The following is a 226452-nucleotide window of genomic DNA, read 5'->3' on the forward strand; positions in this document are numbered from 1 at the left end:
GGCCACAGCTAAAGCCCAGCTGCGGGAATCCGTGGCTCGCCAAGGTTTTTCACACCCGGCACTTTAAAGCACCCACCACCTTCTCTAGCCGCAACCAATAGTTTCCTAGCAAAGTAAAAAACGAAACTTCCTACAACTGTTTAGGACGCTCAATACTCTCCAGTGAACTGATTCCTCGTTAGTGTTCAGGCTCCAGCTAAATGCTTATGTCTGATCGCACGGGTGGCCCATGCCCTTTGCAGACGCTGCCTGATTTTCGAGGGAATCCGCATGCCCAGCCAGTCCGACTTTTACTTCACCTTCCAGCCGCTGGCTGGTCAGAGTGAATTCGAAGTGGTTTCGTTCGAACTCAACGAAGCGATAAGTACACCCTACCAGCTGAACCTGGAGCTGATCAGCTTCGACGATGAAGTCGACTTCGGCCAACTGCTCGACAAACCTGTGCTGTTTACCATTTGGCGTGGGGAGCGCGCGCTGCGCTACGTGCACGGCCTGGTCAGCACCTTCAGCCAAGGCGACACAGGTTTTTGCCGCACACGTTATCGCGCCTTGGTCGAACCCATGCTGGCGCGCGCCGGGCTGCGCTCCAACTGGCGCATCTTCCAGCAGAAGACTGCGCCGCAAATACTTGAAATCATGCTTAAGCGCCAAGGCATCCTTCATTTTCAGCTGAACAGCAGCGGCGAGCATCAAGTACGCGAGTTCTGCGTGCAAGCCGGTGAAACCGATCTCGCTTTCATCGCCCGCCTGGCTGCCGAAGAAGGGTTCGTCTACCGCTTCGAGCACACGCCGAAGCAACACATGCTGCTCTTCACCGACCGCTTGCTGTGGCTGGGGCAGATCAGCCGTGGTGTCATCCAGCGCGACGACGATGAAGGCTTCGATGACGACGACATCGACCCCAACCAGGTGCTGTACCGTTCCAACCGGGGTGGGGACCAGGCCATGCCTTGCCTGCACCGGTTGCGCTACAGCGAGCAGGTGCGTACTGCGCGCCAGGTGCAACGGGATTACACCTTCACCAACCCGGCCTACCGGCAGGAGCATCGCGCAGAAGCCAGTGACCTGAAACATCAATCTACAGCGTACGAGTATTTCGACTACCCCGGCCGCTACAAGCGTGACGCTGTCGGCGTGCCCTTCACAGCCACCCGGATAACCGCTCTGCGCCATGATGCCCGCATTGCCGAAGTGGAAGGCGATGATGTGCGCCTGCAACCGGGGCTGAGTTTCACCCTTATCGAGCACCCTCGGGACGACTTGAACGTGCACTGGCGTGTGATCAACGTGCACCATGAAGGTACCCAGTTTACCAGCCTGCAGGAGGAAGCCGCGGGCGCCCAGCAAGGTACTCGTTACTCGCAGGCCGCAGTGCTGGTGCCGGGCAGAGCCGAGTGGCGCCCGGCGCCGCTGGCCAAGCCGCGCATCGACGGCCCGCATATGGCAACCGTCGTCGGCCCGCCTGGCGAGGAGATCTATTGCGATTCGTGGGGCCGGGTCAAGGTCAGCTTCCCCTGGGACCGGGAGAGCGAGAACAATGAATTCAGCTCCTGCTGGGTGCGGGTTTCGCAAGGCTGGGCCGGTGGTAGCTGGGGCTCGATGGCCATCCCGCGTATCGGCCAGGACGTGATCATCCAGTATGTCAACGCCGACCCGGACCAGCCGATGATCACCGGCCGTACCTACTGCGGCAATCAGCTTCCGCCCTACGACCTGCCCGAACACAAGACGCGCATGACCATCAAGAGCCAGACCCACAAGGGCGGTGGTTACAACGAGCTGCGCTTCGAAGACGAACTGGGCCGACAAGAAGTGTTCATCCACGCAGAACGGGACCAGAACAACGTTGTAAAGCACAACGAAACCACGCAGGTCGGCAACAATCGCGCCGAGCGCGTGGAGCAAGACGAAACGATTTCGATTGGCCGGGACCGCCGGGAAGATGTCGCCCAAGACGAATCACTCAGCATTGGCCAAAACCGCGTACACGAAATTGGCAATGACGACAGCCTTTCAATCGGCCGAACCCATACCATCGTCACAGGGCAGGACCGGATCGAAAAAGTTGGCAATCACCGCCAGGACTTCACCAAAGCCAACCACACGGTAGAGATCGGTGGCCACCTCGAACAAGTGGTGGCAGGTCATAACCTATTGCAAACCGGGGAAGCCATCCGGCACACCACCAAGGTGTACGACATACAGGTCAGCGAGAGCCTCACAATCAGAAGCCCGGGCGGGCTGCTGCGGATCGATGGGGCCGGTGTGACGTTGGATGGCGTGGCACTCGCGTTCAGAGGGCCGGTCAGCCAGCAGGCAGTGGGCAGCCAACGTACAACGTCGACCGCCGGTATACCGGAGCCCGGCGAGCCCATTTGCCTCAGCTGCATGCTGAAAGCGATCGCGGATGGCCACAACATGATCCGCATGGGGGGGCACCCACTGATGCCGAGCCCTTTCGTCAGAGCACTGGTCGAGGTACTGAGAACCTCCGATCGGTATCGCCTGAGCGCCATTGTCGAAATGGCCGATCTTTCACCTCAAATTCGTGAAGAGCTGACCGAGTATTACTCGGGGCGCTGCTGGCCACTGTTGCAGCAAGCTCAATTCAGCAACTTGCGAGCAGTAGGGCCCTGGCTATTCGGTTCGCGCCCTGGTTCTGATGTCTCAGCCCAATACGACTTTCAATGGCAGCTCGAACAAGGCGCAGTGGGTGCGGTATGCGGCTGGATAGTCAGCGCGTTGCCACCTGGCCTGCTCGCCCGACACTTGAGCCAGGGCAACATCGTCACCGGTGCAGATGGCCAGGCGTACCTTATGCGCTACCACACCGCTGCAGCCCTTGGCGTGCTGGCTGCACACCGCCAGTTGCCTGGGGTCAGCGAGTGGTTGGCGCCTATCTATCACTGGTGGGCACCCGTGGCGGACCCGCACAAAACACTGTGGTTGAAGATAGCCGGCGGCAACCAAGCGCCACCTGCACACATCACGCCCATCACGCTGGACGATAACTGCTGGGCTGCATTGGCGGGAGACCCACTGAGCTACCAACTTGCCGAGGTACTGAAGGGCGAGCAGTCCTGCCCCACCTTGGCCGCTGCTTGCCACGGCACACGGGTTGGCCTGATCCAGCACTACCTCGATCAGGCACGTGAGCAAGGCCTGGACCGTGAAGAGGACCTCATCACCTATGTACTGATGACGGCGCGCGACGGTGAACAGCTGAGCACATCACCGGCCTGGCAGGAAGCAATCGCTGCGACACGCGAGCAGCGGACCGCGCTTATCGACAACGTGCAGCAATACCTGCGCACCAAGGCCTGAGGCACACCCCCATGGACTCGCTCACCCAAACGCTCGAACTGTGCCGACGTGTTACAGCCGGCTACCGCCCAGCACTACGTAACAGCCCTGTCGCCGATTGCACACGCCGCTTCGAACTGCTGCCCCTGCGCTATGCCGCTGTCGGCGGCAACTCGGCACAGCGCGCCCGCTTGCCCAAGTTGCCAGGCTACCTCAGCCCCTTTCAGGATGTGGGTGAACTGACCCACTCCAGCTATGCCATCCGCCCGCTGCGCGAAGGCTTTCTCTACCTGCTGATCAAACGCTACAGCGCGCCGGCCTACGAATGGCACAGCCAGTACCGTGTAGCGCCCAATGGCTCACTGCTGTACATCAACGCCGACGCCCCTTGGGAGCCTGCCCCCAGCACAGGCAACCTGGACGACATCCTGAGCGCATTCGGCTGGACCATCACCCTCTACGACCTGGACGACATCCAGGAACTGCGCCCGTTGTTCAGCCCCTCCCCGCTCACACCGCGCATGCTCGACAACTACCGCCTGCTGGAAGACGAGTATCGCAACAGCCTGCCCTCCATCGATATCGCCCGCTTCATTCAGCCTTCGGATGCACCGCCTCAGCCAAACGTACTCAAGCACGATCAACTGGGCTGGGTGGCTGACTTCAAGGCGCAAGACGATGCACAGCTGCAGGCGCTGCTGGACCTGCAGCCATTCAACAACGACCAGATCGTATCGCCGCATGCCTCACGGCAAGCCCTGGCGCCGCTTATGCATCAAACCAAACCCCGTGGCGCCGCCATCGTGATCGAAGACGCCATCGGCATCACTCAGGAGCTCAATGCCTGGCGCAACGCAGCCGTCGAGGAGGTGAAGACGACATGGCTGCAGCGCACCGTGGAACCTGGCGTGGACAACGAGCGCAAATTGCTGGTCGCGCAATCGTTCCTGGAAATAGAAAAGCTCTACCCGCAGATGGTGGCTGAGCAGATCGTCAAGCGTCAGGTCATGGCTGAGACCATCCGCAACCAGCCAGCCACGCCCGTGGAGTTCTATGCGTTTTCCGAACGCGCAAGGCAGCAGGCCGACGCGCATGACGAACAGATGAAACCTCATCTCGCGCAGTTCGAGCGCGAAGTCCGCGCCAAGGTCCAGGCCCGTCAGGATGCTGGCGAATTCAGCAAGAAGTTCGACGAGAAATACGGCCATCTGGTCGACCGCCAGGCCATGCACGATCAGCTCGAAGGCTTCGAGCAGGCGATGCAGCAGGCCCAGCAGGCTGCACAGGACCGCGCCAAGGACCATGCCCACTGGGTGACAAGCGAGCGTTTGCTACAAACGCTGGACCGCTACGACAACGCCGACCTGATCAATGGCTTGGCCTTTGCCGAACAGACCGGCCAGTGCGTGATCGGCATGGAGCTCAGCGAACTGGGCACGGCCATCCTTGACCACTGGTGGCGCAGCGATGTGGCGGACCGCTGCAACCTGGCGATGCGCGGCATCACCTATAACCAGGACGACATCCGGGAAGCGCTAGCAGCGTTGCAGGAAGCGGCCAAGGCCGAACCGCCGGCAGAGACATCGTTCGTGTTGCGTGAAGCGCTCGCCCGCCAAGCGCACATTGCGGCGAATGCCTTCGGGCGTATCAATACCCTGTATGAAGAGCTACAGAGCAGGAACAGCACTGCCAGCATCGGTTTGCATGCCTGGTACGTCGCGCTGGGACGGCAGGTGCTGCGTACCGGGTCACCAAACAGCATGGACCGCGCCCTGCACCATGGGCTGCGCCTGACATTGTTTGCATCGGTGCATGAAACGGCTGTCGACATTCGCCTGGGCGACGCTGCTCGCAGTGGGCAACCACTGAATGCACAGCGCAGCGGTGCTCAGGTTGCACGCTATCTGGATCAGGCCTGAGCTGAAGGGCTGATGCAGGTCAACAGCAGTGATTTCTACAAAGTGCGTGTCTCCGGGTTGGTTTGCCTACTGGAAGGGATGCTGATGGCATTCAAGGCGCGAGAGCTGCCCGACAGTGATGCGCGGGTGAAGACCGAGATTCTGGCAGCGGCCATGACCACGGCTGCGGCCGGGTTTGAAGTTGGCGCCAGTTATGTGGATCAGGTGGTGGTGAGGTATGGCGCGAATAGCGTGACCGGGAGAGGCGCTGCGGCGACGTTGGGGAGATTGAAGCTTTGGGGGGCTGGGTTGGCTGGGATGGGAGGGCTGGTATTGGCGTGGTGGGATTTTGCGGATGCATCTGAGCATTTCAAGAATAGTCTGGATAGACCTATCGGACAGAGCAAAAAAAACTCCAAGCTCTTGGCTATTACCTATTTTGTACGAGCGGCGGCGACTATCACACTCACACTGGCTGAATTGGGAACAGCCGTCGCAATTGCCAAACCACTTTTTGACCATTTATCCCGTAACGCTAGGACTAAGTTTGTAAGGATGCTGGCCTCTGCCGCCGGATCACTCGCCAAATCACTAGGAACGCAAACCGCCCGCCTAGTACTTGCCCGCTTAGTTTTAGGTGCCTTCTGGGCAGGCCTAGCCCTAACGATATTGATTTATTTGTTTGAAGACGACAGCTTGGAAAAGTGGTGCAAGCGCAGTAGCTTTCGCATTGGAAGAAGCTCAAATGCCTATGAAGAACAGGAAGAATTAATAGCATTGCATTCAGCGTTCAGGGAGGTTTCATAATGTATTTGATCGAATGGGGATTTTGGCGAATGGCAACCCAGTCTGAATCTGCACGCGACGCGCTCGAAGCAGAGATGACTCCTGCGGAAAAACGTGCTGATCAAGATTTTTACCAGCGTGACTTAGAAGAAGAGATGCATTTCCAATCCGTAAGCGAAACGCCTCATACTAGAGGTCCCGTTTTCGCTTTTAACGAGACATTTCTGGAAATTCGCTGCGGAGGGTCTGAAGAAAAACGTGGTCTTATTACGCTCGCGACTCTTGGAGGGATTGCGCCGATCATCGTTATGTCTGCAATCATGACCATAGGCTTTATATGGATGGACATAACCGATCACGAAAGCCGCTCATTAATCACGATACTCACCACACTTATAATGTTATTTATCTCGGCCACTATATTTTACTTGTATTCGAAATATGGCATACATCTAACCCGACTGGAAATGCTGACCAGCCGCCATCTGCTCATTCGCTTCAACCGAATAACACAACAGGTCCACCTGCATAGACCAAGTTATTGCGGCGGCATCGTAACATTTCCCTGGAAAACCACCGGAAGTACAGGACTCTACCCAGAGGATGACTCGCTCAGCGTGGGAATGAGACTTGGCCTGATCTGGCATCCCAGCCGCACCAGCCTTCCCCACATTGAAATCGCCCTACTCGGCAAACAAGGCCAGGGCGGCAGTGAACTCCGTGATGAATGGGAATTCATCCGCCGCTACATGGAAGAAGGCCCGCACGCCGTCCCCCGCCCCCGCTTGAGTACCCAGCTACCCTCGCCCATCCAGGCATTCAGCGCCCAGTTCGAAGGCCTTGGCCGTTTCTTCCGCAAAAGCAGTTGGCTGTTCAAACTTGCAATGCTCATGGTCTGGCCCGCTTTCGTCATCATCGGCACCGCGCACTGGGTCAGCCTGCTGCTGTGCTGGCGACCCCGCTGGCCGAAGGTGATCCGTGAGGCCGGTTTGCCCGGTAAACCCGTGCCTTCACCCACTACTTTGAGTGACTACCCGCCCGAAGTCCAAGAGCGCCTGCTCGCCAATGCTGACCGCTGGCAACTCAAACCTGGCAAGCGCCCAGCGAAAAAGCCACGTAAACCGCGTACACCCAAAGCGCGAAAAATACCGACATAAAAGCTCACGCAAGCAGCGGACCGCGCTTATCGACAACGTGCAGCAATACCTGCGCACCAAGGCCTGAGGCACACCCCCATGGACTCGCTCACCCAAACGCTCGAACTGGGCAGACGTGTTACAGCCGGCTACCGCCCAGCACGACGTAACAGCCCTGTCGCTAAGTGCGTGTCTCCGGGCTGGTTTGCCTACTGGAAGGAATGCTGATGGCATTCAAGGCACGAGAGCTGCCCGACAGTGATGCGCGGGTGAAGACCGAGCTTTTGGCAGCGGCCATGACCACGGCTGCGGCCGGGTTTGAAGTTGGCGCCAGTTATGTGGATCAGGTGGTGGTGAGGTATGGCGCGAATAGCGTGACCGGGAGAGGCGCTGCGGCGACGTTGGGGAGATTGAAGCTTTGGGGGGCTGGTCTGGCTGGGATGGGAGGCTTCGTGCTGGCTTGGTGGGATTTTGTCGATGCTAATAAGCATTTCCGTGAAGCGCAGGGTAAAGCGTCAAGCGTTCATTCCCAAAGACTGGGTTACGCATACCGTGCCCGAGGAGCCGCAACCATAGTACTGGCGTTGGCAGAAGCTGGAACAGCTATAGCATTAGCGAAACCCTTCTTCGACTATTTGTCCCTGAATAACCAGAACAAGACGCTACGGGTTATTGGGCGCTCTTTAGGGAGTGTTGCTTCACGACTAGGCACGCAGGCTGCACGTCTACTCCTGGCTCGATTAGTTTTAGGCACTTTCTGGCTGGGCTTGATCCTGACTGTATTAATCTACATATTTGAAGACGACGCATTGGAAAAGTGGTGCAAGCGGAGCAGCTACCGCTTAGAGAAAAACACCAAATCATATGATGAGCAGGAAGAGCTAGCAGCGTTGTACTCAGCATTCAGTGAGGCCCTGTAATGTATATAATTGAATGGAGCTTGTGGCAAATGGCCATAGAGTCGGACGTCGCACGCAAGGAATTTGATGCCGAAAGAAGTGCGTCGGATAAACGTGCAGATAGGGATTTTTATGAGGGCGACTTCGAGAAAGAAACACACTTTCGCTCTGTCAGCGAAGCGCCAAAAGTGCGAGGGCCAGTCTTTACGCTCAACGATACCTATATGGAAATGCGTTGCGGGGGCTCAGAAGAAAAACGCGGACTAATTACATTGATGACTTTAGGGAGTTTGATTCCGATATTGTATACCGGGGTCATGATGACGCTTAGCTCAATTCATCTAAACATATTCTCACCTTACGACACCTCAGCCCTAGACATTATACTTGCCTTACTTATGAGTCTGATGGATGGCGCAATCATTTACTTCTACATAAGGTACGGCTTGCAATTTACACGCCTGGAAATGTTGACCAGCCGCCACTTACTTATTCGCTTCAATCGGAAAACTCAGCAAGTTCATCTTCATCGACCACCTTCATGTGGTGGCATTGTAACATTTCCTTGGAGAACAACCGGAAGCACAGGTCTTGATCCAGAAGACGACCCGCTCAGCGTTGGAATGAGACTTGGCCTGATCTGGCACCCCATCCATACCGGCCTTCCCCACATGGAAATGGCCCTACTCGGTAAACAAGGCCAAGGCGGCAGTGAACTCCGTGATGAATGGGAATTCATCCGCCGCTACATGGAAGAAGGCCCGCACGCCGTCCCCCGCCCCCGCCTGAGTACCCAGCTACCTTCGCCCATTCAGGCATTCAGCGCCCAGTTCGAAGGCCTTGGCCGTTTCTTCCGCAATAGCAGTTGGCTGTTCAAACTCGCAATGCTCATGGTCTGGCCCGCTTTCGTCATCATCGGCACCGCGCACTGGGTCAGCCTGCTGCTGTGCTGGCGACCCCGCTGGCCGAAGGTGATCCGTGAAGCCGGTTTGCCCGGTAAACCCGTGCCTTCACCCACTACCTTGAGTGACTACCCGCCCGAAATCCAAGAGCGACTGCTCGCCAATGCCGACCGCTGGCAGCTCAAACCTGGCAAGCGCCCAGCGAAAAAGCCACGTAAACCGCGTACACCCAAAGCGCCAAAATCGCCGATATAGAAGCAGGCTGCGCTCAAGCCCCAGCGGCTCTCGGGAGTGGGTCGCAACCACCGGCCCCAACCCCCAATGCTGGGGGTACGGGGCCCATAGGCAAGTTCCAGGAAAACCTGACGAAGGGTCTGCAGCCCTTGTGCCGCAAGGCTTGCAACCCAATGAGATCGTTTTGGCACGCCTATTGCCGATCTCCTGCCAGACGCCCCAAGTCCATGGGCCCGTTTGCAGGAGGAATTGACTCATGCACCGACCGATACCCCACCCGCTGGCAGTGGCGATTTTCGCCGGCATGCTCCAGCTCCCGGCGCAGGCTGCGTTGAACGCTGTCGACCCCGGTCCCTATAACCTTGGCAACGGCAACTTTGCCGGTTGGTACCAGGATAGCCACGGTCGTACCCTCGACCTGTGCCTGACCAAAGCGGTGAGTTCCAGGGCCGCCGGCGCGCCCGGCGCACCGGCGTACATGTGCACACTGCTGCCAACCCCCGGGGTGTTCGATGACACCCAACCCATCGCCTTCCCCACCAACTTCCCCGACGAGGCCTTCTGGTTTACCGCTGACGCCGCCATCGTCGACGCGGCACGCGGCATCGACCTGAGCTACGGCACGGCCATCGAGGCGGCGTTCGCCGCCGAAGAACCGGTCGAAGGCGATCAAGTCAGCTTCGCCCGGGTGCGGATCCGGGTGGATGTACCGACGGCAGGCACCTACGTGGTCACCCACCCCTATGGTGTCGATGTGTTCGATGTACCGGCCGGCGGGCGTCGGGCAATCAACATGACCCGCGACATCGGCATCGCCGGTGCAGGCGACTTTACCGGTGCGCTCAAAGGCGATGTCGGCCCGTTCCTGCGCAGCGTAAACGGCCCTTACACCGAGGGCAGCGAACGCTTCATTGGCGACCCGAACCTGGAAGAGCCTGTGACCGGCAGCCCGTTCAACACCAACTTCGTGCGCATCGAAGGCCCCGGCGGCATCGACCTGCGTACCGAGCTGTTCTCGATCTCAGGCAAGCTCTCCAACGTCGCCCTGCCTACCCCGTTGATGCCGCTACGCACCACCTACTCGCGGCGTACCGAAAATGGCGACCTGCGCGCCCAGCAAGATGTGTTCGTCATGGCCCCGCCGCCGCCTGCGACCGTCACCCTGACCAGCCAGACCCCAAACCTGAGCCTGACCGAAGCCAACGGCACCGGTGCCTGGTATGCCCAGTCGGTTCTCAACCCAGCGCTGCCAACAACGCTGGTGCTGACCGCCGACAACAGTGTGGCCATCCCGACCAGCAGCCTGACCACGGCCAACCTGCCACTGACCGACCTGGTGACCATCACCCAGGCCGAATACCGCCTGTCCACCGGCCAGCTGACGCTGGTCGCCAGCACCAGCGATGAAACCAGCCCGCCTGTGCTGACCGCCCACACCGCCAACGGCACGTTGATCGGCAACCTCAGTGGCAACGGCGCCGTGAAAACATTGAGCACAACCCTCTCGCCCATCCCCCCGGCCAAGGTGCAAGTCACCAGCGCCAATGGTGGTAGCGACAGCGAAGACGTGGTGCTGGTGCCATGAACAGACAAAGGCTCAGCCTTCAAGGAGGCAGCATGAACACTTGGCCACGCCGTGCGCTGTTCGCCGCCGGTTTTTCCCTCACCGTCACCAGCGCCGCCTTTGCCGCGTTGTCCGATGTCGACCCAGGCCCGTACACCTTTGCCACTGGTGGTTATCCCATGTGGTACAAGGACGCCAACGACCTGTCGCTGGAGTTGTGCCAGTCGCGGGCCACCAGCACCCGAGCACCTGGTGGCCCCGGCGCCCCTGCCTACATGTGCACCCTGCTGCCCGAACCTGGCATCTATGACGATACCCTGCCGCTGGTATTCCCCGACAACTGGCCGCCAGAGATGTTCTGGTTCCTGGCCGAGACCGAGATACCACAGGTAGGCAACAGTGGCTACGAGCTGGAAGTATACGTCGCCGGCCTGGAAGCGGCGTTTGCCGCCGAGAACCCGGTGGACGGCGACCAGCAGAGCTTTGCCCGCATCCGAATCCGCGCCTCAGTGCCGCGCACAGGCGTCTACACCATCACCCACCCTTATGGGGTAGAGACGGTCAACGTCACCACGGCCGGCCGGCGGGCGATCAACATCACCCGCGACATCGGTATCGGCGCGCCAGGCAACTTCCGCGGGCCACTCAACGGTAACCTCGGGCCTTGGCTACGCGGCGTCGGCGGCCCCTATACCGCGGTCAACCCGGACACCGGCTCGACCGAAACCTTTATCGGCGACCCGAACATCACCGAAGCGGTGGTCGGCAGCCCCTTCAACACCAACTTCGTGCGCATCGAAGGCCCACCTGGCGCCATCCAGACCAACGCCTTCACGGTGTCCGGCAAAGTGCTCGATCAACGCGCGCAAACGCCCGTCACCCTGGAACGTGCCACCTACTCGCGTAACGGCGCCGGGACCCGTGTCGAGGTCTTTGCCAAAGCGCCCAACAATGCCAGCGTGTGCATGCGCAATGGCTTGGCATTGATTGGCTCACCGCCTTCGCCTTGCCAGTTCAGCCTACTGCCGGACAACAACGGGCTGTTCTTCAGCCAGCAACTGAGCCAGGCCGCGCCGCCACCGGTGGTGGTGGTTACCGGCAGCAGCGCCACCGGCACCACACAGCCAACGGCGTTGTCGAGCAAGCTCAGCGATGTGGTCAAGGTAAGCACCGCACGCTACGACTGGGCCAACAAACGCCTGTTCATCGAAGCCCGCTCCAGCGACGAAGTGGCGATCCCTGACCTGGTGGCCCAAGGCTACGGACGGCTGTCCAAGTCCGGCACGCTGCAAAGCCTGACGGTCAACGATATTGCCCAGCCGCCTGCGACCGTCACGGTCAAATCTGGCCATGGCGGCAGCGATGTCGAGCCTGTAGTGGTGGTCGGCAATGCACCTGTCGAAGCCGCCAACCAGCCACCGCTGGCCCAGGCCGATATTGGCAGCACCAGTGTCGGGGTGCCGCTGAGCCTGAACCTGCTGATGAACGACAGCGACCCGGATAGCAACGTACCGCTGACCATCAGCGACCTGACCCAACCGGGTACCGGCCTGGGCGGCGTGGTACTCAACGGCAGCACGTCGGTGACCTACACCCCACCAGTCGGGGCCACGCAACCGCTGGTGGCCACCTTCAGCTATCGGGCCGTGGATGCCAAAGGTCTGAAGTCGGAACCGGCAACGGTTACGGTCAATGTCGCACCCAACCAGGCGCCGACCGCAGCCGCTCAAACCGTCGCCACGCTCGGTGTAGCGCTCACCATCAACGCGCTGGCCGGCGCTACCGATCCAGAAGGCAATCTGCCCCTGGTGGTTGCCAGTGTGACCCAGCCGGCGGCAGGCAGAGGGACCGTCAGCACTGACGGCACCACTGTCACCTACACACCACCGGCGACCGTCACGACGGCCTTCACCACCACCTTCACCTACCAGGTGCGTGACGCGCTGGGGGCGCTGTCCAACAGCGCCACCGTCACCGTCAACGTGTCGCCACGCCCCGCCGCCGAGACCTTCGCGGTCACCACAGCCACGGTCACGGCACGCTCCAACAACCGTTACAACTGGGACATCAGCGGCACCTCATCGGTGACCACCGGCAACGTCGTTACCGTGCGGGTCACCACCACCACTGGCGTGCAGACATTGGGCACCACCACGGTACCGGTCACCGGCCGCTGGCGCCTGGCCGTCAGCAACAGCACCACGGTGATCCCGACCGCCGCGCCGACGGCGACCATCACCACCAGCCCAGGCACCACCCGCACCGTCAACGTAGTCGTGCAGTGAAAGGCCGGAGAACGCCATGAAATGCCTGTATCCACTGCTGCTCTGCCTGGCCCTGACGGGCCAGGCCAGGGGGGCCGAAGACCTGATGGACAACGCCGACCTTGCGCCCGGCAGTGACCTCGGCGACCCCGTGATCATCCGCCTGTTACCGGTCGGCGCCGGCCAGGCCGCGGTGATCGAACAGCAAGGCAACGGCAACCGCGCCGCCCTCGACCAGAACGGCCAGGCCCTGCTGGGCCGCATCGTCCAGGCCGGGGGCGCACAGGAGGCGTACATCCTGCAAGAAGGCAGTGACCTGATGGCCAGCATCAGCCAGCAGGGTAATGGCAACAGCGCGTCGATCCGCCAGAGCGGCAGCAGCAACAGCGCTGCCATCGACCAGATCGGCAACGACAACAGCGCCAGCATCGTGCAGTCCGGCACGGGCCTCAACAGCTCCGTGACCCAAGCCGGCAATGGCCAGCATGTTCAGATCACCCAATACCGATAGACCTGGAGGCACCACCATGTTCAAGCTCGCTCCCCTAAGTGCCGCTATCGTCCTGGCCCTTGCAGGTCAGGTCATGGCTGCCGACAGCACTTCGACGCAGACTCAGGACGGCAAGGAAAACATTGCCGAAGTGACCCAGACCCTCGCACCGTTCGCCTCGGCCACCCAGACCCAGACCGGCAAGGGCCACAACCACCTGGCAGTGCAGGCCGACAGCACCAGTGATATCCAGCAGAGCGCTACCGGCTCGTACAACGCAGGGTACGCCGAGCAACTGTTCGAAAACGGCAGCCAGATCACCCAGCAGTCCGGGGGCAGCTACAACGATGCCTTCGCCAGCCAGTCACTGGGCGAAAACAACCAGGTCCTGCAGACCCAGCAAGGCAGCGAGAACCACTCGACCGTGTGGCAGGACACCCAGCTAGGCAGCCAAGTCACCACCCTGCAATCGGGCCAGCGCAACGAAGCCTTCGCCGAGCAGATGTTCGGCGGCAGCAACAACCAGAGCCTGATCATGCAGGCCGGCGCCGACAACTATGCCGCTGCCGAGCACCTGACCCACAACGACGGCAACATCCAGATCTACCAGGACGGCAAGGAGAACTGGGCCTACGGTGACCAGCGCGACGGCCAAGGCGGCACCATCGGCCTCAACCAGACCGGCACTGGCAACTCGGTAGAGGTATGGCAGGACACCCAGGTGGGCAGCCAGGCCAACGTCACTCAGACCGGCCAGCTCAACGAAGGCTACATCGACCAAAGTTTCGGCGAAGCCAACAAGGCCAGCCTGACGCAAAATGGCAAGGCCAACGCCAGCTGGTCGGATCAGTTCGAGAGCAACAACTCGACCACTACCATTTCGCAGAAGGGTAGCAACAACCTGCACTACACCTACCAGAACGGTGAAAACCTCAACCTGACCGTGACTACCCAAGGCAACGGCAACAAAATCACCGCCAGCAACTGGAAAGGCGACAAGATGGGCGGCCAGTTTGGTACCAACCAGACCGCCGTTATCAACCAGTACGGCAACGGCAACGGCGTCAACCTGACGCAGAATGGTGACAACCAGCTGGCCACGCTGAACCAGACCGGCAACAACAACGCGATGCAGACCAAGCAGGCCGACAGCAACAACGAGCTGTTCTTCGAGCAGAACGGCAGCGACAACATCCTCATCGCCGACCAGCGTGGCACTGACAACTATGCCTTCGGCAGCAGCGAAGGTACCGGCAACTCCATCACCTTGGACCAGTCCGGCTACAGCAACCAGAGCCACACCAATCAGCTCTACGGTAGCGGCAACGAGGTCACCATCAAACAGACCGACAGCGTCAACGCCGCCTACGTGACCCAGGGCGGCCAGGGCAACAAGGCATTCGTCGACCAGAGCGGTATCGCGCAAACCGCCACCATCAGCCAGCTGGGCAGCGCGAACACGGCCACTGTGACTCAAAAGTAAGCCCTTCCCCCTTGGACCGCGGTGCTCACTCTCCCGAGTGCCGCGGTTCCTTTTTGTTGCAGCGGGCTTGGCGCGAATAGGCCATGCACGCCAACAGCATTACAATGGTCAGCACCCCATTCGGTGCGCCCGTCATGATCCAGTCCGACCTCGACCTGTTCGGCCCCCAGCCGCAACGCCTGGCCAGCCACACCGTGCTGCTGCCCGGTTTCGCCCTGGCCGAGCTCGAGGCCCTGCTCGACGCCCTGCGCCCAGTGCTGCGCGCCGCGCCGTTCCGGCACATGCAGACGCCAGGCGGCCTGCACATGGCCGTAGCGCTGACCAATTGCGGTGCGCTGGGTTGGGTCAGTGATGCGCACGGCTACCGCTACACCTCCACCGACCCGCAAAGCGGCATGCCCTGGCCTGCGCTACCGCCCGTTCTGCTCAGCCTGGCAGGTCGCGCAGCCGCCATCGCAGGCTTTGACGATTTTGTCGCCGACGCCTGCCTGGTCAACCACTACCTGCCTGGTACCCGCCTGAGCTTGCACCAAGACCGCAACGAACAGGACTACGACCAGCCGATCGTGTCGATTTCACTGGGCTTGCCTGCGGTGTTCCTGTTGGGCGGGTTACAACGCGCGGACAAGACCCAGCGTGTACCGCTGAACCATGGCGATGTGCTGGTCTGGGGCGGTGAGGACCGCTTGCGCTTTCATGGGGTGTTGCCAATCAAACCCGGCGTGCATCCGCGCATGGGTGAACGGCGCATCAACCTGACCCTGCGCAAGGCGGGGTAATGGCGTAAAAACTTGAACATCTTCGCCGGTAAGGCTTCTAAAGATGAGCAGCGTCAGTCTTTTCGAGGAGCCCGACATGACCTACACGCCCTGCCATGGAGCTGCGCACCGATGAAAATGCCCGGCCGCTCTCCCAACGCCTCGCTGCAGCTCGATTACGTACGCGATACGTTATTCGGCCCTGTAGCGCAGAGCGTTGAATGCCAATGCCAGCTCGCCGCCATCAACCTGCAGGGCCGCCCTGCGCTGCGTTTGCACATCTGCCCGCCACTGCCCGACAAAGTCGACCGTGCTCACAGCGTGGCGTTCGTCTGGGACGGCCGCAGTTACCGCGGCGTGGTGCGCGACCAAGGCAAGTGCGGCGACGGGGGGCTCAACCTGTTGCTGGAGTTGCAATAAGCCGATCAACGGCGGCCAAGTGGGCTGAACCTGCCGGCAACACCACGTCTCCATAGCACAAGAGCCCATGCCTTCTGGAGATCGCCATGAACAGTCCGTTGCTCAAGCTCTTCACCCACCCATCCGATGCCTGGATAGAGATCCGCCGGGCGGAAGAAGACCACCCGCAGCAATACCTGCCGCGCCTGCTGGCGTTGGCGTTGATCCCTGCCGTGTGCCTATTCGTCGGCACTACCACCTTTGGCTGGAGCCTTGCCGGCGAAGAACGCGTGCGCCTGAGCCTCGCCAGCGCGGCGCAGCTGGCGTGTCTGCTGTATGCCGTCACGGTGGTCGGGGTGATGATCATGGGGGTGATGATCCGCTGGATGTCACGCGGCTTTGATGCACAACCCAGCCTGCAGCAATGCATCGGCTTTGCCGCCTACTGCGCGACGCCGTGGTTTTTTGCCGGAGTGGTCGGGTTGCTGCCGATTCGCTGGCTGGCCCTGGTGGCGCTGTTGGCCGCCTCGGCGTATGCCAGCGTGCTGCTGTTCGGCGGTTTGCAGACGTTTTTACGCTTGCGCAAAGAACAGGCCATGCTGTTCGCCGCCTGTGTCTGGGGGGTGGGCCTATTGGTGCTGGTGACCATCCTGGTGTCGATGATCCTGTTCTGGTTCAACGGCCTGATGCCGGAGTATGTGCGCCCGGCCAGCCTGGGCTGACCGGGCTCTACGGGCAGGCTCAGGCAATCGCCCTGAGCGGCGTGGTGGGTTTATCACGCAGCGCGTGCAATTGCGTAAGCAGGTTCACCACGTCGCGGCAACTGTTGAGGCCCTGCAGGTCTACCCCGCTCAGGGTCACCCCCTCTTCCAGGCTTTTCCCCTGGCCCAGGCGAATGGTCAGGTGAGCGCCATCCGCGCAACTGACTTCGCAGCGATCAGGCAGGCAGGCTTGCTCAATCATCTGCCGCATTTCCAGCATTGAAACGCCTATCAACGACATTGTACGACCCTCTCTGTACCGGATGGCCTATTGGTTAGGTACGCCTTTGCCAGGCAAGGTGCCAATTGATATTGCGCATCCTCCGGCGGCCGTCCATGCGCCGGAGCAATGATCGTGCGGGGAATCATCTAGCACCTTAGTGGAAGATCGCTGGTGGGCCTGTACTGTTCGATCGGCTGCTGGCAGTTAACGACGAGCGGTCTCGGCCGGCATCTGCCCGAACCGTCCGGCATGGAAATCATCGAACGATTCTGCGATTTCTGCCTCGCTGTTCATCACGAACGGCCCGTAGCCAACGATCGGCTCATCGATCGGTTCACCGCTGAGCAACAGCACGCTGGCGTCTTCCAGCGCCTCGATGGCAATGCCCTCACCGCTACGCTCGAACAGCACCAGGCTGGCCGGCCCGGCTTCGCGTTCACCGTTGACCCGCACGCTGCCGCGCAACACCACCAGGGCTGCATTACGCCCCGTCGCGACGGGCAGTTGCACGCTCGACTGGGCGTTCAAACGCATGTCCCAGACATCCATGGCGGTAAAGGTTCGCGCAGGGCCTGGCTGCCCTTGGTACTCACCCGCGATCACCCGCAGGCTGCCACCGTTGCCGTCCAGCGCCACCACAGGGATGTCCGTGGCCAGCAGCGTCTGGTACCCCGCCGCAGCGCGCTTGTCACGCGCAGGCAGGTTGACCCACAGCTGCACCATCTCCAGCGTACCGCCACTGCGGGCAAACGCCGGGGCGTGGAACTCTTCATGGAGGATGCCATTGGCAGCTGTCATCCATTGCACGTCGCCTGGGCCGATCAGGCCACCCGCCCCCGTCGAGTCACGGTGCTCCAGTTCGCCCTGGTAGACGATGGTCACGGTCTCGAAACCACGGTGCGGATGTTGCCCGACGCCGCGCCGGGCGCTGGTCGGGGTAAAGGTGTGCGGGCCGGCATAGTCCAGCAACAGGAACGGGCTGATCTGGCTGGCCAGGTTGTCATAGGTGAACAGGCTGCGCACCGGGAAGCCATCGCCTACCCAGTGGGGGTGAGGGCTGCGGTGAATACCCAGAATCTTTTTCATGAGAAGTCTCCTCTCTTGGCTGGGATCACCTTACCAATGATACCAATCAGGCGGTAGACAGCTGAAATGGCATGCATCGTTCCATCAATAGGACAAACTTCAGTTTAGAAAGCTGAGCACGGACGCTGCTGTCATCGCTGGGTCCTCCTGCATGAAACAGTGCCCACCCGCGACCTGCTGGGCAGTCACGTTCGGGTTCAGCGCCACCAGGCGCTTCACCGAATGTGGCACGAAGGGGTAGGTCTGTTCGCCATACAGCACCCGCGTCGGTGTCTGGATCGCTGCCAGGTTCGCCCACATGCGTTTGGGGAACGAACTGAAAATCTCCACCTCGCGGCTGGGCCGACACTTGAGTACCACCGCCTCGCCGCAATCGCCAATGGCATGCTCGACATAGGCTTGCAGCGCCGCATCACTCCAGCCTTTGAAGATACCGCGGCCCTGCAGCGAGGCCAGCGCCGTTTCGCGATCGGGCCAATGGCTGCGGCGGCTGGCAGCCTTGCGCGCCAAAGCGTGGCGCTGGTGCAGGCCAACCAGCGCGGCGGCGCCCATCACGCCGATCATGCTGCGGCTGAACAACACCGGGTCGAGCAGCACGGCGCGCTCGAACAACTGCGGCTCGCTGGCCAGGATCAGCCCCGAGAGCACGCCACCAAAACTGTGCCCGAGGGCAACACGCGGCACCTCGCCATATTCGCCACGCCCGCGCTCGAACGCCTCTACTGCCAGTTCAGCTGTGCGGTTCCAGCCGCGAAACGCACCGCCATGGTCGCTGTCGCCGTGGCCTTGCACATCGCATAGCCACAGGTCGAAGTGCTCGCCCAGGCGCATCAGCAACGGCTGGTAGGCCAGGCAGCAGAAGCCGTTGCCATGCAGAAAATGCAGCAAAGGCTTGCCACTGGCCGGCGTACGCCAGCCGCGCAGGGTAAAGCCTTCGGAGCAATGGTGGGACCACGGGATCAACTGCATGGGCTTGCTGTACTCATCGGTCTATGAAAACGCCGATTCTACAAACAGCAGCGGGTATAGCGAAATCACCAGTAGCACGGCCATCAGGACATTGAACAGCATCAGCCAACGCGGATTCTGCAACAGGTTGCGCAAGGCGCTGCCGAACATGACCCAGACCCCGACGCTGGGCAGGTTGACCAGGGCGAACAGCGCGGCGATGACGACCACGTTCATCACGTATCCCTGGGCCGGTGTGTAGGTGGTGATTGCCCCCACTGCCATTACCCAGGCCTTGGGGTTGACCCACTGAAATGCCGCAGCGCCCCAGAAGCCCAACGGTTTGCGGGCGCTGCCCGAGGCTGTACCGATCGGCCCCGAGGTGGCGATCTTCCAGGCCAGGTACAGCAGGTAGGCGGCGCCTGTGTAGCGCAGGATGGTGTACAGCGCCGGCCATGCCTTGAACACCTCGCCCAGCCCTAAACCGACTGCCAGCACCATGACCATGAAACCGACACTGATGCCGATGGCATGCGGGATCGAACGGCGCACGCCGAAGTTCACGCCGGAGGCCAGCAGCATGGTGTTGTTCGGCCCCGGGGTGATGGAGGATACGAAGGCAAACAGCACAAAGGCTGTCAGCAGGTCGGCAGAGGCAAGCATGGCAGGCATTCCACAATCATTATTGGTGCTGTCACACTAACGGAGTCGCCCTGCCTTGCGACCGGTACAATTTCGCTAAATTAAATAGATACAAATACTGTACCTATCTCGTTCAGTTCAAGGAAGCCTGCCCCATGAGCCTCACCATTCGCCCCGCCGTGCGTACCGATGCCGCGCAGATTCTGGCATTCATCACCGAGCTTGCCGACTACGAACGTGCCCGGCACGAGGTCGTTGCGTCTGTCGACGACATCCAGCGCAGCCTGTTTGACGAAGGCAGTACCGTACACAGCCTGATTTGCGAGCGTGATGGCCTGGCGATTGGTTTTGCCGTGTACTTCTACAGCTACTCGACCTGGCTCGGGCGCAATGGCATCTACCTCGAAGACCTGTACGTGACGCCCGAGCAGCGCGGCGATGGCGCTGGGCGCAAACTGCTGCGCCATATTGCCAGCGAGGCCGTGCAGAACAATTGCGGGCGCCTGGAATGGAGCGTGCTGGACTGGAACGCGCCGGCAATCGGGTTTTACCAGTCGTTGGGCGCCGAGGCGCAGAGTGAGTGGCTTCGGTATCGGCTCGATGGCGAGAAGCTGCTGGCGTTTGCGCGGGGTTGACCTTCGAGCCCCGACTCACCCTTTTCAGTTTCCTTATGTCACTTCTAAAGAAATATTCGTATTTCCTTGTTTTATATTATCTTTTTAGTGCAATTTCTTACCCATTGAGCCACCACCACAGAGGGTGACACGACTCGGCCACCGCCAATGACGGTGCCCCGTCGGGCACCTTGCGCCTGGGCGTGCCGCAGCCCCTGGGCGGATTTATGGCTGTTCCATCTGCGTTAGCTGGGCAACCTGCAAGAGCCGGTGGAACTGTTCGGCGAGCTGGCTACTACTTCGGCCGGGTCACCTACAACTTCTGAAATACTTTTCGCGCGCGAACCGCTGTGCAATTGACGCAAAACTTGCCTCGTGGTCTCCTAATGCCTCGCGTTCAGGTGCCCCCTCAGGGGTGAAACGGGAAACCGGTGCGTCACAGGCCCTCGACCAGGGCCGGACAAACCCGGTGCTGCCCCCGCAACGGTAAGCGAGCGAAGCGTCTAGACCACTGTGCCGCATCATCTGGCATGGGAAGGGGCGCTTTTCAGGAGCGCTGCTCCTCCTCGTTAGCCCGGAGACCGGCCTGGCGTTCATGAACAACACCCCGCGGTGGGCGGGCGCTGTCGCATTCCCCTGGGCGGATCACGTTCGGGGCTGCCGCGCTTGCCCGTTGCCCACAAAAGCAGAGGAACGCGTCATGCCCGTCACCAGCGCCAAACACAGCATTGCCACCCCCGTTACCCTCAGTCAGCGTGTCGTCATCGCCGTCGGCGCCAGCCTGCTCGGCCTGTGCCTGGTCTACTTTGCCGGTTTCTCGCACATCGAGGCCGTCCACAACGCGGCCCACGACACCCGTCACAGCGCTGCCTTCCCCTGCCACTGAGTACGCACCATGATCACGCGCATCGCCCGAACCGCGGGCTTCAGCGGGCTGCTTGCAGCCTTGCTGCTGACCCTGCTGCAAAGCTTCTGGGTTGCTCCTTTGATTCTTGAGGCGGAAACCTACGAGTCTGCAGCCCCTGCTGCCGAGCATCACGCACACGGCGCCGAAGGGGCTGCGGCGCATGAACACAGCGACGAAGCCTGGTCGCCCGAAGATGGCTGGCAGCGCATCCTGTCCACCACCGGCGGCAACCTGGTGGTCGCGGTCGGCTTCGCCTTGATACTCGCCGCCTTGTACAGCCTGCGTGAGCCCAAGCGCGCGGCAACAGGGGCGCTGTGGGGCCTGGCAGGCTTCGCCGTGTTCTGCCTGGCACCTACCCTGGGCCTGCCACCGGAGCTGCCGGGCACCGCCGCCGCTGACCTGGGGCAACGTCAGGCCTGGTGGATCGGCACCGCAAGTGCCACCGCGTTGGGCCTGGCCCTGCTGGTGTTCGCCCGCCACTGGCTGGTGAAGGCGCTGGGCGCCGTGTTGCTGGTGCTGCCGCATGTCATCGGCGCACCGCAACCTGAAGTTCATCAGAGCCTCGCACCCGAGGCCCTGGAAGCGCAGTTCAAGATCGCCTCCTGGCTGACCAACGCGGCCTTCTGGGTGGCCTTGGGGCTGCTCAGCGCGTGGCTGTTCCGCCGCTCCAGCCAGGCCTGATGGCGGTCGACACCTCGGTGCCGACACTGTACGCCGGCTTCGGCTGCCGCCGGGGCTGCCCGGCGGACACCCTCGAAACCCTGCTGCGCCAGGCTCTGGACCACCACGGCCTGGCACTGCCAGCGCTGCGCGGTATCGCCAGCATCGCCTTGAAGGCCGACGAACCCGGCTTGCAGCAACTCGCCACGCGCCTCGGCGTGCCGTTGCTGCTGTACGATGCCAGGCAACTTGCCCCCTACGAACCGCTGCTCAGCCATCGCTCGGTCATTGCCCACGCACACAGCGGTTGCTGGGGTGTGGCAGAGAGCGCGGCGCTGGCCATGGCCAGCCAGCACCTCGGCGCTGCCAGGCTGCTGGTTACCCGCCAGGTGTACGGGCCAGCTACCCTCGCCCTGGCCTGCGGGCGATAATTGCGCCAACCATTCATTGCAAGGATTTTCCATGACGGTCTACTTCATCGGCGCCGGCCCCGGCGACCCGGAACTGATCACGGTCAAGGGCCAGCGCCTGATCCGCCAGTGCCCGGTGATCATCTATGCCGGCTCGCTGGTGCCCGCTGCCGTACTCGATGGCCACCAGGCCGAGACCGTGATCAACAGCGCCGAGCTGCACCTGGAGCAGATCATCAGCGCCATGCGCACGGCACACGCACAAGGCCAGGACGTGGCCCGGGTGCACAGCGGCGACCCGAGCCTGTATGGCGCGATCGGCGAGCAGATCCGCCACCTGCGTGAGCTGGGCATCGACTACCAGATCATTCCGGGCGTCACCGCCACCGCCGCCAGCGCGGCGTTGCTGGGCTGCGAGCTGACCTTGCCGCAGGTGTCGCAAACGGTGATTCTGACCCGCTTCGGCGACAGCTCGCCGATGCCGCCAGGCGAGCAACTGGCCGATCTGGCGCGCCATGGCAGCACCCTGGCGATCCACCTGGGCGTGAAACACCTGCCGCGTATCGTCAGCGAGCTGTTACCCCACTATGGCCAACAGTGCCCGGTTGCCGTGGTCCATCGCGCCACCTGGCCGGACCAGGACTGGGTGCGTGGCACCCTGGAAGACATCGTCGAACGCGTTGCACTCAAGGATTTTCGCCGTACCGCGCTGATCCTCGTCGGCCATGTGCTGGGCGATACGCCGTTCGCCGAATCGGCCCTGTACCGGGCCGGGCACGCACACCTCTATCGCCCCGGCGACTGAGCATTGCCAGCCTTGGCACTGGCGTAGCAGACTCAAGGCTCCCGCCTGCAAACAGGAGCCATGCCAATGCTGGAACTTCGACCCAACTGCGAGTGTTGCAACGCCGACCTGCCGGGGGATAGCCCGGACGCGTTGATCTGCTCGTTCGAATGCACGTTCTGCCGTACCTGTGCCGACACTCGCCTGCACGGCCGCTGCCCCAACTGCGCCGGCCAGTTGCTGGCACGCCCGACACGGGTCGGCCAAGCGCTGGCCAACAACCCTGCCTCGCCCCTGCGCGTAGTCAAACCCCACCCCGCTTGCGCCTGACAGCCCTGCGCAAATAGGCATCGTCACGCCACGCTGGCGGTGCTTATCCCCGTTTTTTTGTAGGACTTTTCAACAATTCCTACTGGGTTAATCAACAGTCCTATACTCGGCATTACCAAACTTCGGGAATGGTCGTATCTTGCAGCGCTTCTGATAACCCCACTTGCAGACGTATTCCTGAGTGTTCCAGGAAGCGGACCACATCCCTACAGGAGTTTTCTTGATGACAACCGTCCTGATCGTCGACGACCACCCTATCGTCCGGCTGTCCCTGCGCCTATTGCTCGAACGGGAGCGCTTTAACGTCGTCGGCGAAGTCGCCAATGGCAGCGAAGTCGCCCAGGTGGCGCGTGAACTGCGGCCGGACGTGGTGCTTCTGGACATCGGCCTGCCCGGCCTGGACGGCATGGAGGTGATCAAGCGGCTTCAGTGCCTCGAGCCGGTGCCCAAGATCATGGTGCTGACCGGCCAGGCCACCGACCTTTATGTACGGCGCTGCCTGGATGCCGGCATCGGCGCCTTCGTCACCAAGGACGAAGACCACGAAGCCTTGCTGTTTGCACTCAAGGCCCTGGTCAAAGGCTATTCGACCTTCCCGCAGATGTCGGTCAACAGCAATTCGCTGGAGAGCGAGTCGATACGCCTGGGCAGCCTGTCCAACCGCGAAATGGAAGTGTTGCGGCGCCTTGCGCGCGGCGAAAACAACAAGAATATCGGCACCTGCATGAACCTCAGTGCCAAGACCATCAGCACCTATCGCGGCCGCATCATGGACAAGCTCAAGACCGAATCGCTGGTGGAAATGGTCGACCTGGCCAAGCGCAACAGCGTTAACTGAGCCCAGCTGCCATGAAGCGCCTGCTGGCGAGCGTTCTACTGGTCATCGGCCTGGCCGGCTCCACCGGCCTGTTTGCCGACAGCGAACCGAGGCAATTGTTGGCGCGCTCGATCAGCGCCGCAGCGCCCTTGCAACTGGGCGACCAAGACCGCCAATGGCTGCAGCAGCGCGGCCGCCTGGTGCTGGGCAGTTCGCGGCCTGATTACCCGCCGTTCGAAATCAACATCAGCCAGCATGATTACGAGGGCCTGAGCGCCGATTATGCAGGCATCATCGCCGAGCAACTGGGCGTCCCGATCGAAGTCCGGCGTTTCGACAACCGCCACCAAGCGATTGCCGCGCTGCGCGACGGCCGCATCGACCTGCTGGGTAGCTCCAACGCATTCGAGGCGGCGGATGCCCAGCTCGGCCTTAGCGAGCCTTACGCCGACGACCTGCCGGTGATCGTTACGCGCGAAGGCCGCACCTTGAAAAACACCCCAGACCTCAATGGCCTGCGCCTTGCGATGGTCGACCACTACCTACCCGCCAATACCGTGCGCGCGCTCTACCCCAAAGCGCAATTGAGCCTGTACCGCTCAACCCTGGCGGGCCTTGCCGCAGTGGAATTGGGCGAGGCCGATGCCTACCTGGGTGATGCCATCAGCACGGATTTTCTCATCGGCAAGAGTTACCAGGGCACGGTAAAGATCGACCACTTCTGCAAGGTGCCGCCCGGCACCTTCGCGTTTGCCCTGGCCAACGACAACCAACGCCTGCGCAGCCTGATCGACAAGGCCTTGGGCAGAATCACCGAAAGCGAGCGCCTGACCATCCTGCGCCGCTGGACCAGCGGCAACACCAGCCTGCTGCTGGAGCGCCACCTGGCGGCCCTGACCGCTGAAGAAACCGACTGGATCGCCCGCAACCCCACCGTCAAGGTGCTGGTCAACACGTCGCTCGCGCCGCTGACCTTCAACGACGCACAGCACCGCGCCAGCGGCATCACCCTGGAACTGCTCAAGCAGATATCCCTGCGCACCGGGCTGCAGTTCAAGCCGCTGGAAAGCCAGTCGGCGCAGGCGATGCTCGAGCGCCTGGGGCGCGGCGAGGCGCACATGATCGGCGCCCTGGGTTACGGCACGGAGCGCGCCAGGCAATTGCGTTTTACCCGCCCCTACCTGGTCAGTCCACGGGTATTGGTCACCCGCAACGACGCGTCATCGCCTGCCCAGGCCAAGGCCCTCGATGGCCAGCGCATAGCCTTGGTACGCGGTTCGCCGCAACGGGCAGAACTCAAGCGTCGCTACCCACGCGCCAAGGTGGTCGAAGTGGACAACCCCCTCGGGCTGATGGAAGCAGTGGCCAACGGCGCCGCCGACGTGGCCTTGAGCAACCACATCAACGCCACCTACTACATCAACCACGTGTTCAAGAACCAGCTGCGCATCGCCAGTGTGCTGGACGACAGCCCGGCCATCGCGGCATTTGCGGTGGCCTCGGACCAACCGCAACTGCAGGCCATTCTCGACAAGGCACTGCTGAGCATCCCGCCAGAAGAGCTGGACCAACTGATCAACCGCTGGCGCACCAGCACACTGGTCAGTGACAGCCCATGGCGCGATTACCGCACGCTGGCGCTGCAAGTGCTGGTGCTGTCGGCGCTATTGCTGGCCGGGGTGGTGTTCTGGAACAGCTACCTGCGCAAACTGATCCACCAGCGCACCGACGCCCAGCATGCCCTGCAGGCCCAGCTGGCATTGAGCCGCGGCCTGCTCGAACAGCTGCGCCAGGCCAAGGACGACGCCGAACAGGCCAGCCAGACCAAGAGCACCTTCCTGGCCACCATGAGCCATGAAATCCGCACACCCATGAACGCGGTGATCGGCCTGCTCGAACTGGCGCTGGAAGACAGTCGCGCCGGCCGCTGCGATGCCCAGACCTTGCAGACTGCCCACGATTCGGCCATCGGTCTGCTGGAGCTGATCGGCGACATCCTCGACATTTCGCGTATCGAGTCTGGGCACATGACCTTGCAACCGGTCCCCTGCAACCTGGTCGAACTGGTACGCAACACGCTGCGGGTATTCGAAGGCAATGCGCGAATCAAAGGCCTGCACCTGCACAGTGCGCTGCCACCTTCAGCGGGTTGGGTCATGGCAGACCCGCTGCGGCTCAAGCAGGTGCTCTCCAACCTGATCAGCAACGCCATCAAGTTCACCGAGCGCGGTGAAGTGCATGCCAGCCTGACCCTGTCGGCCCAAGCCAGCAGCGGCGAGATGCAAGTTGAGCTGTGCGTGCGTGACACCGGCATTGGTATCAGCCCTGAAGACCAGGCACGTCTGTTCAATGCCTTCGCCCAGGCCGACGGCCCACGGGCACGCCAGGGCGCCGGCCTGGGACTGGTCATCAGCCGCACCCTGGCCGAACTGATGGGCGGTACGCTCAGCCTGCACAGCGTCGAAGGCGTGGGCACCAAGGTGCAGGTCAGCCTGCAACTGCCGGCCAGCCAGGCGCCCGCGCCTGCCGAAGCGCTTGCCCCTGTCCTTGAAAGCAGCAGCGGCCCGCTGAACATTCTGGTGGTCGACGACTACCCTGCCAATTTGCTGTTGCTGGAGCGGCAACTGAACACGCTGGGGCATCGCGTGACCCTGGCTGAGAACGGCGAAGCGGCGCTGACGCGCTGGCAGGCGGCACGGTTCGACCTGGTGATCACCGACTGCAGCATGCCGATCATGGACGGCCACGAACTGACTCGGCGCATCCGCAGCCTCGAAAGCGAAGGCGCGCTGGCGCCTTGCCGGATTCTCGGCGTCACCGCCAACGCACAGGCTGAAGAGCGTGCACGCTGCCTGGCCAGTGGCATGGATGAATGCCTGTTCAAGCCCATTGGCCTGCAAACCCTCAAAACCCACCTGCCGCACGCCAGCGCGCATGCGCAGCCTGTGCCAGCCCAAGGCAGTGGTTTCAACCTGAACGAATTGCGCCACCTGACTCAGGACGATGAACAACTGACGCGGCACCTGCTGGAACAATTGTCGCAGAGCGCCAGCGAAGACCTGGCCGCGCTGCGCGCGCTCGGCCCCGACGCAAGTGGCGATGCGGTGCGTGCCTTGGCCCATCGCATCAAGGGCGGGGCAAAAATGCTCAAGGTACGCACACTGGTCAAGGACTGCGAAGCCATCGAGCATGCGCAAGCCCAAGGGCTGCCTACGGCTGAACTAAGGCAGCAACTGCAGACCAGCATGCAGAGCTTGCTGCACGAACTGGCCGACGCCCTCAGTGCAATTGCAGCGTCGAACTGATCTGGCTGATCGCATCGACCACGTGGCGTGAGCCCTGCTGGATTTCCATGATCACCGTGCCGGCTTCGTTGGCCAGGGCGACGCCATGGCCGGTGCGGGTCAGGCTCGACTGCATGCTGGCCACCGCCAACAGCGACAGGTCGTGGTTCTGGCGCACCACATCGACGATCTCCAAGGTTGCCTTGCTGGTACGCGCCGCCAGGTTGCGCACTTCATCAGCGACCACGGCAAACCCGCGCCCATGCTCGCCGGCACGTGCCGCTTCGATGGCGGCGTTCAGTGCCAGCAAATTGGTCTGGTCGGCAATACCGCGAATGGTCAGGACAATCTGGCCGATCACATCCGACTGTTTGCTCACCGCATCGATGCTGCGCGCCGCGTCATTGAGCTCTTGGGAAATCTGTTCGATCACCTGCACCGCCTGTTGCACCACCTCGGTACCCTTGCGCGCGCAGGCATCGGTCTGCATGGAGCTGGCGTGGGCGGCATCGGCGGCGCTTTGCTGGGTGCAGACCTGGCTGGTGATATCGCTGGCGAACTTGACCACCTTGTACAGCCGGCCCTTGCTGTCGAAGATCGGGTTGTAAGAGGCTTCAAGAAAGACCGTCTGGCCTTGCTTGTTGATCCGCTCGAAGCGGTGCGAGTGATATTCCCCACGGTTGAGCGACGCCCAGAACTCCCGGTACGCCGACGACTCCCGCTCCTGCGGCAGGCAGAACAGCCCGTGGTGGCGCCCCACCACCTCTTCCAGGCGATAGCCCATGGTGGTGAGGAAATTCGGGTTGGCCTTGATGACCCGGCCGTCAGGGCTGAACTCGATCACTGCCATGGAGCGGCCGATGGCCTTGAGCAGGCTTTCACTCTCGTGCTCCTGCATGACCCGCTGGCTGATGTCCGACGCCACCTTGATCACGCTGGTGACTTGCCGCTGCTCATCCAGCACCGGCATATAGCTGGCTTCAAGCCAGACCTCACGCCCTGCCTTGTCGACCCGCTCGAAGGTGCCGCTGATAGCCTTGCCCTGCCCCAGTTCGCGCCAGAGCTGCTGGTATTCGGCTGTCTTGACGTAGGCCGAGTCGCAGAACAGCCGATGATGCTTGCCGCGTAATTCTTCGACGCTGTAACCCATGGCCTGGCAGAAGCGCTCGTTGGCGTCGAGAATGGTCCCATCCGGCGCGAACTCGATCATCGCCATCGAACGGCTGATTGCCGCGAGCTTTGCTTGCGCACTGGCCAGTGCCTGGTGACTACGCTGAATCTCGACGAGGTCGGACTTGCGATGGAAATCGAACATGACGCCGGGCTCCTTTATGCGCGGGGTTTCCTGAGCATAGATGGGCAACAGCGCCGTGCAAGCACATTGATATCACCTTGTAATTAGTCCCCGAGGCCTTCAAGCACAAGGCGCTGAGCCTGAAGAACTCTAAGCCTCAAGAACTCTCGCGCACCATCAGTTCGAACCCAAGGTCCTGCTGCTCGTTGGCCACCCGTTTGCCGTCAAGCAACGTCAGCAGCGCCAGTGCGGCCCCCCGCCCTACGGCTGCCCTAGGTGTGCGAATCGAGGTCAACCGCGGCACCATGTGCGCCGAGGCGGGCAAATCGTTGAACCCCACCATCGCCACCTGCCGCGGTACCTCAACCCCTTGGCGCAGCGCCTGCAGCACAGCGCCCTGGGCCAGGTCGTCGTTGCAGAAAAAGATGCCGTCGACATCCGGCGCCTGCTGCATCAGCTGGCTGAACAACGCACTGCCCAAGGCGATGGAAGAAGGCTCGGGCGCCAGGATTTCCAGCTCAGTCGCTTGCAGCCCCGCTTCGGTCAGGGCCTGGCGAAACCCCTCGGCGCGCTGCATTACCCGCGGGTCGAGCTGCGCGGCAATGAACGCCAAGCGCCGCCGTCCGCGTTCGATCAGGTGCTTGGCAGCCGCACGCCCGGCCTGTTGCTGCGAAAAGCCCACCGACAATGCACCCGCCTCGCCACCCAACTCCATCATGTGCACGCAGGGCACGCCACTGGCCGCCAGCATCTGTCGCGATGCGTCACTGCGCTCGAAACCGGTCAGCAGCATGCCGCAAGGCTGGTAGGCCAGGTAGTTGCGGATCAGGTTCTCTTCTTCGGCAATATCGTAGTGATAGTTGCCGATCAAAACCTCAAGCCCGCGCGGGCGCATCACCTCGTGAATGGCTTCGAGGGTGTCGATGAACAACTGGTTAGACAATGACGGGATCAGCACCACCACCGACTGGCTGCGGGCCGAGGCGAGTGCGCGGGCGGCCGGGTTGGCGACATAGCCCAGGCTCGCCGCAGCAGCGGCAACCTTTTCGGCCAGCGCCGGGGCAACCGTGCTGACACCGCGCAAGGCGCGGGATGCGGTGATCGGGGAAACCCCGGAAAGCCTGGCGACTTCTGCCAGGGTGGGACGACCGGTGGTGCGGGAGCCTGTTCGGGACATGAATGTTGTAATTTTACTACTTGCCAAGGGAGGGGAACGGCCACTAAGGTAGCGCTGTCTCAGGACGCAGGCAATGTAATCTTTGGTAGCCGTTCCGCGTGCTCGCTGCCAAGCGTCCATACTGCGTAAGGACAAGACCAATAACACCGGGGAGGTGGCGGTTCGTCAGCGACGAGACAGCGCTACCTCACCCCGCAGGAGGTACTGATGAATTCTCCCCTGTCCGCCATTGTGGTGATGGGCGTGGCTGGCTGCGGCAAAAGCTGCGTCGGTGCCGCCATTGCCGCCAGAAGCGGCGGCCGCCTGATCGAAGGCGACGCTTTTCACCCTGCCGAAAACATCCGCAAGATGAGTGCTGGCATCCCGCTGGACGACAACGACCGTGCCGGCTGGCTGGTGCACCTGGGCCAGGAGCTGCAAGCCACGGTCAACGCGGGCGAGCGCCCGATCCTCACCTGTTCTGCCCTCAAGCGCCGCTACCGCGATACCTTGCGCGCCTCCATGCCGGGCTTGGTGTTCGTGTTCCTCGAACTCACCCCTGCCGAGGCAGAAAAACGCGTACTGGCCCGCCCTGGGCATTTCATGCCGGCAAGCCTCATCGACAGCCAGTTTGCAGCCCTCGAAGCCCCGCATGGCGAGCCGCTGACCCTGCCATTGGACGCCACCCAGCCCATCAATGTGCTTGCCGAGACGGTAGACAGCTGGCTAAAGCCCTGCGGTGAGCGGGACCTGGCGCAAACTGCCTGAACCAGGCGGTTTTTCCGGCTCACCAAAGACAGCGCTGTCTCAACCAATGAAAGCGCCTGAAGTTCAATAAAGCAACGCCCAAAACAACGATAAGACCGAGGCATAAAAACCATGTTCGGACTGGCTACTGATACCTTCCTGCTGCTCGACGCCCTGGTAACCATCATCGGGCTGATCCTGCTGATCACCCATTTCAAAGTTCACCCCTTCGTCGCCCTCACCCTCGCGGCCGGCTTCCTCGGCCTTACCTCCGGCATGCCGGTGGCCAAGGTGATGAAATCGTTCCAGGACGGTTTTGGCGGCGTGCTGGGCTTCGTCGGCATCGTGCTCGCCTTGGGCACCATGCTTGGCAAGCTGATGGCCGATTCCGGCGGCGCCGACCAGATCGCGCAGACGCTGATCCGCGCCTTCGGCAAGAAGAACGTGCACTGGGCCATGATGTTCGCCGCCTTCCTGGTCGGCATCCCGCTGTTCTTCGAGATCGGCTTCGTACTGCTGATCCCGCTGGTATTCATCGTCGCCCGGCGTTCCGGGGTCTCGTTGGTGAAAATCGGCATCCCGCTGCTGGCCGGCCTGTCCGTGGTTCACGGCCTGGTGCCGCCACACCCGGGGCCGCTGTTGGCGATCGGCATCTTCAATGCCGACATCGGCAAGACCATCTTCTATGGCCTGATCGTGGCGCTGCCTACCGCGATCATCGCTGGCCCGCTGTTCGGCAACTTCATCTCGCGTTACATCCCCGGTAACCCGTCCCAGGAGCTGATGGACCAGATCGCCAAGGAGTCCGACCAGGGCAACCTGCCGAGCTTCGCCGTCACCCTGCTCACGGTGCTGCTGCCGGTGGCGCTCATGCTGCTCAAGACCTTCGCCGACGTGGTGCTGCCCGCCGAGCATATCGTGCGGCAGTGGATGGACCTGATCGGCCACCCCATCACCGCCCTGCTCGCCGCCTTGCTGCTGGCCTTCTATACCTTCGGCGCGGCGCGGGGTTTCAACCGCCAGCAGATCATGAAGATGCTCGACCAGAGCCTGGCACCGACCGCTGCCATCGTGCTGATCGTAGGGGCTGGCGGCGGCTTCAAGCAGATGCTGGTGGATACCGGGGTCGGCAACGTGATCGGGCAGATGGCGGTGCAGGCGGAAATCTCGCCGATCATGCTGGCCTGGCTGGTGGCGGCGGTGATCCGCATCGCCACCGGCTCGGCGACGGTCGCCACCATCACCGGCGCAGGGATCGTCGCACCCGTGATCGACATGGTACCGGGGGTCAACCGTGAGCTGCTGGTACTGGCCACTGGCGCGGGCTCGCTGATCCTGTCGCACGTCAACGATGCCGGGTTCTGGCTGGTGAAACAGTACTTCAACATGACCGTGGCCGAGACCTTCAAGACCTGGAGCATGATGGAGACCATCCTTTCGGTGGTGGGCATCATCTTCATCATGTTGTTGTCGATGGTGGTGTGACCGTTGATCGGGATGGGGGCACCCGGCGTCAGCTCGGGGGCCCAATCGAGGTAGAAGCCCTCATCCCGATGCAAAGGAGCTTGCACCATGATTCGCACCTTCCTGCTCGCAGCCGTGTTTGTTTCGCCGCTGGCCCTCGCGGTCGGCACCGGGCCGACCTACCCAGACGACCCGCACAACCCAGCGCCCCAGCCGGGTGTCGACAGCACCCTCAACCCGATTGAAAAACCGATGCCACGGGATACCGACCCGCGCTTGCAGGGCAATGACCCCGACAGCCCGCCTGCCACGCAGAATGATGAACATGATTTGCCCGGCATGGAGGGTAGCGGTTCGCAAGACAGCAACAAGGCAGGCGCCAGCAAGCCCTGACGTCGCTGCGCGCTGAGGGGTTACCACTGCCGCTTGTCTGGCCTGGTTAACCCCAGCTTCTCGATCCGGTAACGCAGCATATCCCGCGACAACCCCAGCATCCGCGCCGACTTGGTCACGTTCCAGTCGGTCCGGTCCAGGGTCTTGCACACCAGGTCCCGCTCCATGTCCGGCAGGCTGGTGCCGGGTTCGGGCTCATGCCGTGGCATCTCGAACACCATAGGCGCCTGTTGCTGAATCAACGGTTCATCGATCAAGCTCATGCACAAGTTCAGCTGATGGGTCTGGATCACCTCGTTGGGCGCCAGCAGCACTGTCTGCTCCAACATGTTGCGCAGCTCCCGCACGTTGCCTGGCCAGCTGTAGCCCAGCATCAAGGCCTCGGCCTCGGCGGAAAAACGCAGGTTAGGCTTGCCATAACGGCGGCCATGGTGCGCCAGGAAATGCCGAGCCAATAGCAGAATGTCCTGCCCACGCGCATACAAGCGCGGCACCTTGAGCGCGATGATGCGCAGCCGGAAGAACAGGTCGCGGCGGAACTTGCCCTGCTGCACCATCTGTTCGAGGTTGCAGTTGGTGGCACTGATTACCCGCAAGTCGACCTTGCGCTCCTTCACCGCACCAATGCGGCGGATGCTGCGGTCTTCGAGCAGCTTCAGCAGCTTGGCTTGCAGCACCAGGTCCATCTCGCCGATTTCATCGAGGAACAGCGTGCCCCCATCAGCGGCCTCGACCAGGCCCACCCTGCGCTCCTTGGCATCGGTGAAAGCACCTTTCTCATGACCGAACAACTCCGCTTCGAGCAAATTGGCCGGGATCGACGCGCAATTGAACTCGATGAACGGCCCCTTGCTGCGCAACCCATCGAAATGCAGGGCCCGGGCCACCAGCTCCTTGCCTGTGCCGGTCTCGCCTTCGACCAGTACCGGGGGCAGGTCGTCGCTGGCCATGCGTCGCTCGGCATCCAGCACCTGGTGTAACGTGTGCTTGAGGCTGAGCATCACCGGCGAGTCGCCGATCAGTGCCTGCAACCCGGACTTCTGCGCCTCGCGCTCCTGGTAGAACGACAGGGTGCGCTCCATCCGCTCTGCCGCCAGGGCCTTGTCCAGGGTCAGCTTGAGCTCGGCCAGCACCACCGGCTTGGTCAGGTAATGGAACGCGCCCTCCTTCATCGCCTGCACGGCGTCTTCGACGTTGCCGTAGCCGGTCATCATGATGACTTTCAGCGCCGGCACCTGTGCCACCAGGGCGCGCAACAGGTCGTGCCCGCTCATGCCGGGCAACGAGTTGTCGGTCAGCACGGCGTCGGGCTGGGCCTGCTTGACCTGCTCCAGTGCAAGCTCGGCACTGTGGCAGACCGTCACCTCATAGCCCTTGAGGCTCAGGTAGGTGCGAATGTTGTCAGCAAGGATTTCATCATCCTCGACTACCAGGATGCTCTGTTCCATGGTCCACTCCCGCTGCGATATTGAAAGTAAGGCTGACGCGGGTTCCTTCCTCTTCGCGGCTGCTCAGGCTGACCGAGCCGCCAAAACGCTCCATGATGCGTTGAACCAGGGCCAGGCCTACGCCGAGGCCGCCCTGTTTGGTGGTAAAGAATGGTTTGAACACCATCCTTTCCTGCTGTTGGCTCATGCCCTTGCCGGTGTCGCTGAGCAGCATGACCGCACGCTGGCCGTCCGCCACGCTGACCTGGGCGCGCAACACACCGCCTGCGGGCATGGCCTCGATGGCATTGGAAAACAGACTGTTGAGAATCTGCGTGAGCTGCAGCGGCTGGCTGGCCACGTACTGCAGCTCGGGGCCTTCGTAGCAGAACTTCACACCGTTGCGCGCGATCTGTTGGGCGAAGGCCAGGTGGGTATCCTCGATGGCCGCGACCAGGTCTACCGCCTCGGGCTCGTCACTGGCCGGGCGCAGCGACACTAAGAGGTCGCGCACCCAGCGTGACATGCGGTCCACCTGGCCGATGATGTCGTTGATATTCTTCTGCGCGGTGGGGTTGGCGATTTCCTGGGCCAGCTCGGCGCTGGAGCGGATGTTGGCCAACGGATTGCGCAGGCTGTGGGCCACCGCCGAGGACATTTCGCCCAGTGCCCCGTAGGTTTCGCTGGCCACCAGCCGGTCTTGCTGCTGGTCGAGCATGAGCGCCGCCCGCCGCACGATCCAGAACAGGCCGAAATAGATCAGCGCCCCGCCCACCAGGGTCGAGGCCCAGATCAGCACATAGCCCCGCTGGATACGCCGGATCAGGTCCTGCGGCTCTTTGTAGATCTCGACCATCGACAGCACCTGTTCAGCCTGGCTGTCGAACAGCGGGATGTAGTTCTCGATGAACAGGTACTCGGGTTCACGCAGGAATTTCTGTTCTTCACGGTCTTCCTCAGCCTTGTGGTAGCTGGCAGATACCGCCTTGCGCGAACGGAAGGCGTGCTCCAGGTCGCCATCCTCCTCGATGCGCTTGCCAATCAACTGAGGGTTGGTGGACCAGACGATGGTCCGGTCACGGGCATAGACGTTGGCCAGCAGGGTGTCGGGCAGGTGTTCGACGTGGTCGAGGAATTCGACGCGGGTCGACTCGGCCAGCGCCGGGGTGACTTGCAGGTGCTGTAGGTCCAGGCGGGGGTCGAGCAGTTCACCCATGGTGGTGCCCGGCGGCAACTGCGAATGGCGGACTTCGGCCTGGGCCATGGCCTGGATGAACTGCGCGGTGAGCATGGCGTCGCGCTCGACGCTGTCACGTACCACGAAGCGCGTCGATACGTAACCCAGGCCACCGGCTACCGAGGCGATGATCAACAGGCTGATCAGGGAAAACCAACGCAGCAGGTTGAACTCGCGCAGCGGTGCCGCGAAACCACTGGAGGCCGCAGAGGCTTTGTCGGGCATTTCGTTGTCCAGCATCTGCATAGAGTGGTTCCCGCGCAGGGAGTCCGTTCTGAAGCGCAGCCTTGCTACGGTTGGTAGCAATTCAATAGCACTCCACCTGGGCCGCCGAAGCTGCCATCTGTTGCTATCGGTCTTTGCAAAAACTCAGCCAGCAAATCTTGAAATTAATAAAACTATATTTTTCAATTACTTGATTTAGCTTTTTAAGCTTTTTTCAAGATCTAACCCCCACAATTGGGTGAAAATCACCCAAAAACAAATAAATAAATATAAATCATATAGTTATTCAATATTTTTAAAGCCAATTATGCAGAACTGACCAACCTGAAGTTCAGCGAAACCCGAGTGCCGTGCCCTTCGCTGCTGCTCAACCTCACCGCCCCCCCAAAGCGCTCCATGATGCGTTTGACCAGCACCAGGCCAACACCCAGCCCGCCCTGCTTGGTGGTGAAAAACGGCCTGAATGCCATGCGCATCTGCTGCTCGGTCATCCCCTTGCCGGTATCGGACAGGCGCAGGGTGAGGCTGCGCCGGTCCTTGCGCACCACTTCGACACGCAAGGTGCCGCCCTGCTCCATCGACTCCATCGACTCCAGCGCGTTGGCGATCAGGCTGCTGAAGATCTGCCTGAGCAGTGCCGGGTGCCCCAGGACCTGAACCGCCGGTAACGGCTGTAGGTCAAGCCTCACTGCACAGCGCGTCAGCGGTACCGCAAAGGTCTGCAGGCTTTCCTGCAGTGCCTGCGCCAGGTCCACCGCCACCGCTTCGTCATTGAGCGGGCGCAGTGACTGCAACAGTTGGCGAATCCACTGCGACATGCGATCGACCTGGTTGATGATGTCGTTGATATTCCGGTGTGCCGGGCCGTCATCGAACGCTTGTGCAAGCTCGGCACTCGAGCGGATGCTCGCCAGCGGGTTGCGCAAACTGTGCGCCACCGCCGAAGACACCTCGCCCAGCGCCACGTAGGTTTCGTTGTTGATCAGCCGCTTCTGCTGCACCGCCAGCAGCTTGGCGGCGCGGCGCATGATGCCGTACAGGCCGATATAGACCAGTGCCGCGCCAACGGTGATCGCCGCCCAGATAAGGATCAGGCCGTGCTCGATGCGCACGATCAGGTCATGGGGTTCCTTGTAGATTTCCACCATGGCCGTGACATGCTCGCCATCGGCGTCGAACAGCGGGATGTAGTTCTCGATGAACAGCTGTACGGGCGGAGTCACGAACTTCTGCTCTTCGCGTGCCTGTTCAAAATCATGGTAGCTGGCGGAGACCTGCATCTTGTATTCGAAGGCGCGATCAAGGTCGTCATCGCCCTCGATCAGCTTGCCGATCAATGCGGGGTTGCTGGACCAGATCACGGTGCGGTCCGGCGCGTAGATATTGGCCAACAGCATGTCAGGCAGGTGCGCGATATGGTCGAGGAACTCGCCACGGGCCTTGCGCCGGGCTTCGGGGTCGACATCCGGCAGCGCCGTGCGATCGGTGCGCGGGTCAAGCAGCTCGCCCATGGTGCGCACATTGGGGATCGACACATGGCGCACTTCGGCGTCGGCAATCGAGGTAATGAACTGGGCAGAAAGCAGCGCATCGCGCTCGACGCTTTCGTCGATGATAAAGCGGCTGGAAATCAGCCCCAGGCCGACAGCCACCGAAAAGATGATGGCCAGGCTGACCCAGGCGTACCAGCGCAACAGGTTGAACGGCTTGCGTGGGGTTGCCGCCTCACTGCCGGCAGGCACTTCGAGGGCGTCGGAACGAGGGGCGATGTCCATGGCGGACTCCACGGCTGGGCACCTTTGAAGGTTATAGCCCAGAGTTGGGGGAACCATGGTTGTAAATTGATGGCATCCGCCGAAGGGTGGCTGCGCCTATAACGGCGAATCGTCCGCCAACCCTTGCAGCTTGCGGTACTCGCGCAGCACGTTGGGCACGTAGCGGCGGGTTTCGGCGAACGGCGGCACCGCACCCCGGCGCAGCACTGCATCGGGGCCAGCGTTGTAGGCGGCCACGGCCAGGGTGATGTCGTTGTCGAACAGGGTCAGCATGCGTTTGAGGTAGCGTGCGCCGCCCTGCACGTTGTCTTCAGGGTCCAAGACGTTCTCCACGCCCATTTCACGGGCGGTATCGGGCATCAGTTGCATCAGCCCCACCGCGCCCGCTGGCGAGCGGGCCTTGGGGTTATAGCCGGACTCGGCCTTGATCAGCGCATGCAGCAACGCCTGCGGTACGTTGTGGGCGAGCGCCGCGGCCGCCACCAGCTCGGCATAGGGGCGCCCGGTGATCAACTGCGCACCGGCCGGGCCCGCCTGGGCCAGCGGTTCGCTGATCACCCGCTGGTAATGACGCCCGGGTCGATGGACGTTGGTCAGTACGTAGCCGCCCTTGGCATCGATGGAGATGTACACATCGGCCTGGGCGGCACCCGCCGCCAGCCAGATCAAACCCAGGATGAGTCCACGCATGTCGGCTGCCTCTTCGTCGTGGCCCCCGATGTGGGGGAAATGCCCCGGAAAACCCGAGGTCGATGTCGACGACGCAAGCACTGTGCCGCTTCCTGTACCGCATGGTGCAAGGCCCCGAGGCAGACGTGCACGGCTGTTGCATGGTGCCTGACACAGCCTGTTTCCATGCAGCGGAGGCCTTCACCATGCAGCGCAGATCCAACCCCCAACGTGGTTTCACCCTGCTCGAACTCCTCGTGGTGCTGGTGGTGCTCGGCCTGCTGGCCGGCATCGTCGCGCCCAAGTACTTCAGCCAGCTAGGCCGCTCGGAGGTCAAGGTGGCACGGGCACAGATCGAGGGCTTGAGCAAGGCCCTTGACCTCTATCGCCTGGAAGTCGGCCATTACCCCAACAGTGAACAGGGCCTGCAGGCGCTGGTCACCGCTCCCAGTGGCGAAGCCCGCTGGACGGGCCCCTACCTGCAGAAGGCGGTACCGCAAGACCCGTGGGGGCATGCCTACATCTACCGGCAACCCGGCGAGAACGGCGGCGAATACGACCTGCTGTCGATGGGCAAGGACGGCCAGCCCGGTGGTGACGGGGAAAACGCCGAAATCACCAGCTGGCAATGAGGAGATCGGCCATGCGCTACAGCCTCAAGGCCCTGGGCAGACAGGGCGTGGTGCAGTTGCAGATCGACGCCGAAGATGCCGACCAGGCGCGTCGCCAGGTCGAGGCGCAAGGTTTGCGGGTGGTCAGCGTGAAGGGCCAGGGCGGCGCATTGCGTGGCATGGCCTGGCGCCGCGAAGCACACTTTGACCTGGTGCTGTTCAGCCAGGAGCTGTCGACCCTGCTGAATGCCGGGCTGCCGTTGATCGACGCCTTGGAAAGCCTGGCGGAAAAAGCCCCGACCCCGGCCACGCGCAAAACGCTGGGTGACCTGGTGCGCCAACTGTACGAAGGGCATTCGCTGTCCCAGGCGCTGGCCCGTCAGCCGCGCATATTCCCAGCGCTGTACGTGGCCTTGGTGCAGTCCAGCGAACGCACCGGCGCCCTGGGCGACGCCCTGGGCCGCTATATCGCCTACCGCCAACGCCTGGACCTGGTCCGGCAGAAGCTGGTGGGGGCGTCGGTCTACCCGCTGCTGCTGTTGCTGGTGGGCGGTGGCGTGGTGCTGTTTCTGCTCGGCTACGTGGTGCCGCGCTTCAGCCAAGTGTTCGAGGGCATGGGTACCGAGCTGCCCTGGCTGTCACGCATGCTGATGCAGATCGGCTTGTTCCTGCATGCCCAGCAACTGCCGTTGGCACTGGGCAGTGTGGCGGGGATAACCGCCCTGGTGCTGCTGCGCCGTCATCCGCGCGTGCGGCGCTGGGCATCCCGCCAGCTAAGGCGCATGCCCGCACTGCACCAGCGGTTGATGATGTACGAGCTGGCGCGCTTCTACCGCTCGCTGGGCATCCTTTTACAAGGTGGCATTTCCATCCTCACGGCAATGGGCATGGCCCGCGGGCTGCTGGGCAGTGCCGCAGCCCAAGGCCTTGAACAAGCCAGCCAACGCGTGGCCGAAGGGCTGCCGTTGTCCGATGCGCTGGAGGCCGGGCAACTGGTGACGCCGGTGTCTTTGCGGCTGCTGCGGGCGGGTGAACAGTCGGGCAACCTCGGCGAGATGCTGGAGCGTTGCGCCGACTTTCACGACCAGGAGATCGGCCGCTGGGTGGAATGGTTCGTCAAGCTGTTCGAGCCGCTGCTGATGACCTTCATCGGCTTGCTGATCGGCTTCATCGTGATCTTGATGTACATGCCGATCTTCGAACTGGCCTCAAGCATCCACTGAAACGGCTAGGCCCAGGCCATTAATGACGCACAAGGTAGGCGCCGGCAGGAATGTGTTTTTTTAGCTTTTTGCACTTGCCGGGCGGGGGTTGATGCCCGGGTGAGCGATCGGGGAACCAGATTCGGCATTTGCCCGGTGGCGGCCTGTGGCCTGGCGGCACCTCAAAAGCAGCATCGGCCATGCGGTGTTCAGCAAGACCGATTCGCTGCTGACCGGCAATGCCCTGCATCTGTTCGGCAGCAGCAAGCGTGACTGATCGTGCGTGCGCCGAGCTCGTCTGTGCTTGTGTTGCTTGAACAGCCGACGCGTTTACAGCACCAGGAGCAGTACCTGAAGTCCGGGCTTTGTTCGCTGCCTGAATCAATTGCAGATTACGATTGCGCAATGCCACGTTGTGCCCGACGCGCAGGTTAGAGCGCGCCGCCAACACTCCCGCCTGATCGTATTGCCCCTGCTGCAAGCGCAGCACACCCAGATAGTGCAGTGTAGCGGGATTGTTCGGCTGAATTTGCAGCGCCCGCTCCAGTGTGGCCGCGGCCTGATCAAGTTTGCCGTCTGCATATTGCCTAGAAGCGGTGTCGATCAACAGGGTCGAGGCCGTATTACTGTGTGCAGTCGCCGTGCGCTCGCCGGCGACGGTGAAATGGCTCGCAGCGACGCTGAACAACAGGGTAAGGGTCGACAGCATACGCTTGCTTGGCATGAGGAAAGCACTCGACTGGTCCAGGTGGGCCTGGCTCGAAAGAAGAGCCTATCGACCTGAGCATGGCATTGAAGTTCCCGATTGATCGCTCAGATGCTCATCTGCCCGCGATGCCGCTTATCGATGAAAGATCCCGACATATCATTCAGCGTGATAATAACCTTCGCCCCGTTCGATTCGTGCGCCGCGCGCAAGGCACTCACACTCCGCCCACTACTAATACTCTGGCGGAGTTCTCCATGGACCACTCACTCAAACCCTTGCGCTTTCCACTCGCTGCCCTGGCAGTCGTAGTGCTCAGCGCTTGCGGTCGAACCCCCGACGCCGTGCAGGCGCCCGCCGCGCCCAAAGTCACCGTTGCCAAGGTGATCGAACAGCCGATCAATGAATGGGACGAGTTCACCGGCCGTCTCGAAGCCCCGGAAACCGTCGAAGTGCGGCCACGGGTCTCGGGCCAGATCGACCTCGTCGGTTTCACCGAAGGCGCCCAGGTCAAGAAAGGCGACCTGCTGTTCCAGATCGACCCGCGCCCGTTCCAGGCTGAAGTCCGCCGCCTCGAAGCGCAACTGCAACAGGCCAAGGCCACCGCTATCCGCAGCGCCAACGAAGCCCGCCGTGGCGAGCGCCTGCGTGACAGCAACGCCATCTCCGCCGAACTTGCCGAGTCGCGCAGCAGTGCCGCCGCCGAAGCCCGCGCCGGGGTCGATGCAATCCAGGCCCAGCTCGACCTGGCCCGCCTGAACTTGAGCTTCACCCGTGTCACCGCGCCCATCAGCGGCCGTGTCAGCCGTGCCCAGTTCACGGCCGGCAACATCGTCACCGCCGATGTCACCCCGCTGACCAGCGTGGTGTCCACCGACAAGGTCTACGCCTACTTCGACGCCGACGAGCGCGTGTACCTCAAGTACACCCAGCTGGCACGTGAAGGCCAGCGCGGCCAGACCACCCCGGTGTACCTGGGCCTGACCAACGAAACCGGCAACCCGCACCTGGGCCAGATGAACTTCGTCGACAACCAGGTCAACCCGCGCACCGGCACCATCCGTGGCCGCGCCGTGTTCGACAACCGTGACGGCCAGTTCACCCCTGGCCTGTATGCACGCCTGAAGCTGGTCGGCAGCGCCCAGTACGACGCCATGCTGATCAACGACGAAGCCGTGGGCACCGACCTTGGCAAGAAGTTCGTGCTGGTCATGGACAAGGACAACAAAGCTACCTACCGCGCTGTAGAGCTGGGGCCCAAGCTCGAAGGCCTGCGCATCGTGCGCAGCGGCCTGGCCAAGGATGACCGCATCGTAGTCAGAGGCCTGCAGCGGGTACGCCCAGGTTCGGCGGTTACCCCAGAAGAAACGGCAATGGCCAGCGAACAGACCCTCGCCGCCCTCGCCCAGCAGCGCCAGGCCCTCGAGGCCAGCAACACCACGCCGAAGGTAGCGGGCACCACTGAGAAAGTCGCCAGCGTCCAGGCGCAACGCGGTTAAGGGATCACACCGATGAACTTTTCAAAATTCTTCATTACCCGGCCGATCTTCGCCGCGGTGCTGTCGCTGGTGCTGCTGATTGCGGGTTCGATCTCGCTGTTCCAGCTGCCGATCAGCGAATACCCGGAAGTGGTGCCGCCCACCGTGGTGGTGCGCGCCAACTTCCCCGGTGCCAACCCCAAAGTGATCGGCGAAACCGTCGCCGCGCCGCTGGAGCAGGCCATCACCGGTGTCGAGAACATGCTGTACATGTCCTCGCAATCCACCGCCGATGGCAAGCTGACCCTGACCATCACCTTCGCCCTGGGCACCGACCTGGACAACGCGCAGGTGCAGGTACAGAACCGCGTCACCCGCACCCAGCCCAAGCTGCCGGAAGAAGTGACGCGCATCGGTATCACCGTCGACAAGGCCTCGCCCGACCTGACCATGGTCGTGCACCTGACCTCGCCGGACAACCGCTACGACATGCTCTACTTGTCCAACTACGCCATCCTCAACATCAAGGATGAGCTGGCACGCCTGGGCGGCGTGGGTGACGTGCAACTGTTCGGCATGGGCGACTACTCGTTGCGCGTGTGGCTCGACCCGAACAAGACCGCCTCGCGCAACCTGACAGCCAGTGACGTTGTCGCGGCCATCCGCGAGCAGAACCGCCAGGTCGCTGCCGGCCAGCTGGGCGCCCCGCCCGCCCCTGGTTCCACCAGTTTCCAGCTGTCGATCAACACCCAAGGCCGCCTGGTCAATGAGGAAGAGTTCGAGAACATCATCATCCGTGCCGGTGCCGATGGCGAAATCACTCGCCTGAAAGACATAGCCCGGGTCGAACTCGGCTCCAGCCAATATGCCCTGCGCTCGCTGCTGAACAACCAGCCGGCAGTGGCCATCCCGATCTTCCAGCGCCCAGGCTCCAACGCCATCGAGATCTCCGATGAAGTACGGGCCAAGATGGCCGAGCTGAAGAAAGACTTCCCCGAGGGCATGGACTACAGCATCGTCTACGACCCGACCATCTTCGTACGCGGCTCCATCGAGGCAGTGGTACACACCCTGTTCGAAGCGCTGATACTGGTGGTGCTGGTAGTGATCCTGTTCCTGCAGACCTGGCGCGCCTCGATCATCCCGTTGCTGGCGGTGCCGGTGTCGCTGATCGGTACCTTCGCGGTGATGCACCTGTTCGGCTTCTCGCTCAATGCCTTGTCGCTGTTCGGGCTGGTGTTGGCCATCGGCATCGTGGTGGACGACGCCATCGTTGTGGTGGAGAACGTCGAACGTAATATCGGGCTGGGCCTGAAACCGCTTGAAGCCACGCAAAAGGCCATGAGCGAAGTGACCGGGCCGATCATTGCCACTGCCCTGGTGCTGTGCGCCGTGTTCGTGCCTGCCGCGTTCATTTCCGGCCTTACCGGGCAGTTCTACAAGCAGTTCGCCCTGACCATCGCCATCTCCACGGTCATCTCGGCGTTCAACTCGCTGACCCTGTCGCCGGCCCTGGCCGCCGTGCTGCTCAAGGACCACCACGCACCCAAGGACCGCTTCTCGCGCTTCCTCGACAAACTGCTGGGCAGCTGGCTGTTCTCGCCGTTCAACCGCTTCTTCGACCGTGCCAGCCACAATTACGTCGGCGGCGTGCGCCGGGTCATCCGCTCCAGCGGCATCGCCCTGTTCGTGTATGCCGGCCTGATGGGCCTAACCTACCTCGGTTTCTCGTCCACCCCGACCGGTTTCGTGCCGGCCCAGGACAAGCAATACCTGGTGGCTTTTGCCCAATTGCCAGATGCTGCCAGCCTCGACCGCACCGAGGCGGTGATCAAGCGCATGAGCGAGATCGCCCTGAAGCAACCTGGGGTTGCCGATTCGGTAGCCTTCCCGGGCCTGTCGATCAACGGTTTCACCAACAGCCCGAACAGCGGCATCGTGTTCACCCCGCTCAAGCCGTTCGACGAGCGCAAAGACCCGAGCCAGTCGGCAGCGGCCATCGCCGCCGCCCTGAACGCCCAGTTCGCCGACATCCAGGACGCCTACATCGCGATCTTCCCACCGCCGCCGGTACAGGGCCTGGGCACCATTGGCGGCTTCCGCCTGCAGATCGAGGACCGCGGTAACCTGGGTTACGAAGCGCTGTACAAGGAAACCCAGAACATCATCGCCAAAAGCCACAACGTGCCGGAACTGGCGGGCCTGTTCACCAGCTACCAGGTCAACGTGCCGCAGGTCGATGCCGCCATCGACCGGGAAAAGGCCAAGACCCATGGCGTGGCGATCAACGACATCTTCGACACCCTGCAGGTTTACCTGGGCTCGCTGTACACCAACGACTTCAACCGCTTTGGCCGTACCTACCAGGTCAACGTCCAGGCCGAACAGCAGTTCCGCCTCGATGCCGAGCAGATCGGCCAGTTGAAGGTGCGCAACAACTTGGGCGAGATGATCCCGCTGGCGACCTTCCTCAAGGTCAGCGACACCTCCGGGCCTGATCGCGTGATGCACTACAACGGCTTCATCACCGCAGAAATCAACGGTGCTGCTGCCCCGGGCTACAGCTCTGGCCAAGCCGAGGCTGCCATCGAGAAACTGCTCAAAGAGGAACTGCCCAACGGCATGACCTTCGAGTGGACCGACCTGACCTATCAGCAGATTCTCTCTGGCAATACCGCGCTGCTGGTGTTCCCGCTCTGCGTACTGCTGGCGTTCCTGGTGCTGGCGGCCCAATACGAAAGCTGGAGCCTGCCGCTGGCGGTGATCCTGATCGTGCCGATGACCCTGCTGTCGGCCATTACCGGGGTGATTGTCTCGGGCGGTGACAACAACATATTCACCCAGATCGGCTTGATCGTACTGGTGGGCCTTGCGTGCAAGAACGCGATCCTGATCGTCGAATTCGCCAAGGATGAACAGGCCAAGGGCCTCGACCCGCTGGCCGCAGTGCTGGAAGCCTGCCGCTTGCGTCTGCGGCCGATCCTGATGACCTCGATCGCCTTCATCATGGGCGTGGTACCGCTGGTGTTCTCCTCCGGTGCCGGTTCGGAAATGCGCCACGCCATGGGTGTCGCGGTGTTCTCGGGGATGATCGGCGTGACGGTGTTCGGGCTGTTCCTGACCCCAGTGTTCTTCTTCCTGATCCGCCGTTTCGTCGAACGCCGCCAAGCCCGCAAGGCCGAACGCGTGCAATCGCTGGAGAACCCCGCATGAACCTGCTCAAACCCCTGACCCCGAGCCTGCTGGCGTTGGCCCTGGCGGCCTGCGCGGTGGGCCCGGAATACAAGACGCCGAACACCGAGCCTGCCCGTTTTGACGCGCAGATGCAGGCCAAGGCCTACGACCGTAGCCGCTTCGAAAGCATCTGGTGGAAGCAGTTCGACGACCCGGTGCTGAACCAGCTGGTGCAGGCCTCGCTCGACGGTAACCGTGACCTGCGGGTAGCCTTTGCCCGCTTGAAGTCGGCCCGTGCTATCCGTGAGGACGCCGCCAACGACCAACTGCCGGTAGTCACCAGCCGTGCCAGCAGCGAAATCGGCAAGGGCCAGGTCCCCGGCCAGACCGAGCAGCGGGTCAACAGCGAACGCTATGACCTGGGCCTGGACATGGCCTGGGAACTCGACCTGTTCGGCCGTATCCAGCGCCAGATCGAAGCCAGCGAAGCCCAGGAGGCCGCCGCCGCGGCCGACCTGCAGCAGTTGCAAGTCAGCTTGATCGCCGAACTGGTCGACGCCTATGGCCAACTGCGCGGTGCCCAGTTGCGCGAGAACATCGCCCTGGCCAACCTCAAGACCCAGCAGGAATCGCGCACCATCACCGAAACCCTGCGCGATGCTGGCGTGGGCAACGACCTTGATGTGGTGCGTGCCGATGCGCGCCTGGCAGGTGTCGAAGCCACTGTGCCGCAACTGCAGGCCGAACAGGCGCGAGCCCGTCACCGCATCGCCACCCTGCTTGGCCAGCGCCCGGACGCGCTAAGCGTAGACCTGTCGCCCAAGGCCCTGCCAGCCATCGCCAAAGCACTGCCGGTGGGCGACCCCGGCGAGCTGCTGCGTCGTCGCCCGGATATTCGCAGTGCCGAACGCCAACTGGCCGCCGCCACGGCCAACGTCGGTGTGGCCACTGCCGACCTGTTCCCACGGGTCAGCCTCAGCGGCTTCCTCGGCTTTACGGCTGCGCGCGGCTCGCAGATCGGCTCCTCGGCAGCCAACGCCTGGGGCCTGGGCCCGAGCATCACCTGGGCGGCCTTCGACCTGGGCAGCGTGCGCGCCCGTCTGCGCGGTGCCAAGGCAGACGCCGAAGGCGCCCTGGCCAACTATGAGCAGCAAGTGTTGCTGGCCCTTGAAGAGTCGGCCAACGCCTTCAGCGATTACGACAAGACCCAGCAGCGCCTGTTGTCGCTGATGCGTCAGAGCGACGCTAGCCGCAAGGCGGCAGCGCTGGCCTCGATCCGCTATCGCGAAGGCACGGTGGACTACCTGGTGCTGCTCGACGCCGAGCGTGAGCGCCTCAGCGCAGAAGATGCCCAGGCCCAGGGAGAGGTCGAGCTGTACCGTGGCATCGTCTCGATCTACAAGGCCCTGGGTGGCGGCTGGCAACCGGATACGGTGGCCAGCGCGCGCTGATTCAACCCCTTTCAACGACTCCTTTGGTTGGTTACTCCCCCAACCGTTTGCCCCGCGGGCCTTGGCCTGCGGGGCTTTTTTTGCGCCTTGCGGGGCCTATGACGGCCTTGGCGCGGCCATGCCTTCAGCGGTTGCATTTGACCCGTTGCTGGCCCAAGCTCTGCCCTTCCTGCCGCCACGGACCGTCCGATGCCCAGACGCAACCGCTACCTGATCGCCTTGCTGCTGCTGATTCTGCTGGTCACCATGATCGGCTACCTGCAGCGAGACGACCAGCCGGCACCGCCCACGCTGCCCGCTCACAGTTACGCCAAGGCCCTGCGCCAGGCCCATGAAGGCTTGCCAGGCGCTGCGCGGGTGCTGTACCAGCAATTGCAACGTAACGACCTGGCCCCCATTCGCCGCGCGGCTCTGTACGCCGAGCTGCCCAACTACCCCTCCCCCCAGGCCCTGAAACTCGCACGCATGGACCTGGAACACGCGGACCCGCTGGTACGCCAAGCAGCCATTGCCGGCATTCGCCGCTTGCTGCCGGCCGCACAACGCAGCCTGGTACTCGGCCCCTTGCTCGATGACGCCGAGCAAAGTGTACGCTTCGCGGCCGTAGACGCTCTGCTGGGCCTGGACCCGGACGCTATCGGCCTGTACTTCGGCCCCTTGCAGGCAGCCCTGGAGCAGTACCAGCAGGCACTGGAGGAACAACCCGACGACGCCGATGCTCAGGTGCATCTGGCGCGCCTGTACCTGCACGAAAACGACTACACCCAGGCCGCTGCTGCCTTGCAACAGGCCCTGACGGTGGCCCCAGGCAACGTCGACGCGTTGGCAACCCAGGTTCGCCTGCTGGAGCGCCAAGGCCATCACGACGCTTCTCGCCAGGTGCTGGCCAAAGCCTTGCTCCTGAGCCCCGACTCTGCCTTTTTGCAGTATGAGCTTGGGCTCTGGCTCAATCGGCACGAACAGCGCGAATATGCCCTGCTTGCCCTGTCCCGTGCGGTGGAGCTGGAGCCGGACAACGCCGAGTACCGCACTACCCTGGCGGTGACCCTGCATGAACTCGAGCAGGTCGATGCTGCCCAGAAGCAGTTGGAAACCGTGCTCAGTCGCGAGCCAGCCAATCGCCGGGCGCGGCTGTTGCTTATCCAGTACTGGAAAGAGACCGGCCAACTGCAGAACGTTCAGGTGCTGCTCGCCGAACTCGAACGGCAAAATCCCGACGATCCGGTGCTGCAACAGGGGCTTTAGCCCCCCCACAAGATTCGTTGAACCCCACGCGACAGCCTGAGGTCCAGTGAGTATCGGACTACTGGCGGCATGGCCAAGCCTCGGCCCTGCCTATTACTACAGGAGCGTCACTTTGGCCAGTTCGTTGGCGTTGGACGAACGTGCCTTGATCCTGGCACCCCCAGAGCTTGCTGCGGAAACCGCTCGCCTACTTGCAACCGCCGGCATCGAGAGCCTGTGTACCCATGACATCGCCAACCTGCACGACTGCCTGATCGAAGGCGCAGCCCTGGCGATTATCACGGAGCAGACGTTCAGCAACGGGCCCAGCCCGCCGTTGCAAGGTTTTATCGACCAGCAGCCCAGCTGGTCAGACCTGCCCATTCTGCTGATCATGGATTTCAGCTCATCCACCACAGCCTCCAGCCACCCGCCTACAGGCAACTTGATGCAGTTGCTCTTCCCACTCGAGGAGGGGCAAGTGTTGCAACTGATCCGCATCGCGCAGCGTAACCGCCGCCATCAGTACCACGCACGTGATCAGCTCTCAGCTCAGCAACAGCGGCTGGACGCACGCTTCCAGGAACAGCACAGCACAGAGCTCGCCCGCACGCAGATCCGCAAAATGGAAGCCATCGGCCAACTGGCCGGTGGCATCGCTCATGATTTCAACAACCTGTTGACCAGTATCGGTGGCAGTCTCGAACTGATCGAGCGTCGTTTCAAGCAGGGCCGCAGCGACAGCCTGGAGGGCATCTTGCGCATGGGCCAGGAGGCCGTGTCGCGCGCAGGTCAGTTGACCCACCGTCTGCTGGCGTTTTCCTGCAGACAATCCCTGCACACTCAGCGCGTCGAGCTGCACACGCTGCTTGAACCTAAGCGCCTGAATGCTGGGCTCAGCCATTCAGTGACCCTGCAACTGCATGTGCCCGCCGACCTCTGGCCAGTTGAGGCCGACGACGGGCAACTGCAAGAGGCCGTGGACAATCTGCTGCTCAATGCGTGTGAAGCCATGCCCACCGGCGGGCTGCTACGCATTGAGGCGAGCAACCAGCGGGTCGAGCACGAGCAGTTCGCGGGGGGCGCCCTGAACAGTGGTGAATACCTGCGCCTGAGCATCATCGATGACGGCCAGGGTATGTCGCAGAGCACACTGGAACACGCCTTCGAACCGTTTTTCAGCACCAAACCCGTTGGCCAGGGCATCGGCCTGGGCCTGTCCATGGTCTACGGCTTCAGCAAGCAGTCCCATGGGCATGTGACTCTGCAGAGCAAGATCGGCCATGGCACCCAAGTCGACCTGTACTTGCCGCGGCACGTTGGCGAGGCAAAGCCCGAGCGCCCGTCCCCAAGGCCTGTGCCCGGCAGCAAGGGCCATGACGTGCTGGTGGTCGAAGACGACCCTCATGTGCGTCAGTTGCTCTGTCATGCACTTTGCGAAGACGGCTTCCCTTGTCAAACCGCCGCCAACGCCAATGGAGCGCTGCACATACTGCGTTCATCGCAAAGGATCGACCTGCTGGTCAGCGATGTCGGCCTGCCCGGCATGAATGGGCGGCAACTGGCGGAAATCGCCCGCACCCTGCGCCCAGACCTGCCGGTGCTGTTCATCACCGGTTACGCAGAAACGGCCATGGCCAGGGAGGGGTTTCTTGGCGCGGGCATGCACCTGATCTGCAAGCCATTCGGACTCGAACAGCTGCAGGCGCAGGTGACGCAGATACTCGGTGAGCCCTGAACCGGCTCAATCGGCAAGCATGTGCTGGGCCTGGTTGGCCAATTGCTCCAGCGGGAACGGCTTGAGCATCAGCGCGGTGCCAGGCTGCTCGAGCAGTTGGGCTTCGATCGGCTGATCTGTATACCCGGTGATGAAGAGGATTTTCTGCGTCGGTTTGAGCATGCGCATGGCCTTGGCCACTTGCCGGCCGCTGAAACCACCCGGCAAGCCGATGTCAGTGATGACCAGGTCGAAAGCCCCGTCATGACGAAAGCGGTCCAGTGCAGAATTGGCGTCGGAAACTTCAATGACGGCAAAACCACGCTCGCAGAGAAACTCACGCATCAGTGCGCGCAGGTTGACCTCGTCATCGATCAGCAGCAGCCGCCCGCCCTGGGCCCGCTCGATGACCGGCAGGCATGCCGGTGCCTCTGCCGGAATCGACGCACGGCTGCGCGGAAACAATAAGGAGACTCTCGTCCCCTCGTTCAGGTTCGACTCGATCCAGACATAACCACCCGACTGGCCGACAAAGCCGTAGACCATCGGCAGGCCGAGCCCCGACCCACGCCCCATGGGCTTGGTGGTGAAAAAGGGCTCGAAAGCTTTGGCGACATCGGCCGCCGACATGCCGTGGCCGTTGTCTTCGACATGCAATGCCACGTAGTCGCCTGGCGGCAGCCCCTGCTCATCCGGGAAATGCGCAGTCAACCGTTCATTGACAGTACGGATAGTGACGCTGCCGCGCTCAAGGCAGGCTTCACGGGCATTCACACAGAGGTTGATCAAGGCATTTTCAAACTGGGTAACGTCAACGCAGACCGTCCACGGGGTCACATCCAGTTGCCAATGCAGGCTCATTTCCGCACCCAGGGCCTGTAGCAGCAGCGGCTCGATCAAGGACAGTCGCCGATTGAGATTCAGTGGCCTCGGATCAAGCGGCTGATGGCTGGAAAACGCCAGCAGCCGGTGGGTCAGGTTCATGGCGCGCTGCACCGAGTCGCGCGCCAGCTCCACATAGGACTCCATGCGCTCCAGGCGCCCCTGCAGCATGCGCCGTTGCAACAGTTCCAGGCTGCCCCCGATACCCGACAGCAGGTTGTTCATTTCATGTGCCATCCCGCCCGCCAATTGGCCAATGACTTCCAGGCGTTCACTGTTGCGCAACAAGGCCTCGGACTGGCGGGCGGCCTCTTCGCGGTCGGCAGTGATGTCACGGCCCACGGCGGTCAGCAAGTTGCCATCGAATTTGGCGGCCCAGCGAAACCAGCGATAGTGGCCATCCTGGTGACGCAGGCGGATATCAATCTGCTCGAGCGCCTTGTCCTGCACGAAGCCGGATACCGCCACCTGCACTTCTGCGCGATCCGCCGGGTGGATCAGCTCCAGTATCGGCATGCCCTGCGCCGCGTCCTTACCCCAACCCAGGATACGGTGCCAGGCTGGGTTGGTAGCGTGTAGCGTCAGTTCACGGGTGACGATCATCATGGCATCACGCGACAGTTGCCAGATCTGTTCACGATCGGCCATGTAGCTCCCGAGCTGTTTTTCAAAGGCCTCGGCCTGCTCACGCCAATGGTGATACGCCTCGACATTTGCCGTGGTTTCGATGAGTGTGTGAAGAAAACCCGCAACGCTGCCCTGCTCGTCACGAATCGGTGAGTAGCCGAAGGCACACCACACGGGGTCGCCGTTCTGGCCGCAGGCGATACGCATGGGCGGGTCCTCGACAAAACTCGAGCGCCCTTCGAGTGCCTTGAACACCCAAGGCCCCATGGTCTGCCAGGCATCGCTCCAGACCGCGTCGAACGCTTTGCCCAGTACATCCTGGCCGCCGAGGCGCAGCGCTCGATAGGCGTCGTTATGGATCACGCTGAGGTCAGGCCCCCACACCACCGCGCAGGCAAATGGCGACAACAGCATCATGTCGACGGCAATACGCAGCGAGGCCTGCCAGCGTGGCAATGGCCCAAGCGCGGTGCGCCCCCAATCGAATTGGGCGATGCGCTCGCCCATGGGATCGACCGTTGCCGTGTTGGGCGCCAGCAGGATGGCCTGTGACGCAGCTTCGCGGGGCGTGCCGTTAGCGACCAAATGTGTGACTCCATGGTGTTCTGGGTGGCGAATGCTGTTCAAGGTAGCACAGCGCGCGCTGCTTTAATGGCGTACCGGCATGTGGCAGCTATGCTCATTAGGTTTTCCACTGAGCCATGGAATAACGGTCCCTTACAGGCTGCCGACGGGAGTGTGGTCATGAGCAAGAAAGTGCTGGTAGTGCTGACCAATACGGCCAAGTACCCGAACCTCAAGCGGGCAACCGGGCTGTGGTTGGGCGAGGCCGTGCATTTTGTCGAGAAAGTCGAGAAGGCCGGTTACGAAGTTGACTATGTCAGCCCTCAGGGTGGCTACGTACCGGTCGACCCGCACAGCCTGCAGATGGCCCCCGACCTGGACTGGCAGTGGTATGACGACAAGCGGTTCATGAGCCGCCTGGGCGCCACCCTGAGCCCAGGTCTGGTCAAGGCTGACGACTACAGCGCCATCTATTACACCGGCGGGCATGGCGTGATGTACGACTTTGTCGAGTGCAAACCGGTTCAAGACCTCGCACGCAAGATCTATGAGAACAAAGGTATCATCGCGGCTGTTTGCCACGGCGTCGTCGGCCTGTTGAACATCAAGCTCAGTGACAACAGCCTGCTGGTGAAAGACCGACAGGTCACGGGCTTTTCCAACATCGAAGAGCAACTGGTTGAACTGGACAAGGTAGTGCCTTTTCTCACCGAAAACGAACTGGTTGCCCGTGGCGGTATTTACAGCAAGCACGATGACCCATGGAAACCCTTCGTGGTCGGCGATGATCGCCTTATTACCGGGCAAAACCCCGCATCCACGGCTGACCTGGCTGAAAAGGTGCTCGCGAGACTCAAGGCAAAGTGACAACTTACGCCTGATTACCCGATTTCCCGGCGTTCATGCCGCACCCGGACTACATCCGACATACCGTTGAATACATAGGCTTTCAGCTCATCTGTCCAACACGGGCAGCATCAGACTGGAGAGCAATGGCCTATGTCGAAAATCATGCATGCCGGGCGCAGTTTGCTGGAGTTGCTGCTAATCATGGCGATCGGCCTGGTACCGGTGGTTTCCGGGTTGCTGGTGATGGTGTTTCAACTGGAAAAGAAGCTTGAGGAAAACGCACAGATCTCGGTTCAGGAAGCGGTGTTTACCATCGACAAGGTGCTGGAGCGCATGCATAGCACCGCGTTGCTTGCCCAGCCTCTGGCTGGCAAGGCATGCGCTGATGTCATCAGTACATTGCAGGACCAGGTGGCCCGCGATCCCTTGCTACGCTCATTGACGCTGACGCAAGACCAGCAAGCATACTGCAGCACCCACACCGAGTCGCTGGAGCATCTGTCAGCTTTCGCCCAATCCGGGCAGGGGGTTGAGCTGGCGATCGACTCACCCGTGTTGCCCACCACGCTGGTGACTCACTTTCAAGTGCCGGGGCAAAACCCCAGTGTGATCGTCACAGGCAATGCCTCGGAACTGCGCAACGAATTGCGTGCATTCCAGGATGGCCTGACGCTGCTTCTGGAGTTCGGCGACCAGTACATCTGGAGCCATGGAGACAGCCGCGACCCGAATCGGCCTTCACAGTCCGAGTACACGGTACGGGCAGTTTCTGCCAAGTATGGATATGCCGTCACGGGGGGGTACGCCCAAGGGTACAGCGCCCAGGAACTCCGCCAGTCGATGCTGCAGATTCTTCCTTCTTTGGTGCTGGTAGGCATAGTGACCGGCTCGATCATCTATTGGGGCCTGTTCCGGGCGCGGGGCAACAGGCGTGGTACCGCCGCCGTAAAACCCTGACGGCGGCACCCGGTTGGATCAGTCGGTGCTCAATACGCCCCGACGAACCTGGTCCCGTTCGATGGATTCGAACAGCGCCTTGAAGTTACCTTCGCCAAAGCCATCATCGCCCTTGCGCTGGATGAACTCGAAGAACACCGGCCCAAGCAACGTTTCCGAGAAGATCTGCAGCAGCAGGCGCCTGTCACCCGACTCTGCGGCGCCATCAAGGAGGATGCCGCGCGCTTGCAGTTGATCCACCGGTTCACCGTGGCCTGGCAGGCGCTCTTCGAGCATTTCGTAGTAGGTTTGCGGCGGTGGGGTCATGAAGCGCATGCCAATGCCCTTCAGCGCATCCCAGGTCTTGAGCAGGTCATCGGTGAGGAAGGCCACGTGCTGGATGCCTTCACCGTTGAACTGCATCAGGAACTCTTCGATCTGCCCGGCGCCCTTGGACGACTCTTCGTTGAGCGGGATGCGGATCATGCCGTCGGGTGCGGTCATGGCACGCGAGGTCAGGCCGGTGTACTCGCCCTTGATATCGAAGTAGCGGATCTCGCGGAAGTTGAACAGCTTCTCGTAGAAACCGGCCCAATAGGCCATGCGCCCACGGTAGACGTTATGGGTCAGGTGATCGATGATCTTCAGGCCCGCACCCACAGGGTTGCGATCCACACCTTCGATGAAGTTGAAATCGATGTCGTAGATCGAGCTGCCTTCTTCAAAGCGGTCGATCAGGTACAGCGGCGCACCACCAATACCCTTGATCGCCGGCAGGCGCAGCTCCATCGGGCCGGTTTCGATCTCGACCGGCTGGGCGCCCAGCTCCAAAGCGCGGGCATAGGCTTCATGGGCATTGCGCACGCGGAACGCCATGCCACAGACCGATGGACCATGTTCGGCGGCAAAGTACGAGGCGATGCTTTTAGGTTCGTTGTTCAGGATCAGGTTGATACCGCCCTGACGGTACAGGTGCACCTCTTTGGAACGGTGCGTAGCAACCTTGGTGAAACCGAGTATCTGCAGAACCGGCTCGAGCACGCCAGGTGTCGGCGATGCCAGCTCGATGAACTCGAAGCCCATCAGGCCCATTGGATTTTCGAAAATATCTGCCATGTTCTTGTCCTCATCTACAGCGAAAAATTAGTGATTTCCGGGGATGTAGAACAGAACAGGCGGTGAGCACGGGATGCCGCGCACGCTGCGAGCGAGGAAGTCACCAATGATCAGTTTGAACCCATGGTTTGTCATATGGACCCATTCTCGGCGGGCTTGATTCTCCGGAGCTGGAGAACCTTATTGTTGTATTCGTAACCGGATTCTACAGTGCGTAAATTGCTTTGTCGCGCTTTAGTTAGCCACGCTCCCTGACAAGCGGCTATCCTCTGCACGTTACCTTCCATCACATTAGGCCAGCATGCCCCTTACCACTAGACGCCGCGCCGGCTGGAGCTGGCGCACCCTGCTGCCCTGGGCGATCGGCGTAGTCCCGGTGGCGTGTGGCCTGGCAGTGATGAACTGGCAGATCGATCGCGACCTGCGCGCCAGCAGCCATGCCACCGCCGCCCAAGTGGTCGAGCATGTCGAGCGCATTCTCGACAGCTTGTCCAACACCGCCTACGCGCTGCTGCCCTTGGCAGGTAGCCCCTGCACACAGGTCAAACTGGCCCTGCGTGGCCAGGTCACCCGTAATGCCTTCGTCCGCTCGACCAACCTTTTTCAGCAGAACACGCTGTATTGTTCATCGCTGTTCGGGGAGTTCGATGAGGTCGTCGACGCGGGCGAGTACACCAACGGCACGCTCTGGCTGATGGATGGCAACTCGGTGACGCCGGGCCACCCGCTGCTGGTGTACCGGGCCAGCGAGGGCGACCACGGGGCGATCAGCACCGTGGATGGCGACCACCTGCTCACGGCCCTGCGCCTGATCGGCCCGGACGATACGTTGCAGATTCGCGTCGGCAACGACTGGATGGGCAAGGACGGTATCGTCCACAAAGGCGTGCCCCCCACGGCTGCGACTGCCGCCGTGACGCTGAGCTCGACCCGCTACCCGTTCAGCGTGTACGGCGGCTATGGCGCCGAAAAGCAAGGCCAGCTGCTGCGCAGCCACTACCCCGCCCTGCTCAGCTTGCTGATGGTGCTCGGCGTGCTGGCTGGGGCCGCGTGCCACTGGCAAATTCGCCGTGCCACCTCGCCACGTGCCGAGTTGCAGCGCGCCCTTGAGGCTGACGAATTTCTGCCGTACTTCCAACCCGTGGTGCGCAAGGGCGATTACCGCTGGGCGGGCGCCGAAGTGCTGATGCGCTGGAACCACCCACGGGAAGGCCTGGTGCGCCCCGACCTGTTCATCCCCTACGCCGAACACAGCGGCCAGATCGTCGCCATGACCCGCGCGCTGATGCTGCACACCGCGCAGAGCCTGGCACCGTATGCCGCGCTGCTGGAAGATGGCTTTCACATCGGCATCAACATCACCGCCGACCATTGCCGCGACCTGAGCCTGCTCGACGACTGCCGGACTTTTCTTCAGCACTTTCCACCCGGCCGGGTGGCACTGACCCTGGAGCTGACCGAACGCAAGCTGATCGAAGCCACCCCAGTGGCCTTGGAGTTGTTCGAGAAACTGCATGATATGGGCGTGATGATTGCCCTCGATGACTTCGGCACGGGCCAGTCGAGCCTCAACTACCTGCGCCAGTTCAAGGTCGACTACCTGAAGATCGACCAGAGCTTCGTCGCCATGATCGGTGTCGACGCGCTGTCCCTGCACATCCTCGACACCATCATCGAGCTGTCGGGCAAATTGGGCCTGGGCATCGTCGCCGAAGGCGTGGAAACCGAGGCCCAGCGCGACTACCTGGCCCAACACGCGGTGGATTTCCAGCAAGGCTACTTGTTCGCCCGGCCCATGCCGGCAGAGGCGTTCCTCGAAGCGCTGGCCGCACGCTCCGGTGTCTCGCGGTTGCCGCAGGACGCGCCCCCTGAGATCATGCGCGGCTGATCCACACGCTCAACTCCCCTATTCGAGGCATTCGTGTCAAAAGGCATCCTTTCATCGGTCATGGCGTCTTGCTTGTTCGCTGTGATGTACTTCTATACCTCCCTGCTCACGCCGCTCGATGGCGAAGAGATCTTTGGCTGGCGCACGCTGTTGACGCTGCCCTGCCTCACCCTGTTCATGCTGGCCTCGAAGGACTGGAAACGGGTCGGCGAGCTGCTGGCGCGGGTGCGGCGCACACCGGTGCTGCTGCTGGGGATGGTCGGTACGTCCTGGCTTATGGGGGTGCAACTGTGGCTGTTCCTGTGGGCACCGCTGCATGGGCGCAGCCTGGAAGTGTCGATGGGCTACTTCCTGCTGCCGCTGACCATGGTCTTGACCGGCCGCCTGGTCTACGGCGAACGCCTGTCGCACCTGCAGAAGGTGGCGGTGTGCTGCGCTGCGCTGGGGGTCGGGCACGAGCTGTACCAGCATGGCAGCTTCGCCTGGGAAACCCTGGTGGTGATGATCGGCTACCCGATCTACTTCGTGCTGCGCCGACGCTGCCGCACCGACCACCTGGGCGGCCTGTGGTGCGACATGTGCCTGCTGTTGCCATGGGCGCTGTACTTCGTGATCCAGGGGCCGTTGTCAGCGGCGGACCTGCTTGCCCACCCTGGCCTTTACGCCTTGATCCCGGTATTGGGAGCGATCAGCGCCTCGGCCCTGATCGCCTATGTGCTGGCCAGCCGTCTGTTGCCGTTCAGCCTGTTTGGCCTGCTCAGCTACGTCGAGCCGGTATTGCTGGTGGGCGTGGCCCTGCTGCTGGGTGAAAGCATCGGCCCGGATCAGTGGCTGACTTACCTGCCGATCTGGGCCGCAGTGCTGGTACTGGTTGTGGAAGGTTTCAAGCACCTGCTGCGTCAGCGTCGCCGTTCGGTATAAGCCGTACCTGGCGCACGCGCCGCTCTTCAACAGCCTCCACAGTCATGATCCAGCCATTCCAGGCCAAGCGATCACCCACCACCGGCAGGCGGTCCAGCAAGCTCATCACCAGGCCCGCGAGGGTCTGGTAATCCTCGGTGGCACGGGCACTGAAGCCGGTACGTGCCTGGACCTGGCTGAGGTTCAGGGCGCCGCTGACGACAAAGCCTTCACCCTCCTCAACGATACCCGGGCCTTCCACTTCGCTGGCATCTGGCAACTCACCGGCAATCGACTCAAGGATATCGGTCATGGTCAGCAGGCCGGTGAAATCACCGAATTCGTTGACCACGAAGGCGATATGGGTAGATTGGCCACGCATCTGTTCAAGGGCGTTGAGGATGCTGAAGCTTTCCAGCAGGTTCAAAGGGGCCCGCGCCATGCGCTCCAGGTCTGGCTGGCTTCCCGACAGCAGCTCCTTGAACAACTCCTTCTTGTGCACGAAGCCCAGCGGCTCATCGATGCGACCATCGCGGATCAACGGGAGGCGTGAGTACGGCGAATTCGCCAGGGCTTCGGCTATGGCCGCGGCCGGCTGCGCAAGGTCGATCACATCGACTTCGGTGCGTGCGGTCATCACCGTGCGGATCGGCCGCTCGGCAAGGTTCAGTACACCACTGATCATTACCCGCTCCCGGCGGTCGAACAGCACCTCTTCGCCGCCGCCCCCGACCAGGTCGGCGATTTCTTCGCCCACCTCGTCGGCCTCGACCCGACGGCCACCCAGCAGGCGCAGTACCGCATGGGCAGTACGCTCACGCAGCGGCCGATGCTGCTGCAGGCTGCGTTTGCGGCGCGCGCGGGCCAACTGATTGAACACTTCGATCAGGATCGAGAAGCCAATGGCCGCGTACAGGTAGCCTTTCGGTATATGGAAGCCCAGGCCTTCGGCGGTCAGGCTGAAGCCGATCATCATCAAGAAGCCCAGGCACAGCATGATCACTGTCGGGTGGGCGTTGACGAAGCGGGTCAGCGGTTTGCTGGCGACAATCATGATGCCGATCGAGAAGATCACCGCAATCATCATGATCGACAGCTGCTCGACCATGCCCACGGCGGTGATCACGGCGTCCAGCGAGAACACCGCATCGAGCACGACGATTTGCGCAACAATCGGCCAGAACGCCGCGTGGCGTACCACGCCACTGGCCTGAGTGACGTGCCCTTCAAGCCGTTCGTGCAGCTCCATGGTGGCCTTGAACAGCAGGAATACACCACCGAACAGCATGATCAGGTCACGGCCCGAGAAGCTCTTGCCAAATACCTCGATCAGCGGCGCGGTCAGCGTCACCATCCACGAGATACTTGCCAACAAGCCCAGGCGCATGATCAGCGCCAGGCTCAAACCGATGATCCGCGCACGGTCGCGCTGATGGGGCGGCAACTTGTCGGCCAGGATGGCGATGAACACCAGGTTGTCGATACCCAGCACCAGCTCGAGGACGATAAGCGTCAACAGGCCTAGCCAGGCCGTGGGGTCGGCTAGCCATTCCATTACCGGGTACTCACAAGGGAAGCGTCACAGGGACGGTTGAAGGATGGCCGAGAAGGCCGAAGACTGGGGGGCTCCGCGAAGGTGCTCATAGTTACCTGGGTAGAAATTGGGTAAGCGATCGTACAATCACAGCAGGTTTTTCTGACAGTGAGAAACTATTACAAAACCTGTAACAGCCCATTGGGGACTTTTGTTCAATACGCCAGAGCATCGCAGCCCGAAGATGCTCGGCAACTCCCCTCACAGGATTGCCCTCATGAGTCTGTCTTTGTCCATGGCCGCTTTCGCGCTGGCGGCCTCGATCTCCCCTGGCCCGGTCAACATCGTCGCCCTGGGCAGCGGTGCCCGTCATGGCCTGCGCGCTAGCCTGGCCCATGTGGCCGGTGCGACGCTGGGGTTCTGCCTGCTGCTGGTACTGGTCGGGCTGGGCCTGCATGAACTGCTGCTGCACTGGCCGCTGCTGGGCGTGCTACTGCACTGGGGTGGGGTGGCTTTTTTGCTGTACATGGCCTGGAAACTGGCCAGCGATGATGGCCAGCTAGGTGGCGAGCACCGGCAGAGCGCGCCCTCGGCCTGGCATGGCGCAGCGATGCAGTGGCTCAACCCCAAGGCATGGCTGGCGGCGGTGGCGGGTGTCGGCGCCTACACCGGCGGCGAACAGCAACTGCTGTGGCTATTCACTTGGATCTATGGGCCGATCTGTTTTGTCTCGGTGGCCAGCTGGGCATGGGCCGGAAGCGTGATTCGCCAGTGCCTGGGCAACCCCCGGCAGATGCGCTTGCTGAACCGCGGGCTGGCCGTGTTGTTGGTTGCCAGTGCTGCGTATCTGGTCATCTGAGCGACGGGTCACTCTTGCAGTAATGCCCCGGTGTTGCCGCCAGGTGTCGCTTGAACGCACGCTGCAAGTGCGCCTGGTCGGCGAAACCGGCCGCCAGTGCCACTTCGGCAATAGCACGGCCCTTGCGCAGGTACGCCCGGGCGAGCTGCACGCGTTGGTCAACCAGGTAGCCATGGGGCGTCAGGCCGAAACGCTGGCGAAAGGCCCGAATCAGGTAAGACCGGGATAAGCCACTGGCCATGCAGATGTCTTCAAGGCTCAGTGGGTCGGTACGGTGTGCGCGAATGAAGGCAGCAGCTGCGTCCAGCCGAGGGTGTTCCGGCACGTTCAAAGCTGGCGTGGCACCTAGCAGGCTTGGCAGTGTGTCAAAAAATGTCGCTACGCGGCCTTCACGATCAGTCAGGTCGTCGTCGAACAGGTCTGCAAATACCTGTAAAACGCGGCTATAGAGGCGCGGCGAGGTGCTGCAGGTCTGTAAAGGCAGTTGAAAACCCAGCGCCTGCAGCCATGGCAGATCCACGAACAGCATCAGGTAAGACCAGGCCTGGCCCTCAATGGGGTTGCAGGTATGCACAACCCCAGGGTTCATCAGCACCGTAGCACCGGCGCTCACTTCGATCTGGCTATCGCCGGTCAGGTAAGTACTGCGCCCACCGGTGATGACGCCGATGGAAAAACTCTCATGGGAGTGGGCGGCGTAGCACACCTGGCGACCGTCCCCTACGCGCCGGGCTTCGACGAAGGGCAATGCCGGATCCCGCCAGAACCGCGACACCTCGATCATCACCCTGCCCTCATTCGCCGTCGTCGTGTACCACAACCAGCAACTGCGCCGGCTGCGGCCCCACAGAGCGCAGCCGGTGCGGCGTCTGGGCATTGAAATGCAAGGCATCACCCTGCTCCAGCAGCACCCGTTCGTTCATGAAATCCACCTCTACCTGGCCTGCATGAACGAACAGAAACTCCTCGCCCTGGTGCTCCTTGAACGTCGGGTCACTGAACTCGGTCGGCGGCTGGATCAGGAACGGCAACAGGCTGCGCTGACCCACCTGGCTGGTGAGTGCCGCGTACCCCGGCCCTGTGCCGTCGCCCACCAGGGCCTGGCGCTCAGCATGACGCACCAGGCTGTAACGGTGCTGCGCGGTTTGTTCTTCAGCGAACAATTCTTCGACATTGACGTTCAACGCTCGCGCCAGCTTCAGCGCCGCAGCGATCGACGGCGTGTTCAGGCCACGCTCGACCTTGGACAGGTAACTCTTGGTCATGCCGGTTTTCTCGGCCAGCAATTCCAGGGTCAGGCCCAGTTTCTTTCTCAGCAATTTCAATCGGATAGACATGTGACGCAGTTTTCCCAGGCGAAGGCAGATGCAAGGCTCGCGCGCACCGATGATACGTGGACTGCGCGCGAAATGCTGGCCCTGATCTCAAGGCATCACGGGCGGCACATACTGCAATGTCGTACCCAACGCCCACAGCAGCACCAGTACCAAGGGTGCATGCACCAGCAATTGCACGAACGAGAAGCCGATCAGGTCGCGCGCCTTGAGGCCCAGCACGCCCAGCAGCGGCAGCATGTAGAACGGGTTGATCAGGTTTGGCAGGGCTTCGGCAGCGTTGTAGATCTGCACGGCCCACCCCAGGTGATATTGCAGGTCATTGGCCACCAGCATCACATAGGGCGCCTCGATGATCCATTTGCCCCCGCCCGAGGGGATGAAGAAGCCCAGCACTGCCGAGTACACGCCCATCAGCACGGCGTAGGTATCGTGGGAGGCGATCTGTACGAAGAAGGTGGAAATGTGGTGGGCCAGGGTCTGTTCGTCCACGCCCTTGACCTGGGTGAGGATCGCCGCGATCGAGCCATACAACGGGAACTGGATTAGCACCCCGGTGGTGGTGGGCACGGCACGGGTCACCGCATCGAGGAAGCTGCGCGGGCGCCAGTGCAGCAAGGCACCCAGCATGATGAACAGGAAGTTGTAGGTGTTAAGCCCGGAGATGGCGGTGATTGCAGGCTTGGTGGCGAACTCCTGGTACAGCCAACCACCGGCCAGGGCCACCAGCAGCAAGGTCAGGATCGGGCTGTACTCCAGCCACTCGCCGGGCCGGCTGCGCTGGGCCGGTGGCGGCGCGGTGAAGCTTGGGTCGACGCCGCATTGTTCCGCCGTACGCGCGCTGGTCGCGCCTGGGGCGGTGGCATAGGCCACCACCAGCGATACGATCACCAGCGCCGCCAGCAGGACCCCCGACTGCCAGAGGAAGATGGTTTCGGTGAACGGAATCACCCCGGTGATCGACAGAATCGACGGCGGCAAGCTGGCCGGGTTGGCCTGCAGTTGCGCCGCCGACGACGAAAGGCCCAGCGCCCATACCGCGCCAAGCCCCAGGTAGGCAGCGGCGCCAGCGGCGCGGTAATCCATTTTCAGGTCAGTGCGGCGCGCCAGGGCGCGCACCAGCAGGCCTCCGAAGACCAGCGACAGGCCCCAATTGAGCAACGAGGCCAGCATCGAGACCAGCGCAACCCAGCACACCGCCGAACGGCCGTTGCTGGGGATACGCGCCAAGCGGTCGATCAGCCGAGCGGCAGGCGGCGAGCTGGCCACCACATAGCCGCCAATGACCACGAACGCCATCTGCATGGTGAACGGGATCAAGCTCCAGAAACCATCGCCGAAGGCCTTGGCGGTGTCGGTCGGTTTGGCGCCCATCACCAGGGCACCCAGGCACACCAGCACTACCGCAAGGGCGGCGAATACCCAGGAATCAGGGAACCAGCGTTCAGCCCAGTTGGAACAGCGCAAGGCAAAGCGGGCGGAACGGCTGTCTTGGATTTCAGCGGCCACAGTCATGTCCTTTTATTGGTTTTGTCGAACTGATCTTGAATCAACAGCAAAAACCCTGTGCAAGCTCGCTCGCACAGGGTTGATGATCACAGCAGAGGTTAGAACGTCATCTCTTTCACATCATCCGGCACGATCAGCTTGCCGGCGGTCTTCTCGATGATTTCTTCGACGCTCACCCCCGGCGCCGTCTCGCGCAGGATAAAGGCGCCATTGTCGATTTCCAGGTAGGCAAGGTCGGTCAGTACCTTGCGAATGCAACCGGCACCGGTCAACGGCAGGCTGCAACGCTCCAGCAACTTGGACTCACCGTCCTTGGAGGCGTGGGTCATGGTGACGATGATGTTGTCGGCACCGGCCACCAGGTCCATGGCGCCGCCCATGCCCTTGACCAGCTTGCCGGGGATCATCCACGAGGCGATGTTGCCTTGCACATCCACTTCGAAGGCGCCCAGCACGGTGAGGTCGACGTGGCCGCCACGGATCATGGCGAACGATTGCGCCGAATCGAAGATCGAGGCGCCACGGCGGGCGGTAACGGTCTGCTTGCCGGCGTTGATCATGTCGGCATCGATCGTGCTTTCGGTAGGGAACTCGCCCATGCCGAGCAAGCCGTTTTCCGACTGCAGCATGACATCCATATCGTCGGGTACGTAGTTGGCCACCAGGGTCGGAATGCCAATGCCAAGGTTGACGTAGTAGCCGTCCTTCAGTTCACGGGCGACGCGTTGCGCCATCTGTTCGCGGGTCAGTGCCATGGTCAGGATCTCTTTGTTGTTCTGAAGGATGGCGCTCAGGCCTTGACGGTGCGCTTTTCGATACGCTTTTCGAAGGTGCCGACAATCACGCGGTCCACGAAAATACCGGGGGTGTGGATCTCGCTGGGCAGCAGCACGCCCGGTTCGACGATCTCTTCCACTTCAACCACGGTGATCTTGCCGGCGGTGGCCGCCAGCGGGTTGAAGTTCTGCGCGGTGTTGCGGTACACCACGTTGCCGTAATGGTCGGCCTTCCAGCCCTTGACGATGGCGAAGTCACCGGTGATGGATTCTTCGAGAATGTAATGGCGGCCTTTGAATTCACGCACTTCCTTGCCATCGGCGACCGGGGTGCCATAGCCGGTGGCAGTGAAGAAGGCCGGGATGCCAGCGCCGCCGGCGCGCATTTTTTCGGCCAGGGTACCTTGTGGGGTGAGTTCGACTTCCAGTTCACCACTGAGCAGTTGGCGTTCGAATTCGGCGTTCTCGCCCACGTAGGAAGCGATCATCTTGCGAATCTGGCGCTCTTCCAGCAGTACCCCCAGGCCGAAACCATCGACACCGCAGTTGTTGGAGACCACGGTCAGGCCCTTGACACCACGGCGCTTGATCTCGTTGATGAGGTTTTCCGGGATGCCGCACAGGCCAAAGCCACCGGCCAGTACCGTCATGTTGTCGGTCAGGCCGTCAAGGGCCTCTTCATAGGTTGCTACGCGCTTGTCCAGTCCGGCCATGTTGATCCGCCTTTTGTAGTTGTTGAACCGACGAGGCTGTCGGTGAGCGTGTGCTGACATCTTCACCGCAGACGACTGATTTGTTAATTTTGTTTTCATCATTGATTGATAACGTTTTCAAAACAAACAGTAGGCCCGTCATGAACGTCAAGCAACTCCGCGCCTTCGTCGCCGTGGCCAAGTACCAAAGCTTCGCCCAGGCCGGCGAGCATCTGCATGTTTCGCAACCGGCATTGAGCCTGACCATCAAGGCCCTTGAGGAAAACCTCGGCGGCGCCTTGCTCAGCCGCACCACCCGCAGTGTCAGCCTGACGGCCGAAGGTGAAGTACTGCTGCCACTGGCGCGGCGCCTGCTGGCCGACTGGGACGACACCGAAGAACTGCTGCGCCAGCGCTTCACCCTGCAACTGGGGCGGGTTTCAGTGGCGGCTATGCCGGCTTTTGCAGGCAACTTGCTGCCCCGCTCGCTCAAGGTGTTTCGCCAGCGCTACCCGAAGGTCAACGTCACCGTGCACGATGTGATCAACGAACAGGTACTGGAACTGGTGCGCCATCGTCGCGTCGAACTGGGCATCGGCTTCGAACCGGACAACACCGATGGCCTGGCCTTCTACCCGTTGTACATGGACCGCTTCGTCGCCGTGGTACCCGCCGACTCACCGTTGGCATTGTTGCCCAGGGTCAGTTGGGCGCAACTGCTGGCCGAAGATTTCATTGCCTTGCAGCGCCCTTCGGCGGTGCGTCTGCTGATGGAACAGAACGTTGCGGCCAGGCACGGCAAACTGGCAGTGGCGTTCGAAAGCCATCAGCTGTCGACCATTGGGCGCATGGTTGCCAGTGGCCTGGGCGTCAGCGCAGTACCGGCGCTGTGCATCAACCAGATGCAGGAGCTCGGCGCCCGCTGCCTGCCCTTGGTCGAGCCCTCGGTTGAACGGCGCATCGGTGTCATTGCCCTGAGCGAGCACAAATTGTCCACCGCAGCGCAAGCGCTGCTCGAGGTACTGCTTTCCCATACCCTGATCCCGGAGGTGACATGCGACACGTGAAACTGGCAGGTTCGAGCGTTCCGGCCATTGGCCAGGGCACCTGGTACATGGGTGAAGACCCCGGCCGCCGTGCAGCAGAGGTGTCTGCCCTGCAACAGGGTATCGAGCTTGGCCTGAGCCTGATCGATACCGCTGAAATGTATGCCGAGGGCGGCGCGGAGGAAGTGGTCGGCCAGGCCATCGCCGGGCGTCGCGACCAGGTGTTTCTGGTCAGCAAGGTCTACCCGCACAATGCCAGTACGCGGGGCGTGCCGGCTGCCTGCGAGCGCAGCCTCAAACGCCTGGGTACCGACTGCATCGACCTGTACCTGCTGCATTGGCGTGGCCAGCATCCACTTGAACAGACCGTCGAGGCGTTCGAGCGCCTGCGCGAACAGGGCAAGATCAAGCGCTGGGGGGTGTCCAACTTCGACGTCGATGACCTGCGCGAGTTGAACAACCCCGATTGCGCCACCAACCAGGTGCTGTACAACCCGACGCAGCGCGGCATCGAGTTCGACCTGCTGCCGTGGAGCCAGAAGCGTGCATTGCCAACCATGGCGTACTGCCCACTGGCTCAGGCCGGGCAGTTGCTGCAGCATCCTGTGCTGCTGGAGATCGCCGAGCGCCATGGCGCGTCAACGGCCCAGGTCAGTCTGGCCTGGGTGACACGTGAAGATGGGGTGATCGCCATTCCCAAGGCGGTAGCGCCAGAACATGTGCGGCTGAATGCGGCGGCGGGTGTGCTGACCTTGAGCAGCGAAGACCTACGGGCAATCGACCGGGCGTTTCCACCGCCGGCCCGCAAACAACGGTTGGCGATGGTCTGACCGACACCGCCCTTGGGAGCGGCTCAGTGAAAATCGCGGCTACGAACATCCAGCCCCTGCAGCAAGGGGCTGACATCCTCCAGCCGCCGGGCGATCAGGTGGCGAACGCCATTCTCCTGCTCCAGCCGCCCGCTCACCTTGAGCAATTGCGAGCCCACCAATGCTCGCCGCTGCCGCTCGGCCAAGTCACGCCACACCACCACATTGACCATGCCGTACTCATCCTCCAACGTCACGAACGTCACCCCGCTGGCGGTTTGCGGGCGTTGCCTGCCCACCACCAGCCCGGCCACGGCAATGCTGTCGCCATGCTCGACAGCAGCCAGCTCGCACGAACTGCGACAGCCCAAGGCGCGCAAGCGTGGGCGCAGCAGTGTCAACGGGTGTGGCCCAAGCGTGGTACCCAAGGTCTGATAATCGCTGACAAGGTCTTCACCTACGGTCGGCGCCGGTAGCGCCACCGCGCCCTCTGGCGCTGCGTCCACTTCAGCGAACAAGGGCAGTTGCGGTTGCACCGCCGCCACCTGCCAGCGCGCCTGGTGGCGGTCACGCGCCAGGGCCCTCAGTGCCCCGGCGTCCGCCAGGCGGGCGCGGGCACGCTGGTCGAGCCCTGCACGCAGGCACAGATCTTCGACATCGCGCCAGGGCCGTTGCGCCCTCGCCTGGTCCAGGCGCCGAGCATCGGCCTCGGCAAAGCCCCGAATCTGCCGCAACCCCAGGCGAATGGCTAGGGCATTGTCAGCCACGCGCTCGAGCGTGCAATCCCACTCGCTGTGAAACACATCCACCGGCCGCACCTCGATACCTTGGCGCCTGGCCTCCTGCAGCAGTTGGTCGGGGCTGTAGAAACCCATGGGCCAACTGTTGACCAACGCACAGGTGAAAATGGCCGGCTCATGGCACTTGAGCCAACTGCTCGCATAACACAGCAAGGCAAAGCTGGCCGCGTGAGACTCAGGAAAGCCATAGCTGCCGAAGCCCTTGATCTGCTCGAAGATGCGCTCGGCAAACGACAAGTCGTAACCATTGCGCAACATGCCTTGTATCAGCCGCTCACGGTGCGGCTCCAGCCCACCGTGGCGCTTCCAGGCGGCCATGCTGCGCCGCAACTGGTCGGCCTCGCCCGGGCTGTAGTCGGCAGCCACCATGGCCAGTTCCATGACCTGTTCCTGAAACAGCGGCACCCCCAGGGTACGCTCGAACACTTCCTGCAACTTCGGCGAGGGGTAGGTGACCGGTTCCTGCTTCAGGCGCCTGCGCAAGTAAGGGTGGACCATGTCGCCCTGGATCGGCCCGGGGCGCACGATGGCCACCTCGATCACCAGGTCGTAGAAGGTGGTGGGCTTGAGCCGAGGCAACATGGCCATTTGCGCCCGTGATTCGATCTGGAACACGCCCATGGTCTCGGCCCGGCTGATCATCGCGTAGGTAGCCGGGTCCTCAGCTGGAATGCTCGCCAAGGTCAGCTGCCGGCCACGGTGGCGTTGCAGCAAGTCGAAACAACGGCGCAAGGCGCTGAGCATGCCCAGGGCCAGCACATCGACCTTGAGCAGCCCGACCATGTCCAGGTCGTCCTTGTCCCACTGGATCACCGTGCGGTCTTGCATCGCGGCGTTTTCCACCGGCACCAGTTGGTCCAGCGGTTGCTGCGAGATGACAAAGCCGCCAGGGTGTTGCGACAGGTGCCGGGGAAAGCCGATCAGCTCAGCGGCCAGAATCAGCACCCGCCGCAACGATGGGCTGCTGGCCTCGAAACCCGCTTCGGCCAAGCGCTGTGCATCGGGGATGCGATCGCTCCAGCGGCCGCAGCACTTGGCCAGTGCATCCACCTGATCGGCCGGCAGCCCCAGTACCCGCGCCACATCACGCACCGCACCGGCAGCGTGATAGGTGTTGACCACTGCGGTGAGTGCGGCGCGATGCCGGCCATAGCGACGAAACACGTACTGGATCACTTCTTCGCGGCGGTCGTGCTCGAAGTCCACGTCGATGTCGGGCGGCTCGTTGCGCTCGCGTGACAGGAATCGCTCGAAGAGCAGGCGGTGCTGCATGGGGTCGAGTTCGGTAATCCCCAGCACGAAACACACCACCGAGTTGGCTGCCGAACCCCGGCCCTGGCAGAGGATATGCTGGCTGCGGGCGAAGGCGACGATGTCGTGCACGGTCAGGAAGTAGCTTTCGTAAGCCAGCTCTTCGATCAATGCCAGCTCGCGTGCCAGCACTTCGCGCACCTTGTCGCTCGGCCCGGCCGGCCAGCGCAACGGCAAGCCTCGCTCGCACAGTTCGCGCAGCCAGCTTGCGGGGGTATGGCTTTCGGGCACCAGCTCACGCGGGTACTGGTACTTGAGTTCGCTGAGGTCGAAACGGCAGCGTTCGGCAATGGCCAGGGTCTCGGCCAGCAAATCGGCGGGGTACAGCTCCTGCAGCTGCTGCGGGGTGCGCAGGTGGCGCTCGCCATTGGCGAACAGGTGGCGCCCGGCCTCGGCTACCTGGCAGTGCTGGCGGATGGCGGTCATGCAATCCTGCAGGGCACGGCGACCGCGTACGTGCATGTGCACGTCGCCGCAGGCCACGGCGCGGATACCGACCTTGCCCGCCAGTTCGCGAAGCTTGCCAAGGCGCACTTCATCATTACTGCCACGGTGCAGGTGCACCGCCAGCCAGAGCCGCTCGGCGAACAACGTGTGCAGCCAGTAGCCAGGCGCAGAGTCATCGGGGTCGTCGGCAATCCATAGCGCCAGCAACCCTTGATTGTGCGCGCGCAGGTCATCGCCGAACACCTGATACGCGCCCTTTTCCGCCCGCCGTCGCCCACGGGTAATCAGTGCGCACAGGCTCTGGTAGCCCGCCAGGTTTTCCGCCAGCAGCACCAGCCTGGGGCCATCCTGCAGGCGTATTTCACTGCCAACAATCAGTTGTAGCTGGTGCTCCTTGGCCGCCTGCCAGGCGCGCACGATACCGGCCAGGGTGCACTCATCGGTGATCGCCAAGGCTTGGTAGCCCTGCTCGCGGGCACGCCGGAACAACTCATCGGCACTCGACGCACCCCGCTGGAAGCTGAAGTTCGACAGGCAATGCAATTCGGCATAGCCGAATGTATTCATGCGAACCAACCTTGCAGCCACAAGGGACCTGGCTGGCTAAGGTCACGGTAGGCCCAGCCACGCAGCCCTTCGCGGGTTTCGATGCGGTAGTAGTCGCGACGCACGTCGCCACCGTCCCACCAGCCCGATTCGATGCGCTCGGCTTGGCCCAACAAGCGGTGCCCTGCGTCGTCAAGTGCCAAAGGCGTCGGGAGCAGCCAGCCGGGGCGGCTACCTGGCATCAGTTGCAGGCTCGCGCGTGCGCCCTGCTCCACCGCTTGCCAGGCACATTCGGGGCGATGGTCGGCCTCGGCGCTCAGCCCTTTTACCGCCTCATCGCCCAAGCGCGCACGCAACCGCTCACGCAGCTGCTCCCAAGGCTGCGCCTGCTGCGCGCGGGGGTCGAACAGCGCCTGGTGCTGGGGCACGAAGGGTGGCAAGTCATCGGCGACCAGGCGCAGGTTGCGTACCGGGGCGCGCAGCTGCAGCGGCTCCAGCCGCCCTTTGGCCAACTCGAAGAGCATGCCGGCATCACGCTCGGCCGCCAGCAGGCCCACCTGCAGTTGCGTGTCAGGCCCATCGGCATGCTCCAGGTGCAGGCAGAAGCGTTGCACGCCGCAATCGCGCCCGGCCAGGAAGGCGCCAAGGTCATTGAGCATTCTGCGCAATGGGAACAGCAGCGCCTGGTGCGATTCAACGTCAAAGTTCAGCTCCAGACGCGCTTCGAAGCGGTCAGGCGGCTGGTAGAAAGCCAACCCCAGGTTACGCAGGCCCAGCAACTGGTCCAAGTGCAGCTGTACCTGGGCAGAAAAGCGTTTGGCCAGGGCATCGCGAGGCAAGGCCATGACCTGGCCGAGCTGGCGCAGCCCCATGCGGGCAAAGGCCTCGGCGGCCTCCTGAGGCAGCCCGACACGCTCGATTGGCATGCGTGCCAGCACTGCGCGCGCCTCTTCGGCGCAGGTCACCGCCAAGCCATCGTGGCCATTGGCGAGCATGCGCGCCGCCACCGGGTTGCTGGCCAGCACAATGCGCTGACGCAAGCCCAACTCGCCAAGCTCTTGGCGCAGCCGTGCCTCGAACAAGGGCCAGGGGCCGAACAATTGCAGGCTGGAGCCTACTTCAAGCAGCAGCGCCCGTGGGTAATGCAGGCTCACCTGGGCGCTGAAGCGATAGGCCCAGGCTGCCAGCAGTTGTTGCAACTGTTCGATGCGTTTGCCGTCGGCCTCCACGCAGGTGAAGCCATCGGCCAGGGCACGGGCTGCTGTCAGGGTCTGCCCGGCACGCAGGCCCAATGCCGCAGCAGCGGGGTTGACCGCCTGCAAGACGCGCCGCTGAGTGGGGCCGCCAATCAGCACCAGTGGCGTATCGGGGTCGTCGCGTTCACGCAGCACTGTGTCCAGCGCCAGCTGTGGCAGCAGAATGCAGGCCCAGAGCATGATGCATCAGCCCTGCCCGGGGCAGGCGATGGGCAGCGCCGGGGGCATGCCACCTCGGCTCTTGAGCACGCGCCATTGTGCTGGCCGGGTGTCGATGGCAATGCGCAAAGCGGCTGGCGACGGGTTGTTTGCCGCCTGCTGCGGGCGGCAGGCGAAGGCCAGCGCCTGGCCGGTCTCGGCGGCCACCTGCAGGCGCCGCAGTGCACGGTCATCGGCGCGTTCTGGCCAGCACAGCACGGCGGCGCAACTGCCCGAGCGCAGGCATTGCTCAGCCGCCCAGAGCGCGTCGACCGGCGCGGCGGCGACCTGGACCAGCCAGCGTAAATCCACCCCCGCTGCCTGCCAGGCCGGGGCAAAGGGAATAAACGGCGGCGCGACCAGCACTACCCGCCCGCCTTCAGCGGTCAGGCGTGCCAGCGAAGGCCACAGCAACTGCAGCTCACCGCAACCGGGGCTGGCCAGCAACAGTTCGCTGAGCGCTGCGGCCGGCCAGCCGCCCTCGGCAAGGCGTTGGTCCAGCGCGGCATGGCCGGTGGGCTGCAACCCCAGGGGCCGAGCCTGAACCTGCCGACCGCGCCAGACCTGACGCTGGTCGAGCAGCCTGTCGAGATCGACCACCGCGCCCATCAGTCGCGCCTCAGCAGGCCGCAGAACACGCCTTCGATGAAGAACGCCTGTTCAGGCCCCACATCGATCGGCGCATAGGCCGGGTTGCGTGGCAGCAGCCGGTAACCACCGGCCTGGCGCTGCAAGCGCTTGATGGTCACCTCGCCGTCCAGGCGAGCAACCACGACCTGCCCGTCACGGGCCTCGCCCTGCTGGCGAATGCCGACCAGGTCACCGTCGAAGATGCCGTCGTCGATCATCGAGTCACCGCGCACCTTCAACAGGTAATCGGGAGTGCGCCGGAACAGGCTGGGGTCGATCAGCAATTGCTCGTGGATACCGAGGTCCGGGCCGATCGGCGCACCTGCGGCGACCTGGCCCAACACGGGCACTTCGAGTATTTCCGGGCGGCGCAGGGGCTGGGCCAGGCGAATGCCACGCGCCTGGTTTGGCGTGACGTCGATGTAACCGGCCTGGCACAGGGCGGTGATGTGCTTGCGCGCGACACTGCGCGAGGCAAAGCCGAAGCGCGTGGCGATGTCGGCGAGGCTCGGCGGCTGGCCGTGGTCGGTGATGCGCTCACGAATGAATTCGAGAATGGCGCGGCGTTTGGGGGTCATATTGTCCATGGAGCACATTTGTACTCTTTTCCCAGCGCACTGAACAGCCCCCTTCGTCGTCAGCTTTGGTTATGATCGTTGGGCTTGTGTTTTTTCATACCTGGATACCTGATGCTGACTGCCCTGCTGTTCGACCTCGACGGAACCCTTACCGATACCGATACCCTGCACTTGCAGGCTTTCCGCCAGTTGCTGCGTGAGCATGATGGCCGCGAACTTTCCCAGGCCCAGTTCGATGCGCAGGTTAGTGGCCGGGCCAACGGCGAACTGTTCGCCGAGCTGTTTGCCGATGCCAGCCCACAGGAGTGCCTGGCACTGGCAGACCGCAAAGAGGCGTTGTTCCGCTCGCTGGCGCCATCGCTCGAGCCGATGCCAGGGCTGTTGCGCCTGCTGGAGCACGCCCAGGCCTATGGCCTGGGCATGTGCGTGGTCACCAACGCGCCGCGGCTCAATGCCGAGCACATGTTGCAGGCCATGGGGCTGGGGGCACGTTTCGAGCATGTGCTGGTGGCCGAAGAGCTTGAACGTGCCAAGCCGGACCCGCTGCCCTACCTGACCGGGCTGCAGCGCCTTGGCGCGGTGGCCGGTCAGGCGCTGGCCTTCGAGGACTCGCTGCCTGGGGTCCGGGCTGCCAGCGGGGCGGGTATCTTTACGGTGGGAGTTGCCACGACGCAGACAGCCGAACGGCTGATGGAGGCGGGTGCTGGGTTGGTGATTCGGGACTTTGATGATCCGCGGTTGTGGGCGTTGATTGAATCGATGGGGTGATGGCTTTGGCGCATGCCTTGAGCGCTCTAGGCGCTGAATATCCCAAGCCATACCCCCAGCTGCCATTACCCCCACGACCTGCCAAACTAGACAATCCCACCCGCCCCTGCCCCAGGCCCCCACATGCTCATCGACGAAGAACTGACCCTGAAAAAGCTGGAAACCTTCCTCGCCTTCATGCGCAGTGGCAACCTCGGCCGGGCCGCCGCCGAACTGGCCACCAGTGCCGTCAGCGTGCACCGCGCCATCCACTCGCTGGAAAACGCCCTGCGTTGCCCCCTGTTCAAGCACGAAGGCCGCCAGCTGATCCCGCTGGAGAGCGCCTACGTGCTGGAAAAAAAAGCCCGCCAGCTGATCCAGGACGCCGAGCAGATGGTCCGCCACACCCGCGAGGCCGCAGGCTTCTATGCCGAACGCTTCCGCCTTGGCGCCCTGTATTCGCTGACCGTGAAGACCGTGCCAAAACTGGTCATGGGCCTGAAGCTACGCCGCAGCGAGCTCAACATCGACCTGACCCTGGGCTCGAACGTCGACCTGCTGCAACGCCTGAAAAACCACGAACTGGAGGCCATCCTGGTATCGCTCGACGAAAGTGTCAGCGACCCCGCCTGCGAGCAACTGCCGCTGTTCTCCGACGATATCTTCCTCGCCGTCCCCACCGACTCGCCCTTTGCCGAACAAGCCGAGGTGGACCTGGCAGACCTCGCCGACTCCACGTTCATCACCCTGACCCAAGGCTTCGCCACCCACCGTGACGGTGCGCGGGTATTCCAGCAGGCAGGGTTCGAGCCCAAGGTGGCCATGCAGGTGAACGATATCTTCACCCTGCTGAGCATGGTCAGCTCGGGCGTGGGCTTTGCCCTGCTGCCAGGGCGGATCGCAGCGGTGTACGAGAACCGGGTGCGGCTGATTGCCCTGCAGCCGCGCTATCGTCTGCAACAACATATCGGCGTGGTGTTTTTGAAAGCACGGGAGCGGGAACCGAACCTGCTGGCGTTGCTGGCGCAATGCAGGATGTACAGCCGGGAAAACTGAACAAGGCCTGCAGGGCTTTTGCACGCCAGCACCGATTACACCACCTGCCGTGCAGCGCGTCGGCCTGAACCGGCATGGCGCCCTTGCAGCAGAACGGCCAGCGCAGCCAGCACCGCCGGCACAAGCAACGACGCGAACACCTGCGCGAAGCTCCACCCCATTGCCAGCATCTGGGCGCCGGCAAACGCACTGAGAATCGCCCCGAAACGGCCGATGCCACTCATCCAGCTGGCACCGGTCGCGCGCGCTTCGGTCGGGTAGAACGCTGCCGCCAGCGCATTCATGCCCACACTGGCACCATTGAGGCCAAAGCCCACGGCCCAGGCAATCGTGCACAGCCAGGTGAAGTCCCCGGCCACCTGGCCAATGGCGAAGATCACTGCGCCGCTGAACAGGAAGGTCAGCATCAGCACGCGTTGCGGGTTGCAGCGGTCCATGGCCCAGCCCACCGAAATCGCCCCCAGCGGCCCGCCGATCTGGAAGCAGGCGGTGACGATGGCCGCTTCGGCTACCGAGAAGCCACCGCCCTCCTTCACCAGAGTGGGCAACCAGCCGCTGAACAGGTAGACCAGAAACAACGCCAGCACGTAGCCGGTCCAGAGCATGAAGGTGCCGAAGCGATAGCGCGGCGAAAGGATGGTGCCAATTGCCCCACCGCTGCGCGGCGTGCTGGGCGGCAGCACAAAAGTGCTGTCGGCGCTGATGCGCCCCGGCGCCAGGCGGCTGACAATGGCGCGTACGCGTCGCACATCGGCACCCTTGCTGACCAGGAAGGTGACCGATTCGGGCAGCCGCCAGCACAGCAACGGCAAGGTCAGCAGCGGCAGCACGCCCCCCAGCACCAGCACACTGCGCCAGCCCAGGTTCGGGATCATCCAGGCACTGACAAAGCCGCCTGCCGCCGCGCCCAGGGAAAAACCGCAGAACGCCAGGGTGATCAGCAACGAGCGGCTGCGCGCCGGCGCGTATTCGCTGACCAGGGTGCTGGCATTGGGCATGGCGGCGCCCAAGCCCAGCCCGGTGAGAAAACGCAGGGCCACCAGGGTTTCAAGGTTGGGCGAAAACGCCGAAGCCAGGGTCCAGACGCCAAACAGCAGGACGCTGCCCAGCAAGACCGCCTTGCGCCCGTAGCGATCTGCCAGGGGGCCGGCGATCAAGGCCCCGAGCGCCAGGCCGATGAGGGCGGCGCTCAGCACCGGGCCCAGGCTTTGCGCGTTCAGGCCCCAGTCGCTTTTCAGCTGCGGGGCGATGAAACCGATGATGGCGACGTCCAGCCCGTCCAGGGCGATGATCAGAAACCCCAGAAAGACCACCCACTTCTGGTAGCGGCCGATGGGTTGCTGGTCGATCAGTTGGCGCACATCGATAGCGTTGTTCATGGGTATCACCTGTTGTTGTTTTTATGCGGGTGCAGGGCCCCGGTGGCATTAGCGGTGAGCGAGGCTGTGCAGCCGCACCGGCCTGATGATCCGCGTCTCCTGGGCCACCACCAGGTCACGGGTGGCGTGCAGGTAGGCGGCGAAGTCCGGGTCGGCATCGCGGGCGGCGCTGCGCGTTTCGAAGTCCTCCAGGCTGTCGTAGCCCCACAGGTGCACCACCTGGTTCAGCGGGCCGATGCTGCTGGTGTAGAAGGCCAGTGGCGCCCCCAGATGGCGCAGCAGAATCGGCATCGCCAACTGGTCGAAGGCCTCGAGAAACGCCGCCATGCCACGTGGGCGGATGGTGTAGATCCGATGGTCGACTATGGCCTTGTCCATCACGCCACCTCCCGTGCATTGGCCGCAGTCGCCAGGCCTTGTTCGACGCCTGCCAGATGGCGCCCGGTGATGTAGCCAAAGGTCATGATCGGCCCCAGGGTGATGCCTGCACCGGGGTAGTTGCCGCCCATGATGCTGGCGCGGTCGTTGCCAACGGCATACAGCCCCTCGATGGCCCGCTCATCGGTGCCAAGCACTTCGCCGACCACACTGGTGCGGATCCCGTCGAAGGTACCCAAGTCGCCCATGATCACCTTCACGGCAAAGTAAGGCCCCTCGCCCAGCGGCGCCACGCAAGGGTTGGGCGTGTGTTGCGGGTCGGCCAGATAACGATTGAAGCGGGTAGTGCCACGCCCGAACTGGCGGTCCTCACCCTGAACGGCGCCCAGGTTGTACTCACGCACGGTCTGCTCCAGCCCGGCGGCATCGATCCCGGCCTTGCCGGCCAGCGCTGCGAGGCTGCGCCCCTTGAGCAGGTAGCCATTGCGCAACAGCGGCCCCAGCGGCATTGGCGCGGACTTGGCGAAGCCCAGGCCATACTTGGCCAGGGTGCGGCGGTCACAAACCAGCCACATGGCGGTTTCCGGCTGCTCGGCACAGGCGTCGATCAACGCTGCCCCCACATCGTGGTAGGAATTCGATTCGTTGGTGAAGCGCTTGCCCGAGCGCAGCACCCCGATCACACCGGGCTTGTAACGATCGAGCAAATGCGGAAAGGCAACGTAGCGCCCTGTCCCCATGGGCACTTTCGATACCGGCATCCAGGCCGCTGCGGCTTGCAGGCGGATATCGACCTTGGCGCCCAATGCTTCGGCCATGCGGGCACCATCACCCGTGTTTCCTTCAGGCACCGGCGAAAAATGCTCACCGCCGCGACGCACATGCGGGTAGGCCTGCTTCAACCGCTGCAGGTCGTGGGAGAACCCGCCACAAGCCAGCACCACAGCCCGCCGCGCTTCGATACGCAGCTCGCTGTCGCCTTGCTTGGCCAACACCCCCGTGACCCGATTGCCTTCAAGTAACAGTTGCCTGGCCGGGGTGCCGGTCAGAATCGGAATACCCAGGTCCAGCGCCGACCTCACCAGCCGCGCCGCCAAGGCATTGCCGCTGGTGACCTGAGTACCACGCCGGTACAGCGCCAGCTCTTTGAAATGGGTCAGCAAGCGCTTGGCCACATAAGCGAACGACGTCAGTGAACGCGTGACATTGAAGAAGTGCTTGAGGTCGGCATTCGACGAGTTGAACATCATGCCGATGAAAGTGATGGTCTTGAGCGGTGGCCGCAGGCGTGCCATGTCTGGCCCCAGGCCCCGGATATCGTAGGGCGCCGCCAGTATCGAGCGGCCGACCTCAACGCCACCCTCCACCTGCGGGTGGTAGTCGGGGTACAGGGTGGGGACGAATTTGACGGCTGTCTCGCGCTCGAAGAAGTCCACCATCCGTGGCCCGTGGCGCAGAAACGCCTTGACCGCCGCTTCGTCGAAGCAGTCGCCGGTTTCGTTGCGCAAGTAGGTAAGTGCCGCCGCCTCGCTGTCGTTTACCCCATGTCGGCTGCACGGCACCCACAGCACCCCGCCGGAAAACGCCGTGGTGCCGCCGAAGCAGTCCGCCTTCTCGATCACGATCACATCCAGGCCGTGCTTTTTCGCGGTGATCGCCGTCGCCAGGCCACCGGCCCCCGCCCCCACCACCAGTACATCGCAGCTGCGCGTGTTCATGGGCGAACGCCCTCGAAGCCTGGGCGTGGGATCAATGCCATGGGCATGCTCTCCAACCCACCATCGACGGTCAGCTCGGCACCGTTGATGTAGTCGGCACGTGGGCTGGCGAGAAACAGGACTGCTTCAGCGATGTCCTGCGGCTCGCCGATCCGCTGGTTGGCGGTCATGGCGCTGCGCTGGCGCTCGATGTGCGGGTCGGCGTAGAACGCGGCCGACAACGGCGTGCGGATTAACCCGGGGCACACCGCATTGCTACGCACCCCGCGCGGGCCCCACTCCACGGCTATTTGCCGCGACAACAGGCTGACACCGGCCTTGGCCGCGCTGTAGGCACCGCTGTTGGGTTGTGGGTAATGAGCGGCGATGGACGCAATATGCACGATGCGCCCCTGGCCACGGGCAAGCATCGAACGGCCGAAGGCCTGGGAACACAGCAGGTAGCCGCTGAGGTTGACCGCCAGTACCTGGTTCCATTGCTCCAGGCTCAGCGTTTCAAGGGCACCGGGGCGCAACACGCTGGCGTTGTTGACCAGTACATCGCAGCGACCGTGCAGCGCCTGCACCTGTGCCGCCGCCTGGCTGACGCTGTCGGGGTCGGCGATGTCGCAGCCCAGCGCGCTGACCTCGCCGACGCTGTGCTCGCCCAGGGTCGCCGCCAGCTCGCGGCATTTATCCAGGTCGCGATCCAGCAACACCACATGGGCATGCTGCCCCACCAACGCGGAAGCCAGGGCCGCGCCAATGCCGCCGGCCGCGCCGGTTACCACGCAAACGGCAGAGTCCAGGCCCAGCCAGTGATCAGTCGTCATCTTGTTGTTATGCATGCTGCTCTCCAGAGTGTCGCTTCATCTGGCAAACAGCCTAGGGCTGGCACGTGCCTGGGCAGAATGGACAAAACCTGCAACCCACCCCACATTCCCGACAATTTCGTCCACTGGCCCTTAACCCGGCAAGCCGCTGTGGCACAGTAGCCGGGTATCGATCACAACAATAACTACAAGACCATGAACAAGATCCCCAACTACGCCCTGTACGGCGAAACCGCGCAGCCGGTGTGGCACGAGTCCCTGCATGTGGAGTCGATCTCGCAACGCTCCGGCGCCCACAACTGGGAGATTGCCGCGCACCGTCATGAAGGCCTGCTGCAGCTGCTGTACCTGCAAAGCGGGGCCGGTGAAGTGCTGTTCGACAGTGACCACGTGCAGGCCCGGGCGCCCTGCGTGGTGTACGTGCCGGCGCAGGTGGTGCATGGTTTTCATTGGGCCGGCGCGGTCGAGGGCCAGGTGATCACGGCGGCGCAGCATCCGCTGGAAAGTATCGCCCAGGTACTGGCACCCAACCTGCTGGCACAGGTGCGCAAACCCCAGGTGATCGCCCTGCCGCAGTGGGACGCCGACGAAGACCCGCTGCTACCGCTGTGCCGCGCACTGCGTGAGGAATACCACAACCGCGCCCGCGAGCATGTGGCGTGCAGCATGTCGCTGCTGCTGACGCTGATGATCCAGGTGTTGCGCCACGAGCCGCAGGCCCGCGCCGGCGAGCAGCGTCTACCGTCGAGGCGCAGCCAGCAACTGACCAGGTTCCGTGAGCTGGTGGACATGCACTACCGCGCGCATTGGTCGCTCGGTGATTACGCCGGTGAGCTCGGGCTGACCTTGGCCACGCTGGGGCGGCTGTGCCAGGAGCATCTGGGCATGACGCCGATGAATGTCATCAATGCCCGCCTGGTGTTGGAGGCCAAACGGGCGCTGGGGCATTCGAGCCTCAGTGTGAAAGAGATCGCCCATGAGCTGGGGTTTGTCGATGTGGGCTACTTCAGCCGGTTTTTCCGCAAGCACTCAGGGGTGAGCCCGAGTGGGTTTCGTGAGGCCGCAGGGCGAAAGGGCCCGTAATTTCGCACAGCACCTTCAAGCCTCCAGCGCCTGCTGCACCTGGCCCACTGTCGCCGCCAAGCGCTGCAGATGCAGGCTCAACACCCGCTCCACCGGCGCCTGGTCCTCCGGCCAGTGCAAGGCAATGCTACCCGCCAGCCGCCCCTCAACCCGTACCGGCAACGCGATCGCCCGGATCAGGAACGGCAACCGCACCGGGTACTCCCAGTGCCCCTCGGTGCGCTGACCAAAGCCCTTGTGCGCATCGTCCTCGATATCGCGCAACAGTGTTTCATCACCCAACTGCTGGTGGCTGGCCAGGCGCTGCACTTCGTCGCTGTGCATTTCCCCCAGGCATGCCCGCCCCATTGCCGAGTGAAACAGGCTGGCATGGTGCCCGACGATCTGGCAGTTGTTCGGGTAGCGCTTGCGCAGCACCAGGGGGATGGCGCTTTCCATCACTTCAAGGCGCTCGCCATCGAAGCACGACAGGTCCGCCACCAGCCCGGTGCGCTCGCTCAGTTCCAGCAACCAGGGCGCTGCGTGTTCGACCAGGCGCCGCTTCAAACGCAACTGGCGGTCACCGAACAGGCGCCGGGCGCACAGGCGATAACGCCGATCACTCAAGCCCCGGTAGACCCAGCCCTGCTCCTGCAAGGTGGCCAGCATTCGCGACACCGTGGCCTTGGGCAGGGCCGTCAGGTAATGCAACTCCTCCAGCCCTAACGCCTGGTGTTCGCCGAGCAAATCGACGATGGCCAGCGCCCGCTCCACCGAGCGCACGCCGCCGCTGTCTGTCGTGGTGCCCATGTGTCTGACCTCCCTGTCTCTGCGTGGATGGTCATGATGCCCAGCAAAAAACGCGCCTGCCCAGGGGGCTCAACGTGATTGCAGGCAATTAGGCGGCTGCCGCTCGACCCAACGGGTCAGTTGTTCATGGGCATACGCCAGCTGCAGCACGGCATGGTCGGCCTGGGCGGGGCCTATGATCTGCAGGCCCATCGGCAGCCCCGCGGCATTGAAGCCAACCGGTACGCTCATGCTCGGCAAGCCGGCCAACGTCGGGCCGATGACTACCTCCATCCAGCGGTGGTAGGTGTCCATCGCCTGCCCGCCGACCACCTTCGGCCACGCTTGGGCTGCGTCGAAAGGGAACACCTGGGCAGCAGGCAACAGCAGAAAATCGTAACGTTCGAACAGGGTGTTCAACGCCTGGTACCAGGCGCTGCGGTCCAGCGAGGCCTGGTAAACGTCCGCCGCCGTCAGGCGCAGGCCCCCTTCAACCTCCCAGCGCGCCTCGGGCTTGAGCAGTGCGCGCTTCGCGGGGTGGGCATAGGCTGCGCTCAGGCTTCCGTGCACCAGGAAGTGGCGGTGAGTCAGCCAGCATTGCCACAGGCGCGCCATCTCGAAGCCTGGCTGGCACGCTTCGACTTCGCAACCCAGCGCGGCGAAGTCCGCCAAGGCCGCTTCGCACAGGCCCATTACCCCGTCATCCATCGGCAGGTAACCGTCATGGCTGCCCAGCCAGCCGACCCGCACGCCCTTGAAATCACGCGGCAGCCCATGGGCGAAGTCGCGCGGGCCGTCGCGCAGTGACAATGGCACCCGCGCGTCATGGCCGGCCTGGACCGACAGTAGCCGCGCCACATCTGTCACCGTGCGCCCCATCGGGCCCTCGGTGGCCAGCTGCTGCATGAACAGCTCCGGTGTCGGCCCATATGGCACCCGCCCTTGCGAAGGGCGCAGGCCAAACACATTGTTGAACGCCGCCGGGTTGCGTAGCGAGCCCATCATGTCGCTGCCATCGGCCACCGGCAGCAAGCGCAGGGCCAGGGCCGCAGCTGCCCCGCCACTGCTGCCACCGGCCACGCGGCTCGGGTCGTAGGCGTTGAGGGTGGTGCCGAACAGCGTGTTGTAGCTTTGCGAGCCGAGGCCGAACTCCGGCACATTGCTCTTGCCGATGATGATCGCCCCGCTGGCGCGCACCCGCGCCACGCTGAGCGCATCCTGCTCGGGCACATGCTCGGCGAACAGCGGCGAGCCCAGCGTGGTACGCAGCCCCGCCGTGGCCGCCAGGTCCTTGACCGCCTGCGGCATGCCATGCATCCAGCCTCGCGACTGCCCGCCCGCCAGCTCGCGGTCGCGCGCGTCGGCCTCGGCCATCAGCACCGCGCCCTCGCGCAGCGACACCAGCGCATTGACCTGCGGGTTGAAGCGTTCGATATGGCCCAGGTAGGCCTGCATCACTTCACGGCACGACACTTGGCGGGCATGAATCGCCTGGGACAGCGCCTCGGCATCCAGGGCAACGATCGGGTCGATGGCTAACAGGTTCACGGTTTCACTCCAAGGTTGAAGGCAACAGCCTTGCCAGCACGCGGGGCCTCTTTCAGGCAATAGGTGCCCAGCAGCGTCAGCAGGCACGCGAATAGCACATAGAACGACGGCGCTACCGGCGTGCCGAGCACCTTGCTCAGCCAAGTGACGATCAGCGGGGCGAAGCCGCCGAACACCATCACCGCAACGTTGTAGGCTACCGACACCCCAGTGGAGCGCACCTCGATCGGGAACTGCTCGGCCAGGGCGGTCGGCGCCGGGCCGAAGAAGCCGCCGATGGCAGTGCACAGCAGCAGTTGCATCACCAGCAGGCGCTCGATCGAGGGCGCCGCCGCTACCCAGACATACAACGGGTAGATCATCACGAAGAACGCCAAGGTAAAGGCCATCAGCACCGGCCGCCGGCCCAGGCGGTCCGATAACGCACCCGCCAGGGGGATCACCACGGTCATCAGGCCCACGGCCAGCATCTGCACCAGCAGCACCTGGTCCAGCGGCAGGCCCAGGTTCTTGTGGGCGAAGGTTGGCATGTTCACCAGCACGACATAGAACGACACCGTCGCCCCACAGGCCAAGCCCATCGACACCAACAGGCTGCGGCGGTGCTCACGCAGTACCTGCCACAAACTCGGCGCCTGGCCCTTGGCCTGCTTGCGGGCTTCGAGGAACTCCTCGGGCTCTTCCATGTGCTTGCGAATCCACAGCCCCACCGGGCCGATCAGCAAGCCGATCACGAACGGGATCCGCCAGCCCCAGCTGTCCAAGGCCTCGGGCGTGCACAGGTGGGTGACCAGCGCCACCATCGCCGCCCCGCTGAACACCGCCAGGCACTGCCCCACCAGTTGCCACGAACCATACAGCCCCTTGCGGTGGGCCGGTGCGCTTTCCACCAGAAACGCGGTGGCACTGGCGTATTCACCGCCCGTGGCAAAGCCCTGCAGCATGCGCGCCACCACGATCAGCAGCGGCGCGCCCATGCCGATGGCCAGGTAGCTGGGGGCAAAGGCGATCATCGCGATGGACACCGTCATCAGGCGGATGATCAGTTGCATCGCCGCCTTGCGCCCCTTGCGGTCGGAATACATACCTAGCAGCACCCCGCCCACCGGGCGCATGAAAAAGCCCACGCCGAAGGTGGCCAAGGCCATCAGCAGCGAGGCGTACTCGTCGTCGGAGGGGAAGAACTGGCGGGCGATGATGCTGGCCAGAAAGCCGTACACGATAAAGTCATACCACTCCAGGGCATTGCCGATGACCGCCGCGACCACTTGCCGGGTACGCGACGCGCCTGTATTGGAAGTCTGCATGCGGAGCACTCCATCAATCTGTTGGCCAGAAACGCTTCAAGTGATCGCCCAGGCACGCTCGCGCCCGGGTTCCAGCGGCAGTCGTCAATGCAGGGCTCAGGCGGGCTCGAGCCAGCGCTCGGTCAGCGCGCCCCAGTAAGCGGCGCCGGTCAGCAGGATGTCGTCGTTGAAGTCATAGGCCGGGTTGTGCACCATCGGCCGCTTCACGCCATTGCCGATGAACAGGTAGGCGCCAGGGCAGCGCTGCAGCATCCAGGCAAAGTCCTCGCTGCCCATCAGCTTGCGGGTATTGCCATCCACCGCGTCGGCGCCGAGCAGTTCGACACCGACCTGGTGGGCAAAGGCGTTTTCGGCGGCGTGGTTGACCAGCACCGGGTAAGCGGGACGATGCTCGATGCTGGCGGTGCAGCCATAGCTCTGCGCCTGGCTGACGATGATCGCCTGCACCCGCTCCAGGGTCTGTGCGCGCACCTCGGCATTCAGGGCGCGCAAGCTCAGACGCAGCAGGGCCTGCTGCGGGATCACGTTGGCTGCCTCGCCCGCCTGCAGCGCACCGACGGTCACTACCGCCGCTTCCTGGGCATCGATATTGCGTGCCACCACCGTTTGCAGTGCCATCACCACACTGGCCGCTGCCACCAGCGGGTCGACCGTCAGGTGCGGCATGGAACCATGCCCACCGACCCCCTCGATGGTCACCGTGAGCAAGTCCTGCGAGGCCATCATCGGCCCCTCACGGAAGCCCAGGTGCCCGGCTGGCAGCCCGGGCATGTTGTGCATGCCGAACAAGGCATCGCAGGGGAAGCGCTCCAGCAGGCCGTCGGCGAGCATCGCCTCGGCGCCACCTTGGCCCTCTTCAGCCGGCTGGAAGATCAGCGTCAGCGTGCCATCGAACTGGCGGGTAGCAGCCAGGTAACGGGCGGCACCCAGCAACATGGTGGTATGCCCGTCATGGCCGCAAGCGTGCATGCAGCCTTGGTGGCGGCTGCTGTAGGCAGCGCCGGTGGCCTCGTGAATGGGCAGCGCGTCCATGTCGGCACGCAGGCCGAGCTTACGTGGGCTGCTGCCGTTGCGCAGCACGCCGACCACGCCGGTCTTGCCGATGCCGGTGTGTACTTCGTAGCCCCAGTCTTTGAGCAATTGCGCGACCAGGGCCGAGGTGCGGCTTTCTTCGAAACCGAGTTCGGGGTGAGCGTGGATATCGTGGCGGATGGCGTGCAGGTCGCTGGCCACGTCGTTGAGCCAGGCCAGGATGTGCTGATGGTGCGGCATGTGGAATCTCCTCGCGCGGGTGGGTCCCGTTCTTGTTGTTCGCTTTGAGATCACGACGGGGAAGGCAGGTCGTGGTTACGGACAGATAAGCGCGACGCGGGCCGGAGCACAATTGAATGTGGTTCCACGGGGTGGAACATGGCAGCGAAGGGGGATTGCGGGCGGGCGGCTATGGGTATGTCTTGGGAGTTTTTGCGCCTATGAGATCGAGCGCCGCCCGCGCGGCGCTCGATCTCGCAGGCGCTAAACCTCCCAACCCCTACACCTGCCAGCCCCACCCCAATCCCCGCACAGACCCTGAAATTACTGCTACCGTGCCCCATTTCCCCAGCCAAGGAGCTGCCCAATGCCACCACGCAACCCAACCCCTACCGGTTTCGTCCGTGTCCGTGGCGCTCGCGAGCACAACCTCAAGAACATCGACGTCGACATCCCCCGCGACGCGCTGGTGGTATTCACCGGTGTATCCGGCTCTGGCAAGTCTTCACTGGCCTTCTCCACCCTGTATGCCGAAGCGCAGCGCCGCTACTTCGAATCGGTCGCGCCCTATGCCCGGCGCCTGATCGACCAGGTTGGCGTACCCGACGTGGACGCCATCGAAGGCCTGCCCCCTGCGGTGGCCCTGCAGCAGCAACGCGGCACGCCAAGCGCGCGTTCGTCGGTGGGCAGCGTCACCACATTGTCCAGCTCGATCCGCATGCTCTACTCGCGTGCCGGCCACTACCCGGCCGGGCAGGCCATGCTGTACGCTGAAGACTTCTCGCCCAATACCCCACAAGGGGCCTGCCCCGAATGCCACGGCCTGGGCCGTGTCTACGAGGTGAACGAGGCAACCATGGTCCCCGACCCGTCGCTGACCATACGTGAGCGGGCGGTGGCCGCGTGGCCGATGGCCTGGCAGGGCCAGAACCTGCGCGATATCCTGGTGACCATGGGCTATGACGTTGACACCCCCTGGCGCGACCTGCCCCAGGAGCAACGCGACTGGATCCTCTACACCGAAGAAACCCCCACCGTGCCGGTCTACGCCGGGCTCAGCCCGGCGCAGACCCGCGCCGCACTCAAGCGCAAGCTCGAACCCAGCTACCAAGGCACCTTCAGCGGCGCCCGGCGCTACGTGATGCACACGTTCATGCATTCGCAGAGCGCGCAGATGCGCAAGCGCGTCTCCCAATTCATGCGCCCAAGCCCCTGCCCGCTGTGCCAGGGCAAACGGCTCAAGCGCGCAGCGCTGGCCGTGACCTTCGCCGGCCGCGACATCGGCGAGCTGTCACGCCTGCCTTTGCAGACGCTAGCCGAGGTGTTCCGCTCGGTGGCAGCCCCCGGTTATCTGCAACAGCATGAAGACACCCTGACCCTGGAAAAGCGCCTGGCCGCCCAGCGCATCGCCCACGAACTGCTGGAACGAATCGCGCCGCTGATTGACCTGGGCCTCGGCTACCTGGCCCTGGAACGCAGCACGCCGACACTGTCCTCGGGCGAACTGCAACGCCTGCGCCTGGCCACCCAGCTCAACTCGCAACTGTTCGGCGTCATCTACGTGCTCGACGAACCGTCGGCCGGCCTGCACCCGGCCGACAGCGAAGCGCTGTTCGACGCCCTGCAACGGCTCAAGCGGGCGGGCAATTCGGTATACGTGGTTGAGCACGACCTGGATACCATGCGCCGCGCCGACTGGCTGGTGGACGTCGGCCCGGCAGCCGGCGAGCATGGCGGGCAGGTACTGTACAGCGGCCCGCCCGCAGGCCTGGCCGAGGTCGAGGTATCGCGCACCCGCGCCTATCTCTTTGCCCCGCAGCAGCCAGCCGCTCGGGCGCCACGAAAGGCGCAGGCCTGGCTGCAGCTGGAGGGCATCACGCGCAACAACCTCAACAACCTCAGCACCCGGTTCCCTTTGGGGTGCTTCACCTCGGTGACCGGTATTTCCGGCTCGGGCAAGTCGAGCCTGGTCAGCCAGGCGCTGCTGGAACTGGTCGGTGCCCACCTGGGCCATGCCGAACAGCGTGCCGAGCCCGAGGAGCAGAGCCTGGAGGACGAGCCCGAGCAGACCAGCGCAGGCCGTGTCAGTGCGGGCCTGGACAACATCAAGCGGCTGGTGCAGGTCGACCAGAAGCCCATCGGCCGCACGCCGCGCTCCAACCTTGCCACCTACACCGGCCTGTTCGACTACGTGCGCAAGCTGTTCGCCAGCACCGAGCAGGCCAAGGCGAACGGCTTCGATGCCGGGCGGTTTTCGTTCAACGTTGCCAAGGGCCGTTGCGAGAACTGCGAGGGTGAAGGGTTCGTCAGCGTCGAGCTGCTGTTCATGCCCAGCGTGTATGCACCCTGCCCCACCTGCCATGGCGCCCGCTACAACCCCGATACCCTGGCAGTGACCTGGCAGGGCATGAACATCGCCCAGGTGCTGCAACTGACCGTTGACCAGGCCCTTGCGGTGTTCGCCGAACAACCGCCGGTACGACGCTGCCTGCAGGTCCTGCAGGATATCGGCCTGGGTTACCTGCGCCTGGGTCAGCCGGCCACCGAGCTGTCCGGCGGCGAGGCGCAACGCATCAAGCTGGCCACCGAGCTGCAGCGCACCGCGCGCGGGGCGACGCTGTACGTGCTGGACGAGCCCACCAACGGGCTGCATCCGCAGGACATCGACCGCCTGCTGGTACAACTCAATCGCCTGGTCGATGCCGGGCATAGCGTGGTGGTGGTCGAGCATGACATGCGCGTGGTGGCGCAAAGCGACTGGGTGATCGACATCGGGCCGGGGGCTGGGGATGCCGGCGGCAAGGTGGTGGTCAGTGGGACGCCACAATCGGTTGCCCAGTGCAAAGACAGCCGCACCGCCAGCTTCCTGGCCAACGCGTTGTAGGCGCGGCAAACGTGAGCGCAGACAGTTTTAATGCCCATGCCCGTCACGTACAGTCTGCCTATGAACAAATACGCCCCACGCCAGTGGCTCCCTCACGAAAAACCCAGCCTGCCTGGGTCGCCCTCTACTCCCCTGCACACGCCCGGAAAACGCCTGGCCTATGGGGTGGTGGGGCTGCTGGTGGCGATCACCGGTGGCCTGGGCAGCGCGCTGGTAACGGCCAACCTGGTGTTCCTGCAGGGTGCCCTTGGGGCGACCACCGCCGAAATGGCCTGGCTGCCGGCCGCCTATGTGATGACCAACGTGTCGATGAACCTGCTGCTGGTCAAGTTTCGCCAGCAGTTCGGCTTGCGCGCCTTCACCGAAGTGTTCCTGGTGCTCTATGTACTGGTCACCTTTGCCCACCTGTTCGTCAATGACCTGAACTCGGCAATCGCCGTGCGCGCCGCCCACGGCATGGTCGGCGCCGCGCTCAGTTCGCTGGGCCTGTACTACATGATCCAGGCGTTCCCTGCGCAGTGGCGGCTCAAGGCTATGGTCCTGGGCCTTGGCGCCTCGCAGCTGGCCTTGCCGCTGGCGCGGATCTTCTCCGAAGACTTGTTGCAGATCGCTGAATGGCGCGGGTTGTACCTGTTCGAGTTGGGCCTGGCACTGGCCGCACTGGGTTGCGTGCTGATGCTCAAGTTGCCGCCTGGCGACCGCTTCAAGACCTTCGAGCCGCTCGATTTTCTGACCTTCACCCTGATGGCCAGCGGCACCGCCCTGCTTTGCGCCGCACTGTCGCTGGGGCGCATCGACTGGTGGCTGGAGGCGCCCTGGATCGGTGTGGCCCTGGCGTCGTCGATCGGCCTGATATTCAGCGGCCTGGCCATCGAACACAATCGCCAGAACCCCTTGCTGATGACACGCTGGCTGGGCAGCGGCACGATCATCCGCCTGGCCCTGTGCGTGATCCTGATTCGCATGGTGACCTCGGAGCAGTCCACTGGTGCGGTGGGGTTTCTGCAGGCGCTGAACATGGGCAGCGAGCAGATGCGCACGCTGTACGCGATCATGCTGTTCGGCGCGGTGGCCGGCCTTGCCACCAGCGCCCTGACCATCGACCCCAAGCACCTGGTCATCCCGCTGCTGGTTTCGCTGCTGGCAATGGCCGTCGGGGCCTTCATGGACAGCAGCTCAAGCAACCTCACGCGCCCGGCGCAGATGTACCTTAGCCAGTTCCTGCTGGCCTTCGGCAGCACCTTCTTCCTGGGCCCGTCGATGGCCCTGGGCATCAGCCATGTGCGGGCCAACCCGCGCAACCTGGTGAGTTTTTCGGTGCTGTTCGGCATCTGCAACAACCTCGGCGGCCTGATTGGCGCAGCGCTGCTCGGCACCTTCCAGACCTGGCGGGAAAAATTTCACTCCAGCCACCTGATGGACCGGCTCAGTTACCTTGAGCCGCTGGTCAACGCCCGCGTGCAAAGCGGTGGCGGCGGTTATGCCGGGATCCTCGCCGACCCGGCGCTGCGCAGCGAAGCCGGCCTGCGCGTGCTAGCCAGTGCGGCCACCCGGGAGGCCAACGTGATGGCCTACAACGATGTCTTCATGCTGATCGGCAGCATCGCTATCCTGACCATGGTCTGGATCTGCATCCGCAGCACCTGGCTCTGGTACACGGCCGCCAAGGCCACCTCCTCCGACTCTAGCCGTAGCGCGCCTACCCGATGACCGACGAAACCCGCACGACCACCACCACCGCCCTCGCCGAGACCCCGGAAGGCACGCCGCCCCCCAGTGAACCGACCAGCCCGGTACGCTCGCGCCGGGTGCGCATCCTGTCGACGGTCAGTTTTGCCTGCGTAGCCCTGGCCGGCATCCTGTTGGTGCTCTATGCCTGGCGCCTGCCGCCGTTCGGCAGCGCCATCGAGAGTACCGAAAATGCCCTGGTGCGCGGCCAGGTGACCATCATCGGCCCGCAACTCAGTGGCTACATCGTCGATGTACCGGTGCATGACTTCCAGTTCGTCAAGGCGGGCGACCTGCTGGTGCAACTGGACGACCGCATCTACAAGCAACGCCTGGCCCAGGCCATCGCCCAATTGCAACAGCAACAGGCGGCACTGGCCAATAACCTGCAGCAACGCAACAGTGCCGAGGCCACCATCGCCCAGCGTCAGGCTGCCATCGGTGATGAGGCAGCCCAAGCGACCAAGGCCAAGGCCGACCTCGGCCGTAACCAGGCACTGGTCAGCGACGGCTCGGTGTCGCGCCGCGAGCTGGACCTGGCCCGTGCCAGCCAGGCGGCTGCCGTCGCCAGCCTGGCCCAGGCCAAGGCTGCACTGGAAATCGCCCGCCAGGACCGGGAAACCGTGGTGGTCAACCGGGCTGCGCTGCAAGCCGCGGTGGAAAATGCCAAGGCCGCCGTGGAGCTGGCCCGCATCGACCTCGACAACACCCGTGTGACCGCCCCGCGCGACGGCCAGCTGGGGCAGATTGGCACGCGCCTGGGGGCCTACGTGAACTCGGGTGCGCAATTGATGGCGCTGGTGCCCGACACGCTGTGGGTGATCGCCAACCTGAAGGAAACCCAGATGGCCGCAGTGCGTATCGGCCAGCCGGTGAGTTTCACCGTGGATGCCTTGAACCACCTGAAGCTGTACGGCCATGTGCAGCAGATTTCGCCGGCCACCGGCTCCGAGTTCGCGCTGCTGCAGGCGGACAACGCCACCGGCAACTTCGTCAAGATTGCCCAGCGGATCCCGGTGCGCATCACCGTGGATGCCGACCAGCCCCAGGCAAAACGGTTACGGCCAGGTATGTCGGTGGTGGTGAGCATCGACACCCGTGACGGGCAGTAGGTACCTGCCGAGGTGCCGTCTTGCCGCTCTAGGCCGTGGGGTTTGCCTGGCTTTGGCTTGGCGGTGGTGCTGATATCGAGCGCCGCCCGCGCGGCGCATCGCGACGCAAGGCCGCTCCTACATTTGTTTCGGGCCAATTATTCCTGTGGCATTGGCGCGCGGCCCCTTGGTGCCCCCTCAATATCGCGTCGTACAAACAAGGCGGTCGCGCGCAAATGCCACTGGCCTCACTGGCCCGAAACGAATGTAGGAGCGGCCTTGCGTCGCGATGCGCCGCGCGGGCGGCGCTCGATATCCGCCCCCCTGAAGAAACCAAGCCAGGCACCTGGTGCCCCCTACAATCTCCAGCCCCCCTCAAAAATACTCGAACAACACAACTGCCTCCCCACAACGTAAACCTACGCGCTACAACCATGCAGCCAGCACAACCGGCAACCAGGCAAACGACAGCACAGTCGAACACATCACCAGGTTCGCCACCTGCTCGGGCGAGCGATTGGCCCGTACCGCCATCAGGTAGTTGAACACCGCCACCGGCATCGCGGACTGCAGCATCAGCACCGCCCGCTCCAGCGGTTCCATGCCCAGCCCCGCGCCCACGGCCCAACCCACTGCCGCGCCCAGCACGATACGCAGCCCACCCAACAGGATGCCGCTGCCGACATGCTGCAAGCGGATGCTGGCCAACGATACCCCCAGGGTCAGCAGCATCAGCGGTATGGTCATGCCGCCAAGCAGGTCTGCCGTGTTGGCCAACCAATGCGGCAGTTCGAAATCGAGAAAGATGATCGGCATCGCCCCCGCCAGGCTGATCACGATGGGGTTGCGGGCCAGCGCCTTGAGTGACGCCGCCGTGCCCGAGATGGCCATGCCGATGGTGAACTGCACGATCGACAGGGTCAGGAAAAACGCCACCGCCAGGGCCAGCCCATGCTCGCCGAAGGCGTACAGGCTGATCGGCAGGCCCATGTTGCCGGTATTGGGGAACATGAACGCCGGCAACAGCACCCGCCAGTGTTGCCCCGAGACGCGGCACACCAGCAGCCCTGCCAGGGCCATGCCCAGCGTGCACAACAGGCAGGCCACGGCCATGCTGGTGAACGCCGTCGGGTCCAGTTCGGTGCGGCTCAAGGTCGACAGCACCAGCGAGGGCGTGCCGACCGTCATCACGATCCTGGCGATGAACTCGGTGGGGTAGTCCAAGCCTTTGCGAGCCCAGGCGAAACCAATGCCGGCAACGATGAACACGGGTGCCAGAACGGCGAACAACGATGCCAGCATGAGCCTTACCTTCCTGGGTTGGGGAAGGCGTCAGTATGCCGCAGTGTTACGCCGCATCAACCCGGAAACAGAAATGGGTTGATGCTGCTACGGGCAAAGCCTTGCCCTTCAAGCTCGGCATCCAGCCGCAGCGTGGCCAGGTCATCGGCGACAGGTTCCAGCGCCGGGTCGTGCTCGTAATAGAACGCCTTGAGGTAGCTTTCGCAGTCGCCGCAGCTTTCTGCCTTGACCGCACTGTCCTGACGCTCCAGCGACCAATAGTCCAGTTTGCCGGTGTGTTCGCAATTGCTGCACTTGACCCGCACCATGTGCCAGCGGCTCTCGCACAGCCCGCAATGCAAATAGCGCAGCCCGGCACGCTTGCCCGTGAGGATGACGCTGGCCACCGGCGCGCTGGCGCATACCGGGCAGAACTGGCGGTGCTCCCCCACTGCCGCGTGGGCATGGGCAGGCAGTGCCGCCGCAAGTTGCACGAAGTACAGCCCCAGGGCGGCCCACAGGAACAGCGCCTGGCCGCTGTCCACTTCGCCATAGCGGCCCTGCAGCAGGTGCTCGGCGCAGGCTTCGCGCTGTTCGTGGCTCAATGCGGCAAGCGCATCCAGCGCGGCGCGTACCGGGCCGCTGGCCTCAGCGCGCAGCTCTTCGATCAACGCTTCGAGCGCTTGCTGCCAGTAACGCGAACGCGGCAACTGCTGCACCGCTAACGGCGCAGCGTCGCCCATCCGCTGGGCAAGGGCCTCAAGCTCGGGCGCAGGCACCTGAAAACGCTCCAGCAGCCGCTGCTGGGCCTGTGCAACGGTGGCGGCGAAGCCCAGGTAATCAGCCTGCTCATGCCCCTCGGCCAGCTGGCGCAAACGCGCTGCGCGCTTGGCAAAGTGCTGACCCAATTGCGGCAGCAACAAGGCGCTGATAGCGCCCACGCCACCGCTGGGCTGCTCGACCGCCGTCAGTTTGATGCTGCTGCTCATTTCTTCTCACTCTTGTTGCTGATCTGCTGGTACCAGCGGTCATGGTGCGACTTGGCCCAGGTACGCGAGACGTAGCCTGTGATCATGCCGCGAATCGAGCCCTTGACCCAGAACGCCAGGTAAGCGTGGCCGATGATCAGCAAGATCAGCGAGATGCCGGCCAGGGCATGGGTAAACAGGGCAATGCGGATCAGCGGGATGCTGAAGTAATCGGCAAACCACGGCCGCCAGATGATCACGCCACTGCCCATCAGCAAGGTGATCAGGCCCATGATCCCCCAAAACAGGATCTTCTGGCCGGCGTTGTACTTGCCGATGCGCAGCGGCTGGCTGTGATCGCCTGCCAGCACCTTGTTGACGTTGCGAAACCAGATGGCGTCTTCACGTTCGGGCAGGTTGTACCTGACAAAGCGCACGAACAGGAACATCAGCACCACGTACACCACCACCCCGAAAAACGGGTGAAGGATACGCGCCAGCTGTGGCGTGCCGAACACCCCGTTGAGCCAGTTCAGCGACGGGAAGAACCACGACAGCCCCGACATCGCCACCAGGAAGAAACAGATGACCATGAACCAGTGGCTGGCCCGGTCGATGAAGCGCGTGCGCAGAATCAGTCGGTCCTTGTTCATACCTGGGTCTCCTTTTCGTCTTCCTCGACTTCGTTGGGGCCAACACCGATGTAGTGGAACACCGTGCCCGCCAGGGTGGCGAAGAACGCTGCGGCGGCCACCGGCTTCAGCCAGCCTTTCCAGCCCTCGATGGCGCTGCTGATGCGCGGGTCCGGGTTGAGCTTGTGGTACAGCTGCGGCTTGTCGGCGTGTTGCAGCACGTAGAACACATGGGTGCCACCCACGGCCTGCGGGTCGTAGATACCGGCACCGGCAAAGCCGCGGCCTTGCAGTTCGCTCACGCGCTCTTCGGCCTGCACCAGCATGTCGGCCTTGCTGCCGAAGTTGATCGCGCCGGTCGGGCAGGTTCTAACGCAGGCCGGTTCCTGGCCGACCGTGACCCGGTCGACGCACAGCGTGCACTTGTAGGCCTTGTTGTCCTTCTTGCTGATGCGCGGCACATCGAACGGGCAGCCGGCCACGCAGTAGCCGCAGCCGATGCAGTGCTCGGACTGGAAATCGACGATACCGTTGGCGTACTGAATGATCGCACCCGGTTGCGGGCAAGCCTTCAGGCAGCCAGGGTCGGCGCAGTGCATGCAGCCATCCTTGCGGATCAGCCATTCCAGCTTGCCGTTTTCGTCCTGGTGCTCGTCGAAACGCATCAGCGTCCAGGTGTCTGGCGTAAGATCGGCCGGGTTGTCGTACACGCCGACGTTGTGCCCGACCTCGTCACGCAGGTCGTTCCACTCGTTGCACGCTACCTGGCAGGCCTTGCAGCCGATGCAGATGCTGACGTCGATCAGCTTGGCCACCTCGGCCTGGTGGTCGCGGGCACGGGGCGCGGGGGTGAAGGCGTTGGTCGCCGAACGGCGAATGATGTCTTGGGATTGCAGGGACATGTGCGTCGCTCCGTCAGGCCTTTTCCACGTTCACCAGGAACGCTTTGTATTCCGGGGTGTTGGTGTTGGAATCACCCACGCCTGGGGTCAGCGTGTTGGCCAGAAAACCCTTGCGGGTAGCGCCTTCGAAGCCCCAGTGGCAAGGGATGCCGATGGTGTCGACCATCTGCCCGGCAACCTCCAGGCGCTGGACCCGCTTGGTGACCACCGCCTTGGCCTTGATGTAGCCGCGCTTGGTGGTCACCCGCACCAGGTCGCCCTGGACGATGCCCTTCTCCTTGGCCAGCACTTCGCCAATCTCGATGAACTGCTCGGGCTGGATGATCGCGTTGAGCCGCGAGTGTTTGGTCCAGTGGCGGAACAGCTCGGTGATCGAATAGGTGGTGGCCACGTAAGGGAACTCCTCACGGCTGCCCATGCGCGCCCGGTCGCTTTCGTACAGCCGTGCGGTCGGGCTCTTGCTGACATTGGGGTGCAGCGGGTTGGACACCAGCGGGCTTTCGATCGGTTCGTAATGCTCAGGGAACGGCCCATCGTTCATGGCCCCGACCGAAAACAGCCGCCCTACCCCTTCGGGCAGCATGATGAACGGGTTGACATCGCTGCCGGGCGCGGCGGTAACCGGGTAGTCCGGCACATCGCTGCCAGCCCAGCGGCTGCCATCCCAGGCAATGATCTGGCGCTTCGGGTCCCAGGCCTTGCCCTGAGGGTCGGCCGAGGCACGGTTGTAGAGGATGCGGCGATTCTGCGGCCAGGCCCACGCCCAGCCCGGTGTGCAGCCCAGGCCGCTGTCGGCGTTGTCGCGGCGGGCCATCTGGTTGCCGGCTTCGGTCCAGGAACCGGCGAACACCCAGTTAAAGCAGGCGGTACTGCCGTCGTCACGCAATTGGGCGAAGTTGTCCAGCAACTGGCCCTTGCGCAGCACCAGGTTGCCCTTGTCGTCATGCAGGTCGGTCAGGGCGTAGCCGTTGGACTCCTTGGCGACTTCCTCGGGTTCTGGGTCGTAGGGGTTCTTGTAGTCCCAGGCCATGTTCAACACGGGCTCGGGGCACACGCCGCCCTCGCGGCGATACAGCTCGCGCAGCTTCATGAACAGGTGGCCGAGGATCTTGCCATCGTGCCAGGCTTCACCCGGTGGCGCCGCGCCGGCCCAGTGCCATTGCAGCCAACGGCTGGAGTTGACGATCGAGCCGTTCTCTTCGGCGAAGCAGCTGGAGGGCAGGCGGAAGACCTCGGTCTGGATGGCTGCCGGGTCGACGTCGTTGGACTCGCCATGGTTCTGCCAGAAGCTCGATGTCTCGGTCGCCAGCGGGTCGATGATCACCAGGAACTTGAGCTTGGCCAAGGCCTCGGCAGCCTTGTTCTTGTCCGGGAAGGCCGCGATCGGGTTGAAGCCCTGGGCAATGTAGCCGTTGACCTTGCCTTCGTACATGCGGTTGGAATAGTTGAGCACATCGTAGCTGTCGTCCCACTTGGGCAACCAGTCGAAGCCCCAGTTGTTCTCGCGGGTGGCCTGGTCGCCCCACAGGCTCTTCATCAGGCTGATGAAGAACTTGGGTGTGTGCTGGTAGTAGTTGACCTGCCCCGGCAGCTGGGCGCTGGGGGTGGTTTCCTTGAGGTAGGTTTCGACGCTGGTCTGGTTGTCGGACGGCAGGTTCATGTAACCCGGCAGGCGTTGCGACAACAGCCCCAGGTCGGTATAGCCCTGGATGTTGGAGTGCCCGCGCAGGGCGTTGACGCCGCCACCGGCCATGCCGATATTGCCCAGTAGCAGTTGGATCATGCCCGAACCGCGGATCATCTGGGCGCCCGTGGTGTGGTGGGTCCAGCCCAGGGCATAGAGGAAGGTCGCAGTCTTGTCTGGTGCGCTGGTGCTGGCAAGGATCTCGCAAATCTGCAGGAAATCGTCCTTGGGCGTACCGCACAACTCGTTGACCCGCTCCGGCGTGTAGCGGCTGACATGCTGCTTGAGCAGGTTGTACACGCACCGCGGGTGGTTGAGCGACATGTCGCGTTTGGCAAAGCCCTGCTCGTCGAGCTCGTAGGCCCAGGAGCTGCGATCGTAGCGTCGGGTGCCTGCGTCGTAACCGCTGAACAGGCCGTCGTCGAAACTGTAGTCGCTGCGCACGATCAGGCTGGCATTGGTGTAGGCACGCACGTACTCATGCTGGATACGGTCGTGGCTGATCAGGTAATTCACCACCCCCATGAGGAAGGTGATGTCGGAGCCGGCGCGGATCGGCGAGTACAGGTCGGCCACCGAGGCGCTGCGGTTGAAGCGCGGGTCGACCACGATCACCTGGGCGCCGTTGCGGATCTTCGCCTCGATCACCCACTTGAAGCCCACCGGGTGCGCTTCGGCGGGGTTGCCGCCCATGATCAGCACCACGTTGGCGTTCTTGATGTCCACCCAGTTGTTGGTCATGGCGCCACGGCCAAAGGTCGGTGCCAGCGCCGATACGGTCGGGGCGTGACACACCCGGGCCTGGCTGTCGGTGCCGAGGATGCCCAGAGCGCGAGTGAAGCGCTGATCGAGCGAGCCGGTTTCGCTGCTGGCCGCCGAGGAACAGAGCATGCCGGTGGACAGCCAACGGTTGACGGTTACGCCCTTGGCGTTCTTTTCGATGAAGTTGGCATCGCGGTCGTCCTTCATCAGGCGGGCGATGCGCTCGATGGCATGGTCCCAGCTGATGCGCTGCCACGTGTCCGAGCCTGGGGCGCGGTACTCCGGGTACAGCAGGCGCTGTTCGCTGTGGATGTAGTCCACCAGCCCCGCCCCTTTCGGGCACAGCGAGCCCCGGCTGACCGGGTGGTCCGGGTCGCCTTCGATATGGAAGATGCGCGCCTTGGCGTTCTTCGCACCGTCGCCCAGGCTGTACATGAGGATGCCGCAGCCTACCGAGCAGTAGGTGCAGTTGTTGCGTGTCTCTTTGGCGCGCAACAGCTTGTATTGGCGTGACTGGCTGGCATTGGCCACCGCCGGTGCAAAGCCCAGCGACACGCTGGTCGCTGCCGCCGCCCCGGCCGTGCAAAGTTTGAAAAATTGTCGTCTGCCAAGTGCCATGGGCATCTCCTCATCTAAGCCCGGCTCGGTACCGGGCGAACAGGCGTTACTTATCAACGGGTGTTATCGGCAAGTCGTTCTAGTTGGGTGACGGGCACTAATCGGCGGCAATAGGTATTCGCAGTGCGTTGATATAAACGCAACTTTTTGGCAAACACTAAATGGGCCGTGGCATCACTCGTTTATCAAGGCGCCCCTTGCAGGTCGCGGCCGCCATTGTAGTGGCAGGATGCCGCAGGGACCAATTGACCGGCTTGATCGCTTGATAAGTTTTATCGATCAATGCACTGCAATGGCAACTAACTGCATAACTGTATTGATCCAGGTCAATAAACGCACACGGCAACTCGATAAATCCATGAATCAATACGACTAAAGTTATTTACCCTGACAAATTATTATTAGCAGGCTGTAGTCTGGGTGCAGCTGCACTCCCCCTGCGGCGTCTCGTCGCAGGCCAATGCCCCTTGGGCAAATCGATGCAAGCACGTAGAATCGCGCTTCCTTTTCGCCCGTCGCCTTGAACGGTGGCAACCGGCAGCAACGACAGAGTCCGTGCCTGAACACATGAACGCACATGTGAAATAGGCTCAACCCACCCCGCCCGGCCCAGTTCTTCCAAGGCCCAGCGGTTGAGTCTTGCCCAGGTCGCATCCCTCCCAGGCACATCCGTGCAGCCTCTTGGCCCCTTATCGGGCCATGTCGGCGTGCGCGTCCGAAGAGGCGCTCATTCCGCTCATCCACCTTGAGGTACATATGTCTCCGCGTTTGCTGGCCATGGCGCTGGCGCCCCTGCTCGGGCTGTTTATCATTGCCCTGGGCAACGGCTTCATGTCTTCCCTGACCACCCTGCGCCTGGGCGCTGCCGGTGAATCGGCAACCACCATCGGTATCGTGTCGTCGAGTTACTTCATTGGCCTGACCCTTGGCGCGATCTTCAATGACCGGCTGATCCTGCGCATCGGCCATATCCGCGCCTACACCAGCTTCGCCTCGCTGATCGCTGCAACCATCCTGCTGCAGGGGATGTTCTACGACACTACGTGGTGGTCGATCCTGCGTTTGATCAACGGCTGGGCCGCGGTGGGCGTATTCCTGGTGATCGAGAGCTGGCTGCTGCTGGCCGGCGACGCGAAGATCCGGGGCCGCCTGCTGGCGCTGTACATGATTGCCTTCTATGGCGCTGGCGTGATTGCCCAGGCAGGCCTTGGCGAGATCACTCGCCTGGGCGATACCGCACCGTTCATGCTCGCCGGCATGCTTGCGGCGCTGTCGGTGCTGCCGATCGTGATCCTGCCGCGGGTGTCGCCGCTGCTGGACCAGGTCGAGCCACTGAAACCGCGGCAACTGCTGGGTGTTGCACCGTCGGGCCTGGTCGGCTGCTTCGGTTCGGGCGTGGCGATTGCCGGCATTTATGCCCTGCTGCCGCTGTACCTGCAGCGCATCGGCCTGGACGTGGGGGAAGTCGGCAACATGATGGCCTGGGTCATCCTCGGTGCCATGCTGCTGCAATACCCGGTTGGCCGCTGGTCTGACCGCAAAGACCGCCAGGACGTGCTGATTGCCCTGGCCGGGCTGTGCGTGGTGCTGTCGTTGATCACGGTGTTCCTGCCGTCTGAATCGTCATTGCTGCCGGCGATGCTGTTCCTGCTGGGTGGCGGGGTGTTCGCCCTGTACCCGGTGGCGGTCAGCCACGCGGCCGACCGTGCACCGTCCGACGCCCTGGTGCCGATGATCCAGGGCTTGCTGCTGATCAACTCGCTGGGCTCGGCGCTGGCGCCATTGGCGATTTCGCCGATGATGACGTCGTTCGGCGAAGCGGGGCTTTTCTGGGCCTTTGCGGTGGTCAACTTGGGGATGGTGAGCTTCTTCCTGTGGCGCCGTGGCAAGCGCCCGGCGGCGGAGCACCCGGCACCGTTCACCGCCTCGACTACCTTCTCGCCCACAGGCGCTGAGCTGCGGGTGACCGAAGACCTGATGCATGCGGCGCAGGAGCATCCGCCGCTGGAACCCGTGGAAAGCACCCGCCCCGACCCCATCCGCTAATCGCTTTTTGTAGGAGCGGCCTTGCGTCGCGAACGGGTTGCGCAGCAGCCCCGGCAATCTCTGCGGCCAAGCTGAAATCCCGGGGCTGCTGCGCAACCCGTTCGCGACGCAAGGCCGCTCCTACACAAGGCCGGATCCGGGCTGTGCGTGACCACCCGTCGCCCGAAGGGCACCGCGCCGGCGCTGCCCGGCCAAAGGAATGACAGATCATCCGCAAGGGAGATACACCATGATCCGCATTCGTCCCCTCTCGCTGTGCCTGGCCCTGGCCTTGGGCGTCATCAGCGGCACCAGCTTTGCCGCCACCGAGCCCACCAATACCGACAGCCACCCGCAAACCGATCAATCCGGCGGCAAGACCGCCGGTGATGACAGCAGCGTCAACAGCCCCGGCAGCGGCCAGGACAACGACAGCAGCAACACCGGCACCAGCACCGATGCTGCAGACGGCGCCAGTGGCGGCTCCAACAGCACGGGCGAGGCCACAGGCTCGGGGGCTGGCAGCAGCGGCGGCACCGCCGAGGACCAGGACAGCCGTTAAGGCCAGCCTGGACTACACTGCGCCCCATTGCCCTGCCAAGGAATTGCCATGAACATCAAACCGTGGCTGCTCGCAGCCCTGCTGCCGTGCAGCGCACTGGCCGCAGGGCCGGGTTCTGGTGCGCTGTCGATCAGCTCATCGTCGTTCACTGACGGCGGGGTGATCGCCTTGCAACAGGTCGGGCCAGACCCGGCCTGTGGTGCCGGTGAGGAACGCACGCCGCAGTTGAGCTGGGACAACCTGCCCGCAGGCACCCGCTCGCTGGCGTTGGTGATGTTCGACCCCGATGGCGGCAAGGGCCTCGGGGTGGTGCACTGGATCGCCTACAACATCGACCCGGCCCTGGATGGCTTGAAAGAAGGTGTGGCCGGGCAAACCACCCATGCCGTGACGGTGGGGCGCAATTCCCGCGGCACCGCCAGCTACCGAGGCCCCTGCCCGCCCGCCGGGGACAACCCGCACCACTACGCACTGACCTTGATCGCCACCGACCTGGCACCCGGCATCCTGCCAGCTGAACTGGACCGCAATGGGCTGCTTGAATTGCTGCAAGGCCATGCACTAGGTGCGCAAACCTTGGTAGGGCGTTACGGCCACTGATATTGGCAGTAATGATCTGCCCCATAGCATTTACCCATTGAACGGCACGCCCGATCTGCAGTAAGCTCGGGCTCATTCACTGGAGAGCAACATGCCGAAACACACCTGCAATCACGCCAACCACACCGGTCGCACCCTGCGCCCTGTGCTGGCCGTTGCCGGTAGCATGGCCCCTGCCAGCTTTTATTTTGGGTATTGGTTTAGCCACTAGGCGCCGCTGATACCTACACGGCGCCCACTTTCGAGGGGCCGCCGAACATGAGAATACTCAAACCCCCGGTCGGCTCCCCGACCGGGGGTTTTGCTTTTCAGGCCTTTGAACAACACCGATTCATATTGAGGACAGATCCATGAACTACGCCACTTATTACTCCGCAAGCACCTATGCCTGGCGATTTAGCCAATCCCGTTCGGGCCAGCCTGCCGCCTCCGTTCGGTCCCTCAAAGGTGGCAACGCTGCAGACAACACACACTCAACGATCTGTCGAACACCTCGATAGGGCCGACCGCGCGGGCCACAACCCGCCGTCCGCCCAGGGAAAAACGCCATGCAAGCCTCGAACCTCGCCCTGCCCCTGACCCAACCGCAAGCTGCCAATACCACCGTCAGCCAGCGCCTGCCCAGCCCGCACCTGCTCAAGCAGCAAATGCCGCTGACCGCTGAACTCACCCAGCAAGTCCATGCCCATCGCCAGGCCATCCGCGCCATTCTCGAAGGCCGCGACGAGCGCCTGCTGGTGGTAGTCGGCCCATGCTCGATCCATGACCCACGCTCGGCCCTGGAATACGCCGACCGCCTGGCCGCGCTGAGCCGCGAGGTGGACGGCAAGCTGCTGTTGGTGATGCGCGCCTACGTCGAAAAACCCCGCACCACGGTGGGCTGGAAAGGCCTGGCCTACGACCCGCGCCTTGATGGCAGCGATGACATGCATGCAGGTATCGCCCTGTCGCGCGGCCTGATGTTGAACATGATCGAGCGCGGCCTGCCGATTGCCACCGAACTCTTGCAACCGATGGCCGCGGGCTACTTCGACGACCTGCTGGGCTGGGCCGCCATCGGCGCGCGTACCACCGAGTCGCAGATCCACCGCGAAATGGTCAGCGGCCTGGATTTGCCCGTAGGTTTCAAGAACGGCACTGACGGCGGCATCGGCGTTGCTAGCGACGCCATGCGCAGCGCCGCCCACCCGCATCGCCACTTCGGCATGGATGCGCAGGGCTACCCCGCGATCATCGAGACCCTCGGCAACCCCGACACCCACCTGGTGCTGCGTGGCGGCCACAAGGGCCCGAACTACGATGCGGCAAGCATCGCCCAGGCCCGCCAGGGGTTGGCCAAGGTCGGTTTACAGGCGCGGATCATGGTCGATTGCAGCCATGCCAACAGCGGCAAGGACCCGGCGCGTCAGCCAGCGGTGTTCGAGGACGTACTGGCGCAGCGCCTGGCCGGTGACCGCTCGATTGTCGGTGTGATGATCGAAGGGCATCTGTTCGATGGCTGCCAGGCCTTGGGCAAAGGCGCTTTGAAGTACGGCGTGTCGATCACCGACGGTTGCCTGGGCTGGGCCGCCACCGAAACGCTATTGCGCGAGGCTGCACAAAAACTGTAGGAAGCCACCAGCAAGCCTTGCGAGACATTTCCCGAACAAGTGCGCTAGGCTTGCATTTTTACCCTAAGGAGCAGTACCCATGGCCCGTGCCACCGCCCGCCACATCCTGGTCAGCAGCGAAGACAAGTGCAACGAACTCAAGGCCCAGATCGAAGCAGGTGCCGACTTCGCTGAAGTCGCCAAAACCAACTCCACCTGCCCTTCCAGCCGCCAAGGCGGCGACCTGGGCTCGTTCGGCCCAGGCCAGATGGTGAAGGAGTTCGACACCGTGGTCTTCAGCGCGCCGCTGAACGTTGTCCAGGGCCCGGTCAAGACCCAATTCGGTTATCACCTGCTGGAAGTGACCAGCCGTCAGGACTGATGCCACGTTGTTCCTCTGGAACGACGTATCACCTGTAGCAGCACCGGCGTGCTGCTACCGGGGCTTGTATCGCCTGGGCTGGCTGGCATTGGCACTGTGCCTGGCCCAGCCCGCCCACGCCGGCCCCAGCCACGCCTTGACCGTCTATGGCGAAGCACCCCGCTACAGCGACACCTTCCGCCATTTCGACTACAGCAACCCCGACGCCCCCAAGGGCGGCATGCTGCGCCGCTCGGCCCTCGAGATTGGCCAGTTCGACCACATTCTTCCGTACATCGACAAAGGCACCGGCGTCAGCGAAGTCGATGGCTGGCTGTACGCGCCGCTGGCCGTGCGCGCGTTCGATGAACCCTACACCGTTTATGGCCTGATCGCCCGGCGCATGGAACGCGGCCCTGAAGATGCCTGGCTGCGCTTCGAGATCGACCCGCGCGCCACCTTCGCCGACGGCAAGCCGGTGCGCGCCGAAGACGTGCGCTTTACCTTCGAGCTGCTGATGCGCAAGGGCAGCCTCAAGTACCGCACGCAGTTCGCCGATGTCGTCGGGGTGACGGTCGAAAGCCCCCATCGCGTGCGCTTCGACTTCAGGCAAGGCCATGGCCGCACCCTGCCGCTGGACCTGGCGAGCCTGCCGGTGCTGCCCGAGCATGACTGGCAGCAGCGCGACTTCGCCAACGGCGGCGGCTTCGAGCGGCCGGTGGGCAGCGGCCCGTACCGCATCGGGGCTATCGATAATGGCCGCAGCATCACCTTTGAACGGGACCGCAACTGGTGGGCCAAAGACCTGCCTGTCAGCCGTGGCCGGTTCAACTTCGACAAGCTGCGTATCGAGTACTTCGGCGACACCGAAGTGGCGCGCCAAGTACTCAAGGGCGGCGGCTACGACTACAACCGCGAATTCTCCGCCACCGGCTACACCCTAGGCTACAAAGGCGCACAGCTGGACGACGGCCGTCTGCAGCGGGCTCACCTGGGGCCAGCCAAACCGCAAGTCGCCCAAGGTTACGTGTTCAACCTGGACAAACCGCAGTTCCACGACCGCCGCGTGCGCCAGGCGCTGGGCATGCTCTGGGACTACGAGTGGAGCAACCGGCAGATGATGCGCAACCTCTACATCCGCCAGCAGAGCGTGTTTTCCAACACCCCGCTGGCAGCCCGCGAACTGCCGGACGCCAGCGAGCTGGAACTGCTGGAACCGTTGCGCGGCAAGGTGCCTGATGAAGTCTTCACTCACGTCTTCACGGCCCCGGTCACCGATGGCTCTGGCATTGTCCGCACTCAGCAGCTGCAAGCGCTGGCCTTGCTTGAGCAAGCCGGCTGGCGCCCCGAGGGCGATCGCCTGGTGAACACCCACGGCGAACCGCTGGAATTCACCTTCCTCAATGGCCAGGCTGGCCTGGAGCGCCTGCTGCTGCCCTGGAAGCGCAACCTGGCGCAGATCGGTGTCACCCTCAACATCCGCAATGTCGACTCGGCCCAGTACGTCAACCGCCTGATGGCGCGTGACTACGACATGATCGTCACCGGCTACCCGGTGACGCTGTCGCCCGGCGCCGAGCTGTACAACTACTTTGGCTCGCAAGCGGCCCACGACCCCGGCTCGAACAACCTGATGGTGCTCCAGGATCCGGCCGTCGACAGCTTGGTCGATGGCCTGGTGCGCGCCAGTACGCAAGCCGACATGCTGCGCCATGCCCATGCCCTGGACCGCGTGCTGCAGTGGAACTACTACTGGATCCCCAACTACTACCCACCCGGCAGTTCCACGCTCTGGTGGAACCGCTTCGGCCTGCCCAAGGTGCAGGCCACCTATGACGAAGGCCTGGACACCTGGTGGGAAGTCAGCCCTACCGCGCTGACCAACGCGCAGATGGCCGAGCGCAGGAAGGCCACCCCATGACCGCCTATGTGCTGCGTCGCCTGTTGCTGATCATCCCGACCCTGCTGGCGATTTTGTTGGTCAACTTCGCCATCGTCCAGGCCGCGCCGGGCGGCCCGGTAGAGCAAGCGGTGGCGCGGCTGCAGGGCATCGGCGGCGGCGCGCCAGGCGCGCGTGCCGAAGGGGTGCACAGCGAATCGCGGGCCACCCGTGGCCTGGACCCGAAACTGATCGAAGAGATCAAGCGCCAGTACGGCTTCGACAAGTCAGCCCCCGAGCGCCTGTGGCTGATGCTCGGCCAGTACACCCGGCTCGACTTCGGCCAGAGCTTCTTTCGCGGGGCCAAGGTCACCGACCTGATCCTCGACAAGCTGCCGGTCACCTTGTCACTGGGCTTCTGGGCCACGCTCATCACCTACTTGGTGTCTATCCCGTTGGGCATCCGCAAGGCCGTGCGCCACGGCAGCCGGTTCGATGCCTGGAGCAGCGGGTTGATCGTGATCGGCTATGCCCTGCCCTCGTTTCTGTTCGCCTTGTTGCTGATCGTGCTGTTTGCCGGTGGCACGTCACTGAACTGGTTCCCGGTGCGCGGCCTGGTATCGGAGAACTTCGACCAGCTGAGCCTGCTGGGCAAGGTCGCCGACTATTTCTGGCACCTGGTGCTGCCGGTCGGTGCGCTGGTGATCGGCGGTTTCGCCACCCTGACGCTGCTGACCAAAAATGCCTTTCTCGACGAGATTTCCCGCCAGTACGTGGTCACCGCCCGGGCCAAGGGCCTGAGCGAGCGCCGCGTGCTCTACGGCCATGTGTTGCGCAATGCCATGCTGCTGGTGGTGGCCGGGCTGCCCCAGGCGTTGATCACGGTGTTTTTCGCAGGGTCGCTGTTGATCGAAGTGATCTTTTCCCTCGATGGGCTTGGGCGGATGAGCTATGAGGCAGCCGTGTCGCGCGACTACCCGGTGGTGTTCGGCACGCTGTTCATCTTTACCCTGGCAGGGCTGTTGATCCGCCTGATCGGCGACTTGTGCTACACACTGCTCGACCCGCGCATCGACTTCGACACGAGGGCCAACTGATGCTCTCGCCCGTCTCGCGCCGCCGCCTGCAACGCTTTCGCCGCAACCGCCTTGGCTGGGTCTCGCTGTGGCTGTTTGCCGGCCTTTTGCTGCTGAGCCTGGGCGCGGAGCTGGTGGCCAATGACAAACCTTTGCTGCTTGGCTACAAGGGCGAGCTGTACACCCCGGCGCTCAAGCGTTACACCGAGCAGCAATTCGGCGGCCAGTTGCCGTTTCAGCCGGACTACCGCAGTGCCTACGTGCGCCAGTTGATCGACAGCCAGGGTGGCTGGATGCTGTTCGCACCGATCCCGTTCAGTGCCGACACGCCGAACTACGATTTGCAAGTACCGACCCCCAGCCCGCCCAGCGCAGCCAACTGGCTGGGCACCGATGACCAGGGACGTGACGTGCTGGCGCGGGTGCTGTACGGCACACGGGTGTCGCTGCTGTTCGCCTTTGCCTTGACTGTGGTCAGCGTGCTGATTGGCGTGACCGCAGGGGCGCTGCAGGGCTATCACGGCGGTTGGGTCGACCTGCTCGGGCAGCGCCTGCTGGAAGTATGGTCGGGCTTGCCGGTGCTGTACCTGCTGATCATTCTCAGCGGCTTCGTCGAGCCGGACTTCTGGTGGTTGCTGGGGATCATGGCGCTGTTCTCCTGGCTGGCCCTGGTCGATGTGGTGCGTGCCGAGTTCCTTCGGGGGCGCAACCTTGAGTACGTCAAAGCCGCGCGCGCGTTGGGGCTGCCCGACAGCCAGGTGATGCTGCGGCACATCCTGCCCAATGCCATGAATGCCACCCTGACGTATGTGCCGTTCATGTTGACCGGGGCGATCACCACCTTGACCGCGCTGGACTTTCTGGGCTTCGGCATGCCGGCCGGGAGTGCTTCGCTGGGCGAGTTGGTGACCCAGGGCAAGCAGCACCTGGAGGCCCCTTGGCTTGGGTTTACCGCGTTTTTCGCGCTGGCACTGGTGCTGTCGTTGCTGGTGTTCATCGGCGATGCACTGCGTGAGGCGTTCGACCCACGCGGGTAACAGCCGCCCCATACATTTTGATCACGTAGACAGGGAGCATCCGCATGACCCTCAAAGGCAAGACTGCACTCGTCACCGGTTCCACCAGCGGCATCGGCCTGGGTATCGCCCAGGTGCTGGCCGGCGCTGGGGCCGACATTCTGCTCAATGGTTTTGGCGACCCGGCACCGGCACTGGCCGAAATCGCCCGCCACGGCGTGAAGGTTGCCCACCACCCCGCCGACCTGTCGGACGTGGCGCAGATCGAATCCCTGTTCGCCCTCGCCGAACGGCAATTCGGTGGCGTGGACATCCTCGTCAACAACGCCGGTATCCAGCACGTGGCTCCGGTGGAGCAGTTTCCGGTCGAAAGCTGGGACAAGATCATAGCCCTGAACCTGTCGGCGGTATTCCACGGCACCCGCCTGGCCCTGCCCGGCATGCGCGCGCGCAACTGGGGGCGCATCGTCAATATCGCCTCGGTGCATGGCCTGGTCGGCTCCACCGGCAAGGCCGCCTACGTGGCCGCCAAGCATGGCGTGGTCGGCCTGACCAAGGTCGTGGGGTTGGAAACCGCCACCAGCAATGTCACCTGCAATGCCATCTGCCCAGGCTGGGTGCTGACCCCGCTGGTGCAAAAGCAGATCGACGATCGCGCCGCCAACGGTGTCGAAGCGCAGCAGGCACAACAGGACCTGCTGGCCGAGAAGCAACCTTCATTGGCCTTCGTCACCCCCGAGCAGCTGGGCGAGCTGGTACTATTTCTGTGCAGCGAGGCCGCAAGCCAGGTCCGCGGTGCCGCCTGGAATGTCGATGGCGGCTGGTTGGCCCAGTGAGGGCCGGCCTTGATCTGGCAAAGGTCTCGCACCTTTCGACTGCAAGGAGGCCTTAATGCGCCCAATCACACTCTCCGCGATCCTGACCTTGACCCTGGCTGCTGCCGCTCCGGCGATGGCCGCCAGCTTGAAGGACGTCGCGCCCTATCCCGAGGCGGAAAAAGGCTACACCCGGCAAGTCATCCACCTGCCCGCCCAGGCCGATGAGTCGGCCTACAAACTGGAAATACTCGCCGGCAAGACGCTCAAAGTCGACTGCAACCGCCAGCACCTGGGGGGCAACCTCGAAGAACGTACCCTTGAAGGCTGGGGCTACAACTACTACCGTCTGGACAAGGTCGCCGGCCCCGCCAGCACGCTGATGGCCTGCCCGGATGGCAAGAAGACCGACGCGTTTGTGCCCGTGGTCGGTGAAGGCTTCATGCTGCGCTACAACAGCAAGTTGCCGGTGGTGGTGTATGTGCCCAGAGGGGTCGAGGTGCGCTACCGCGTATGGTCGGCTTCGCAAGACGTGCAAAAGGCAAAAGTGGAGTAAGCACGTTGCTCGATCAGGCATAATGGCGCCCTTTTTTTACCCCGAAGCACAGGTGCCTCATGAAAGCTCAAGCCCGCCACATCCTGGTCAAGACCGCTGACGAAGCCGAAAAGCTCAAGCAGCGCATCGCCAATGGCGAGGCTTTCGATGTGCTGGCGAAGAAGTTTTCCATTTGCCCGTCAGGCAAGCGCGGCGGTGACCTGGGTGAGGTGCGCCCCGGCCAGATGGTCGGGGCGATCGACCAGGTGATCTTCAAAAAGCCGCTGCGCGTGGTACATGGGCCAATCAAGAGCAAGTTCGGCTACCACCTGGTGCAGACCTTCTATCGCGATTGACCCTGCCCTCACGCGCCGTCTTAGCGGCGCGCCGCCAGCAGACCAAGGCCAGCGCAGCCCAGCAAGGCGGCGCTGACCCGGTTGAACAGCCGACGCGGCCCTGGCTGGCTGAACCAGCGCTGCATGTAGGTGCCAAGGCCGGCATAAATGGCGATGGCCGCCCACTCCAGCAGCAGGAACATCACACCCAACCACAAAAACTGCTCACTGACCGGCGTGGCGCTGCCAACCGATACGAACTGGGGCAGGAAGGCCGTGAAGATCAGAATGGCCTTGGGGTTGCCCGCTGCCACCCAGAACTCTTGCCGCGCCAGGCGCCAGGTACCGCGTGGATGGTCGGCCGCGACTACGGCCTCAGCCACCGGTGCCCGCCACAGCTGCCAGGCGATGTAGAACAGGTAGGCAGCGCCGACCACCTTGATGGCGAGAAACAGGTATTCGCTGGTATGCAGCACCACCGCCAAGCCCATGGCGGCCAGCGCGATCATGCCGCTGAAGGCGACAATGCGGCCACCGCCGGCCACGCATGCCGTGCGCAGGCCATAGCGGCTGGCATTGTGCAAAGACAGCAGGTTGTTGGGCCCGGGCGCCATGTTCAGGGCGAAGCAGGCAGGGATGAACAGCAGCAGGCTGGAAAGGTCCATTTTTGTTTTCCTATGACTTCAAGCGCTTATTTCGACGGCTGACGCGCGCAGGGTCAAGCTACAGCCAGGCGAAAAAACTGTATGGGTCACCTGCAGCTGTTAAGCTTTTGCCCTTGCCGAGGACCCCGTCATGCCCCGCTCACAAGCCTCTGTCTGGCGCGATGCTGCCCTGCCCTTCGTCGAAAGCCGCCGCGCCTGCCAAAGCCGGGCCTGCTACAAGGCGCATAGCCATCCAACCTTCTCCATGGGCGCAGTCGATGCCGGCTTCAGCCTTTTCACCGGCGCGGGCCGTGCTACGGAGCGCCTGACACCCGGCACCTTGGTGATGGTACCGGCAAGGCGTGTGCACGCCTGCAACCCTGAGCCGGGGCAGGCTTGGAGCTACCAGATGCTGCATGTGGATGCCAGCTGGTTGACGCACCTGCGCCAGGAGTCTGGGCTGCGCGGTGCACGACCTGGCGAGCCGGCCCGCATCAGCCGCGCGCCCGCCCTGTACCGTCAATTCTGCGCACTGAATGCACTGCTGTTCTCCAAGGCCAGCCATGGCGAGAAAGAGGCGGCGCTGATTGCCTTCATGGGCGATCAGGACTTCTACGTACACCCCACACTGGAGGCGGAACCCGCGCTGGGGGCGTCCATGCTCAGTGGGCTGGTCGAGCGTATCGAGGCAGCCGACCCCGCACGCTTGAGCCTCGATCTACTGGCCCGGGAGTCGGGGCTGGGGCGCTACCAGTTGATCCGAGCGTTCCGCGCCGCCACCGGGCTGACCCCGCATGCCTACCTGCTCAATGCCAGGGTCAACCGGGGCCGGCAGTTGCTCAACCAGGGCCAGGCGTTGGCGGAGGTCGCCTACCAGCTCGGGTTTGCCGACCAAAGCCATTTTCAGCGGGTGTTCAAGGCGCATGTGGGGGTGACGCCGGGTCAATACCGGGGTGCGCAATAATCTTCAATACGCTCACCCGGCGCGACGCCAGACTGCGGCTTTCCCCAGCCGGAGTCGTCCCGTCCATGGAGCAGTTGCTGATCATCGCCCTCGCCCACTTCCTTGCCCTGCTTTCACCCGGCCCGGACTTTTTCCTGGTCGCCCGCACTTCGGTCAGCGGCGGTTGGCGAATCGCCAGCGGCGCCTGCCTGGGCATCGCACTGGCCAATGGCGCCTTCATCGCCATGGCGTTCACCGGCCTGTCGATACTGCATGAAGGTAGCCCGCTGTTCATTGGCTTGCAGCTGGCCGGCGCGGCCTACCTCCTGTACATCGGCACGCAGTTCTTGCGCTACGCGGGGCGCTCCAGCCTGGCCGCTGTAGCCGACAGCGGGGCCGTGCCGGGCTGGTGGCGCAGCTTGGTGCTTGGGTTTCTGTCGGGCATTCTCAACCCCAAGAATGCCCTGTTCTATGCCAGCCTCGCCAGCATGGTGGCCAGCAGCAGCGTCGGCTGGAAGGTGGTCTATGCAAGCTGGATGTTCAGCATGGTACTGCTCTGGGACCTGCTGGTAGCCGTGGCCATCGGCAATCAACGCGTGTTGCAGCGTTTCGCGCGCACCTTGCCATGGCTGGAACGGGCCTCAGGGGTCATGCTGATCGTGTTGGCAGTGGGGCTGGCCCTGCACCTTGCCCGGGGCTGACCAGTTCAAGGGTTGCCAGGTCGATCAGGCTGAAATGGCCATTGGCCCAACCGCCGGTATCCAGATGCCAGACATTGCCCAGCAGCTTGGCTTGCAGCACGGGCGTGTGCCCGACCAGCAAGGCGCGGACACCGTGCACGGGTTGGGTGTCGCCCTCCTTGAGCCGGCGCCGCGACCATTGGCAAACTTCACGCACTTCGGGGTCGTCGTCCAGCTCCAGCCAGGTGCGCAGAACGGCCCAGTCGGCGAACGGGCTGTCGGCATGCAACAGGCCGATCAGCCCCCGCTCGTTTTCGACCTCCATGGCGATCGGCAATTGCTCGAAGCGTTCGACGAAACGCACCTGCTCGTTTCTGGGCAGGTCGAGAAACCAGCCACCACCGGCGGCGCGATACATCTGCAGGTCGAGCCGGCCACCGCGCAGGTAGGTAATCGCCAGCGCCTCATGGTTACCTTGCACCGCGTGGAACCAAGGCCGGTCCAGCCATTGCAGCGCCGCTTCACTGTAAGGGCCACGGTCGACCAGGTCGCCGACGCTGAACAAGCGGTCTACCGCTGGGTCAAACCCGGCCTGCTCCAGGCACATCACAAGGCGCCCGAAGTGCCCGTGGATGTCGCCTACCGCCAGGTCGCGCCCCTGGGTATTGGCGGCTAGCCGTAGAAACCGACTCATTACAATCTTCCTCTGCTGGCGCCAGCCTGGCAGGCGTAGAATGGCGCTACACGCAAACCGCCCCGGAGGTGCATCATGCGTACCGCCCTTGTGTGTGCCGTGCTCATGGCGCTTTCACTGAACAGCATGGCACAAGGCGCCCCGGCTGCGCAGGTCGAGGTGCATTTTGACCAGCCCGAGAAATTTCGCGATGCCAGCCTCGACAGCCCCGGATACGAGCGCGGGGCCGATGCCTATGTCATGAAGAGCCTGACCGAGTACCTGCAGAAGCTCGGCCAGCGCTATTTGCAGGCGGACCAGCAACTGGTCATCAACATCCGTGACATCGACCTGGCCGGCCGCTTCGAGCCTTGGCACAGTCGTGCCTATGATGTGCGCTTCATGCGCGAAATCACCTGGCCGACCATCGACCTCAGCTACATCCTCAACCAGCCCGGCATACCTGCCCAGCAAGCCCAGGAGCGGGTCAGCGACAAGATGTACCTCAGCCGCCCCGGGCGCGTAACCAGCAGCAGCGACCGCCTGTATGCCGAAAAGGCGATGCTGAACGACTGGTTCCGCCAGCGCTTCGCGCCGCATCCGGCTTCCTGATAATCCCTTCACTGGTACAGGTGTTGCCGCCGATAGTATGCTCGGCCTTTCGGTCTGTACCAGGGAAGGAGCTGTTGATGAAACTCTGCGCCGTGCAATTGGCTTCGCTCAAGGGCGACCTACAGGGCAACCTCGAACGCCACCTTGTCTGCATCGAGCAGGCGGTGGCGCTGGGTGCCGAGCTGGTGGTGTTTCCTGAACTGTCGCTGACCGGCTACGAGCCGACTTTGGCCCGCCAGGTCGCCTTGCCGCTGTCTTCGTCGCGGCTCGACCATCTGCAGGCGCTGTGCGATCGACATGGCATCACGGTCGCCGTGGGCCTGCCCTTGCCGACACCTGACGGCGTCCAGATCGGCATGCCGATCTTCAGCCCGGGTGCGCCTCGCCAGGCCTATGCCAAACAACGCCTGCACAGCGACGAGCTGCCCTACTTCACCACAGGTGATCAGCCCTTGCTCCTGGACGTGGCTGGGCATCGGGTGGCGCCCGCCATTTGTTACGAGTCGATGTTCATCGAACATGCGGCAGCGGCTCACGCACAGGGTGCGCAGGTGTACCTCGTGAGTGTGGCGAAAACGGCCAAGGGTATTCGCGAAGGTCATGAGCACTACCCCCAGGTCGCGCGCCAGCTGGGCCTTGGCGTATTGATGGCCAACTGCGTGGGGCCGGCCGATACCTTCATTGGCGCAGGCGGGTCGGCGGCCTGGGACCACCAAGGCCGACTGCTGGCCAGCCTGGATGACCGCTGCGAAGGGCTGATCGTACTGGATACCGCCACCGCCAGCGCGTCTGCCGTACCTTTGAGGGCACTCCCTGCGTGAAGTATCTGTTAGTAATGCTGGCGAGCTACGCGTCGACTCATTACCTGGTCGGGTTGTTGATCCAGGGCCAACTGGCCAATATCGCCGAAGGCCTGCGCCACCGGCCCGATGCCCCGACACCTGGCGAGTACCTGCGCGAGGTCAGGCCGCAGGCACGGCGGGCCCACAGGCAGTACACCTTGATGGCCGGCTCAGCGCTTGCGCTGGTGGCTTGCCTGATCGCGAGTTGGTTTGGCTGATCGATACCTTGCTGTGGCCCGGCTCAAAGCGCCAAGGCCAGGCTCTGTCGCCCTTCCAGCGCCAGCAGGTATTGCTTTGCCGCAAGCCCGCCGGCAAAGCCGGTAAGGCTGCCCGAAGCGCCGATCACCCGATGGCATGGCGCAATGATCGAGATCGGGTTGCGCCCATTGGCTGCGCCCACCGCACGGACCGCGCTGGGGTTACCGATCTGTCGGGCGATGTCGCCGTAGCTGCGGGTTTCGCCGAAGGGAATGGCCAGCAATGCAGCCCACACTTCACGCTGAAACGGCGTGCCGGCGAAGTCCAACGCGAGGTCGAAGCAGCGTCGCTTACCGGCGAAGTACTCGCCCAACTGGCGGGCGGTGTCCAGCAGAACCGGGCAGTGATCATCGCGATGAAGGGCGCCGAGCCGCACGCGGTTCTCCCGCTCCTCCTCCCACAGCACCGCTGCCAGCCGCTCGCCGCGGGCCACCAGCGTCAGCGTGCCGACGGGGGATTGCATCAAGGTGAAGGCACTGGACATAGGGGAGGTTCCTGCTGGCTGCGTTACGGTCAGCGCACTCTACCCATGCCCAAGGCCGCACGCACCCGCTTTCTTGCTCAACCAATCGCGCAACCGGCAATGCGCCTGGCTTCGGACAGGTTGACCTTGGGGATCAGCTCGGTCGGAATACGCGAAGCCGCCGACAGGTTGTAGACGTGAAAGTGCTCATTGACCACTTGCCGCGCCATCAGCGTCAGTGACGGCAGGATACGGCTGTCCCAGTGCTGGTCCAGGCCGCAGGGCGAGTGTTCCCCTTCGGTGGTTTCGTAAAAGCGCCCTACCGCCTGATCAAGATCTACGCCCACCAGCAACACCTCTTCAAAACCCAGGTGATACGCCAGTTGCAGGGCCACATAAGCGACCGTGCGGGCATCGAAAAAGCCCTGCGACAGGTTTTTGCTGAAGGCAATCGAGCGGGCTCGTTTGCTCCACAACGCTCGGTTGCAGACACAACTGTCACCGTGCCCGCGCATACCGTCGAGCAAGCCTGGCGTGTGCGCCTTGTGCAAGGCATAGCATTCGCTGGCGGCGGGAATATCGGCACCTTCGAACTGCTCTGGCCATAACGCCAGGCGCTGGCTGTCACGCAAGGCGGTGGCGAACAGTGCTGGTTGCTGTTGGCCAAAGCTCTTGTCGGTGCACACGTAAAAGAACGGCTTCACGCCATGCTCGGCAGTCATGGCAACTGAACCATTCATGGCGATGATCGGTAGATGGGCAAATTCGCCCAAGGGGAAATGCTTGGCTGAGGCGCCCGAAGCCAGAATTACCACGGGGCCTTGCTGGGTATTGCGACACGCCTCGAAACTGGAGAACGCCCCGCGTTCAGCGCTTGGCTGCGACGGAAGTGTGTTCATCATTGGCTACTTTGGACTGGACAGTACAAAACACGATACCGGTCCTTGTACGCGCAGCGGACGCTTTTACATAAACCTTACACAAAGCGACTGAAGGGTCTAAATCTGTCCAAAAACTAAGTACACACCGTTTTCCACACAGGTGCTGTGTCTTTCAGACCTACGCATTTCGTACCCGTTCCCCGGCCTTCGGCCTGCCTGTGCATTTTTGCCACTTGAACTATTCGTCGTTTCTTCATGAGCCTCCTTGATGGTTACCCATTGCGAGACTAATACTTAAGTCTCTGCCTGGGGAGGCACGAAACATGCAACCAAGATTCGTTATCGTTCCGGCGGTACCCATCGAAAAGGAGTCCTTCCGCATCGCTAGCCGCTACTACGCGGCTACCGTAAGCGGCGGCTTCGACATCTATGACAACTTGGCGAAGGAGCGGCTGAAACCCAGCTACCCGAGCAGAACCGATGCGCAGATGCAGTGTGAGCGGATGAACAACAAGCTCGAAATGAGATGATTGGCATACAGTGCAAGGCCAGTCAGCCAGAGACCAACATGGGCAGCGCGGATTACTGACCTCAGTCCAGACACTCCCTGGCCGCCAGGCGCAGCTTGTCGCCTGACAGGAAGCTGCCCTTGTAGAACGTTGCCCGGCTGCCGTCACGTACGTCGACTACCTCCAGCACATCGTCAGAGGCCACCGCGCTGGGCGCCGTCAACCGATAGCCGTGGGCGATGGACTTCTGGTTGGCAAGTGGCGCCAGTGCTCGCCACTTCGGCATCACGCACGCGGCAAACTGCGCGGGGGTTTTATGGGTCAGCTTACTGGCTGTGGGTTTACCTGGCGTTGCGCAACCGGCAAGGCTGGCAGCCATGAAAGCGCTGAAGAAGATACGAAATGTAGGCATTTGCAATTGGCCATTAGGGGTACGCGGCATTCTACCGAGGGTTGCGCACGGGTACCAATCAACCAAGGTCGTGGCCACTCAGCCTTTGTCCATGCCTGGGCATGTTGCTTGAGTACAAGCGCGCTGGCACCTGTCAATTCTGCCAGTAGCGAAAACCGTAAAGGGGGAAGATAGTTTGCCTTGCGGATGTTGATCCAGCCGGTACAAAGCGAGGACCTACCCTATGCCAACCGACTGCACGCGTTTCTTCTACCAGAACGGCAGCCTCCACACATTGAAGACGGGCGACGAAAGCCGCGTCATCTTTCGTAGTGCAGACATGCCACTTGCAGAGTTGCAGCCTGACACTGTGCAAGGCACTGGGTTGTTGGCTACGGATGATAAAGGCTCAGTGCTCCAGGTGCAGGGTGGCGATATCGAAACGTCAGACACGGACCCCGCTTAGCGTTGAAACAAACCGTGGAAAACACGAGACAGCTTGACTTGCCACACCCTCTTCAATGGTGTGTGATGATGCGTTTTACAGCTTGATCAGCGCAGGACGCCCATGCCTCAAATTGACTGGCTAGAAAACCATATGAACCATTGCGACACTTTCGCTCAATGGATTCATCAGCAATTCCAGTATGAGTTCGAGGACATTGACCTCGCCCAATGGCAGCTGGACTTCGCGCAAGGCCAGGACAATGGCCAATGGCAATGCCTGGTCGCACTGGATCAAGGCCACTTGCTGGGTGGCGCTGCCCTCGCCAAGGAAGACCTGCCGTCCCGCCCGGAGCTAGGCCCCTGGCTCGCCTGCGTGTTCGTGCACCCGGCAGCCAGAGGTGCCGGTATCGCCGAGCAGTTGATCGAGGGCATATGTACTCACGCACGTGACACCGGCGTAGAAACCTTATACCTGCACACCAGTGACAAACAGGCCTACTATGCCAAGCGTGGCTGGGCGGTGATCGAGCAGTTCGAGGCCTGGGGCAAGGCGCAGTGGCTGATGTCGCGATCACTTCGCTGACCCTGCGCCCAAACGATGCCGCAGCGAGGCCCAACTGGGCCGTAGACGCACACTTCAAGGAACGCAGCCAAGATCATGGAACCGCTTCAAACCATCAAATCAGACCTCGTCAAAACGGCCGACCACCTCAATGCACTCAGCAAGGCCATGACCGGGCATGCCAAGTTCATGGAGGCCAGAGCGACTTCTGAGACCAAGATCGATGTACGCGCTCATATCAAGTCCATCGACGGCGTCGCCGATGAGTTGAGGTCAGTTGCCGCAAAAATCACAGACACTGCTCTACCCGCTACTTCGAACAGGCAAATTGCTCGTTGACAGGCACCGCATCGCTCGCAATACGCCGCGCTCGGCCTACGCCCCAGGCCAAAGCGCGAGTCATCGACTCGCCTGGGCGCGAATCGAATGCCTCTTCATGAATCGCCATGCCGCTAGGGGCATAAACACCGATGAACATCTGCGTGCTGCCTGTTCGCGACAGTCGCACCTGGACATCGATGTAGGTTCCATCGTTTAACGTTTCGTCGTGTGACCGATGGTGAAGCGTTGGGTCTGCCCAGCCCCAGAAAACGTCGCCGCGAATCCGCATGCCGCCCTCCTACGACTTTAGTTGTATGCGTAAATGCCACCATAGCCAAAGCCAAACGGCACGCAACTGCACTTAGTCGGAATGAGAGCTGAATCGGACAACTGGCTGTCAGGCGAAAGTGAAGTCATTTTCGCCTCTGCATATCAAGGCCTCAGGGTTTACCGTCCAGCTCTGGCGGCCATGCGCTCATGAAAATGATGACCCCAGGTATGGAGAGCGCGAGCAAGTACTGCCCAGGGTGAACCACCACACCAATGGCCCAGACCGCCATCACAGCCCCGCCGACAATACGCCGGTGTCGGGGCGTGAAGCGCTTTTGAAAGGTCTCCAGTTTTTTACGCCAAGCCATTACCCATTCCTTGTTTGCACACTCAGGTCCATTGCGTCGGCGCGTGGCTACGTTACAGATTCTTCAATCTTGCTCTGTCAGTTCACAGACACCATTAGCGCGACCCTTGCCGGTGTACGAAACGCCCGGCGATCCGTCAGGGTTAACCATGATCGATACCGTTACCCCAGCGCCCTTGGCTTCGAAGTACGTGTCACTGAATTTCTTCAATTTCGCTTCCTTGCCATTGATGTACACAGGGCCGCCCTCATCGGCATGCACCTCGATATTCCCCGGGCATGTGGCATTGACCAGCGGGATCTGCGCATTGGCGATACCCGCAATGGAACACAACGCCGCACCTAGCAGTAACCGCTTCATTAAAACCTCCTGATTTGGCGGGCTATAAAAGTTTTAGAATTAGCCCAGTGCGAATGATCGCGCAACCCCTTCCGGCGGCGATGGATCACTTAATCACAGATGCGCAGATTAGCCGCTCTGTTGCCAGGCTCGAATCGACATTCAGCACTCGCAGGAGTTTGAGGGCATCTTCAAGGCAAGCGACCCTCACTGACCAGTGCTCCTTCTGAGCCGAGTCAGTGAAGCCTTCTGGAAACTCGTTTCGCAACAGGGCGACCCGAAACCTGTTTGTTCTTGTCACTGGCGGCCGCCATTGGAATGTTACCCACTTCTTGGCAGGCATGATCGTGTACCAACACTCGCCATCGACTTCTATACCTACCGAGCGGACTTCGCCCTGGGGCTTACGCCCGCAACGAAACTTTCCCAGACACGCGAATGTACCAATCAAAAGCGCGAACGCCTCCTTGGCGCGCTTGTCTTCGATGTACTCATAAAAGCTCGTTATCCATCGCCCATCGTCAGCAGCGCTCAGCATCTCAAAGCCCCCATTTGACCGCTAACTGTATCCGAACCGGCGGGCCCTGCCAGTTCGGCCGTCTGCCGGCAGATGAAATCAAGCTTCTCCTTCACTGCCATTAGCGAAAAGCCCAGCTGAATGCATGCCTATCTCATTCATCACAGGCCAAATCTGCTCGCTGCTCCTGCAGGGTCAGGTATCCCAACTTACGGGGATTGCCACACAGCCAGCAGGAACAGACTTTGCCGTGGTTGGCGAACAGCCCTGCATTGCGTGGATTAGTCGTCCAGCATTCGTGGAAGCGCTGCTTCCGGTAGAAGCGAGCCTTGATTCGGCGTGTATCGTGTCGGCGTTGTGCTCTGGTCATATATCCTCCTAAGCCAAAGCCGACAAAGCCCCGGCAGATTTCTCTGGCGAGGCTTATGGGGATCATTCCTCGAAAACCACAGGAACGACAGGTAAGGCCATACTGGCTCAGTGGTTTACTGCCAGTCAAACCACATTTGCCGTCACCAGGCATCGGCGCAAAACGAAAAGCCCCGGCGATGGCGAGGCGTCAAGGTTGATAGGGGCCGATGGATTCGGCCCAGACCAGCAAGGCTTCTGACTGGATGTCTCGCTGATGCCGGTGCTGAGGCGGCAGGTGCTCCGGCACCGTGGTGACGCCGACGCCTTGCGCCAGGGCATGGCTGGCAATCTGACGACGCTGATGACACACCATCAGGCGATCGCTGTTGACCCGGATATCCACCAGCAGGTGGATATAATGAAACGGCACGGAGCAGTGCAGCCAGTCGGCTACTGTTTGGCTGGCCACTGCCGTGGCGTAGAGGTAGCCCGAGGCTCCCAGAGTACCGACACAAACTTGAGCCTTGGATACTTCTCCGGTGTCGCGGTTGACGATGGGCATGGTACGTCCGCAAAAATCCACAAACAGCTTGTCGCCGGGTTTATGGATCTACCGCATGCTGATTTTCTGCTGGTTACGCCAGGCCCGGTAGAGGCGAGTGAACTGCGCGTAGGAGACGCTATCCGGCTCGCCCACGCGGAACTCTTGCCAGAGCAGATCCAGCGTGACGTCCCGCTGCTGCAATTGCTCATGGACAGTCGTCCAACTGGGTACAGCTCGACGGCTACCGCCCGTACGCCACCGCTGAAGCGGGCCTGCAAGGCGGCATCCTCCAGGTCGCGCAACTGTTCCCAGCCCTCACCTCGCTGGCTCAGCCGATCTCGCAGGCCGCGAACGGTATTGGGTGATATCTCCACTAGGCACGCCACCGCCCGATGCGATAGCGAAGGATTGCAGGCATGGCGAATAGCCTGCCGGAGTTGCTCAATGGTCAGTTTCATAGGTTCTCCCCGCGACAGGCGTGGTTACGCAGGCGGTGCTGTTCGAACCTGTCGGTGGTATCGAGGTTTACTGGCAGCGGGCCAAAGTCACCGTCGTACTGATGAGAAAGCTGGAGCGCATCGCTAGCCCGGATGCCCTGGCGGCATTGACCTGGTTGCTGCGCGAAGCCATCGTGCAGGGCAACCGCAAGAATACGGAGCGATTGGCGCGCAGTATTTATACGGCGCTGCTGATAATGGGCATCGAATGGCAAAACCGGGAGCTGGCGGAGCCGCTGCTCAAGCTGTTTGCGCAGCGTATTCTGCCGCTGGGTTCGCCACGCCATCGGCGCTTCTGCATGAGCGGGCAGGACATGCTTGAGTGCTCTGCCGCACTCAATTTGATTATGTAGCAAACCACCGACGGTAAGCGTCGCGGCCTGACATGGCTGCAGCGGGTGCACATCATGCGTCGGTTACTGGCTGGCATGACGGGCTTCCATGTAGTGCATGCCCTGGCACCCCAGTACATATCCGCAGGCACCAATGTACCGGCAGAAGTCATACACCGACTCGAACAAGATGAGCGCTGCCGGCAATGGGGGTGGAGCAGTATCAACGCTCTCCAGCCTGAGCCATTTCCACCCAAGAGCATTTGGCTTCCGCGCCCATTAGACGCAGAGAGGCCAGCTCCTGGATACCCACCTTTGAGCAGCTGAGGGTTTCCCCACACGCATCTCTTGGTAGCCAGCACCTTGTCGGAGTGGCGCATGGCCGGTACATTGCGCAGCCATTGGCCACGCATGCTCTCGCGAGGCTCGTGTCAAAGGAATGAAATGCAAGACGAACTCCAAGGATTGGGCGTTTCGCCTGAGGTTGACACAGGCCTTGCGTGTCTGGTCATGCTGGCGCGTTTTCATAACGTAGCCGCCTCCCCCGAACAACTCGCTCACGAATTCGCCGAAGATGGCCGCCGCTTCGGCCGTGCCGAACTCCTCATAGCCGCCAAGAAGCTGGGCCTCAAGGCCAAGTCCGCGCGCAGCTCGCTTAGCCGCCTGGATACCACCCCGCTGCCCGCCATCGCTGCCGACCGTGACGGCCGCTACTTCATCATTGCCCGGATCGACGATGGCAAGGCGTTGATCCACGATCCGCGTGCGCACCGTCCTGAAGTGCTGAGCTTCGAGCAACTGGAGCAACGCTGGACCGGCGAGCTGTTGCTGATCCGCTCCGAAGCCTCGCTGGCCGGTGAGCTGAGCAAGTTCGACTTCACCTGGTTCATCCCGGCCATCGTCAAGTACCGCAAGCTACTCTGCGAAGTGCTGCTGGTCTCCTTCGTGCTCAACATTTTCGCGTTGCTCACGCCGCTGTTCTTCCAGGTGGTGATGGATAAGGTGCTGGTGCATCGCGGCCTGTCGACCCTGGACGTGATTGCTGTCGGCCTGCTCGGCATCATGCTCTTCGAGACGCTGCTCAGCGGCCTGCGCAGCTACGTGTTCGCCCACACGGCCAGCCGCATCGACGTGGAGCTGGGCTCACGGCTTTTCCGCCATCTGGTGACCCTGCCGCTGGCTTACTTCCAGGCCCGACGGGTGGGTGATTCGGTGGCGCGAGTGCGCGAACTGGAGAATATCCGCAGCTTCCTCACTGGCAACGCCATCACCCTGATCCTCGATGTGCTGTTCTCGGTCGTGTTCATCGCCGTGATGTTCTACTACAGCGGCTGGCTGACCCTGGTGGTGGTCCTCTCGCTGCCGTTGTACTTCCTGATCTCCTTGCTGATCACTCCGGTGCTACGCGCGCGGCTCAACGAGAGTTTCTCGCGCGGCGCGGAGAACCAGGCCTTCCTGGTCGAGACGGTCAACGGCATCGACACCCTCAAGGCTATGGCCGTAGAGCCACAGATCAACCGCAAGTGGGACAATCAGCTGGCCGGCTATGTGGCCGCCAGCTTCAAGACCCAAACCCTGTCGACCCTGGCCTTTGAGGCCGTCGGCCTGGTGGGCAAGCTGGTGACAGTGGCCACCCTGTGGCTGGGGGCGCGCCTGGTGATCGACGGCGATATGTCGGTGGGTCAGTTGATCGCCTTCAATATGCTGGCCGGTCGGGTATCGCAGCCGATCATGCGCCTGGCCCAGCTGTGGACCAACTTCCAGCAGACCGGGGTGTCGGTGCAGCGCCTGGGCGACATCCTCAACGCGCGCACCGAACTGTCCCAGGCCACCCGCAGCGCCTTGCCGCCGCTCAAGGGGCAGATCGAGTTCGACCAGGTGCACTTCCGCTACCGCCCTGATGGCTCGGAGGTGCTGCGCGGGGTGAACCTACAGATCAACGCCGGCGAAGTGATCGGTGTAGTCGGCCGCTCCGGCTCCGGCAAGAGCACCCTGACGCGTTTGCTGCAGCGCCTCTATACCCCCGAGCGTGGACGCGTGCTGGTGGACGGAATGGATCTGGCTCTAGCCGATGTCTCCTCGCTGCGCCGGCAGATCGGCGTGGTGCTGCAGGACAACATGCTGTTCGCCCGTAGCATCCGCGAGAACATCGCCCTGACCGACCCGGGGGCGCCGCTGGAAGCGGTGATTCAGGCGGCCAGGCTGGCCGGTGCCCACGAGTTCATCCTCGAGCTGCCAGAAGGTTACGACACCGTGGTCGGCGAGCACGGTGCCTCGCTGTCCGGCGGCCAGCGCCAGCGTATCGCCATCGCCCGCGCGCTGATCGGCAACCCGCGGGAGCTTATTTTCGACGAGGCCACCAGCGCCCTGGACTACGAGTCCGAGCGGGTGATCCAGCAGAACATGCAGGCCATCTGCAAGCGCCGCACGGTGATCATCATCGCCCACCGGCTGTCTGCCGTGCGCGATGCCAACCGCATCCTGGTCATGGACCGCGGGCAGAAGCTGGGGCTGGTGTATAGCACGCGGATTCAACTGAAGGAGAACAGCATCCAGGTCGGCGAGAACCGTATCGACCTGTCACCGGGCATGGCAGTGCGGGCGGAAGTGAAGAAAGACAAAAGAAAGGTTATTGATTATTTCTTGAGTCCGCTCCGAGAATACAAAGATGAAAGCTTGATGGAAAGATAGTTTGTATATTTAGCTTTTATTGGGGTGTGAAAAATGATCCGTAATGTGCTGACAAATTGGCGCGGTGCTAGATTTTTATTTACTACGCTAGCAGTTTTTGTAGTGACCTTTATTGGCTACATCGCCAGTGGCTGGGTTGAGCCAGGTAAATTTTGGCTCTCTGAAGGTGTCTGCAGGTCTTGCTCTACCGGAGATATAACTGGGGTGCTCGGCGGGATGAAAATCAAGATCCCACGCGATTGCGCTGAGCTTGTGGAGTACGACGGCGATCCAGGTTTTGGAGAAAGACCGAGCGATGCCGCACCAAATAGATATACGCGGAATATTCGTAGTTTGGGAATGGATGTGCGACTGCCGGAGATGTCCTGCAAAAGCAGCAAAGAACTAAAAGACGATTATCGATCAAATTTCCTGAACAAGCATAGCCTCTGGCTGAGCATTGGGGTTAATTCTGGAGAGATATACCCAGGACCTCAGGCTGCTCAGCGCCAATTGGACGCTGTTTTAAGTAGCATAAGATCTCCGAATGAGTTTTGGCTTGACAATTACGAGCGCACCCCTGAAATGATATATGGTCTAGATGCTTTTGTGGTTTCAGGGACTGACCCACAACTGGGGGGACCTGCAAAAGATAACGAAAGAGCAAGCGATAAATTCTTTGGTCATAACGAATCTGACGCAGCTGACTTATATATCTCCTGTGGCAAAACCTATGTGCCGAGAGGTGTCGCGACCTGCGTCATGAAATTCAGCATGGAGCCTAGTGCTAAGGCTATGCTCTCTGTTCGATTTTCTAGAGAACATCTATCGCAGTGGCGTGAAATTAGAAATGTAGTAGTGGGTTTTGTTAGCGGACTTAAACCTGAAAATTGACCCTCAGCGAACACGTAAAAAGTATTCGCCCGAGTCCTGTAATAATTTAAATGGAAATTAAATTATGACTCAATCGGTTACGGTTGCCCAGCTTGGAGCTTACCAGCTGTCTATTCAGAGTGGAGGAGCCAGTGCTACGACAGCCTGTACGGCAGCACCGGCAACGACATCCTCGAAGGCGGCGCCGGCAACGACACCCTGAGCGGCGATGCCGACAGCGACGTGTACCGTTTCAGCCGTGGCTGGGGCCAGGACACGGTCAACAACAACAACGACAGCAGCACCGGCAAGGTGGATGCTATCGAGTTCGCGGCGGACATCGCGTCGAGCGATATCCTGGTCACCCGTTCGAGCAACAATCTGATCCTGTCGCTGGCGGGCTCGACCGACAAGGTGACGATGAGCAACTACTTCACCAGCGACGGCGCAAGCTACTACAAGCTGGAAGAGATTCGCTTCGCTGACGGCACCGTTTGGAGCTATGCCCACATCAAGGCGATGACCCTTTTTGGGACGGACCATGACGATGTGCTGACTGACTGGGACAATCTGGGCGAACTGCACGGCGGCGCGGGCAACGACACCCTCGACGGCGGCAGCGGCAGCAACCGTCTGTACGGCGATGCCAGCGATGATGTGCTCAAGGACAGTACCAGTGCCTCGAACAACCTCTTCGTGGGTGGCACGGGCAATCAAGTGGTTAAGTGGATGCAATTTCGCACGAGGCAGCTGTCAGTCAGGAAAAGACCCTGAATGCTACCCAGCTCGTCACCAGGGCAAATGCCGCCCCTGCGAGAGCCGAGAGGATAATGCTACGGGTTTCATGTCGAGAGGTACTGTTAACCTCATTGCCCAACTGGGCCAGGTTTTCCGTGTCCGCTCCATGAAGCCCACATTCCAAGCGACTACCTGAAGCCCGATGCTGCGCTCCCGATTTCTTTCTGGAGCCAGTCCGCCATGATGCGTCCCGACAGCAAAGTCGAAAAAGTTTACCTCTACCCCAAGCCTGTGGATTTTCGAAAATCCATCGACGGCCTCACCGCCCTGGTCGAGCTGGACATCAAAGTCGCCGTGTTCGACCCCGTACTTTTCGTCTTCCTCAATAAAGCCCGTAACCGCATCAAGGTGTTGTACTGGGAGCGCAACGGCTTCTGCCTTTGGCTCAAGCGCCTCGAAGCCGAACGTTTCAAAACTTCCCCCGACGCCACCGACGAAGCCATCGTCCTGACCGTCCAGGAACTTAACTGGTTACTCGACGGCTTCGACCTCTGGCGCAACCGTCCACATCAGGTTCTGACACCCCGTTTCGTTGCCTGACCCGGTATAATCCGGGGCATGATTTCCTTGCCCGACAACCTTCCAGACGATCCCGTACTACTCAAGCAGATGTTGCTTGAGGCCTACGAAGCACGCTTGCGCGAGCAGGAAGTCAACGAAGCCTATGCCACCCACATCGTCGACCTGAAAGAACAGATCAAGCTGCTGCGTGATCGCCTGTTCAACCGCAAATCCGAGCAGACGGTCGATCCCAATACGCCGCAACTGGCAATGTTCAACGAGCCGGAAAGCGAGCCGTTGCTGGCCGTGGTTGAGGATGCGGACGAAGAAGTCGTTGCCCCAGTCAAACGTCGTGGCAAGCGCAAACCGTTGTCGGCTGAGCTGCCACGTGTCGAAGTCATCCACGACTTGCCCGAGCACGAGCTGACCTGCGTCTGCGGTTGCCGCAAGCATGTGGTTGGCGAGGAAACCAGCGAGCAGCTCGATATCGTGCCGATGCAGATCCGCGTGCTCAAACATGTGCGCAAGGTCTACGGCTGCCGTGGTTGTGAAGCGGCGCCGGTCACCGCCGACAAACCGGCACAGCTGATCGAGAAGAGCATGGCCAGCCCCAGCGTGCTGGCCATGCTGCTGACCACCAAGTATGTCGATGGTCTGCCGCTACATCGTTTTGAAAGCGTACTGTCCCGGCATGGCATCGAAATCCCCCGGCAAACCTTGGCCCGCTGGGTAATCCAGTGCAGCGAACACTTCCAGCCGCTGCTGAACCTGATGCGTGAGCGGTTGTTGGAAAGCCCGGTGATTCACTGCGATGAAACGCGGGTGCAGGTGCTCAAGGAACCGGATCGCGACCCGACCAGCCAGTCCTGGATGTGGGTGCAGGCCAGCGGGCCACCTGATCGACAAGTCGTGTTGTTCGACTACACCACCAGCCGTGCGCAGGAGGTACCGTTGCGCCTGCTGGAGGGCTATCGCGGTTATGTCATGACCGATGATTACGCCGGTTACAACGCGTTGGCATTACAGCCCGGTGTCGAACGGTTGGCGTGCATGGTTCATGCACGACGCAAGTTTGTCGAGGCGCAAAAGGTGCAGCCCAAAGGCAAGACGGGACGTGCCGATGTGGCGCTGGCGATGATCAACAAGCTGTATGGCATCGAGCGTGAACTCAAGGATGTCAGCGATGACCAGCGGTTCATCGGTCGCCAGGAACGAAGCCTGCCGATCCTCGGCCAGTTGAAAAGCTGGCTGGACAAGACGCAGTCCCAAGTCACACCGCAAAGCGTGCTGGGCAAGGCGGTGCACTATCTAGCGAACAACTGGAGTCGGTTGGAGCGCTACGTCGAGGCCGGCCATTTGCCGATCGACAATAACCTGGCAGAGCGTGCGATAAAGCCGTTTGTCATCGGGCGCAAGGCCTGGTTGTTCAGCGACACGCCCAAGGGTGCTGCGGCCAGTGCACAGATCTACAGCCTGGTCGAGACCGCGAAGGCCAACGGCCAAGAGCCCTATACGTGGCTGCGCCACGTACTGGAGCGGTTGCCGCATGCCTCGTCGGTAGAGGACTACGAAGCGCTGCTGCCGTGGAACTGCTCACCGGAGATGCAACGGTAAATCGAAGCTCCATCTGGCGGTAGGTGGGGTTCATGGATCGCACTCGGTTTTCCCGCGTCTGATAACTTGATCGTAGCTCATGGTCTTCCTCGCTCGGGATCATTTTTTGGGCAGACATAATTGCTGAAATCCCGGCCACGACAGGCCGCCATCCGTCAGTCCCTTGGCACCCTGTCCTCAGCTTATAGCCCAAGAGATGTACTCATCCTAATGGGAGATACATCATGAAACGGACTAGTCCGCAGACCCTGCTGCTCGCCCTTTGCCTGGGCGTCATTACCCCTATGGCCTCCGCGGCCAGCGATATGAACGACAACGGCGCAGGCTCGCCTGGTACGCCAGGCGCAAACACCAGCCAAGGTAGCCCTAGCGGCGGCGCAGCAAGTGGCTCTGGTACGCCCGCAGATGCCATGGGCACCGGCGCAGGCACCGAAAGAAACGGAACCGACAAAACAGGCGGCGATGGGACTGATCACACGGGCTCGGGTAATAGCGGTACCGCCGGCCCGGGGCGTAGCACCGGCGGCAGTGGTACGGGTAGCAGCGGTGCCGGTGGGGGCGCAGGTGGCAGCGGTGGGGCAAGCGGTGGCTCGGGTGGCGGCGGAAGCTAAGCTCGCGGCTGCAACTTACACCGCGTCCGGCTCTACCAGCCACTTCTTGAACTTCGCCGGAGAGCCGGCATAAAGCGCATTGGCGACAACATCCTCAGTCACCACACTGTTGGCCGCAACCACACTGTTCTGGCCAATGTTGACGCCCGGCAATATCACGGCGCCCGCGCCTATCCATGCATTGTCGCCCACGGTGATCGGCGCAATGTAGTCGTTGCTCTTGCGCCGATCCGGGTGGACATCGTGGCTGGTCGTGCACAGTCGTACCTGTGGTCCCAGCATCGCTTTGCGCCCAATGCGGATAGTTGCCTCGTCGAGTAACACGCAACCGCTATTGATAAACGCGCCCTTGCCCAGTTCCAGGTTGCCGCGCTCGAAGTAGATCGGTGGGCGAATGACAACGCTGCCTTCAGTGCGAATACCCGCCTTGGCCATAAGGCGATTAGTCTGCTTCTTGCCCAGATCATGGGTATCCAGCAATCGCATGAGCTGGCGTGGGGTCAAGCTACGTTTGAGTTTTGCGATGAATAAAAACAAGCGGTAAACCCAATGAGGTGATGGTTGCTTAAGGTCGGATTGTCGACCCATGCGGCAAGCATGGCCGAGCTGAAGCACTAACGGGCCCGTGCCAAAGGTACACTTTATATAGCGCCGTTTTATCGGCGACCTTGCACACTTCTTTAGCCGATCGTGTCGGGCTCATGGTAATCGCCCCTGCAGCCCCTGGCCACCCATCCACCCTGGACGCAAACCCAGTAACCCACCTGCCCTGCTCCGTAGTAGCGTCTCGGCCTCTACGAACTTCCAGGTCCGTCACTTTGAAACCCATGGACCTGGGCGATTCAGACCAGGAGGTCAAATGCAGCGTGTTCAGGTGGTTGATCAAGCAGCTTTGGATTCGGCACTGATAGCGTTTGCCCGCTACAAAACCGGAGAAACAAAACTCTTCGATCTAGAGCGTGCAATGAGCTTTGAAGTAGGTGAAGCCCTGTCGAGGAGCGAGCTGGTGCGATTCACGATTACCAAAATGGTGTCGGGTCGGTATCGCATCCGTGATGAAGGAGAGAACGCCATCACCGATGCCGGGCGGGCTCGCCTCGAGGTGATTCGAGGCTAGCGCCGCCCTCAATAGCGCGTTTAGCCAGCTTCACCTCTAGCGCAGGGCAGGTATGCACCTCCCGCTTAGCATCGAGGTGAAGTCCCACGGCCAGTTCACAACGAATAAACAGGTCCTGCTTCAGGTGGCCAGAAGATACGCGGCGGCACCCTTGATCAAGCGCCAGGGCTTCCAGAGTGAAAGGTGCTCGAACAACCTGCTGGAGTTGCCCGCCAAGCCTGCAATCCAGAGATAGACGAACCACTTCCGTAGCAACCTGAGGGTTTTCTTTGTTTTCACTCGCAACAGTCAACACACCTTGATCAATGCCCCTGCCAGCAAAAATGAGTAGCACGTGAACACGCACACACTCTGGCAGACAAATCGGTTCCAAAAAAAGCGGGATTAGACCGCCTGTGACCGGCATTCTACAAGGGTCGCCGTTTAAGTTTTTAACGCATTTCAGCGAAAACCATCAGGGTCAGCTAGAGTTTTTCATGAGTTCAAACACCGTGAGATGACGATCATGCTAAAACAAGAAGCGGACGACGTTATTGAGCGTATCAGGGACGATCTAAAACGGCACGGGGTGCTGATCGGCTACGATCCAGAGTTCACCACGCCTGAATTCGGCTGCGACCTGGATCACCACGTTGCTCAGATCAGAGAAGATCCGGAAAGCCATGTCGTGCGCATCGTGATCCATGACGAAGGCTTGTGGGCGCAGCTCAGACAGGGGTCCGTGTATCGCTGCGTCGTCAGTGAATGTAAAGGGAAGCTATTCGGCATGCCAATTACCATCGAACCTCGAACCGATGCGTCCTACACCATCCAGTACAAGCTATGAAGCTTCTGCAGGGTTGTCTAGCGGCAGGACTGCCCTGCAGATCGAAAGCCGAACAATTCAGTGAAGCCCACTCGGCCTCTCAGGCCTTAAAGTGCTGGTTTCCGCCCATGCCTGTGTGCATCTTTCTCTCTTCGCCCATCGCGCGCGCCTGCCAGTGAGGGGTAGATACGTGCGGTTCGAACCTGCAACCTCAATGGCGCCGCCCCCTAAGACACTGGGGATCAGATACCCCCGTATAACTGCCGCCATACCTATGCGACAATAGGCTCAATGTCTGGTCTCAACCCCGCATTTATCGCCCAACAGCTCGGGCATGGCGTGCAGATGCTCTTATCGACTCATGCGCGCTGGATTGGCACGTCCAACGACTGGCAGGAGCTGGAACCGCTCCAGATTGGTCCGAAATGGGCTCGCAGCTGCGACGAAGCCACGTAAGTTATTGATAGGTAAGCTCCTTTGATCTCCACCGCTAACATCACCATGCGGTTTCTTGGAGGTGTTTGGCGGTGACAAAGGGTTGATTTCATTGGGTCGAACGCCCCTCCATCCCCCGGCTTTCCCTTCAAGTGGTATCAAAATTGGTATCGCTCGCCTCAGACCACCAGCTCATCGCCTTCACGCCCTGAAGTCAAAAGCCTCTGGCGATTGCGTCGTCACGTAGTGCGCCAGGTAGTTGTCCAGCACAGTCTCTGGATCATCGAGCAAACGATAATCGGCCAAGTCACCGTTCTTCACGTGATAGACCTTTCCGTCGCACTTGCCTTCGTCAAGAAACAGGGCATCACCCGCATCAGTCAACAGCCAGCAACACAGTGAGTGCACGGAACTCGCCTGGATGCTTTTGACGAAACCCCTGACCAACGCCTTTTTCACCCCGCGCAGTACTCGATAGCGCTCGATTCTCAGACGTCCGCAATAGGAAAACGGGGAGTTAGTCCATTCCATGGACTTATAGGAGCATTCGGTCAACATAAAGGACCAGAAATAGCGATACAGCTCCTTCCAGCGGGGCGGTAGCATCGCGCAGTCTTGCTCGAATTCAGGACCCTCTGTTTCAAGTGTAACGGGCGCCAGATGGAAGAACAGGTTCAGCCCACGCCCTTCAGCCGCCATTGATGCTAACCAGTGACCTTGAAACAGCTTGAGCAGCACTATCGGCGCCGCATACTCACGCTCGATAGCCGCCACGGTACGAGGAAAGGCCGCGGCAAAGCCAGGAAACATTTCGCCGACTGACGAGCCCAGCCCATCGACCACAACGCTGTACAGGAGCGGCCTCAGTGCGTCGTCAAGATCAGCCGAGTTCACGGCCACTAAATCGTATCCATCCTTGTCAAGCATCACTTTTCCCTATTTGAATTCCATCTTCAGAATGCCTGTATCGGCCGGACAAAGCTTATCACCGGCAGCACTCACTCCCTCTACTGATTGGGGATGCCAATAGCTGCGGGCTTGTTCAGAGCCTCCTTAGCAGTCCGTGAGCGTGAAAGACCGTCTCTCTCGCAGCAAAAAATAAGCACTAGCCGCCCAAGCACCGCTTACCCGGATTTGCAATCCGATATAAGAATCTCCGCCTAATGCGCCCTTGGCGGTAAAATCAGTTCCAAAACGAATCGAGATTGATCGAGCTGTAACCCGCATTCTACAAGGGCCGGCGTTTCAGTTTTGGAACCGATTTTCGCTCTCCTCCGGCGCTCTGCCGACCTACTCCCAACCCCTTTACGTCCTGAAGTCAAACCCTTCTGGTGACTGCGTCGTAACGTAGTGCGCCAGGTAGTTGTCCAGCACCGTCTCCGGATCTTCGAGCAGGCGGTAATCGGCAAAGTCATCGTTCTTAACGTGATAGACTTTCCCATCGCACTTGCCTTCGTCAAGAAACAGGGCATCGCCCGCATCAGTCAACAGCCAGCAACGCAAATAGTGCTCGGAGTTCGCCTGGATGCTTTTGACGAAATCCCTCATCACGGCCTTCTTCACCCCACGCAACACTCGATAGCGTTCGATTGACAGTCGTCCGCTGTAGGAAAACGGGGTGTTGGTCCAATCGATGGACAGATAGGAATCTTCGGTCAGCATGAAAGAATTGAAATAGCGATACAGCTCCTTCCAACGAGGCGGCAGCATCGCACATTTTCTTTCGAACTCTGCACCCTCTGCTACAAGTGTCTCAGGTATCAGGTAGAAGAATAGGTTTAGCGCGCGCCCTTCAGCCGCAAGCGACGCTATCCAAGTATCCTGAAAACGCCTACACAGCACTATCGCCACCGCATATTTCCGCTCGATCGCCGCAACGGTATGAGGAAAGGATGCGGCAAAGCCGCGAAACATTTCGCCAACGGATGCGCTAAGCCCATCGATTACCACGCTGTTCAGGCGCGCTCGCTGGGCCTCCCCAACATCGACAGCGCTCGTGCACACTAAATCGTACCCATCCTTGTCAAGCATCATCCATCCCTATTCGAGTTCCAACTTCGAAAGCCTGTATCGGCCGGACGAGTCATTTCTCCAGCTCCGGTATAGGCCCGGTCATGATCGGTACTAACTAGATCTCTCTTGCCCACACCACCATGCGATTATTTTCGCGGTTTTGAGCGGTGTTGAGTGCAGTGTTTCCGGGGGGTTCAGCCTCTCAAGAACGCACAAAAACGCATGCATTGGCCCAAGAATTGGCCCAAGAATGGCTTCCAGTTTCGAGGCCCAGGCCAAGCCGTTTCCCGGATTTGCAATCCGATAGAAGAATTGCAGCCTCAAGCTGGTTTGGCTAGGAAATCAGTTCCAAAACGAATCGAGTTCTACCGGGCTGTAACCCTCATTCTACAAGGGTCGCCGTTTCAGTTTTGGAACTGTTGTTAGTGACGACCTCATCGCCGGTAAGCCAGCTCATGCCGTTGCGGCACACGGGCTCACGCTGTAACCGGCGGCGACGGCTTGGACACTCAGTGCTGTGATGGCAGAATGACTCCCCGTCAGAAATACAAGGACGATGCACATGACGTTGGACGATCTCGCTCAGATCCTGGAGGGCCACTTTAGCCCCAAGGCCCGTGACATCACGCGCTTTGCGGGCACAGGCTACTCGTTTGAAGAGTGGTTCAACTGGGAACAATTTATCGCTTTTACCGCTCGAGAATTCGAGTGCAATCCCAAGCCAGGCTATAAGAGACATTTTGCCGAGCACGCATCTTCATCTTCCCAATTAGGCGACCTCGCGATTTGGGCGAAGGATGGCACAAGCTGGTTGGTGGAAACGTCGCTGGTCCATGCCTATACGCTAAACAAATGGAAAACTAAGATTCTAGAGGACCGGAGAAAACTCCAAGGTGCCGTTGGGCCAAAAGTTCGAAAGGTTCAGTTGATCTTGCTGTGTAGCGATGTAGAAACAGACCTTCAGGCCAAGTGGGCCTACTGGTTTGAGGGTATGCCCTTCTGGGCAGCGCCGGACGCAAAAAAATGCTTAAGCGATGGTGAGCAGGGTGAAGTGTGCTTGTTACTATGGGAGGTAGAGTAACAAAAGCAGGTGCAGACGAGGAAAGGCTCCTACAAGTCGGCAACCGAGAAATAACATTGACCCGCTCGTTCAGCTTGTCAAAAGTAGCTTTTCGATGTCAGATTCGGATCGATAGGAGCCAATCGCTGTACCTGCTGATCCCGCCGATGTCGTAAGACTGCTGCTTGGCAGCGGTTTTCAAGACCGTGGGATAAAGCCACATCCCATTTGGACTGTACCGAAAAATCGATTCCAAAACAAAGACGAAACGGCACGGCTACAGTCCGCATACTGCCAGGGTGCTCGTTTCAGTTTTGGAATTGATTTTCGACCTTGATCGAGCGCCACTGTACATGGAATAGAGCGCCCTATAGCGTTACCTGTCGTTACGGAAAATTTGCGTACTTAAGGCTATATCCTATGATGATGTGATTTCTGAATACCATCCACTCGGACGGATCCACTGATGCCCAAAGCATGCCCCTTCTGCTGCAGATCATCACCTGACATCAAGTTCAGCAACGAACATATCCTACGCGACAAGCTGAATGATACCTTTCCACCGATTGAGAGAAGCGTGGAATGGGCAAGCAGAGTTTCCACCACAGACGGATCGTCATCGCTTTCCAGGCGCCTGATTCCACAAGGGCCATTTGATAGAACTGTTAACTCCGTTTGCGAGCAATGCAATGGGGGCTGGATGAACGCGCTCGAGGAAGAGGTCGAGGGCAGCCTATTAGATCTTCTCTACGGAAGGACGGTTAGCCCGCGCGAAAATCGGCAACTGGCATTAGCCCGCTGGGCCGTGAAGACAGCGGGCGTCTACTCTCTCCTACACAGAGATGGCGTTCCTGGCTTTCCGGACGAGCATTTCCCTCACCTACGAGACAGCTACGAACCACCGCCATGTACTTATGTGTGGCTTTGTGAAAATGGGTTCGACCACAACAGCTTTATGAGGTATCGGAGGGGTCATGTCGCATCAGCGCCGGGGATGTCCTTCTATCTCTATACATTGAGCGTAGGCCGAGCTGTCTTCTTCGTTCTGGGAGCCAAATCACAAGCCACCATCTCGAAGATTCTTGTTGAAGTCGGGTTACGGGATACACTGGCCGAAAGGCTGTGGCCACTAACTGAGAACAAGCCAATCGAACGGCTCGTTGTGCGAAACAGAGATGACATGCTGATGTTTTCAGATCTGGTCTTCCCATCCTACCAGCACCTTTTGTGATCACGCATCTCACGAGTTTCCGGTAATGCAGCAGTAGCGTAAGAAATCAACCACAGTCCGCGCCATCAGCGGCCTGTGAATCGAGCACGTCTAATACTGTTCCAACAGTTTCGACAATTTCCCCCCAGCAAAACCGAGATCCTTTTTCGCAGTTTTAGACAGCTCTCCCTCACTGCCGAGCCCGCTCGGCGGCTCAAGCTGCCTCTTCATCCTCAATCAGCGCCCACAGCCTAGCCGCCTCGGCAAACTCAAGCATGTCGGCCAACTGGTCTGTGTCAACGTCGCTACGTCGGTGCGCGGAAATCGCGAGTTCGGCAAGCACTGCGGCCCTGCCATCGGGATCGGCTACCAGAGCGGGCTGGTCATTGAGTTCGGCTAACCAAGCCGCTGGCAGGCTCAACACTTGACCGTCCACAGCTGATCGATCCGCGTGGTATAGGATTGGCTCATCATCTCCCTCCTTATTCCCCAGTCCGGTGTCGCCGGTACGCTGGCGGCTCGCATTGTCCCGATCCCCCAGCGCTCGTTGATGTCATCCATCACCTGCATCAGTCGGTCATATGCCACCGATTGCTTGAGCGCAAACAAGTCCTCTGAAAACTCACCTGGTTGCCGCAGGTCCATCAGCAGCACCTCTGCCTTGCTATACCGAAAACTCTTTCACAGTCAGGCAACCACCATCACGATCAACGCGCCAAGCGTGGCCTCAATCAGCTGGCGAACTGGGCGGGTTTCCTTGCCGTCGAACTGAATGCGTAACCAGGTCAGGGCGAATGTCAGGCCCATCGCAAGGCCGTTCTCTCTCAGGGCGGTAAGAACCAGCACCCAGAAGGATGGGTCTTTCTCAGGTGGCATATGGGCCATCTCAGTTCCTCCCGTTGCGGGGAGCGGAAAAAGAAAAGGCCCGCCGTTATGGCGAGCCATTGGAATTGATACGGAGGACTGATACACCTCAGTCTTGGCAGCTTGAGATCTTACCTTCTAAGTTTCTTTAACTCTTCTTGCTCTTTTTGAATCTTTTGTAGTGTTTCGTTCAAGGCAGCATTTTTTTGATCTAGGGCATTCAACTTCGTCTCGATCGACTCGCTACCAATCCCGGTAACATAATTTGCTACCAAATACGGGTTTGCACACTTAGATGTTGCTCTTCCGGCTGCAGCCGACCGGACAGGGAAAGGCTGACTCACGTCTGACGCAGTAGCAACGTCTTCGCGAACTGCCGCCCCCACCGCGAGCAGCCCGTTGATACTTGAGGACGGACCAATACCCAAAGCATTTGCATTGTTGACTGCCACCGCAGAGGCTCCGGAAAGACCGCTAAAACCAGCAATCATCCCAGCGTTAGCAGCTGCGTTTGCGGCAGTTAGTGCAGGCGCAATCACTGCCCCAGAAAATAGACCAACTAATGTCCAGCTCCAGGCGCCCCTTGCCCTTTTTGAGGCTTCAGCAGATTTGACTCCGAAAAAGTCCATGCACACCTGAAGTCGCTCATCAATTAGATCGTTCTGCTCTGCAATGCTAAAAACTGGAGGGGAATCGTCCGATAAATTGGCTGCGTACTCGTTCTGGTTTTGGCCAGTTGAGCATCCAATCAACGTAACTGCCGTAGTCAATAACAGAATTGCTCTCATTCATATCCCATCCATGCCATATGATCTCATTTAGCTATTAGCTCATAGCTAGCCGAAATTCAAGACAACATAGCCAAACAGGCTAGTGAATAGTTTTCCGAATGAGCCACAAAGAAAGCCCGACGTATTACGTCGGGTTTTACACAGGATTCTGGAGAAAGCTATGCCTCCAACAGCTTGATTCTGACACCGCGTGACGTTGCAAGCTGACGCCAGCGCAGGCTGCGCGACAGAAGCTGGACAATCCAATGCGTGGCACAACTGTTGAGCATGACGACGCCCGAGCCGTGACCTGCTGGAAGTGATCAGCAGGCGGCGGTGCCGGCGCGGCAAGCGGCCTGTCCTGTTTACCCGACTGGATGCTGCGTGGCCCAGACCAGGCCGGCAACGAGCGCCAGCTCTCCCCGCACGAAACCCAACCCGAACCTACACCCGCTCTGGCGCCTGGGCGCTGGATTGATGAGAGGTATCAGCTGTGAGCGCAGTAACTGATCAAGATGTTGAATTTGCGCAGGCTGTGGTCGCCCTGGCGCGCCAGCACGGCATGACCGGTATTTCCATGGAGTTTCGGCAGAACTTCGACCTGGCCCAGGTGACCGGCTGCTACTGCGGCAAGCGAATCACCTGGTCGGAAGGTCGCCACGGTGACTCCAGCGATATCAAGTTCCGCACCGAAGCTGAAGCCTCATTCCCAGAGCTTCCCGAGGTGCAGCCATGACCGACCTGATCGAAGCAAAGACGTCCACCTACTTCCTGCAGGCCGCCACCGACGTACAGGCCGAGCGCGGCAAGCAGTACGACGCACCGGACGGCACTCGCAGCATGGTGAAGACGGTCCAAGCCTTCAACGCCATAACCGGCCGCGATCTCACCGAAGCAGAAGGCTGGCTGCTGATGCAGATCGTCAAGGACGTGCGCCAGTGGCAGAACCCCAACAAATACCACGAGGACAGCGCGTTGGATGGCGTGGCGTACGCCTCACTGAAGGCTGAGGCCCTGGCCGCTGGAGACAAGCCATGAAAACTTTCGGAGAAATCATCGAGGCGGCGAAATCGGGCGACTGGCCTGACTACGACGACCTGCGCCTATCAATCACCATCAAAATCACCATTGGTCCAGGTCGTGGAGACGTTGTATCTGGTGCTTGTACTTGCACACAGTCTGATAGGTAGCGCTCGCGGTCCCAGTGATGAGAGCACCTATCACACCGCAATCTGCCTCTACGAACTGCTCCCACGCTGCCTGCGCCTGGGGCATCATGGCCGGTACATTTTTCGGGAGCCACCCTTTGTCGACGTCCTCCTGTGCGCTGGCAAAAGCCTTCTGGTACTTCTCTTTCACCGCATCCTTAGCCGCCTCCCGCATTGCATATGCGCAAAGACCTGAATCCTGGGTGGTTTTGGTCTCCGGCTTCCTCAAGCACTGCTGCCAATCGGCCTCCAGCTTCGCCGCGTACTGACGCACCGCTGCATCCCGTGCTGCATTCTCTGCTTCTTCCCCGTGCAGCTCGGCGTGGGCTGCGCCCACTACTACCAGCACCGCGCCTGCGATACCGGCCTTGATAGCGGTCTTCATTGTTCTCATTTCCCTGAGTGATAGCCCGTCCGGCGTGGTGCCGTTCCAGGCGGGTTTGGCTCGGCCAAAAGCCGGGCTGAGGTGATCCCTAACGCATTATATGCGTTGCCATCACCATCGAGCTGGGCACCGCAACATTTCAACCGCAATCAAGGCCCCGATCAGAGCGCGCGATCAGCTTCGGCAAGATCGAGACGCCCTGCTGGATGCCGGAGGACACCTTCTATGACCCTACCCCTGATGTACATGGCCTACCTGATCTATAGGGGGCCGCGATGAGCGACGCACCAATCGAACCGCAGGATTACATCTACGGCGTGAATGTCGTCCAGATTGAGGACCTGCGAGTTGCACGAGGGCTCACTCGTCGACCTGCCTGCGCCTGCCGACACAAGAAGCTGGTCTACGACGACAAGGAGCGGCGCGTCTGGTGCAGCGACTGCGAAGCAGAAGTCGAGCCATTCGACGCCTTCCTCGGCCTGGTGGAAGTGTTCAGCGCCGGAACAAACAGGATCAATCGGCGCGCGGCCGAACTGGCCGAGGCCGAGAAATTCCAGATCCGCAGCCGCGCCGCGAAGGTTATGGATGAAGCCTGGCGCAGCACGAAGATGGCTCCGCTTTGCCCTCACTGCAATAACGCGCTCCTGCCCGAGGACGTGGTGGGCGGCCTCGCCAGCATGTCGAAAGAGTTCGTCATGGCCGATCGCAAGCGTAAAGCCAGTCCCAAGCCGAAGTAACCCCTCCCCCTACTACTCAAGCCCGCCGACGGGTCGTCCAGAAGTGCGTCGCGGCTAGCAACACCCCAGGTATAGCCATGCCCAGGCCGCTGTAGATGAATGCAGGCTGATCTGACAGCAGCCCTCCCATAACGAACCCGATGCTCGTCGGTATGAGCGTGACCGCTACGTAGCCAAACGGTTTCCTGGCTTCCTTTGCCATTTCAATGCTCCTTGTTTTGGGGGCACTATTTAAACATGCGTGCCCGCCCCTGTGTGCGGGCGAGGAACCTCTATGTCTGAACGCAAAACGATGTGCATCTACCATGGCAACTGCGCTGACGGCTTCGGCGGCGCCTGGGTCGTCCGCAAGGCCTTGGGCGACCAGGTTGAGTTCGTTGCCGGCGTGCACGGCCAGGAACCGCCTGACGTTGAAGGCAAGGACGTCATCATCGTGGACTTCAGCTACAAGTACGAAGTCATGGCCAGACTGAGCTGGAAGGCTCACAGCATCATCATTCTGGATCATCACAAGTCGGCGGCCGAGGACCTGGGTAAGTTCCCGCCCTTCCACGCTGGCGTTCGGCACGATGGCCGGCACGCCGACGGCACGGTCGCGCTGGGCTGGGAAAGCGCGCACATCTTCATGAATTCGCAGAACTCCCCGGCTATCGCCTGCTGCTTCGACATGAACCGCAGCGGCGCCATGCTGGCCTGGGACCACTTCTTCCCCGGGCAGGAGCCGCCAATGCTACTGCGCCACATCGAGGACAGGGACCTGTGGCTGTTCCAGTTGGATGGAACCCGCGAGATTCAGGCCAACCTATTTAGCTATCCCTACGACTTCGAAGTCTGGGACACGCTCATGGCGACTGATGTGCAGACCCTCCGCGCGGACGGCGCCGCGATTGAGCGAAAGCACCAGAAGGACGTTGCCGAGCTGGTGGCTGTGACCAAGCGCCGCCTGGTCATCGCCGGTCACGATGTGCCTGTGGCCAGCCTGCCCTACACGCTCACCAGCGACGCCGGCCACCTGATGTCGCAAGGCGAGCCGTTCGCAGCCTGCTACTGGGATACACCGGAAGGCCGAGTCTTCAGCCTGCGCAGCAATGATGATGGCCTAGACGTCTCGGAAATCGCTAAGCAGTACGGCGGTGGTGGCCACCGCAATGCCTCAGGTTTCCGAGTGCAATTTGGCCACGAACTGACCAAGTAACTCCCCCTCCTTCAACAAAGCCCGGCGGCAACGGCTGCCGGGCGAGGATGACCTATGTCTGCAATAAACCGATTCCACGAAGTCGCCAACGATGCACTGGTAAAAATCAGCAATCACCTGACGGCCGAAGCCAAGCTGTCACTAGTGATCTACACCCCGGGCGAGCCAGAGCAAGACATCCTCCTCAAGGGACCCGGCGTCGATACAGACGAGGTCTTGAACACCATACGCCGGCGGGGCGGCCTTAGCCTTGATGGTGACAACGCCTACAAGCGCGGGATATGCGATGTAGCCGTAGGCGCCATGGCTGCCGGGAAACAGAGCATCAACCAGCCGCCCGAGGGGCATTGGGGTCAGCGGTTCTGGGATATCGGCCGGGCTGAGAGGGCACTGCAGGAAGAGCTGATTCAGGCGCTCCGACTGGTCCGCAAAGAACTGGACGCCTGCCAGCAGGTGATTCACTACGCCGGTGGCTTCGATCCGGCTTACGTCGATGACGCCCAGGTCGCTCTCAAGGCTACTGACGCAGTCTTGGCCAAATCCCCTCTCTGACCACCGACCTGCCGCCACCGGCGGCGTGGAGACCATCCATGGAAACCGAAACTACCGGTGACGTCGACAAAGTCACCGAACAGCGAATGGCAGAACTGATCGGCTGCACTAAACGCTCACTGGAGCATCGGCGCTTGGATGGGAAGATCCCCGCAGGCGTCTGGATGAAGCACGGCGGCCGGATCATCTACAGCAAAAAGAGGTATGACGAATGGCTGGAAAGCCAATGGGTTTACCCCGTGGGGTCGAAATCTTCCGCAACTCCCTCCGCATTCGTTTCACATGGGACGGTATCCGTCGATGCGAAACGCTCCCCTATCCCCCGACACAAAAAGGGATCAAGGCTGCATCCAACCTTCGCGATCAGGTAACCAGTCTCAACAAACTCGGCCTCCTTGACCAGGACAAGTACGCAGAGCTGTTCCCGAGTTCACAGGCTGCGGTCGGCGGTAAGCCGACCTTCGGCGAGTATGCACAGCTCTGGCTCGACAGTCGGGAAATCACCCGGGGCACGCACAACAACTATAAAAGCGCCCTGAACCTCTACTGGGTACCACGACTGGCCATGGTCCGTGTCGACCTGATCACGACCAACCTCCTCCGCCGCGTCATCATTGAAACCGAGTGGACCTCGGCAAACGTGAAGCGCAATGCGATCACCCGATTGTCGACGATCCTTGCGGCAGCGACCCGGGAGGGCCTGCTAGTCAAGAACCCCGCCGAGCTAATCGAACTGCCGAAGCGGTCGAAGAAGGAGATTGACCCATTCAGCCTGGCGGAAGCCAATACCATCATCGACAAGTTTTACCAGCACAAGCACTGGCCCAGCCTCATCTACGCCGCTCTGTTTGAATTCATGTTTTTCACCGGGCTCCGCCTGTCTGAGGCCCTGGCCGTGCGCTGGGACGTGATCGACATGGAGAGAAGGACAGTACACGTCAAGAGGACCGTCGCTCTGGGCGAGGTTGAAGAAAGGACGAAAACTGGCAGGGACCGGTTCGTGCTGCTGAACGATCGGGCCTTGCGTGCGATTCAGTTTGCCCGGCAGTACGCGGATCGCCGGAGGGATGGCAAGGGAGCGGTGACCGAAACACCGTTCCTGTTCCGCCGTCGAAGAACGCCGAGTACGTGAACAGACCTCCGACCTCCACAAACAGTGGGTGCCTGTACTGAATGAATTGGGGATCAGACGTCGCCCCCCATACAACTGCCGTCACACCTATGCGACAATATGCTTAATGTCCGGCCTCAACCCCGCATTTATCGCCCAACAGCTGGGTCACAGCGTTCAGATGCTGCTGTCGACGTATGCCCGTTGGCTTAACTCAAGCTCCGACTGGAGCGAGCTGGAAAAACTCAAGATTGGTATCAAATCGGTATCAGCTGAAAGCCCAGCGTCGTAAGTTACTGATAGGTAAGCCCTTTGATCTCCACCGCTAACATCACCATGCAGTTCGGCTCCAAGCCGCTGTTTGAAAACGTTTCCGTCAAATTCAACAACGGCAACCGCTACGGCCTGATCGGCGCCAACGGTTGCGGCAAGTCGACCTTCATGAAAATCCTCGGCGGCGACCTCGAGCCGTCCGGTGGCCAGGTCATGCTCGAGCCGAACACCCGCCTGGGCAAGCTGCGCCAGGACCAGTTCGCCTACGAGCAATTCACCGTGATCGACACCGTGATCATGGGCCACGGCCAGCTGTGGAAGGTCAAGGCCGAGCGCGATCGCATCTACTCGCTGCCGGAAATGACCGAGGAAGACGGCATGGCCGTCGCCGAGCTGGAAACCGAATTCGCCGAGATGGACGGCTACACCGCCGAATCCCGCGCCGGTGAACTGCTGCTGGGCCTGGGTATTCCACTGGAACAGCACTTCGGCCCGATGAGCGAAGTGGCGCCGGGCTGGAAGCTGCGTGTGCTGCTGGCCCAGGCACTGTTCTCGGACCCGGACGTGCTGCTGCTCGACGAACCGACCAACCACTTGGACATCAACACCATCCGCTGGCTGGAAACGATCCTCACGGCGCGTAACAGCACCATGATCATCATTTCCCACGACCGGCACTTCCTGAACAGCGTCTGCACCCACATGGCCGACCTGGACTACGGTGAACTGCGCCTGTTCCCAGGCAACTACGACGAGTACATGACCGCAGCGACCCAGTCGCGCGAGCAACTGCTGTCGGACAACGCCAAGAAGAAAGCGCAGATTGCCGAGCTGCAGACCTTCGTCAGCCGCTTCTCGGCCAACGCCTCCAAGGCCAAGCAGGCCACCTCGCGGGCCAAGCAGATCGACAAGATCCAGCTGGCCGAGGTCAAGCCGTCGAGCCGGGTCAGCCCGTTCATTCGCTTCGAGCAGACCAAGAAGCTGCACCGCCAGGCCGTCGTGGTCGAGAAGATGGCCAAGGCCTTCGACGACAAAGTGCTGTTCAAGAACTTCGACATCACCGTCGAAGCCGGCGAACGCGTTGCGATCATCGGCCCCAACGGTATCGGCAAAACCACCCTGCTGCGCACCCTGGTAGGCGAGATGACGCCGGACGCAGGCTCGGTGAAGTGGACCGACAGCGCCGAAGTGGGCTACTACGCCCAAGACCACGCCCACGACTTCGAGGACGACCTGAGCCTGTTCGACTGGATGGGCCAGTGGACCTCCGGTGAGCAGGTGATCCGCGGCACCCTCGGGCGCATGCTGTTCTCCAACGACGAGATCCTCAAGTCGGTGAAGGTGATTTCCGGTGGTGAGCAAGGCCGCATGCTGTTCGGCAAGCTGATCCTGCAAAAGCCCAACGTGCTGGTGATGGACGAACCGACCAACCACCTGGACATGGAGTCGATCGAGGCGCTGAACCTGGCGCTGGAAAACTACCCAGGCACGCTGCTGTTCGTCAGCCACGACCGTGAGTTCGTGTCGTCGCTGGCCACCCGCATCATCGAGCTGTCGCCGGACGGTGTCGTCGACTTCAGCGGCACCTATGACGACTACCTGCGTAGCCAGGGCGTCGTGGTCTGAGGTAGCTGAGATGGCCTGGCCCTTTTGAGCTGGCCAGGCCGGTCTCTTCGCGGGTGAACCCGCTGCCACGATGTGGAAGCGGGTTTCCCAGCGCTCGATACACTCAACGAATAATTCGTTAGCCTGCTTTCATTTCCTTCGCGCAGCGGCCATGATGAAACAACGCCCCACCGCCTGCCCGCGAACGAGCCCATGACCGCGCAACAACCCGCCCCCGCCAGCAACACCTTCAACATCACCCTGCAGATCCTGTCGATCGTCTTCTATACGTTCATTGCCTTCCTCTGCATCGGCCTGCCGATCGCGGTGCTGCCCAGCTATGTGCACGACCAGCTCGGCTTTGGCGCGGTGATCGCGGGGGTGACGATTGGCCTGCAATACCTGGCCACCCTGCTCAGCCGCCCGTTCGCCGGGCGGGTGGCGGATACCCTTGGCGGCAAGCAGGCGATCCGCTTCGGCTTGCTGGGCATCGCCAGTTGCGGGGTGCTGACCCTGCTATCGGCATGGACGCTGACGATGCCGCTGCTGAGCCTGGCGCTGTTGCTGGGCGGTCGCTTGCTGTTGGGCATCGCCCAGGGGCTGATCGGTGTGGCCACCTTGAGCTGGGGCATCAGCCAGGTCGGCCCGGAGCACACTGCCCGGGTGATCTCGTGGAACGGTATCGCATCATATGGCGCCATTGCCATTGGCGCGCCTGTGGGTGTGCTGGCCGTGGATGGCCTGGACTTCAGCGTGCTGGGGCCGACCTTGCTGGTGCTGGCGCTATTTGCCCTGCTGGTGCTGCGCAAACGGCCAGACGTGGTGGTGGTGCGTGGCGAGCGGCTGGCGTTCTGGTCGGCATTCAGCCGGGTTGCGCCCTGCGGCCTGGGCCTCACCCTGGCGTCGATCGGCTACGGCACACTGACCACGTTCGTCACCCTTTATTACCTGGAGCGCGGTTGGGCCGGTGCGGCTTGGTGCCTGAGTGCCTTTGGGGTGTGCTTCATCATTTCGCGGCTGATGTTCGTCAACGCGGTCAACCGGTTTGGCGGCTACAACGTGGCGGTGGTGTGCATGGCCACCGAGGTGGTCGGCTTGGGCCTGCTGTGGCTGGCGCCCTCGCCGCCTTGGGCACTGGCAGGCGCCGGGCTCACGGGCTTCGGCCTGTCGCTGGTGTACCCGGCGCTGGGCGTCGAGGCCATCAAGCAGGTGCCCAGCAGCAGCCGCGGCGCAGGGCTGGGTGCCTATGCGGTGTTTTTCGACATGGCCTTGGCCATCGCTGGCCCGGTGATGGGCGCGGTGGCCGTGCACCTGGGCTATGCCTCGATCTTCTGCGTCGCAGCCCTGCTTGCGCTGGTAGGCGTCGGCTTAACGCTGCTGTTGGCGCGGCGCAGCCGACGCGGCTGAGCGCTGGTCCGGCGCTGGCGCGCCCAAGGTCTGGCTGAAGAAGGCTGCGGTGTCGCGTTGCAGCGAGTGGTGAATATGCCGGCGGTCGACGCCGTCCGCGTCCTTGCACAGTGCCGGCATGCGCGCGCGCTGTTCATCGTCACAGCGCGCCATGAACACAAAATGCCCGGCGCCGGCCAGCAGGCGGTAATCCGGTGTGATGGGCAGCTTGCGGGCCAAGGCTTCGGCGTTGCGGTCCACAGCCACCAACTGGTCACTGTCACCGCTGTAGATCAATGCCGGAATATGCACCCCGGCCAGCGCATGACGGCCGAACAGCAGGCTCAGGGGCGCCATCAGCATCACCGCCCCCACCCGTGAGTCGGCCTCGGGCGCCAGCTCGCTGCGGTCGGCAATCAGCACGCCATGGGTCTTGCAGGCGTCGGCATCGCCGGGGCGCTCCAGGCAGTACTGGCGCAAACGGTCCAGGTCGGGTTGCGCCCCCGACACGATCAGCGCCGTTTCGCCCCCCGCCGAATAACCGATCACACCGACCTTGCCATCGTTCAGGTAGGGCCCCAGCAGCGCATCGTCACGGGCCGCCGTGATCGCGGCGCTGACCTGCAGCGGCCGGCCATACAGGTTGCTGAGGGTACCCAGCCGGCTGTGATCGCGCGCGTTGTCACCCGGGTGCACGACCGCCACCACCACGAACCCCTGGCGCGCCAGGGCGGTGGCCAGGTAATGCAAGGCCAGCGGGCTGCCGGTATTGCCGTGGGAGAGCACCAGCAAAGGGAACTGCCCCAGCGCTACCGGGGCTTCTTCGGCGACATCGACCGGGTAGCCGTCGATACGGCTGCTGCGGGTGGCGCCAATGGCAGGGTAAAACGCCAGCGCCTGCATGGGCCGGTCATCGACGGGGTCGGTCAGGGTCATGTGGTGCAGGCCGGCGACCCACGGCGCGGCTTCGGCCTGGGCCAACAGGCCGCCGAGCAGGACCAGCGCCAGCAAGCAGCGAGGGATGTTCATCGGCCGGCTGTTCCGTGCAGGGCGAAGGGATAGCGCCAGCATAAGGCTGCTGCCGGCAATGACAGATGAAAACTGGATGAAAAACGCGCCATGCTGCCAGCACCAGCGCCCTATGCAATTGCGCTTTTCCACGAACCCGTGGCATAGATGCAGGTCAACGTCTTTAGCTGACCCTTTCGCGGCATTCAAGGAGCACCCCATGAGCAAGCCCCCTTACGCCCCACCCAAGGTCTGGCGCAATGACGCGGCCTCCGGTGGCCAATTCGCCAGCATCAACCGCCCGGTTGCAGGGCCAACCCACGACAAGGCGCTGCCAGTGGGCAAGCACCCTCTGCAGCTGTACTCCCTGGCCACGCCCAATGGCGTGAAGGTCAACATAGCCCTTGAAGAGCTGCTCGCCCTGGGCCACAGCGGCGCCGAATATGACGCTTGGCTGATCCGCATCGGCGAGGGCGACCAGTTCTCCAGCGGCTTCGTCGAGGTAAACCCCAACTCGAAGATCCCCGCCCTGCTCGACCGCAGCGTCGAGCCACCGGTGCGGGTGTTCGAGTCGGGGGCGATCCTGCTGTACCTGGCAGAAAAGTTCGGCGAACTGTTGCCCAAGGCCGCAGCTGCACGTACCGAAAGCCTGAACTGGCTGTTCTGGCAGATGGGCGCTGCGCCGTACCTGGGTGGCGGCTTTGGCCACTTCTATGTCTACGCACCGGAAAAGTTCGAGTACGCCATCAACCGCTTCACCATGGAAGCGAAGCGCCAACTGGACGTACTCGACCGCCGCCTGGCCGAAAGCCGCTACCTGGGCGGTGATGAGTACAGCATCGCTGATATCGCCGTGTGGCCGTGGTACGGCGAACTGGTGCGCGGCAATCTTTACGGCGCGGCGGAGTTTCTAGCGGTGCACGAGTACCCCCATGTGCAACGCTGGGCCGAAGCGATCGCCCAACGCCCCGCAGTGCAACGCGGGACGCGGGTCAATCGCACCTGGGGCGACGAGGCCAGCCAGGTGCCTGAGCGGCACTCGGCGGCAGACCTGGATTGACTGCCCGGGGCCGCCGTGCGGCCCCGACAATGCCCGCCTGCATAAAACCATTTGCCCCTGCGCAAACCTGCGTACACCAATGCCTTCTTGTACACTCCTCGCACTAGCCCCCACCTGCAAAAATTTTTGGTGAAAGCATGATCGAGGTAACCGAGGTTTCCATTGCCGAGCTGCGCGACGCGCTCGAGTCGGGCCGCACCACAGCGGTCGAGCTGGTCAAGGCCTACCAGGCGCGTATCGACGCCTACGATGGCGCCAATACGCCGACCGCGCTCAACGCTGTGGTGGTACGCAACCCAGACGCACTCAAGGAGGCCGAAGCCTCCGATGCCCGCCGCGCCAATGGCCAGCCGCTGAGCCCGCTGGACGGCATCCCCTACACCGCCAAGGACAGCTACCTGGTCAAAGGCCTCACCGCCGCCTCCGGCAGCCCGGCCTTCAAGGACCTGGTAGCCCAGCGCGACGCCTTCACCATCGAGCGCCTGCGGGCCGCCGGTGCCGTGTGCCTGGGCAAGACCAACATGCCGCCCATGGCCAACGGGGGCATGCAGCGGGGGGTGTATGGTCGGGCCGAGAGCCCGTACAATGCCAACTACCTGACCGCCCCCTTCGCCTCGGGCTCGTCCAACGGTGCCGGTACTGCCACCGCCGCCAGCTTCAGCGCCTTCGGCCTGGCCGAAGAAACCTGGTCGAGCGGCCGCGGCCCTGCGTCCAACAACGGCCTGTGCGCCTATACCCCTTCGCGCGGGGTGATTTCGGTACGTGGCAACTGGCCACTGACGCCGACCATGGACGTGGTGGTGCCGTATGCCCGTACCATGGCCGACCTGCTGGAAATCCTCGAGGTCGTGGTGGCCGATGACGCCGACAAGCGCGGCGACCTGTGGCGCCTGCAGCCGTGGGTTGCGATCCCGGCCGCTTCTTCCGTGCGCCCGGCCTCGTACCTGGACCTGGCAGTGGATGCCAGCGCTCTCAAGGGCAAGCGCTTCGGCGTGCCGCGCATGTACATCAATGCCGACCCCGAAGCCGGCACCTCCGAGAAGCCAGGTATCGGCGGCCCAACCGGCCAGCGCATCAACACCCGCGACAGCGTCATCGAGCTGTGGCAACAGGCCCGCCAATCCTTGGAAGCGGCAGGCGCCGAAGTGCTCGAAGTGGACTTCCCGCTGGTCTCCAACTGCGAAGGCGATCGCCCTGGCGCCCCAACCGTGTACAACCGCGGCATCGTCAGCAAAGCGTTCCTGCATGACGAATTATGGGAACTGTCGGGCTGGGCCTTCGATGACTTCCTGCGCGCCAACGACGACCCCAAGCTCAACCGCCTGGCCGATGTCGAAGGGCTGAAGATCTTCCCCCACGACCCAGGCACCCTGCCCAACCGTGAGGACGACCTGGCCGCCGGCATGGACGAATACGTCAACATGGCCAAGCGCGGCCTGAAGACCTGGGACCAGATCGAGACCTTGCCCGATGGCCTGCGCGGGCTGGAAAAAACCCGCAAGCTGGACCTGGAAGACTGGATGGACGAGCTGGGCCTGGACGCGGTGCTGTTCCCGACCGTGGCCGACGTGGGGCCGGCAGATGCCGACGTCAACCCGGCTTCGGCGGACATTGCCTGGAGCAACGGCATCTGGGTGGCCAACGGCAACCTTGCTATCCGCCATCTGGGTGTACCGACAGTGACCGTGCCGATGGGCGTGATGGCCGATATCGGCATGCCAGTGGGGCTGACCTTCGCTGGCCGTGCCTATAGCGACAACAACCTGCTGAGCTTTGGCGCGGCGTTCGAGGCAACCGGCTCGCGCCGTATGATCCCGCCGCGTACGCCAGCACTGGGCGCGTAAATTCGCACCTGCATCGCCAATTTCAACTTTGTGTGTAAAAATGCACAAACCGTTGAAATTGGTGATGCTTTCATGCCGCTTTCCCCGCCCGAAGAACGCCAGCTAACCCTCACCATCCTCAAGGCCGCCATCCAGGCCCTGGGCAGTGTTGCCGCCCGCAACATGGAAATCCTCCTGCACGACCTCGACCACCCGGAGCACTCCGTCGTGGCGATCGTCAACGGCCACCTTTCCGGCCGCGTCGTCGGCAGCCCAATTCTCGCCGCACCCGAACAGGATCAAGGCTTCAAGGCACTGATGCAAGCCAGCGCCGAACGGCACGGCTGCGACCCTGTGGTGCTGCCCGACTATCCCACCACGCTCAAGGGCCGCACCCTGCGCAGCGCCACGGCCATCTTCCGCGACAGCAGCGGCCACCCCTTTGCCAGCCTGTGCATCAACACCGATGTCACTGGCCTCGACACCGCCTTGAGCTTCTTGCAGCAGTTGCAGCCAGTGGGCGCTTCGCCTGCATCGACCACCCCCCAGGAACCTGCAGACATGGAACTGTTGATGAGCGAGATCATCCAGAACTCGCTGTTGCGCAGTGGCCAGGGCCGGATGAACAAGCAAGCCAAGGTCGAGGCCGTGCGGGTGATGCAGGAGCGCGGCCTGTTCATCGTCAAGGGCGGCGTGGAAAAGGCCGCCAACGCCCTCGGCGTGACCCGTTACACCGTTTACAACTACCTGGAGCAACTGCGCGGCGAGAGCCCTTCGGTTGCCCGTGAAGACTGACCTGTGGAGCACGCCATGACCTTGCATATCCAGACCCCCCTGATCGAATCCCGCCCCCTGTCGCTGGCCGCTGGCCGTACGGTCTGGCTCAAGCTGGACGCCCTGCAGCCTTGCGGCTCGTTCAAGCTGCGCGGCGTGGGCCATGCCTGCGAAGTTCACCATGCCCGGGGCGCACGCCATTTCGTCTCGTCGTCCGGCGGTAACGCCGGGCTGGCGGTGGCCTATGCCGGCCGCAAACTGGGGGTGCCGGTGACGGTGGTGGTACCCGAGACCACCACCGAGCGCGCCAAGGAACTGCTGCGCCTGGAAGACGCCAACGTGGTGGTGCACGGCAGCTCCTGGCAGGAGGCCAACGAACTGGCGCAGACCTTGCTCGGCACCGGCGATGCCTTTATTCACCCCTTCGACGACCCCCTGCTGTGGGCCGGGCATGCCAGCCTGATCGACGAAGTGGCCGCCAGCAGGGTCAAGCCCGATGCGGTGGTGTTATCGGTCGGTGGCGGCGGCTTGCTCAGTGGCGTGGTCGAGGGCCTCAAGCGCAACGGCTGGGATGATGTGCCGGTGCTAGCGGTGGAAACCACGGGCGCTGCCTCGCTGCATGCAGCTGTACAGGCAGGCCACCCGGTTGAACTCGAGCGCCTCGCATCGGTGGCGACGTCCCTGGGCGCCAAGCGCGTAGCCGACCAGGCATTGGAATGCGTGCGTAGCCACCCGGTGCACAGCCACCTGGTGAGCGACCGTGCGGCACTTGAAGCCTGTGAACGCTTCTTGCTCGACCACCGGGTACTGGTAGAGCCCGCTTGTGGCGCTGCGCTGGCACTGGCTTATGAGGCCGATACCCTGGCCCGCTACAGCAACGTACTGGTGGTGGTCTGTGGCGGTGCGACCGCAACGCTGGAGCAGATCCACACCTGGTTACAACAGGCCGATTAAGCCCTGCCTGTCCCCCTGGCCGTGACCGTTTTGTACGGGCAATGATTACGACGGTCACATGAGCCTGATCTACTGAGCCTGCCGCAACCGGAAAAAACCCCGCGCAACGTCTGCAACAGTGACGAAATGCATGTCTCACCCTTTCGGTCTGCGGCAAGTGAAGGCACAATGCGTGTCCTTTTTTTGGCCGGCCTTGCCGGGGGCCTTTAAATGATCAAGACGCCGTACTACCTCATCGATAAAACCAAGCTGCTGAGCAACATGGAGAAGATCGCCTACGTGCGTGAACACTCCGGTGCCAAGGCGCTGCTCGCCCTCAAATGTTTTGCCACCTGGTCGGTGTTCGACCTGATGCAGCAATACATGGACGGCACCACCTCTTCGTCGCTTTTCGAACTCAAGCTCGGCCGCCAGAAGTTTGCCGGCGAGACCCACGCCTACAGCGTGGCCTGGGCCGACGACGAGGTCGAGGAAATGCTCGAAAACTGCGACAAGATCATCTTCAACTCGATCGGCCAGCTGCAGCGCTTTGCCGAACAGTCCGAAGGCAAGGTCCGTGGCCTGCGCGTCAACCCGCAAGTCAGCAGCTCCGACTACCTGCTGGCCGACCCGGCCCGCCCGTTCAGCCGCCTCGGTGAGTGGGACCCGGAGAAGATCGAGAAGGTCATCGAGCAAATCTCCGGCTTCATGTTCCACAACAACTGTGAGAACGGTGACTTCGGCCTGTTCGACAAGATGCTCAGCCACATCGAAGAGCGCTTCGGCCACCTGTTGCACAAGGTGCAGTGGGTCAGCCTCGGTGGCGGCATCCACTTCACCGGTGAAGACTATGCGGTCGATGCGTTCTGCGCGCGCCTCAAAGCCTTCTCGGAAAAATACGGCGTGCAGGTTTACCTGGAGCCGGGCGAAGCCGCCATCACCAACAGCGCCTCGCTGGAAGTGACCGTGCTCGACACCCTGTACAACGGCAAGCACCTGGCCGTGGTCGACAGCTCGATCGAAGCGCACCTGCTCGACCTGCTGATCTACCGCCTCAACGCCAAGATGGCCCCCAACGATGGCGAGCACACCTACATGGTCTGCGGTAAATCGTGCCTGGCCGGTGACATCTTCGGCGAGTACCAATTCGATCGTCCATTGGCCATCGGCGATCGCCTGTCGTTCATCGACACGGCGGGTTACACCATGGTCAAGAAAAACTGGTTCAACGGTCTGAAAATGCCCTCCATCGCGGTCAAGCAGCTCGACGGTAGCGTCGAAGTGGTGCGCGAGTTCGGTTTTGAAGACTACGTTTCCAGCCTGTCGTAAGACCGGCATTCAGTAAGGAGCAAGGGATAAATTGAAGAAGAACGTTCTTATCATTGGTGCAGGAGGTGTCGCCAAGGTGGTGGCCCACAAGTGCGCGCAGCATAACGACGAACTCGGTCGTATTGCTATTGCGTCACGGAACATCTCCAAATGCCAGGCCATCATCGACAGCGTCAAGGCCAAGGGTAGCCTCAAGGTACCCGCCGACATCCAGGCCTTCTCGCTCAACGCCCTCGATGTCGAGGCGACCAAGGCACTGATCCGCGAGACCGAATCGCAGATCGTGATCAACGTGGGCTCTGCCTTCCTCAACATGTCGGTGCTGCGTGCCTGCATCGATACCGGTGTCGCCTACCTGGACACCGCGATTCACGAAGAACCAGGCAAGATCTGCGAAACACCGCCCTGGTACGGCAACTACGAGTGGAAACACCTCGAAGAGTGCCAAGAAAAGAACATTACCGCCATTCTCGGCGTCGGTTTCGACCCGGGTGTGGTGAACAGCTACGCAAAACTTGCGCAGCAGCAATACTTCGACCGCATTGATTCGATCGACATCCTCGACGTCAATGCTGGTTCGCATGGCAAATACTTCGCCACCAACTTCGACCCGGAAATCAACTTCCGCGAGTTCACCGGGCAAGTGTGGAGCTGGCAGAACAGCCAGTGGACCAGCAACACCATGTTCGAGGTCAAGCGTACCGACGACCTGCCGGTCGTAGGTTCGCAAAACTTGTACCTGACCGGCCACGATGAAGTGCATTCGATTTCGAAGAACCTCAACGTGCCGAACGTGCGCTTCTGGATGAGCTTCGGCGAGCACTACATCAATGTGTTCACCGTGCTGAAAAACCTGGGCCTGCTCTCCGAGCAACCGGTCAAGACTGCCGAAGGCCTGGAAGTGGTCCCGCTGAAAGTGGTCAAGGCCGTACTGCCTGACCCGGCCTCCCTGGCCCCGGGCTACACCGGCAAGACCTGCATCGGTGACCTGGTCAAGGGCACCAAGGACGGCCAGCCACGCGAAGTGTTCATCTACAACGTGGCGGATCACGAAGAAGCCTTCGCCGAGACCGACAGCCAGGGTATTTCCTACACCGCCGGTGTACCGCCAGTGGCTGCCGCCCTGCTGGTCGCCCGTGGCGAATGGGATGCCAAGCGCATGGTCAACGTCGAAGAACTGCCAGCCGAGCCGTTCCTCAAGGCGCTGGACGTGATGGGCCTGCCGACCCGCGTCAAAGATGAGAAAGGCGATCGTCCGTGGGACGCTGAAGCCTAAGCAACACCAGGAAAGGCGCCAACAGGCGCCCTTCTTTTTATCCTGCATTCGCCACTGCCCATGGCTCGACCCCTGCCGCTTGCTCGCGTAGGCTTGCCGTTTTCCTTCCGTCGCAAGGCAAACGTTCCCATGGCAAATACAGACATCACCTACACCCCCGACCCGGATGCCGATTCCATTTCGTCCGACGTCGCCGAGTACAACGGCGTATTGGTCACCACCCAGATCCCGACCCACGCCGATGGCAGTCTTGAGCTGGGCGATATCGTTGCGCAAAGCGAATGCACCCTGCAGGCGCTGAAAGTGGCCCTGGAGAAAGCAGGCAGCGGCATGGACCGCGTGCTACACCTGACCATCTACCTCACCGACATGGCCGACCGCGCTGCGTTCAACGAGGTGTACCAGCGCTTCTTCAGCAACCCGTGGCCGGTACGCGCCGCCGTTGGTGTGGCGTCGCTGGCGTTCGACGGCATGCGCGTGGAAGTGACCGCGATGGCGGCCAAGCGCTGATCCTTTTGTGAACGGCCTTGCCGGGGCGCCGGCCAGGCCGCTCACACACAGGTTGCGCAAGCAGGGTATGCAGCGCAGGGATGCCACCAACCCGTTTCACCGCTACAATGCCCACCTAAACCGTGACCGCCCGAAAATATAACGACATGTCCCTTCCAAAGAATCACCTGGAACTGCTCAGCCCTGCCCGTGACGTGGCCATCGCTCGCGAAGCGATCCTGCACGGCGCTGACGCCATCTATATCGGCGGCCCGAGCTTCGGCGCGCGCCATAACGCCTGCAACGAAGTCAGCGAAATTGCCGAACTGGTCGAGTTTGCCCGTCGCTACCATGCACGCGTGTTCACCACCATCAACACCATCCTCCACGACAACGAGCTGGAGCCCGCGCGCAAGCTGATCCATCAGCTTTACGACGCCGGCGTCGATGCCCTGATCGTGCAGGACCTGGGGGTGATGGAGCTGGATATCCCGCCGATCGAGCTGCACGCCAGCACCCAGACCGACATCCGCACCCTGGAACGGGCCAAGTTCCTCGACCAGGCGGGTTTCTCGCAGTTGGTACTGGCCCGCGAACTGAACCTGCAGCAGATTCGCGCCATTGCCGCCGAAACCGATGCGGCCATCGAATTCTTCATCCATGGCGCGCTGTGCGTGGCCTTCTCCGGCCAGTGCAACATCTCCCACGCCCAGACCGGCCGCAGCGCCAACCGTGGCGACTGTTCGCAAGCCTGCCGCCTGCCCTACACCCTCAAGGATGACCAGGGCCGCGTGGTTGCCTTCGAAAAACACCTGCTATCGATGAAGGACAACAACCAGACCGCCAACCTGCGCGACCTGGTCGACGCCGGCGTGCGCTCGTTCAAGATCGAAGGCCGCTACAAGGACATGGGCTATGTGAAGAACATCACTGCCCACTACCGCAAAGAGCTCGACGCCATCCTCGAAGACCGCCCGGCCCTGGCCCGTGCCTCGAGCGGCCGCACCGAACACTTCTTCGTCCCAGACCCGGACAAGACTTTCCACCGCGGCAGCACCGACTACTTCGTCAGCGACCGCAAGATCGACATCGGCGCCTTCGACTCGCCGACCTTCACCGGCTTGCCGGTGGGTGTGGTGGAAAAGGTCAACAAGCGCGACATGCTGGTCATCGCCGATGTGCCGCTGACCAACGGCGACGGCCTCAACGTGCTGGTCAAGCGTGAGGTGGTGGGTTTTCGCGCCAACATCGCCGAACCCCGCGGCGAAATCGAGGAAGACGGCCAGAAGCGCTACCGCTACCGCGTCGAACCCAACGAGATGCCCGACGGCCTGTACAAGCTGCGGCCGAACCACCCGCTGTCGCGAAACCTCGACCACAACTGGCAGCAAGCCTTGCAGCGCACCTCGGCCGAGCGCCGGGTGGGCGTCGAGTGGCACGCAGTACTGCGTGAGCAGCGCCTGATGCTGACCGTCAGCAGTGAAGAAGGCGTCAGCGTGCAAGTCGCCCTGGACGGCCCGTTCGGCGCGGCCAACAAGCCGCAACAGGCACTGGAGCAGTTGCACGACCTGCTGGGCCAATTGGGCACAACCCAGTACCACGCCAACGCCATCGAGCTGGATGCACCGCAGGCGTACTTCATCCCCAACTCGCAGCTCAAGGCCCTGCGCCGTGAAGCCATCGAGGCGCTGACCGCTGCGCGGGTCAAGGCGCACCCGCGTGGCGGGCGCAAGGCCGAGACCACGCCACCACCGGTGTACCCGGAGTCGCACCTGTCGTTCCTGGCCAACGTGTACAACCAGAAGGCCCGCGACTTCTACCACCGTCACGGCGTGCAACTGATCGACGCGGCCTACGAGGCCCATGAAGAGCACGGCGAAGTGCCGGTGATGATCACCAAGCACTGCCTGCGCTTCTCGTTCAACCTGTGCCCCAAGCAAGCCAAGGGCGTGACCGGCGTGCGCACCAAGGTCGCGCCGATGCAACTGATTCAGGGTGACGAAGTACTGACCCTGAAGTTCGACTGCAAGCCGTGCGAGATGCACGTGGTCGGCAAGATGAAGAGCCACATCATCGACCTGCCGACCCCCGGCAGCGCGGTGGCCCAGGTAGTGGGGCATATCAGCCCGGAAGACCTGCTCAAGACCATCCACCGCGCCCCGCACTGATCGATCGGGGTATCAGGAAACTGTGGGGGCGGGTTTACCCCCCCCCCACAAGGTCGGCAGCTACGCACAGCCTAAGGCCTGTTGTCAGCGGATCTGGTGCTTGTGCAACAGCCGATAGAACGTCGGGCGTGAGACCCCCAGCACCTTCGCCGCGATGCTCAAATTGTCGCTGTGTCGGTTAAGCACATCACACAAAGCCTGGCGCTCCGCCCGGTGCTTGTACTCCTCCAGCGTCCCCAGCGGCTGCTGTTCCTGCTCGATCTGCAAGCCCAGGTCCGGCGCTTCAATCTGCCGCCCTTCAGCCAACACCAACCCGCGTCGCACCCGGTTGGCCAGTTCGCGCACATTGCCGGGCCAATCATGCCGGCCCATGGCTGCCAAGGCATGGTCACTGAACGAGCGCGGCCTGCGCCCAGTTTCAAGGCTGTAGAAATGCGCAAAATGGCTGGCCAGCATCGACAGGTCGCCATGCCTGTCACGTAGCGGCGCGGTCACCACCTGCAACACATTGAGCCGGTAATACAGGTCCTCGCGAAAGCGCCCCTGTTCGATGGCCTTTTCCAGGTCCACGTGAGTGGCCGCAAGCACCCGTACATCCACCGGGATCGGCTGGCTGCCTCCGACCCGTTCGATGTGCTTCTCCTGCAGAAACCGCAGCAGGTTGGCCTGCAGCTCCAAGGGCAAGTCACCGACCTCGTCCAGAAACAGGGTGCCGCCATGGGCCGCTTCGATTCGCCCGGCCTTGCGCTGATGGGCGCCGGTAAACGCGCCCTTTTCGTGCCCGAACAACTCGGACTGGATCAGGTGTTCGGGTATCGCCCCGCAGTTGATGGCAATAAACGGCTGATCGCGCCGCTGTGACTGGCGATGCAGGGTGCGCGCCACCAGTTCCTTGCCTGTGCCGCTCTCACCGCGGATCAGTACCGGCGATTCGGTGGGCGCCAGCTTGCCCAGCAATTTGCGCAGTTCGCGAATAGGGCGGCTTTCACCCAACAGCTCATGCGTCGCCTCGTCCACCCGCGCCGTGCCCTTGCCGCGCAGGCGTGCCATGCCAAAGGCACGCCCGAGGGTGACCTGCACGCGGGAAACATCGAACGGCAAGGTATGGAAGTCGAAAAACCATTCGCAGACAAAATCACCCACGTTCTGCATGCGCAACTGCTCGGCGCTGAGCACGGCAATCCACTCGGTATTGCTGCGCTTGATCATGTCCTTCACGGCGTCGGGGTGGCGCAGGTGCGATGCCTGCAGGCGCAGCAGGCCAACATCGCAGGTGTGCTCCAGCGCGGCGCCGAGGATACAACTGTCCACATCCCAGCCGGCACTGCGCAGGCCCGGCAGCAATTGGTGGCAGTCGTCGCAGGGGTCGACGATGAGCAAACGGCGTTGGGAAGCGGGTTGCTGCATGACCGTTCCTTGGCGCCAGAGTTTGGTTTTGTGAAGTAAAACAGCAAGTTGTGGCGCCCAGTTAACAGTAGCAACGAACTTGACGGTGCCCAGTACCGTCTGTCTGCCGAATCATTTTTTTACAATCCATGACGGGAATTTTCGCACTTTATCGACATCACATGGCGGCGTAAGCGTGAACAGATTTGACCCTGAAAAAAAATTTTACATCCAATGTGTGACTTACCCCCGGACAACGAGCATCAGTACACATAACCCCGCGCTGCACTTCGCGATTATTGAGGCGACTTTGAAGCAACGCGGACTTTACTTCGATGTTTGGGACCATAGAGAGACCGAACCATGAATGCCCCGCTCCGTGTCAACGAAGCACTGCTGATTGCCGACCACGCCTTCGAACCTTTCCAGTGCGTAGCCTGGGATGCACCCAACGGTACTGGTGAGCTGAGCCTGGCAGTGATCGACCGGACCAGCACCCGCATCGGCAGCAAGCAAGTGTCCTCGCGCATTTATTCCGACCCTGCGCAATGGGCCAGCCTGATCGAGGAAGTGCGCGCCGAGCTGTGCGAAAAAGGTTACGACCTGCAACCTTGGTCGATGCCAAAGTAATACCGATTAGCCCGCCAAGTGCGTGCCCTGTCACGCACTTGCGCAACTTTCCAGTTGCGGCTCTCGCAACTTTTGTTATTGCGACATAGTGTCGCAACCTCCCCCGCCGCCGTAACTCAATCCACAACCTTGAACTGTTCCAGGTGCTGATAATCCGCCTGCAGTTGTTCGGCCAACTGTTGAGCGCGCCCCAGGCGAACGGGCGCCAGTTCCATGTCGACCAATAGCGTGGCACACGGCATGGGCTGCACGGCATCCCAGCGCTGCAGCCGTCCGTCGGTGAACACCAAGCAGCGCACAGCCTCATTGGGGTGGGTTTGCTGCCGCGCCTGCAGCCACTGCCGTGCCTGCTCCAGCGCAGCGATCAACGGCGTACCACCGCCCGCCCCCAGCGCTTGCAACCAGGGCTGCAGAGCTGCCGAGGCCTTCAGGCCGTGACGCTGCCACTGCGGTGTCCGCCCACTGGCGGTCAGCAAGGCCAGCCGGGCGCGCTGCCGGTATGCCTGGTCGAACAACGCCGCCAGCAAGCCTTTGGTCTGCGCCAGTGCCTGATGGCGGCGGGTTGACGCAGATGCGTCGACGATTACCAGCCACAGTTCGTTAGCCTGGCCCTGGCGCTGTTGCCAGCACAGGTCGTCACGCAGCCGGGGCCGCCCCTTGAGCAAGGTCGGCAACCACGCCACCCGGCCCGCCGCGGCACTGCGCACACGGCCACGGCTGGCGCCTGCCAGCTTGCCCACGCGTGGTCTGGCATCCGCCCCTTGAGCCTGCCGTGGGCGGATGCTCAGGGCTTTTTTGCCCAGTTCGGCACCTCGCGACGCGCGCCACTCACTACCGGTTGAGGTGGCAGCGCACCCCAATCACCCTGCCCGCCTTGATTGTCTGCACCCTGCTGGCCTGCCTCGGGCGGCGTCGAAGGCGGCTGTTGTTGCTGCGGCGTCACCCGGCGGCGATGGCGCAGGGCGAACTCGGCCACCGCGTCCACATCGGCTTCTTCTATGGCCGCGCCCCCGCGCCAGGCGCAATGCGCCCGTGCAGCGCGCAGCCAGACCAGGTCAGCACGCAGGCCATCGACCCCGGCGGCATAACAGCGCTCGGTGATCCAGGCCAGGGCCTGATCGTCCAAGGCAATCAAGGCAAGGGCGTGGCGCGCTTGCTGGCAACGCTCACGCAGTTGCGCCTGGGCGGCCGCCCATTGCGCGCAAAAGGCCTGCGGGTCGCTGTCGAACGCCAGGCGGCGACGGATGATCTGCTGGCGCGCGTGCGGCTCGGGCAAACCTTCTAGTGCCACATTCAAGCCAAAACGGTCGAGCAACTGCGGGCGCAACTCGCCTTCTTCCGGGTTCATGGTGCCAATCAGCACAAAGCGGGCGCTATGCCGGTGCGAGATGCCGTCGCGCTCGATGCGGTTGGTGCCGCTGGCTGCCACGTCGAGCAACAGGTCGACCAAGGTATCGGGCAGCAAGTTGACCTCGTCCACGTACAGCACACCGCCATCGGCCTGGGCCAACACGCCCGGCGAAAACTGTGCCTTGCCCTGCCCCAGTGCAGCGTCCAGGTCGAGGGTGCCGACCAAGCGCTCTTCGCTGGCGCCCAATGGCAGCGTGACGAACGGGCCTTCGCCGAGCAGGTCGGCAAGGCCGCGGGCCAAGGTGCTTTTGGCCATGCCGCGCGGGCCTTCGATCAGCACGCCTCCGATTTTCGGGTCGATGGCGGTCAGGCACAGGGCCAGTTTCAGCTCATCGGCACCGACCACTGCAGCCAGCGGAAATTGTACGGGTTCACTCATTTCAAGCCTGTTCCTCGCCGTCGAGCAACTGCTCCTCAAGGGCTTCGCGGTAGTCGCCAGGCGCCTCCCAGAGGCCGCGTTGCTGGGCCTCCAACAAACGCTCGGTAAGGTCGCGCAGGGCCTCGGGGTTGTGCTCGCGCATAAAGTCGCGGGTCGCCGGGTCGAGCACGTAGGCATCGGCCAGGGACTGATAATGATGGTCGTCGATTAGGTGCGTGGTAGCGTCGAAGGCGAACAGGTTGTCGACTGTCGCCGCCATCTCGAAGGCGCCTTTGTAACCATGGCGCTTCACCCCGTCGATCCACTTCGGGTTGAGCGCACGGGCCCGGATGACCCGGTTCAGCTCTTCCTTGAGGGTGCGGATACGCGGCCGGTCGACCTGGCTGTGGTCGCCGTGATAACTGGCTACCGACGCGCCAGACAAGGTTTCAGAGGCGGCCAGCATGCCACCTTGGAACTGGTAGTAATCGTTGGAATCGAGCACGTCGTGCTCGTGGTTGTCCTGGTTCTGCAACACCGCCTGGACCTGGCCCAGGCGGTGCGCAAACTGGGCGCGGGCCGGGGTGCCCTCGTCGCTTGCGCCGTAAGCGTAGCCGCCGTGGTTGAGGTAGACCTCGGCCAGGTCGTCGCGGCTGTGCCACAAACGGCCATCGATGGCGTTCTGCACGCCAGCGCCATAAGCACCGGGCTTGGCCCCGAACACTCGCCAGCCAGCCTGGCGGGCCGCCTGCTCGGCGTCGACGCCCTGTGCCTGCAGCGTTTCGCGCTCGTTGCGCACCCGTGCTGCCAGCGGGTTGAGGTCATCGGGCTCATCCAGCGCCGCCACGGCCTGAACGGCGGCATCGAACAAGCGAATCAGGTTGCCGAAGGCATCGCGGAAAAACCCCGAGACGCGCAAGGTCACATCCACCCGCGGGCGATCAAGCACGCCCAGCGGCAGGATTTCGAAATCGTCGACCCGCTGGCTGCCGGTGGCCCAGACCGGGCGCACACCCATCAGGGCCATGGCCTGGGCGATGTCGTCACCGCCGGTGCGCATGGTCGCTGTGCCCCATACCGACAGGCCCAGTTGGCGCAGGTGGTCGCCGTGGTCCTGCAAGTGGCGTTCGAGAATCAGGTTCGCCGACGCGAAACCCAGGCGCCAGGCCGTGGTGGTGGGCAGGTTACGCACATCCACGGTATAGAAGTTGCGACCGGTGGGCAGCACGTCCAGGCGCCCGCGGCTTGGTGCGCCACTGGGGCCCGCCGGGACGAAGCGGCCAGCCAGGGCCGCCAGCAGGCCGTCGATTTCTGCCGCACCACAGGCATCCAGGCTCGGCGCCACCGTTGCACACAGCGCTTGCACCACTTCGTGCACAGGTTGCCATTCGCTCACCGCAGGCAGTGCCGAAGCTCCGTCCAGTGCCTGTTCGATCACCTGCAGGGCCAGCAGTTCAAGGCGCTCACGGGTATCACCGCAGGTGCGCCATGGCGCGTCGCTCACTGCCTGCAAAAACGCTGGGCACACGCCCTGCCAAGGCTGCCCGAGGTCACAATCGAGTGGGTCGAAGCCGGGCACCAGGGCCTTGGCCAGTGTGCGCAACAGGCTGGCATTGCCACCCCGGCCGTCGCCGCGCTCCACGCGCAGCAACGCCAGCAAGGTGTCCAGGCGCAGCCTACCTTCGGGAGACTGGCCAAACACATGCAAGCCATCGCGGATCTGCGATTCCTTGAGGTCGCACAGGTAGGTGTCCAGGCGCGGCAGCCATACGGCGGCATCGTCCAGCTGGCCTTCCAGTTGCAGTTCGCGATCGATGTGGTTGGCCTTGACCAGTTCCAGGATGTCGCGCTGCAGCTCGCGGGCACGCCGCGGGTCGAGCAGCTGCGCTTCATAGAATTCGTCGGCCAGTTGCTCCAGGTGACGCAGCGGGCCGTAGGTTTCGGCGCGGGTCAACGGCGGCATCAGGTGATCGATGATGACCGCTTGGGTGCGACGCTTGGCCTGGGCGCCCTCCCCCGGGTCGTTGACGATGAACGGGTAGATGTTCGGCAACGGGCCGAGCAGCGCGTCTGGCCAGCATTGCGCCGACAGGCCGACCCCCTTGCCGGGCAGCCACTCCAGATTGCCGTGCTTGCCAACGTGAATCACCGCATCGGCAGCAAAGGCATGGCGCAGCCAGAAATGAAACGCCAGGTACCCGTGTGGCGGCACCAGGTCGGGGTCGTGGTACACCGCACTTTGATCAACCTGGTAGCCGCGTGCCGGCTGGATACCGACGAAGGTCTGGCCGAAGCGCAGGCCTGCCACCATCAGCCGCCCACTGCGGTACATGGGGTCGTGTTCCGGCGCCCCCCAACGCTCCAGCACCGCTTGGCGATTGGCCTCCGGCAGGCGGGAAAACGCTGCCTGATAGTCATCCAGGCTCAGGCTCTGCGCGCAGGGGCGCTGGTCCAGATGGTCGAGGTCGTTGGTCACGCCGCCCAGCAACTGGTGGATCAATTGGGTGCCCGTGCCCGGCAGGTCGGCCAGCGGATACCCTTCGCCCTGCAGCGCCTTGAGGATGTTCAACGCAGCCGCCGGCGTGTCCAGCCCCACACCGTTGCCAATTCGGCCGTCGCGGGTCGGGTAATTGGCCAGCACCAGGGCCACGCGCTTCTGGTCATTGGGCAAGCGGGCCAGCGCTACCCAGCGCCGGGCCAGCTCAGCGACGAAGTCCATGCGCTCGGGATGGGCGCGGTAGCAGACCACGTCGGACTGGCTGCGCTCGCTGCGCCAGGCCATGTCCTTGAAGCTGACCGGGCGCGTGATGATGCGCCCGTCCAGCTCCGGCAAGGCAATGTGCATGGCCAGGTCGCGCGCGCCCAGGCCTTGCTCGCTGGTTTCCCAGGCGGGTTGGTTGTCTTGCGCGCAAATAGCCTGCAGTACCGGGATATCGCGGCGGAACGGGCGCAGGTTGGGGCGCTCGGGGCTGGACAAGGCAAAACCCGTGGTATTGATCAACACCTCGGCACCGACCTCGTCCAGCCAGGCCTCGACCTGTTCCAGGCAGGCGCTTTCCTTGAGGCTGGCGACGGCGATCGGCAAAGGGTTGACCCCGGCCGCCAGCAAGCGATTGCAGAATACGTCGATAAAAGCAGTATTGGCCGCCTGCAGGTGAGAGCGATAGAACAGCAGCGGTGCCACCGGGTGATCGGGGCGCCACTGCGCATACCAGTCTTCAAGCGCTGCACTGCCCTTGGCCGGGTGGTACACCGAGGTGCGCGGCAAGGGCTGCGGCTCGTCCCAGCGATAATCGCGGCCCAACAACTGGTTGGCCAGGCAGTTGAAGAGGTTGATGGCATTGGCCTTGCCGCCCTGGCGCAGGTAGTGCCAGAGGCGCTCGGCCTGCTCGCCGGTCACCGTGCCCAGGCCCGTCAGCTCCGGGTCCGGGCGGTCGTCGCCCGGCACCAGGATCAGCTGCACGCCTTGGGCCGCCAGCGCGACCAGTTGCTCGACGCCATAGCGCCAGTAGCCAACGCCACCGTGCAGCGACACCAGAATGACCTTGGCATGGCGCAGTACCTGGTCGACATACAAGTCGACCGAGGCATGGTTCTGCACCTGCATCGGGTTGGCCAGGCGCAAACTGGGGAAGTCGTCAGGCAATTGCTCGGCCGTGTCGGCGAGCAATGCCAGGTGTGAATCACCGCTGCAGAGGATCACCAGGTCGGCGGGGCTCTGGCCGAGGTCGGCGATGCTGTCATCCGGCACGAAGCCGCCGGGCTGGGTCCGCAGCAGGTGCATGGGTCAGGCGCCCAGTGCTTGGCGCAGACGCGCTTCGAGTTGCGCAGCGTCAAGCGCTTGGCCGATCAGTACCAAGCGCGTGATACGCGGCTCGTCGGCGCGCCAGGCGCGGTCGAAGTGCTTGTCGAAGCGGGTACCCACGCCCTGCACCAGCAGGCGCATTGGCTTGCCCGGGATGGCGGCGAAGCCTTTGGCGCGGAGGATGCCGAACTCGACCACCAGTTGGGTCAGGGCATCGAGCAACAGGCTTTCGTCAGCCTCGGGCAGGGCGATGGAGATCGAATCGAAGGCGTCGTGGTCATGATCGTCGTGGTCGTCGCCATCGTGGTGCGAATCATGGTGGGTACGGCGGCCGTCGATGTGCGCCTCGGACTCGGCGCCCACCCCCAGCAGCACTTCCAGCGGCAGGCGACCGCTGCTGGCCTCGACCACCTTGACGGCGGGCGGCAGCTCTTCGGCGACTTCGGCGCGGACCTTGGCCAAGCCTTCGGCGTCGATCAGGTCGGCCTTGTTCAGCACCACCAGGTCGGCGCTGGCCAACTGGTCGGCGAACAGTTCGTGCAACGGCGACTCGTGGTCCAGGTTAGGGTCGAGTTTGCGCTGTGCATCCACCTGGTCCGGGTAGGCGGCAAAGGTACCGGCAGCCACGGCCGGGCTGTCGACCACGGTGATCACCGCGTCGACGGTGCAGGCGTTGCGGATTTCCGGCCACTGGAAGGCCTGTACCAACGGCTTGGGCAAGGCCAGCCCACTGGTTTCGATGAGGATGTGGTCGAGGTCGCCACGGCGCGCGACCAGTTCGCGCATTACCGGGAAGAATTCTTCCTGTACGGTGCAGCACAGGCAGCCATTGGCCAGTTCGTAAACGCGGCCGCTGGCTTCTTCTTCGGTGCAGCCGATGCTGCACTGCTTGAGGATTTCGCCATCGATGCCCAGTTCGCCGAATTCGTTGACGATCACCGCGATACGGCGGCCCTGGGCGTTGTCGAGCATGTGCCGCAGCAAGGTGGTCTTGCCTGAGCCGAGGAAGCCGGTAACGATGGTGACGGGGAGTTTGGCCAGTGTTTTCATGTCGCGGTGCCCTTGGCAGATGGCGCGGGCATGCAGGACGACAGCCACGGGCCAGGTCGGCCGGGCTTGTTCGCCACCGGATCACCCCGCCCGGTTGAAAGTCGAAAGCGCTTCGAGGCAGGTCTCCTGGCTCGCACCATGCCCGCCGCTCGGTAAAGAGCAAGGCTGGCCGGATGACGCCTTCCCGCGCGGTTTGCGCAGTGGCTGTGTCGATCCTTTGTCGGTGCTTACAGTTGCGGGGGCAGCCGCGGCATGTACCGCGTTCCCGTCTTAGCTTCGGCCTGGCCGAAGAACCTCGAACTGGCAAGGCTACGCAGTGGCCGGCAGGTGGTCAACCATTGCCGTCGGCCCGGCAGCCAGAGACGCGCAGGCGACCGCCTAACTGCGCTACAGTGGCACCTTTGCCAACGGTCAAGGACGCCTTATGCCGCTCGCCCCCGCCATTCCGGTACTGCGTATTTTTTCGGTCGACAAGGCCAAAGAGTTCTACCTCGATTTTCTCGGTTTCAGCCTCGACTGGGAGCACCGCTTCAGCCCGGACCTGCCCCTGTACGCGCAAATTCATCGCGACGGGCTGATCCTGCACCTGACCGAGCACCATGGAGACGCTACCCCTGGTTCAACCGTATTTGCCCGCATCGACGACCTGCGCGCCCTCGAAGGCGAACTGCAGGCCAAACGCTACGGCTACGCCCGCCCTGAGGCCGAACGCCTGGACTGGGGCCTGCAGATGCAGGTGTACGACCCATTCGGCAACCGCTTGCGTTTTTGCCAGCAAATTGATGATGAGGCTGCCCAATGAAGGCTATGGGTAAGCGCGAGGTGGCACGTGTGGAGCGTGAACTGGTAGTTTGCCTGACGGAGGCCTGCGATACGGCCAAGGCAGAAATCGTCGGGTTCACCTGGCTCACCCACCGCCTCGACCCCGACAACTTTCCCGCAAGCTTGCGCATCACCTGGGTTTTCCAGCGCGAGGCAGACAAAGCTGCAGCGCTGGCTGGGGTGGCCAAGGCGCGCATGCTGGCGCTGACCTGTCAGGCGCTCGATGAAGTAGGGATACGCTTGGATCATCCAGCCTGGCATGTGCGTTTTGACAGTGAAGAGGCCTGTAGCCGCAGCCACAACGGTGACTGGAACAAGCGCCTGCAAGTGCACTGAGGCCTATCGGCGGAAGGCGCTTTACCTGCCTTCACCGGTTCGATACGATCCGTATTCCACTCCTGCGAGGTGTTCGTCCAATGCGCCATTGATGCCGCCGTCTTTTCGACGGCCAGCCTTCAGCCTCCGGCTTGCTCCGGAGATGTCGCGGCATTGAGTGGAGTTGTGCATGACGAATACGTCGATCCTGACGCTGGATAGCGTCTCCTTGGCTTTGCCCGATGGCAGGCTGCTGTTTTCCAATCTCAACGAATCGTTCGATCAGCGCCGTACGGGGCTGGTCGGGCGCAATGGCGTGGGTAAAAGCCTGCTTGGACAGTTACTGGCTGGTCAGCGCGAACCCACAAGCGGGCGCTGCCTTCGCCAGGGTCGCATTCACCACCTGCATCAACAGGTCATCCAGCAAAGCACCACGGTAGCTGACCTTGCCCAGGCAGGCACGGTGATCGCGGCGTTGAAGCGTATTGAACAAGGCAGCGTCGACCCCGTCGATTACGACACAGTGGGTGAGCGCTGGGATATTCGCGAGCAACTCCAGGTGCACCTTGACCGACAGGGCCTCGGCCAACTCGACTGGCGCCAACCTGCCCGCAGCCTCAGCGGTGGCCAGGCCATGCGCGTGGCCTTGATCGGTGCCTGGCTCAGCGACGCCGACTATTTGATCCTCGACGAACCGAGCAATCATCTGGACGCCGAAGCCCGCGCACAGTTGCTCAGCATGATCCAGGCCTGGGACCGCGGCTTGCTGGTTATCAGCCACGACCGCAGCCTGCTTCAGCACATGGCGCGTATCGTCGAGCTGTCCAGCCTCGGCTTGCAGGCATTTGGAGGCAATTTCAACCTTTATGTCACGCAAAAAACCAAGCAGACGGAAGTGGCCCAGCAGCAACTTGCGCGGCTCAAACTGGAGCGTCAACGTCACGCCCACCAGTTACAGCGCCAGCGCGAAGACCTTGAGCGCCACCAGGCGCGTGCCGGGCGGCAGGCCAAGCATGCAAACCAGGCGAAAATTCTGCTGGATCGCCAGCATGAGCGCAGCCAGGCCACGGCTGGCAAACAACGACGCGACCATCGCGATGCCTTGCAGGCCCTACAGGGCCAAGTCCGTGATGCAGCCCGCGAGGTTGAACAGAGCAGCACCATCATCCTGCACACACCGACGCCTCAACGCCACCCAGGGAGGGAAGTACTGGCCGTGCATCAGCTACGCCTGCCGCACGGCAACCGCAAGCCCTTGTGCCTGCGGCTGTGTCTGGGCCAGCGTGTAGGCCTGGTCGGCGCCAACGGCACTGGCAAGTCCACCCTGCTGCAAGTGCTCAACGGAACGCTAGCCGTGCCATCCGACACCGTCCGCGTGACCGGCGAAGTGGCTTTACTCGACCAGCACTGCAGCGTGCTACCGGGGCAAACCACCGTGCTCGACCACTTGCGACAGGCCAACCCAACGCTGGCACTGAGTGATTTGCGTTGTCGGCTGGCGCAACTGGGCCTCGATGCGGGGCGCATCGAGCTGCCCAGCGCCCTGCTCAGTGGCGGTGAACGGCTGAAGGCCTCACTGGCCGCTGTGCTGTACCGCGAGCGACCGCTAGACATGCTGTTGCTGGATGAGCCCAGCAACCACCTGGACCTTCCATCACTGGAGGCGTTGGAATGCATGCTTCGGGGATTTCGGGGGGCGCTGGTGGTGGTTTCCCATGATGCGGTACTGCTCGAACGGCTCGCGCTGGATGATTACTGGCAGCTTTAAAGCCAGCAACCCCGCATCAGCGGCCAGCAATTCGTGACTGGCCGTTCCCGATCCGCGACGGATGTATTATCGTGGCGTGGTGCGCATATAACAGCAGCCTGAGCAATCGGGCATCTGCAAGACAATCGAGGGTGTCATGAGTAACGAGAGCATTAATTGGGACAAGCTGGGCTTCGACTACATCAAGACCGACAAGCGCTACCTGTCCGTATGGCGCAATGGCGAGTGGGACAAGGGCACCCTGACCGAAGACAACGTACTGCACATCAGTGAAGGCTCCACTGCCCTGCACTACGGCCAGCAGTGCTTCGAAGGCCTCAAGGCCTACCGCTGCAAGGACGGCTCGATCAACCTGTTCCGCCCAGACCAGAACGCCGCGCGCATGCAGCGCAGCTGCGCCCGCCTGCTGATGCCGCACGTGCCAACCGATGTGTTCATCGAGGCCTGCAAGCAAGTGGTCAAGGCCAACGAGCGCTTCGTGCCGCCACATGGCAAAGGCGCCCTGTACCTGCGCCCGTTCGTCATCGGCACCGGTGACAACATCGGCGTGCGTACCGCACCCGAGTTCATCTTCTCGGTCTTCGCCATCCCGGTGGGTTCGTACTTCAAGGGCGGCATGAAGCCGCACAACTTCCAGATTTCCAGCTTCGACCGCGCCGCCCCGCAAGGCACCGGCGCAGCCAAGGTCGGTGGCAACTATGCCGCCAGCCTGCAGCCAGGCGCTGAAGCCAAGAAGGCCAACTTCGCCGATGCCATCTACCTCGATCCGCTGACTCACACCAAGATCGAGGAAGTCGGTTCGGCCAACTTCTTCGGCATCACCGCCAACAACGAGTTCATCACGCCGAAATCGGCCTCCGTGCTGCCAGGCATCACCCGCCTGTCGCTGATGGAACTGGCGTCCTCGCGCCTGGGCCTGAAAGTGATCGAAGGCGATGTCGAGATCAACAACCTCGACCGCTTCATCGAAGCCGGCGCTTGCGGTACCGCCGCGGTGATCACCCCGATCGGTGGCATCGAGTACAACGGCAAGCTGCACGTGTTCCACGACCTGGAAAAAGTCGGCCCGGTCACCCAGAAGCTCTACAACGAGCTGACCGGCATCCAGAGCGGTGATGTCGAAGCACCGGCAGGCTGGATCGTCAAGGTCGCCTGAGGCGCTGCGACAGCCTGAAAACGGGGCATGCCAAGCAATGGCATGCCCTTTTTTTTGGCCGCTTGGTCGACCGTGCATTCCCAGATGAATTTTTCTTAAATCGCCGTTTGTCTATTCTTTGGCACAATCAAGCCTCTATTCGCCGCCCAGGAACCAGCATGCCACGCGTACTGACCATCGAAGACGACGCCGTCACCGGCCAGGAAATCGTCGCCGAACTCTCCAGCCACGGCCTGGACGTGGATTGGGCCGACAATGGCCGGGAAGGCCTGGCCAAGGCGATTGCCGGTGGCTACGACCTGATTACCCTGGACCGCATGCTGCCCGAAGTCGATGGCCTGACCATCGTCACCACCCTGCGCAGCCTGAAGATCGCCACGCCGATCCTGATGATCAGCGCCCTGTCTGACGTCGACGAACGGGTGCGCGGCCTGCGTGCCGGGGGTGACGACTACCTGACCAAGCCCTTTGCCTCGGACGAGATGGCCGCCCGGGTCGAGGTACTACTGCGTCGCAACAGCGTGCCCATGACCCAGACCCGCCTGCAGGTCGCCGACTTGCAACTGGACCTGATCAGCCACGAAGCGCGGCGCGGCGAGCACACGCTCAACCTGCTGCCCACCGAATATAAGCTGCTGGAATACCTGATGCGCCACAGTGGCCAGGTCATCACCCGGATGATGATTTTCGAGGAAGTCTGGGGTTATCACTTCGACCCCGGCACCAACCTGATCGATGTCCACATTGGCCGCCTGCGCAAGAAGATCGACTCTCCCGGCCAATCGCCGCTGATCCGTACCGTACGGGGCTCGGGCTATGCCATTGCTGAACCCGTCTAAGGGCTGGAGCTCCTCGACCAGCCGCCTGCTGGCGCTGTACAGCTTTCTGTTCGTGGCCTGGAGCAGCATCCTCATGGGGGTGCTGTACTTCGAGGTGTCCAGCTACCTGAACAAACTCACCCGCCATTCCATGCTGCAGCGCCAGCACCTGTTCGCACACATGAGCGGCAAGCAACTGGACGACGCGCTGATTGCCAGCCAGGCCTTCGAAGAGCGCAGCTTTGACGCCTACGGCCTGTTCGATGCCCAACTCAACCCGCTTGGCGGGCGTATTCGCACCCTGCCCTCCGAGCTTGGCCTGGACGGCAAGGTCCATGAGCTCAAACGCTGCCTGGACGCCGACGACCCGCACATGCCACGCGACAGCTGCGATGCCGTGGCGATCAAGGTGCAGGATGGCCGCTGGCTGGTGCTGGTGCGGGACAACGGCTCGTTGTTCGTGGTCACCCGGATCATCCTGCATGCCCTGCTTTGGGGCATCTCCCTGACCCTGATCCCAGGCTTTGCCGGCTGGTACCTGCTGCGGCGCAGACCGCTCAAGCGCATCCGCGCCATTCAGGCCCAGGCCGAACTGATCGTGGCGGGCGACCTCACCCACCGCCTGCCGCTGTCGGCCCGGCGCGACGAGCTGGACATGCTGGCCGCCATCGTCAATGCCATGCTCGACCGCATCGAGCGGTTGATGCATGAGGTCAAGGGTGTGTGCGACAACATCGCCCATGACCTGCGCACGCCACTGACCCGCCTGCGCGCCCAGCTGTACCGTATTCGCCAGCAGAGTGACAGCGATTCGGCGCAGGCCGAGGCACTCGACCAGGCGATAGGTGAAACCGACACACTGATGGCACGCTTTCGCGGCTTGTTGCGTATCAGCGAACTGGAAGACCGTCAGCGCCGTGCCGGCTTCGTTCAGCTCGACCCACATGGGCTGCTGGTGGAACTCCACGACTTCTACCTGCCATTGGCCGAAGATGGCGCTATTCGGCTTGAATTGGACCAGCCCGAACAGTTACCGACGCTGCACGGTGACCGCGAACTGTTGTTCGAGGCGCTGGCCAACCTGGTGGGCAACGGCATCAAGTTCACGCCAGCGGGCGGCTGCGTGCGGGTTTCGGCGACGCAGGATGAACGGGGCCTGCATATCGCCATCGAGGACACTGGGCCGGGCATTCCTGAAGAAGAGCGCACCGCTGTGCTGAAGCGCTTCTATCGCAGCGAGGAAGGCCACCGTCACCCGGGCTTCGGGCTGGGTTTGTCGATCGTGGCGGCGATCGTAGACCTGCATGGGTTCGGATTGGAAATCGGCTCCAGCGAACTGGGCGGGGCCAAGCTGGTGCTGCATTGCCCATTGGCGGGATCGGCGAAGTAGCGGCTGGGAGCAGCACCGAGCAAACGCTTGAACACCGTCGCGAAAGCGCTTGGACTGCTGTACCCAAGCGCTGTCGCAACACGCGTAACCGGCTCACCACTGCCCAGCCGTACCACGGCTGCCAGCAAGCATGCCTGCTGTCGCCATTCGTTAAAACTGATCCCGGTGTGCAGGCGAAACTGGCGGGTGAATGTGCGCCGGCTCATGCTGGCGCGCTCCGCCATCCCGTCGATGCCTGTTTGCAACGAGGGCTCCGCCAGAAACGCCCTGCACGCCCGTGCAAGGCGTGGCTCCTCGGGCATAGGGGCATTGAGTGACACACCCGGCATGCCGGCGATCTCATGAAGCAGCAGCCCCATCAAACACGCATCACGCCCCTGCGCGGGATACTGGGCGGGCACTTCAATAGCCTTCTCAAGCAGCTCGCGCACCAGGGGCGAAACTGCAAAAACCTGACAGTGCTCAGGAAGGCCGACCCGCTGGGCTGACTGCGGGCGAATATAGGCGTTGAGCATGGTGACGGGGCCGCGCATGTGCATAGCGTGCGCAAGCTCGGCAGGCACCCAGATGGCCCGCAATGGCGGCACTGCCCAGGTGCCCGAACCAGTTGCAACCGTGATCACGCCACAGGCGGCGTAGGCAAACTGGCCCCGCCTGTGGCTGTGCATCGGGAACAGTTCGCCATCGGCAAAAGCCCTCCTCGTCACCACCACATCGCAAGCGGTGTCTTCGTATAGCGTGTCATCTGCATGCGTCATGGCCTGATTTTAATGGTATTTGACCTTGAATTGAAAGCGGGCCAAACCAGACCGCGGCATATTGGCTAAGGCGTCAAGGCCCCCTGCCGCGACTTCACAAGGCTGTCAAACAATGCAAAAAAAGCACTTGATCCTCGCCGTGCTGGTCACAGCGCTCTGGGGGATCAACTTCCCGATCACCAAACTGGGCTTGGCCCACGTCGACCCGCTCCTGCTCTCAGGCATCCGCTTTGCGCTCTGCGCCTTACCGTGGGTGTTTTTCGTGAAGCGGCCGAATGTCGCGATCGGCTGGCAGGCTGCTTATGGCTTGATCTTTGGCGTCGCCATGTGGGCGTTGATCAACCTGGGGATTGCCATGGGTGTGCCGCCAGGCAGCGCCTCGTTGCTGATTCAGTTCAGTGCATTCTTTACGCTGGCCTGGGGCTGTTTGCTGTTTCGCGAACCCCTGGCCTGGCCCCAACTGATCAGCATCGTGCTGGCGGCAATCGGCTTGCTTGGCATACTCGCCGCGAGCCCCGGCAAGACAACAACCATCGGTTTGACCCTGGTGATGATCAGCGCACTGGCCTGGAGCATCGGCAACGTCATCATCAAGCTGTCAAAGGTGCGGGAGATATTCGCCTTCGTCGTGTGGGCCAGCCTCTTTGCGCCGGCCCCCTTGCTGTTGTTGACCTGGTGGCTGCACGGCACAAGCCCGTTTGTGGCGCTGGTTACACAAGCGAATACCGTCGTCGCTTGTTCACTGGCGTTTCAGGTGTATGCCGCGACGCACTTCTGCTATTGGGGGTGGAACTGCCTGCTGCGCGAGTACCCGGTGTCGACGGTGGCGCCATTGTCGTTGCTGATTCCGGTGTTCGGCATCGTCAGCTCGGCCGTGATCGTGCATCAGGTTCCGAGCGGATGGGACTGGCTATCGATCGCGTTGATCTTGTTGGCGCTGGCGGTCGGCATGAAGAAAGGGCGTGCGGTGTTGGGAAGAAAAGCGGTTTCTGCTGTTTCGTAGTGTGCCGCAAGGCTTGAAGCCTGGGCCAGGTGTCGTGAAAGGGCTGCCTGGCAGCCCCTTCACAGCGCCGATCAGTCAGCCAGGCGCCAGGTGGTTGCGCCTTTGCTGTCTTCCAGCACCACCCCCATGGCGGTCAACTGGTCGCGGATACGGTCGGACTCGGCCCAGTTCTTGTCAGCCCGTGCCTGCAGCCGCGCCTGGATCAAGCTGTCAACCTCAGCAGCATCCACCTTGCCTTCAGCGCCGGCCCGCAGGAAGTCATCAGCCTCCAACTGCAGCACACCCAGCACATCACCCAGCTCACGCAGGCGACCCGCCAGGCCAGCAGCAGCCTCAAGATCGCTGTCACGCAGGCGGTTGATCTCGCGCACCAGGTCGAACAGCACAGCGCAGGCTTCCGGGGTGCCGAAGTCGTCGTTCATCGCCATGCTGAAGCGCTCGACAAACGCTTCGCCACCTTTGGCCGCCACGCGCGGCAGGCCGCGCAGTGCGTGGTAGAAGCGCTCCAGAGCGCCCTTGGCATCGCGCAGGCTGTCCTCGGAGTAGTTGATGGCACTGCGATAGTGGCTGGCCACCAGCAGGTAACGCACCACCTCCGGGTGGTACTTCTCAAGCACGTCACGGATGGTGAAGAAGTTGTTCAACGACTTGGACATCTTCTCGCCATTGATACGGATCATGCCGCAGTGCATCCAGGCATTGGCGTACTGCTTGCCGGTCGCGGCCTCGCTCTGGGCAATCTCGTTCTCGTGGTGCGGGAACTCCAGGTCGCTGCCACCGCCGTGGATGTCGAAGCTTTCGCCCAGGCAGCAGGTGGACATCACCGAGCACTCGATGTGCCAGCCCGGACGGCCCGGGCCCCACGGCGATTCCCAGCTTGGCTCGCCCGGCTTGACGCCCTTCCACAGCACGAAGTCCAGCGGGTCCTGCTTGGCCTCGTCGACTTCGATGCGCGCACCGATGCGCAGGTCTTCGATCTTCTTGCGCGACAGCTTGCCGTAACCGACGAATTTGCCTACCCGGTAGTACACGTCGCCGTTACCTGGCGCGTAGGCGTAACCTTTGTCGATCAGCGTCTGGATCATCGCGTGCATGCCAGCGATGTGGTCGGTGGCACGCGGCTCCTGATCCGGCGGCAAAATGTTGAGGCGGCGCTCGTCTTCGTGCATCGCGTCGATCATGCGGGCGGTCAGCGCATCGAACGTCTCGCCGTTCTCGTTGGCCCGGTTGATGATCTTGTCGTCAATGTCGGTGATGTTGCGCACATAGGTCAGCTCATAGCCGCTCTTGCGCAGCCAGCGGGTGACCAGGTCGAAGGCCACCATGCTGCGACCATGGCCAAGGTGGCAGTAGTCGTACACGGTCATGCCGCAGACGTACATGCGCACCTTGTTGCCATCGAGCGGCTTGAAGGCTTCCTTGGTTTTGCTCAGCGTGTTGTAGATGTTAAGCACGACGGTTCCTTAGCTGCCCCAGGAGTCACGCAGGGTGACGGTGCGGTTGAACACCGGGCGGCCCGGCTGGCTGTCCTTGAGGTCGGCGCAGAAGTAGCCTTCACGCTCGAACTGGAAGCGGTCTTCAGGCTGCGCCTGACCCAGCGACGGTTCGGCACGGCAGCCAGTCAGCACTTGCAGCGAGTCCGGGTTGATGTTGTCGAGGAAGCTGCCGCCGTCCTCGGTCTTTTCCGGGTTAGGCGAGCGGAACAGGCGGTCGTACAGGCGCACTTCGCATTCGACGCTGCCTGCGGCCGGCACCCAGTGGATCACGCCCTTGACCTTGCGGCCCTCGGGGTTCTTGCCCAAGGTGTCCGGGTCGTACGAGCAGCGCAGCTCGACGATGTTGCCGTCGGCATCCTTGATCGCCTCATCGGCCCGGATCACGTAGCTGCCACGCAGGCGCACTTCACCGGCTGGTTCCAGGCGCTTGTAACCCTTCGGCGGCTCTTCCATGAAGTCGTCGCGGTCGATGTACAGTTCGCGTGCGAACGGCAGTACCCGCACACCCATGTCTTCCTTCGGATGGCGCGGCAGTTCGAGTTGCTCGACCTGGCCTTCTGGGTAGTTGGTGATGACCACTTTCAGCGGTCGCAGCACGCACATGGCGCGTGGCGCGGTTCGGTCGAGGTCGTCACGGATGCTGAATTCGAGCATCGACATGTCGACCACACCGTCGGAACGGTTGGTGCCGATCATTTCGCAGAAGTTGCGAATCGACGCCGGCGTGTAGCCGCGGCGACGGAAGCCGGACAAGGTCGACATGCGCGGGTCGTCCCAGGCATCGACGTGTTTCTCGTCGACCAACTGCTTGAGCTTGCGCTTGGAAGTGATGGTGTAGTTCAGGTTCAGGCGGCTGAACTCGTACTGACGCGGGTGCGCCGGGACCGGCAGGTTGTCCAGGAACCAGTCGTACAGCGGACGATGCCCTTCGAATTCCAGGGTGCAGATCGAGTGGGTGATACCCTCGATGGCGTCCGACTGGCCGTGGGTAAAGTCGTAGTTGGGGTAGATGCACCACTTGTCACCGGTCTGGTGGTGGTGGGCATGACGGATGCGGTAGAGGATCGGGTCGCGCAGGTTCATGTTCGGCGACGCCATGTCGATCTTGGCCCGCAGCACGCGCTCGCCGTCCTTGAACTCGCCGGCCTTCATGCGGGCGAACAGGTCGAGGTTGTCTTCGACGCTGCGCTCGCGGAACGGGCTGTTCTTGCCTGGCTCCTTGAGGTTGCCGCGGTACTCCTTGGCCTGATCAGGGGTCAGGTCGCAGACATAAGCCTTGCCACGCTTGATCAGCTCGACGGCCCAGTCGTGCAACTGGTCGAAGTAATTGGAGGCGTAGCGCACATCGCCGGCCCAGTCGAAGCCCAGCCACTTGACGTCGCTTTGGATGGCGTCGATGTACTCCTGGTCTTCCTTGGCCGGGTTGGTGTCATCGAAACGCAGGTGGCAGACACCACCGAATTCCTTGGCCAGGCCAAAGTTGACGCAGATCGACTTGGCGTGACCGATGTGCAGGTAGCCGTTGGGCTCCGGCGGGAAACGGGTGACGATGCTGCTGTGCTTGCCCGAGTCCAGGTCGGCCTGGATGATCGGCCGCAGGAAGTTCGCAGGGACAGCGGGGGCGCCTTTGGCAGCGGCGTTGGGCGCGTTGTCGGCAGTGGGCTTGCTCATAGGATCCTTGAATGCACGTGTCCGGCCTGGGTAGGCCGATTGAATCAAAGGGCCTATCATAGCCGAAGCAGTCAAGCTGCTGACAGCCGGCCGCTGACAAAGTGGCGCGATTTATCGCAGCAAATTGTCGCGATCCGGCAAAATGGGCCCCGCGTACGTGTGCCGCGGCAGCCCGATCCAGCGTCAGGTGACTGAGCGTGAACCTGCGCAACCTATTTCCGAATGCCCTGTAAGAGCGAATTTCAGCATGTCCAAAGTCAAACTGAGCACCAACCACGGCGACATCGTCCTGCAACTGGACGCCGAAAGCGCCCCTGTGACCGTTGCCAACTTCCTGGCCTACGTTGAAGCCGGCCACTACTCGAACACCGTGTTCCACCGCGTGATCAAGGGCTTCATGATCCAGGGCGGCGGCTTCGAGCCAGGCATGAACGAGAAGAAAGACAAGCGTGCCAGCATCCAGAACGAAGCCGACAACGGCCTTAAGAACGACAAGTACACCATCGCCATGGCCCGTACCATGGAGCCGCACTCCGCCTCGGCGCAGTTCTTCATCAACGCCTCCAACAACGACTTCCTCAACCACACCGCCAAGAACACACAGGGCTGGGGTTACGCCGTGTTCGGCAAAGTGACCGAAGGCCAAGACGTCGTCGACAAGATCGAAGCCGTTTCCACCGGTTCCAAATCCGGCCACCAGGACGTGCCTAAAGAAGACGTGATCATCGAGAAAGCCGAGATCGTCTGAGTGATACTGCTGATCTCTGATCTGCACCTGCAAGAAGAACGCCCGGATATCACCCGGGCGTTTCTTGATCTGCTCGACGGCCGTGCGCGCCACGCCAAGGCCCTGTACATCCTTGGCGATTTCTTCGAAGCCTGGATCGGCGACGATGCCATGACGCCCTTCCAACAATCGATTTGCCAAGCCATGCGCCAGTTGAGCGACAGCGGTACGGCGATCTACCTGATGCACGGCAACCGTGATTTCCTGATTGGTCAGGATTTCTGCGATGCCGCCGGCTGCACCTTGCTGGCTGACCCGAGCGTGATCGAACTGGGCGGTGAGCAGGTATTGCTGATGCACGGCGACACACTGTGCACCCGGGACCTGGCCTACATGAAGCTGCGTCGTTACTTGCGCAACCCGTTGAGCCTGTGGATTTTGCGGCACCTGCCGCTGTCTTCGAGGCACAAGCTGGCGCGCAAGCTGCGCAGCGAAAGCCGCTCGCAGACCCGCATGAAGGCCACCGAGATCGTCGACGTCACGCCAGAGGAAGTGCCTAAGGTGATGGCGGTGCACGGTGTCAGGACGTTGGTGCATGGCCATACCCACCGGCCGGCGATTCACAAGCTGGTGGTGGACGGCCAGCCCGCACGGCGCATCGTGCTGGGGGACTGGGACCGCCGAGGTTGGACCCTGCAGGTTGACGAGCAGGGTTTTCAGCTGGCGCCGTTCGAGTTTTCTGCAAACGGATGACAACCGGCTTGTAGGAGCGCCCGGCGAGGCCGCTCCTACGACAACCGCCTCGGACAGAGGCTCAATGCTGAGCCACTGCCCCTTTATCCCCCTCACTGATCACATATTCACGATACTCGGGGTCCGCCTTGATCTGCGCCTCGGTAAACGGAATCACTGCCAGCTGCTTGGCCGAGAAAGCCTTGGTCTGGTCATGGGCATGCGCCGAACCCGCCTCGCTCGACTGGGAGAACGCCAGCAGCCCCCGAGCCTGTGGGCCCTGATCGGTGAAGCTGACCAGTTGCAGGTAGCTGGTACCACTGACCACCAGGCGCTTGCCCGGCCCATGCGGCACGCTGTGGATCGCGTTATAGACCCCAAGCCCCTGCGGGCCACCCGGTACAGGCGTACCGTCAAGAGCCTGCTGCACCTGCCCCCACTGGCTGTCGCGCCCTACTCCGCTTTTACCCACCTGTTGCAAGGACGCCAAGGCCGCCTCGCGCAACAGCTTGCGCACCGCCGCCTGTTCGACCGCCAGGCCGCGCGGCGTGTGCTGCGGGTCCGCCGGGTCGAAGGCCACCCGCCAGCTTTCAGGGTGGGCCGCCAGGGCATTGAACATGTTCTCGAAATGCACCAGGCCAATGCCGCTGTCCAGGTCTGCCTTGCCGTTCCAGGCCAACAGGCTGTCACACACTGGCTGCAGGTCCGCTTCGGCTCCTTTGCACCACGCCAGCAGGTCCGGCAGCAGCAAGCTTGCGAGGTAGACTTCATCGTCCGTGACCATGCGCTGCAGGTCGTCGACGCCAAGCTTGGCGCTACCTTGCAGGCGGTTCAGGGCAAAACGCCCGCGCATGCCCAGCGGCTGGTCGTTGCGGCTGACCAGCGGTGAAAAACCGGTCAAGGGCTGCGCGGGGTTGGCCATCCAGGCGGGGTCGTTGGAATTCTGCACAAAGTCCTTGCGCTCAAGGCTGGGCAGAAATCGCGCCGGGAAGATCCCGGGCTGCGCGGCCTGCGCATCGACCTTCCACGCACAGCCACTGCGCGAGCCATCCAGCACCACCAGGCGCCCTGAGGCCTTCGGGTTGCTGCAGGTGCTCAGCAGTTGCTGGTCGACATAGGGCACCACCGACTGGTTCAGGTACAGCGCTTGGCCGCCTTCATCCACGGCAAGCGTGTTGACCCAAGGGATGCCCTGCAACTGCTCAACCGAGCCCTTCAGCGCGTCCAGGCTGTCGGCCCGGTTGATGCGGTACCACTGCTGCAGCACCCGGGTATTGTCCAGGTTGGCGTCGCGCAGGCTGTAAGCGGCTTGCGCGTCCCAGTCCAGGCGCCCTGGCCACTGCACCACGGGCCCGAACTTCGAGCTGTAGACTTGACGTTCGACCTGGTTCAAGGTGCCATCCTCGGCCTTGACCGTGACGCTCACAGCTTGGCGCATCAACGGCAGCGACTTGCCGTCGAGCAGGTAGCGGGTCGGGTCCTTCGGATCGAGCTGAAGACGGTAGAGCGTGAAATGGTTCGACGTGTCGACCGTGTGCGTCCAGGCCAGGTGGTGGTTGAAGCCGATGTTCACCACCGGCAAGCCTGGCAATGCAGCCCCCATCACGTCCAGCTGGCCCGGTATGGTCAGTTGCATTTGATAAAAGCGCATACCGCCCATCCACGGGAAATGCGGGTTGGCCAGCAACAGGCCACGGCCGTTGGCCGAGCGCTGCGACCCGACGGCCACCGCGTTGCTGCCTCGTTCCGAAGCGAAACGCGCCTGCCGAGCCAGCGCCGTGGCAAAACCGGCCGCCGCACGTTGGCTGGTCAGCGAAGGTGGCTGCGCCCCTGCCAACGCCTCGACGAACTGGCCGACACCCCCTTCAGCCAACAGCCGGCGGGTCAACTTGACCAGGTCCTGGCTGGTGATCGACCGCACCCACTCCCCAGTTCCGCACTCTGGCGGCAACCCTTGGCTGCGGCGCTCGGCCAGGGCGCGGTTGAAGCCACCTGCATAGCCGTCCAGCAGGTCACGCACCGGCGCTGGCTGAGCGTTTAGAAACGCACCCACGGCAGTCGGCGTGTTGAGCCAGGTGAAAAACAGGTCACTGGCCAGGTTGTCGCGTTGCTCGAAGGTCTTGGCCTTGGCACCAAAATAGCGCGACCGCTCGCCGCTCACCGTCAGCACCTCGTTGGCCAGCAGGCACAGGTTGTCCTGGGCATACGCATAACCAATGCCATACCCCAGGCCGCGCTCATCCTTGGCCACGATGTGCGGTACCCCGAAGCTGGTACGGCGGATCTGCGCGCTGGCATCGGCGCTGGCGGGCTGCGCTTGCGCGGCAATGCTTAAGGCGACCAGGGCTGCGGCCAAGCTGGCACGGGTCATGGGACGCGAAATTGAGAACACGGGCACACCTCGGATTCAGGGGTCATCCCGATCAGACGAATGGCTGAATGAAAATTTTACGTATTACAACGATGTAGAACGTCTTGAACAACAACAGGCAATTTTTTTTCGAGCGGGCTGCAGATTTTCCGTTCTCATTCGTCCTAGTAAGTGAGGCAACCACATTTCGGGTTAGTCCACGAAAAGGAGCATTCACATGTACAACCCGCAACCCTCAATGCAGGCCGGGCACACCCCGGGGAAGGCGCCTAAAGGACAGGACGCTTTCGTCGAGGAACGTGTTGGTAATGAACAGATTCGCGAGCTGCTGCGCACCTTTGGCCTGCGCACCAGCCTCATTCGGCTCAAAGTGATCGATGCCCTGCACGTGGCAGACCGCAATGGCCGCAGCATCGGCGTGCGTGGTGTGCACGCGCAACTGGAACAACTGGATATCCCGCTGTCGTTCCTCAGTGTGCGTGAAGTACTCAAGCGGCTGTGCGCCGAAGGCGTCATCAACCTGGGCAGCGACAAATGCTACAGCCTCAACCCCCAGGCCCGCGCCGTGCTGGATCAAACCGCCCCGCGCTGAGCGTATGGCCGGCCACAACTGGCCGGCCCGCACAGCTCAGCGCTTGACTTTGCGCCGCAGAATGCCGTTTATCACGACCACGACCACGGCAATGGCGATCGCCAGCATCTGGAAGGTCTGCTCACTGATCGTGCCTTGCTTTTGCAGGTGGGACAGGCCCAGCATTAGGCCCAGTACCACCAGGATGATCAGAAGTGAATATTTGAGGCGCTGCACGTGTGTCATTCAAAGTTCCTTGCAACATCAGGGGCAAATGGCTCGCAACGAGCCGCGGCAATGATACAACGCTCACCCGCACCAGCGCTGCATTTCCTGCTTAGCGTGGTGCCGTTCGCCTGAAAGCATGGGTCCTTATCGCCCGTGCCGGAGGCACCATGTACAGATCCATGCTGTTCGCATCCCTTGCCCTGACTTACCTCCCTGTCTACGCGCTGGACACTCGCCAGGCGCCCGCCGAGCAGTTGTTCAAGCTAGGCAGCGAACTGGCCGCCAACGCCGGCTCCAGCCAATGGCAGCAACTCTGGCAGCGCGCGCGCGAAGCCGGCTACCTGCAAGCCCACACCGGTCAGGTTCATTTCACCGTGCCTGCATCGCTGCTGCCAGAGCTGGCCCGCCAGACTTTGGCGCAGGCCGATCAGGTTTACCCCGTGCAGCAGACCCGAGCACTTTATCGCCGTGACTTTCCTGATCGCACTGTAGGAAAGCGCGACGAGCATGCGTTCAGTGCTCTGTGCCTGCTGGTCGACTGGCGCGCCCTGCCACAGGGCATGAGCACAACCCCCAAGGCCTACTTGAAAAGTGCCAGCCTGTTGAGCAGCTATCCGTGCGACTGAGGGTCCCCGCCCCCAACTTGCAAGCTATGAAGTGCGACAACGGAAAATCAACAGCTGCGGCGAGTAGTTGAAGCAGTGTCCTACAACAAGCGAAATCGCTGCCTGCAAACCGTGCTCACCGAGGCTACAAACCCCAGCCTAAATACCGCCTAGCGACGCGCCCTGGCTCTACCTGAGAATCCAGTCACACCTTCGACATATCGCCGCGGGTGATCGCTTACCGCATCGCAACCCTGAACGAAGGAGCGTCGCATGGAGTTACCAGACCTCACCTGCATAGACATCAGCCATTTGCCGCATTCATTGCAAGCGCTGATCGACTGCATCGGTATCGAAAACGCTTTCCAGCTGACCTGCGCCTATGGCGGCAGACCCAAATACATCCCCAAGCACCGCGAGCGGACCAAGCTTGCCGATGTACTCCCGGCCGAGGCGCTCGATGCGCTGATCAAACGCTTCGCCGGCGTAGCCCTGGAAATCCCCAAGGCCGATCACTTCATGCGCCAGCTGCGCAACCTGCAGATCCAGAAAGAAAGCGCCGATGGTTTGTCACGCAGCTTGCTGGCCGACAAATACGGCTTGAGCCTGCGCCAGATCGGCAATATCCGCCGCCAGGAACCTTGCGTTCGCTAGCCAATGAGCAACGAGGTCGTTACTGACGACCCTTCATGCACCCCACTAAAAAGAGAATCCAGCTATGTCGATAGACTCTAGCCTCATCGGATCCGTCATCAATGCCTTGCCGATGGACCGTATGATTGCAGGCCCCCTGCAAGCGATGGTCCAAGCGCAGGTCACCGCCAGCAAGTCCTATGCAGACTTCCTGATGCAAGTCTGCGTTCAGGAAGGCAAGGCCGTCGCGATCCAGTTCGACTATGACGAAACCATCGTCGATGAACAGGGCGAGTACCAAGGCGTCGTCAGCAAAACGATGAAAGTGCCGCTGGTGGCAGCGATCACCCACCCGAACATCTCCATCGAAGAAGGCAATGTCGAGTTCGAACTGACCATCAATCAGATGTCGGAAGATGTAACCGACAAGAACATGGCCGCAGAAGCCACCGGGTCGCTTGGCTGGGGGCCATTCAGCCTCAACGTCAAGGGCAGCATCAGCCACAAGTCCACGCAAACCCGCAAGACCGATACCCGCGCCCGCTACGCGTTCAACACTACCTTGAAGCGGCAGGACCCGCCCGAAGCAATGATGAGGGTCATCGACTTCCTGACCGAAGCCGCAACCAAACCCACCATCGTCAAGAGCGCGACGCTTGATAGCCCAGACGCTATCTCGCAGGCCGACAGGTTGAAAGGCCCCACGGCAGGCACCCATCCGCAGGCCCCTGGCAAACAACCAGCTGACGGTGAAACCCCGCCAACAAATTGAAGCTGGCAAGAATCGCCCCCTCGCAGCAGGGGGCACCACCCCACCCAGGAGCCGAATGATTGGACAAGTCCCTAGCCCCCATGACTTCCATCGACCTGCGCGAGATCACGCGGGGCCTGCAAGAAGCCGCCAGTGCCACCAACAGCCTGATTGCACAACAGTACATCAACCTGTTCGATCAGTTCTTCGACTGTGACACCGAAGCACTGGGCGCCCCGATGAAGGCCAAGATGGTCGAAGTGGCCATGGATGAACAGCACATCATGCGCGTGCCCTTGTTTGCGCTGGTATCACCCAAGGGCCTGGCCCTGGAACGCATGCAGGTCGACTTGTCGGTTCGGGTCAAGGGCACCGAGGCGCAAGAAGCATTGCTGACCGCCAGCGAGCACACTGCGGCCAGCTTCAAGGTCACCATTGGCGGCCAAGGCCGTCAGGGCGAAAGTCGCGACCCCGACGAGGTACAGATCCGCATGCAGTTTCAGGCCAGCGAGCCGCCTGAAGCGCTGAACCGGCTGATCGAGGAATACACCAGCCTGATCACACCGGTACGCATACCCAGGTCCAGTCCCCCACCCCTCTCCGGCTCCAATGAATTCATCGAAGCGGCCACGGTCCGTTGCTGACCGCGGCGATCAGAAGTCCCGCTTGTAGAAGATATCCAGCGAGCTGGCCAACCCGCTTGCCGCCTCGAGGTAGACCCTCCGGCTCAACTTGTAGCGCAACGCGATGGTGTTGGCAGGCTCGAACACCCCTACCCCGTAACGCAGGCTCAGTTTCTCGGTCAGGTTGCCGCTGGCGACCACGCTGGTGGTGTTGCCCGAACCTTCGGTATCCAGCTGGAAATCATCGATGCCCAGGCTCGACGCCAGGCTCCCGGTGATACCGGCACTGCCGGCAAGCCCCAGGCCCAACGCTGCTTCGGCAAGCATGTTGTTGTCTTCACCCGATGTGCCCAACGGGCGCCCCAGCACCAGGTACGACAGCGCCTGCTCCTGGCTCATGGCGGGTTCGGAAAACACCTGCGTGGTCGGTTGCTCGGCACTGCCACTCAAACGGATACCGGCAATCACATCATCGACCTTGCGAATGGCCTCGATGTCCAGATACGGCTGATCTATCGGGCCAGCGAACAGCAGCCGCGCCCGGCGAATGGTCAGGCGCTGCCCATAGGCACGGTAACGGCCATCGGCCAAACTCAACTCACCCCGGGTATCGAGGTTGTCGCCGATGTGCACATGGCCGAGCAGGTTGGCAGTGAGGCCAAAACCACTGAACGACAGCTTGTCTCGCCCAACCTCGACATCGATGTCCATCGCCATTGCCAGGGGCTGTTTACCCTCTTCGGTCTGATGGCCGATGATCACCGTGTCATCGGACACCTTCACGGTCGATGGCGGAAGTTCGCGTACCGTGATCTTGCCTTTTGGCACTTGGACCTTGCCCGTCACTGCCAGCTTGTCGTCGATCAGGCGCAGGTTCAGGTCGGGGGCGACTTCCAGGGTCGCGTAGGGCTCCACCGTCACCGGCAATTGCTGCCCCTGCAAACGCAGGTCCATGCCCAGCGCCTGGCCCCAGGTCAGGTTACCGGTCAGTTGGCCGCGCCCTGCTTCGCCACTGCGCCAGTTGCCATTGAGCTGAACCTGCTCGCCCGCAATGGTTGCCTGCAATGACAAGTCTTGCAGGCTTAGCGGCAACTCGGCGCCGCTGACCTCGCCACCGCTCAACACCAGGTTGCCGTTGACCTGTGGCGCAAGCAAGGTGCCCGACAAACGACCGCTGCCATTGAGTTGCCCGGTCAGGCGCTCGACCATGGGCACAAATGGGCGGGCCACCGACAGGTCCAGGCCCGTCAGGCTGAAATCACCCGACAGCGGTTTATTCTTGCCCAGTGGGTCGATGCGGGTATTCAAGCTCAGTTCACCCAGGCGCTCGCCGCGAAATGCCAAGCGGGCATCGATACGTCGTGGCGCCAGGGTGCTGTCCAGGCGCAAGGCCTGATAAGGGAAGTCGACCCAGCGATCCTTGTCACGCACCCGCAGGGTGCCGCCACTGGCGTCGACTACGATGCTGCCCTTGGGGCCACTGGCCGGCACATCGAGGTTGACGTCGGCGTTCAGCAGGCCTTGCCAGGCAAAATCTTTTGGCAGCCACTGGGCCAGGCTGTCCAGGGGGAACTGCTTGAGGTGATAACGCAGGCGTGGCTCCGGTGCCAGGCGCTGGTCTTCACCGCACAGGCTGGCTTGACCGGAACGCCAGCAATGGGCGCCGAAATCCAGCTGGCCGCTGGCCAAGCGCTGCAAGCGTGCCGGAGCCTGCAACTGCCAGTCCTGGCCACCGGCCTGGATCCGCCCACTGGCCAGCCGACCACGCCAATCGCCCTTGTTCAACTGGCCGTCCAGGCCAAGGGCAAGTTTGAGCTGCGGGCCGTCGAGCGCCAGCGTCAGGGCCTGCTGGCGAATGTCACCTTTGCCATTGGCCTGCAGAGTGCCCAGTGCCGTGTCACCCAGGTGTATGCCGCCCGCCTTGAGCTCGATCACACCACGCTGGGCGTTATCCAGCCGGGCGTCGAGGTCCAGTCGCTGAATACGGTTCTCGGCCTGCGCCAGTTGCTGGCCCTGCAGGGTGAGCGTGCCCTGGGGCGCTTGCAAGGTGCCAGCAATGTCCAGCCGGCCTTTGACTTGCCCCTGCAGCCTCGGCCATAGCTGGCCCAGGCGCGGCAGGTCGAGATCCACCCGCCCCGCCAACCGCTGTTGCAAGCTGCCACTGCCATTGATGCGGTTGTCACCCAACTGAATCGCCAGGGCGCCGAGGGTCCAGCTCTGCCCTGCCCCTTGCGCTTCGACCTTGAGCACCGCCGGCTGACCGCGCAGGCGGCCTTTGAGGTCGAGCTGGGCATCGAGCTTAAGCTCGTCACCCTTCATTTCACCTTTGCTGCGCAGAGGCCCGGCCAGGGTACCCGGCAGTTCGGCAAGCCAGTACGCAGGGTCCAGCGCCGAAAGCTGCATATCGACATCCCACGCCAGGGTATCGGCGAAGCGCACCGCGACACTGCCGGCGGCCTTGCCCTGCCCTGCGGTGAGCGCCAGCTGCGGCAGCTTCACCTGGGCCAGGTCACCCTCGAACGGGCTGGCCAGCGTGAAGGCACCCGCCGGGCCGTCAAGGTCGCCATTGAAGGTGCCTTGGTAGTTGCCATCGCGGTAGCGAACCTGGGCGTTGAAGCGCTTGAGCGTGACGTCGGGCGGCGTTTCCAGTGGGTACAGGCGCAGCCATGGGAAATCCAGCCATTCGAGCTGGGCATCGGCGCTCAGGCCCTGTTGCCAGTCGGCACTGGCCTGTAGCTTGAGCCGCTGGCTATCGCTGGCGCTGAGGTCAAGGGCATCGAGCTTGGCACCCTTGCTGTCGACCCGCCCGGACAAGGCCAGGGCGATCGGCGACTGTTCGGCGGGCAAACTGGCCGAACCCGACAGTAAGTAGCCCTTGAGCAGATCGCCCTTGGCGTTGAGTTCGAGCTGTTTGAACTGCAGGGTATCTGGCAACGAAGCAGTCGGTTTGAACGCCTCGGAGCGGATCTGCAGCGTTGCTGGCAGGTGTTCCGCCAACGCCTGCAACTCACCGCTCAAGCGTGCATCGAGGTAACCCGAGCTGGTGCCTTCGAGCGTGAGGGTTTTCTGCAGCTCGCCTTTGGCTGCCAGTGCCAGCTGCCAGCTTTTGCCCTCCACCGAGGGCAGTTGAACCTGCCCCTGCAATTGCACAGGCCAGTCGCCTTCAGGCTGCAAGTCACCTTGCAGGTCCAGGCGCAGGTCGTCCCGCTGCAGTTGCAGGCTATCGATGCGCATCCCGGCCCGGGTCCAGTGCGCCGCCAGTTGCAGATCACCGAGCAGGTCGCTGCCGTCCAGGCGCAACTGGCCGACCTTGACCTCACCCAGTTCGATGTCAACCGGCAAACGCAAGGCCGGGAGCTGCAAAGGGCCACTGTCGACTGGCGTTTCACTCGGCGCAAACGCCATGTCGATGCGCTGGGCATGCAACTGCTCGATACACAAGGTGCCACGCAACAGGCACGCGGGCGACCAAGCCAATAGAGGCGCCTGTACTTCGACTCGGTTACCGCCGTCGACCCAGCTCAGCCGACTGGCTTGCCAAGTGCCGGCCAGTCGCCCCGTGAAGTCAGCAACCTCAAGCCCCGGCACCTTTGCCAACGCCCAGCGGCTGCCGCTTTCGGTACCTACCAGCATGCCAAGCGCCAGGCCCACGGCCAATACCAGGCCGAGTAGACCCAGCAGAATGAATTTGAACACACGTGTCACAGCTCAGGCCCCATGGAGAAGTGCAAGCGGATACCACCCTCGTCATCGAGTGCCTTGGCCAGGTCCAGGCGCAGCGGCCCGACCGGTGAAACCCAACGCACGCCAATACCTACCCCAGTCTTGAGGCTGGGCAGCTCGAGCGTGTTGAACGAGTTGCCTTGATCGACGAAGGTCGCCACCCGCCACTTCTCAGTCACCGAATATTGGTACTCGACGCTGCCTGCCACCAGGTAGCGCCCACCAATGCGGTCGCCATCACTGTTTTTCGGCGACAGGGTCTGGTAGTCATAGCCGCGCACGCTCTGGTCACCACCGGCGAAGAAGCGCAGCGAAGGCGGGATGTTGTTCTTGTAACCGTTGGTGGCGCTGCCGCCGAACTGCACCCGGCCGAGGAAGCGATGGTTGTGGCCGAGCGTGGTCAGGCCTTTGAGCAATACGTTGCCGTGCAGCAGGTTGGTGTCGGAAACCAGCCCTTCCTTGGCCACCTGTGTATCGAACTGCAAGCGGTAGCCGTTGTGTGGGTCGATACGGTTGTCGCTGCGCAGGTACGAAAAGCTCACACCCGGCATCAGCAGGTTGCTCAGCCCCGAGTCATCGCCCAGGCGGTATTCCTCACGCTGGTATTTGAGCGAGATGACCCGCTGCCAGCCACTGGGCAACTTGCTGTGCCATTCCGGGCCAACCGTCAGCAGCTTGCTGAGGGTGTCGGTACCGGCGATTTCCTCGTTCTGGTAACCACCAGCAAAGCGCAACTTGTCGGTCAGCGGCGGGTCCAGCGGGATGTCGTACCACAGGCCGACGTTCTGCCGGGGGGCCGACAGCTCGGTTTCCCAGCCATAGCTGTGGCCTTGGGGGTTGACCCAGTGCCGCGTCCAGTTGGCCTTGCCGCGTGGCCCGACGTCGGTCGAGAAGCCCAGGCCCAGGCCCATGGTGCGGGGTTTGCGGGTTTCCAGGCGGACATCCACGGGGATGTCCTCACCTACGGCAGCGGTCGGCGCGGCATCTACCCGCACGCCTTCGAAGTAGCCACTTGATTGCAGGTCGTTGTTGAGCTCGGCGATCAGCTCGGAATCGTAGGGTGTGCCGGGTTTGAACGAGACCATGCGCTGCAGCAGGTCATCATCGAGGGGGGTGTCACCCCCGAACTTGACTGCGCCCAGGCGATAGCGAGGGCCGCTTTGGTAGACCAGTTCGATGTCGGCCACACCGGCCTGGGGGTCGACCGCCAGGCGCTGGCGGCTGAAGCGGCCGGCGAAGAACCCATAGCGCGAGGCCTGATTCTGGATCAGCCGCTTGGCATCCTCATACAGGCCGTGGTTGAGCTGCTCGCCAGCGCGCAACGCCTTGCTGTCGGGCACCCGGAACGCCTTCATTTCACTGGCAGGGCCTTCGATACGCACGGTCACGTCGCGCAGCCTTACCGGCTCGCCCGGCGCGATCTGGATGATCAGTTGCGCGGGTTGCTCGGCCTTGGTCGGAGGCTTGACCTCGGTTTCGATCTGGGCCTGATAATAGCCAAGTGCCTGCACTGCTTTGCGCGCCTGCTCCTCGGCCCCGCGGCTGAAGCGCAATAGCGCTTCTTCGTCGCGGTCGCCAAGGTTGCCAATATAGCCTTCGACATTGGCCTTGAGCGCTTTGTTGGCGGGCTTTACCTTCACCAACAACTCGCTCTGGCCCCATGCTGCAAAACTGGCGACCCAGAAAACCAGGCCCCAGGTCAATCTTCCTGAATACGTCATGCGGCGCATGCTACCAGAGCCGGGCGCTCAAGGGAGCCGTCTGGCGGCCTGTCAGGCAAAAGCAGGATTCGAAGAGACCGGGTTGGGGTGAAAAAATACCCGCTCGCGGATAGGCCCTACAGCAACCTCGCCAATTTCCTCATAGCCCTGACGCTGATAGAACGCGAGGTAGTGCTCATTGCCGGTGTCCAGCACCACGCCCTGGGTGCTCGGGTCTTCTGCGCACCAGTCATGCACAGCCTGTAACAATTGCTCGCCGTACTGGCGCCCCTGAAACTGTGGATGCACCCCCAGCAACGGCAACACGTGCACCTGGTCTGTGGGCAGGCAACTGGCCAATGCCGCCTGGTAATCCATATAGCGCCGTGTGCATCGCAGGCCAGTACCCAGCATCATGCGCAAACGCCAGGCCCAGCTGTCGGCCACCCCCAGCCTGCGCAGCGGCGGCACGATCAGGGCCACGGCAATCAGGCGGTCATCCACCAACAGGCCGATTGCAGGCAATTGCAGATAGAAATGCTGGCGTACCCATTCACGCACCATCACGCGCAAACGCCGCTCATAGCCTGGGCGCTGCGCTTCAAAAATGTAGGCGAATGTAGGCTCGTGGCGGTAGGCGTTGTACAGCAGCGAACGTGCCTCGCGACTGTAACCATCGTCGAGCTGGCAGATACGGGCCGGGGTGGCAGTGGTGTCGGGCATTGCGGGCAGTCCTCCTGGAATGGGCTTACAGTGCCTTGGAGGGGCGCCACCGCGCATCGTTCACCCCCTACAGCACGTTAGCAGCAGCACCCGCAACCCGCCATGCTGGTGATGACGCGCGATGTCGGCTAGCATCGCGGCTTTTGCCAGGATTGTCTTTCCATGAAGATCGTCTGTTTCAACATCAACGGCCTGCGTGCCCGCCCGCATCAGCTGGCGGCCTTGATCGACAAGCACCAGCCGGACGTGATCGGCCTGCAGGAAACCAAGGTCAGTGACGATCAGTTCCCGCTGGCCGATGTCCAGGCGCTGGGTTACCACGTGCACTACCACGGCCAGAAGGGTCACTACGGCGTTGCCTTGCTGTCGCGCCAGGCCCCCCTGAGCCTGCACAAGGGCTTTGCCACCGATGAAGAAGACGCCCAGCGCCGTTTCATCTGGGGCACCTTCGCCGATGCCGATGGCAACCCGGTCACCATCATGAACGGCTACTTCCCCCAGGGTGAAAGCCGCGACCACCCCACCAAGTTCCCGGCCAAGCAGCGCTTCTACAGTGACCTGCAGGCGTTGCTCGAAGGTCAGTTCCGCAATGACCAGCCGGTGCTGGTGATGGGCGACATGAACATCTCGCCCCAGGACTGCGACATCGGCATCGGCCCGGACAATGCCAAACGCTGGCTCAAGACTGGCAAATGCAGCTTCCTGCCCGAAGAGCGCGAGTGGATGGAGCGCCTCAAGGGCTGGGGATTGGTCGACAGCTTCCGCCACCTGTACCCTGAAGTGGCCGACCGCTTCAGTTGGTTCGATTACCGTAGCCGTGGTTTCGAGGACGATCCAAAACGTGGCCTGCGCATCGACCTGATCATGGCCTCACAGCACCTGGTGCCGCGGATCAAGGCAGCGGGCGTGGACTATGAACTGCGTGGGATGGAAAAGCCGTCAGACCATGCGCCGATCTGGCTGGAGTTGAGCTGATCGAGGCTGGGTGTAGGCGGTAGATTTGCAGCGCCTGGGAGATCGAGCGCCGCGCGGGTGGCGCTCGATCTCATAAACGCTGAAAATCCACCGCCCTGCACCTGCCGCCCTACAACCCCAACCGCAACGCCGCCCCCACCCCCGCCCCACGCGTATCGTCCGCCGCGCTGACCAGCGCAAAGTTGTAAGCCCCATGTGACCAATACCGCGCCTCCAGCTGCCCATCAACCCGCTGCCCATCAGGCATGCGTTGGTAATGCTCACTGGGCGAGCGCATGAACAGGCTGATCCGTTCACCCTTGCCATCCTGAAACACCAACAATGCTGCCGGCCCCTGCTCGTTGCTGAGCAATCGCGCGCCCACCGGCCGGAACCCGTAACCCGCCAGATCCGGCAACTGCCCTACGCGGTTGAAGTGACGCCCCAGCCATTCACGCAATTGGGTCGGGTCGCTGGCCTGGATATCCAGCGCCTCACTGCCGGCAAACAACCGATGAGCCTGGACCGCATCGGCCATCGGCAGATCGACCCTTGCCAGCGTGGCATCCCGCACCTGCCAGCCGCCCATCCCCCCCACGCCGAGCGCCAGCAGCAACACCGCCGCCGACGCCCAGCGCCGTTGACGACGCTGGCGCAGCCGCAGGCGCAGCTGGCCCAGGTCGAGTTGCGCAGCCCCTGGTTGCTCACCCAGGCCGGCCAATGCCGCACGCAGGCGGCGGGCATCACTGCGCCACGCCTCGACCCTGGCCGCTTGCTGCGGGTTGGCCGTAAGCCAGGCCTGCACTTCGGCCCGACGCCCCGGTGCCAGGCGCTCATCGACATAAGCATGCAATTCGTCTTCGCTGGGGATCAGGCGCGTCATTTCAGTCTCCGCAAGGCCGGGGGTTGAGGGTTGCCCTCGGTCAGTTCGCGCAAGGCATTGCGGGCGCGCGACAGGCGCGACATCACAGTACCGATAGGGATGCCCAAAGCCTGGGCGGCCTCCTTGTAACTCAAGCCTTCGATGCTCACCAGCAACAGCAAGGCACGCTGCTCGGCAGACAACCGGGCAAATGCCTGCAGGTCGGCCTGGGCCAGGACGATGGCCTCGATATTGCCGCCGACCGGCTCGCTTTCCACCTCGGCACGGCCAAACCAGGACAGCCAACGGGCATGCAGGCGGTCGCGACGCTTGCCGTCGAGAAACAGCCGGTAAAGGATGGTGAACAGCCAGGCGCGCAGCGCCTCTGCCTCGCGTTGCTGGCCATGGCGGCTCAAGGCGCGCTCGACGGTGGCTTGCACCAGGTCGTCGGCGCTGCCGGGTTCGCGCGTCAACCACAAGGCAAAGCGGCGCAGACGTGCAAGCAGCTCGCGCCATTGGTGTTCGTCCAGATCGTGCATGGCAAATGTCCCGGCCTCTGGGGTTGTCAGTGTATGGGGCAGACGCCCGGCAACAAAATCTATTCCCTCCCAGGGAATAAGTTTTGCCCTGCCCCGTCGTACCGGCATCTTCACTGAACCGGACGACAACCATGAACTCACCCTTGCACGGCCCCGCCAAGGCCCTGCGCCTGGCCGCCATCGGCGCTGTGATGCTGGCAGCGGGCGTTGGCTTTGCCTATGCCGCAGGCTGGATCGGCGCAGCCAAGCTGACGCCGCAACGCATCATCGACACCTTCGAAGCCCAGGCCGGGCACTACCCGGGCTACCGCAAGAACCACGCCAAAGGTCTGTGCGTCAGCGGCTACTTCCAGGCCAGCGGGCAGGCTGCCAGCCTGTCCACGGCGCGGGTGTTCAGCCAGGCACGGGTGCCGGTGATCGGCCGCTTCGCCATCGGTGGCGCCAACCCTTATGCGCCAGACACCGCCATCCCGGTGCGCAGCCTGGCGCTTCAGTTGAGCAGCGACGACGGGCAGGTTTGGCGTACCGGCATGAACAACCCGCCCGTGCTGGCGGTGAGCACACCGCAAGCCTTCTATGAACAGGTGCTAGCGAGCACGCCAGACCCTGCCACCGGCAAACCGGACCCAGCCAGGCAGCAGGCGTTCTTCGCTGCTCACCCTGAAAGCGCGGCGTTCCGCCAGTGGGCCGCGAGCTACAAGCCAAGCAACAGCTTTGCCAGCACCCAGTACCACAGCATCAATGCCTTTCGCCTGATCGACGCCGCCGGGGCAGCCCAACCAGTGCGCTGGCAACTGGAGCCGCAGACGGCGTTTACGGCGCTGCCAGGGCAGGTGGACGACAAACTGTTCCTGCAGCATGACCTGCAACAGCGCCTGGCCCAAGGGCCGCTGCGCTGGACCCTGCGCCTGGTCCTGGCCGAGCCCGGTGACGCCGTGGACGACCCCGCCAGCCCCTGGCCTGCACAGCGGCGCAGCGTGGACGCCGGCACGCTCGTGCTCGAACAGGTGGACGCTGCTGAACAAGGCGCTTGCCGAGACCTGAACTTCGACCCGCTGATCCTGCCGCATGGCATCGAAGCGTCCGCCGACCCGATCCTCGCCGCCCGTTCGGCCGCGTATTCGGAATCGTTCAACCGCCGCAGCCGCGAATCGCTCGGCACCGGAGCCCGCCCATGAAACCCGAAGCCTTCCATCCCCTCGCTCGCCTGCTGCACTGGCTGATGGCCGTGCTGATCGTGGCCATGTTGTTCATCGGCGTGAGCATGGTCAGCGACCTGTCACTGCGCCATCCATTGCTGATCGAGCTGCACAAGGCAACGGGCCTGGCCTTGCTGGTACTGGTGCTGCTGCGTATTGCCCTGCGCTTGACGCTGCCTCACCCACCGCTGCCACGCGACCTGCCAACGCTGCAACGGCTCGCCGCCGGGGCCTCGCACCTGGTGCTCTATGCCTTGATGCTGGCCATGCCCCTGCTGGGTTGGGCGATGCTTTCGGCCGGCGGTTATCCGCGGCCCCTGCAGTTGCCTGCGATCGCCCCGCATGACCTTCAGCTGTATGCCGTGCTGCGCCAAGCCCACGGCTGGGCCGGCTACCTGCTGTTCGCGACGGTTGTACTGCACCTGGGCGCAGCCCTGATGCATGCCTTGGTGCGTCGCGACGGCGTCTTGCGTAGCATGTGGCCTGGCCCCCTGCGTCGCAGCGACTGAGCCGGAGCGGTCCGGGGCGTTCGACATTCGATAATAATTCTTATTAAGATCGGCGTACTTTTCGCTAAAAACTCTGGACTGCCCTATGAACGTCGCAAAGGATCCTGCCACTCTCGTTCCTGCCAGCACCCTGGACTTACGGCCACTGCTGCTGGCCAACATGGCCTGTACCATGTCGATGATGGCCTTCGTCGCCCTGATCGGCCCGATCGCACGCCAACTCGGCATGGCCACCTGGCAAGCCGGTGCTGCCGTGACCGTGGCCGGTGTGGTCTGGGTACTGCTGGCCCGCCCCTGGGGCCGCGCGGCCGACCGGCTCGGGCGCCGGCGCGTGCTGCTGCTTGGCAGCGCAGGCTTCACCCTCGCCTACTGGCTGTTGTGCCTGTTCGTCGAAGGCGCGCTGCGCTGGCTGCCGGGCGCAACCCTGGCCTTTATCGGCCTCATGCTAGCCCGCGGGTGCATCGGGGCGTTCTATGCCGCCATCCCGGTGGCCTGCAATGCAATGATCGCCGACCATGTCGAACCGCAGCAGCGGGCGCGGGCCATGGCCTCGCTGGGGGCGGCCAACGCCGTCGGCCTGGTGCTGGGCCCGGCCCTGGCCGCACTGCTGGCGCGGCACAGCCTGAGCCTGCCGTTCCACCTCATGTCGCTGCTGCCGGCCTGCGCGTTCTTCGTGCTGCTGTTCACCCTCAAGCCACAGGCACTGGCCAAAAGCCACGCGCCCAGCCCTGTGCACTTGAGCGATCCGCGCCTGCGCCGGCCTTTGCTGGTGGCCTTCAGCGCCATGCTCAGTGTCACAGTGTCGCAAATCACCGTCGGCTTCTTCGCCCTCGACCGCCTGCACCTGGGCCCGGCCGAGGCCGCCCAGGCTGCCGGCATCGCCTTGACCACGGTGGGTGTGGCACTGATCCTGGCGCAGGTGGTGCTGCGCCAACTGGAGTGGCCGCCGTTGAAAATGATTCGGGTGGGTGCCAGTGTCTCGGCGGTCGGTTTTGCCTGCGGCGCACTGGCGGCCACGGCGCCCTGGCTGTGGGCCTGCTACTTCGTCGCCGCCGCCGGCATGGGCTTTGTGTTCCCGGCATTCTCGGCACTCGCCGCCAATGCCATGCAAGCCTCTGAACAAGGTGCCACCGCCGGCTCGATCGGCGCTGCCCAGGGCATGGGCGCGGTGATCGGGCCACTGGCCGGCACGCTGGTGTATGCCCTCGACCCGCGCTTGCCGTTCCTGGCGGTGGCTGCGCTTTTGCTGCTGGTCGGGCTATGGCCGATGCCACGCGAGAAGCGGGCCTGATAAGCACAGCGCGCAAGCGTGCAGAGTGTGCTTTAATGCGTCGCTCATTATTTTTGACACCTCTGATTACAAGGCGGCTATGGACACGGGGACGCGACTCAAACTGGTGCGTGAACGCAACAACCTCTCCCAACGGGAACTGGCCCGCCGCAGCGGGCTGACCAACTCGACGATCTCGCAGATCGAACAGAACCGCGTCAGCCCTTCGGTCAGCTCCCTGAAAAAACTGCTCGAAGGCATCCCGATGAGCCTGGCGGAGTTCTTCAGCTTCGACGAGCCAGTACGGGAAGAGCGCTTCGTGTTCCGCGCCAGCGAGCAACCAGACCTGGGCCGCAACGGCCTGCGCATGCTGCTGGTCGGCGCCAGTGTCGAGGCGCGGCAGATGCGCATGTTGCGCGAGCTGTACGCACCGGGCGCCGATTCGGGCGAGCCGATCGTGCATGCAGAGGGCGAAGAGTGCGGCCTGGTCACCCGTGGCACGGTCGAATTGTGGGTCGATGGCCAGGTTAGCGTGCTCAACTCGGGCGATGGCTACTACATCCCCACCACCCTGCCCCACAGCTTCAAGAACATCGGCCAGGATGAGGCCGAGATCATCAGTGCCAATACCCCGGCGAATTTCTGACAGTGAGCCGCAGCGGTACCGTGAGCACGCGGGAAGCGTATCAGCGCTTGCGCGACGCAGCCCTGGGTGTTCACGCCCTGCAAATAAGCGCCCACCGCCACGATGGCCTGGTCGATGTGACGATCGAAGGCTGGCAGATGACCCTGGCCGTGGACGCTGAAGGCCTTGCCCATTGCGTCCACTGCCAGGCACCCAACGGCGATCAGGCCGGGCTTGAAGACTGGTACCGCTACGGCACCAACCCGGCCGACCTGCTCAGCCTGTGGGAGCGCACTCAGCTGGAAACACGCCTGGCACGCTGACGCAGCGCGTCCTCGACAAAGTCCAGGCGGTCTTGCCCAAAGAACATCTCATCACCAACAAAGCAGGTCGGTGCGCCAAACACGCCGCGCGCCACCGCATCCTCCGTCGCCTGCTTGAGCGCAGCCTTCACTTGCACATCGCCGGCCAGCGCACTGAATGCGGCAATGTCGAAGCCCGCCTGTTCCAGGGTCTGTTGCAACACTGCCGCGTCACCCAGATTGCGCCGCTCGCCCCACATCCCAGTGAACAATGCCCTCAACAGCGCCTCGAAGCGCTGCGGGTCTTGCAACTGCGTGCCGATCACCCCGCGCATCAGCATCAAGGTATTGAGCGGAAACCCCGGCGGCAGCCCGAACGGTACACTGTAGCGGGCAGCGAAGCGCCCCAGGTCGGTGAACATGTAGCGACCCTTGGCCGGGATCATTGCCGGGGACGCATTGCCGGTGGCCTGGAACACCCCGCCCAGCAGCATGGGCCGGTAGTGCAGCGTTGCGCCTTGGCGGGCGCACATACCCGGCAGTTGCGTCCACGCCAGGTAGCTGGCCGGGCTACCAAGATCAAAGAAGAATTCGACGGTATTGGTCATGGGTACGGTCCTTGATCGATGAGGGGGCTTACCAGCGTTCCATCCAGGGGCGCAGGTCCAGTTCGAATGTCCAGGCGTCTCGCGGCTGGGCGTGAAGGAACCAGTAGCTGTCGGCAATATGAGCCGGGTCAAGGATGCCATCCTGGTCCTTCAGGGCGTAGCGCTCGGGGAAGCTGTCACGAATGAACGCGGTATCGATGGCACCATCCACCACCACATGGGCCACATGGATATTGCGCGGCCCCAACTCGCGCGCCATGCTCTGCGCCAACGCCCGTAGGCCGTGCTTGGCGCCGGCGAATGCGGCAAAGCCAGCGGCACCCCGTGTACCTGCGGTAGCGCCGGTAAACAGAATCGTGCCGCGTTCACGCACCACCATGCGCCGGGCCACTGCCTGAGCGGTCAGAAACCCGGCAAAACAGGCCATTTCCCAGATCTTGAAGTACTTGCGTGGCGTTTCATCGAGAATGCTGCAAGGCACATTGGCGCCGATATTGAAGACAAACGCCTCGATCGGGCCAATATCACGCTCGATGGTCTCCACCAGCGCAGCCACCTCATCTGCCTTGCGCGCATCGGAGCCAAAGCCATGGGCCTGGCCGCCTGCTGCGCGTATTTCGTCCAGTAGCGGTTGCAGCTTGTCAGCCTGTCGGCGGGTGACGCAGGCGACGTAGCCCTCCTTGGCGAACCGTTTGGCAATCTCGCCCCCGGTGGCATCCCCCGCGCCGATCACAAGCACTACTTTTTGTTGTCGAGTCATGTGCGCCTCTTTGGTGAATGATCGTTTAGTAAACGAACGCTATGTTATGATCGGCCCCATCGTCAAGCCAGCGCGCAGAGGTTCATGAATGCGCTATTCCAGCGAGCACAAGCAACAAACCCGCGAAAAGCTGTTGGCCACCAGCGGTGCGCTAGCCAAACGCGGTGGCTTTACCAGCACCGGCGTGGCCGGGCTGATGAAGGCCATCGGGCTGACCGGCGGTGCCTTTTACAACCACTTCCCGTCCAAGGATGATCTGTTCACCGAAGTGGTGCGTCAGGAACTCTGCAACAGCCCACTGGCACGCCTGGCCAGCCAAGGCGCCAGCCGCGAACGCCTTGGCCGTTGCCTGCAGCAGTACCTGAGCATGGCTCACTTGCACAATGCCGAAGGTGGCTGCCCGTTGCCGCCGCTAGGGGTGGAAATCGCCCGGGCAGACCTTGCAGTGCGAGAGGTGGCCGAGCATTGGCTGGTCGACCTGCACAAGGCCTGGGCTGCCACACTGGAGGATGAAGCGTTGGCCTGGGTGTTGATCAGCCAATGCGTCGGCGCGTTGCTGGTCGGGCGCATGCTGGCCAGTGAGGCGGTGCAATCGCAGGTGCTGGACGCCAGCCGCACCTTCGTTGAAAAGGCCTTGAATGAAACCCGTTAACCTGTTGCTTGGCCTGTGCCTGAGTGCGCCGGTACTGGCCGAGCAAGCCTGCCCACCGGGGCAGTATCAGGTATGCCTGATGGGGTGTTTTTGCGCCCCGGTCGACCCAGGGCAGGCCGGGCAGATCCTCAAGGACGTGGAAGCCATGGCGTCGACCAGCCTGGCCTACGCATTGCGCCAGGCCCGCGACGAAGCCAATGCCAGCGGTAGTGAACCGATCCCCCTGCACATCCGCGCCCAGCTCGAGCCCTGGTATGACTTCGCCGTGCTCGATGCCGTCCGCTTCAGGGTGGGCGACGAACAGCAGATGAGCGCAGCCAATGCCATGCTGCAGAACCCCGACGTGAATGCGGTGACGTTGATCGACACGATCATCTTTCGCCATGCCAGCGATGCGCAAGACAATGTGGCCCTGTGGGCGCACGAGCTCATGCACGTGCAGCAATACCAGGCGCTGGGGCTAGAAGAATTCGCCCGGCGCTACACGCGTGATTTCAATGAGCTTGAAGGGCCCGCTTACAAGATAGAGGCCGAAGTGGCCAAGGCGCTCCGAGAGCGCAGTTCCGGCCAGGCAAGGTAACGTGCAGGAGCGACCTCCCGGCGAGGCCGCTCCTACACACACATCATGACGCCGCAGGAGCCTTTTCGGCCAACCCCTCACGGCTGGCATAACGCTGCGCCAGCACCGCGCAGACCATCAGCTGGATCTGATGAAACAGCATCAGCGGCAGGATCATCGCGCCAATGCCACTGCCCACGAACAGCACCTGAGCCATCGGCACCCCAGTGGCCAGGCTCTTCTTCGAGCCGGCGAACAGGATGGTGATGCGGTCCTCCAGGTCGAAGCCAAGCAGTTTGCCAAGCAAGCGGGTACCGTACAGCACCACCGCCAACAAGATCCCGCACACCACAAACAGCCCCGCCAAGTGTTGTGGCGACACCGTGTGCCACAGTCCGGTAACCACCGCCTCACTGAAGGCGGTGTAGACCACCAGCAGGATCGAGCCCTGGTCCACGACCTTGAGCCAGCGCGCGTTGCGCTTGACCCACGCGCCAATCCAGCGGCGGGCGATCTGCCCGGCTACGAAGGGCACCAGCAGCTGCAGGGTGATCTTCAGCACCGCATCCAGCCCCGAGCCGGTATCACCGCTGGCGCCCAGCAGCATCATCACCAGCAGTGGCGTGAGGAAGATACCCAGCAGGCTGGAAGCCGCCGCGCTGCAAATGGCTGCCGGCACGTTACCGCGGGCCAGCGAGGTGAAGGCAATGGCCGACTGTACCGTGGCTGGCAACGCACACAGATACAGCACGCCCAGGTACAGCTCGTTGCCCACCAGCGGCACGAACAACGGCTTGAACGCCAGCCCCAGCAAGGGGAACAGCACGAACGTGCAGGAGAACACCAGCAAGTGCAGGCGCCAGTGCCCGGCGCCGGCGATGATCGCTTCGCGCGACAGCTTGGCACCGTGCAGGAAGAACAGCAGGCCGATAGCCAGGTTGGTCAGCCAGCCGAAATACACCGCCCCGTCGCCCGAGCAGGGCAGCACAGTGGCGATGAGCACCACCCCGAGCAAGGCCAGGGTGAAGTTGTCGAATAACATGCGCAAATACTTCATAACAGTTTCCGTCTTGTCGTTATGCAACGGCAGACGATAAGGTCTCGGTTTATTTTTCGCTAACGCCGGAACCCCCACCGGTATCGCTCAACGGACAAAGGACTACTTGATGCCACGCTATCGCCTTGCGCCCTTCCCTCTCGCGGCTGCACTGGCCATGAGTGCAATCACCGCGCAGGCGGCCAATCCGCTGCAGGCCCAGGTAGACGAGGTCATCCAGCCGCTCATGCAGGAACACAAAATCGCCGGTATGGCGGTAGCGCTGTACGCCGATGGCCAGGCGCATTACTTCAACTATGGCGTGGCCAATAAGGCGGATAACTCGCCGGTTAGCGCCGATACCCTGTTTGAGGTCGGCTCGCTGAGCAAGACTTACACCGCTACGCTTGCGGCGCTGGCCAGCGCCGAAGGCAAGCTTGACCTAAAGGCCCCTGCCCAGCGCTACCAGCCCGCCCTGGCCGGCACACCGCTGGGCGAAGCCAGCGTGCTGGAATTCGGTGCCTACAGCGCCGACTGCCTGCCATTGCAGTTCCCCGACGCGGTGCACACAGACGAACAGGTGCTGGCCTTCTTCCGCCACTGGCAACCCGTTGCCAAACACGGCACCCAGCGCTGCTACTCGAACCCCAGCCTGGGGTTGTTCGGTGACCTGGCGGCGCGCGCGCAGCAGCGCCCTTTCGCCGAGCTGATGACCGAGGGGCTTCTCCCGCAAATGGGCCTCAAGCACACCTACCTGCACGTACCGGCCGATGCACAGCGGCTTTATGCGCAAGGGTACGACGCGCATGACCAGCCGGTGCGCGTCAGCTCGGGGCCCTTTGCCGATGCGGCCTATGGCATCAAGACCAACGCCACCGACTTGCTGCGCTACGTGCGCCTGCACATGCAGCCGGCCGAACTTGCGCCAACCCTGCAAAAGGCTGCCGCCATTACCCAGGCCGGCTACTTCCAGGTCGGTAGCATGACCCAAGGCCTGGGCTGGGAACGTTACCCCTACCCGGCGTCACTCGACACCCTGGTCAATGGCAACAGCTCCAAGTTCGCCCTTGCGCCACAGGCCACCCGCCGCCTCGACCCCGAGCTCCCGGCCGTGCCTGACGCCTGGTACAACAAGACCGGCGCCACCAACGGTTTCGGTGCCTATGTGGCGTTCATTCCGGCGCAAGGCAAAGCCATCGTACTGCTTGCCAACCGCAACTATCCCAACGAGGCACGCGTGCGCGCCGCGTACCGGATTCTCTCGTCCCTCGACCACTGACAGGCCCTTCCGGCAGGATTGTCGGACAAGATGTAGTGACAAAAAATATTCACTACAAAACGGTTGACGCCGTTCATCGCCCTTGGGCATGATGAGGCTGTCTCCCCGATCGGGAGCGGTGGCAAGGGTGTTCCAGACGGCCTGCGCGGTAACGCAGGCCGTCCGTGGAGAGGGAACTGTCCAAAAGGCAGCGTGTGAAAGCCCCTGTTGCGATGCTGCTGTAGCAGCGTTGGTAGTGCGCTACACCGTGGTAGCGCCAACTGTGAAAATCACCTACGAATGGGTAATGGGGGCTTTATGATGAACTTGAACAACAATCCCACAATCGACCAATTGGCCCAGCTGTTCGCCGTGCGCAAAGACAGCCTCGACGACCATCTGCTGTGGGTCAGCCAGACCGGTGAGGTGCGTCTCGACCGCCTGCCACCGAACACCATCGAAGATGAATTCGAAGAGCACCTGCCAAGCATGCGTGCACGCTTCAAGGTCTACCGACGTGGCCAGGGCTACGTCGGCAAGAAGGCCGCCGCCGACACCGAGTTCGTTGGCCGCGTCCTGCAGACCCTGCAACAAGAATGGCCCGCCGCCCGTGAGCGGGGGGCAGTCAAGGTGATCGAACCACTCAACTGAGTGGCCTCACCCACCATGGAGCCCGGCCCGCAAAGGCCGGGCTTTTTCATGCCCGCCGACGCGTGCGCGCCATCGCTGGCAAGGGCAATGCGCCGGTGGCCAGCGCGCGGGCCCGCTCGACGCCCCAGACCAACGCCCGGGTCATGGTCTCACCCGGGCGCGCTGGGTAATACTCTTCCAGCAATGCCCGGCCATTCCCAGCGTAGATACCGAGAAACAGCTGGGTAGCGCCCAGGCGCGACAGGCGCACCTGCACGTCGAGCGTGGTGCCGTCACTGAGCGCTTCATCGTGGCTGCGGCTGTGCAGTTGAGCGTCCGCCCACTGCCAATAGGTCTCTTCCCTGACTCGCATGAGCATTCGATCTCCCTTTGCTGAAATGCCGCGCCAGAAAACCACATCCACGGCTATCCGGCGAGTGCAACCCGGCGATGCCATGAGCAGCGTCAACGAATATCAACAAAAACCCCGCCGTTCGGCGGGGTTGCTGGAGCGGGATCACTTTTTCAGCGGAACCCGCGGCATGAAGCGGCCCTTTTTGCTGCGCTGCAGATGTGCAGGCTGAAGCTGTTCCGAATCATCCAGCGTCATGTGGGCGAAACCCAGGCGGAATGCCGACTGGCCGCAACGCACTTGGCTGTTGATCGGGAATGCGTCGTTCAGGTCTTCGAAAAAGGATTCGCTCATGCCCTGTCTCCCTCCAGTGAGGTCGCGTCGGCAAGCAGATACGTTGCCTAGGTGAACGCGCCCGGTAAAAGTGAGACTAGCTGGTCATTTGCGGACCGCCCAGACTAAAACTCTGGAGCCGACCAGTGGCACAATGCCTTATTTCAACCTGACCGCCGTGCCGGTGGCGAATACCACGACCATGCCACCCTGCACCGACGGCATGCTGATTTCGAAGTCCACGCCCACCACTGCATCGGCGTGCAACTGCCGTGCCCGCGCCTTCAACTCCTCGGTGGCCTGCTCGCGGGCCTCGCGCAGGGCGCTTTCCAGGCTTTGCGAACGGCCACCGAAGAAGTCGCGAAAACGGGCAAAGAAATCGCGCACGAAGTTGATGCCCTGCACCGATTCGGAGCTGACGACGCCCAGGTACTCGGCAATAGGACGGCCTTCGAGCTGGCTGGTGGTAGAGATAATCATGACGGTGCTCCGTTGGCCTGGCGAAAAGGGCCGATTCTAACAGAGCACCCGGCCCTCAGTGCGCACTAGCCGCCCGCAACCGTTGGCCGATCTTGGCGCCAAACACGTTCACCAGCAGCCCAAGCATCACCAGCAGCGCCCCCCAGCCCTGCAACTCGGTCAGGCGCTCGCCGAGCAACCACGCCGAAGCACTCAGGCCGATAACCGGCACCAGCAACGAGAACGGCGCCACTTTGCCGGCCGGGTGGCGCGACAACAATGTGCTCCACAGGCTATAGCCGAGCATGGTGGCGACAAATGCCAGGTACGCCAACGCCAGTACCGAGCTCCAGCCAATGTTGGCCAGGGCATGGCCGATGCGCTCAGGCCCCTCCAGCCACCACGACAACGCCAGAAACGGCAGCGGTGGAATCAACCCACCCCAGATCACCAGCGCCACCAGGTCGACCGAACCGAAACGCCGCGTGATGATGTTGCCCACGCCCCACATCGCGCCCGCGCAGAGGGTCAGCACCAGCGCCAGCATCGGCACATGGCCACCATCCTCGCTGCCGATCAGCGCCAAGCCGCTGGCGGCCACCAGCAGCCCCAGCAGGCTGGCGAGGCGCAGTCGCTCGCCCAGAAACAGCGCGGCAAACCCTAGCGTGAAGAATGCCTGGGATTGCAGGATCAACGACGCCAACCCAGGCGGCATGCCGCTGTACATGGCCTGGAAAAGGAAGGCGAACTGCCCCAGGGAAATCGTCACGCCATAAGCGATCAGCCAGCGCCACGGCAGCTTCGGCCGCTTGACCAGCAACACTGCCGGGAAGGCCACCAACAAGAAGCGCAATGCCCCCAGCAGCATCGGCGGCAGGCCATCCAGGCCTACCTTGATGACCACGAAGTTGACTCCCCACGCAACAATCACCACCAGGGCGATCAGCAGGTCCTTGAGCGGCATTGCGACATCCTTCTTCAGGCGAGCTAGACATATTTCGTTACAGCATAAGGCTATTCCTTTTCGAGGGACCAGCACAGTTAGGGGGCAGGGTTGCGCAACAGTGCGGGGGCGCTTTGCGCCCCCTTCCGACCGGTCCGGCGCCCCGGCAAGGCCGCGCCTACAGGAACCGCGCTGGCCCGCCAGGCCTCAGTCCCGGTAACCCGGCGCCACCCGCTCGAGCATCCGCAGCAATGCCCCCCATGCCAGCGCCACTGCATCCGGGTCCGACAACTCCCCCTGTTTCAGCCCCTGCATCGGTGCATTGAACTGCCGCTCGGTCCGTTCACACACGGCGGCAGGCGGCAGTATCAGCTGCCCGGCACTCTGCGCCGCCAACTGAATCTCGCAGGCCTTTTCCAGGTAGTACATGCGCAAGAAGGCTTCGGCAACGCTACGGCCGGTTGTCAGCAGCCCATGGTTACGCAGGATCATCACCGGCCTGTCCCCCAGGTCGGCGACCAACCGCTGCTGCTCATCCAGGTCCAGGGCAATACCTTCATAATCGTGGTAAGCCACCTTGCCATGGAACTCCATGGACATCTGGTTCACCGGCAACAGGCCGCACGCCAGCGCCGCCACCGCGCAACCGGCACGCGTGTGGGTGTGCAGCACGCAGTGGGCGTCTTCACGGGCTGCGTGGATAGCACTGTGGATGACGAACCCGGCCGGGTTGACCGGGTGCGTGGTCGGCGCTACAGGCTGCCCATGCAGGTCGATTTTTACCAGGTTGGAGGCCGTGATCTCGTCGAACAGCAAACCGTACGGGTTGATCAGAAAGTGGTGCTCCGGCCCGGGCACACGCAGGGATATATGGGTGAAGATCAGGTCGCTCATGCGAAAGTGGGCGACCAGGCGATAACAGGCAGCCAGCTCCTGGCGCAGGGTCTGTTCGGTAAGGGTCATGTATCGTTGGTCCTGTAGAGAGGCAGCATTGAACGTCAGGTTACTTGCTGGCCCAGGCATTGAATCGCTGTTCCAGTTCTTCACCATGGTCAACCCAGAATTCCACATTCATCGCCAAAGCCCCTTCCAGGTTTTGCGGCGACGTCGGCACCCAGCTGGCCAAGGACGGCGCGAGCTTGGCCGCTGCCTGAGTATTGGTCGGCCCGTAAGGGATCTGCTCGACGTAACGCACCTGGGTATCGGCTTGGTTGGCATAGGCGATCAGCCGTTTGGCCTGGTCGACATGCCGCGAACCCTTGATGATCGCCCAATAGTCCATGCCATACAGGCTGCCCGGCCACACCAGTGCCAGCGGGCTGCCCTGCTGGGCCGCCACGGCGATGCGCCCGCTGTAGGTAGACGTCATCACCACATCGCCGGCAGCCAGCCACTGCGCCGGCTGGGCACCGGCGTCCCACCACTGCACATAGGGCTTGAGCTCACTGAGCTTGGCAAAGGCGCGGTCGACACCCGCCGGCGTTGACAGCACCGTGTAGACATCCTCGACCTTGACCCCGTCGGCCAACAAGGCGAACTCCAGGTTGTACACCGCACGCTTGCGCAGGCCGCGCTTGCCCGGGTACTTCTGCACGTCCCAGAAGTCGGCCCACGAGGCCGGGGCCTGGGCCAGCTTGTTGCGGTCATAGGCGATCGCCACGCTCCACACCAACGCGGCAGACCCACAGTCCTGGGCGGCGTCCGGGATCAACTCGGCGGCATGGCCCAAGCGCTGCCAGTCGAGGTGCTCGTAGATGCCCTCATCGCAACCGCGCATCAGGTCGGGCCCTTCGATCTGCACCACGTCCCAGTCGACGTTGCCGGTATCGGCCATCACCTGGATGCGGGCCATTTCGCCGTTGTACTCGCTCTGGATCAACTGGCTGCCGTCCTTGGCGCTGAACGGTTTGAAGATCGCCTCATCCTGGGCTTTCTGACCGGCGCCGCCATAGCCGACTACAACCATTTGCGGCGCCGCTTGCGCACTGCCTAGCCCCAAAGCCAGAAGCGCTGCGCAAAGGCCGGTACTGCGAGGGAATGCATGCATCGAGGTTTCCTCCTGCCGGTGCCCGTGGGGCCCGATTTCTTGTTGTTGTGAGGTCACGCCCTCCTCGGAGGGTGATGAAAACCTAGCTGCGCCCAAGTAAAAAAACAAGTTGATTTTTTACTGTCGCTACACTTTCATAACCAAAACAAGAACAACACCACACCGGAGCCGCCTGTATGCAAACCGCCTTCCCCCACCTGTTCGAAGCCTTGCAGATTCGCGGCAAACGCCTGAAAAACCGCATCATGTCCACGGGACATGACACCTGCCTGCCCACCGACAACCTGGTCAACGACAAGCTCATCGCCTACCAGCGTGCACGGGCTGCAGGCGGCGTCGGCCTGATCGTGCTGCAGGTGGCCGGTGTGCACGACAGCGCCCGCTACACCTCGCACGTACTGATGGCCACCGACGATACCTGCATCGAAGGCTACCGGCGCCTGGCAGAAGCCTGCCATGAGCACGGTACGGTGGTGCTCTCGCAACTGTTCCACCCTGGGCGGGAGATCATGGAGTCTGCCGATGGCTTGCTGGCGGTCGCCTACTCAGCCTCGTCGGTGCCCAATGAACGCTTCCGGGTGATGCCGCGCGCGCTGGACCAGGCGATGATCGATGAAATCGTCCAGGGCTATGCCAGCGCGGCGCGGCGCCTATACCAGGCGGGGCTGGATGGCGTCGAGGTAGTGGCCAGCCATGGCTACCTGCCCGCGCAATTTCTCAACCCGCGGGTCAACCTGCGTACCGATGGCTACAACGGCGACCTGGCGCAGCGCCTGAGGTTTTTGCGCGAAGTGCTGGCAGCCGTGCGTGCTGCCACCGACGAGCAGTTCATCGTCGGCCTGCGCATCAGCGCCGACGAACGTGACAGCGAAGGCCTGAGCGAGGACGAGTCGCTGGCCGCCGCCGAGGCGCTGCAAGGCCAGCTCGACTACCTGCACATCGTCGCCGGTACCTCAGCGTCGCTGGGCGGTGCGGTGCATATCGTCCCCCCCATGGCCATCGAGCCTGCGTACCTGGCACGCGAAGCCGGCACGTTCAAACAGCGCCTGGACATTCCGCTGTTCGTCACCGGGCGCATCAACCAGCCGCAGGAGGCAGAGCTGATCCTGGCGCGTGGCCAGGCCGACGTGTGTGGCATGACCCGCGCACTGATCTGCGACCCGCTGATGCCGACCAAGACCGAGCACGGCCAGGTCGAAGACGTGCGCGCCTGCATTGCCTGCAACCAGGCCTGCATCGGTCACTTCCATCGCGGCCTAGCGATCTCGTGTATCCAGCATCCGGAAACCGGCCGCGAACTGCAATACGGCCACCTGACGCCAACCCCTTCGCCCAAACGGATCCTGGTGGCAGGCGGCGGCCCGGCCGGCATGAAGGCAGCAGCCGTCGCCGCCGCGCGCGGGCACCACGTCACACTCTTTGAAGCCGGCCCGCAACTGGGCGGCCAGGTGTTGCTGGCACAACTGCTGCCACGGCGCAGCGAGTTCGGCGGCGCCAGCACCAACCTGCAACGGGAAATGGCCTTGGCAGGCGTGGAGGTGGTGCGCAACACGCGGGTCGACCGCGCACTGGTCGAGCGCGAGCGCCCTGACCTGGTGATCGCCGCCACCGGCGCCACGCCCTACTGGCCGGCGTTCGAGCGCGCCGGTGACCTGCAGGTGGTGGATGCTTGGCAAGTGTTGCGCAACGAGGTCAAACCCGGGCGTTCAGTACTGGTCATCGACTGGCGCTGCGACTGGATAGGCCCTGGCATCGCCGAGCGCCTGATGCGCGAGGGGCATCAGGTGCAACTGGCGGTCAACGGCACCCATTGTGGCGAGAACCTGCCCTTGTATGTACGCGATCAACTGGCCGGCGAACTGCATCGCCTGAGCATCCCCATCACCCCCTACGCCCGCCTCTACGGCTGCGACGACAACACCGTGTACCTGCAGCACACGGCCAGCGGCGAACCGATGATCTTTGAAGGCATCGACACCCTGGTGCTGTGCCTGGGCCACCAGCCCAATGACACCTTGGCGGCGGAACTGGACGGCCTGGTGGAAGTGCGGCGCGTCGGCGACTGCCTGGCGCCGCGTACTGCAGAAGAGGCGATTCACGATGGCCTGACGGTTGCCTGGGCGCTCTGAGGCTGTACATACTGCCGCTTTCCCGATGGACCGATGCGCATGAGCCAACCCTCGCAGCCCCCCTGCGCCACCGAAGACGGCGGCGCCGCCCCGCAGTTCCTGGGCACCCGCATCCGCGGCCTGCGCAAACGCCGCGGCATGACCCTGGCGGAGCTGGCCGCACAAAGCGAACTGACGGCCGGTTACATCAGCCAGCTGGAGCGCAACCTCTCTTACCCGTCGATCCCGGCGCTGTTCAATATCGCCCGCAGCCTGGGGGTGACCATCCAGTGGTTCTTTGCCAGCGAGGCCGTTACCGCCCCAGAAGACCAGGGCTACGTGGTACGCCGTAACAGCCGCCTCAGCGTGCACTACGAAGACGGCATCGTCGACCAACTGCTCACGCCACAACCCAACCGCCAGCTGGAAATCCTTCACTCGCGCTTTCCGCCGGGCACCTATAGCCAGCAGAGTTACAGCCATGATGGCGAAGAGGCTGGCTATTTGCTCAGCGGCAGTTTTGAATTGTGGGTAGGCGAGCGGTACTTTCAGCTTGGCGAAGGCGACAGTTTCAGCTTCTCCAGCCAGGAACCCCATCGTTATGGCAACCCCGGTGACGTGGATGCCGTGGTGATCTGGGTCATCACCCCGCCGACGTTCTGAAGCCGCCACGCGGCCCCTTTCGATCAGGTCATCTGCCTATGACTGAACACGCCCAGCAGCTCGAGCCTGCGTTGCAACCGGTCGACCACCCGCGCGCCGTGGTCTTCGTCGCCTACCCGCAAATGGGGCTGCTCGACCTCACGGGTGCGCAGACGGTGTTCTGGGCTGCCACCAAAGCCATGGCTGCACAGGGCCGGCCGGGCTATCGACTGCACACCGCCAGCCTCGACGGCGGCCTGCAGCCAACCGCCGAAGGCCTGGTGGTGGCGACTGAAACACTGGACGACGTGATGGCGCAGGCCGTCGACACCCTGGTAGTACCGGGCGCACCGGATATCATCCGCACCCTCCCCGACCACGCCGCATTGGTCGCCTGGTTGCGCCGCGCCGCGGTAAAGGCCAGGCGCACGGCCTCGGTGTGCAGCGGTACCTTTCTGCTGGCCAGCGCAGGCTTGCTCGACGGGCGCCGCGCCGCCACCCACTGGGCGATGTGCGAGGTGCTGCGCCGCGATTTCCCTGCGGTGCAGGTGGACCATGAATCGATCTTCGTTCAGCAAGGCACGCTGTGGACATCTGCCGGCGTCAGCGCCGGCATCGACCTGGCCCTGGCTCTGGTCGAGCAGGACTGCGGCCGCGAAGTCGCGATGCAAGTGGCCCGCGAGCTGGTGGTATTTCTCAAGCGGCCCGGCGGCCAGGCGCAGTTCAGTGAACTGCTCAAGCTGCAGGGGCGCGATTGCAGCGAATTCGAAGCACTGCACCTGTGGCTGAACGCGCACCTCGGCGACCCACGCCTGACCGTCGAGCACCTGGCCGAGCAGGCGCACATGAGCGTGCGCAACTTCACCCGGGTGTACAAGCTCAAGACCGGCCGCACCCCGGCCAAGGCCATTGAAGTGTTCCGCCTGGAAGCCGCCCGCCGCCTGCTGGAAAGCGCCGACAGCCACATCGAGCAGATTGCCCGGCAATGCGGCTTTGGCAGCGAAGAGCGCATGCGCCTGGCGTTCCAGCGCCACCTTGCGGTCACCCCGCGCGACTACCGCGCGCGCTTTGCGCGCAATCTATCGTTGGCCGAAATTCAGGGTTCTTTGGCCTAGGGTGTAGCGCTTCGTCACTCGTAACATCGTTGTCCACAAAGACGGGCTACTTTTGTTTACCCGGACATTCCAGGAGCACAACGATGAAAAATATCCTGATCATTGGCGCGGGCTTCGCTGGCCTGTGGAGCGCCCTCAGCGCCGTACGCCAGCTGGACCTTAACGCGCGCAAGGATGTCGAGGTAACGCTGCTGGCGCCGCAGGCCGAACTGCATGTGCGCCCGCGCTTCTACGAACCTGACGTGCACACCATGGCCGCTCCACTGCAGGCGCTGTTCGAAGCGGTCAACGTGCGTTTCGTGCAAGGCACCGCCTTTCACATCGACGAAGCAGCCCGGCGCGTGCGCTATCGCACGCAAAGCGGTACCGAGTGCGAACTGGGCTATGACCGCCTGATCATGGCCTGCGGCAGTGTGCTCAACCGGCCAGACATGGTCGGCATCGAGCATGTTTTCGATGTCGACAAGATTGACAGCGCCGCACGGCTGGAGACGCACCTCAAGTCCCTGGCCAACCTGCCAGACACGCCTGCCCGCAACACCGTGGTGGTCGCCGGTGGTGGCTTCACCGGTATCGAGACTGCCACCGAGCTGCCGGCGCGCTTGCGCAGCATTCTCGGTGAACAGGCAACACTGCGGGTGGTGGTGATCGACCGTGGCGCCAGGGTCGGCGCAGCCCTGGGTGACGGCATCCGCCCTGCGATCGAGCAGGCCTGCGAGGCATTGGGGGTGGAATGGATCTGTGGCGCCACGGTGGCCTCGGTGGACCCCGACGGCGTTCTGCTGGACAACGGGCAACGCATCGATGCCAGCACAGTGATCTGGACCGTGGGCTTCAAGGCCAACCCGTTGACCGAGCAGATCAGCGGCGAACGAGACCGCCAAGGCCGGTTGCACGTGGACGGTAACCTCAAGGTCAAGGGCAACGACGCGGTCTATGCGGCGGGCGACGTGGCCTACGCAGCGTGCGACGAGGTGGGCAACCATGCGGTGATGTCGTGCCAGCATGCCATCCCACTGGGCCGCTACGCCGGCAACAATGCGGTTGCCGAGTTGATTGGCGTGGCACCGATGACCTACAGCCAACCCAAGTACGTCACCTGCCTCGACCTGGGCGCCTGGGGCGCGGTGTACACCGAAGGGTGGGAGCGCCAGGTATCGCCCCCGGAAGACAAGGCCGAGGCCAAGCTGCTGAAGTCGCAGATCAACACGGTCTGGATCTACCCGCCCGCTGCCAATGATCGTGCGGCAGCCTTGGCGGCGGCTGACCCGACGATACCGGTAGCCTGATACGCCTCAAATCGCCGGCAAGCCGGCGATTTGAGGCTGGTGCAATCAAGCGGCGGCGAACAGCTCGTTGGCAATCTGCGCCTGTGCAGCGTCGATGGCCTGGCTGCGGTGCTCTGGGCCGTAGGCCAGGCCGTGGGCGCGAACGATCTCCAGGTCGGTGACGCCGATGAAGCCCAGGAACACTTTGAGGAAGTCCTCGTGGCCGGCACCGGTCGGCTGGCCAGCGTGCAGGCCACCGGCGGTGGACACCAGCACCACCTTCTTGTCACCGCACAGGCCTTCAGGCCCAGCTTCGGTGTAACGGAAGGTCTTGCCGGCGACGGCAACCCGGTCAATCCAGGCCTTGAGCTGGGTCGGCACGGTGAAGTTGTACATCGGCGCACCGATCACCACGGCATCGGCGGCGAGGAATTCTTCCAGGGTTTCGGCGCTCAGCTTGGCTTCGAAGGCCTGAGCCGCATCGCGCATATCTTCAGGCGTGCCGGCGGCCACCAGGGTCGCGGCCGAGAAGTGGGCGATGGCATCGGCAGCCAGGTCACGGTAAACCACTTCCAGGCTCGGGTTGCTGGCCTTCCAGGCTTCGACCACTTCGCGGCTCAGCTGGCGGGAGGCGGAATTGTCGCCCAGGATGCTCGAATCGATGTGCAACAGTTTCATGGGACTCTCCTGTAATGAAGACCGCGGCGTGGGCGATCATGATGGGGAGAATCCTACCGGGATGACTAATAGCTGATAAGCAGGCAAAAATGCGTTAGTTTGTCCCACTGATGGAACAGTGAGAAACTCCCATGCAAGACCTCAATGACCTCTTCTATTTCGCCCGCGTCGTCGAGGCCGGTGGCTTTGCTGCGGCCGGGCGCCAGCTAGGCATCCCCAAGTCGCGCCTGTCGCGGCGTATCGCCGAACTTGAAGAACGCCTGGGCACACGCCTGCTGCAGCGCACCACGCGGCAACTGAAACTGACCGCCGTCGGCGAGCGCTACCTGCACCATTGCCAGGCCATGCTGTTGGAAGCCGAAGCTGCCGACGAGGCCGTGGCCAGCATGAGCAGCGAGCCGCGCGGGCGCTTGCGAGTCTCCTGCCCGGTGGCACTGGCCCACGCCTTTTTGCCAGACGTGATCAGCCGCTTTCTCGAACAGTACCCGCTGGTGCAGTTGGACATGGTGCTGCTCAACCGCCGAGTCGATCTGATTTCCGAGGGTATCGACGTCGCCCTGCGTGTGCGCGACCTGGGCGATGAGGACCCGGCCCTGGTCACGCGCCGGCTACGCCAGGCCCAGATGCAACTGGTCGCCGCGCCGGGCTTTGCCGATCACATTCGCGAGCCTGGCGAGCTGGCCTCGTTGCCAGTGCTGGGTGCTGCCGAGGCCGACCGGCTGGTGCACTTCCGCCTGTTCGGGCCCAATGGCCGCCAACAGGAAATCGCCCTGGAACCGCGCCTGGCCATCGACGATTTCGTGGTGCGCAACGCCGCGGTACGCGCCGGGCTGGGCTTCACTGCGCTGCCCAGCATGTTCTGCGAAGAGGAACTGGAACGTGGCGAGTTGGTGCGCTTGCTGCCGGACTGGCAACTGCCGGGTGGCTATCTGCAGGCGGTGTACCCACACCGGCGCGGTGTATTGCCCGCAGTGCGCGTGTGGATCGATCATCTGGCGGCGTCGTTCGAGGCCTGTGGAGAGCGTTATGTCTGAGCGAAAAATGACTGAAGCGCAGGTGGCAGCCTTCTGCCTGAGCCTGCCGGGTGCTCGAGAAGACTATAAATGGGGCGGTATCCGGGTGTTTTCGGTGGCAGGCAACAAGATGTTCGCCGTGCTCGACCTGGCGGGTGCAGGGTTGTCGTTCAAGGTCGCCGATGAGCTGTTTCTAGGCTATTGCGACCGCCCTGGCGTGCGACCCGCGCCGTATCTGGCGCGGGCGCGATGGATCAGCATGGCGCCCCCTTACCCCATGGGGCGCGACGAACTGTGCGACCTGCTGCAGCGCTCGCACCAGTTGGTGGTGCGGCGGCTGGCGAAGCGCCTGCAGGTGGGGCTGCTGCTCTGATCGAGGCGTCAGAGCCAAGATGACAGGTGGCGCCCGAGGAACAGGTAATCGAGCCAGAACACCTGATGCAGCAGCACAATCCCCCAGAACATCAGCTGATACGACACTTTGCGCGTCTTGTGCCGAAACAGCTGCTGGGCAACCAGTGCGCCGGGCCAGCCACCGCACAGTTCGCTGGCATGCAGCACGTTCTCTGGCGTGCGCCACGTTTGGGTGCGGGCCTGCTGCTTGTCCTGCCAGTACAGCAGCAGGCTGATCAGGCTCACCGCCGGGTACAGCGCCAAGGGCAGCCAGGACTGATCGTTCCAGGCCATCTGCGCCGCACCCAGGCCCGGTAGCAGGCACAGCACGCCCAACACCAGCAACTTCAGGCGCACGTTGCGTACGCCCTCCTCGTTTTGCGCCCTGGCCATGTCAGCTGTGCGCCGTCGACCAGTCGACCCAGCCAAACTGCCAGGTCGCCAGAATCAGCAGGCCAAAGGCAATGCGGTACCAGGCGAACGCCGCATAGCTGTGGTTGGCGATGAACTTGAGCAGCGCACGCACGGCGATCATGGCGAAGATGAACGAGGTCACGAAACCGATGGCGAACACCGGCAAATCACTTGGCTGGAACAGGTCGCGGTACTTGTAGCCCGAATACACCGCCGCGCCGACCATGGTCGGCATCGCCAGAAAGAATGAGAACTCGGTAGCCGCCTTGCGCGACAGCCCGAACAGCAAACCACCGATGATGGTCGAACCGGAGCGCGAGGTGCCAGGGATCATGGCCAGGCATTGGACAAAGCCAATCTTCAAGGCATGGCTCCAGCGCATTTCGTCAACGTGGTCAACCTCCACGCGGTGGGCGCGGCGCTCGGCCCAGAGCATGATCACACCGCCCACTACCAAGGCCGCTGCCACCGTGATCGGGTTGAACAGGTATTCGTGGATCAGGTCGGCGAACAGCACGCCCAATACCACCGCCGGCATGAACGCCAGCAGCAGGTTGCCGGTGAAGCGCCGGGCCGTGGGCTGGCTGGTGAGGCCGAACACCACGTCCAGAATCTTGCGGCGAAACTCCCACACCACGGCCAGGATCGCGGCAAGCTGGATGATGATGTTGAAGGCGATGGCCCGTTCGCCATCAAAGCCGATCAGGTCGGCGACAATGATCTGGTGCCCGGTACTGGAGATCGGCAAGAACTCCGTCAACCCTTCGACCACGCCTAAGATGATTGCCTGTAAGGCAGTCCAAAAATCCATCATTCCCCCGATGGAGCGCTGCTGCTTGCAGGCCCCTTGTTCTTGATTTGCTTGAAGTTGCCGCACGCGGCCCGGCTGTTTTACAGCGACAGTTGGGCGCAATGCCAGTGGAAAAGTTCACGCTGCCTAAAGGTTTCATCTTGCGCGGCCGAAATCCTATCAGAGCGGCTTTGCAATGGCTTGCGCCGCCTGCTGCAGAGTACGCCTAGACTAGCACTTAGCCATTAGTCGGGTGGGGGCCTGCCGCAAAGCATGCTTGGATGCACCTGAAGAACAAGAACAAGGCGGGAGTGCCTGGATGAAAACCCTGAGATCGATGTCGATCAGCCGTCGTCTATGGCTGATCCTGCTGGTGGCGGTTGCCATGCTGGTGGTACTGGGCCTGCTGATGCTGCGCCAGATCCACGGCGACCTGTACCAGGCCAAGGCGGAAAAGACCCGCCATGTGGTGCAGACTGCAGCCGGTGTACTGGCCTACTACCAGGGCCTGGAAGCGGCCGGCAGCTTGAGCCGCGATGCTGCCCAGCAACAGGCGTTGCAGGTGGTGCGCGCGCTGCGTTACGACCACGACGACTATTTCTGGATCAACGACCTGGGGCCGAAGATGATCATGCATCCGGCCAACCCCAAGCTCGACGGCCAGGACCTGTCTGCCATTCGCGACCCCGACGGCTTTGCCGTGTTCAACGAAATGGTCAGCCTGGCCCGCAGCCAGGGCGCCGGCCCGGTCAATTATCGCTGGCCCAAACCCGGCGCCAGCGAGCCGGTAGCGAAAACCTCTTATATCCAGTTGTTCAAGCCGTGGGGCTGGGTCATCGGCTCGGGCGTGTACATCGATGACGTGCAGGCCGAATTTGCCCGGCAATTGCGCGATGCCTCACTGGCGGGCCTGGGCATCGCCCTGCTGATGGCACTGCTGGTCATGCTGATTGCCCGCAGTATCGCCCGCCCCTTGCAAGAGGCCGTGCAGGCCATGGGCAACATCGCCAGCGGCGAAAGCGACCTGACCCGGCGCCTGGACACCCACGGTCGCGATGAAATCACCCACCTGGGCGAGCACTTCAACCGCTTCAACGGCAAGCTGCAGGGCGTGGTCGGTCAATTGCAGGGCGCCGCCCACGACCTGGCCCGGTCCGCCGGCCACGTCGGTGACAACGCCGGTGCCGCGCAGCAGCACAGTGCCCAGCAGTCACAACAGATGGACCAGGTTGCCACGGCCGTCAACGAAGTGACCTATGCCGTGCAAGACGTGGCCAAGACCGCCGAGCAGGCTGCGGGCGAAATGCGCGCGGCGCAGCAACAGGTGGAGCATGGCCAGCAGGCCATTCACGGCAGCCTCGAACAGATCGATCGCCTGTCGCTGACCATCGATCAGGCAGTCCAGGTGATTCGTGACCTGGCCGGGCACAGCACGCGCATTGGTGGCGTGCTCGACGTGATCCGCTCGATTGCCGAACAAACCAATCTGCTGGCCCTGAACGCGGCCATCGAAGCAGCCCGCGCCGGCGAGCAAGGCCGAGGTTTTGCCGTGGTCGCCGACGAGGTGCGCCTGCTGGCCCAGCGCACGGCCCAGTCCACGGCTGAAATCCACACCATGATCGAGCACCTGCAATGCCAGTCGGACGCTGCGGTCAGGGCGATCGACACCAGCAGCGAGGCCTCGCGCCAGACTGTCGAGCAGGCCCGTGAGGCCGGTGCCAGCCTGGATGCCATCAGCCAGGCGCTGCATAACCTGACTGCGCTCAATGCGTCCATTGCCAGTGCAACCTTGCAACAGTCGCATGTGGTCGAAGAGATCAACCGCAATGTGCTGGACACTGCGGGCTTGTCCCAGCAGACCGCCGAAGCGGCGCGCCAGTCGAGTGATGCCGGGGCGGCGCTGGGGCGGTTGAGCGAGGAGTTGGAGCAACTGTTGCGGCAGTTCCGCGTATAGAGAGGCCTTGCCCTTGAGGGTGCCGCGTTGTAAGTGCGCTGCACCTACTCCTGGGACAATCGACAAGCTACAATCGCGCCCCTCTTCTCGCCTCGCCAAGGATCGCCGATGTCCGGCCTTGAACTCATCGCCGCCGTACTCGGCGTTACCGCCGTCTGGCTCACCGTCAAGCAGAACGCCTGGTGCTGGCCAATCGGCCTGGTCATGGTACTGATCTATGGCTGGCTGTTCTTCGAGGTAAAACTGTATTCGGGGATGTTGCTGCAGGTGGCCTACGCCATATTGCAGCTGTACGGCTGGTGGCAGTGGAAGCGCCCGGGCCGCTCGCAGGACGCCCGCCAGGTCTCGCGCCTGCAAACCCAGGCGCTCTTCACGGGCCTGGCGGTCGGCGCGCTGCTCAGCGCCGCCCTGGGTGCTGCCATGGCCAACTGGACCGACGCCGCCCTGCCCTGGCTGGACGCCACGCTGACCGGTTTCAGCCTGGTCGCGCAGCTATGGATGGCCCAGAAGCGCCTGCAGTGCTGGGCTTTGTGGGTAGTGGTGGACATCGTCTATGTCGGCCAGTACCTGCATCAGCAGCTGTACTTTACCGCTGGCTTCTTCGCGGTGCTTACCCTGATCGCCGTGCGAGGCTGGCTGGAATGGCGGCGTGACCCGGCACTGGTGCAAGCATGAAGGTGCTGGTGCTGTGCGGGCCGGAATCCAGTGGCAAGAGCTGGCTCAGTGGTGTGCTCCAGGCGCATTTCGGTGGGCGGGTGGTGGCCGAATACGTGCGCCATTTCATCGATCAGGAAGGCCGTGATACCTGTTACGCCGACATCCCCGCTATCGCCCGCGGCCAGCTTGAATGGGAAGACCGCGCCCGCGCGCAAGCCCCAGAGCTGTTGATCCTCGACACCCACCTGCTCAGCAACATGCTCTGGAGCCGCGCCCTGTTCGACGACTGCCCGGCCTGGCTGGAACAGGCCTTGCTTGCTAGGCATTACGATCTGCACCTGTTACTGAGCCCGCAAGGGGTGGACTGGGTTGCCGATGGCCAGCGTTGTCACCCTGACCTGGCCGATCGCCAGCGCTTTTTCGACGACAGCCTGCACTGGCTGCAGCGCCACCGGCACACTTTTCAGGTGATTGATGGCAATTGGCCGCAACGCCAGTTGCAGGCGCTGCAAACGGTGGCTACGCTGCTTGATAGCGATACGCCAGCCTGCCCGACCGAGTGTTAAGCCCCTGACACACCCAGGTGGGTGATAGTCCCCGCAAATGCGGGGGTTTCCCCCGTTTCGGGGGCAGTGTCAAGTCCGTGAAACACCCTTGCAAAAATCCCTCCAAGCCATGCCCATGCTGGCTCCAGCCCCTTCGGCCTGAATAATCTGTATCAGCCCTGATACAGAAAATGCGAAACACTCCCAGCGTGTTGAGCTAACTCATTGATTCAAAATCAAATTCAAAACACGGCACAGCTTCTGCTCTCTTCTTCGCATCGCTGAATCGGACCAGCACGCCAAAGAAGGAATTGCCGTCGTGGGGATACTTGATAAAGGCGTCCATCGCCTCCTGCTAATCGCATGCGTTGTGGGGTCAGGGTTGACCCAGCCTGCCCAGGCTGAAAACGGGATCATCATCATTACCCGCGATGTGCAGACGCGCAACGCAGTCATCCCGCCGATGATTCCCGACCCCACCCCGACCACCGTCAATGCCAACCCCTCCGCGCAGATCCTCAGACAGACCCACGAACTGAGCGACGGTGACTTCGCCAGCATCAGCAGCGGTGCTGGCATCAGTGCCCTGGTCAATCAACAGACCAACAACCTGGGCAGCAATCTTACCAACCAGACTCAACTGCCCAACCTCGCTGGGGGGCGTGGCTCAGGTTCCGGCAACGGCATCTCGAACATGGTCAATTCAAGCGTCCAACGCGGCCTGGCCCCGCTGCAAATCTTGACCGGAGGCAAATGAGATGAGGCCTACGCTGCTGCTTCTGGCCACGCTCTGCAGTGCGCCAGCCTTCGCTCAGTCCCCCGTGATCAACAACGCCAGCATCGACAGCTCGGGCAGCCAATACCAGGGCAACCTCACGGTCAATCAAGCTGCCGGCGACCTGCAGCAGCAGGCCAACGCCCGCGCCATCGCCGTGGGGCACGAGGCCAGCGCCACCACCCAGATAAGGCAACGGCTCGGCACCCCTGTCGACCGCGCCATGGATGCCAGCTCAAGCATCCAGGGCGATGCTTTCAGCCAAGGCAGTGGCGCGCTGGGGGTCAACCAGAGCGCCGGGGCCGGCACCCAGCAAGCCAACGCACTGCGCATCAGCCTCAGTACTCAACCGCAAAGCATCGACGACAGCGTCCTCATGCAACAGAACGTGGCGCTGCTCAACAACTCCGATCCAACTGACGCCGCATCCGGCCATCGCCAGGTCACCACCAGTGACCAGGCATTCACCGGTAGCCGTGGGGTGATTCAGGTGAATCAGAGTGCCGGGGTGGGAAACCGAATGGCCAACACCCTGAGCATACGGGTCGCGGACTGACCCAATCAGTTAAGAACAACACTTAACCTAAATAAAGTACGGAGAATCACCATGAAACCCTCGATGGCAATCAAGCCTCTGGTTTTCGCAATTGCTGCGGTCATGGCTGTTGCTGTACAAGCTGATCAGAACGACCGGCGTGGCGGGCACCACAATGGTCACCATAACAACGGGCAACACACTCCCCCTCCTACGAGGATCCCTGTGTACGCCACCGCCAATGCCTTCGACAGCCAAAGCAGCACCGACAACAGGATCACCAACCAAGGTACCGTCAACGAAGCTGAAATGAGCAGCTCGGCCACCGGCGCCAGTGGCAACGTCGGGGTCAACGTGGCAGCCGGTAACGGCAACCAGCAAGACAACGCCGCCGCCATCGCCAACGCAGCGTCCGACTCGAGCCTGGATAACAGCTTCGTGTTCGGCACCGCCGAAGCCACTGCCGACGTCCGTCAGCACAGCGACAACAACCGGGTCGACAACTGGTCTACCCAATCCTCCGCAGTGATGAGCGGATCGGGTGATGGCGCTTCCGGCAACGTCGGCGTCAACATTGCGGGCGGCGACCTCAACCAACAGAAAAACACCATGGCGATCGCCAACACCAATGCGCCATTGGGTAATGCCACCGCCACCGCTTCTGCCGACCAGAACGGCCCAGGCCTGATCGTGAACAACAGCGCCGACCGCACCTACCGTGTCGATACGCTGACCTTCACCACATCAGCCAGCGGTTCGAGCTCACGCGATGGCACGTTCACTTCGAGCGATGACCGAAGCTCGTCCTCAAGCTTCAGTGTGGCAGGTTCGCAAAGCGCAAGCTCCAGCGGCTCCAGTGGCTGGAACTCCAGTGGCTCGAGCAGCTCGAACGCCAGCGGCTCCAATAGCTCCAGTGCAAGCGGGTCCCACAACTCGAGTGCCAGCGGCTCCAATGGCTGGAATGCGAGCGGGTCCAACAGCGGCAGTGCTAGCTCGTCCAGCAGTGCCAGCCTGAACGCTACGCTTGCTGCCGCCGCCGATGCCACTCGGACCGTGACCACCGACGATGGCCGTCGTGAACGTACGCGTACCGACAGCTTCGATGGTTCGCTCAATGCATCGCTCGATGCCTCGATCGACAAATCGCATGAAAGCGCCTACGACTCCTCGTTCGAGAAAGCGTTCGACTCTTCCTACGACAAAACCCGCAGCTCTTCGTACGACAAGTCTCGCGACTCTTCGTACGAGAAGTCGCGCGACCGTTCGTATGAGAAAGCCCACGATTCTTCCTACGCAAACGCTTCGGAGTCTGCGTACGAAAAATCCGGCGAAAAAGCCAAGCAATCCTCGAACGACATTGCCAAGGCCTACAGCGAAAGCAGCTCGTACGACCTGAGCAATACCGTCTCGTTCCAGGTGCTGACCCCAACTGGCTGGGCTAACCCTGTGACCAACACTGCAACCCTGAGCGGTTCGGTGAATGGTGGCAGCGGCAACCTCGGCGTCAACGTAGCCGCAGGTGTGGGCAACCAGCAAAGCAACTCGCTGGCCATCTCCAACACCTCGTTCTGACGGCTGTGCACGCAAGGCCCCCCTCGGGGGGCCTTTCTTCAACAGAACAAGAAGGCATCCGATCATGCGCATTATTGCCCTGGCGTTGCTGCTGTGCCTGGCCAGCGTGAGCGAAGCTGCACAAATGCCACTGTCCGTGCTGCCGGGCGGCGCGGTGGTGTTCAAGCCGATCCAGAGCATTCGCGAGCGCAAGTTCGCCGACCTGGTGCAACAGAAAACCGACTTCAGCTGTGGCGCCGCCGCGCTGGCGACCATCCTGCGCCAGGCCTACTGGCTGGACGTGGACGAACAACACATCATCGAAGGCATGCTGGCGCACGCGGACCAGGACCTGGTGCGTACCCAGGGCTTCTCGATGCTGGACATGAAACGCTACGTGGAAAGCCTGGGCATGCGCGCCCGCGGTTACCGGGTGGCCCCCGAAACCCTGACCAGCATACGTATCCCGGTCGTGGTCCTGATGGACATCCGCGGCTACAAGCACTTCGTGGTCATGCAAAAGGTCGACAAGGGCTGGGTGTACATCGGCGACCCGGTACTGGGCCACAAGCGCTTCAAGGTCGACGACTTCGTCAAAGGCTGGAACGGCATCATCTTCGCCGTGATCGGCCAGGGCTATGACAAGAACAATGTCTTGCTCGACCCGCCTCTGCCACTGACCGCCAAGGGCCGCGTCAACAATTTCGCCCCGGTGCAGGACGCAGAGCTGATGGACTTCGGCTTCATCAAAAGCGACTTCTTCTAACGACTCTTCTAACGATAAGGGAGCATGACGCTCCGGGAGCAATCAATGAAGACTCCACTCTGGCTAGTCGTGGCATGCCTGGCCGCCAGCCTGCCGACCCATGCCGAGACGTTCAAACCCATCGAGCTGAAGGACCATGAACTGGCCAACCTGCGCGGTCGTTATGTGATGCCGGGGCGGATCGTCAGCTTTGGCATTGTCATGACCAGCACTTGGCAAAATGCCAAGGGCGACGTGATCGGCGCATCGTCCACCCTGCAAGTGCAGCAAAACACCATCAAGCCGCAGTTCTACGTGTCGATGATTGACGAGAAAGGCACCGGCGCGGCGCACTCGCAAAGCGCCAGCAGCGCCGCTGGCACCGGCACGGTCACCGGCGGTGGCGGGCTCAACACTACCGAAGGCGTGACCCAGGTCGTGCGCGCAGCGGGCGACAACAACACCGCCTACAACAACGTCGACATCAACGTCACCAAGGCCAACCAGGCGCCCGTGTCGAAGCCACAGGGCCAGGCCCTGACCGCCGGCTCGACCTTGGTCGGCGAAAACGGCGCAGGGGCATTGAGCGTTTCCTCGACCGGCGTGGGTGTGCAACTCAACATCAATGCCGCCAACAACCAGGGCACTAGCGTGCAGCGCCTGGCCCAAGGTGGCCTGATGCAGAACTCGACGTTGCTCGGCAACGGCAACCAGGTCAGCAACCTCACGTCGCTCAATGTCGTCATGCGCGAGAACGTACCCACCGCCGCTTCACTGAACGGTAGCCTCGACCAGCTCAAAGGTCTTCGCACTCTCGGATACTGATCTACGCTCAGTCTCATCAAAAGTAGTCGGAAGGGACGGCAAACCCATGCACCGATCGTTAACGTTCAGAGCTTTTGTCTGTTTGGCTACCTTGGCCCCGGCCACCTCCCTTTACGCAGCAGCAGACCCACAGGTCGAAGCGCTGAAACAAGAACTGATGGCGTTGAAACAGCGCTACGAAGCACAGCAGCAAGCGTTGATGGTGCTTGAACAGCGTGTTCGTCAGGTCGAGGAAGCGCCTGCGGCGCCGCCCCCCAAACGCCTGACCCGCTCCCCGGCCGAAACGGTCAAAGGTGGCCAGACCGTCGCTGCAGGGGCGCCGGGCACCACCGGCAGCTCCTACGGCCAATCACTCAAGGAAGACGCCGAGCCCGCACAGAGTGTGTCCAACCTGTACGACGAGGCCAGCGGCTTCTTTGGTGGCGGCAAGTTCAGCTTCGAAACCGGCGTTACCTACACCCATTACGATACCCGCGCACTGGTGCTCAATGGCTTTCTGGCACTGGATTCGATTTTCCTCGGCAACATCAACCTCGACCGTATCAAGGCCGACAACTGGACCCTGGACATGACCGCCCGCTATAACCTGGCGCAGCGTTGGCAGTTCGACATCAACGTCCCGGTGGTCTACCGCGAATCGACCTACTCATCAGGCGGTGCAGGCGGTGCGGCCCCGGTTACCAGCGACGAAACCGTCACCCGTGACCCGGAAATCGGCGATATCAACGTGGGCGTTGCCTACAAATTCATGGACGAATCAGAAAACTGGCCCGATGCGGTGGCGACACTGCGGATCAAGGCGCCAACCGGCAAGGACCCCTACGGCATCAAGCTGCGCGAGGTGCCAGGCAACGACAACTTGTCGGTACCGGAAAGCCTGCCCACAGGCAACGGCGTCTGGGCGATCACGCCGGGCATCTCGCTGGTCAAGACCTTCGACCCCGCCGTACTTTTCGGCAGCCTGTCCTACACCTACAACATGGAGGACTCGTTCAGCGACATCAGCCCCCAGGTCAACAGCAAGGTGCCGGGTGACGTGAAGCTCGGTGACTCCTGGCAGATCGGCGCCGGTATCGCCTTTGCCTTGAACGAGAAGATGAGCATGTCGTTCTCCTTCTCCGACCAGTTTGCCCGCAAGAGCAAGATCAAGCCAGATGGCGGCGACTGGCAGTCGATCAGCAACAGTGACTACAACGCGGCCAACTTCAACATCGGCATGACCTTTGCTGCCAGTGACAACCTGACCATCGTCCCCAACCTATCCATTGGCCTGACCGACGATGCCCCAGACTTCTCCTTCAGCCTCAAATTCCCCTACTACTTCTGACCTGAACCCACCAGCCGGGCCTGCGCAAGCGCGCCCGCTTTTGGTTACCAGCCTTGTAGTGGCCCGCCTTCCCTGGCCCAGCCTGTTATCATTCAGCACAGATGTATGACGATTTAATGGCTAAAGGGAAGTTTTCTGTGAAGAACCTGTTCGACCACCCACGCACCCGGCTTGTCGCTTTGACGGGCCTGGTGCTGGTGATCCCACTGGGTACGCGCGCCATGCTGGGTTGGTCCAACCCGCTCGGCTATCTGTCCGACCTCGCCCTCGGCAGCCTGCTGGTCTTGCTGCTGCACCGCCGGCCGTGGTGGCTGGCCTTACCGGTGTTGCTGGCCTGGGCCGCACTCTGGGTGGCTTCGGCCGAGCTGGTAAGCGCGGTGGGCAGGTTGCCCACCAGCGCCGACCTCGGTTACCTCGCCGACCCACAATTCATGGAGAATTCCACCGGCGGCGGCCTCGCCCACGGCTGGTTGCCGGGCGTGTTGGCGGTCGGCCTGCTGGCCTGGCTGCTCAGTGTCTGGGGCAGCCGCAGCCAACCTGCCCCTGCCCTGCCGCGCAAGGCCTGGTCAGTCCCGCTGCTGCTGTTTGGTGCGCACTGGGGCAGCCAACACCTGCTGCCCTCCGACGCCGACCAATGGCGGCAATACAACCTCTCCCATCAGTTGCTGTCTGCCGGCGTCGGTAACCTGCAGCGCCAGGTACAGGGCTGGATGGGCCACGAACAGGTGACCACGCCGTTGGCCAGCAGCGGCCTGACCCAGTCCGACCTGCATGGCCAGAAGCTGCTCAAGGCGCCGGGCAGCGCCCGCAACCTGCTGGTGATCACCGTCGAAGGCATCCCCGGGGCCTACATTCGCCCCAACCGCCAGGCCCTGCACAGCCGTTTCGACGAAGACCTGATGCCAAAGCTCAGCCGCTGGGCCGAGCGTGGCATGAACACCCCGGACTACGTGTTGCATACCCACCAGACCATCCGTGGCCTCTACGCGATGCTCTGCGGTGACTACGACAAACTGGCCAACGGTACGCCCAAGGGTGTCGAACTGCTGACCCAGAACGAACGTAACCAGGCCTGCCTGCCGGCGCAATTGCGCCAGGCCGGGTTCACCACCCACTACCTGCAAGGTGCCGGCCTGCGCTTCATGGCCAAGGACCGCATCATGCCGCACATCGGCTTTGACTCGGTGCATGGCCTGGAATGGTTCCGTAACAAGAACTACCTGGACTTCCCGTGGGGCAAAGACGACCGTGCCTTCTTCGAAGGCGCCCTGGACTACGTCGGCCAGCTTCGAAAACAGGACAAACCCTGGATGCTGACCTTGCTCACCGTCGGCACCCACCAGCCCTATTCGGCACCGGCCGACTACCTTGAGCGCTACGACACGCCCAAGCAGGCTGCGGTCGCCTACCTGGACGACGCGATCGGCGCGTTTCTCGACAACCTCGAACGCCAGGGTGTGCTCAAGGACACCTTGGTGGTGGTGACCTCCGACGAGTCCCACGGCATCGACGGTGTGCGCCTGGCGTCGTCCTGGGGCTTCAACCTCACCCTGGCACCGGAGCAGGCGCAACTGCCGCACATCAAGCGTGGCACCTATGGCCATATCGACCTGACCACCTCCCTGCTCGACTACTTCGCCTTGCCGATCCCGGCCGCGCTGGGCGGGCGCTCGCTGTACCGCGACTACGACTCGGGCCGCGAAATGATCTCCTACACCAACGGCATGCTGCGCTACCACAACGGCCAGGGGGTGTTCACCGAGTGCGACTTCCAGCAGCGTTGCCGGCGCTATGCCAGTGAAGGCTTCATCGCCGACCAGGCGCGCTACCTCGGCCCTGGCGACAACATGCTCGGCCAGCAAATCGTAAGCCTGGCCGGGGTACTCGACCAGTCGCTGCTGCAAACGCCGCTCAACCTGCGCTACCAGTTTGGCGGCCCTTCGCCGATCCAGCTGCGCAAGCGCATTCACGATGACTGGGCCGACAACCTGATCGGTGCCCAGTACCTGGAGATGCCCGAGGGCTCGCATACCCGTGTACGGGTCAAGGTACGTTCACTGGACCCGCGACGTGCGGCCTACATCAAGCTCAAGGCCAAGCAACTGGAACAGGACGTGCCATTGGGGCTGCCCGAAGAGATTCGGGTGACGGCGGACCAGCCGCTGGAAATGGAGTTCGGCTTCGACAATCCGATCGAGCGCAAGGCGTTTTCCTTCCATTTGCTGGGCTACGGCGGCGGTGCGGTCGAGGTCAGTGACTTCAGCGTGATTACCGCATTGCCCGGGGAAGACAACGTGCAGGACGAACTGGCCGAAGGGCATATCGCGCATTCGGGCTGACGGCAAGCCCACCGTTCATCGCTCGGCCATCGCTGCCTGTCGATCCGGCCGAGCGCTGCTCGACTAGTGCTGAAACCCTTTCGCGGAGTCAGCGCCATGAGCACGCATGAAAACAGGCATGAGGTGGTATCCCGCAGCCAGTGGCTGGCCGCACGCCGGCAACTGTGGCTGCACGAAAAAGCCTTCACCCATCAACGCGACGCGTTGGCCGCAGCCCGTCGCGCCCTGCCTTGGGTCAAGGTCGAACAACCCTATCGCTTCCAAGGCCCCGAGGGCGAGCTGAGCCTGACTCAGCTGTTCGCTGGCCGCAGCCAATTGCTGCTCTATCACTTCATGTTTGTCGAGGGTTGGGATGAAGGTTGCCCAGGCTGCTCGTTCCTGGCCGACCATTTTGACGGCGCCAACCTGCACCTGGCGCATCACGACGTGTCACTGGTGGCCGTGTCGCGGGCACCCTACGCTGAATTCCAGTCCTTCCGCCAACGCATGGGCTGGCAGTTTCCCTGGTATTCGTCGGCGGGCAGCGGCTTCAACGAGGACTTTGGGGTCAGCGTTGGCAGCGAAGGCCCTCGGCAATACAACTATGAGCCCTACGCCGGCAGTGAAAGCGAGCTGCCAGGGCTGAGCGCGTTTTATCGGGACGATGACGGCAGCGTTTACCACACCTACTCGACCTATGCCCGTGGGTTGGACATTCTGGTCAATACCTACAACTTTCTCGACATCGCGCCATTGGGGCGCAATGAAGCCGGGACCATGGACTGGGTACGGCACCATGATCGCTATGAAGGGCAGCCTGGCACGGCGCATTGCTGTCACGATTGAGTGTTGGGGCCGCAAAGCGGCCCCCTGTATTTTCAGCCCCGCACGCCAAGCATGCCGCGCTCGATGATGAAATCGATCACCGCCTGCAAGCCCTCACCCTTCTTGAGGTTGCTGAAGGTCCAGGGCCGCTGCGGGCGCATGCGCTGGGTATCGCGCTCCATCACTTCCAGCGAAGCGCCGACATACGGCGCGAGGTCGGTCTTGTTGATCACCAGAAAGTCGGACTTGGTAATGCCAGGCCCGCCCTTGCGCGGGATCTTTTCACCCTCGGCAACATCGATCACGTAGATGGTCAGGTCGGCCAGCTCCGGGCTGAACGTGGCACTTAGGTTGTCGCCACCGCTCTCCACGAAGATCACTTCAAGGTTACCGAACTTGCGTGCCAAGGCTTCCACCGCCGCCAGGTTCATCGAGGCATCTTCGCGTATCGCCGTGTGCGGGCAACCACCGGTTTCCACGCCAACAATGCGCTCGGGCTCAAGGGCGCCGGCTTCGGTGAGGATGCGCTGGTCTTCCTTGGTGTAGATATCGTTGGTCACTACGGCGATCTGGTAATGATCGCGCATGGCCTTGCACAGGGCTTCGAGCAGCGCGGTCTTGCCAGAGCCGACCGGGCCGCCGACACCGACGCGCAGGGGTTGTTGATAGCTTTGCATGAAGGCAGTCCTCAGGAGCGGAACAAACGGGTGTATTGGGTTTCATGACGCGATGAAGCGATTGCCAGCAATGGCAGGCCGCCACCGAGCTGGTCATCGCTCAGGGCCAGGGCATGGTCGAGCACAGCAGGCAGCGCTTGGCCAAGGTCGCGGAGCAAGGTTTGCGCCGCCTGCTGGCCGAACGGCACCAGCTTGACCCCGGCCATGACCGCGCCCTCCAGCCAGGCAAAACCAAGGCCCAACGCCAACTGGCGCAGCGGGATCGACCAGTGCGCGCCAAGCCAGGCCATGCCGCCCAGTTGTGTGAGTTCAAGGCTGGCCCGCCAGGCCGGCGCCTGCCCCAGTTGCCAGCCATCGAGCAGGCGCGCCAGCGCCGAACCGCGTTGCTGTTCTTCCAGGCGCAGCTCGGCGGTTTCGCGGTTGGCCAGCAGAAAGCGGCTCCAGTGGCTGAACGCATCGGCATCTGCGCCCTGGCAGGCCTGATACAGGCGCGCCAGCACGGGCCAGTCGATGCAGCCCAGGGTGTCGTGCAGTTGCTCGCGTTGCCAGGCGCTGAAGCTGCCGATATCCCGTACCCAGCCCGCTTCGACCGCCCACTCAAGGCCTTGCGAGTAGGTGAACCCACCCACCGGCAAACCTGGGCTGGCCAGTTGCAGCAGGCGCAGCAGCGCCAGGTCGCTGTCCATCAACCGGCCAGTACCAGTGCGGCGCCGGCCAGCAGGCCACCACCAAAGGCTTTTTGCAGGCCGCTGTGGCGGCGCAACAGGCAACCGACCGCGAACCCGGCCGCCAGCAGCAGGCCACTGACCGCCACAAAGCCCGCACTGAACTGCCAGAACGCGCTGGGCGTGGCCTCTACGCCATGCGCCCAACCGTGGAACAAGGCGAACACCGGCATGGCCAGCGCCAGCAAAAGCTGGCGGCTGGGCAGCAACAGGGCGCCTGCAGCCACCAGCAACGACACGCTGATCATTGCCTCCATGCCCAGCACATCGCCAAACAGATGGCCGCACACCGCGCCCGCGAACATCGCCGCCAGGGTCGCCAAGGGCAACGCCAGGTTGCGTCGGGTCAGCGCGGCGAGCACGCCGGTGCCCAGCAGCATCAGCAGGTGATCGAGGCCGGTCAGCGGGTGCAACAGGCCATCCTGCAAGGGGTTGTTGTCGTGGCCCGGGTGGGCGAAGGCCGGCAGCGCCAGCATCAGCAGAAACAGGGCGAAAGTCTTTTTCATCGGTTGCTCCAGGGCAGTTCAGGAATGGGCAGGCAGGCGCACGAACGGGTGATCGTGGCCATGGCTGTGGCTATGCGGTGCGCTCTGGTAGGCGCCGGCCTCGGGCTCGAACGGCGCCTGCTCGGTGACCACCGTCAGGCCCAGGCCACGCAGCATGTCGTCGAGCACATAGTCGTGCTGGTAGCGCAACAGGCCGGGCTCGATCTGCAGCGGTACATGGCGATTGCCCAGGTGGTAGGCCGCGCGCGCAAGCAAGTGCGGGTCGGCGCAACGCACCGTCGAGACCGTCTCGGGCGCGGCCAGCACCCGGATAACCTGGCCGCCGTCGGCATCGGCCAACAGTTCACCGCCGCGCAGCAAGTGACCGCGCGCGAGCATCAACCCGGCGTCGCGGCCATCGTCCAGGGTCACCCGCAAACGGCTCTTGATGCGGCTGTCCACATCCAGGGTGACGGTGCCGGTAACGGTTTCGGGAAGCGCGCCAAGCGCGGTGATCCGGCGATTAAGGACTATCATCTGTGCTCCTTCAGAACAGGAAGTAACGCTGGGCCAGCGGCAGTTCGCGGGCCGGTTCGCAGACCAGCAGTTCGCCATCGGCACGCACCTGGTAGGTTTGCGCATCGACTTCGATGACCGGCTGCAAGGTGTTGTGGACCATGTCGGCCTTGCGCACGCGCCTGCAGCCATGGGCCACGCCAATCAGGCTGCGCAGGTTCAGCGCCTGGGCCAGGCCGCGGTCCATGGCGGTCTGAGACAAAAACGTCATGCGCGTGGCATGGCGCGCCGCCCCCAGCGCGCCGAACATCGGCCGGTAATGCACCGGCTGCGGCGTAGGGATCGAGCCATTGATATCGCCCATCGGCGCGGTGACGATCATCCCGCCCTTGATCACCAACGCGGGCTTGACCGCGAAAAAGGCCGGCGCCCACAGCACCAGGTCGGCCAGCTTGCCCACCTCCACCGACCCCACCTCATGGGCAATGCCGTGGGTCAGCGCCGGGTTGAGGGTGTATTTGGCGATGTAGCGCTTGACCCGGAAGTTGTCGCTGTAGCTGCTGTCGGGGGCCAGTGGCCCACGGCGCAACTTCATCTGGTGGGCTACCTGCCAGGTACGCAGCACCACCTCGCCGACCCGGCCCATGGCCTGCGAGTCGGACGAGGTCATGGCGAAAGCGCCCATGTCGTGGAGGATGTCTTCGGCAGCGATGGTTTCGCGGCGGATGCGCGACTCGGCGAACGCCACGTCCTCGGCGATGCTCGGGTCCAGGTGGTGGCAGACCATGAGCATGTCCAGGTGTTCGTCGACCGTGTTGATGGTGTATGGCAAGGTTGGGTTGGTCGAGGACGGCAGCACGTTGGCCTGCCCTGCAGCGCGGATGATGTCCGGCGCATGGCCGCCGCCAGCGCCCTCGGTGTGGAAGGTATGGATGGTGCGGTCACCGATGGCCGCCAGGGTGTCTTCGATGCAACCGGACTCGTTGAGGGTGTCGGTGTGGATCGCCACCTGGATGTCCATCTCCTCGGCCACGCCCAGGCAACAGTCGATGGCCGCCGGGGTCGAGCCCCAGTCCTCGTGCAGCTTCAGGCCCACGGCACCGGCGGCGATCTGCTCGCGTAACGCCTCGGGGCGCGACGCATTGCCTTTGCCCAACAAGCCGATGTTGATCGGCAGGCTGTCGGCCGCCTGGAGCATGCGCGCCAGGTACCACGGCCCGGGCGTGCAGGTGGTGGCATTGGTGCCGGTGGCCGGCCCCGTGCCGCCGCCAATGAAGGTGGTTACGCCGCTGGTGAGTGCCTCCTCCACCTGCTGCGGGCAGATGAAATGGATGTGCGAATCGAT

Annotated in this window: 211 protein-coding genes, 11 pseudogenes and 2 riboswitches (1 of these 224 only partly in view); of the genes and pseudogenes, 135 read left to right on the forward strand and 87 right to left on the reverse strand. The window is 62.5% G+C overall.

Features of this window, described 5'->3' with window-relative positions; translation table 11 throughout:
- Window positions 1–270 precede the first annotated feature (270 nt).
- The 13 genes and pseudogenes from LOY26_RS13310 to LOY26_RS13370 all read left to right on the forward strand — a co-directional run.
- Window positions 271–2436 (forward strand): annotated as a pseudogene (locus LOY26_RS13310) (type VI secretion system Vgr family protein); the annotation flags it as partial.
- A gap of 9 nt (window positions 2437–2445) precedes the next feature.
- On the forward strand, window positions 2446–3324 hold the full coding sequence (locus tag LOY26_RS13315; protein ID WP_309475615.1) for a DUF4123 domain-containing protein: 879 nt from the start codon (window positions 2446–2448) through the stop codon (window positions 3322–3324).
- 11 nt (window positions 3325–3335) lie between these two features.
- Window positions 3336–6008 (forward strand): annotated as a pseudogene (locus tag LOY26_RS13320) (T6SS effector BTH_I2691 family protein).
- A complete protein-coding gene (locus LOY26_RS13325) occupies window positions 6008–7144 on the forward strand; it encodes a DUF6708 domain-containing protein (protein WP_258714885.1) in 1137 nt (378 codons plus the stop codon). The pseudogene LOY26_RS13320 and the gene LOY26_RS13325 overlap by 1 nt, the downstream one beginning before the upstream one ends.
- Window positions 7145–7308: 164 nt before the next feature.
- Window positions 7309–8043 (forward strand): annotated as a pseudogene (locus tag LOY26_RS13330) (hypothetical protein); the annotation flags it as partial.
- A complete protein-coding gene (locus LOY26_RS13335; protein WP_258713633.1) occupies window positions 8043–9179 on the forward strand; it encodes a DUF6708 domain-containing protein in 1137 nt (378 codons plus the stop codon). The pseudogene LOY26_RS13330 and the gene LOY26_RS13335, both read left to right, overlap by 1 nt.
- A 235-nt stretch (window positions 9180–9414) precedes the next feature.
- Window positions 9415–10743, forward strand: a complete 1329-nt coding sequence (locus LOY26_RS13340; protein ID WP_186653522.1) for a hypothetical protein — start codon at window positions 9415–9417, stop codon at window positions 10741–10743.
- A gap of 32 nt (window positions 10744–10775) precedes the next feature.
- Window positions 10776–13007 carry an Ig-like domain-containing protein gene (locus LOY26_RS13345; protein ID WP_258713634.1) on the forward strand — a complete coding sequence of 744 codons (2232 nt, stop codon included), beginning with the start codon at window positions 10776–10778 and terminating at the stop codon, window positions 13005–13007.
- Window positions 13008–13023: 16 nt separating this feature from the next.
- Window positions 13024–13497 carry a curlin gene (locus LOY26_RS13350; protein WP_186653528.1) on the forward strand — a complete coding sequence of 158 codons (474 nt, stop codon included), beginning with the start codon at window positions 13024–13026 and terminating at the stop codon, window positions 13495–13497.
- 16 nt (window positions 13498–13513) lie between these two features.
- Window positions 13514–14959: a curlin gene (locus tag LOY26_RS13355; protein ID WP_033697987.1), complete on the forward strand. Its 1446-nt coding sequence runs from the start codon at window positions 13514–13516 to the stop codon at window positions 14957–14959.
- A gap of 134 nt (window positions 14960–15093) precedes the next feature.
- Window positions 15094–15738 (forward strand): DNA oxidative demethylase AlkB, encoded by a 645-nt coding sequence (gene alkB / locus LOY26_RS13360; RefSeq protein ID WP_156310147.1) that lies wholly within the window; start codon window positions 15094–15096, stop codon window positions 15736–15738.
- A gap of 111 nt (window positions 15739–15849) precedes the next feature.
- Complete coding sequence (locus tag LOY26_RS13365) at window positions 15850–16137, forward strand: hypothetical protein (protein WP_033697988.1); 288 nt, start codon at window positions 15850–15852, stop codon at window positions 16135–16137.
- A gap of 86 nt (window positions 16138–16223) precedes the next feature.
- Window positions 16224–16838 carry a Yip1 family protein gene (locus LOY26_RS13370; protein ID WP_186653531.1) on the forward strand — a complete coding sequence of 205 codons (615 nt, stop codon included), beginning with the start codon at window positions 16224–16226 and terminating at the stop codon, window positions 16836–16838.
- A 19-nt stretch (window positions 16839–16857) separates the two neighbouring features.
- On the opposite strand, the gene LOY26_RS13375 is transcribed toward LOY26_RS13370, so the two are convergent.
- The 4 genes from LOY26_RS13375 to LOY26_RS13390 all read right to left on the reverse strand — a co-directional run bounded on the left by LOY26_RS13375 (window position 16858) and on the right by LOY26_RS13390 (window position 19806).
- A complete protein-coding gene (locus LOY26_RS13375; protein ID WP_033697990.1) occupies window positions 16858–17118 on the reverse strand; it encodes a DUF1652 domain-containing protein in 261 nt (86 codons plus the stop codon).
- Between the two features lie 186 nt (window positions 17119–17304).
- Entirely contained in the window at window positions 17305–18186 is an 882-nt protein-coding gene (locus LOY26_RS13380; protein ID WP_033697991.1) for a pirin family protein, read from the reverse strand.
- A gap of 99 nt (window positions 18187–18285) precedes the next feature.
- Window positions 18286–19155, reverse strand: a complete 870-nt coding sequence (locus LOY26_RS13385; protein WP_186665291.1) for an alpha/beta fold hydrolase — start codon at window positions 19153–19155, stop codon at window positions 18286–18288.
- A 21-nt stretch (window positions 19156–19176) separates the two neighbouring features.
- On the reverse strand, window positions 19177–19806 hold the full coding sequence (locus tag LOY26_RS13390; RefSeq protein ID WP_077068416.1) for a LysE family translocator: 630 nt from the start codon (window positions 19804–19806) through the stop codon (window positions 19177–19179).
- Between the two features lie 125 nt (window positions 19807–19931).
- On the opposite strand from LOY26_RS13390, the gene LOY26_RS13395 reads away from it, so the two are divergent.
- The 8 genes from LOY26_RS13395 to LOY26_RS13430 all read left to right on the forward strand — a co-directional run bounded on the left by LOY26_RS13395 (window position 19932) and on the right by LOY26_RS13430 (window position 27603).
- Window positions 19932–20411, forward strand: a complete 480-nt coding sequence (locus tag LOY26_RS13395; RefSeq protein ID WP_033697993.1) for a GNAT family N-acetyltransferase — start codon at window positions 19932–19934, stop codon at window positions 20409–20411.
- Window positions 20412–20772: 361 nt separating this feature from the next.
- Window positions 20773–20995, forward strand: a riboswitch (cobalamin riboswitch).
- A 95-nt stretch (window positions 20996–21090) separates the two neighbouring features.
- Window positions 21091–21276: a CbtB-domain containing protein gene (locus tag LOY26_RS13400; protein WP_027593390.1), complete on the forward strand. Its 186-nt coding sequence runs from the start codon at window positions 21091–21093 to the stop codon at window positions 21274–21276.
- A 9-nt stretch (window positions 21277–21285) separates the two neighbouring features.
- Window positions 21286–21978 carry a CbtA family protein gene (locus tag LOY26_RS13405; RefSeq protein ID WP_033697999.1) on the forward strand — a complete coding sequence of 231 codons (693 nt, stop codon included), beginning with the start codon at window positions 21286–21288 and terminating at the stop codon, window positions 21976–21978.
- A gap of 17 nt (window positions 21979–21995) precedes the next feature.
- Window positions 21996–22388 (forward strand): cobalamin biosynthesis protein, encoded by a 393-nt coding sequence (locus LOY26_RS13410; RefSeq protein ID WP_186653685.1) that lies wholly within the window; start codon window positions 21996–21998, stop codon window positions 22386–22388.
- Between the two features lie 31 nt (window positions 22389–22419).
- Window positions 22420–23172, forward strand: coding sequence for a precorrin-4 C(11)-methyltransferase (cobM, locus tag LOY26_RS13415; RefSeq protein ID WP_186653545.1), 753 nt, complete (start codon window positions 22420–22422; stop codon window positions 23170–23172).
- A gap of 66 nt (window positions 23173–23238) precedes the next feature.
- The gene (locus LOY26_RS13420; protein WP_186653548.1) at window positions 23239–23481 is read left to right on the forward strand and encodes a DUF1272 domain-containing protein; all 243 of its coding nucleotides are present in this window, start codon (window positions 23239–23241) and stop codon (window positions 23479–23481) included.
- Between the two features lie 223 nt (window positions 23482–23704).
- On the forward strand, window positions 23705–24319 hold the full coding sequence (locus tag LOY26_RS13425; RefSeq protein ID WP_033698002.1) for a response regulator transcription factor: 615 nt from the start codon (window positions 23705–23707) through the stop codon (window positions 24317–24319).
- A gap of 11 nt (window positions 24320–24330) precedes the next feature.
- The gene (locus LOY26_RS13430; RefSeq protein ID WP_258713635.1) at window positions 24331–27603 is read left to right on the forward strand and encodes a transporter substrate-binding domain-containing protein; all 3273 of its coding nucleotides are present in this window, start codon (window positions 24331–24333) and stop codon (window positions 27601–27603) included.
- Here LOY26_RS13430 and LOY26_RS27050 read toward each other — a convergent pair.
- The 3 genes and pseudogenes from LOY26_RS27050 to LOY26_RS13440 form a co-directional block, all read right to left on the reverse strand.
- Window positions 27578–28072: a methyl-accepting chemotaxis protein gene (locus LOY26_RS27050; RefSeq protein WP_238338555.1), complete on the reverse strand. Its 495-nt coding sequence runs from the start codon at window positions 28070–28072 to the stop codon at window positions 27578–27580. The genes LOY26_RS13430 and LOY26_RS27050 overlap by 26 nt on opposite strands.
- 42 nt (window positions 28073–28114) lie before the next feature.
- A pseudogene (locus tag LOY26_RS27055) lies at window positions 28115–28897 on the reverse strand (PAS domain-containing protein); the annotation flags it as partial.
- A gap of 136 nt (window positions 28898–29033) precedes the next feature.
- A complete protein-coding gene (locus LOY26_RS13440; RefSeq protein WP_186653559.1) occupies window positions 29034–30053 on the reverse strand; it encodes a LacI family DNA-binding transcriptional regulator in 1020 nt (339 codons plus the stop codon).
- 207 nt (window positions 30054–30260) lie between these two features.
- On the opposite strand from LOY26_RS13440, the gene LOY26_RS13445 reads away from it, so the two are divergent.
- From LOY26_RS13445 to LOY26_RS13455, 3 genes are all read left to right on the forward strand, one after another.
- Entirely contained in the window at window positions 30261–30800 is a 540-nt protein-coding gene (locus LOY26_RS13445) for a gluconokinase (RefSeq protein ID WP_033698006.1), read from the forward strand.
- Window positions 30801–30911: 111 nt separating this feature from the next.
- Window positions 30912–32264 (forward strand): GntP family permease, encoded by a 1353-nt coding sequence (locus LOY26_RS13450; protein ID WP_033698007.1) that lies wholly within the window; start codon window positions 30912–30914, stop codon window positions 32262–32264.
- Between the two features lie 87 nt (window positions 32265–32351).
- On the forward strand, window positions 32352–32636 hold the full coding sequence (locus tag LOY26_RS13455; protein WP_186653565.1) for a hypothetical protein: 285 nt from the start codon (window positions 32352–32354) through the stop codon (window positions 32634–32636).
- Between the two features lie 20 nt (window positions 32637–32656).
- Here the strand turns inward: LOY26_RS13455 and LOY26_RS13460 are convergent, their stop codons facing one another.
- The 4 genes from LOY26_RS13460 to LOY26_RS13475 all read right to left on the reverse strand — a co-directional run bounded on the left by LOY26_RS13460 (window position 32657) and on the right by LOY26_RS13475 (window position 37990).
- Window positions 32657–34084 (reverse strand): sigma-54 dependent transcriptional regulator, encoded by a 1428-nt coding sequence (locus LOY26_RS13460; protein WP_033698009.1) that lies wholly within the window; start codon window positions 34082–34084, stop codon window positions 32657–32659.
- A complete protein-coding gene (locus LOY26_RS13465; protein ID WP_186653568.1) occupies window positions 34053–35546 on the reverse strand; it encodes a HAMP domain-containing sensor histidine kinase in 1494 nt (497 codons plus the stop codon). The genes LOY26_RS13460 and LOY26_RS13465 overlap by 32 nt, the downstream gene beginning before the upstream one ends.
- Before the next feature lie 284 nt (window positions 35547–35830).
- A complete protein-coding gene (locus LOY26_RS13470) occupies window positions 35831–37300 on the reverse strand; it encodes a sensor histidine kinase (protein WP_258713637.1) in 1470 nt (489 codons plus the stop codon).
- A gap of 96 nt (window positions 37301–37396) precedes the next feature.
- A complete protein-coding gene (locus tag LOY26_RS13475; RefSeq protein ID WP_186653573.1) occupies window positions 37397–37990 on the reverse strand; it encodes a lytic transglycosylase domain-containing protein in 594 nt (197 codons plus the stop codon).
- Between the two features lie 185 nt (window positions 37991–38175).
- Between LOY26_RS13475 and gspG the strand changes: the two genes are divergently transcribed.
- Complete coding sequence (gene gspG / locus LOY26_RS13480) at window positions 38176–38601, forward strand: type II secretion system major pseudopilin GspG (RefSeq protein WP_033700061.1); 426 nt, start codon at window positions 38176–38178, stop codon at window positions 38599–38601.
- Window positions 38602–38612: 11 nt separating this feature from the next.
- Window positions 38613–39803: a type II secretion system F family protein gene (locus LOY26_RS13485; RefSeq protein WP_186653575.1), complete on the forward strand. Its 1191-nt coding sequence runs from the start codon at window positions 38613–38615 to the stop codon at window positions 39801–39803.
- Window positions 39804–39822: 19 nt separating this feature from the next.
- Here LOY26_RS13485 and LOY26_RS13490 read toward each other — a convergent pair whose 3' ends face one another.
- The gene (locus LOY26_RS13490) at window positions 39823–40506 is read right to left on the reverse strand and encodes a tetratricopeptide repeat protein (protein ID WP_186653577.1); all 684 of its coding nucleotides are present in this window, start codon (window positions 40504–40506) and stop codon (window positions 39823–39825) included.
- A gap of 239 nt (window positions 40507–40745) precedes the next feature.
- On the opposite strand from LOY26_RS13490, the gene mexE reads away from it, so the two are divergent.
- The 5 genes from mexE to LOY26_RS13515 all read left to right on the forward strand — a co-directional run bounded on the left by mexE (window position 40746) and on the right by LOY26_RS13515 (window position 49553).
- Window positions 40746–41987 (forward strand): multidrug efflux RND transporter periplasmic adaptor subunit MexE, encoded by a 1242-nt coding sequence (mexE, locus tag LOY26_RS13495; protein ID WP_258713638.1) that lies wholly within the window; start codon window positions 40746–40748, stop codon window positions 41985–41987.
- Window positions 41988–41999: 12 nt separating this feature from the next.
- Window positions 42000–45179, forward strand: a complete 3180-nt coding sequence (locus LOY26_RS13500; RefSeq protein ID WP_186653579.1) for an efflux RND transporter permease subunit — start codon at window positions 42000–42002, stop codon at window positions 45177–45179.
- The gene (locus LOY26_RS13505; RefSeq protein WP_186665282.1) at window positions 45176–46591 is read left to right on the forward strand and encodes an efflux transporter outer membrane subunit; all 1416 of its coding nucleotides are present in this window, start codon (window positions 45176–45178) and stop codon (window positions 46589–46591) included. The genes LOY26_RS13500 and LOY26_RS13505 overlap by 4 nt, the downstream gene beginning before the upstream one ends.
- Window positions 46592–46780: 189 nt before the next feature.
- Window positions 46781–47836: a tetratricopeptide repeat protein gene (locus LOY26_RS13510; protein ID WP_258713639.1), complete on the forward strand. Its 1056-nt coding sequence runs from the start codon at window positions 46781–46783 to the stop codon at window positions 47834–47836.
- Between the two features lie 112 nt (window positions 47837–47948).
- Window positions 47949–49553 (forward strand): response regulator, encoded by a 1605-nt coding sequence (locus LOY26_RS13515; protein ID WP_258713640.1) that lies wholly within the window; start codon window positions 47949–47951, stop codon window positions 49551–49553.
- A gap of 6 nt (window positions 49554–49559) precedes the next feature.
- Here LOY26_RS13515 and LOY26_RS13520 read toward each other — a convergent pair whose 3' ends face one another.
- Window positions 49560–51626: an ATP-binding protein gene (locus LOY26_RS13520; RefSeq protein WP_238347489.1), complete on the reverse strand. Its 2067-nt coding sequence runs from the start codon at window positions 51624–51626 to the stop codon at window positions 49560–49562.
- 159 nt (window positions 51627–51785) lie between these two features.
- Between LOY26_RS13520 and LOY26_RS13525 the strand changes: the two genes are divergently transcribed.
- Both LOY26_RS13525 and LOY26_RS13530 read left to right on the forward strand, forming a co-directional pair.
- Window positions 51786–52472, forward strand: coding sequence for a type 1 glutamine amidotransferase domain-containing protein (locus LOY26_RS13525; RefSeq protein ID WP_186665277.1), 687 nt, complete (start codon window positions 51786–51788; stop codon window positions 52470–52472).
- 132 nt (window positions 52473–52604) lie between these two features.
- A complete protein-coding gene (locus LOY26_RS13530; RefSeq protein ID WP_186665275.1) occupies window positions 52605–53411 on the forward strand; it encodes a CSS-motif domain-containing protein in 807 nt (268 codons plus the stop codon).
- An 18-nt stretch (window positions 53412–53429) separates the two neighbouring features.
- Here LOY26_RS13530 and hppD read toward each other — a convergent pair whose 3' ends face one another.
- Entirely contained in the window at window positions 53430–54506 is a 1077-nt protein-coding gene (gene hppD / locus LOY26_RS13535) for a 4-hydroxyphenylpyruvate dioxygenase (RefSeq protein ID WP_258713641.1), read from the reverse strand.
- Between the two features lie 301 nt (window positions 54507–54807).
- Here hppD and LOY26_RS13540 point away from each other — a divergent pair, with 301 nt between their 5' ends.
- Both LOY26_RS13540 and rarD read left to right on the forward strand, forming a co-directional pair.
- Window positions 54808–56394: a cyclic diguanylate phosphodiesterase gene (locus LOY26_RS13540; protein ID WP_258713642.1), complete on the forward strand. Its 1587-nt coding sequence runs from the start codon at window positions 54808–54810 to the stop codon at window positions 56392–56394.
- Between the two features lie 33 nt (window positions 56395–56427).
- Entirely contained in the window at window positions 56428–57315 is an 888-nt protein-coding gene (gene rarD / locus LOY26_RS13545) for an EamA family transporter RarD (protein WP_033698026.1), read from the forward strand.
- On the opposite strand, the gene LOY26_RS13550 is transcribed toward rarD, so the two are convergent.
- A complete protein-coding gene (locus LOY26_RS13550) occupies window positions 57278–58849 on the reverse strand; it encodes a TerC family protein (protein WP_186653598.1) in 1572 nt (523 codons plus the stop codon). The genes rarD and LOY26_RS13550 overlap by 38 nt on opposite strands.
- A gap of 256 nt (window positions 58850–59105) precedes the next feature.
- On the opposite strand from LOY26_RS13550, the gene LOY26_RS13555 reads away from it, so the two are divergent.
- A complete protein-coding gene (locus LOY26_RS13555) occupies window positions 59106–59687 on the forward strand; it encodes a LysE family translocator (RefSeq protein WP_186653605.1) in 582 nt (193 codons plus the stop codon).
- Here the strand turns inward: LOY26_RS13555 and LOY26_RS13560 are convergent.
- From LOY26_RS13560 to LOY26_RS13580, 5 genes are all read right to left on the reverse strand, one after another.
- Entirely contained in the window at window positions 59680–60471 is a 792-nt protein-coding gene (locus LOY26_RS13560; RefSeq protein ID WP_186665269.1) for an AraC family transcriptional regulator, read from the reverse strand. The genes LOY26_RS13555 and LOY26_RS13560 overlap by 8 nt on opposite strands.
- Before the next feature lie 10 nt (window positions 60472–60481).
- The gene (locus LOY26_RS13565) at window positions 60482–61024 is read right to left on the reverse strand and encodes a helix-turn-helix domain-containing protein (RefSeq protein WP_186653613.1); all 543 of its coding nucleotides are present in this window, start codon (window positions 61022–61024) and stop codon (window positions 60482–60484) included.
- Window positions 61025–61111: 87 nt separating this feature from the next.
- Complete coding sequence (locus LOY26_RS13570) at window positions 61112–62536, reverse strand: short-chain fatty acid transporter (RefSeq protein ID WP_186653616.1); 1425 nt, start codon at window positions 62534–62536, stop codon at window positions 61112–61114.
- Window positions 62537–62628: 92 nt separating this feature from the next.
- Window positions 62629–63285, reverse strand: coding sequence for a CoA transferase subunit B (locus tag LOY26_RS13575; protein WP_258713643.1), 657 nt, complete (start codon window positions 63283–63285; stop codon window positions 62629–62631).
- Window positions 63286–63320: 35 nt separating this feature from the next.
- Complete coding sequence (locus LOY26_RS13580) at window positions 63321–64019, reverse strand: CoA transferase subunit A (RefSeq protein WP_033698034.1); 699 nt, start codon at window positions 64017–64019, stop codon at window positions 63321–63323.
- Window positions 64020–64159: 140 nt separating this feature from the next.
- On the opposite strand from LOY26_RS13580, the gene LOY26_RS13585 reads away from it, so the two are divergent.
- On the forward strand, window positions 64160–65065 hold the full coding sequence (locus LOY26_RS13585) for a LysR family transcriptional regulator (protein ID WP_186653621.1): 906 nt from the start codon (window positions 64160–64162) through the stop codon (window positions 65063–65065).
- Window positions 65053–65874 carry an aldo/keto reductase gene (locus LOY26_RS13590; protein ID WP_047583225.1) on the forward strand — a complete coding sequence of 274 codons (822 nt, stop codon included), beginning with the start codon at window positions 65053–65055 and terminating at the stop codon, window positions 65872–65874. The genes LOY26_RS13585 and LOY26_RS13590 overlap by 13 nt, the downstream gene beginning before the upstream one ends.
- Window positions 65875–65897: 23 nt before the next feature.
- Here LOY26_RS13590 and LOY26_RS13595 read toward each other — a convergent pair whose 3' ends face one another.
- The 4 genes from LOY26_RS13595 to lexA are packed head-to-tail and all read right to left on the reverse strand — an operon-like array spanning window position 65898 to window position 71637.
- On the reverse strand, window positions 65898–68978 hold the full coding sequence (locus LOY26_RS13595; RefSeq protein ID WP_258713644.1) for an error-prone DNA polymerase: 3081 nt from the start codon (window positions 68976–68978) through the stop codon (window positions 65898–65900).
- Window positions 68975–70393 carry a DNA polymerase Y family protein gene (locus tag LOY26_RS13600; protein ID WP_258713645.1) on the reverse strand — a complete coding sequence of 473 codons (1419 nt, stop codon included), beginning with the start codon at window positions 70391–70393 and terminating at the stop codon, window positions 68975–68977. The genes LOY26_RS13595 and LOY26_RS13600 overlap by 4 nt, the downstream gene beginning before the upstream one ends.
- A 6-nt stretch (window positions 70394–70399) precedes the next feature.
- The gene (gene imuA / locus LOY26_RS13605; RefSeq protein WP_047583090.1) at window positions 70400–71020 is read right to left on the reverse strand and encodes a translesion DNA synthesis-associated protein ImuA; all 621 of its coding nucleotides are present in this window, start codon (window positions 71018–71020) and stop codon (window positions 70400–70402) included.
- Window positions 71020–71637, reverse strand: coding sequence for a transcriptional repressor LexA (gene lexA, locus LOY26_RS13610; RefSeq protein ID WP_033698044.1), 618 nt, complete (start codon window positions 71635–71637; stop codon window positions 71020–71022). The genes imuA and lexA overlap by 1 nt, the downstream gene beginning before the upstream one ends.
- A gap of 93 nt (window positions 71638–71730) precedes the next feature.
- Between lexA and LOY26_RS13615 the strand changes: the two genes are divergently transcribed.
- Window positions 71731–72387, forward strand: a complete 657-nt coding sequence (locus tag LOY26_RS13615) for an HAD family phosphatase (protein ID WP_033698046.1) — start codon at window positions 71731–71733, stop codon at window positions 72385–72387.
- Between the two features lie 123 nt (window positions 72388–72510).
- Entirely contained in the window at window positions 72511–73422 is a 912-nt protein-coding gene (locus tag LOY26_RS13620; protein WP_186653628.1) for a LysR substrate-binding domain-containing protein, read from the forward strand.
- Between the two features lie 35 nt (window positions 73423–73457).
- On the opposite strand, the gene LOY26_RS13625 is transcribed toward LOY26_RS13620, so the two are convergent.
- Genes LOY26_RS13625 through LOY26_RS13640 form a run of 4 tightly spaced genes read right to left on the reverse strand, consistent with a single transcriptional unit; the run spans window position 73458 to window position 77724 of the window.
- The gene (locus LOY26_RS13625) at window positions 73458–74801 is read right to left on the reverse strand and encodes an MFS transporter (protein ID WP_186653630.1); all 1344 of its coding nucleotides are present in this window, start codon (window positions 74799–74801) and stop codon (window positions 73458–73460) included.
- A 48-nt stretch (window positions 74802–74849) separates the two neighbouring features.
- Window positions 74850–75179 carry an NIPSNAP family protein gene (locus tag LOY26_RS13630; protein WP_186653632.1) on the reverse strand — a complete coding sequence of 110 codons (330 nt, stop codon included), beginning with the start codon at window positions 75177–75179 and terminating at the stop codon, window positions 74850–74852.
- Window positions 75179–76897: an FAD-dependent oxidoreductase gene (locus tag LOY26_RS13635; RefSeq protein WP_258713646.1), complete on the reverse strand. Its 1719-nt coding sequence runs from the start codon at window positions 76895–76897 to the stop codon at window positions 75179–75181. Before LOY26_RS13635 ends, LOY26_RS13630 begins: the two co-directional genes overlap by 1 nt.
- Window positions 76894–77724, reverse strand: coding sequence for an SDR family NAD(P)-dependent oxidoreductase (locus LOY26_RS13640; protein ID WP_186665253.1), 831 nt, complete (start codon window positions 77722–77724; stop codon window positions 76894–76896). Before LOY26_RS13640 ends, LOY26_RS13635 begins: the two co-directional genes overlap by 4 nt.
- Before the next feature lie 180 nt (window positions 77725–77904).
- On the opposite strand from LOY26_RS13640, the gene LOY26_RS13645 reads away from it, so the two are divergent.
- The gene (locus LOY26_RS13645; RefSeq protein ID WP_186653641.1) at window positions 77905–78792 is read left to right on the forward strand and encodes a helix-turn-helix domain-containing protein; all 888 of its coding nucleotides are present in this window, start codon (window positions 77905–77907) and stop codon (window positions 78790–78792) included.
- Window positions 78793–78807: 15 nt separating this feature from the next.
- Here LOY26_RS13645 and LOY26_RS13650 read toward each other — a convergent pair whose 3' ends face one another.
- The 4 genes from LOY26_RS13650 to LOY26_RS13665 all read right to left on the reverse strand — a co-directional run bounded on the left by LOY26_RS13650 (window position 78808) and on the right by LOY26_RS13665 (window position 83687).
- Window positions 78808–79581, reverse strand: a complete 774-nt coding sequence (locus tag LOY26_RS13650; RefSeq protein WP_033698056.1) for an IclR family transcriptional regulator — start codon at window positions 79579–79581, stop codon at window positions 78808–78810.
- A 69-nt stretch (window positions 79582–79650) separates the two neighbouring features.
- Entirely contained in the window at window positions 79651–81108 is a 1458-nt protein-coding gene (locus tag LOY26_RS13655) for an amidase (RefSeq protein ID WP_258713647.1), read from the reverse strand.
- Window positions 81105–82415: a citrate-proton symporter gene (locus LOY26_RS13660; RefSeq protein WP_258713648.1), complete on the reverse strand. Its 1311-nt coding sequence runs from the start codon at window positions 82413–82415 to the stop codon at window positions 81105–81107. Before LOY26_RS13660 ends, LOY26_RS13655 begins: the two co-directional genes overlap by 4 nt.
- Before the next feature lie 96 nt (window positions 82416–82511).
- Complete coding sequence (locus tag LOY26_RS13665; protein WP_186665249.1) at window positions 82512–83687, reverse strand: M20 aminoacylase family protein; 1176 nt, start codon at window positions 83685–83687, stop codon at window positions 82512–82514.
- Between the two features lie 346 nt (window positions 83688–84033).
- Here LOY26_RS13665 and uvrA point away from each other — a divergent pair, with 346 nt between their 5' ends.
- Genes uvrA through LOY26_RS13680 form a run of 3 tightly spaced genes read left to right on the forward strand, consistent with a single transcriptional unit; the run spans window position 84034 to window position 89390 of the window.
- The gene (gene uvrA / locus LOY26_RS13670; RefSeq protein WP_258713649.1) at window positions 84034–86550 is read left to right on the forward strand and encodes an excinuclease ABC subunit UvrA; all 2517 of its coding nucleotides are present in this window, start codon (window positions 84034–84036) and stop codon (window positions 86548–86550) included.
- Between the two features lie 60 nt (window positions 86551–86610).
- Window positions 86611–88260, forward strand: coding sequence for an MFS transporter (locus LOY26_RS13675; RefSeq protein ID WP_033698066.1), 1650 nt, complete (start codon window positions 86611–86613; stop codon window positions 88258–88260).
- Window positions 88257–89390: an HlyD family secretion protein gene (locus LOY26_RS13680; RefSeq protein WP_258713650.1), complete on the forward strand. Its 1134-nt coding sequence runs from the start codon at window positions 88257–88259 to the stop codon at window positions 89388–89390. The genes LOY26_RS13675 and LOY26_RS13680 overlap by 4 nt, the downstream gene beginning before the upstream one ends.
- Before the next feature lie 405 nt (window positions 89391–89795).
- On the opposite strand, the gene LOY26_RS13685 is transcribed toward LOY26_RS13680, so the two are convergent.
- From LOY26_RS13685 to fdnG, 5 genes are read right to left on the reverse strand one after another with little or no spacing between them, the layout of a single operon-like run.
- Window positions 89796–90671 carry an AEC family transporter gene (locus LOY26_RS13685; RefSeq protein WP_186665245.1) on the reverse strand — a complete coding sequence of 292 codons (876 nt, stop codon included), beginning with the start codon at window positions 90669–90671 and terminating at the stop codon, window positions 89796–89798.
- Between the two features lie 56 nt (window positions 90672–90727).
- Window positions 90728–91639 (reverse strand): formate dehydrogenase accessory protein FdhE, encoded by a 912-nt coding sequence (gene fdhE, locus LOY26_RS13690; RefSeq protein ID WP_258713651.1) that lies wholly within the window; start codon window positions 91637–91639, stop codon window positions 90728–90730.
- Entirely contained in the window at window positions 91636–92271 is a 636-nt protein-coding gene (locus LOY26_RS13695) for a formate dehydrogenase subunit gamma (RefSeq protein WP_033698072.1), read from the reverse strand. The genes fdhE and LOY26_RS13695 overlap by 4 nt, the downstream gene beginning before the upstream one ends.
- The gene (gene fdxH / locus LOY26_RS13700) at window positions 92268–93152 is read right to left on the reverse strand and encodes a formate dehydrogenase subunit beta (protein ID WP_258713652.1); all 885 of its coding nucleotides are present in this window, start codon (window positions 93150–93152) and stop codon (window positions 92268–92270) included. Before fdxH ends, LOY26_RS13695 begins: the two co-directional genes overlap by 4 nt.
- Window positions 93153–93165: 13 nt before the next feature.
- Entirely contained in the window at window positions 93166–96216 is a 3051-nt protein-coding gene (gene fdnG / locus LOY26_RS13705) for a formate dehydrogenase-N subunit alpha (protein ID WP_186665241.1), read from the reverse strand.
- A gap of 756 nt (window positions 96217–96972) precedes the next feature.
- Here fdnG and LOY26_RS13710 point away from each other — a divergent pair.
- From LOY26_RS13710 to LOY26_RS13760, 11 genes are all read left to right on the forward strand, one after another.
- The gene (locus tag LOY26_RS13710) at window positions 96973–98262 is read left to right on the forward strand and encodes an MFS transporter (RefSeq protein WP_033698075.1); all 1290 of its coding nucleotides are present in this window, start codon (window positions 96973–96975) and stop codon (window positions 98260–98262) included.
- Window positions 98263–98491: 229 nt separating this feature from the next.
- On the forward strand, window positions 98492–98803 hold the full coding sequence (locus LOY26_RS13715; RefSeq protein ID WP_033698082.1) for a hypothetical protein: 312 nt from the start codon (window positions 98492–98494) through the stop codon (window positions 98801–98803).
- A 48-nt stretch (window positions 98804–98851) separates the two neighbouring features.
- Window positions 98852–99403: a YbhB/YbcL family Raf kinase inhibitor-like protein gene (locus LOY26_RS13720; RefSeq protein WP_033698083.1), complete on the forward strand. Its 552-nt coding sequence runs from the start codon at window positions 98852–98854 to the stop codon at window positions 99401–99403.
- A gap of 548 nt (window positions 99404–99951) precedes the next feature.
- Window positions 99952–101013, forward strand: coding sequence for a 3-deoxy-7-phosphoheptulonate synthase (locus LOY26_RS13725; protein ID WP_186661391.1), 1062 nt, complete (start codon window positions 99952–99954; stop codon window positions 101011–101013).
- A gap of 79 nt (window positions 101014–101092) precedes the next feature.
- Window positions 101093–101374 carry a peptidylprolyl isomerase gene (locus LOY26_RS13730; protein WP_186661390.1) on the forward strand — a complete coding sequence of 94 codons (282 nt, stop codon included), beginning with the start codon at window positions 101093–101095 and terminating at the stop codon, window positions 101372–101374.
- Window positions 101375–101438: 64 nt separating this feature from the next.
- Window positions 101439–103274, forward strand: coding sequence for an extracellular solute-binding protein (locus tag LOY26_RS13735; protein ID WP_258714907.1), 1836 nt, complete (start codon window positions 101439–101441; stop codon window positions 103272–103274).
- Window positions 103271–104329: a microcin C ABC transporter permease YejB gene (locus LOY26_RS13740; protein ID WP_186665236.1), complete on the forward strand. Its 1059-nt coding sequence runs from the start codon at window positions 103271–103273 to the stop codon at window positions 104327–104329. The genes LOY26_RS13735 and LOY26_RS13740 overlap by 4 nt, the downstream gene beginning before the upstream one ends.
- A complete protein-coding gene (locus LOY26_RS13745; protein WP_186661385.1) occupies window positions 104329–105345 on the forward strand; it encodes an ABC transporter permease in 1017 nt (338 codons plus the stop codon). The genes LOY26_RS13740 and LOY26_RS13745 overlap by 1 nt, the downstream gene beginning before the upstream one ends.
- Window positions 105346–105389: 44 nt before the next feature.
- Window positions 105390–106160, forward strand: a complete 771-nt coding sequence (gene hbdH, locus LOY26_RS13750) for a 3-hydroxybutyrate dehydrogenase (RefSeq protein WP_186661384.1) — start codon at window positions 105390–105392, stop codon at window positions 106158–106160.
- Window positions 106161–106215: 55 nt separating this feature from the next.
- Window positions 106216–106695: a serine protease inhibitor ecotin gene (gene eco, locus LOY26_RS13755; protein ID WP_186661381.1), complete on the forward strand. Its 480-nt coding sequence runs from the start codon at window positions 106216–106218 to the stop codon at window positions 106693–106695.
- Window positions 106696–106754: 59 nt separating this feature from the next.
- A complete protein-coding gene (locus tag LOY26_RS13760; protein ID WP_016499499.1) occupies window positions 106755–107030 on the forward strand; it encodes a peptidylprolyl isomerase in 276 nt (91 codons plus the stop codon).
- 20 nt (window positions 107031–107050) lie between these two features.
- On the opposite strand, the gene LOY26_RS13765 is transcribed toward LOY26_RS13760, so the two are convergent.
- Window positions 107051–107674 (reverse strand): LysE family translocator, encoded by a 624-nt coding sequence (locus LOY26_RS13765; RefSeq protein WP_033698098.1) that lies wholly within the window; start codon window positions 107672–107674, stop codon window positions 107051–107053.
- Window positions 107675–107804: 130 nt separating this feature from the next.
- Between LOY26_RS13765 and LOY26_RS13770 the strand changes: the two genes are divergently transcribed.
- The gene (locus LOY26_RS13770) at window positions 107805–108617 is read left to right on the forward strand and encodes an AraC family transcriptional regulator (RefSeq protein ID WP_186661373.1); all 813 of its coding nucleotides are present in this window, start codon (window positions 107805–107807) and stop codon (window positions 108615–108617) included.
- A 65-nt stretch (window positions 108618–108682) separates the two neighbouring features.
- Window positions 108683–109297, forward strand: a complete 615-nt coding sequence (locus LOY26_RS13775) for a LysE family translocator (protein WP_186661371.1) — start codon at window positions 108683–108685, stop codon at window positions 109295–109297.
- Here the strand turns inward: LOY26_RS13775 and LOY26_RS13780 are convergent.
- Window positions 109245–109970: a metallophosphoesterase gene (locus LOY26_RS13780; protein ID WP_186661368.1), complete on the reverse strand. Its 726-nt coding sequence runs from the start codon at window positions 109968–109970 to the stop codon at window positions 109245–109247. The genes LOY26_RS13775 and LOY26_RS13780 overlap by 53 nt on opposite strands.
- 75 nt (window positions 109971–110045) lie before the next feature.
- Here LOY26_RS13780 and LOY26_RS13785 point away from each other — a divergent pair, with 75 nt between their 5' ends.
- From LOY26_RS13785 to LOY26_RS13795, 3 genes are all read left to right on the forward strand, one after another.
- Window positions 110046–110561: a DUF3016 domain-containing protein gene (locus tag LOY26_RS13785; protein ID WP_186665232.1), complete on the forward strand. Its 516-nt coding sequence runs from the start codon at window positions 110046–110048 to the stop codon at window positions 110559–110561.
- 77 nt (window positions 110562–110638) lie between these two features.
- The gene (locus tag LOY26_RS13790; RefSeq protein WP_186665230.1) at window positions 110639–111382 is read left to right on the forward strand and encodes a carbon-nitrogen hydrolase family protein; all 744 of its coding nucleotides are present in this window, start codon (window positions 110639–110641) and stop codon (window positions 111380–111382) included.
- A gap of 14 nt (window positions 111383–111396) precedes the next feature.
- Complete coding sequence (locus LOY26_RS13795) at window positions 111397–111621, forward strand: hypothetical protein (protein WP_189673323.1); 225 nt, start codon at window positions 111397–111399, stop codon at window positions 111619–111621.
- 23 nt (window positions 111622–111644) lie between these two features.
- Here LOY26_RS13795 and LOY26_RS13800 read toward each other — a convergent pair whose 3' ends face one another.
- On the reverse strand, window positions 111645–112145 hold the full coding sequence (locus LOY26_RS13800; RefSeq protein WP_033698112.1) for a methylated-DNA--[protein]-cysteine S-methyltransferase: 501 nt from the start codon (window positions 112143–112145) through the stop codon (window positions 111645–111647).
- Between the two features lie 77 nt (window positions 112146–112222).
- The gene (locus tag LOY26_RS13805) at window positions 112223–113023 is read right to left on the reverse strand and encodes a lipopolysaccharide biosynthesis protein (protein ID WP_258713653.1); all 801 of its coding nucleotides are present in this window, start codon (window positions 113021–113023) and stop codon (window positions 112223–112225) included.
- Between the two features lie 305 nt (window positions 113024–113328).
- On the opposite strand from LOY26_RS13805, the gene LOY26_RS13810 reads away from it, so the two are divergent.
- Entirely contained in the window at window positions 113329–113535 is a 207-nt protein-coding gene (locus LOY26_RS13810; RefSeq protein WP_033698116.1) for a hypothetical protein, read from the forward strand.
- 61 nt (window positions 113536–113596) lie between these two features.
- On the opposite strand, the gene LOY26_RS13815 is transcribed toward LOY26_RS13810, so the two are convergent.
- The gene (locus tag LOY26_RS13815; RefSeq protein ID WP_156310050.1) at window positions 113597–113956 is read right to left on the reverse strand and encodes a hypothetical protein; all 360 of its coding nucleotides are present in this window, start codon (window positions 113954–113956) and stop codon (window positions 113597–113599) included.
- 193 nt (window positions 113957–114149) lie between these two features.
- Here LOY26_RS13815 and LOY26_RS13820 point away from each other — a divergent pair, with 193 nt between their 5' ends.
- From LOY26_RS13820 to LOY26_RS13830, 3 genes are all read left to right on the forward strand, one after another.
- On the forward strand, window positions 114150–114371 hold the full coding sequence (locus LOY26_RS13820; RefSeq protein ID WP_238347560.1) for a hypothetical protein: 222 nt from the start codon (window positions 114150–114152) through the stop codon (window positions 114369–114371).
- A gap of 102 nt (window positions 114372–114473) precedes the next feature.
- Entirely contained in the window at window positions 114474–114935 is a 462-nt protein-coding gene (locus LOY26_RS13825; RefSeq protein ID WP_186665226.1) for a GNAT family N-acetyltransferase, read from the forward strand.
- 75 nt (window positions 114936–115010) lie between these two features.
- Window positions 115011–115253 carry a hypothetical protein gene (locus tag LOY26_RS13830; protein WP_186661355.1) on the forward strand — a complete coding sequence of 81 codons (243 nt, stop codon included), beginning with the start codon at window positions 115011–115013 and terminating at the stop codon, window positions 115251–115253.
- On the opposite strand, the gene LOY26_RS13835 is transcribed toward LOY26_RS13830, so the two are convergent.
- The 4 genes from LOY26_RS13835 to LOY26_RS13850 all read right to left on the reverse strand — a co-directional run bounded on the left by LOY26_RS13835 (window position 115225) and on the right by LOY26_RS13850 (window position 117642).
- Complete coding sequence (locus LOY26_RS13835) at window positions 115225–115524, reverse strand: hypothetical protein (protein ID WP_238338687.1); 300 nt, start codon at window positions 115522–115524, stop codon at window positions 115225–115227. The two genes, LOY26_RS13830 and LOY26_RS13835, sit on opposite strands and share 29 nt — an antisense overlap.
- A 151-nt stretch (window positions 115525–115675) precedes the next feature.
- The gene (locus LOY26_RS13840; RefSeq protein ID WP_186661353.1) at window positions 115676–115873 is read right to left on the reverse strand and encodes a hypothetical protein; all 198 of its coding nucleotides are present in this window, start codon (window positions 115871–115873) and stop codon (window positions 115676–115678) included.
- Between the two features lie 63 nt (window positions 115874–115936).
- Complete coding sequence (locus tag LOY26_RS13845; RefSeq protein WP_186661351.1) at window positions 115937–116233, reverse strand: hypothetical protein; 297 nt, start codon at window positions 116231–116233, stop codon at window positions 115937–115939.
- Between the two features lie 1055 nt (window positions 116234–117288).
- Window positions 117289–117642 (reverse strand): Mu transposase domain-containing protein, encoded by a 354-nt coding sequence (locus LOY26_RS13850; protein ID WP_258713654.1) that lies wholly within the window; start codon window positions 117640–117642, stop codon window positions 117289–117291.
- 475 nt (window positions 117643–118117) lie between these two features.
- Between LOY26_RS13850 and LOY26_RS13855 the strand changes: the two genes are divergently transcribed.
- From LOY26_RS13855 to tnpC, 7 genes and pseudogenes are all read left to right on the forward strand, one after another.
- The gene (locus LOY26_RS13855) at window positions 118118–118474 is read left to right on the forward strand and encodes a hypothetical protein (RefSeq protein WP_258713655.1); all 357 of its coding nucleotides are present in this window, start codon (window positions 118118–118120) and stop codon (window positions 118472–118474) included.
- A gap of 423 nt (window positions 118475–118897) precedes the next feature.
- Window positions 118898–120955 (forward strand): annotated as a pseudogene (locus tag LOY26_RS13860) (type I secretion system permease/ATPase); the annotation flags it as partial.
- A 222-nt stretch (window positions 120956–121177) separates the two neighbouring features.
- Window positions 121178–122017 (forward strand): hypothetical protein, encoded by an 840-nt coding sequence (locus LOY26_RS13865; protein WP_258713656.1) that lies wholly within the window; start codon window positions 121178–121180, stop codon window positions 122015–122017.
- Window positions 122018–122161: 144 nt separating this feature from the next.
- Window positions 122162–122230 (forward strand): annotated as a pseudogene (locus LOY26_RS27060) (hypothetical protein); the annotation flags it as partial.
- Between the two features lie 9 nt (window positions 122231–122239).
- Window positions 122240–122770: a calcium-binding protein gene (locus LOY26_RS13870; protein ID WP_258713657.1), complete on the forward strand. Its 531-nt coding sequence runs from the start codon at window positions 122240–122242 to the stop codon at window positions 122768–122770.
- A gap of 204 nt (window positions 122771–122974) precedes the next feature.
- Window positions 122975–123334 (forward strand): IS66 family insertion sequence element accessory protein TnpB, encoded by a 360-nt coding sequence (tnpB, locus tag LOY26_RS13875; protein WP_009687920.1) that lies wholly within the window; start codon window positions 122975–122977, stop codon window positions 123332–123334.
- A gap of 18 nt (window positions 123335–123352) precedes the next feature.
- A complete protein-coding gene (tnpC, locus tag LOY26_RS13880) occupies window positions 123353–124909 on the forward strand; it encodes an IS66 family transposase (RefSeq protein ID WP_258713658.1) in 1557 nt (518 codons plus the stop codon).
- Between the two features lie 626 nt (window positions 124910–125535).
- Here the strand turns inward: tnpC and LOY26_RS13885 are convergent.
- Window positions 125536–126108 (reverse strand): DapH/DapD/GlmU-related protein, encoded by a 573-nt coding sequence (locus LOY26_RS13885; protein WP_238338587.1) that lies wholly within the window; start codon window positions 126106–126108, stop codon window positions 125536–125538.
- A 271-nt stretch (window positions 126109–126379) separates the two neighbouring features.
- Between LOY26_RS13885 and LOY26_RS13890 the strand changes: the two genes are divergently transcribed.
- From LOY26_RS13890 to LOY26_RS13900, 3 genes and pseudogenes are all read left to right on the forward strand, one after another.
- On the forward strand, window positions 126380–126637 hold the full coding sequence (locus tag LOY26_RS13890; protein WP_186655665.1) for a hypothetical protein: 258 nt from the start codon (window positions 126380–126382) through the stop codon (window positions 126635–126637).
- 505 nt (window positions 126638–127142) lie between these two features.
- Complete coding sequence (locus LOY26_RS13895; protein WP_033700074.1) at window positions 127143–127463, forward strand: hypothetical protein; 321 nt, start codon at window positions 127143–127145, stop codon at window positions 127461–127463.
- A gap of 228 nt (window positions 127464–127691) precedes the next feature.
- A pseudogene (locus LOY26_RS13900) lies at window positions 127692–127898 on the forward strand (site-specific integrase); the annotation flags it as partial.
- Window positions 127899–128078: 180 nt separating this feature from the next.
- On the opposite strand, the gene LOY26_RS13905 reads toward LOY26_RS13900, so the two are convergent.
- Both LOY26_RS13905 and LOY26_RS13910 read right to left on the reverse strand, forming a co-directional pair.
- Entirely contained in the window at window positions 128079–128804 is a 726-nt protein-coding gene (locus LOY26_RS13905) for a hypothetical protein (protein WP_047583057.1), read from the reverse strand.
- A 378-nt stretch (window positions 128805–129182) separates the two neighbouring features.
- Entirely contained in the window at window positions 129183–129908 is a 726-nt protein-coding gene (locus LOY26_RS13910) for a hypothetical protein (protein ID WP_152604595.1), read from the reverse strand.
- Window positions 129909–130452: 544 nt separating this feature from the next.
- On the opposite strand from LOY26_RS13910, the gene LOY26_RS13915 reads away from it, so the two are divergent.
- The gene (locus tag LOY26_RS13915) at window positions 130453–130971 is read left to right on the forward strand and encodes a hypothetical protein (RefSeq protein ID WP_258713659.1); all 519 of its coding nucleotides are present in this window, start codon (window positions 130453–130455) and stop codon (window positions 130969–130971) included.
- A 679-nt stretch (window positions 130972–131650) separates the two neighbouring features.
- The gene (locus LOY26_RS13920) at window positions 131651–132181 is read left to right on the forward strand and encodes a hypothetical protein (protein ID WP_258713660.1); all 531 of its coding nucleotides are present in this window, start codon (window positions 131651–131653) and stop codon (window positions 132179–132181) included.
- A 396-nt stretch (window positions 132182–132577) separates the two neighbouring features.
- Here LOY26_RS13920 and LOY26_RS13925 read toward each other — a convergent pair.
- The 3 genes and pseudogenes from LOY26_RS13925 to LOY26_RS13935 form a co-directional block, all read right to left on the reverse strand.
- Window positions 132578–132835 (reverse strand): annotated as a pseudogene (locus tag LOY26_RS13925) (DUF4113 domain-containing protein); the annotation flags it as partial.
- Between the two features lie 12 nt (window positions 132836–132847).
- Window positions 132848–133045, reverse strand: a complete 198-nt coding sequence (locus LOY26_RS13930) for a phage holin family protein (RefSeq protein WP_047583081.1) — start codon at window positions 133043–133045, stop codon at window positions 132848–132850.
- A 110-nt stretch (window positions 133046–133155) separates the two neighbouring features.
- Window positions 133156–133812 carry a hypothetical protein gene (locus LOY26_RS13935; RefSeq protein WP_152604594.1) on the reverse strand — a complete coding sequence of 219 codons (657 nt, stop codon included), beginning with the start codon at window positions 133810–133812 and terminating at the stop codon, window positions 133156–133158.
- 248 nt (window positions 133813–134060) lie between these two features.
- On the opposite strand from LOY26_RS13935, the pseudogene LOY26_RS13940 reads away from it, so the two are divergent.
- From LOY26_RS13940 to LOY26_RS13950, 3 genes and pseudogenes are all read left to right on the forward strand, one after another.
- Window positions 134061–134291: pseudogene (locus LOY26_RS13940) on the forward strand (hypothetical protein).
- Complete coding sequence (locus LOY26_RS13945) at window positions 134288–134530, forward strand: hypothetical protein (RefSeq protein WP_047583051.1); 243 nt, start codon at window positions 134288–134290, stop codon at window positions 134528–134530. Before LOY26_RS13940 ends, LOY26_RS13945 begins: the two are co-directional and overlap by 4 nt.
- Window positions 134527–134832: a hypothetical protein gene (locus tag LOY26_RS13950; protein ID WP_258713661.1), complete on the forward strand. Its 306-nt coding sequence runs from the start codon at window positions 134527–134529 to the stop codon at window positions 134830–134832. Before LOY26_RS13945 ends, LOY26_RS13950 begins: the two co-directional genes overlap by 4 nt.
- A gap of 84 nt (window positions 134833–134916) precedes the next feature.
- On the opposite strand, the gene LOY26_RS13955 is transcribed toward LOY26_RS13950, so the two are convergent.
- Window positions 134917–135387 carry a lysozyme inhibitor LprI family protein gene (locus tag LOY26_RS13955; protein ID WP_258713662.1) on the reverse strand — a complete coding sequence of 157 codons (471 nt, stop codon included), beginning with the start codon at window positions 135385–135387 and terminating at the stop codon, window positions 134917–134919.
- 275 nt (window positions 135388–135662) lie between these two features.
- On the opposite strand from LOY26_RS13955, the gene LOY26_RS13960 reads away from it, so the two are divergent.
- Complete coding sequence (locus LOY26_RS13960; RefSeq protein ID WP_047583050.1) at window positions 135663–136124, forward strand: hypothetical protein; 462 nt, start codon at window positions 135663–135665, stop codon at window positions 136122–136124.
- Between the two features lie 16 nt (window positions 136125–136140).
- Here the strand turns inward: LOY26_RS13960 and LOY26_RS13965 are convergent, their stop codons facing one another.
- Window positions 136141–136326 carry a hypothetical protein gene (locus LOY26_RS13965; protein ID WP_258713663.1) on the reverse strand — a complete coding sequence of 62 codons (186 nt, stop codon included), beginning with the start codon at window positions 136324–136326 and terminating at the stop codon, window positions 136141–136143.
- Between the two features lie 72 nt (window positions 136327–136398).
- Between LOY26_RS13965 and LOY26_RS13970 the strand changes: the two genes are divergently transcribed.
- The 5 genes and pseudogenes from LOY26_RS13970 to LOY26_RS13990 all read left to right on the forward strand — a co-directional run bounded on the left by LOY26_RS13970 (window position 136399) and on the right by LOY26_RS13990 (window position 142267).
- A complete protein-coding gene (locus LOY26_RS13970; RefSeq protein ID WP_238347518.1) occupies window positions 136399–137319 on the forward strand; it encodes a DHHA1 domain-containing protein in 921 nt (306 codons plus the stop codon).
- Window positions 137320–137373: 54 nt separating this feature from the next.
- Window positions 137374–137871: a hypothetical protein gene (locus LOY26_RS13975; protein ID WP_258713664.1), complete on the forward strand. Its 498-nt coding sequence runs from the start codon at window positions 137374–137376 to the stop codon at window positions 137869–137871.
- A gap of 211 nt (window positions 137872–138082) precedes the next feature.
- Window positions 138083–139274 (forward strand): annotated as a pseudogene (locus tag LOY26_RS13980) (tyrosine-type recombinase/integrase).
- A gap of 20 nt (window positions 139275–139294) precedes the next feature.
- Complete coding sequence (locus LOY26_RS13985; protein WP_047583047.1) at window positions 139295–140881, forward strand: ABC-F family ATPase; 1587 nt, start codon at window positions 139295–139297, stop codon at window positions 140879–140881.
- A gap of 192 nt (window positions 140882–141073) precedes the next feature.
- Entirely contained in the window at window positions 141074–142267 is a 1194-nt protein-coding gene (locus LOY26_RS13990) for an MFS transporter (protein WP_186655668.1), read from the forward strand.
- On the opposite strand, the gene LOY26_RS13995 is transcribed toward LOY26_RS13990, so the two are convergent.
- On the reverse strand, window positions 142229–143275 hold the full coding sequence (locus LOY26_RS13995) for a dienelactone hydrolase (RefSeq protein ID WP_258713665.1): 1047 nt from the start codon (window positions 143273–143275) through the stop codon (window positions 142229–142231). The genes LOY26_RS13990 and LOY26_RS13995 overlap by 39 nt on opposite strands.
- Window positions 143276–143474: 199 nt before the next feature.
- Here LOY26_RS13995 and yghU point away from each other — a divergent pair, with 199 nt between their 5' ends.
- The 8 genes from yghU (at window position 143475) to LOY26_RS14035 (ending at window position 153106) form a co-directional block, all read left to right on the forward strand.
- A complete protein-coding gene (yghU, locus tag LOY26_RS14000) occupies window positions 143475–144314 on the forward strand; it encodes a glutathione-dependent disulfide-bond oxidoreductase (protein WP_186655672.1) in 840 nt (279 codons plus the stop codon).
- Window positions 144315–144451: 137 nt separating this feature from the next.
- Window positions 144452–146158 (forward strand): amidase, encoded by a 1707-nt coding sequence (locus LOY26_RS14005; RefSeq protein WP_186655675.1) that lies wholly within the window; start codon window positions 144452–144454, stop codon window positions 146156–146158.
- A gap of 72 nt (window positions 146159–146230) precedes the next feature.
- Window positions 146231–146932, forward strand: coding sequence for a transcriptional regulator (locus tag LOY26_RS14010; protein WP_186665043.1), 702 nt, complete (start codon window positions 146231–146233; stop codon window positions 146930–146932).
- Window positions 146933–146947: 15 nt separating this feature from the next.
- A complete protein-coding gene (locus LOY26_RS14015; protein ID WP_033698246.1) occupies window positions 146948–147865 on the forward strand; it encodes a pyridoxal-phosphate dependent enzyme in 918 nt (305 codons plus the stop codon).
- Window positions 147866–148075: 210 nt separating this feature from the next.
- Window positions 148076–149173 carry a carboxynorspermidine decarboxylase gene (gene nspC, locus LOY26_RS14020; protein ID WP_033698248.1) on the forward strand — a complete coding sequence of 366 codons (1098 nt, stop codon included), beginning with the start codon at window positions 148076–148078 and terminating at the stop codon, window positions 149171–149173.
- 31 nt (window positions 149174–149204) lie between these two features.
- Window positions 149205–150449 (forward strand): saccharopine dehydrogenase family protein, encoded by a 1245-nt coding sequence (locus LOY26_RS14025; protein WP_258713666.1) that lies wholly within the window; start codon window positions 149205–149207, stop codon window positions 150447–150449.
- A gap of 129 nt (window positions 150450–150578) precedes the next feature.
- Entirely contained in the window at window positions 150579–150959 is a 381-nt protein-coding gene (locus LOY26_RS14030) for a RidA family protein (RefSeq protein WP_033698252.1), read from the forward strand.
- 146 nt (window positions 150960–151105) lie between these two features.
- The gene (locus LOY26_RS14035; protein ID WP_258713667.1) at window positions 151106–153106 is read left to right on the forward strand and encodes a U32 family peptidase; all 2001 of its coding nucleotides are present in this window, start codon (window positions 151106–151108) and stop codon (window positions 153104–153106) included.
- Window positions 153107–153190: 84 nt separating this feature from the next.
- Here LOY26_RS14035 and LOY26_RS14040 read toward each other — a convergent pair whose 3' ends face one another.
- Window positions 153191–154513 (reverse strand): sigma-54 dependent transcriptional regulator, encoded by a 1323-nt coding sequence (locus LOY26_RS14040; RefSeq protein WP_033698255.1) that lies wholly within the window; start codon window positions 154511–154513, stop codon window positions 153191–153193.
- A 342-nt stretch (window positions 154514–154855) separates the two neighbouring features.
- Between LOY26_RS14040 and LOY26_RS14045 the strand changes: the two genes are divergently transcribed.
- Window positions 154856–155122: a hypothetical protein gene (locus LOY26_RS14045; protein ID WP_013972506.1), complete on the forward strand. Its 267-nt coding sequence runs from the start codon at window positions 154856–154858 to the stop codon at window positions 155120–155122.
- A gap of 116 nt (window positions 155123–155238) precedes the next feature.
- Here LOY26_RS14045 and LOY26_RS14050 read toward each other — a convergent pair whose 3' ends face one another.
- The 4 genes from LOY26_RS14050 to cobW form a co-directional block, all read right to left on the reverse strand.
- Complete coding sequence (locus LOY26_RS14050) at window positions 155239–155829, reverse strand: VWA domain-containing protein (RefSeq protein ID WP_186656114.1); 591 nt, start codon at window positions 155827–155829, stop codon at window positions 155239–155241.
- Between the two features lie 77 nt (window positions 155830–155906).
- The gene (locus LOY26_RS14055) at window positions 155907–156911 is read right to left on the reverse strand and encodes an ATP-binding protein (RefSeq protein WP_033698257.1); all 1005 of its coding nucleotides are present in this window, start codon (window positions 156909–156911) and stop codon (window positions 155907–155909) included.
- 1 nt (window position 156912) lies between these two features.
- The gene (gene cobN / locus LOY26_RS14060; RefSeq protein WP_186665049.1) at window positions 156913–160674 is read right to left on the reverse strand and encodes a cobaltochelatase subunit CobN; all 3762 of its coding nucleotides are present in this window, start codon (window positions 160672–160674) and stop codon (window positions 156913–156915) included.
- A 3-nt stretch (window positions 160675–160677) separates the two neighbouring features.
- Window positions 160678–161745: a cobalamin biosynthesis protein CobW gene (gene cobW / locus LOY26_RS14065; RefSeq protein WP_258714908.1), complete on the reverse strand. Its 1068-nt coding sequence runs from the start codon at window positions 161743–161745 to the stop codon at window positions 160678–160680.
- Between the two features lie 98 nt (window positions 161746–161843).
- Window positions 161844–162058: riboswitch (cobalamin riboswitch) on the reverse strand.
- Window positions 162059–162169: 111 nt separating this feature from the next.
- Between cobW and LOY26_RS14070 the strand changes: the two genes are divergently transcribed.
- From LOY26_RS14070 to LOY26_RS14095, 6 genes are all read left to right on the forward strand, one after another.
- Entirely contained in the window at window positions 162170–162547 is a 378-nt protein-coding gene (locus LOY26_RS14070; protein WP_033698262.1) for a glyoxalase superfamily protein, read from the forward strand.
- The gene (locus LOY26_RS14075) at window positions 162544–162903 is read left to right on the forward strand and encodes a hypothetical protein (RefSeq protein WP_186665051.1); all 360 of its coding nucleotides are present in this window, start codon (window positions 162544–162546) and stop codon (window positions 162901–162903) included. The genes LOY26_RS14070 and LOY26_RS14075 overlap by 4 nt, the downstream gene beginning before the upstream one ends.
- A 169-nt stretch (window positions 162904–163072) precedes the next feature.
- Window positions 163073–164650, forward strand: a complete 1578-nt coding sequence (locus LOY26_RS14080) for an ATP-binding cassette domain-containing protein (RefSeq protein ID WP_258713668.1) — start codon at window positions 163073–163075, stop codon at window positions 164648–164650.
- A 136-nt stretch (window positions 164651–164786) separates the two neighbouring features.
- Window positions 164787–165806 carry a branched-chain amino acid aminotransferase gene (locus LOY26_RS14085; protein WP_047583041.1) on the forward strand — a complete coding sequence of 340 codons (1020 nt, stop codon included), beginning with the start codon at window positions 164787–164789 and terminating at the stop codon, window positions 165804–165806.
- Window positions 165807–165964: 158 nt separating this feature from the next.
- Window positions 165965–166645 carry a response regulator transcription factor gene (locus tag LOY26_RS14090; RefSeq protein WP_033698266.1) on the forward strand — a complete coding sequence of 227 codons (681 nt, stop codon included), beginning with the start codon at window positions 165965–165967 and terminating at the stop codon, window positions 166643–166645.
- Window positions 166623–168014 carry a HAMP domain-containing sensor histidine kinase gene (locus tag LOY26_RS14095; protein ID WP_186655707.1) on the forward strand — a complete coding sequence of 464 codons (1392 nt, stop codon included), beginning with the start codon at window positions 166623–166625 and terminating at the stop codon, window positions 168012–168014. The genes LOY26_RS14090 and LOY26_RS14095 overlap by 23 nt, the downstream gene beginning before the upstream one ends.
- Here LOY26_RS14095 and LOY26_RS14100 read toward each other — a convergent pair.
- Window positions 168005–168772, reverse strand: a pseudogene (locus tag LOY26_RS14100) (AraC family transcriptional regulator); the annotation flags it as partial. The gene LOY26_RS14095 and the pseudogene LOY26_RS14100 overlap by 10 nt on opposite strands.
- A 112-nt stretch (window positions 168773–168884) precedes the next feature.
- Between LOY26_RS14100 and LOY26_RS14105 the strand changes: the two are divergent.
- Window positions 168885–169775, forward strand: coding sequence for an EamA family transporter (locus LOY26_RS14105; protein WP_186655712.1), 891 nt, complete (start codon window positions 168885–168887; stop codon window positions 169773–169775).
- A 71-nt stretch (window positions 169776–169846) separates the two neighbouring features.
- On the opposite strand, the gene cysS is transcribed toward LOY26_RS14105, so the two are convergent.
- Together cysS and LOY26_RS14115 are read right to left on the reverse strand one after the other, a co-directional pair.
- Window positions 169847–171229 (reverse strand): cysteine--tRNA ligase, encoded by a 1383-nt coding sequence (gene cysS, locus LOY26_RS14110; RefSeq protein ID WP_186655715.1) that lies wholly within the window; start codon window positions 171227–171229, stop codon window positions 169847–169849.
- 9 nt (window positions 171230–171238) lie between these two features.
- Window positions 171239–172942 (reverse strand): glutamine--tRNA ligase/YqeY domain fusion protein, encoded by a 1704-nt coding sequence (locus LOY26_RS14115; RefSeq protein ID WP_033698273.1) that lies wholly within the window; start codon window positions 172940–172942, stop codon window positions 171239–171241.
- Window positions 172943–173189: 247 nt separating this feature from the next.
- On the opposite strand from LOY26_RS14115, the gene LOY26_RS14120 reads away from it, so the two are divergent.
- Both LOY26_RS14120 and LOY26_RS14125 read left to right on the forward strand, forming a co-directional pair.
- Window positions 173190–173690, forward strand: coding sequence for a peptidylprolyl isomerase (locus tag LOY26_RS14120; protein ID WP_186655717.1), 501 nt, complete (start codon window positions 173190–173192; stop codon window positions 173688–173690).
- Window positions 173691–174422: a UDP-2,3-diacylglucosamine diphosphatase gene (locus LOY26_RS14125; RefSeq protein ID WP_258713669.1), complete on the forward strand. Its 732-nt coding sequence runs from the start codon at window positions 173691–173693 to the stop codon at window positions 174420–174422.
- Between the two features lie 61 nt (window positions 174423–174483).
- Here the strand turns inward: LOY26_RS14125 and LOY26_RS14130 are convergent, their stop codons facing one another.
- A complete protein-coding gene (locus LOY26_RS14130) occupies window positions 174484–176793 on the reverse strand; it encodes an acylase (protein ID WP_258713670.1) in 2310 nt (769 codons plus the stop codon).
- 196 nt (window positions 176794–176989) lie between these two features.
- On the opposite strand from LOY26_RS14130, the gene LOY26_RS14135 reads away from it, so the two are divergent.
- Window positions 176990–177364: a fe2+ zn2+ uptake regulation protein gene (locus LOY26_RS14135; protein WP_186655724.1), complete on the forward strand. Its 375-nt coding sequence runs from the start codon at window positions 176990–176992 to the stop codon at window positions 177362–177364.
- Between the two features lie 36 nt (window positions 177365–177400).
- Here the strand turns inward: LOY26_RS14135 and LOY26_RS14140 are convergent, their stop codons facing one another.
- Window positions 177401–177589: a hypothetical protein gene (locus LOY26_RS14140; protein WP_033698281.1), complete on the reverse strand. Its 189-nt coding sequence runs from the start codon at window positions 177587–177589 to the stop codon at window positions 177401–177403.
- A gap of 149 nt (window positions 177590–177738) precedes the next feature.
- Between LOY26_RS14140 and LOY26_RS14145 the strand changes: the two genes are divergently transcribed.
- From LOY26_RS14145 to LOY26_RS14160, 4 genes are all read left to right on the forward strand, one after another.
- On the forward strand, window positions 177739–178197 hold the full coding sequence (locus tag LOY26_RS14145; protein WP_186655726.1) for a hypothetical protein: 459 nt from the start codon (window positions 177739–177741) through the stop codon (window positions 178195–178197).
- A gap of 252 nt (window positions 178198–178449) precedes the next feature.
- On the forward strand, window positions 178450–178830 hold the full coding sequence (locus tag LOY26_RS14150) for a Mor transcription activator family protein (protein WP_033698285.1): 381 nt from the start codon (window positions 178450–178452) through the stop codon (window positions 178828–178830).
- A gap of 64 nt (window positions 178831–178894) precedes the next feature.
- The gene (locus LOY26_RS14155) at window positions 178895–179581 is read left to right on the forward strand and encodes a DUF2589 domain-containing protein (protein ID WP_238347520.1); all 687 of its coding nucleotides are present in this window, start codon (window positions 178895–178897) and stop codon (window positions 179579–179581) included.
- Between the two features lie 59 nt (window positions 179582–179640).
- Window positions 179641–180204, forward strand: a complete 564-nt coding sequence (locus tag LOY26_RS14160) for a DUF2589 domain-containing protein (protein ID WP_186665057.1) — start codon at window positions 179641–179643, stop codon at window positions 180202–180204.
- 9 nt (window positions 180205–180213) lie between these two features.
- Here LOY26_RS14160 and LOY26_RS14165 read toward each other — a convergent pair whose 3' ends face one another.
- Genes LOY26_RS14165 through LOY26_RS14175 form a run of 3 tightly spaced genes read right to left on the reverse strand, consistent with a single transcriptional unit; the run spans window position 180214 to window position 186329 of the window.
- Window positions 180214–183888 carry a translocation/assembly module TamB domain-containing protein gene (locus tag LOY26_RS14165; protein WP_258713671.1) on the reverse strand — a complete coding sequence of 1225 codons (3675 nt, stop codon included), beginning with the start codon at window positions 183886–183888 and terminating at the stop codon, window positions 180214–180216.
- On the reverse strand, window positions 183885–185627 hold the full coding sequence (locus tag LOY26_RS14170) for an autotransporter assembly complex family protein (protein ID WP_186655736.1): 1743 nt from the start codon (window positions 185625–185627) through the stop codon (window positions 183885–183887). The genes LOY26_RS14165 and LOY26_RS14170 overlap by 4 nt, the downstream gene beginning before the upstream one ends.
- 51 nt (window positions 185628–185678) lie before the next feature.
- On the reverse strand, window positions 185679–186329 hold the full coding sequence (locus LOY26_RS14175; RefSeq protein WP_033698291.1) for an N-acetyltransferase: 651 nt from the start codon (window positions 186327–186329) through the stop codon (window positions 185679–185681).
- Window positions 186330–186491: 162 nt separating this feature from the next.
- Between LOY26_RS14175 and xthA the strand changes: the two genes are divergently transcribed.
- Entirely contained in the window at window positions 186492–187304 is an 813-nt protein-coding gene (gene xthA, locus LOY26_RS14180) for an exodeoxyribonuclease III (RefSeq protein WP_033698293.1), read from the forward strand.
- Between the two features lie 109 nt (window positions 187305–187413).
- Here xthA and LOY26_RS14185 read toward each other — a convergent pair whose 3' ends face one another.
- A complete protein-coding gene (locus LOY26_RS14185; protein WP_186655745.1) occupies window positions 187414–188166 on the reverse strand; it encodes an anti-sigma factor in 753 nt (250 codons plus the stop codon).
- Entirely contained in the window at window positions 188163–188684 is a 522-nt protein-coding gene (locus LOY26_RS14190; RefSeq protein WP_033698297.1) for a sigma-70 family RNA polymerase sigma factor, read from the reverse strand. Before LOY26_RS14190 ends, LOY26_RS14185 begins: the two co-directional genes overlap by 4 nt.
- A gap of 131 nt (window positions 188685–188815) precedes the next feature.
- Here LOY26_RS14190 and LOY26_RS14195 point away from each other — a divergent pair, with 131 nt between their 5' ends.
- The 5 genes from LOY26_RS14195 to LOY26_RS14215 all read left to right on the forward strand — a co-directional run bounded on the left by LOY26_RS14195 (window position 188816) and on the right by LOY26_RS14215 (window position 192610).
- Window positions 188816–189862: a catalase family peroxidase gene (locus tag LOY26_RS14195; protein ID WP_258713672.1), complete on the forward strand. Its 1047-nt coding sequence runs from the start codon at window positions 188816–188818 to the stop codon at window positions 189860–189862.
- The gene (locus LOY26_RS14200) at window positions 189859–190392 is read left to right on the forward strand and encodes a cytochrome b (protein ID WP_033698302.1); all 534 of its coding nucleotides are present in this window, start codon (window positions 189859–189861) and stop codon (window positions 190390–190392) included. The genes LOY26_RS14195 and LOY26_RS14200 overlap by 4 nt, the downstream gene beginning before the upstream one ends.
- Before the next feature lie 85 nt (window positions 190393–190477).
- Window positions 190478–191683: an MFS transporter gene (locus LOY26_RS14205; RefSeq protein ID WP_186655754.1), complete on the forward strand. Its 1206-nt coding sequence runs from the start codon at window positions 190478–190480 to the stop codon at window positions 191681–191683.
- Window positions 191684–191762: 79 nt separating this feature from the next.
- Window positions 191763–192308: a cupin domain-containing protein gene (locus LOY26_RS14210; RefSeq protein ID WP_027594799.1), complete on the forward strand. Its 546-nt coding sequence runs from the start codon at window positions 191763–191765 to the stop codon at window positions 192306–192308.
- A gap of 77 nt (window positions 192309–192385) precedes the next feature.
- On the forward strand, window positions 192386–192610 hold the full coding sequence (locus LOY26_RS14215; protein WP_371856430.1) for a hypothetical protein: 225 nt from the start codon (window positions 192386–192388) through the stop codon (window positions 192608–192610).
- Here the strand turns inward: LOY26_RS14215 and LOY26_RS14220 are convergent.
- Both LOY26_RS14220 and LOY26_RS14225 read right to left on the reverse strand, forming a co-directional pair.
- Entirely contained in the window at window positions 192583–193197 is a 615-nt protein-coding gene (locus LOY26_RS14220; RefSeq protein ID WP_186655757.1) for a 2-hydroxychromene-2-carboxylate isomerase, read from the reverse strand. The two genes, LOY26_RS14215 and LOY26_RS14220, sit on opposite strands and share 28 nt — an antisense overlap.
- A 28-nt stretch (window positions 193198–193225) precedes the next feature.
- Window positions 193226–193957: an SDR family oxidoreductase gene (locus LOY26_RS14225; protein ID WP_186655761.1), complete on the reverse strand. Its 732-nt coding sequence runs from the start codon at window positions 193955–193957 to the stop codon at window positions 193226–193228.
- An 88-nt stretch (window positions 193958–194045) separates the two neighbouring features.
- Here LOY26_RS14225 and LOY26_RS14230 point away from each other — a divergent pair, with 88 nt between their 5' ends.
- Together LOY26_RS14230 and LOY26_RS14235 are read left to right on the forward strand one after the other, a co-directional pair.
- Window positions 194046–194609, forward strand: coding sequence for a TetR/AcrR family transcriptional regulator (locus tag LOY26_RS14230; RefSeq protein WP_186655763.1), 564 nt, complete (start codon window positions 194046–194048; stop codon window positions 194607–194609).
- Complete coding sequence (locus LOY26_RS14235) at window positions 194596–195189, forward strand: DUF4157 domain-containing protein (protein WP_047583028.1); 594 nt, start codon at window positions 194596–194598, stop codon at window positions 195187–195189. The genes LOY26_RS14230 and LOY26_RS14235 overlap by 14 nt, the downstream gene beginning before the upstream one ends.
- Window positions 195190–195232: 43 nt before the next feature.
- On the opposite strand, the gene LOY26_RS14240 is transcribed toward LOY26_RS14235, so the two are convergent.
- Window positions 195233–196225 carry a bile acid:sodium symporter family protein gene (locus LOY26_RS14240; RefSeq protein ID WP_033698311.1) on the reverse strand — a complete coding sequence of 331 codons (993 nt, stop codon included), beginning with the start codon at window positions 196223–196225 and terminating at the stop codon, window positions 195233–195235.
- A 109-nt stretch (window positions 196226–196334) separates the two neighbouring features.
- On the opposite strand from LOY26_RS14240, the gene ampC reads away from it, so the two are divergent.
- Window positions 196335–197483: a class C beta-lactamase gene (gene ampC, locus LOY26_RS14245; protein ID WP_258713673.1), complete on the forward strand. Its 1149-nt coding sequence runs from the start codon at window positions 196335–196337 to the stop codon at window positions 197481–197483.
- 297 nt (window positions 197484–197780) lie between these two features.
- Window positions 197781–198113: a hypothetical protein gene (locus tag LOY26_RS14250; RefSeq protein WP_033698313.1), complete on the forward strand. Its 333-nt coding sequence runs from the start codon at window positions 197781–197783 to the stop codon at window positions 198111–198113.
- A 46-nt stretch (window positions 198114–198159) separates the two neighbouring features.
- Here the strand turns inward: LOY26_RS14250 and LOY26_RS14255 are convergent, their stop codons facing one another.
- The 6 genes from LOY26_RS14255 to LOY26_RS14280 form a co-directional block, all read right to left on the reverse strand.
- Complete coding sequence (locus LOY26_RS14255) at window positions 198160–198471, reverse strand: hypothetical protein (protein ID WP_047583027.1); 312 nt, start codon at window positions 198469–198471, stop codon at window positions 198160–198162.
- 138 nt (window positions 198472–198609) lie between these two features.
- On the reverse strand, window positions 198610–198798 hold the full coding sequence (locus LOY26_RS14260; protein WP_033698317.1) for a hypothetical protein: 189 nt from the start codon (window positions 198796–198798) through the stop codon (window positions 198610–198612).
- Between the two features lie 138 nt (window positions 198799–198936).
- Window positions 198937–199257 carry a YbjQ family protein gene (locus tag LOY26_RS14265; RefSeq protein ID WP_186665076.1) on the reverse strand — a complete coding sequence of 107 codons (321 nt, stop codon included), beginning with the start codon at window positions 199255–199257 and terminating at the stop codon, window positions 198937–198939.
- Window positions 199258–199312: 55 nt separating this feature from the next.
- Window positions 199313–200200: an EamA family transporter gene (locus tag LOY26_RS14270; RefSeq protein WP_047583026.1), complete on the reverse strand. Its 888-nt coding sequence runs from the start codon at window positions 200198–200200 to the stop codon at window positions 199313–199315.
- A 186-nt stretch (window positions 200201–200386) separates the two neighbouring features.
- Complete coding sequence (locus LOY26_RS14275; protein ID WP_258713674.1) at window positions 200387–201202, reverse strand: class II aldolase/adducin family protein; 816 nt, start codon at window positions 201200–201202, stop codon at window positions 200387–200389.
- Window positions 201183–202226 (reverse strand): ABC transporter substrate-binding protein, encoded by a 1044-nt coding sequence (locus LOY26_RS14280; protein ID WP_095064408.1) that lies wholly within the window; start codon window positions 202224–202226, stop codon window positions 201183–201185. Before LOY26_RS14280 ends, LOY26_RS14275 begins: the two co-directional genes overlap by 20 nt.
- 176 nt (window positions 202227–202402) lie before the next feature.
- Between LOY26_RS14280 and LOY26_RS14285 the strand changes: the two genes are divergently transcribed.
- The 4 genes from LOY26_RS14285 (at window position 202403) to LOY26_RS14300 (ending at window position 207380) form a co-directional block, all read left to right on the forward strand.
- Window positions 202403–204355, forward strand: a complete 1953-nt coding sequence (locus tag LOY26_RS14285; RefSeq protein ID WP_186655774.1) for an FAD-dependent oxidoreductase — start codon at window positions 202403–202405, stop codon at window positions 204353–204355.
- A gap of 39 nt (window positions 204356–204394) precedes the next feature.
- Window positions 204395–204997 carry a helix-turn-helix domain-containing protein gene (locus LOY26_RS14290; protein ID WP_186665080.1) on the forward strand — a complete coding sequence of 201 codons (603 nt, stop codon included), beginning with the start codon at window positions 204395–204397 and terminating at the stop codon, window positions 204995–204997.
- 38 nt (window positions 204998–205035) lie between these two features.
- Entirely contained in the window at window positions 205036–206091 is a 1056-nt protein-coding gene (locus LOY26_RS14295; RefSeq protein ID WP_186655783.1) for a GlxA family transcriptional regulator, read from the forward strand.
- Between the two features lie 83 nt (window positions 206092–206174).
- On the forward strand, window positions 206175–207380 hold the full coding sequence (locus LOY26_RS14300; protein ID WP_186665082.1) for an NAD(P)/FAD-dependent oxidoreductase: 1206 nt from the start codon (window positions 206175–206177) through the stop codon (window positions 207378–207380).
- A gap of 45 nt (window positions 207381–207425) precedes the next feature.
- On the opposite strand, the gene LOY26_RS14305 is transcribed toward LOY26_RS14300, so the two are convergent.
- Entirely contained in the window at window positions 207426–208037 is a 612-nt protein-coding gene (locus LOY26_RS14305; protein WP_033698333.1) for an FMN-dependent NADH-azoreductase, read from the reverse strand.
- A 131-nt stretch (window positions 208038–208168) separates the two neighbouring features.
- Between LOY26_RS14305 and LOY26_RS14310 the strand changes: the two genes are divergently transcribed.
- Together LOY26_RS14310 and LOY26_RS14315 are read left to right on the forward strand one after the other, a co-directional pair.
- Window positions 208169–209071: a LysR substrate-binding domain-containing protein gene (locus LOY26_RS14310; protein WP_033698334.1), complete on the forward strand. Its 903-nt coding sequence runs from the start codon at window positions 208169–208171 to the stop codon at window positions 209069–209071.
- Complete coding sequence (locus LOY26_RS14315; protein ID WP_033698336.1) at window positions 209064–209423, forward strand: MmcQ/YjbR family DNA-binding protein; 360 nt, start codon at window positions 209064–209066, stop codon at window positions 209421–209423. The genes LOY26_RS14310 and LOY26_RS14315 overlap by 8 nt, the downstream gene beginning before the upstream one ends.
- Before the next feature lie 8 nt (window positions 209424–209431).
- On the opposite strand, the gene LOY26_RS14320 is transcribed toward LOY26_RS14315, so the two are convergent.
- Complete coding sequence (locus tag LOY26_RS14320; protein WP_033698338.1) at window positions 209432–209836, reverse strand: DUF1294 domain-containing protein; 405 nt, start codon at window positions 209834–209836, stop codon at window positions 209432–209434.
- A 1-nt stretch (window position 209837) separates the two neighbouring features.
- A complete protein-coding gene (locus tag LOY26_RS14325; protein ID WP_258713675.1) occupies window positions 209838–210668 on the reverse strand; it encodes an undecaprenyl-diphosphate phosphatase in 831 nt (276 codons plus the stop codon).
- A gap of 298 nt (window positions 210669–210966) precedes the next feature.
- Between LOY26_RS14325 and mcpP the strand changes: the two genes are divergently transcribed.
- The 11 genes from mcpP (at window position 210967) to LOY26_RS14380 (ending at window position 222725) form a co-directional block, all read left to right on the forward strand.
- Entirely contained in the window at window positions 210967–212601 is a 1635-nt protein-coding gene (mcpP, locus tag LOY26_RS14330) for a methyl-accepting chemotaxis protein McpP (RefSeq protein WP_258713676.1), read from the forward strand.
- Between the two features lie 108 nt (window positions 212602–212709).
- The gene (gene pnuC / locus LOY26_RS14335) at window positions 212710–213276 is read left to right on the forward strand and encodes a nicotinamide riboside transporter PnuC (protein WP_033698341.1); all 567 of its coding nucleotides are present in this window, start codon (window positions 212710–212712) and stop codon (window positions 213274–213276) included.
- Window positions 213273–213824: an AAA family ATPase gene (locus tag LOY26_RS14340; protein WP_033698344.1), complete on the forward strand. Its 552-nt coding sequence runs from the start codon at window positions 213273–213275 to the stop codon at window positions 213822–213824. Before pnuC ends, LOY26_RS14340 begins: the two co-directional genes overlap by 4 nt.
- Before the next feature lie 298 nt (window positions 213825–214122).
- Window positions 214123–214560 (forward strand): hypothetical protein, encoded by a 438-nt coding sequence (locus tag LOY26_RS14345; RefSeq protein ID WP_258713677.1) that lies wholly within the window; start codon window positions 214123–214125, stop codon window positions 214558–214560.
- 1 nt (window position 214561) lies between these two features.
- The gene (locus tag LOY26_RS14350) at window positions 214562–215134 is read left to right on the forward strand and encodes an adhesin (RefSeq protein WP_186655799.1); all 573 of its coding nucleotides are present in this window, start codon (window positions 214562–214564) and stop codon (window positions 215132–215134) included.
- Window positions 215135–215185: 51 nt separating this feature from the next.
- On the forward strand, window positions 215186–216685 hold the full coding sequence (locus LOY26_RS14355) for a heme utilization protein (RefSeq protein ID WP_186665084.1): 1500 nt from the start codon (window positions 215186–215188) through the stop codon (window positions 216683–216685).
- A gap of 64 nt (window positions 216686–216749) precedes the next feature.
- The gene (locus LOY26_RS14360; RefSeq protein WP_033698351.1) at window positions 216750–217430 is read left to right on the forward strand and encodes a C39 family peptidase; all 681 of its coding nucleotides are present in this window, start codon (window positions 216750–216752) and stop codon (window positions 217428–217430) included.
- 45 nt (window positions 217431–217475) lie between these two features.
- A complete protein-coding gene (locus tag LOY26_RS14365; protein ID WP_258713678.1) occupies window positions 217476–218234 on the forward strand; it encodes a hypothetical protein in 759 nt (252 codons plus the stop codon).
- 46 nt (window positions 218235–218280) lie between these two features.
- Entirely contained in the window at window positions 218281–219561 is a 1281-nt protein-coding gene (locus tag LOY26_RS14370; RefSeq protein WP_033698353.1) for a hypothetical protein, read from the forward strand.
- A gap of 137 nt (window positions 219562–219698) precedes the next feature.
- The gene (locus tag LOY26_RS14375; RefSeq protein ID WP_186665085.1) at window positions 219699–221900 is read left to right on the forward strand and encodes an LTA synthase family protein; all 2202 of its coding nucleotides are present in this window, start codon (window positions 219699–219701) and stop codon (window positions 221898–221900) included.
- A 96-nt stretch (window positions 221901–221996) separates the two neighbouring features.
- Window positions 221997–222725 (forward strand): thioredoxin family protein, encoded by a 729-nt coding sequence (locus LOY26_RS14380; RefSeq protein WP_095064404.1) that lies wholly within the window; start codon window positions 221997–221999, stop codon window positions 222723–222725.
- Window positions 222726–222757: 32 nt separating this feature from the next.
- On the opposite strand, the gene ureG is transcribed toward LOY26_RS14380, so the two are convergent.
- The 5 genes in view from ureG to ureC are tightly spaced (at most 18 nt apart) and all read right to left on the reverse strand, a layout consistent with a single transcriptional unit that may run on beyond the window.
- Entirely contained in the window at window positions 222758–223381 is a 624-nt protein-coding gene (gene ureG / locus LOY26_RS14385) for an urease accessory protein UreG (RefSeq protein ID WP_033698357.1), read from the reverse strand.
- Between the two features lie 11 nt (window positions 223382–223392).
- Window positions 223393–224067, reverse strand: coding sequence for an urease accessory protein UreF (locus LOY26_RS14390; protein WP_186655807.1), 675 nt, complete (start codon window positions 224065–224067; stop codon window positions 223393–223395).
- On the reverse strand, window positions 224067–224612 hold the full coding sequence (locus tag LOY26_RS14395) for a HupE/UreJ family protein (RefSeq protein WP_033698361.1): 546 nt from the start codon (window positions 224610–224612) through the stop codon (window positions 224067–224069). Before LOY26_RS14395 ends, LOY26_RS14390 begins: the two co-directional genes overlap by 1 nt.
- An 18-nt stretch (window positions 224613–224630) precedes the next feature.
- Window positions 224631–225128 (reverse strand): urease accessory protein UreE, encoded by a 498-nt coding sequence (gene ureE, locus LOY26_RS14400; RefSeq protein WP_033698363.1) that lies wholly within the window; start codon window positions 225126–225128, stop codon window positions 224631–224633.
- Between the two features lie 10 nt (window positions 225129–225138).
- Window positions 225139–226452: the 3' portion of an urease subunit alpha gene (ureC, locus tag LOY26_RS14405; RefSeq protein WP_186665088.1), read on the reverse strand. 390 nt of this gene lie beyond the right edge of the window; the window shows 1314 of its 1704 coding nt (coding positions 391–1704); the start codon falls outside the window, past its right edge; its stop codon occupies window positions 225139–225141.

The sequence above is a fragment of the Pseudomonas sp. B21-047 genome, from assembly GCF_024748775.1.
Classification (GTDB): domain Bacteria; phylum Pseudomonadota; class Gammaproteobacteria; order Pseudomonadales; family Pseudomonadaceae; genus Aquipseudomonas; species Aquipseudomonas capeferrum.

Excerpts from the sequence above, each read along its gene's own strand:
- LOY26_RS13315 (WP_309475615.1), top strand. The coding sequence starts at position 2,446 with ATGCCGAGCCCTTTCGTCAGAGCACTGGTCGAGGTACTGAGAACCTCC.
- LOY26_RS13325 (WP_258714885.1), top strand. The coding sequence starts at position 6,008 with ATGTATTTGATCGAATGGGGATTTTGGCGAATGGCAACCCAGTCTGAA.
- LOY26_RS13335 (WP_258713633.1), top strand. The coding sequence starts at position 8,043 with ATGTATATAATTGAATGGAGCTTGTGGCAAATGGCCATAGAGTCGGAC.
- LOY26_RS13340 (WP_186653522.1), top strand. The coding sequence starts at position 9,415 with ATGCACCGACCGATACCCCACCCGCTGGCAGTGGCGATTTTCGCCGGC.
- LOY26_RS13345 (WP_258713634.1), top strand. The coding sequence starts at position 10,776 with ATGAACACTTGGCCACGCCGTGCGCTGTTCGCCGCCGGTTTTTCCCTC.
- LOY26_RS13350 (WP_186653528.1), top strand. The coding sequence starts at position 13,024 with ATGAAATGCCTGTATCCACTGCTGCTCTGCCTGGCCCTGACGGGCCAG.
- LOY26_RS13355 (WP_033697987.1), top strand. The coding sequence starts at position 13,514 with ATGTTCAAGCTCGCTCCCCTAAGTGCCGCTATCGTCCTGGCCCTTGCA.
- alkB (WP_156310147.1), top strand. The coding sequence starts at position 15,094 with ATGATCCAGTCCGACCTCGACCTGTTCGGCCCCCAGCCGCAACGCCTG.
- LOY26_RS13365 (WP_033697988.1), top strand. The coding sequence starts at position 15,850 with ATGAAAATGCCCGGCCGCTCTCCCAACGCCTCGCTGCAGCTCGATTAC.
- LOY26_RS13370 (WP_186653531.1), top strand. The coding sequence starts at position 16,224 with ATGAACAGTCCGTTGCTCAAGCTCTTCACCCACCCATCCGATGCCTGG.
- LOY26_RS13375 (WP_033697990.1), bottom strand. The coding sequence starts at position 17,118 with ATGTCGTTGATAGGCGTTTCAATGCTGGAAATGCGGCAGATGATTGAG.
- LOY26_RS13380 (WP_033697991.1), bottom strand. The coding sequence starts at position 18,186 with ATGAAAAAGATTCTGGGTATTCACCGCAGCCCTCACCCCCACTGGGTA.
- LOY26_RS13385 (WP_186665291.1), bottom strand. The coding sequence starts at position 19,155 with ATGCAGTTGATCCCGTGGTCCCACCATTGCTCCGAAGGCTTTACCCTG.
- LOY26_RS13390 (WP_077068416.1), bottom strand. The coding sequence starts at position 19,806 with ATGCCTGCCATGCTTGCCTCTGCCGACCTGCTGACAGCCTTTGTGCTG.
- LOY26_RS13395 (WP_033697993.1), top strand. The coding sequence starts at position 19,932 with ATGAGCCTCACCATTCGCCCCGCCGTGCGTACCGATGCCGCGCAGATT.
- LOY26_RS13400 (WP_027593390.1), top strand. The coding sequence starts at position 21,091 with ATGCCCGTCACCAGCGCCAAACACAGCATTGCCACCCCCGTTACCCTC.
- LOY26_RS13405 (WP_033697999.1), top strand. The coding sequence starts at position 21,286 with ATGATCACGCGCATCGCCCGAACCGCGGGCTTCAGCGGGCTGCTTGCA.
- cobM (WP_186653545.1), top strand. The coding sequence starts at position 22,420 with ATGACGGTCTACTTCATCGGCGCCGGCCCCGGCGACCCGGAACTGATC.
- LOY26_RS13420 (WP_186653548.1), top strand. The coding sequence starts at position 23,239 with ATGCTGGAACTTCGACCCAACTGCGAGTGTTGCAACGCCGACCTGCCG.
- LOY26_RS13425 (WP_033698002.1), top strand. The coding sequence starts at position 23,705 with ATGACAACCGTCCTGATCGTCGACGACCACCCTATCGTCCGGCTGTCC.
- LOY26_RS13430 (WP_258713635.1), top strand. The coding sequence starts at position 24,331 with ATGAAGCGCCTGCTGGCGAGCGTTCTACTGGTCATCGGCCTGGCCGGC.
- LOY26_RS27050 (WP_238338555.1), bottom strand. The coding sequence starts at position 28,072 with ATGCAGACCGATGCCTGCGCGCGCAAGGGTACCGAGGTGGTGCAACAG.
- LOY26_RS13440 (WP_186653559.1), bottom strand. The coding sequence starts at position 30,053 with ATGTCCCGAACAGGCTCCCGCACCACCGGTCGTCCCACCCTGGCAGAA.
- LOY26_RS13445 (WP_033698006.1), top strand. The coding sequence starts at position 30,261 with ATGAATTCTCCCCTGTCCGCCATTGTGGTGATGGGCGTGGCTGGCTGC.
- LOY26_RS13450 (WP_033698007.1), top strand. The coding sequence starts at position 30,912 with ATGTTCGGACTGGCTACTGATACCTTCCTGCTGCTCGACGCCCTGGTA.
- LOY26_RS13455 (WP_186653565.1), top strand. The coding sequence starts at position 32,352 with ATGATTCGCACCTTCCTGCTCGCAGCCGTGTTTGTTTCGCCGCTGGCC.
- LOY26_RS13460 (WP_033698009.1), bottom strand. The coding sequence starts at position 34,084 with ATGGAACAGAGCATCCTGGTAGTCGAGGATGATGAAATCCTTGCTGAC.
- LOY26_RS13465 (WP_186653568.1), bottom strand. The coding sequence starts at position 35,546 with ATGCAGATGCTGGACAACGAAATGCCCGACAAAGCCTCTGCGGCCTCC.
- LOY26_RS13470 (WP_258713637.1), bottom strand. The coding sequence starts at position 37,300 with ATGGACATCGCCCCTCGTTCCGACGCCCTCGAAGTGCCTGCCGGCAGT.
- LOY26_RS13475 (WP_186653573.1), bottom strand. The coding sequence starts at position 37,990 with ATGCGTGGACTCATCCTGGGTTTGATCTGGCTGGCGGCGGGTGCCGCC.
- gspG (WP_033700061.1), top strand. The coding sequence starts at position 38,176 with ATGCAGCGCAGATCCAACCCCCAACGTGGTTTCACCCTGCTCGAACTC.
- LOY26_RS13485 (WP_186653575.1), top strand. The coding sequence starts at position 38,613 with ATGCGCTACAGCCTCAAGGCCCTGGGCAGACAGGGCGTGGTGCAGTTG.
- LOY26_RS13490 (WP_186653577.1), bottom strand. The coding sequence starts at position 40,506 with ATGCCAAGCAAGCGTATGCTGTCGACCCTTACCCTGTTGTTCAGCGTC.
- mexE (WP_258713638.1), top strand. The coding sequence starts at position 40,746 with ATGGACCACTCACTCAAACCCTTGCGCTTTCCACTCGCTGCCCTGGCA.
- LOY26_RS13500 (WP_186653579.1), top strand. The coding sequence starts at position 42,000 with ATGAACTTTTCAAAATTCTTCATTACCCGGCCGATCTTCGCCGCGGTG.
- LOY26_RS13505 (WP_186665282.1), top strand. The coding sequence starts at position 45,176 with ATGAACCTGCTCAAACCCCTGACCCCGAGCCTGCTGGCGTTGGCCCTG.
- LOY26_RS13510 (WP_258713639.1), top strand. The coding sequence starts at position 46,781 with ATGCCCAGACGCAACCGCTACCTGATCGCCTTGCTGCTGCTGATTCTG.
- LOY26_RS13525 (WP_186665277.1), top strand. The coding sequence starts at position 51,786 with ATGAGCAAGAAAGTGCTGGTAGTGCTGACCAATACGGCCAAGTACCCG.
- LOY26_RS13530 (WP_186665275.1), top strand. The coding sequence starts at position 52,605 with ATGTCGAAAATCATGCATGCCGGGCGCAGTTTGCTGGAGTTGCTGCTA.
- hppD (WP_258713641.1), bottom strand. The coding sequence starts at position 54,506 with ATGGCAGATATTTTCGAAAATCCAATGGGCCTGATGGGCTTCGAGTTC.
- LOY26_RS13540 (WP_258713642.1), top strand. The coding sequence starts at position 54,808 with ATGCCCCTTACCACTAGACGCCGCGCCGGCTGGAGCTGGCGCACCCTG.
- LOY26_RS13550 (WP_186653598.1), bottom strand. The coding sequence starts at position 58,849 with ATGGAATGGCTAGCCGACCCCACGGCCTGGCTAGGCCTGTTGACGCTT.
- LOY26_RS13555 (WP_186653605.1), top strand. The coding sequence starts at position 59,106 with ATGAGTCTGTCTTTGTCCATGGCCGCTTTCGCGCTGGCGGCCTCGATC.
- LOY26_RS13560 (WP_186665269.1), bottom strand. The coding sequence starts at position 60,471 with ATGATCGAGGTGTCGCGGTTCTGGCGGGATCCGGCATTGCCCTTCGTC.
- LOY26_RS13565 (WP_186653613.1), bottom strand. The coding sequence starts at position 61,024 with ATGTCTATCCGATTGAAATTGCTGAGAAAGAAACTGGGCCTGACCCTG.
- LOY26_RS13570 (WP_186653616.1), bottom strand. The coding sequence starts at position 62,536 with ATGACTGTGGCCGCTGAAATCCAAGACAGCCGTTCCGCCCGCTTTGCC.
- LOY26_RS13575 (WP_258713643.1), bottom strand. The coding sequence starts at position 63,285 with ATGGCACTGACCCGCGAACAGATGGCGCAACGCGTCGCCCGTGAACTG.
- LOY26_RS13580 (WP_033698034.1), bottom strand. The coding sequence starts at position 64,019 with ATGGCCGGACTGGACAAGCGCGTAGCAACCTATGAAGAGGCCCTTGAC.
- LOY26_RS13585 (WP_186653621.1), top strand. The coding sequence starts at position 64,160 with ATGAACGTCAAGCAACTCCGCGCCTTCGTCGCCGTGGCCAAGTACCAA.
- LOY26_RS13590 (WP_047583225.1), top strand. The coding sequence starts at position 65,053 with ATGCGACACGTGAAACTGGCAGGTTCGAGCGTTCCGGCCATTGGCCAG.
- LOY26_RS13595 (WP_258713644.1), bottom strand. The coding sequence starts at position 68,978 with ATGAATACATTCGGCTATGCCGAATTGCATTGCCTGTCGAACTTCAGC.
- LOY26_RS13600 (WP_258713645.1), bottom strand. The coding sequence starts at position 70,393 with ATGCTCTGGGCCTGCATTCTGCTGCCACAGCTGGCGCTGGACACAGTG.
- imuA (WP_047583090.1), bottom strand. The coding sequence starts at position 71,020 with ATGGGCGCGGTGGTCGATCTCGACAGGCTGCTCGACCAGCGTCAGGTC.
- lexA (WP_033698044.1), bottom strand. The coding sequence starts at position 71,637 with ATGTGCTCCATGGACAATATGACCCCCAAACGCCGCGCCATTCTCGAA.
- LOY26_RS13615 (WP_033698046.1), top strand. The coding sequence starts at position 71,731 with ATGCTGACTGCCCTGCTGTTCGACCTCGACGGAACCCTTACCGATACC.
- LOY26_RS13620 (WP_186653628.1), top strand. The coding sequence starts at position 72,511 with ATGCTCATCGACGAAGAACTGACCCTGAAAAAGCTGGAAACCTTCCTC.
- LOY26_RS13625 (WP_186653630.1), bottom strand. The coding sequence starts at position 74,801 with ATGAACAACGCTATCGATGTGCGCCAACTGATCGACCAGCAACCCATC.
- LOY26_RS13630 (WP_186653632.1), bottom strand. The coding sequence starts at position 75,179 with ATGGACAAGGCCATAGTCGACCATCGGATCTACACCATCCGCCCACGT.
- LOY26_RS13635 (WP_258713646.1), bottom strand. The coding sequence starts at position 76,897 with ATGAACACGCGCAGCTGCGATGTACTGGTGGTGGGGGCGGGGGCCGGT.
- LOY26_RS13640 (WP_186665253.1), bottom strand. The coding sequence starts at position 77,724 with ATGCATAACAACAAGATGACGACTGATCACTGGCTGGGCCTGGACTCT.
- LOY26_RS13645 (WP_186653641.1), top strand. The coding sequence starts at position 77,905 with ATGAACAAGATCCCCAACTACGCCCTGTACGGCGAAACCGCGCAGCCG.
- LOY26_RS13650 (WP_033698056.1), bottom strand. The coding sequence starts at position 79,581 with ATGGGCACCACGACAGACAGCGGCGGCGTGCGCTCGGTGGAGCGGGCG.
- LOY26_RS13660 (WP_258713648.1), bottom strand. The coding sequence starts at position 82,415 with ATGCAGACTTCCAATACAGGCGCGTCGCGTACCCGGCAAGTGGTCGCG.
- LOY26_RS13665 (WP_186665249.1), bottom strand. The coding sequence starts at position 83,687 with ATGCCGCACCATCAGCACATCCTGGCCTGGCTCAACGACGTGGCCAGC.
- uvrA (WP_258713649.1), top strand. The coding sequence starts at position 84,034 with ATGCCACCACGCAACCCAACCCCTACCGGTTTCGTCCGTGTCCGTGGC.
- LOY26_RS13675 (WP_033698066.1), top strand. The coding sequence starts at position 86,611 with ATGAACAAATACGCCCCACGCCAGTGGCTCCCTCACGAAAAACCCAGC.
- LOY26_RS13680 (WP_258713650.1), top strand. The coding sequence starts at position 88,257 with ATGACCGACGAAACCCGCACGACCACCACCACCGCCCTCGCCGAGACC.
- LOY26_RS13685 (WP_186665245.1), bottom strand. The coding sequence starts at position 90,671 with ATGCTGGCATCGTTGTTCGCCGTTCTGGCACCCGTGTTCATCGTTGCC.
- fdhE (WP_258713651.1), bottom strand. The coding sequence starts at position 91,639 with ATGAGCAGCAGCATCAAACTGACGGCGGTCGAGCAGCCCAGCGGTGGC.
- LOY26_RS13695 (WP_033698072.1), bottom strand. The coding sequence starts at position 92,271 with ATGAACAAGGACCGACTGATTCTGCGCACGCGCTTCATCGACCGGGCC.
- fdxH (WP_258713652.1), bottom strand. The coding sequence starts at position 93,152 with ATGTCCCTGCAATCCCAAGACATCATTCGCCGTTCGGCGACCAACGCC.
- fdnG (WP_186665241.1), bottom strand. The coding sequence starts at position 96,216 with ATGGCACTTGGCAGACGACAATTTTTCAAACTTTGCACGGCCGGGGCG.
- LOY26_RS13710 (WP_033698075.1), top strand. The coding sequence starts at position 96,973 with ATGTCTCCGCGTTTGCTGGCCATGGCGCTGGCGCCCCTGCTCGGGCTG.
- LOY26_RS13715 (WP_033698082.1), top strand. The coding sequence starts at position 98,492 with ATGATCCGCATTCGTCCCCTCTCGCTGTGCCTGGCCCTGGCCTTGGGC.
- LOY26_RS13720 (WP_033698083.1), top strand. The coding sequence starts at position 98,852 with ATGAACATCAAACCGTGGCTGCTCGCAGCCCTGCTGCCGTGCAGCGCA.
- LOY26_RS13725 (WP_186661391.1), top strand. The coding sequence starts at position 99,952 with ATGCAAGCCTCGAACCTCGCCCTGCCCCTGACCCAACCGCAAGCTGCC.
- LOY26_RS13730 (WP_186661390.1), top strand. The coding sequence starts at position 101,093 with ATGGCCCGTGCCACCGCCCGCCACATCCTGGTCAGCAGCGAAGACAAG.
- LOY26_RS13740 (WP_186665236.1), top strand. The coding sequence starts at position 103,271 with ATGACCGCCTATGTGCTGCGTCGCCTGTTGCTGATCATCCCGACCCTG.
- LOY26_RS13745 (WP_186661385.1), top strand. The coding sequence starts at position 104,329 with ATGCTCTCGCCCGTCTCGCGCCGCCGCCTGCAACGCTTTCGCCGCAAC.
- hbdH (WP_186661384.1), top strand. The coding sequence starts at position 105,390 with ATGACCCTCAAAGGCAAGACTGCACTCGTCACCGGTTCCACCAGCGGC.
- eco (WP_186661381.1), top strand. The coding sequence starts at position 106,216 with ATGCGCCCAATCACACTCTCCGCGATCCTGACCTTGACCCTGGCTGCT.
- LOY26_RS13760 (WP_016499499.1), top strand. The coding sequence starts at position 106,755 with ATGAAAGCTCAAGCCCGCCACATCCTGGTCAAGACCGCTGACGAAGCC.
- LOY26_RS13765 (WP_033698098.1), bottom strand. The coding sequence starts at position 107,674 with ATGGACCTTTCCAGCCTGCTGCTGTTCATCCCTGCCTGCTTCGCCCTG.
- LOY26_RS13770 (WP_186661373.1), top strand. The coding sequence starts at position 107,805 with ATGCCCCGCTCACAAGCCTCTGTCTGGCGCGATGCTGCCCTGCCCTTC.
- LOY26_RS13775 (WP_186661371.1), top strand. The coding sequence starts at position 108,683 with ATGGAGCAGTTGCTGATCATCGCCCTCGCCCACTTCCTTGCCCTGCTT.
- LOY26_RS13780 (WP_186661368.1), bottom strand. The coding sequence starts at position 109,970 with ATGAGTCGGTTTCTACGGCTAGCCGCCAATACCCAGGGGCGCGACCTG.
- LOY26_RS13785 (WP_186665232.1), top strand. The coding sequence starts at position 110,046 with ATGCGTACCGCCCTTGTGTGTGCCGTGCTCATGGCGCTTTCACTGAAC.
- LOY26_RS13790 (WP_186665230.1), top strand. The coding sequence starts at position 110,639 with ATGAAACTCTGCGCCGTGCAATTGGCTTCGCTCAAGGGCGACCTACAG.
- LOY26_RS13795 (WP_189673323.1), top strand. The coding sequence starts at position 111,397 with ATGCTGGCGAGCTACGCGTCGACTCATTACCTGGTCGGGTTGTTGATC.
- LOY26_RS13800 (WP_033698112.1), bottom strand. The coding sequence starts at position 112,145 with ATGTCCAGTGCCTTCACCTTGATGCAATCCCCCGTCGGCACGCTGACG.
- LOY26_RS13805 (WP_258713653.1), bottom strand. The coding sequence starts at position 113,023 with ATGAACACACTTCCGTCGCAGCCAAGCGCTGAACGCGGGGCGTTCTCC.
- LOY26_RS13810 (WP_033698116.1), top strand. The coding sequence starts at position 113,329 with ATGCAACCAAGATTCGTTATCGTTCCGGCGGTACCCATCGAAAAGGAG.
- LOY26_RS13815 (WP_156310050.1), bottom strand. The coding sequence starts at position 113,956 with ATGCCGCGTACCCCTAATGGCCAATTGCAAATGCCTACATTTCGTATC.
- LOY26_RS13820 (WP_238347560.1), top strand. The coding sequence starts at position 114,150 with ATGCCAACCGACTGCACGCGTTTCTTCTACCAGAACGGCAGCCTCCAC.
- LOY26_RS13825 (WP_186665226.1), top strand. The coding sequence starts at position 114,474 with ATGCCTCAAATTGACTGGCTAGAAAACCATATGAACCATTGCGACACT.
- LOY26_RS13830 (WP_186661355.1), top strand. The coding sequence starts at position 115,011 with ATGGAACCGCTTCAAACCATCAAATCAGACCTCGTCAAAACGGCCGAC.
- LOY26_RS13835 (WP_238338687.1), bottom strand. The coding sequence starts at position 115,524 with ATGCGGATTCGCGGCGACGTTTTCTGGGGCTGGGCAGACCCAACGCTT.
- LOY26_RS13840 (WP_186661353.1), bottom strand. The coding sequence starts at position 115,873 with ATGGCTTGGCGTAAAAAACTGGAGACCTTTCAAAAGCGCTTCACGCCC.
- LOY26_RS13845 (WP_186661351.1), bottom strand. The coding sequence starts at position 116,233 with ATGAAGCGGTTACTGCTAGGTGCGGCGTTGTGTTCCATTGCGGGTATC.
- LOY26_RS13850 (WP_258713654.1), bottom strand. The coding sequence starts at position 117,642 with ATGCCCATCGTCAACCGCGACACCGGAGAAGTATCCAAGGCTCAAGTT.
- LOY26_RS13865 (WP_258713656.1), top strand. The coding sequence starts at position 121,178 with ATGATCCGTAATGTGCTGACAAATTGGCGCGGTGCTAGATTTTTATTT.
- tnpB (WP_009687920.1), top strand. The coding sequence starts at position 122,975 with ATGATGCGTCCCGACAGCAAAGTCGAAAAAGTTTACCTCTACCCCAAG.
- tnpC (WP_258713658.1), top strand. The coding sequence starts at position 123,353 with ATGATTTCCTTGCCCGACAACCTTCCAGACGATCCCGTACTACTCAAG.
- LOY26_RS13885 (WP_238338587.1), bottom strand. The coding sequence starts at position 126,108 with ATGGGTCGACAATCCGACCTTAAGCAACCATCACCTCATTGGGTTTAC.
- LOY26_RS13890 (WP_186655665.1), top strand. The coding sequence starts at position 126,380 with ATGCAGCGTGTTCAGGTGGTTGATCAAGCAGCTTTGGATTCGGCACTG.
- LOY26_RS13895 (WP_033700074.1), top strand. The coding sequence starts at position 127,143 with ATGCTAAAACAAGAAGCGGACGACGTTATTGAGCGTATCAGGGACGAT.
- LOY26_RS13905 (WP_047583057.1), bottom strand. The coding sequence starts at position 128,804 with ATGCTTGACAAGGATGGATACGATTTAGTGGCCGTGAACTCGGCTGAT.
- LOY26_RS13910 (WP_152604595.1), bottom strand. The coding sequence starts at position 129,908 with ATGCTTGACAAGGATGGGTACGATTTAGTGTGCACGAGCGCTGTCGAT.
- LOY26_RS13915 (WP_258713659.1), top strand. The coding sequence starts at position 130,453 with ATGACGTTGGACGATCTCGCTCAGATCCTGGAGGGCCACTTTAGCCCC.
- LOY26_RS13920 (WP_258713660.1), top strand. The coding sequence starts at position 131,651 with ATGAACGCGCTCGAGGAAGAGGTCGAGGGCAGCCTATTAGATCTTCTC.
- LOY26_RS13930 (WP_047583081.1), bottom strand. The coding sequence starts at position 133,045 with ATGGCCCATATGCCACCTGAGAAAGACCCATCCTTCTGGGTGCTGGTT.
- LOY26_RS13935 (WP_152604594.1), bottom strand. The coding sequence starts at position 133,812 with ATGAGAGCAATTCTGTTATTGACTACGGCAGTTACGTTGATTGGATGC.
- LOY26_RS13950 (WP_258713661.1), top strand. The coding sequence starts at position 134,527 with ATGACCGACCTGATCGAAGCAAAGACGTCCACCTACTTCCTGCAGGCC.
- LOY26_RS13955 (WP_258713662.1), bottom strand. The coding sequence starts at position 135,387 with ATGAAGACCGCTATCAAGGCCGGTATCGCAGGCGCGGTGCTGGTAGTA.
- LOY26_RS13960 (WP_047583050.1), top strand. The coding sequence starts at position 135,663 with ATGAGCGACGCACCAATCGAACCGCAGGATTACATCTACGGCGTGAAT.
- LOY26_RS13965 (WP_258713663.1), bottom strand. The coding sequence starts at position 136,326 with ATGGCAAAGGAAGCCAGGAAACCGTTTGGCTACGTAGCGGTCACGCTC.
- LOY26_RS13970 (WP_238347518.1), top strand. The coding sequence starts at position 136,399 with ATGTCTGAACGCAAAACGATGTGCATCTACCATGGCAACTGCGCTGAC.
- LOY26_RS13975 (WP_258713664.1), top strand. The coding sequence starts at position 137,374 with ATGTCTGCAATAAACCGATTCCACGAAGTCGCCAACGATGCACTGGTA.
- LOY26_RS13990 (WP_186655668.1), top strand. The coding sequence starts at position 141,074 with ATGACCGCGCAACAACCCGCCCCCGCCAGCAACACCTTCAACATCACC.
- LOY26_RS13995 (WP_258713665.1), bottom strand. The coding sequence starts at position 143,275 with ATGAACATCCCTCGCTGCTTGCTGGCGCTGGTCCTGCTCGGCGGCCTG.
- yghU (WP_186655672.1), top strand. The coding sequence starts at position 143,475 with ATGAGCAAGCCCCCTTACGCCCCACCCAAGGTCTGGCGCAATGACGCG.
- LOY26_RS14005 (WP_186655675.1), top strand. The coding sequence starts at position 144,452 with ATGATCGAGGTAACCGAGGTTTCCATTGCCGAGCTGCGCGACGCGCTC.
- LOY26_RS14010 (WP_186665043.1), top strand. The coding sequence starts at position 146,231 with ATGCCGCTTTCCCCGCCCGAAGAACGCCAGCTAACCCTCACCATCCTC.
- LOY26_RS14015 (WP_033698246.1), top strand. The coding sequence starts at position 146,948 with ATGACCTTGCATATCCAGACCCCCCTGATCGAATCCCGCCCCCTGTCG.
- nspC (WP_033698248.1), top strand. The coding sequence starts at position 148,076 with ATGATCAAGACGCCGTACTACCTCATCGATAAAACCAAGCTGCTGAGC.
- LOY26_RS14030 (WP_033698252.1), top strand. The coding sequence starts at position 150,579 with ATGGCAAATACAGACATCACCTACACCCCCGACCCGGATGCCGATTCC.
- LOY26_RS14035 (WP_258713667.1), top strand. The coding sequence starts at position 151,106 with ATGTCCCTTCCAAAGAATCACCTGGAACTGCTCAGCCCTGCCCGTGAC.
- LOY26_RS14040 (WP_033698255.1), bottom strand. The coding sequence starts at position 154,513 with ATGCAGCAACCCGCTTCCCAACGCCGTTTGCTCATCGTCGACCCCTGC.
- LOY26_RS14045 (WP_013972506.1), top strand. The coding sequence starts at position 154,856 with ATGAATGCCCCGCTCCGTGTCAACGAAGCACTGCTGATTGCCGACCAC.
- LOY26_RS14055 (WP_033698257.1), bottom strand. The coding sequence starts at position 156,911 with ATGAGTGAACCCGTACAATTTCCGCTGGCTGCAGTGGTCGGTGCCGAT.
- cobN (WP_186665049.1), bottom strand. The coding sequence starts at position 160,674 with ATGCACCTGCTGCGGACCCAGCCCGGCGGCTTCGTGCCGGATGACAGC.
- cobW (WP_258714908.1), bottom strand. The coding sequence starts at position 161,745 with ATGAAAACACTGGCCAAACTCCCCGTCACCATCGTTACCGGCTTCCTC.
- LOY26_RS14070 (WP_033698262.1), top strand. The coding sequence starts at position 162,170 with ATGCCGCTCGCCCCCGCCATTCCGGTACTGCGTATTTTTTCGGTCGAC.
- LOY26_RS14075 (WP_186665051.1), top strand. The coding sequence starts at position 162,544 with ATGAAGGCTATGGGTAAGCGCGAGGTGGCACGTGTGGAGCGTGAACTG.
- LOY26_RS14080 (WP_258713668.1), top strand. The coding sequence starts at position 163,073 with ATGACGAATACGTCGATCCTGACGCTGGATAGCGTCTCCTTGGCTTTG.
- LOY26_RS14085 (WP_047583041.1), top strand. The coding sequence starts at position 164,787 with ATGAGTAACGAGAGCATTAATTGGGACAAGCTGGGCTTCGACTACATC.
- LOY26_RS14090 (WP_033698266.1), top strand. The coding sequence starts at position 165,965 with ATGCCACGCGTACTGACCATCGAAGACGACGCCGTCACCGGCCAGGAA.
- LOY26_RS14095 (WP_186655707.1), top strand. The coding sequence starts at position 166,623 with ATGCCATTGCTGAACCCGTCTAAGGGCTGGAGCTCCTCGACCAGCCGC.
- LOY26_RS14105 (WP_186655712.1), top strand. The coding sequence starts at position 168,885 with ATGCAAAAAAAGCACTTGATCCTCGCCGTGCTGGTCACAGCGCTCTGG.
- LOY26_RS14115 (WP_033698273.1), bottom strand. The coding sequence starts at position 172,942 with ATGAGCAAGCCCACTGCCGACAACGCGCCCAACGCCGCTGCCAAAGGC.
- LOY26_RS14120 (WP_186655717.1), top strand. The coding sequence starts at position 173,190 with ATGTCCAAAGTCAAACTGAGCACCAACCACGGCGACATCGTCCTGCAA.
- LOY26_RS14135 (WP_186655724.1), top strand. The coding sequence starts at position 176,990 with ATGTACAACCCGCAACCCTCAATGCAGGCCGGGCACACCCCGGGGAAG.
- LOY26_RS14140 (WP_033698281.1), bottom strand. The coding sequence starts at position 177,589 with ATGACACACGTGCAGCGCCTCAAATATTCACTTCTGATCATCCTGGTG.
- LOY26_RS14145 (WP_186655726.1), top strand. The coding sequence starts at position 177,739 with ATGTACAGATCCATGCTGTTCGCATCCCTTGCCCTGACTTACCTCCCT.
- LOY26_RS14150 (WP_033698285.1), top strand. The coding sequence starts at position 178,450 with ATGGAGTTACCAGACCTCACCTGCATAGACATCAGCCATTTGCCGCAT.
- LOY26_RS14155 (WP_238347520.1), top strand. The coding sequence starts at position 178,895 with ATGTCGATAGACTCTAGCCTCATCGGATCCGTCATCAATGCCTTGCCG.
- LOY26_RS14170 (WP_186655736.1), bottom strand. The coding sequence starts at position 185,627 with ATGACGTATTCAGGAAGATTGACCTGGGGCCTGGTTTTCTGGGTCGCC.
- LOY26_RS14175 (WP_033698291.1), bottom strand. The coding sequence starts at position 186,329 with ATGCCCGACACCACTGCCACCCCGGCCCGTATCTGCCAGCTCGACGAT.
- xthA (WP_033698293.1), top strand. The coding sequence starts at position 186,492 with ATGAAGATCGTCTGTTTCAACATCAACGGCCTGCGTGCCCGCCCGCAT.
- LOY26_RS14185 (WP_186655745.1), bottom strand. The coding sequence starts at position 188,166 with ATGACGCGCCTGATCCCCAGCGAAGACGAATTGCATGCTTATGTCGAT.
- LOY26_RS14190 (WP_033698297.1), bottom strand. The coding sequence starts at position 188,684 with ATGCACGATCTGGACGAACACCAATGGCGCGAGCTGCTTGCACGTCTG.
- LOY26_RS14195 (WP_258713672.1), top strand. The coding sequence starts at position 188,816 with ATGAACTCACCCTTGCACGGCCCCGCCAAGGCCCTGCGCCTGGCCGCC.
- LOY26_RS14200 (WP_033698302.1), top strand. The coding sequence starts at position 189,859 with ATGAAACCCGAAGCCTTCCATCCCCTCGCTCGCCTGCTGCACTGGCTG.
- LOY26_RS14205 (WP_186655754.1), top strand. The coding sequence starts at position 190,478 with ATGAACGTCGCAAAGGATCCTGCCACTCTCGTTCCTGCCAGCACCCTG.
- LOY26_RS14210 (WP_027594799.1), top strand. The coding sequence starts at position 191,763 with ATGGACACGGGGACGCGACTCAAACTGGTGCGTGAACGCAACAACCTC.
- LOY26_RS14220 (WP_186655757.1), bottom strand. The coding sequence starts at position 193,197 with ATGACCAATACCGTCGAATTCTTCTTTGATCTTGGTAGCCCGGCCAGC.
- LOY26_RS14225 (WP_186655761.1), bottom strand. The coding sequence starts at position 193,957 with ATGACTCGACAACAAAAAGTAGTGCTTGTGATCGGCGCGGGGGATGCC.
- LOY26_RS14230 (WP_186655763.1), top strand. The coding sequence starts at position 194,046 with ATGCGCTATTCCAGCGAGCACAAGCAACAAACCCGCGAAAAGCTGTTG.
- LOY26_RS14235 (WP_047583028.1), top strand. The coding sequence starts at position 194,596 with ATGAAACCCGTTAACCTGTTGCTTGGCCTGTGCCTGAGTGCGCCGGTA.
- LOY26_RS14240 (WP_033698311.1), bottom strand. The coding sequence starts at position 196,225 with ATGAAGTATTTGCGCATGTTATTCGACAACTTCACCCTGGCCTTGCTC.
- ampC (WP_258713673.1), top strand. The coding sequence starts at position 196,335 with ATGCCACGCTATCGCCTTGCGCCCTTCCCTCTCGCGGCTGCACTGGCC.
- LOY26_RS14250 (WP_033698313.1), top strand. The coding sequence starts at position 197,781 with ATGATGAACTTGAACAACAATCCCACAATCGACCAATTGGCCCAGCTG.
- LOY26_RS14255 (WP_047583027.1), bottom strand. The coding sequence starts at position 198,471 with ATGCTCATGCGAGTCAGGGAAGAGACCTATTGGCAGTGGGCGGACGCT.
- LOY26_RS14260 (WP_033698317.1), bottom strand. The coding sequence starts at position 198,798 with ATGAGCGAATCCTTTTTCGAAGACCTGAACGACGCATTCCCGATCAAC.
- LOY26_RS14265 (WP_186665076.1), bottom strand. The coding sequence starts at position 199,257 with ATGATTATCTCTACCACCAGCCAGCTCGAAGGCCGTCCTATTGCCGAG.
- LOY26_RS14270 (WP_047583026.1), bottom strand. The coding sequence starts at position 200,200 with ATGCCGCTCAAGGACCTGCTGATCGCCCTGGTGGTGATTGTTGCGTGG.
- LOY26_RS14275 (WP_258713674.1), bottom strand. The coding sequence starts at position 201,202 with ATGCCTGGGCCAGCAAGTAACCTGACGTTCAATGCTGCCTCTCTACAG.
- LOY26_RS14280 (WP_095064408.1), bottom strand. The coding sequence starts at position 202,226 with ATGCATGCATTCCCTCGCAGTACCGGCCTTTGCGCAGCGCTTCTGGCT.
- LOY26_RS14285 (WP_186655774.1), top strand. The coding sequence starts at position 202,403 with ATGCAAACCGCCTTCCCCCACCTGTTCGAAGCCTTGCAGATTCGCGGC.
- LOY26_RS14290 (WP_186665080.1), top strand. The coding sequence starts at position 204,395 with ATGAGCCAACCCTCGCAGCCCCCCTGCGCCACCGAAGACGGCGGCGCC.
- LOY26_RS14295 (WP_186655783.1), top strand. The coding sequence starts at position 205,036 with ATGACTGAACACGCCCAGCAGCTCGAGCCTGCGTTGCAACCGGTCGAC.
- LOY26_RS14300 (WP_186665082.1), top strand. The coding sequence starts at position 206,175 with ATGAAAAATATCCTGATCATTGGCGCGGGCTTCGCTGGCCTGTGGAGC.
- LOY26_RS14305 (WP_033698333.1), bottom strand. The coding sequence starts at position 208,037 with ATGAAACTGTTGCACATCGATTCGAGCATCCTGGGCGACAATTCCGCC.
- LOY26_RS14310 (WP_033698334.1), top strand. The coding sequence starts at position 208,169 with ATGCAAGACCTCAATGACCTCTTCTATTTCGCCCGCGTCGTCGAGGCC.
- LOY26_RS14315 (WP_033698336.1), top strand. The coding sequence starts at position 209,064 with ATGTCTGAGCGAAAAATGACTGAAGCGCAGGTGGCAGCCTTCTGCCTG.
- LOY26_RS14320 (WP_033698338.1), bottom strand. The coding sequence starts at position 209,836 with ATGGCCAGGGCGCAAAACGAGGAGGGCGTACGCAACGTGCGCCTGAAG.
- LOY26_RS14325 (WP_258713675.1), bottom strand. The coding sequence starts at position 210,668 with ATGGATTTTTGGACTGCCTTACAGGCAATCATCTTAGGCGTGGTCGAA.
- mcpP (WP_258713676.1), top strand. The coding sequence starts at position 210,967 with ATGAAAACCCTGAGATCGATGTCGATCAGCCGTCGTCTATGGCTGATC.
- pnuC (WP_033698341.1), top strand. The coding sequence starts at position 212,710 with ATGTCCGGCCTTGAACTCATCGCCGCCGTACTCGGCGTTACCGCCGTC.
- LOY26_RS14340 (WP_033698344.1), top strand. The coding sequence starts at position 213,273 with ATGAAGGTGCTGGTGCTGTGCGGGCCGGAATCCAGTGGCAAGAGCTGG.
- LOY26_RS14350 (WP_186655799.1), top strand. The coding sequence starts at position 214,562 with ATGAGGCCTACGCTGCTGCTTCTGGCCACGCTCTGCAGTGCGCCAGCC.
- LOY26_RS14355 (WP_186665084.1), top strand. The coding sequence starts at position 215,186 with ATGAAACCCTCGATGGCAATCAAGCCTCTGGTTTTCGCAATTGCTGCG.
- LOY26_RS14360 (WP_033698351.1), top strand. The coding sequence starts at position 216,750 with ATGCGCATTATTGCCCTGGCGTTGCTGCTGTGCCTGGCCAGCGTGAGC.
- LOY26_RS14365 (WP_258713678.1), top strand. The coding sequence starts at position 217,476 with ATGAAGACTCCACTCTGGCTAGTCGTGGCATGCCTGGCCGCCAGCCTG.
- LOY26_RS14370 (WP_033698353.1), top strand. The coding sequence starts at position 218,281 with ATGCACCGATCGTTAACGTTCAGAGCTTTTGTCTGTTTGGCTACCTTG.
- LOY26_RS14380 (WP_095064404.1), top strand. The coding sequence starts at position 221,997 with ATGAGCACGCATGAAAACAGGCATGAGGTGGTATCCCGCAGCCAGTGG.
- ureG (WP_033698357.1), bottom strand. The coding sequence starts at position 223,381 with ATGCAAAGCTATCAACAACCCCTGCGCGTCGGTGTCGGCGGCCCGGTC.
- LOY26_RS14390 (WP_186655807.1), bottom strand. The coding sequence starts at position 224,067 with ATGGACAGCGACCTGGCGCTGCTGCGCCTGCTGCAACTGGCCAGCCCA.
- LOY26_RS14395 (WP_033698361.1), bottom strand. The coding sequence starts at position 224,612 with ATGAAAAAGACTTTCGCCCTGTTTCTGCTGATGCTGGCGCTGCCGGCC.
- ureE (WP_033698363.1), bottom strand. The coding sequence starts at position 225,128 with ATGATAGTCCTTAATCGCCGGATCACCGCGCTTGGCGCGCTTCCCGAA.